The organism is Streptococcus sp. ELY_86 (genome assembly GCF_058314495.1).
Window position 1 is genome coordinate 173,014 of sequence record NZ_JBZFUK010000002.1, and the last position, 181,327, is coordinate 354,340.

Genomic DNA, 181,327 nt, shown 5'->3' on the forward strand with positions numbered 1-181,327 from the left:
TGATTTCATCCTGGCGGCCGATAATTTTATTCACATGGCCATCAATAATACGCTGATTAAGATTAGCAGCGTATTTCTCCAAAGCGTCATAGACATCCTCCTGACTGGAAGAGATAGCAGGCTTCCCTTTTCGCATCTTGTTCATTTTTTGATAGACCCTATCTTTGGTTAGACCATGCTCCAGTAAAAAAACGGTGATTGGATTGCGCTGCTGGTTAAAAAGCGCCAAAATGAGGTGTTCTGCAGTCACCACCTGATCACCTAAATCCGTCATCTCTTCTTGGGCATCGTCCAAGAGATTTTTCAGACGCTGACTGTACAGGCGCGCATAGCTGCTTTTTTCAGTACTTGAAAGAGCAGGGATTTTGGCAACTTCTTGGTCAATCACTTTAAGCAGCTGACGGCCGCTTATTCCTACAGATTCGTAAAACTGAAAGCCAAACTGCTCCGGCTGTACGAAAGCTGACCATAAGTGGGGAATATCCACCTGATAATTACGGTGGGAAACAGCCAGCTCTTTGGCCTCTGCCAAAGAATCCTCAACCAGCTGAGTCATTTTATCTGCCATAAAATCACCCTTTCACATTTATTAAACGCTTACATTTTCCAGTTTACTTTAGTATAGCACAAATTATGCTTTCTGGCATTGATTCAGACAGTACACCGGCAAACAAAAAGGAGCAGAAATAAAGGTATTTCTGACTCCTATGAATTACATTTAGTGTTGACGTGTACAAAGTTTTAAATACCAATTTCTGCTTCGACAACCTTGGCAATCGTGTCGACATAGTAATCAACTTCTTCAGAACTGGGTGCCTCTGCCATGATACGCAAAAGCGGTTCTGTTCCGCTCGGACGAACCAGAATACGCCCGTTGCCGGCCATTTCTGTTTCCATCTTTTCAATTACGTTTGCAATTAAAGGCACATCCATAGCTTTATCTTTCATGCCGTTTTCAACACGAATATTAACCAGTTTTTGCGGGTAAATCGTTACTTCGCCGGCTAATTCAGACAGTGATTTGCCGGTTTCTTTCATGACCTTGGTCAGCTGGATAGCTGTCAGCTGGCCGTCTCCGGTAGTATTGTAATCCATAATAATCACATGACCGGACTGCTCACCGCCCAGATTATAGCCGGAACGGCGCATTTCCTCAACCACATAGCGGTCGCCGACTGCAGTGACTTCCTCATTAATGTTTTCCCGATCCAGCGCCTTGTGAAAACCGATATTTGACATTACTGTTGTAACAATCGTGTTCTTAGCCAGTTTGCCTTTTTCAGAAAGGTACTTGCCGATAATGTACATAATCTTATCACCATCAACAATCTCGCCGTTTTCATCAACAGCAATAAGGCGGTCACTGTCGCCGTCAAAGGCAAGACCAACAGCCGAACCGGATTCTTTAACCAGCTCCTGAAGCTGTTCAGGATGAGTAGAGCCCACGCCATCATTGATATTAAGGCCATCTGGATCATCACCAATGACCGCAATGTCGGCATTTAAATCAAGGAATACTTGACGGGCAGATGAAGAAGCCGCACCGTTAGCGGCATCAATAGCGACTTTCATTCCTTCCAAATCTACACCGGTAGAAACGAGGAATTTCTCATATTTGCGGACACCCTCAGGGTAGTCAATCAGTCTTCCTAAACCGGCAGCACTTGGCCGTGGGAGCCGGTCTTCTTCCGCATCCAAAAGTGCTTCGATTTCCAGTTCGCGGTCATCATCCAGTTTAAAACCATCGCTGCCAAAGAATTTAATGCCGTTGTCCAAGGCCGGATTGTGGCTGGCCGAAATCATAACACCGGCACTGGCTTTTTCGGTGCGAACCAAATAAGACACACCGGGTGTTGCTAAAACTCCCAGCTGATAGACCTCAATACCTGCTGATAAAAGACCCGCAACCAGAGCACTTTCCAGCATCTGACCTGAAATACGTGTATCACGCGCTACAAAAACAGTTGGATTTTCTTTTTCGTGCTGACTGAGCACATAGCCGCCAAAACGGCCGAGTTTAAAGGCTAACTCCGGCGTTAATTCAACATTTGCTTCACCGCGCACACCGTCGGTACCAAAATATTTTCCCATAATTATTTGATGCTAGGCATCTTCCTCCCTTTAATCTAATGTCATTATAATATTATTTTTTCTTAGCTGTCAACTTAACCGCAACTTTATTAGGACTGATCTTAAGATCGCCGGCTGACAGGCCGACTGTCTTGGTCGTATCCTTGGTAACATCGGAAATATTGACTTTGACCTTAATAAAAGAGGTCTTATCCAGCTCTGCCTGTTTGCCGTAAATAACAGCTTCTTTGGTCTGCAGTTCATAGCGAATATCAGACAGATTATGATTTAGCTGACCGGTCAGCTCAACAACAATCGGAACTGTTTTTGACAGCTCTTCCACATCAACATCCAAATCTGTTTTCGTTGGATTAATGATACTTGGCAAAATTTTGCCGCTTTCAGAAACTGCCTGCATGGTTACCATACTGCTGTAATCCTTTGAGAGGATCTGCTCCTCCGGCAGGATAGCCGCCACATGATCAATTTGGTTGATGGTTGCTTCATCACTGGTTACCTCTACTTCAGATACACCGGTTGACACTTTCGCCAGTCTGTAACCGTCTGCAATCTGATTAGCAGTAACCCTTCCTTCAACTCTAAAGGTCTTCGTCTTTTTCTTGCCGACATTCACTGTTATAGTGGTCGGTGAAGATTCCGCACTGACGCCGCTCGGAAGATCTTTCACCTCCAGAGGCACTCTGTTGGTTCCTTCCCTGGCATTGGATAAATCAGCTACTACCTTAAAATGTCTGGTGTCACCGTTGATTTCGGAGTCTAATTTGACGCGATTGGTTGATGTCAGGTAGACTTCTGTATCATAAGAATAACCGCTGATAAAGTATTTATTGCTGTCATACTTGATATCAATAGGAACGTTTTCCAAGGTATGACTGTATGTCTGCAGGAGACCGTTTGTTTTATTCCTTGAATTATAATTAACAGAACTTGCTGTCAAAAACAGCAAGATGGCAAAGAAGATTGAAACAAGAGGCAGCCAGAGGCGTTTGGTAGAAATTCGTTTAAACATGATGTTGACCTCCGAAGAATTGTTTCAGACGATTCTTTTTCTTGGGTTCTTCTTTGATAAAATGATCACGCAGCAAAACTTCAAAAGCATCGATAGACAGGTCGTGGACAAAATCGCCTTTATAAGCAATGGATATAGCTCCTGTTTCCTCAGAAACGACAAAAGTAAAGGCATCAGAGTTTTCAGAAAGTCCGATAGCCGCCCGGTGTCTTGTCCCAAATTCCTTGGAAATATGGCTGGACTCTGAAAGAGGCAGATAAGCACAGGAAGCCGCAATCTTATTGTCTTGAACAATAACAGCTCCATCATGCAAGGGCGTATTGGGAATGAAAATATTAATCAGCAGCTCTCCTGAAACATCTGCATCCAAGGGAATTCCCGTCGCAATATATTCCTGCAGGGTCTGCGTCTCTTCAACAGCTACCAAGGCTCCAATCTTTCGCGGGCTCATATAAGCAACAGCTTTGACAAACGCATTGACCAGCTTTTCTTCATCGCTGAGCTGCTGTCTTTGAATAAGTGACTGGGGTGTCCGGCCAAAACGTTCCAGCCCCGAGCGGATTTCCGGAGCAAAGATAATAACACCGGCGATGACCCCGTAAGTAATCACCTGATTCATCAAAAAAGCTATCGTCGTAAGTCCCAGAAATTCTGCAATAAATTTAAAAAGGACAAATAAGACAACCCCTTGGACTAAAGCCATGACCTTCGTTCCGGCCAGAGCCTTGATAAATCTGTAAATCAGCCACGATACAATGGCAATATCAAGGACGTGAATAAAAATTTTCAGCGGACTGTCAAACAGACTGGTCCAAAAATTGGCATCAACATCAAATAAAGTATTCATACAACTCTCTCTTTTAGTAAAAACTAGCTCAATACATGCTTTATCATTATATCACTTTTCAAGCGATTTTTCTGTATCTCAAACTCTTTTTTTATGATAAAATGGTCTTATGACTCTTAAAACACAATTAGGCATTGTTGCCGGCAAAACAGCCCATTTTGTTCTCAGTAGATTAGGGCGCGGCTCCACTTTACCGGGGAAAATTGCCCTTCAATGCGATAAAGATATTTTAAATACTTTGGCTAAGGATTATGAAATTGTCGTTGTCACCGGCACCAACGGCAAAACCCTGACCACTGCCCTGACAGTCGGTATCCTCAAGGAAGCCTACGGCGAAGTGCTGACAAATCCCAGCGGTGCCAATATGATTACAGGCATCACAGCGACCTTTTTAACAGCCAAAAAGAGCAAAAGCGGTAAAAAGATTGCAGTCTTGGAGATTGACGAGGCCAGCCTCCCTAAGATTACAGAATACCTGACACCCAGTCTTTTCGTTTTCACTAACATCTTTCGTGACCAGATGGACCGCTACGGAGAAATCTATACAACGTATCAGATGATTTTAGACGGTGCAGCTAAAGCCCCTGAAGCTGTTATCTTGGCTAACGGAGACAGCCCGCTCTTTCATTCTGTCAAAACGGTCAATCCTATGCGCTACTACGGCTTTGATATTGACAAGCACGATGCTGAGCTGGCTCACTACAATACCGAAGGTATTCTTTGTCCCAACTGTCAGCATATCTTACAGTACCACTTCAATACCTATGCTAATCTGGGGGATTATAGCTGCCAGAACTGCGGCTTTAAGCGGCCCCAGCTGGACTATGCCCTGACGGATTTGACTAAAATCACCAATACAGCTTCTGAATTCATCATTGATCAGCACAGCTATAAGATTAATGTCGGCGGCCTTTATAATATTTACAATGCTCTGGCTGCTGTTGCTGTCGCCGAATTTTTCGGGGTTGAACCTGAAAAAATTAAGGCCGGTTTTGAGAAGAGCCGCGCTGTCTTTGGCCGCCAGGAAACCTTCAAAATCGGCAATAAATCCTGTACGCTGATTCTCATCAAAAATCCTGTCGGTGCCAGCCAGGCGCTTGATATGATTAAATTGGCTCCTTATCCTTTCACTTTGTCTGTGCTTCTCAATGCCAATTATGCTGACGGCATTGATACCAGCTGGATTTGGGATGCCAATTTTGAAAGCATCTTGGATATGGATATTCCTGAAATCTTCACAGGCGGTATCCGCCATTCAGAAATCGCCAGACGCCTGCGGGTAACAGGATATGACGAGGAAAAGATTCATCAGGCCCCAAAATTAGAGGACATTATGACCATGATTGAACAGCAAGAAACAGACCATGCCTATATTCTTGCGACCTATACGGCTATGCTGGAATTTCGCAGTCTCTTAGCAAGCAGACACGCTGTCGGAAAGGAGATGAACTAATGGTTTATACATCTTTGCAGTCTCCTGACAGGCCTGATTATCGCTATCAGCTCAGAGTTGCCCATCTCTATGGCAATCTGCTCAACACATACGGCGATAACGGCAATGTGCTGATGCTCAAATATGTCGGTGAAAAATTAAAAGCGCAAATGACCTTTGATATTGTCTCACTGGAAGATCCCTTTAATGAAGAAGACTATGACATGATTTTCTTTGGCGGCGGACAGGATTATGAACAGTCTATCGTTGCCAGAGACCTGCCCGGAAAAAAAGATGCCATCAGCCGCTTTATTGACAAAGGCGGCGTCGGTCTGGCAATCTGCGGCGGATTTCAGCTGCTTGGGCAGTACTACATCCAAGCTGATGGGAAAAAAATTGATGGTATCGGTGTTATGGGGCATTACACGCTCAATCAGGATAACAACCGCTATATCGGTGATATTAAAATCCACAACGACGAATTCGATGAAACCTATTATGGTTTTGAAAATCATCAGGGCCGGACATTTTTGGCTGAAGATGAAAAACCTCTGGGCAAAGTGATTTACGGCAATGGCAATAATAAGGAAGACGCAACCGAAGGAGTTCATTATAAAAACATCTTCGGTTCCTACTTTCACGGTCCCTTGCTTTCACGCAATGCCAATCTTGCCTACCGCTTAGTCACTACTGCTTTAAAAAACAAATACGGCCAAGACATCAGTCTGCCCAGCTATCAAGACATTCTCAGTCTTGAAGTCGCCGAAGAATACGGTGATGTCAAAAGCAAGGCAGAATTTGAGAACTAGCAAACAGTAAAAAGTGCAGCAAAATCAATTTCTCTTAGGAATATTTGATTTCACTGCACTTTTTTCATGCCATTGCTTGTCTTTGGACTGTTCAAAAAGCAGCGGAGCTCTTACGGACTCAGTTTGCTAGAGCTGAATACGGTAGAAACTCCCGTAGCCACAAGCCCATACTTTTAACTGGCGATCTTTTTTGCCGGCGGAGATTTTCTGCTCTTTAACTGCTGATCTCTTCTGCCTTTTCAGATAATTCTGCCCACTCTTCCATAAGCTCCTCCTGCTGAAGCGCTAACTGGTCTATCTCTTTTTGCAGTTCCATAAGCCGGTTGGCATCGTTAGTTGCTGCCATCTGTTCACTGACAGTGTTTTGCTGATTTTCAAGCTGTTCTATCATTTTCTCTGCTTCTTCCAGCCGGCGGAGCACTTTTCTTAACTCTTTTTGACCGGCCTTTTGGCTGTGGTAGTCTTGGGCGGCAGCGGATGCTGAAGATGATGCCGGTGCTTGCTCTTCAGCCCTGGCTGCTTCTTCTGATTTCTTTTCTAAATAATAATCATAATCTCCCAGATAAAGTTTAGAGCCGTTTTTTGAAATTTCCAAAATCTTAGTTGCCACTCGGTTGATGAAATAGCGGTCATGACTGACAAAGACCAGGGTGCCGTCAAAATCAATCAGAGCATTTTCAAGAACTTCCTTGCTGTCAATATCCAGATGGTTGGTCGGTTCGTCCAAAACCAAGAAATTATTGTCTTCCATGGATAATCTAGCCAGCAGCAGGCGGGCCTTTTCGCCGCCCGACAGCATAGAGACCGTCTTTTGAACATCATCACCGGAAAACAGAAAAGCTCCCAAGCGGTTTCTGATGTCTGCTTCCGGACTTGTCGGAAACGCAGACCAAAGTTCTTCTAAGACGGTATTGCGATCTGTCAGATTGGACTGCGTCTGGTCGTAATAACCCAGCAGAACATTAGCACCATATTTGATGTCGCCCTTAATAAGAGGAACTGTCCCAAGAATTGATTTTATCAGGGTTGTTTTGCCGATACCGTTAGGGCCGACAACAGCTATGGCGTCATACTTGCTGACTTCCATATTAATAGGAGCAGACAAAATCTCACCCTCATAGCCAATCGCTCCATCGGTAACTTTTAGAACTTCCCTGCCGGAAGGCTTGCTCGCTTTAAAAGTCATATGCGCTTTTTTAGCATTGCTGTCGGGTTTGTCCAGGCGCTCCATTTTTTCCAGCTGCTTACGCCGCGACTGTGCACGCTTGGTCGTTGACGCACGGACAATATTGCGCTGAACAAAATCTTCTAATTTGGCAATCTCTTTTTGCTGCTTTTCAAACAGCTTTTCCTCAGCCAACAGTTTCTGAGCTTTTTGTTCCATGAAACTGGAATAATTGCCCACATAACGATCCAGCGAATGCTTAGTTAAATCAAGCGTCACGGTTGCCGTTTTGTCCAAGAAATAACGGTCGTGGCTGACAATAATCAGCGCCCCCTGATAATGGGCCAGATAATTTTCCAGCCAGGCGATGGTTTCAATATCCAGATGATTGGTCGGCTCATCCAGAACCAGAAGTTCAGGCTTTTCCAAAAGCATCTTGGCTAGGGCCAAACGTGTATTCTGACCGCCTGACAAATCTGAAATTTTCATTTGCCACATGGACTCATCAAATTGGAAAGCATTTAAAATAGTACGAATATCACTCTCGTAAGTAAAACCGCCTCGGATTCTGAAATCTTCAGACAGCTTATCATAAGTCTGCATAAGATCTTCCAATGCAGAGCCTGTCAGCTCTCCCATTTTCAATTCCAGCTGGCGCAGCCGCTTTTCATCCTGACGCAGATTATCAAAAACGTGGAGCATTTCATCAAAAATGGTCTTTTCCGAATCAAAACGGCTGTCCTGTGCCAAATATGACAAGGACAAGCCCTTCTTTTTATCAACGCTTCCAGAGCTTGCCGCTTCTTCTCCTACCAATATTTTTAAAAGGGTGGACTTTCCTGCACCGTTGCGGCCGACAAGCGCAATGCGGTCACGCTCGTCCACCTGAATAGTGATATTATCAAAGAGCACATCACCGGCAAAAGAGCGCTCAATCTTGTTTCCTTGTAAAATAATCATAGGTCTATTTTATCAAATCTCTGTCAACTAAGCCAGCAGCAATACCAAAAAAAGCGGCTGCTCAGCTCCAGGCACAGCTGCCGGAGTTTAAGTCAAACCGCTTTTTATTATTGGTTATTCTTTGCTGCTTCTCAAGAAAAAATCAGTCTCCCAAAACAGCCATAGTTGTCAAGGCTGAGTCGTAATAGTTGGTTGACGACAGACCATCGATAAAGACTTTCTTTTCCTGCTGATGCAGGCGTTCATATTTATGCTCCAGCTTCTTAGCTGCATAAAAGACAGGTGCGTCAAAGCTGGCAGACTGATGGCCGTCCAAGCGTTTGCCGTTTAGTTTATAGCCTGCATAGATGTTTTTTTGTTTCATAAAGAAATTCATCATCTTTTTGAGCATTTTTTGACTTTGCTTGTCCTTGCTTCTGGCTAAGTTATAAGGCATACGGCAGGCATTGTAATAATAGTCGCCGTCATACTTGCTGGCAACCAAATTCGCTTTGGCCGCCTTGACCTCACCGGACTTACGAACCCACATAAAGTCTGGGAAAAGGCCTGACTTGTGCTGGTCGCTCATTTTTTCCAAGCTATCAAGCATTGAAGCTTTAATCGTCTTCCAAGTGTCATTTTTACTGAAATTGTAGAAAACATCAAACTGTTCCGGCAGAACATCCGACGTTCTGACCAGATCATAATAATCACTTCCCTTGACAGCCCAATTTCCGACAGTCAAAGATTTCGTTTCCGAATTGTAATTGTAGGCTAAAATATCATTTAAAAGGAGCTTAGCCTGCTTCTTATAGGTGTCCGCTTTATCTGACCAGAGTTCAGCAGCCTTGATCAGCGAGTACGCAATATAGAGATCCCCGTCTGTAGCGCTGTTAGACAGATCTTCAATCGATCCGTCTGCTTTGATGTTTTGTTTCCAAGACATCAGCTGCGTACCTGCAGTGCGGTGATCCATGTAATAGCGATAGAGTTTGCTGAATTCGGACTTGCTGTTGACACCTTTTTGAGCCGCCTCAACAGCAATATACATCCCGTAGCCCTGTCCTTCAGAAAGAGCGGTTGTTTCATCTTCGTTTGCTGCCGTCTTAACATAGGCACTTTTACCGTGGGTTACCACGTAGTATTTTGACCATTCGTCATAAACATTTTGCTGCATATCATCAGTGCTCTTAATGCGGATAAGGTAAAACCCTGCAGTCAGTATGGCAAGAAAGAGGATAAACCAAATATATTTTAATTTCTTCTTTTTCACTTCTTTCTCCTTTAGCCTGCAAATCGTTTTGTCTTAACCCATTTCGTTCCGTCACGGCGTAAGATTTTGTCCATGATAACAGAACTGATAGATGAGATAGATACTATGATAAAGAGCTGCGTATAAGTAAAGTAAGACAATAAGGCAATCCAAATCTGTCTAACCGTTGCCTGACCGTACTGAGTGGCCTGTGAAATTGAAATCTGCAGCAGATAGAGCAGAATCATCAAGAACCAGTTGAACAGCAGCAGCTGAGCCATATACACATTATTGGTATCAAAGGCAAAAGGAATTTGCACTCCCGGTTTAAATAAGCCGATAAACAAAGCGATCAGATTAGAGAAGAAAAGAATATCTGACAAAACAATAGCCGCATTAAACCAAAAGAAAGTACAGGTATAATAGAAAACTTCCCATTTTACACGCCAGTTGCCGCGGCCGAAAAGGTGCTTGAAATTGGCAATAACAACTTCATAATTTCCCTTAGCCCAGCGTTTTCGCTGTAAATAGTAAGATTTCAGCGTTTCCGGCTCCTGCTGGAAGGCCTCAGAGTTGTGGGCCAGAGCGATCAGTTTGCCGCTCTGCATAATCTTAAAGGAAATGTCCGTATCTTCTGTCAGCGCACCGTTGCGCCAGCCGCCGATACTCTTAACAAACTCGGTATTGATAATAAAGTTCGTTCCGGGAATCCGGCCGATTTTACCTAAGTGCCACATACCAACGTGCTGAATCCGCTGTGTTACAACGATTTCCTGATTGATACAGCGGGTTAGGAAATTTTGGTTGGCATTGCGCGTCTTATTGCGTCCAAAGGCTGCAACATGACGTTCAGGATCTTCCATGACTTTTTGCACAAGAAAGTACAGAGCATTTCTTTCAGGCATGGCATCGGCATCATAAACACAGATGTAATCTCCTTTAGCCATTTTCAGGGCATCATTTAAAACGCCTGCTTTTCCGCCTGTACCGGTACGGTCAATCAAGGTTAAATCACGGTCGGCATATTGCGGCAGGGCCTTTACCTTTTGCATTTCCTGATAAGTATTATCTTCGCAGTTATCTGCAAAAAGAATAACTTCCAGCTTGTCATGCGGGTAATTCATGTCTAAAATAGCCTTAGCTGTCTGTGCAATAACTACATCTTCATTATGGGCCGGAACAACTACCGTTATCACCGGGTATTCCGGCAACGGGCTGGTATCAACATCAAAGTCACTGTGTTTAAACCAAAAATGAACGGCCGACATAAGGATAATCAAGGCCATCGCCAAGGAAGACCAAATTGAGATTAAACTAATAATCATTAAAATCTGACTAATCATCATCCACCGCCTTAAAGTTTTTATTGACTCTTTCGAGAATAACTAAATAGCTAATGAATAAGATGACAAAACAGGCCGCAAAAAAGAGACTTATGCCAAGCCCGATATTAAAAAATACATTTGTTAAATTCATAACTCCACTCACCTAATATTCTACAATGATATGAGTTTCCAACAGACGTTCCAGCCTCTTGATAATATCCTCATAATAAGCATAACGCTGCCAATTTTCATGATCAACCAGTTGATAGCCATACTGGAATTGGATTTCATGAATACTGTTTTCGTTATTGAAGCGTATCTTGCTCAGGTTAATACTGATTTCTTCTTCCAGTCCTCTGCGCCAATTAGGATCCGAACTGGTTTGAATAATGAGAAATAAACCATTTCTTAAGTAGAAAACTCTGTCGCTGTCTTCTTTGGACTTAAAGATAGCACGGTTAATCCGCTTAATACTGGCATAGTATTCTTTGGGCTGCGTTTGCTTAAACTGTTCAGCATGTGCCCAGCTGACCAGCATGGTCTGAATGGTAATGCCATCATCATGCTGAGCCTTACGGGCATAATACTCATAGTAGCTCTTAGCCTTAGAAGTCTGAACGGCAATTGCACTTTTTTTCTCTAAAATCAGAGCTTCCAGCTGATTGGCAATCATTAAAATAATAGGCAGAGCAAAAATCAAAACTAAACGGTCTCTCAAGGAAATATAAGAAATACCGATCACAAGAATAAAGGCACTGATAATAAGCGTAAAGAGCTCTGTCCAGGTTACCAGCAAATCAGTCAGAAACCAAGGCGTCAGCACAGCCATAAAAATAAGAAAGCCGTAAATGCCCGCAATCATCGTTCCGTACTGAAAAGAAATATAGAGGCTTGAACCGGCAGCTAACAGCAAGAGCAAAAGCATGCCGGAAAGGTTTAGTAATCGTCTCATTCTGAACTCATTCCCCCATTCCAAACTCTTCCGGGCGCTTACCGCCGTTGAAGTAATAAGAAATAGCATCTAAAATGCGTTCAGAAGCTTGACCGTCTCCGTAAGGATTCTTCGTCTGCGCCATTTTATCATAGGCTGCTTTATTGTCCAGCAAGTCTGTCATCGCACTTCTTACATCAGCTTCCTTGGTTCCTACCAGTTTCAAAGTTCCGGCAACTACACCTTCCGGACGTTCTGTCGTGTCCCGCAATACTAAGACAGGCTTACCTAATGAAGGAGCTTCTTCCTGAACACCGCCGGAATCAGACATGATGAAATAGCTCTTATTCGCCAGATTATGAAAATCCATAACATCGAGCGGTTCAATCAGGTGCACCCGTTTCACATCAGCTAAGATTTCCTTGGCTGCTTCCTGGACAGAAGGGCTGAGGTGAACCGGATAAACAATTTCAACATCGGGGTAGTCGTCCAAAACTGATTTTATCGTTCTAAAGACTCTGCGCATGGGCTCACCTTGATTTTCACGGCGGTGCATAGTGACTAAAACAATCCGATTATCCGGATTAATAGCATCAAGCACCTTGTGATGGTAGTCCTCTTTCACTGTCAGTTCAAGGGCATCAATAGCCGTATTTCCAGTGACAAATACCTGCTCAGCAGGATGATTTTCTTTTAACAGGTTATCCCGGCTTTGGTTGGTCGGTGCAAAGTAAAGGTCTGTTACAACATCAGTTACCTGACGGTTGACTTCTTCAGGAAATGGCGAATATTTATTCCACGTCCTGAGACCTGCTTCAACATGACCGATTTTGATTTGATTGTAAAAAGCAGAGATACTGGCTGCCAGAGTCGTCGTTGTATCTCCATGCACTAAGATGACATCAGGCTTTTCAGTCTTGAGAACTTCGTCAAGCTTGCTGATTACATTGGTCGTAATCGTTGACAGTGTCTGTTCCTTGCTCATAATATTCAAATCATAATCAGGGTCAATGTGAAATGTTTCCAGTACTTGATCAAGCATTTGCCGATGCTGAGCAGTCACAACTGTCACTGCATCAAAACGGTCAGCCTGCTCTTTCAAAGACCTGATCAACGGAGCCATTTTAATGGCCTCCGGTCTCGTACCGAAAACAAGCATAACTTTAATTTTTTTCATGTTTCCTCTTTATGATAATTTTAAATTAATGTATACTAAAATGATACATCTTTGTCATAATATCACTATTTTATTACATTTTCAAGACAAAAAGCTTTGAATTCTTTAAAAAACTTTTCCCTTATTTTATGATTATATTAAAAAACGCCCTTATTAAATAAGAGCGTTCAATTATTCAAAATCCTTGTTTTATTAACCTTCAGCTGAGTTCAAACAGAACAGCATATTTTTCTAATAGAAAAATAAAATTAACAAAATCCATGTTCAACTATTTCATAGATAACAATAAAATTAAATAAATATGATATCTATATTATACTGCTCAAATTGTTTCACATTTAAGAAGCATAGAGCTTCTTGACAGCAGCAACATCAACATCTTGGATACCGTGATAAGAACCTGATGACGCCATGACAGAGGCCTCATTATCATCGTGACTAAGCCCGATAGCATGACCCAACTCATGCTCTGCGGTATGAACGATTCTCTCAAAACTATAGCCGTAGTCCTTGTTCAAAAGATAGTAACGATTGAGCTTAACATCAACATGACTGATACGGTTGGTAACAGCATTGGTTTCAGATTCAGCCAGACCGGCAGCCTGGGAGGCAGCATCTGTATAATCAGTAGCTATAATATCAGCTGATTCTTTATTAGAAACAAGATTAAAAGTGAAACTGCCTGTCGCATTCCAATTAGCAAGGGCTGTCTGATAAGCTTTAATAAAAGTCTCATCAGTTGAAGCTATATAAACTGCAGCTTTGTTCTCAGCCCAGCGGCTGCCGCCTTCATGCTCATAATTATCGGTAGACAATTTGGACATGGTATCTTGAAGGTTGAAATCACTGCTGAAAAAAGTGGAAATTCTATTGAGCTGATTAGAAACAGCAGCCCCAAAATCAGCTTTATTGCTGCTGGTAAAATAGAAAAAAGCTATTGCAATAACTGCCAGAATAATGGCCGTTCGCAAAAGACTCCAAATCAGACTGAAAATTAACCTGGGAACAAAAAATAAAATTCTAATTATTCTTTTCATAAGGAGATGTCCTTTCGTTTTTGTTAGAAAAGACCCAAAACTTTCAAATTACGTTTAAGTATAGCAGGCATTAAAATAAAAAGCAAGAATTTTTTGTGCCGTCACAGATTTTTAAAACTAAAAAGCGAGACAGCAGGCAGCCGGCCTTAGCCTCAGCTTTGCTGTTTCGCTTATAGCTGCTCTTTTATTTAAGGTTCAGCTCTTTAAACTGTCCTTTTTTAACCTTGGTATATCCTTGTTTCTTAAGCAATTTTTCACTTTTCTTTAAACTAATATAAGCTGCCTTTTTACCTGAAGGTGTATCAAGATCTATTTCCGGCAGTTTTTCTGCCAACTCATCAAGATCAGCTTTGTTATAGTCAACACTGAGTTTTTCTACCAAATAGGTATCTTTATAGTCAATGCTTTCTTTGACACCTGTAATACCTTGGTATTTTCCTGCTTCGTCAGAAAGCTTTTCCTTAGCTGCTTCTGCATCATCTACCTTAAGTGCTGCATAGGTTATCGTATTTTGTGTTACCTGTTTAGTGACGCGATCGCTCCCTTTTTTATGGTAGTAAGTCAGCCGGACATCTGCTGTATCTTCTTTAAACATTTGATAATAGACAGCCCTTGTATTGGAAGACTTTGCGCTGGCTGTGTTTTGAACCAGCAGAGCTGTGAGTAAAACTGCAGCAAATGCTCCCAAAACAAAGATAAGTTTCTTTTTCATAAATAAATTCCTCACTTTCCATTTATACTCCTCATTGTAACCTCTTACAAATAACCTGTCAAGCTCTTCAAAAATGAAGCCTTGGCATACAACTAAGACAGCCGCTCTTCTTTTTGGTAGTCAATGGGAAGCCATTCTAAAAGAAAATCAAGCTGTTTTTCCCAATAATACCACTCGTGCCTGCCATGATCCGTACGATAGTCAATATCGAGTCCCAGCTCTTTTAACTTTTGAACAGCAATCTCATTAGCCGGGTAGAGAAAATCTTCATAGCCGCACCAAGCATAGAATTTTGTCTGCTTATCCGATTTTTTTGCCAGTGTCGTTAAAAAATGTTTCTCCAGCTCTTCTTCTTTCTGTAAATCACCAAAAACGCCCTGCCAATAACTTGGCGAACCTTCTGTAGCTTCAGTTAAATTTTTTCCGTCAATACCGATGCCAAGAGCACCTGAAAATGAAGCAGCATGCGAAAAATTATCAGTGGAAAGAGCAATTTTGTAAGCTCCGTAACCGCCCATAGAAAGACCTGCAATAAAGGTTTTTTCGCGTTTTTTTGTCATATTGGGAAAAAAGCGCTGCATCACTTCCGGCAGTTCCTTGGCAATCATGTCATAATAATTAAGGCCGTAAGCGGTATTGGTATACCAGGCTAAATCCGTCGAAGGCATAACCACTATTAAGTTGGTGCGGCGCAGCAGGCGCTCAATCGCTGTGCGTTTCTGCCAGGAATTCTCATTGCCGCCCATGCCGTGCAAGAGATAAAGTACCGGAATATCAGTGTCATTAACAGATTCTTCTTTAATTTCTGCAGCATCCGGATAAATGACATTGACATGGCGTACCATATCTAAGCTTTGTGATTGATATTCTATTTGAAAAAAAGCCATCGTTTTCTCCTCTTTATTTTTGCCTTCATTATAGCATAATTTATTTTCTTTTGATAAACTTAAAAAGAAAGGCAGGAAAGAAAAATGCTTACAATTTACGGCGATTTGACTGACAAAGAAACAAGATGCACAGACTACCACGGTCCGACAGATATTGTCGCTTTGAAATGCTTTGCCTGTCAGAAATACTACCCTTGTTTTAAATGCCACAACCGACATGAAAACCATCCTTTTGAACCTTATCCGCAGCATCTGAAAGAAGACCGGGTCGTTTTTTGCGGAGCCTGTCAAAAGGAGCTGACCATTGAAGACTATAAAGGAAAATCAGCCTGTCCTAACTGCGGCCATCCCTTTAATCCCGGCTGCAGCCGCCATTATGACCGTTATTTTACCGATAACCCCTTCACAAACAGCTAAAAAGAGACCTCTGCATAGCAATAAAAAAGGAAGAGCCAAAATCACTCGCTTTTAAGTGATGATTTTATTGCTCTTCCTTATTTTGATATTCTTTATCCTCTGACTTCCATAACAACCGGTAAAATCGCCGGACGGCGCTTGGTCTGATCGAACAGGAATTTACCGACTTCATCGCGGACAAGAGACTTCAATTCACTCCAGTCAAAATTGTCCTGAGCCAGATAATTTTCAACCGCATTATTAACAATATCAGCGCTTTCACGCAGAATATCCCGGCTTTTTTTCACATAGACAAAACCGCGGGTATTGATTCTTGCCTTGGAAATAATCTTCTTTTCTTTCTTATTGACCGTCAAAGCGACAATAAAAATACCGTCTTCTGACAGAACCTTACGGTCACGCAGGACAATATTGCCCACATCACCAATCGCATTACCGTCAATCATAACATCCCCTGCAGGCACAGATCCCTCATGGACAAAGCCATCCTTGCCGTAAACCATGATGTCCCCGTGCTTCATGATGTAAATATTTTCCGGAAACATACCGATTTCAAGTGCCAAATCAGCATGAGCAGCCAGTTCTCTGTATTCTCCCTGAACTGGGAAAAGGTACTTGGGTTTAAGGAGGTTGATCATCAGCTGAAGGTCGCGACCATTGGCATGCCCTGATACTCGAAGATCCTGTGTAATCAGTCTGACATTGCCGCCCGCCTTATAAATCAGATTTTCAACCTGTGCTACAACAGCTTCTTTAGAAACCGTCGGTGTTGTCACAATGTACACCAGATCTCCGTCTTTAATTTCAACATAGCGGTGGCGGCCGATAGCCATTTTTCTAAGGCCGTTCAAAGGCTCGCTCATCCGGCCTGTCTCTAAAATAATCAGCTCATGATCTTCAAACTTATGCATGTCTTTGGGTTTGACAATGAGCTTTTCATCTACAACTGAGAGCTTTTTAAGGCGGATAGCCGTACGGACGATATTTTCCACATCAAAACCGGTCAGAACGACACGGCGGCCATTATTAGCAGCAGAATCAAAAACCTGCTGGATACGCACAAGGTTAGAGGCCACTGCTGCAACAATAATGCGTCCTTCCCAGTTGGAGATAACCTGCTCCATTTCCACGCCTACTTCTGCTTCACTGGCAATTTGGACATTGCTGTCAGCATTGGCCGAATCTGACAGGAGAGCCAGAACACCGTTACGTCCGATTTCAGCAATGCGGGCTAAATCTGTTTGATAGAGCTTGCTTGCGGCCTGATCAAATTTAAAATCGCCGGTATAGACAATACTGCCTTCCTTTGTACCGACAACAATTCCCAAGCTTTCGGGGATTGAGTGCGTCGTTTTAAAGAAAGAAATTAAAGCATCGCTAAATTCAATTTCAGTCTCAGCATCAACTACATGAAAATTATGAAATTTCTTTGTCGCATCATTATTTTTCACAACCAGTTTAGCCAGCTCAATAGTCAGCTCTGAGCCAAAAACCGGTGCTTTGACATTGGTTAAGAGATAAGGCAGGGCACCGATGGCATCAGCATGCCCGTGTGTCAGAAAGATTCCCTGAACTCGTTTTTTATTTTCAATCAGATAATCCAAATTGGGTATCACCACATCGACACCCAGCTGTTCATTTTCTGGATATTTCAATCCAGCATCCAGAACAAAAATAGAATCGTTGACCTCTGCCAGATAGAAGTTCTTTCCGTTCTCCCGAACTCCTCCCAGGGCCATAATTTTAATGTCAGTCATTAGTTCTCCTTATGTTTTCATAGTGTTTTCAGACAGCATAAGTCGGATGACTTTCTGCCATTTTTTACTATTTTTATTTTCATACAAACGGTCCTCGCCGCCTGCGTTCATGCACAGACTGACAAGTCGAATTACTGCGGGCAATAAAAAATTGCATACATGAGTAGTATACAACTTTTCAGCTTATTTTTCAATTTATTCAAACAGGCCATAGTAGTCGGAAATATCCATTTCAGCCTTTTCTTCAGCTGACAGATCCTGAATAATGCGTCCTTCTTTCATGACCAGCAGCCGGTTGCCGTATTTGAGGGCATCTTCCATACGGTGGGTAATCATGAGGGCGGTCAGATGGTCACGGCTGACAAATTCTTCGGTCAGCTCCATCAGAGCCACGCTGGTTTTGGGATCAAGAGCAGCCGTATGTTCATCAAGCAGCAGCAATTCAGGCCGCTTAATTGTCGCCATCAGCAGGCTCAGAGCCTGCCTTTGTCCCCCTGAAAGGAGGCCTGCCGGTGTTTCCAAATGCTTTTCCAGACCGTTGCCGATTTTATCAATAACTGCTTGAAATTCCTTTTTATGAGCATGGATATTTCGCGAAACAAGGCTGCGCCGCTCTCCTCGGTACTTAGCAATTAAAAGATTTTCAGCGACAGTCATCCTCGGCGCTGTTCCCATTTTAGGGTCTTGAAAGACCCTCGATAGGTATTTGGCACGTTTTTGAGCCGGATAGGCGGTCATATCCTCTCCCATGATAGAAATGCTGCCGCTGGTCAGGCTGAGCGTCCCAGCCAGAACATTAAAGAGCGTGGATTTACCAGCTCCGTTACCCCCAAGAATGGTCAAAAAGTCATGCTCATAAATATCAAGGCTGACATCATCAAGAATTGTTTTATAGTCATCAAAACCATTATTTACTTTAACCGTGGCATTTTTTAATTCAACAACTTTTTTAGTCATCGGGATAGCTTCACTCCTTTAAAAAATTTCTTTTTCAATTCCGGAATCATCAGACAAACAGCCAGCACGACAGCACTGAAGAGTTTGAGGTAGTTGGTTTTAAAGCCCAGAGAAATGACTGCCAAAATTAAAAATTGGTAAAGAACAGACCCGATAACAATCGCTATAAGACGCTCCAGCAGGGTCAGACTTGTTGAAAAGAGCACCTCTCCGATAATAATACTGGCTAAGCCGATGACAATAACCCCAATGCCTTTGGAAACATCAGCATAACCGTCCTGTTGGCTGATAAGAGCCCCAGCCAGAGCAATCAGACCGTTAGACAAGACCAAGCCCATCAGCTCCATCTTATCGGTATTGATCCCAAAACTCTGTGCCATGTCATGATTGTCACCAGTCGCAATATAGGCCTGTCCCAGACGGGTATTCAAAAAGAAAATCATACTGCCGACTGCCAAAATGACAAAGATAAGCCCCAGAACAAGCAAGTTGACACTGCCGGAAAACGGCAGCAGATCCTGTAATTTTCTGGCATTGAGCAAACCCAGATTAGCACGTCCCATAATCATCAGCATGATGGAATGGCAGGAGGTCATGACCAAAATTCCTGACAAAAGAGTAGGAATCTTTCCTTTTGTATAAAGAAGACCCGTTACCAAACCTGCCAGACAGCCTGCCAAAACAGCTATGACAGTTGCTAACAGTGCATTGGTGCCTTGCGTAATTAGCGTCACCGCTACAGCACCGCCCAAGGGAAAAGAACCCTCAGTAGTCATATCCGGAAAGTCTAAAATCCGAAAGGTCATAAAAATGCCCAAACCTAAAATAGACCAAAGAAAACCTTGTGAAATTGTTGAAAGTAACATCTTTTATCCTTCTCTTATAAATATCTTCTATTTTAACACAAAAAAAGGAGGGGGACAAAAATCATTTGTGATTGTTTGATCCTGTCTCCCTCTTGAATAAAGGAAATTTGTCCAGCTTGAAGCAAAAGTCTCTTTTCTTTGATACTTTTTAACTCGCCGCTCGTGAAAAGTTAAATTTATACGGTAATCTGCGGATTTCATTTGCTTATCTTGATAAGCAAATGAAGCTTTTTTTATAGTCTGAATTTGTTTTCTTTAGATATGAATTACTTATTTTTTGCCTTTTTAAGCACGTCAGAAGGAATCGTTACGCCCAGTTCTTTAGCCACTTTTTCATTGACAACAGGGTTTCCCTTGTCAAAGATGTCAACAGGCAGGTCAGAAACTTTTTCTCCTTCAAATAGTTTCACTGCCATCTTGCCAGTAGCAACACCAAGTTCATATTGGTCAACCACAACCGAAGCAAGGCCGCCTTCATCAACCATGGTATCTACGCTTGGATAAACAGGTTTCTTTGCTGCCTTAGCGGCTGATACGACAGTCGGAAAGGCACTGGCAATCGTATTATCCAGCGGAATCCAGACAGCGTCTGCTTTTTCCAGCATAACGTTCATGGTAGTAGCAATCTCGTTGGTTGAAGGAACAGAATACTCCACTACCTTGTAGCCTTTTTTCTCTGCCGTTTTCTTGAATTCGGCAACCTGAGATTTAGAATTATCTTCACTGCTTGAATAGATAATACCGATTGTTTTGACTTCTGGTGTCAGACTTTTTACCAAATCAACCTGAGCTTTGATCGGCGTCTTGTCAGACACGCCCGTGACATTGCCGTCTGGTTTTTTAAGATTTTTAACCAGCTTAGCACCAACCGGATCCGTCACAGCACCCATGACAATCGGGATATCCTTTGTAGCGCTGGCTAAGCCCTGTGCTGCCGGCGTAGCAATCCCGATCAGAACATCATTTTTATGATTAACCAGATTTTGGCTCATGGTTTGAACCTTGCTTTGATCTCCTTCAGCATTCATAAAATCAATTTTAATTTTTTTGCCGGAATAGCCTTCTTCTTTCATGCCGTCTTTAATCCCCCGGTAAATTTCATCCAGAGCATCGTGGCTGACATATTGGAGCACACCGACCTTAAAAGTATCTGACTGAGAGGCCTTTTGATTTTTGCTGCTGAGAGACTGGTAAGCAAGGATGCCGATAACAAGCAGGGCCAGAACCAACAGAACTGCTATTAGACGTTTATTTTTCATAGTTCCTCCTCAAATAAGTCCTGCCTTTATTTTACAGCAATTTTCAGCTTTTTTCAATACAGTTTAAAACGCTTTCGCTGTTCTTTAAGGGCGCATCGAAGCTTTCGTGTGGTATAATAGAAAAGACTAAGAGAAAAGAGGAAAAACCATGTCCTTTGATGGCTTTTTTTTGCATCATTTAACCTTGGAATTAAAAGAACAGCTCCTGGGAGGCCGGATTCAAAAGATTAATCAGCCTTTTGAGCATGAGCTGGTTCTATCAGTCCGCAACAACCGCCAAAATTACAAGCTGCTGCTCTCGGCCCACCCTGTTTTCGGCCGGATACAGGTAACGAAAACGGATTTTCAAAATCCGCAACATCCCAATACTTTTACTATGATTATGCGAAAGTACTTGCAGGGAGCCGTGATTGAACAGATCGAGCAGATTGATAACGACCGAATCATCGAAATCACCGTCTCCAATAAAAATGAAATCGGAGATCAAATCAAGGTTACTCTCATTACTGAGATTATGGGCAAACACAGCAACATTATTTTGACTGACAAAAATGAAGGAAAAATCATTGAGTCCATTAAACATATCGGCTTTTCCCAAAACAGCTACCGAACCATTTTGCCAGGCTCTGCCTATCTGGCACCGCCAAAAACGAGCGGGCAAAATCCTTTTACCATCTCTGATGAAAAGCTCTTTGAAATCCTGCAGACGCAGAATCTTGAAGCCCACAGCCTGCAAAAACTTTTTCAAGGACTGGGGCGCGATACGGCTGAGGCATTAAGCAGCTGTTTAACTGCCGACAGACTGAAAGCATTTAAGCAGTTTTTCAGCCTGCCGGTCTGTCCTGTTTTGACGGAAAAATCCTTTTCTGCGGTCAACTGGAATAACTCTCAGGAAACATTTGCCAGTCTTTCTGATTTACTGGATTATTTTTACCAAGACAAGGCCGAACGCGACCGCATTGCCCAGCAGGCCAGCGATTTGATTCACCGCATTCAAAATGAACTGGAAAAAAATAAGAAAAAACTCAAAAAACAAGAAAAAGAACTGCAGGATACCGATAAGGCAGAAGATTTCCGCCAAAAAGGAGAACTGCTGACAACTTATCTGAATCAGGTCTCTAACAATCAGGACAGTGTCGTGCTTGATAATTATTATACAGGTGAAAAAGTAGCCATTGCACTTGATAAGGCTTTGACCCCCAGCCAGAATGCCCAGCGCTATTTTAAAAAGTATCAAAAGTTAAAAGAAGCTGTTAAGCATCTGGGCGGATTGATCGAAGAGACCAAAGCTACTATCCAATACTTAGAAAGTGTCGATACGGCTCTCAATCAGGCCAGCCTGTCTGAAATCAGCGAGATTCGCGAAGAATTAGTGGAAACAGGTTTTGTTAAGCGCCGCCACAGAGAGAAGATTCAAAAGCGCAAAAAACCTGAACGCTACTTGGCTTCTGACGGTAAAACCATCATTATGGTCGGTAAAAATAATCTGCAAAATGATGAGCTGACCTTTAAAATGGCAAAAAAAGGCGAACTCTGGTTTCACGCCAAGGATATTCCGGGCAGCCACGTCCTCATCAAGGATAATCTCAGTCCCAGTGATGAGATCAAGACTGACGCCGCTGAATTAGCTGCCTATTTTTCTAAAGCCCGTCTTTCCAACCTTGTTCAGGTTGATATGATTGAAGCCAAAAAACTCAACAAGCCAAGCGGGGGCAAACCAGGTTTTGTCACCTATACAGGGCAAAAAACCCTGCGTGTCACTCCTGATGAACATAAGATAAAGGCTATGAAAATTTAAAAACGCGGGACAAAACTCTGCGCTTTCAGCCCAGTTTACAGGTCCCGCCTTCTTATTTTCTGCTGCTAAGCTCCTGCGCATTTGAAGCTTTATTTGTACTTTTTGTAAAATAATACTATAATAATAAAATATTATGGAAAAGGATGAAATTATGTCAGATCAATCAGATACCAAACAGACCAGCCAAGATTCCAACGAACTGGAAAACGGTATGGTCCGCGGTCTGCAGAACCGCCACGTTCAGCTCATTGCCATCGCCGGAACCATCGGAACCGGACTTTTTCTGGGAGCCGGAAGATCCATCAGCCTGACCGGCCCGTCGATCATCATCGTTTACCTGATTACAGGTTTTTTTATGTTCCTGATGATGCGGGCTATCGGTGAGATGCTCTATTACGACCCCGACCAGCATACCTTTATTAACTTTATTACCAAGTATGTCGGTAAGGACTGGGGACATTTTTCGGGCTGGTCCTACTGGCTGTCGCTTATTTTTTTGGGCATGGCAGAAATCACTGCAGTTGCTACTTATGTTCAGTATTGGTTTCCTACCTGGCCGGCCTGGATTATCCAGATTGTCTTTTTGATACTGCTGTCGTCTATCAACTTGATTGCCGTCAGAGTTTTCGGAGAAACAGAATTCTGGTTTGCCATGATCAAAATTGTTGCCATTTTGGCCTTGATTGCGACCGGAATTTTCATGGTACTGACTGATTTTAAAACGTCTCAGGGCCATGCCAGCCTAAGCAATATTACCAACAATTTTGAATTTTTCCCTAAGGGCTGGACGAGGTTCTTTATGGCCTTTCAAATGGTCTTTTTTGCCTATCAGGCTATCGAATTTGTCGGAATTACAACCTCGGAAACGCAAAACCCCAGAAAGGTTCTGCCTAAGGCCATCCAAGAAATTCCGGTTCGGATTGTCATCTTCTACATCGGCGCACTGATTGCCATCATGGCTATCTTTCCATGGCGGGCCCTGCCGGTTAACGCTTCCCCCTTTGTCATGGTCTTTAAACTTGCCGGAATCAAGTGGGCTGCTGCTTTAATCAATTTTGTCGTTTTAACCTCAGCAGCATCGGCACTCAATTCCACCCTTTATTCAACAGGCCGGCATCTTTACCAACTGGCCAACGAAGTTCCTAACCCTGTTCTAAGTTATTTCAAGGCTAATCGCCTGTCACGGACAGGTGTTCCAAGCAGAGCTATTATCATGTCAGCAGTTGTCATTGCTATCTCAGCCTTCATCACTGTGCTGCCGGGAATATCAGATGCTTTTGCCCTGATTACGGCGTCCTCATCAGGTGTTTATATTGCAATTTATATCCTGACTATGATTGCCCATTACAAATACAGACAGTCTGAAGATTTCATGCCGGACGGCTACCTGATGCCGGCTTATAAGCTTTCTAATCCTGTCACCACACTCTTTCTTGCCTTTGTTTTTATTTCCCTCTTTTTGCAGGATTCAACCTATATCGGTGCTGTCGGTGCAACGATTTGGATTATCGGCTTTGGCCTTTACAGCAAGCTCAAATTTAAACACCAGCCATAAACGTGTAAAATTAAAAGTGAGATACAGAATCAGTATTCCTTAGGAATTAATTCTGTATCTCACTTTTTTTGAAAAATCAGCTTTAAGTTCTGCCTTCCGGCTGCCGGTACAGGCAGCTCTTATTCAGACTTTGATCAGCCGTTGGGCTTGCCAGTTATTCGGCCTTGTCAATATCACCGCGAACTTCTTTGGCATTGAACTTCGCAAAAAGATACTGGCGGTCTTGAACAGGAAAACGCTGATCCAGCTGATCAACTGCCCCTACTTCAACCTGACCTTCTGTGATCACATAATCCATGACATGCCCGCCAAAGGTATGATCATCAGAAATAAAATGAAGGTGATAGCCTGCTACACTGACTCCGTGAAAGATTTCCGGCGTCCAGATACCGACAATAGTCCCGGTAATATTTTCTGCTGTGTATTCAGGCTGGTGGGTTGCGACTTCAGCAAATTTTTTGTCTGATGTCGAACGCGGAATCATACGGACGTGCATTTTGGCAAAATTACCGTGAATTTTAATAGAGCGGAAAAGATTTTCGCCGTCATAATAAGATTCTATGCGCGCCTGCAGTTCTTTGTCGGTCATTTCAAAACGCTGTTTAAAGATAACCTCAGCCTGATGGTGAATAACAGCTGCATAAGGAACTTTCATATCATCAGGTACTTCAACAACCTCAGGCTTATCTCCGGATCCTTTAGCCTGATAGGCTTTGCCGTCCAAGACAATAAGCTCTCCGTCAATAGAATCAAGTGTCCCAAGACCCAAATCACCGTACTCCAGCAGTTCGCCTACTGTCAGCGAACCGCCGTAAAGACCAGCCATAAGAGCCCCCAGGGTATTGTACTGAAACAATTTATTGGCTTCCATTTTCAAACTCCTTTCTAGTAAAACTCATCTGGTAAAATCGTCTCACCCAGTTTAATATTATCCTTGTAATCAATTGGAATATCAATGAGTACCGGACCGTTTTCGGCTTCTTTCAGAGCTGTTTTCAGAACAGCATCAAACTGCTCCTTGCTGTCAGCACGGTAGCCCTTGGCACCAAAACTTTCAGCATATTTGACAAAGTCAACAGACCCGAAATCAACGCCCGATGAACGGCCGTACTTCATCTCCTCTTGAAATTCAACCATATTGTATTTGCCGTCATTCCAAATGATATGAACGATAGGCAGCTTGAGACGAACCGCCGTCTCCAGCTCCTGCCCGGAAAAAAGAAAGCCCCCGTCTCCCGAAACAGAAATAACTTTGGTATTGGGGCGCAAAAGACTGGCTGAAATAGCCCACGGCAAAGCAACACCCAGAGTTTGCATGCCGTTTGAAAAGAGCAGATGGCGGGCTTCATAGCTCTTGAAATAACGAGCCATCCAAATATAGTGGCTGCCCACATCAACGGTGACAGTCATATCATCGGTGGTCTGACTTTGCAGGACATCAATCACATCAAGCGGATGGACAAGTCCCTTTCTTGGTGTCTTATCAAATTTGACATCTTCTACCACATTGTTGCGAAGGCCTTTAAGGTATTCCACTGAACCATCCGGAAGCTCATAGCCGTTGACCGCAGGCAAAAGCAGATCCAGTGTTTCTGCTATGTCGCCAATCAGTTCACGCTCAGGCTGGAAGTAGGTATCAATCTCAGCAGGAGCTACATCAATAACAATAATGCGAGCTGAGATTTCAGCATTCCAGTTGCGGGCTTCGTATTCGATTGGGTCATAGCCAATCGCAATAACCAGATCAGAGCGTTTAAGCAGCATGTCTCCCGGCTGATTGCGAAACAGACCGACACGGCCAAAGAACGTATCATCTTCTAAGTCACGTGAAACAATCCCCGCTCCCTGGAAGGTCTCAACAACCGGCAGTTTGACAGCGCCCAGCAGCCTGCGGATAGACGCTGTAACGGGTGCTGCTGATGCACCGTTTCCTAGAAGCAAAACAGGAAGAACAGCATTTTTAATAGCCTGCGCTAAATAATTGATATCAGCAACAGATGCAGATCCCAGTTTAGGGTCTGTCAGAGGTTTAATGGCTTTAACAGAAACAGGACTGTCCGTCACATCCTGAGGGATTGAAAGAAAACTGGCTCCCGGTTTTCCAGCCTTAGCCAGACGATAGGCATTGGCAATATTTTCAGAAAGTGTCTGCGGATCCTGGACCTCAGCCGAATACTTGGTAATCGGCTCCAGCATCGCTACATTGTTCATAGATTGATGGGCACGTTTTAAAAGATCCCCCCGCTTAACCTGACCGCCGATCGCCAAAATGGGGTCGCCTTCAGCTGTCGCTGTCACAAGACCGGTCGCTAGGTTCGAGATACCGGGCCCGCTGGTTGCAATAACGACACCGGGTTCTCCGGTAATACGTCCGATGCCCTGAGCCATAAAGGCAGCATTTTGTTCATGACGGGCCACAATCAGCTCAGGCCCCTTATCCTCCAAGGTATCAAAGACACGGTCAATCTTAGCGCCGGGAATGCCAAATACATACTTGACATCATGATTAATGAGGCTGTCAACAATCAAGTCAGCCCCATGGTTTTTCTTATTGTTTTCTGTCATTTAAGATCCTTTCTTCACAAGTTTCATGTCAATTATACCACAGATTTTTCAAGACTTTGTGAATTTTTATTTGTGAATTTCTGAGCGAAATCATGAAAACACTTTCAAAAACAAAGGTTCGCTTTTTTGTTTTCTCAGAGCTGCTCCAAAAGGTCTGCTATATCGCTGTCATCAGGCACCAGCTGCAAGTAATTATCAGCCAAAGATTTAGCCTTTTCTTTATAGCCAAATTCCCGCAGAATGTAGATATAATCCTTGAGAAATTCCGGATTATCGCCCAGATCTGCTGCCAAGTCATCGTAAATCCCGAGAGCTTTTTCATCAGCGTCCAATGCTTGATAGGCTTTAGCAATGTTCCACTTAGTCAGCACATTGTCAATAGCCTCGCTGTCTAAGTTTACCACTTCCTCAAAGCGCTCTTCTTCCAAATACAGATTGCTGAGCCGCATCAAAATTTCTTCGTCATCCTCAGCAACATCCAAGGCCTTAAGCAGATAGTCTTCTGCCGCTTTTTTATCGTGCAGCTCGTAAGACAGCTGTGAAGCTAAGAGCAGCAGCCGGCTGTCAAATTCATTTTTAGCGATCCCCTGCTGCAGCACGCGCAAGGCATCTTCTGTTTTGTGTTCGGCATGAAGAGAAAGGGCATAGACATATTCATAACCCGCAAAATCAGGATTCATAGTATCCAGCTGCTTAAAGTAGAGATTGGCTCTTTGATATTCTTCCTGATCATAGAGAAGGACAGCTGTTTCAAAGACCGTTTGGTCATTGAATTCAATTTCGACGGCCTTTTCAAAAAACTCAACTGCTGCTTCAAATTTTCCTAAACCGGAATAAGCACGGCCGATTCTTTCATAGGTTGAAATACCTGTTGCTTCCAGAATGTCCCGGTTATCCAGCTGAGCATAGTGATCAACCGCCTCCTGAAAAAGCTCTAAGTTCATTTCGATTTCTGCCAGGCCAAAAATCACAAGAGGATCCTGACTGATGCGGCTGGCCTCAAGCATTTTTTCTCTGGCAACATCTGTCAGGCCTTCTGCATCATATAAGTCAGCTTTAACCAGAAGCGCTGCCAGATAATCAGGACTCTCTGGAGCAATGGCATCCAGATACATAAACGCCTCGTCAGTCTGGCCGTCTTCGCTAGCAATCTGCGCCAGATTGATATTGACTTCAGGGAAATCAGGCTGCAGCTGCAGATAAATCTCTTTAGCCTGCGGGTAAAATCCAATAGACTGCAGATATTCTGCCAAGGACAGAAGCGTTTCTGCATCATCTTCTCTCAGCGCCCGTTTTAAATATTTTTTAGCATGCCCCAAATCTTGATTTTGAAGCGCTGCAAGCATTTTTTCACTATTTAACATCTTCTTTACCGACCTCTTCTTCTTTTTCATAAAGTCCGCTGACAGGCTTGTACCATTCAAAAATCTCTTTGGCAAGAACTTTCAGAGAAGCATAGACAGGAATTCCTAAGAAAACACCCCAAACACCAAACATAGAACCTGCTGTCAGCAAAATAAACATAATGGTAATGGGATGGATACTGAGTTTGCTGCCCAAAACAAGCGGTGACACAAAGCGCCCTTCAATGGTCTGCTCAATGGCAAAAACCAATATGACTTTCACCACCATAATCGGTCCCTCAACCAGTGCCAAAATTAAAACCGGAATCGTAGCCAGGAAACTTCCCACATAAGGGATCAGATTCAAAAAGCCGGCAAAAATCCCGAACGTCACAGCATAGCGCAGGCCAATGATACTGAACATCAGCGAAAACAGAAAGCCAACAATAATAGCCACCGTTACCTGACCCTGAACATAGCTTGCCAGCTGGCGGCTGACATCACTGAGAACGCGGTGAGTCGGCTGGCGCATTTTTGTCGGCAGATAAGAAATAAAGGCCTTTTTCATCTTGCTGCTGTCGCGTAAAAGGTAAAAAACAATAAAAGGCGAAATCAAAACAGAAACCGTAACACGCGCAAGCACAGAGGCAAAATTCCCTGCCCAGGTTACAGCACCTTTAGAAAAGGACTCTGCATAATCGACAGCCTTCTGGCTGAAATCCGTAACCGTCTCTTCGATTTGCGGGCGAAAGCTGGCCAAGGTATCATTTTTTAAGAGATCCGACACTTGATCATCAACAGACCTGACATAGCTCGGCAGCTGCCTGATAAAAGAAGACAGCTGGTCATTGAGCATAGGAAAAAGATTCGCCATTCCCCAAATCAAAAGCCCTGCGATTGCCAGAAAAACAAGCGTAATGGCTGTCACACGGTTGGTTCCCCGCTTCTCAATAAAATCAACAATAGGCTTTAAAAGGTAATAAAGCAAAGCTGAAATAACCAAAGGAAGCATAATAACAGCCATGAAAGAAATGACGGGCTTTAAAATAGGACTTATTTTCGTGAAAACAAGAACATTCAAAAAGACTAAAAGCAAGACCAGCAAAACGGTCACGGCTTTGTTATTTAGAAACCATTTAAAAAACCAAGTCACATCAAATTTTCTTTGATTATTATCCATCCGTATTCTCCTAACAAGTATTTCCTACTTTATGTCTGAGGGTTTTACAGCTATTTGCCATAAAACGTCACTTGTTTATCAACGAGTTTTTTCTGATCATAGGTAAATTTAGCCGAGAAAAAAGGAGCATCCTCTAAAATCCATTTAAAAATTTCATAATCGCCTTCCCAGGTCGGCTTTTGAAGAACCTGATCATAGGGAACCCAAGCAAGTGTTCCTTCTCTGCTTTCTTCATCCGAAATAAGCTCGCCGGCAAAATCGGTCACCTTAAACACATAAGTATACCAATCGTGGCCCGGTGTAAAGTCTGGGAAGGTAATCACACCTTTGAAGTCCATTTTTTTGACTTTCAGATGCGTTTCTTCAAAAATTTCCCGACGCGCGCACTCATCGGGACTTTCTCCTTTTTCTATTTTACCGCCGACACTGATCCACTTGCCCTCATGCACATCGTTTTCTTTTTTATTGCGGTGCAGGAGCAGCAGCTCACGTCCGTTATCAATATAACAAATCGTCGCTAACTTTGTCATTTTTTTGTGTCCTTCCTTTTCTCCTTTATTATTATAACAAAAATTATGCTATAATTTGGACAAGAAACTAAAAGGACGGCACAAATGATTGAAACAGTTTATTTTGGAACTTATACCAAACGCACATCAAAGGGTATCTACACCGCTCGTTTTGATACTGAGACAGGACATTTGTCAGATCTGGAGCTGCTCGCAGCTGAAGAAAATCCGACTTATCTGGCTTTTGATAGGCAAAATCATCTTTTCAGCGTCTCAAAACAAGATGACAAAGGCGGGATTGCCAGCTTCACTAAAGACGGCCAGCTTATCAACCGAGTCTTGGAAGAAGGCGCTCCGCTCTGCCACCTGAGTGTTGATTGTAAGCGCCGCTTGGTTTACGGTGCCAATTATCATAAAGGAGAACTTCTAATATACAGTATTGCTGATAACGGTGCTCTCCGTTTGCTGAATAAAGAAATCCACCACGGATCGGGAATACATCCTAACCAAGCCAGCCCTCATGTTCATTTTGCAGGCCTGACACCCGATAACTGCCTTCTTACTTGCGATTTAGGAACAGACTGTGTGACAACTTACACTGTCAGCTCAAGCGGTCAGACAGCTGAGATCGGCAGCTATCAGGCAGCAGCTGGTGCCGGCGCCCGGCACATTGTCTTCCATCCTCATTTAAAAACCGCTTATCTCGTTTGTGAGCTTAACGCCAGCATAGAAGTCCTAACTTACAGCGGCTGCGGGCAGTTTACACACCGCCAAACTATCTCCACTCTTCCGCAAGCCTATAGCGGTGAAAATGCCTGCGCTGCTATTCGCATCAGTTCAGACGGTAAATTTGTCTACGTCAGCAACCGCGGGCATGACTCCCTTGCAGCCTTGAAGGTCACTGGTGATGGTGCTTTAGAATTCCTGCAAATCATCTCAACAGCAGGCAGGCAGCCGCGTGATTTCAATCTCACGCCCGATAACCATCACCTGATTGTCGGCCATCAGGATTCTGATAACATTACCGTTTTTAGGCGTGACAGCCAAACAGGACGACTGACAGAGCTCAGCCATGACTTTAAAGCTCCTGAAGTGGTTTGTGTAGCCTTTAAAAATACGAAAGTGTGATGGACATGCTGGTAAAATTAGGTTTAAAAACCAGCAGCGACCCCGAACAATTGGAGAGCCGACTGATTCATCAGCCCGAAGTACTTGAATTTTATACGGATCAAGATGTTTTTTTAAAAGACGGGCTCAAACGCCTGAACAAAGCCATCCAAGAGGTTAAAGCGCGCGCTACAGATAAAATTATTCTCCATCAGCCTATGACGTTTCAAGGTGACTTTCTGGAGATGATTGTGCCTGAAGAACTTTTTCCTGAAACCTTTTATTTCTTGGAAAAATCAACCGCTGATCTGCTGCAATTAGCATTTGACCACAATGTTCAGGTGTTGGTTCACGGCTCTTACACAATGCGCAACAAGGCTGTGATGTCTTATTACGGCAGCTGGGAAGCAGCAAATCAACACCTTTTTGACCGGCTGGATAAGTTTTCAGACTTAGGCCGGGAGCACATCATGTTTGAAAATTCTATCTCACCCCTCTTTTACTTTGGCGATCCTGACTATGATGCTCTGCTCTTTGCCAAAAACTACCGACTGGCCTACGATCTTTCACACGCCTTTATCAAAATGCAAGGGAGCAACCCCAAACTCCTTGCTTCACTGAAAACTTTAAGAGACCATATTGTTCATTACCACTTGGTGGATTCCATGGGCAAAATGCATGACAGCCTGCCTTTGGGGCAAGGAAAGATTGACTGGGAAGCCGTTCTTAAGCTGCTCAATCCAAATGCCACTTCTATCTATGAAATTAATCTTAAAAATCTGCTGGATCCTATTGAACAGCTGCAAAGCCATGATTTTTTGCTTAGCCTGTCACAAAAATAAGGGCAGGACTTCCAAATTCAGGGCTTTTATGGTTTAATAGAGAAAAAGAAATGAGGTAAGCCTATGAACCCAACTGAACTGTTTAATCAGGTCAAAGAACTGATTGAAAAACGCGATTTCTCTGCTGCTCAGGATTTCATTGATCAGCATAAAAACGATCTGGGAGATTACTTTGATCAGGCGAAAGCCCTGCTTGACGGCGGCAAGGGGCTGGACGGCCTTGCTGACAAAGTCAAAGGACTTTTCGGCGGGAAATAAAAAGCGAAAACGTGCCAGAATTTGACACGTTTTTTATGAACTCAACTATACAAAATCCTTGTTCTGTCTACTAAAAATAGATGCGGCAAGGATTGCTTATGCTGCTTGGCGAAAAACCCAAGCAGCTTTTTAGTTAATCACTTTCTGAGTTTTAGCGTAGTTAGCTTCAACGGCTTCTTTTTCAGCTTTCCACCAGTCTTCATGCTCAGTGTACCATTTGATGGTATCTTCCAAACCTTCCTCAAAGTTGGTGAATTGCGGTTTCCAGCCGAGTTCTTCACGCAGTTTGGTCGAATCAATAGCATAGCGTAAATCATGGCCCGCACGATCCGTCACATGGTCATAAGCATCTTTGGGCTGACCCATCTTTTCAAGGATGAGTTCAAGCACTTCCTTGTTATTCTTTTCACCGTCAGCACCGATGAGGTAGGTCTCACCAATCCGTCCTTTAGTCAAAATAGCCCAGACACCTGTTGAGTGGTCGTTGGTGTGAATCCAGTCACGGACATTTTTGCCGTCACCATAGAGTTTTGGTCTGATCCCTGACAGGATATTGGTGATTTGGCGCGGAATGAATTTTTCGATGTGCTGATATGGTCCGTAGTTGTTGGAGCAGTTGGAAATAGTTGCCTTGACACCGAATGAACGCACCCAAGCCTTAACAATCAAGTCAGAGGCTGCCTTGGTTGATGAGTAAGGTGATGAGGGGTTGTATTTGGTTTCCGGCGTGAATTTTTCACCTTCGCCTTCACCATGACCCGGCAAGTCTTCACGCAGAGGTAGATCTCCGTAAACTTCGTCAGTAGACACGTGATGGAAACGAATATCATACTTACGGGCAGCTTCCAAGAGTGTGTAAGTGCCCACAAAGTTCGTGTAGATAAATGGCGAAGGATCTTTGAGCGAGTTGTCATTATGGCTTTCTGCCGCATAGTGGACAATGGCATCTGCTTTGGCAGCTAGTTTGTCTACTAATTCGCTATCCGCGATGTCACCGACAACCAGCTCCACACGATCACCGAGAATCTCTTCAAGGTTGGCGCGGTTTCCGGCGTAAGTGAGCTTGTCAAGGACAGTCACATGGACATCTGGATGATTATTATAAACGTAGTGTACGAAATTTGAACCGATGAAACCGGCACCGCCGGTTACGATAATGTTTTTAAATTCAGTCATGTTTTCTCCATAAGATACAAAAGGCATGAAGAAACGTAAGAAAGATAGATCTCCGACAATATATGCCTGTGCACTAGCTTTTCTTCAGCACTTTCAGCCTGTTTTGTTTTAAATTTCTTTGTATTGGGATTGTTTGGCCAGCTTTTTTACAAGTCTTCTTTTTTGAGCGGTTTAACGTCTTTCAGCAGTGGGTGATTTTTATCGGCTTCTGAGACTTCCGCTTCTTCAAGATTTTCCCATTTGATGCCGAGACTTGGGTCAGCGTAGTCGACAAAGGCATACTTAGGTTTGAGTTCCAAGGCCCAGTAGTCATTGACCAGATAAGTGTAAGCTACCTTGTCAGATAAGACCTGAAAACCATTGGCCACACCGCGCGGAACAAAAATCCCTTTTGAGGCATCAATAACTGTCTGGTAGACATTGCCAAAGGTATCACCCTCACGCAGGTCAACCCATGATCCAAGGACTTTACCTTCGTCTGCTACTGAGATGTACTTGTCCCAAGGTTCCGCATGGAGACCGCGCAGAACATTTTTACGGGAGAAAGAGATATTGTTTTGCAGCTTGCCCTCAGCAAAGAAACTCTCCGGAAAACCGAGCGGCAGCATTTTTTCTTTTTGGAAATTTTCCTTGAACCAGCCGCGGCTGTCCCCGTGAACAGGAATATCAAATTCGATCATCCCAGGAATTTCTTCAATTTTGCGGGCAGCTAATTCTTTTTCAAAAAAGTCTTCTGTCATTAAGCTTCTCCAATCAGACGGAGCAGGTATTGTCCGTATTCATTTTTCTTGAGGGGCTGAGCGAGTTCACGTACTTGCTCTTTAGTGATATAGCCCATGCGGTAGGCAATTTCTTCGAGGTTGGCTACCTGCAGGTTTTGCATGCGCTGCACGGTTTCGATGTATTGAGCAGCCTCCAGCAAGCTTTCATGGGTTCCTGTGTCCAACCAAGCAAAGCCGCGCTCCATGACTTCAACAGACAAGTCTCCGCGGTCAAGATAGGCCTTGTTAACATCTGTAATTTCCAATTCCCCGCGAGGGCTCGGCTTGATGTTTTTGGCAATCTCAACGACATCGTTATCGTAGAAGTAAAGGCCTGTAACCGCATAGTGCGATTTAGGTTGTTCCGGTTTTTCCTCAATAGAAATGGCATTCATTTTGTCATCGAATTCAACCACCCCAAAGCGTTCTGGGTCCTTGACCTGATAGCCAAAAACTGTTGCTCCTTTTTCCTTGCTGGCAGCCTTTTGCAGCATGCGGCTGAGACCCGGACCGTAATAAATATTATCTCCTAAAATCAGGGCTACGTTATCATCACCGATAAATTCTTCGCCAATGATAAAGGCCTGCGCAAGTCCGTCCGGACTTGGCTGTTCAGCATATGACAGGTTAATGCCAAATTCTGAACCATCCTGAAGCAGTTCCTTAAAACGCGGCAGATCCTGCGGCGTTGAAATGATCAAAATGTCTTTGATTCCCGCCAGCATCAGAGTTGAAAGCGGATAGTAAATCATTGGTTTATCATAAACCGGCATAAGTTGTTTTGAAGCAGCGCGAGTCAGTGGATACAGGCGTGTTCCAGAACCCCCTGCAAGAATAATACCCTTCATTCTAGGTCTCCTCTTTATAATTAGTCATCTTACATTTTATCACTTTTTGTTAGCGGTGTCACTAACTACCCTTAATCACATAGTTGCAGAGACTGTAATCACCGGCCGGCAAGTCTAAAGGCTTACCCGTCAGCATTTTGACCAGCTGATCGGCTATGAGTGGACCTGTTGTCAGACCCGAAGACCCCAGACCGCTTGCAGTATAAACATGCGGCAGCCCAGACACTTCTCCAAAAAACGGCGCAAAATCACTGGTGTAGGCACGTGTTCCCACACGGGCGCTTGTTGAGGCTGCGTCTTTTAATTTTGGAAAATAAAGCTGCGCTTCTTTTTCTAATGCATCTAAACGGTCATAATCAACGCTTAAATCAAACGCTTGATCGTTCTCATGAGTAGCACCTATACTGACCTTGCCCCCGGCAAAGGGAATAATATCCAGTTCACCTTCCGGCATAATAACCGGATAACGCTCCGTTTGCAAATCTTTAAAAAAGAAATCTCTCAGCTGACCTTTTTGCGGTCTGACATTGACTTTATAACCCAGCGGCTCCAGTATTTGAGGCAGCCAGGCGCCGCAGGCGAGCAAAACGGCGTCAAAAGTCCGGCCGGAAACATCGTAAGAGCCATCAGTTTTGACTGTTAAGACAGCTTCTTCGCGGACCAGATCAGCCTGACTAGCTGCAAGAAGGGTCTGTGTCAGCTTGGCACCATCAACACGAGCTGCTCCGGACGCATAAAGCAGGTTTTCAAAACCGGTCAAATCATCCAAATCTCTATTAAGTTCCGCTCGCTTTTGCAGCTGCAGCTGTCCGATCAGGGCAGACTCTTTTTGCCGCTCTTTTCCTATCTGATAAAGTTCTTTTAGCTTATCTTCATTTTTCTTTAGCAAGAAGACGCCTGCCTGGTCATAAAAATCAGCCTCATAACCATCTGCTTGCAAATCAGCCACTAAGATCTGATAAAAATCCGCACCCAAACGTGCCAAACGATACCAAGCTTTATTGCGGCGCTTAGAAAACCAAGGACAGATGATACCTGCAGCAGCCTTGGTAGCCTGGCCGTCACCTTGGTCAAAGACGGTTACCGATAGATCTTTTTCTTTAGACAGGTAATAGGCAGCTGTTGATCCTACAATCCCTGCACCGATGACAGCAACTTTTCTCATCAAAATATCCTCATGTTCAGCTTTACTCCCAACTTATTTTTTGTCAGTGTCTTCCTACAAATGGTAGAAGGGATTGGTATTGGCCTGACTGATCAAAATCTCAATATCCCAGTTATTTTCAGCCTTCCAGGTCTCGAATTTAGCAGCCAGTTTTTCGGCAAAAAGCACTTCAATGTGATGGCCGGGATCCAAAGCCAACAGGCCGTTTGTCAGCATTTCCTGTGCTGTATGGTAATAGATATCTCCAGTGATATAGACCTGAGCCCCCTTAGCCAGCGCATCAGGATAAAAGCTCTGAGCACTGCCGCCGCAAATGGCTAAGCGCGATATCATAGGATTATCCTCAGCATACGACACCAAGCGAATGCTGTCCAAGTGAAAAACCTCTTTGACCTTCCTTGCCAAATCTTCAAAGCTTGTCGGTGCAATGTCTCCGATACGCCCAATGCCGTAGCCGTCCTTACTTGGGCTTAAAATATCACGGTTGGTAACTCCCAGCAAATCACAAAACCAGTCATTAAGCCCGTCGGGAACAATGTCAATATTGGTATGGCTGACATAGACGGCAATGTCGTGCTTGATCAAATCAATATAGAGCTGATTTTGCGCAGTCGCTGTCAAATCTTTTAAGGGCCGAAAGATTGGAGCGTGCTTGACAATGAGCAGATCTGCCTTTTGTTCAATAGCTTCAGCAACCGTTGCCTCGCGCACATCAAGCGCCAGCATGATGCGGCTGACGTCTTTATCCAAAGTCCCGATTTGAAGACCTGATATATCTCCTTCAAGCGACAGCTCCTGCGGACAGTAAGCCTCATAGCGTTCAATAATGTGCTGTGCTTTCATCAAGCACCTCCTTAATCTGATGTATTTTCTCCGTTAGAGTCAGCCGATCCTGCTTGTTTGTCTCAGGAATTTTTTCTAGAGCCAGCTCCAATTTAGACAGCTCTTTTTGCCACCTTGCCTTAAAAACAGCTGACAATTCCTGCCGCAAAAAAGGGCCAAAGCGCAAATCTGCAGCTGACAGATTCATTTGCCCCTGCTCAGTTACTATTATTTCATAGTATTTTTGCTTATCGGTCACTATCTTTTCAGCCGTAATAGCAAAACCATTGGTCATCAGCCAAAGGCGCAGCTCATCTTCGCAGTTATTGGGCTGCAGAATCAGCTGCTTTACCAAAGACAGCTTAGCCCTTCCTGCTTCTAAAATCTCTGCAATCAGCCGTCCGCCCATACCGCAAATTGTAATGACATCAATGCCATCTGGTTCTGTCATTGCTGCTAAACCGTCGGACAGACGGACATCCACACGATCTGATAAACCGGCTTCAACCGCATTTTCTAAGGCAGAGCTGTAGGGACCTTCTGCCACCTCACCGGCTATGGCATAATCGATATGCCCTTTTTCCAGCAGATAAAGAGGCAGATAGGCATGGTCGCTTCCAACATCAAGAAGCCTTGCACCCTTGGGTACAAAGCCTGCAATTTCCTGTAAACGTTCAGAAAGACTGATGCCCTTCTTTTTATCTCGCATCTGAGTCACTCCATAAATTCATGGCAGACAGAAAATCGTCCGAAACTGTCACATTGGCCGGATTGGCTTCTTCACGCTCCTGCCGTCTCTCTTCAACCTGACGCAGGGTCGTGATGCCTTCCCGGCGCCAATTTCTCAAAATAGCCTGAATGTAATTCCAATTCGTTTTGCCGTTAAAAACAGCTTCCCGCAGGGCTGCCCGAACAAGATCGGGATCTGTCTTGTCATCTGCAACCGTTTTTTCCAAGTCTTCCAATTCAAAGGGACTGAGGAGCCGCCCCAGCTCTCTTTCAAAATCCTCAACTAAATCTTTGAAAGCATTGCCGCCGGCAGCAGCCGGATTAGACTGGCTCAGGCTCTGTTTAGGCTGTTCCAATAGGTCATCCAATTTTTTCAGCGCCAAAGTTGCATCAAAAATCACTTCACTTTCACCGTCCAGCTCAATGGTTTTCATGGCTAAGAGCTCCTGACTGATCAAGTTTGAAACACAGCGATTGACCTCGGCTACGGTCTTGCCGACTGCAGCAGCAATCTGACTGGTGGCAATTTCTTCCATATTAGTTGTATTTTGCAGATAGAAAAACTGCCAAATCAAAAAGTCTTCCGTGCTGCTGAAAATATCTTTGTAATGAAAAAGCAAGGCACTCGGCAAAACCAAGTTCCCTGATTTATAATGTTGCAAAAAGCTCATAGAACCTCCTTACAGATAGCCATAAAATGAAACATCCTTTTCCAGCTCCTCCAAGCGATAAGGAGTTTCTTGATAAACGGCATAATTAATCCAATTACTAAAGAAAGTTGCAGCAGCAAGATTCCAGCGCATTTCCGGATGAGATTGCGGGTCATCATTTCGATAATAGTTGCTTGGAATCTTAGGATTTTTACCGGCCTTAATATCACGCTTATATTCGATTCCTAAGGTCTCCCGGTCATATTCCAGATGGCCGAAACTGTAAATTTCCCGCATGTCACGGCTCGACAAAATAGAAAGCCCTACCTCATCGCCGCTGGCAATCACTTCGAGATTTGTCTTATTGATGATATCCTTTAAGAGAACTTCCGTATAACGTGAATGAGGAGCAAGGAACCAATCATCAAAGCCCCTCATCAAGGGACTGTAAGGTTCTTCTACTTTCTGCCGATAGATGCCTGAAAGTTTGTCACCCATCTTAACCTTATCAACGCCATAGCGGTAGTAAAGCCCAGCCTGAGCTCCCCAGCAAAGATGCAGGGTTGAATAGACATGGGTCTTAGACCATTGAAAAACCTGACAAAGCTCTTCCCAATAGTCAACTTCTTCAAAAGGCAGCGTCTCCACCGGTGCTCCCGTAATGATCAAGCCATCATAAAACGTTCCTTTGATGTCCTTTAAGGTTTTATAAAAAGTCTTCATATGTTCAGCCTGCGTATTTTTCGAATGGTGGCTGGTCATATACAAAAAATCAACATTCATCTGCAAGGGCGTATTGGCCAAGAGTCTGAGCAGCTGAGTTTCCGTTGCTACTTTGGTCGGCATCAGATTCAAAATCAGAATGCTCATAGGCCGTATATCTTGATGAATCGCCCTTTTATTATCCATGACGAAGATATTTTCAGACTTTAGAATATCCACCGCAGGTAATTTTTTATCGAGAGTAATTGGCATGAAAATATCTCCGTTTCTACATAATATCTATTTTAATATTATAAAGCAGGGAGATATAGTTTTCAAATATATAATTTCTCTAGTTAGATATAGAAAACAGCTATAGCTTATCTTTAATAATGAATGAGTACCTTATAATCGTAATTGCCGATAGCCTTGCGCCCTTCAAGCTCATCAAGCTCAATCAGAAAGGCACAGCCGGCAACAATGCCTCCCAGTCTTTCAATCATTTCAATCGTTGCCTTAACGGTTCCGCCAGTTGCCAACAGATCATCAACAATCAAGACGCGCTGTCCCGGTTTGATAGCATCAGCATGCATCGTCAGCGTATCAATACCATACTCTTTTTCATAATTTGCTTCAATCACCTTGCGCGGGAGCTTCCCGGGCTTACGGACCGGAGCAAATCCGATGCCCAGCTCATAAGCAACCGGACAGCCGACAATAAAGCCGCGTGCTTCCGGTCCTACAATCATATCAATCTTTTTGTCTGTCGCATACTGGACAATTTCACGAACAGCATAGCTATAGGCATTTCCATTAGCCATCAAGGGACTGATATCACGAAAAAGGACTCCTTCTTCCGGGTAGTTCTCAATAGTTGCAATGTAATCTTTTAAATCCATTTTCTTACTTTCTAGGGCAATCTGCCAAAAAATCTTTTACTCTTTATTATAACATATTAGCGATAAAAATAGAACTACGCATCTTCCCTCTGAAAACAGAAAAAAACTCTCCTCACGGCTTTTAGTGAATGGTGTTTTTTCACTGTCCGCTGTGAGGAGAGTCTGTCACTTTCGTTCCAGACTGATCCTGAAACTATAAGGTCAGATTAAAGGCAAGACTTAGTCTTCCTGCCCCGATGTCAGATAATCATAAATTTCCTGCGGTGTGCCCAGAGCCATCAGCTCCTGAAATTTGACAAGCCGCTTTAAGTCCTGATAAATATGACTTTCAGCAATATCGCGTTTATCAGCGTCCTTATTGACAGTCATAATACCGTCCTTTATGGTGACAAAATCCAGTTCATCAAAAATCTGGATCATCTTGACAAGGAGAATCTCAGGAATATTGAGGTAGCGGCTCAGCTCTTTCAGCTTATAGCGGACATCAAATTCAGGATACTGGTAGATCGTCTTATAGAGCTTTGAAAACTGCTCACGCGTTCCATAGCCGGTCAGATAATAGCGGTGCTTAATATTATTTTTGAAGTAAATTGCTTCAAAATGGCGATCAGCAAACAGTGCCAGCAGGTCCCTTTCATTTTCAGGGACTTCCAGCAGGACCACAGCCTTACTAGCTGTTTTATCATCTAAAATCGGCACAGCTTGAGGCAGGGCGCTGCTGCGCGAGCGAATGTCCACCAGCTGAATACCTTCAATCCGAGCATCTACCAGCATGAGCTGAAGGCTGGTATTGCCATTCCACTGATTGACAGATAAGGTCACAGCCACTTCTAAATTCTGAGCCTGCTGGAATTCCTGAGCCAGAGCTCCCTGATTAAAGGCAATCAAATCAAACTCAGATGCTTCCTGAGCCAGACGAAGCTTAAGATGAGTACCAGCTTGCCCCATTGTTCTGGCCTGCTTCACCTTAAAATCCTTTACCAGAAAAACCGGTTTGGCATTATCCATTCCAAAGGGCGCCAGTTTTTCCAAACCTTTAACTGTTTCAAGACTCAGCTGCGGCAAAGAAAGCTCGGCATCAATCGTCAGCAGGTTCTTTTTAGAGAGGTCAATATGGTGTTCTTCAATGTAGGACACGAGGACTTGTTCAAGTTGTTCCAGTTTGTCGGCTTCCAGAGTCATGCCGGCCGCACCGCTGTGCCCGCCAAAAGCTGTAAATAAGTCTCTATGTTCATTTAAAGCCGCAAAAATATTGACTGCATCCAGACTGCGGGCGCTTCCTTTGGCCAAACCATTTTCAATGTTAAGGACAATTACCGGCTGGCTGATTTCTTCCATGATACGTCCTGCGACAATGCCTAAAACACCGGCATGCCAGCCTTCTTTGGCCAAAACCTGAGCAGGTTTTGTTTTGTCCACCATAGCCATGGCTTCATCAAAAATCGTCTGAACGATAGCTTTGCGTTCTTCATTTTTGTCATTAATCATGACCGCAATCGACCTAGCCTCATCTTCATCAAAGCCCGTCAGCAGCTCTACAGCAGGATTGGGATCGTCCAAGCGTCCCAGCGCATTGAGCTGCGGAGCTACTTTAAAACCGACAGTCTCTTCATCAATGCTGTCCGCCTGAACATCTGAGAGATCCAGCAATTCCTGCAAACCGATACGCTCAGTCTGCTTCAGCATTTCTAAGCCGTATTTAACCATGACACGGTTTTCGTCTGTCAGAGAAACCATATCAGCAATCGTTCCGATAGCCACTAAATCCAGCATTTCTACAGGAACAGACTCTAACAGAGCGCAAGCCAGTTTAAAAGCAACACCGCAGCCTGCTAAATAGTGAAAAGGATAGGCTACATCCGGATGTTCCGGATGAATAATGGCGTAGGCATCCGGCAGCTCCTCAGGCATACTGTGGTGATCTGTAACGATGACATCGACCCCTTGTTCTTGGGCATAGGCGATCGCTTCGTTGCCGGCAACACCATTGTCTACCGTAATGATCAGCGAAATTCCCTGCTGCTCAATAAAATATTTGTAAACACTTTGGTTGGGACCGTACCCGTCTGTAAAACGGTTGGGTAGATAGACTTGGCATTCTGCGCCCATCATCTCCAGTGCTTCTTTGACAATAGAACTGGATGTCATGCCATCTGCATCATAGTCGCCGTAGATTAAAATAGCTTCATCAGCTTCGATAGCTCGGCGAATTCGCTCAACCGCTTTTCCCATATCATTTAAAAGATAAGGATCGTGAAGCTGAGACAAATCCGGGTGTAAAAACTGCTCGAGAACATCGGCTTTTTTAAGGCCGCGCCCATAGAGAATCTGAGCTGCCGTCTGATTGAGCTTTTCTTTTTTTATCAGTTCAAAAAAGCCATCATCTGGCTTTTCTTCCTTTATTTTCCAATCAAATTTGGAGGTGATCATTTGTAATTAAATACCTTTCTGGCTAGAAAATCCGATAATCTTGGAAAAAGGGTATAGGCTTTGTGTGCTGCCTTCAAGGTCCAGGGCAGGTTAAGCTCCCGTTTGTTCTGTCCTAAAAGTGCAACTACTTTTTTAGCCACATCGCTCGGCTGCAGGGTAAATTCTTCAACACTTTTCAAATAAGTACCGCTGGGATCGGCCTGATCAAAAAATTTCGTCGCAATCGGTCCGGGATTGACCGTAGTCACATAGACCCCCTTGTCTGCCAGCTCCAAGCGCAGGGCATTGGAAAAACCGATAACGGCAAATTTGGTTGCTGAGTAAATCGTTGATTTGCTTGTAGCAATCAGGCCTGCCATGCTGGCAATATTGACGATATGGCCCTTGCCTGCTTCGGCCATCTTTTGACCGACAAGACGTGAAAAATTAATGGTCGCCAACGTATTAACATCAAACATTTCTCGAATGTCACTATTTGAAAATTGATCAAAATCCTTGAACTCACCAAAACCGGCATTGTTGATAAAAATATCAATGCGTCCGAATTCTTGATAAATCGTATCAACCATAGCCTTTACAGCCTCATCATCTGTAATGTCAACCGAAAAACAGCTCACTTGCTTGCGGTGAGCATACATGGTTTCCAATTTTTCCTTGCTTCGGCCGAGCAAAACAAGCTTGTCTGTCTGAGGAAGACGCTTGATTATCCCCTCAGCGATTCCACCGGATGCTCCGGTGATTACAATAATACGTTCGTTCATAGTTTTACTTCTTCTAAGTCCCTGACAACATGGACATCTTCAAAAATTTCCTGAGCATCGCTTCGCATTTTGCTGATATCCCGCGACAAAAAGCGGGCACTGATATGATTAAGCAATAACTTCTTAGCCGAAGCAGCCTTTGCTACTTTGGCTGCTTCCATATTGGTAGAGTGGCCGTGACGCTTGGCTAATTTTTCATCTCCCTTGCCATAGGTTGATTCATGAACCAAAACATCTGCCCCCAAAGCCAGACGAATACTGGCATCTGCTCTGCGGGTATCTCCCAAAATGGTGACAACTTTTCCTTTTTTGGGAGCTGAAACATAATCTTTGGCAATAATCTTTGTTCCGTCTTCCAGAACAACATCATGGCCATTTTTTATTTTGCCAAAAAGCGGACCAAAAGGAACACCTGCAGCAGCCAGCTTTTCAGCATCAAGCGCGCCTTCCAAGTCTTTTTGAACCACACGGTAACCCACACAAAAAATCGTGTGATCCAGCTTTTCAGCATAGACTGTGAATTTATCCGTTTCAAGAATCTTACCTAGGTGCTTATCATTAAACTCATGGAAATAAATGCGATAAGGCAGATGGGCACCTGAAGCCCGCAAACTGCTCATTACCAGTCCTTTGATCCCGACAGGACCGTAAATATCCACATCGGTCTGTTCTTCATTGGCCTGAAAAGCACGGCTCGATAAAAAACCCGGCAAACCAAACACATGGTCGCCATGCAGGTGGGTGATAAAAATTTTTCTGATTTTACGCGGTTTAATTGTCGTTTCTAAAATCTGGCGCTGCGTTCCTTCTCCGCAGTCAAACATCCAAATTTCATTGATTTCATCTAAAAGTTTTAAAACAAGGCTTGATACATTTCTGGCTTTAGCCGGCTGACCGGCGCCAGTCCCTAAAAATTGAATTTCCATACTGACTATACTTTCTGTTTATACGTTTCTATACTGGTTAATCTTTAACAATGTAAAGCACAGCTTGACGCTGAGCGTAACTGTAATAGCGCTGACCTTGGTAGGCCTTAGCCACTTCCATGATTTCTTCCTGATTGAAACTTGAGATTTTAATCGTTCCGTTTTTTAATCTCTGAATATCACTAAGAAGCGCCGAATCTTCTTTAATCTGGTTACTCTCACCCTCTTCAAATGTCAAAGGTTTCATTTTTATGGTCTGAGCATTCACAAAAATCTTATACTGAGGAAAAATCTGCGCCAATTCAAATAAAAGACTGTCAGTAATCGGCTCGTCCTGCTCACTGAAAACCTGAGCGACTTCTTCTTCATTTTCATAGGCAAAACCATAGGATTTTCCCGACAAATTAAGACGGACAAAAGGTTTTTGCTCGTCAAAGGAAGGGGTGTCATTCAACAGCTGCAGTTTTTGACTCAAGTCAAAATAATAATCGGTTGCCGCCTCGGGCGACTGTTTTTGGTAAATTTCAGCAAAATAGGCGTTAATCACACTCGGCGGCGGCGTGATAAAAGCCAGCTTGTCTGCATCTGACAGAGATGCCAGTTTATTTTCTAAATAAACCTTGTCCAAGCCGGTGAACCCGCCGTACTTAAGAGCTAAGTCAAGATAGTTCGACATAAACTGTTTCCAGCCTCCACTTGTTTTTCTCTGCAATATAGCCTTTAATCTCTTTGCCCTCCTGCTCAGTATCATAGAAGTCAAGCAGGGCTATGCGACTGAGATCATAGAGTTTATAGGCATTTTCAGCAGTTATCTTAAGAGTGAAAGGCACAAACATACTCTTTAATTTCTCCACAATAGCCTGACGTAAGACCAAAGCTCCTTCTTCAGACTTAGCCGAAAGACTGACATAAGGATACTGGCTTGCTGTAAAGTCTTTGACCTTGTCCATCTTATTGTAAACTACTAAACGCGGAATAGCTGACATCCCAAGATCAGACAGGATATTTAGAACAACGCGTTCATGGTTCTCATGATTAGGATCACTGGCATCAACAATATGCAGCAGCAAATCAACCTGACGGCTCTCTTCCAGCGTTGATTTAAAAGCGGCGACAAGTTCGGTCGGTAAATCCTGAATAAAACCGACAGTATCTGTCAGAGTTGCCTGAAAACGATCAAGCAGATAAATCTGCTTGGTCGTCGCATCAAGTGTCGCAAAAAGTTCATTGGCTTCATACTGGTTCTTGTCCGTCAAAAGGTTCATAATTGTCGATTTTCCGGCATTGGTATAGCCAATCAAACCAATCTTAAATGTCTCCGAATCCAGCCGTTTCTCCCGGTTGGTTTCACGATTTTTAGCTACGGTTTTAAGCTGTTTTTCAACATCGGCAATTTGTTTGCGAATACTGCGGCGATTAAGTTCCAGCTGACTTTCACCCGGACCGCGGCTGCCGATTCCCCCAGCCTGACGGCTAAGCATAACTCCTTGTCCAGAAAGACGCGGCAGCATGTACTTGAGCTGTGCCAGATGAACCTGAAGTTTTCCTTCATGACTTCTGGCCCGCATGGCAAAGATATCCAAAATCAGCTGCATCCGGTCAATCACCTTCAGACCCAACGCAGCCTCCAAATAGGTGTTCTGACGGGGTGTCAGCTGATTATTGACAATCACGCTGTCAACAGCCTCGATCTCAGTAAACTGCTTAATTTCCTGCAGTTTTCCTGATCCGATGAGACTCTTGCTGTCGCAGCGTTCTCTTTTTTGGGAATAGGAATGAATGACCTTAGCTCCTGCTGTCTGTGCGAGACTGGCCAGTTCTTCCATGGACATTTCAAAATTTTTACTGCCCGTCAAATCCACACCGACAAGGATAACACGTTCTTGTTTTTGACCGGTTTCAATCATTCATTTCTGCCCCTCTCTTTCACCAGTTTTCACTCTTTTTTATTGCAAATCAGAAGAGTGATTTTACACATTATTATATCACAGCTGCCTGGAAAAGTCAGACAATTTTGCTATTCTTTATCAGTCCTTAACGAATGTAAAACACATTTAAAGGAAGAAAAATATACCCCCAAAAAAATCCTATTCCCCAAAGAAAGTCGCTGTGCTCCTTCATGCTAAAGCGGTGGATTTTTACCTAAAAAATCAGCCACTGCCTGATCTATTTTCTCCTTGTAATCTGCATCACTAACCCTGTAAAAATCAACTGCCATACGGTTTTTAAACCAAGTCAGCTGACGCTTGGCAAAACGCCGAGTGTTTTGCTTGATTTGAGCTGCCGCTGTTTCCAAGCTAATCTCTCCTGCAAAATAAGGGAAGAGCTCCTTGTAGCCAATGCCGCGGCTGGCCTGTGACTGAGGATAATTCTCATACAGCCATCTCGCTTCATCCGGCAATCCCTGAGCCATCATCTGATCAACACGCCGGTTAATCCGCTCGTACAGCTTTTGGCGGTCATCATTTAGACCAATCACTAAAAAATCATAAGGTTTCTCATGATTTTGGGCTCCCTGACTGAACTTGCGGAGTTCCAGCGCTCGGGTGGCACGGCGGCGGTTTGCTTCCGGCAGTTTGATGTCATACGTCTTCAGCAGACCAAAAAGCTCCTGGTCTGACAGCTCCTCCAATTCTTTGCGATAAGTGAGAACTTCGTCTTGATTGACCTGACCGCCCAGATGATAACCTTCCAGCAAACTCTGCAAATACAGCCCGGTTCCTCCTACAATAATTGGCAGATGCCCGCGCTGCCTGATAGTTTCAACAGCACTCCTTGCTTCCTGAACAAAGTCAAAAGCTGAGTAGCTCTCACTGACATCACGTACATCCAGCAGATGATGCGGAACCGCTCTCTGCTCAGCTGCACTTGCTTTGGCCGTTCCAATATCCAGCTTGCGGTAAACTTGCTGACTGTCTCCGCTGATGATTTCTCCTTGATATTTTTGAGCCAACTCTATACCCAGAGCTGTTTTACCGACTGCTGTCGGACCTAAGACCACAAGTATTTTTTCTTTCATGCACTTTTTCCTTGAAAAAAACGGTAATTTTTAAGATAATAGTACTATTATAACATATAAAAGGAGTCTTATTTATGGCTAAAAAACATGCATTCGCTAGAGGTCTCGCGACAGGTGTCATCGGCACTGCTGCAACGGTGGCCGGAGCTGTCTTCGCTGTTAAGAAAACAATTATTGATCCGGAAGAAAAGAAAGCCGCTTTCATTGAAGAAAATCGCAAAAAAGCTGCGCGCCGCCGCGTTACTCGATAAACATTTTTAAAATCGTCCGCAGGGACGATTTTTTTATTTCCTATGAAATATTTTCCTCAAACAAGTATTACTTCTCCTCGCCCAGTATAATCACAAGAGTTCCTCTCGTCTCTTTCTTTGCTGAGCTTATAGCAAACAAAGAAGCAGCTGACAATGAGACTAAGAAAAGCAGATTTGGTTCGCACAGCACAATCACATCCCTTTGTTTTCAAGTGTCTTTTGATTTTTTCTTGACTATTGCCTGTCAATATGGGAAAATATTTTTATAAAATGAAAGGGGTTACAATATGATTATTGGTGTACCTAAGGAAATTAAAAACAATGAAAATCGCGTTGGTCTGACGCCAGCTGGTGTGCTGACGCTCAAACAGGCCGGGCATAGCGTCTGGGTCGAAAAGGATGCCGGGCTTGGATCCGGTTTTACCGATGCTGAATATCAAGAACAGGGGGCTGTTATCAAAGAAAGTGCTGCTGAAGCTTGGGCAGCTGACATGGTCATCAAGGTTAAAGAACCTTTAGAAAGTGAATACCAATTCTTCCGCTCTAATCTTTTGCTGTTTACTTATTTGCACTTAGCACCGGCACCGGAATTGACGCAGGCTCTGATTGACGGAGACGTCATTGCCATTGGCTACGAAACCGTTGTGGATCACGGCACACTTCCGCTGCTCAATCCCATGAGTGAGGTGGCAGGACGCATGGCAACTCAGCTCGGCGCTCAGTTCCTGACCAAAATTGAAGGCGGATCAGGCATCCTTCTGGGCGGTGTTCCCGGTGTTAAAAAAGGCCATGTGGTTATCATCGGCGGCGGCAATGTCGGTGTTAATGCTGCACAAATGGCTGTCGGACTCGGTGCCAAAGTCACTGTTATTGATGTCAATCCAAAACGCTTGGCTGAGCTGGATGCGCAGTTTGACGGCAAGGTACAGACACTCATGTCCAATCCGCTCAATATCGCAGAAAGCGTCAAAGACGCAGACCTTCTCATTGGGGCTGTTTTGATTCCGGGAGCACGCGCACCAAAACTGGTAACTAAAGACATGGTCGCACAAATGCGGGCAGGTTCTGTTATCATTGATGTTGCTGTTGACCAGGGCGGTATCATTGAAACAGCTGACCGCGTGACAACTCATGATGACCCAACCTATCTGGTTGACGGAGTGGTTCACTATGCGGTTGCTAACATGCCTGGAGCTGTCGCTCGCACATCGACTCTTGCTCTGACAAATGCTACCCTGCCTTATGCCCTTGAATTAGCCGATAAAGGCGCTGATAAAGCTGTTGCTGAAAGTACAGCCCTGCGCACCGGCCTCAATATTTACCGCGGCAAAGTAACCAACAAGGCTGTAGCCGACTCGCTGGGACTTGACTATACAGATTTATAAAAAGCAGACCCGAGGGTCTGTTTTTTTGGTAATAGCGGAGCAGTTTGCTTGAAAACCTGTCTGCAGCAATGATTTTCCAAAATAAAGTGCAGGGATTTGTAAACCTTATTCAAATCCAGCAACTGTGCAATTGATATCTTAAATTGAGAAATTCTCCTTAGCTAATTAAGGAGAATTTTTATAACGACTGACAATAGGAAACAAGAATCTGGGCAAAGACTTCTGGCATTTGCCGATTAAGCACATGCCGGCCGCCTTTGATGATTTTCAGCTGAGCATGCTTTAACAGCGCAGTCATTTGCTTGGCTGCTTTTAAATTAGCCTTGTCCTTATCCCCGCACATCAAAAGACAGGGAATGTCTGAGTTTTTAAGGCTGACAGACAAGTCAAACCGGCTTAAACCGCCATAAAAGGTCAGCAAATTATCTTTATCCATGCCTCGTTTGGCAAGGAAAGCTTTTGGTATCAGCTTAGACAAAAAAAGCTGCCATTTATACGTGTTATTGCCGTCGAATTGATATTGCCCTGCCGCCGATACGACAGCAATCATATGCTCAGCTGGGTTCTCCAAAAAAGACAAAGCCAGCATAGCCCCCAGCGATAATCCAACTAAAATAAAATCTTCGTGAATTGCCGCCAATTCTGAACCTACCCGCTTGTGCAACTCTTCAAAAGTCTCAGGCAGCCGCCCGTCCGTAAATAAGTCTAAGGCCAAGCAATCATAGTCAGGCAGGGCTGCAATCACCTCATCCCAAGATGAAGCATCTTGACCCAGGCCATGAAGAAATACTAATTTCATATAATCTTTTCCTTACAAGAATCTATTTTTTGTTTAAAGCACTGCTCAGCTTGTTCTATATAAGTGACAAAAGCCTCGTAGCTTGTGCAATCCTTTGGTATATCCAGTCCAATTTTCTCCACGATAATTTTGGGCTCTCGTTCTTTTGGTAACAGTTGTGAACACTGATAATCAACAGGTTTCTCTTTGTGATTAGGGAAAAGATAGATTCCTCGCTTGGACTCAAAACGATACATATAAGCTACTACCTGCAAATAATCTCGTCCATTGATATGATCCATAGGCTTATATTTGGCATCCGCAACAATCGGTCTATCTGATAACGAGAGAAAGTCTGGATAAATTCTTCCATTTCCATTTTGAAATAAGTAATAAGCGCCTGTCCTGCTCTTATTTTGAGGATGCTCAAATTCAGGCAATAAGGTAGCTGCATATTCCTCCCAGAGCCAAGCACCATCAATCAGAAATCCCAAAACTTCTCGTTGATTTTCTTGATAAGGCATGACCGTTTCCTGCCTCAAAATCGCCAGACAGAGACGCTGTAAATCGCGATACTCATGGTAATAAGCATGGCGCATCGGATTCTTACTGTTAACATGGACAATTCTCGCCAAGGGTTGTGCTTGATAATGCTGACTGTTTTGGACAAGCGCCTCCACATTTTCACGGCTGGTTTTATCAGACAACCACAAATCAGCATAGCCCTCTTGCTTTAGGTATTCAATCGTATAGCGCACCAAATGAATGAGAGCATTTTCACTGCTGCGCTCGCGAGTATTATAAGCAATCCTGCCGGTAAAAGGCACGTCTTCCTTGATAAAGCGGTTAACATCAACTCGTCCGCGAATATAGGCATCATTGTAGTGAAACGCTTGATATTCCTTGTAAACACCCTTAATCAATGCTCTATTAAGGTAATAAGGAAAGAGGAAAACTAAAAAATTCAGATAAGTTTGCGAACGAGCACTCATCATAAAACTTGTCACATTAAAATGCAATACCTTTTCCAGCATACAGAAGAAAAAGAAATTATCCTCATCGTCAAAACGAGACTGGATAAAAAGTTCTTCCTCACCATACTTCAAAATCCCCATGACATTGCTGGTTTGCAACCTATCTCCAATTACCTCCAAAACCTTTTGACTGCTTTCAAGGTCGTCAGATTCAGATAAATCAGACGGAAAGATAAAAAGCCCTTCTTTTTGAAAATTTTCCAATGTTTTATTAGCAATCTGCTTTAAAAAATCATCAGAAATTTTAATACTATCACGCTGGCAACCGCTATTATCCTTAAGAGTTATCATCAGCAGCTTCCTCAATTTTATCTGGCGAATAATAGGCTTTCTCAAAAGACTCCATCAATTCTTTTTCATTAAGCTGACCGCGGACATAATCCTCCAAAAGCGGCTGCAAATAATCAAACCAGAGCACCTCATAATTGTAATCAAGCTCCTTCAGTTTCAAGAAATAAGAGGGACCGATATGATAGTGATTGTTGAGACCATCAGCCTTAGAAATAGCACTGTTGAGATTGGTCAATCGTGCCTTTGCTCCCTCAGCATTGTCACCTAGTTTATCCAACATACTAAGCTGTTCCTCTGCCGTTACCTCAACAAATCTGAAGCGGCGGCGCATAGCAAAATCAAAAGTATCCACCGAACGATCAATATCATTCATAGTGCCAATGATATAGACATTCTCAGGAACATAGAATTTTTCATCAGTATCATGCAGATTGGCATACTGGGTTGAAACCGTACCAGCTTCACCGCGATAGCTTGGGTCAATAGAGAAGAATAATTCTCCAAAAATCTTGGAAATCTCTCCGCGGTTGATTTCGTCGATGATGAAGACGAAGTCTTTACGTTCTTTAGTAACTGCCTTATGAGCATTTTTAGTTTTTTCTTTATTTATCTGTTTAAAAAGAGCTAGATAGTAAGAATACCCTTGAGTTGCATGCTGCTTTTCAAAGAAATGCGTAATTTCATTAACTTGATTAAAATTTCTACCTGAACCTAGCATTTGTTCTATATCTTGAATGCTTATTTTTAATTTATTTGCTACCTCATTATCAGGAATAGAAATATGAATATTTTTTTCATCAATATCTGTTACAAAGAATTTATTGCGTTGTGTTTTGAATTCCTGAGCAGGAAATTCCATATTTGCAAAAAATGTAGAAATCTTATTACGAGCGTCATTCTCATTCTTGATAGCTTTTGCAGATTTTTGCGAATCAATAAAATTCTTTTTCGCTTTCTGGCAAAATTTCTTAAAAATCCCATCCTGCAATTCAAAGCCAATCTGACCATCAGCACTTGAGACAGGACGCAGCCCCTCCACAAAATCCGTATAATCATAAGACGGATGGAATTGGACAAAACCAATTTGGTCATCATTTCCGCCAGTCAGCTCCTCAGCAATCTGCCTAGCAAGATAAGTTTTCCCAGTCCCCGGCGCACCGCGGAGGATGAGGTTTTTGGATTGTCTCAGAACCCGAGCGTATTTACTATCGTTGTAACTAGGCTGTGGTTCTTCTATTATATTATGATTTTTAGATATCAATGTACGATAGATTTCGCTTTCTTTAATATTCATATACTGATCAAAAAAACTTATTAAAGCATCATTCGGGACATTCTCATCATTCAGATCAAAATCATTTATCTTAGCGTCTATGCCCGTTTTATGGTCAACTTTATTTGAATCCCAAATTACAATACTTACTTTATCAATAGTTTTTGAATTAAATGTAAACCGTAAATTAGCCCATAAATTATTGTCAATATAATAGTCGATATAAGGTACTGTTGATGATCCCTTTTTGGTTGGACCATAAGAAGACCCAGATTTCAAATGAATGTCAAACCATTTATTATCAATTCTTACTTTATCAATTTTCATATTTTTACTTGATTCAAGTTTATAATTATCTTTCTCAAAACTATCAGGAGACAAATGTGGAGACCTATCGCTACCTCCCTTAATATTAATATTCGCCTGTTCTACAAATCTCCTAAGTAAATTCTTAAATTCATTATATTTATCTGACATCTTGATTTCTCCTATACTATCTCCTCTTCCCCTATCCCATTCTCTTCCAATATTTCTTGGATGCGGTCGAATTTGAGGCGGAAGTGTTCGAGTTTGTGGCCGTCTGAGCCGATGGAGTATTTGCGGCAGCCTAGGTTTTTGACCAGGCTAACAGCGTAGCGGTAAAGGTCTTCGTGTCCGTAGAGATACATGGATTTACTGTTGAGCTCGAAAGCTAGGTTGTGGTCTATCATTTTTTGGAAGATGCGGATGAGCTGGGGTTCATAGGCTTTTAATTCATCAACCGTCACATCAAAGAGGCGGAAACCATAGTCAAAATGCGCCAGCACATCAGCTTCCACGCGTCCGACGGCATATTCCAGCTTGTCCAGATACTCCTGAATGATAGCATTTTTATCCATATCTGCCACTTCGTCATCCAGATAGTCGTTGACACCGTTGTGATGGACAGAAAGGAGCTTGAGGTCATAGTCTTTGTCTTTTAGGAAGCTGATGAGGTCAGCTTCGCGGGGCTGATAGTAGCCGATTTCAATGCCTTTTTTAATGCGGTTGCCATACTTAGCATTCAGCTCTGCTATTTCCTTAGAATAAGCCTCATAATCGGGCACGTCATCCTGCTTGGTGTAAGGATTTGAGAGGTCATAGTGCTCGGTTGTTACCAGCTCTCCCTTATAGTTTTCAAGATAATCTTCAAAACGGGCCTGAGAGTCATAGGAAAAATGGGTGTGTAAATGGTTATCGCGCATGGTTATGCCTCCTTCTTTCTCCTTTATTATACACTAAATTCGCTCCCTTTTTATTATAGTTTACAGCTATACCTTTCTCCGTAAAATACCAAATACTTATTTTCAAAAGGACCTAGGCTAGGATCAATAAGACCATTAGAAGAAATCGCTAAAAAATTCAGGTGACTAAGCTCTTTCCTCGTTCAAACAAAACGAAGGCATCACTTTCGGAAAAAGAAAACCGAAACTGATACCTTCGCTTTTTTAGGATCAAAGAATGCTGATGTCAAAGTGCTTGCAATCGGTCTGACCGGCTTTGACAAAGCTGACCGAGCGTTTTTCTTCAAAAAGATCAGACTCTTCAAGCGACGTTGACAGACCACTCCAAGGTTCCAGCGCTATAAAGGGGCTTTTGTTGGCAGTTGACCAGAGGATCAAGTAAGGGAAATCCGCAAAATCCAGACGAATGCCCTTATTATGATTTTTAGAGCGCAGAGTGACACTTCTTGATGTTAATTGATCCAAAGTAATGGCATCATGCGCAAAAAGGGAGTAATCCAAATCAAGAAATTTTTGCTTTTCAAAAAAAGGTGTCCTATCTTGTAAATCCAGCAGCCCTGTATCAGGAAAAGACTTCGGCACTGTACAGGTTTCCTCTTTTTCAAACTCCAGATAGTAGTCCTCATAGCGATCACCCTCTACAAGCGGACAGTTAAAGCCGGGATGCCCGCCGATAAAGTAGGGCATGGTTTTTTCCGTTTCCTTGTTCGTAATGTGATACTCTGTACGAATGGCTGAGCTCTTCAAGCTATAAATGATTTTTAATTCAAACTGGTAGGGGTACTGTGCCAGCATGTCCTCATCCGGCGCAATAGTAAAGGCAAGACTGTCCTCACTGAGCTGCTTAAAGGTGAAATTCTTCTTTCGCACCAATCCGTGTCTGGGAATAAGACCGGTAAAATGTGCCTGTTTATCCGAATCGTAAATAGCCCAGTCATTTCGCAAACTGCCGCAAATGGGAAAGAGCACCGGTGCCTGAGAACTCCAGTATTGAGGGTCTCCCTGCCATAAATATTCCAAACCGTCTTTATCTTTGATAGAAGACAGGGCACCGCCAAATTCTTTAAACTGGACTGTAAGCTGTTCATTTTTTAGTTCGATTGTCATATTTATCCTCACTGTTTAGTCTTTAAAATAAAGCAAGAGCGCAGCCAAAGACTGCAGCTCTTGCTTATAAAGTCCTTTCGAAAATAGCAACGCTTTATTTTAGCTGATGATTTAACAGTCTGTGTGTTAATAATTAAATAATGGAGTATTGTTAAGTTCTAGCAAACAAGAAAGTGCTGCAAAATCATCAGTCAATAGTGTGCGTTTCAGCTAATTTTTTATACCAGTAAGCACTCTTTTTCGGATAGCGCTCCTGCGTATCAAAGTCCACATAGAAGAGGCCGTAGCGTTTTTCATAGCCGTTTGACCAGGAGAAAACATCCATCAGGGACCAAATAAAGTAACCTTTAACATTGGCACCGTCAGCAATGGCATCGGAAATGACTTCCAAATGTTTCTTCACATAATCAATGCGTCCGTCATCATAAACGGTATTGTCCACAAACTCATCTTTGTAGCCGAGACCATTTTCAGTGATATAGATTTTCTTATAGTTAGGATAATCTCTTTTCACGCGCATGATTTGGTCGTACAGTCCTTGTGGATAGATGATCCAATCCCAATCTGTTTTTGGAATATTGGTTGGCGCTTCTCTGCGGCCGACACCCTTAATTTGGTATTTGGAGCTGCCTTTTTCACCTTTTCCGTTATGAATAATCTCGGTTTCCCCATCAAAGGCGCGCATCCAGTCGCTCATATAGTAGTTGATACCCAAGAAGTCATTCAGATCCTTAGCCGCTTTGAGCGCTGCAAAATCATCATCGCGCAAATCCAGCTCCCCGCCGTTAACAGCTAAGATATGATTGACCCCTTCCATGGTCTTATCAGAATATTCTCCCAGATAAGTGGCATCAAGAATAAATTTATTATGAATAATATCTTCCAGCTCTGCGGCACGCACATCATCAGGGTTAGATGGATCGTAAGGATACTTGGTCGGCAGGGCGTGAACCACACCGATCTCACCGGAGTAGCCGCCGTCTTTAAAGAGCTTGACTGCGCGGGCATGAGAAACCATCATGTTATGGTGGGATTGGAAAACCTTGGCCAAGTCATACTTGATACCCGGCGGGAATTTTCCAACCAGATACTGACCGTCGCCAATAGGGCCGATTTCATTGAAGGTTGTCCAATAGTTGACTTCCGGAAATTCCTTAAAACAGAATTCTGCGTAATCCACAAAGTAGTCTATGTTTTCCCGATTGAGGAAATCACCTTTGGAATGGAGTGCCTCCGGCGTGTCAAAATGGTGCAGCGTTACAAATGGTTCAACATGGCGCTTGTGGCATTCGGCAAAGAGCTTATGATAGAAGTCTACCCCTTTAGGATTGACCTCGCCAGAGCCTGTCGGGAAAATTCGCGACCAGGCAATGGAGATGCGAATGCCGTTGACACCAAATTCTTCGGCCAATTTCAAATCAACAGGGTATTTGTGGTAAAAATCGCTGGCAGGCTCTGCTGTGTACCAATAATTATCTTCCAGATACTTGTCCCAGGCAACAGGACCTTTTCCTTCGCCTTTGGTGACGCCTTCTGCTTGATAAGCAGCAGTTGCGCCGCCAAAGATAAAATCGTTCGGTAATGTTTTAGTCATCTTGTGACCTCTCAATCTTTAAATTGCTCTTCAACAAAAGCCAAAGCTCCCTGACCGTCGCGAGTCAGCTGAATGTATTGGGCTCCTTCAGTCTTAGCCAATTTAATACCCAGCTTGTCTGTTTCTGCTTTCATATCTTCATAGTTAGATGCCACTTGCGGTGCCAAAATAACCAATTGATACTGCGGCAGAATTTCACGGTGGGCACCGTAACTGCCAGCTGCTGCCTTGACAGGTGCCCCGTATTCGGCTGCTGCCTTATTCAGTGCATTTGCCAAGAGACCGCTGGTACCGCCGCCGGCACACAGAACCAAAACATTGGTCTGTTCAGTGATTGCGCTGTCCGTAGCTTCAGCAGCACCGGCATTTTCAAGAATAGCATCTGCTTTTTTGGTATCAAAGTTAGCGGCAACTTTTTCTTTGAGAGAATCCGCTGCACTGCTGCCCTCAGCTTCTTCTGCTAAGATTTGTTCATCATAGACCTTGACAAACGGATAGTAAATAGCGACATCAACTACAATCAAGAGAGCTGCAAGGACAAAGGCCAATACGCCAAACCCTGTTCCCATGACAATACCCAGCGGTCCCGGAGTTGTCCAAGGAAGGTTCACGCTGAAACTGTTCATTCCCAAAGTATCTACAAAGAATTTGAAAATCCAAACATTAACGATTGGCGTCAGAATAAACGGAATAAAGAAGACCGGGTTTAAAACAATAGGTGCGCCAAATAAGATCGGTTCATTAACACCAAAGAAGGTTGGAACAACAGACGCACGGCCGATAGCCTTATTGCGCTTCGATTTTGTCAGCCACATGAACATGAAAGGAACAACCAAGGTCGCACCTGTTCCGCCCATGGTAACGATAAACATTTGAGTTCCTGATGTAATGACCTTATCCGCATGCTGGCCTGCCTGAAGCAGATGATAGTTGGTTTCAACATTGGCATAGGTAATGGCTGCAATAGCCGGTTCCACGATAGAAGGACCGTGAATACCGACAAACCAAAACAGTGCATAGGCTCCAAAGATAATGGTAATTCCAAGATAACCGTCAGCAGCTGAAAACAGAGGCGCCAGCAAGGTTCCGATTGATTCTGCCACATTTACGCCAAGAAGCGCTTTGATTCCCAGCTGAATAGCATAAAGAATAATGATTGAAAAAGCAAATGGGAAGATATCCTTGAATACTTGAGAAATATTTGGCGGAACTTCCTCAGGCATGCGAATAGTTACATTATTTTTGACGCAGACCTTGTAGACATTAACTGTAATAAAGGCTGCAATGAAGGCTGTCAAGAGACCCTTAGTTCCCATAAAGGCACTTAAGAAACCGCCCTCTTTAGCAGGGTTAGCTGCCATGATTAAGAACCCGGCCATTGATGCCAGCATGGTTGAGATAAAGTTAATCTGATTGGTATCATCTAAGCGACGATTCATCGAATCTGTCAAAGATTTGGCCGTTGTACCGGCAACCAGAAAACCGATAATCCCCATCGTATAGTTGTATGGTGTCATCAAGCCGTTTTCAATATCTTTAGGCCAAGAAAAGCCGAAGATATTAGGCACATAGGCAATCAGAAGAAAGATACTGGAAAACAGGATAACAGGCATCGCTGAAATGAAACCATCACGAATGGCGCGAAGGTAAATATTGCGAGACACCTTTTCAAAGAAAGGCTTTCCTTTCTCGATCTGAGCAATTAATGCGTTCATATTTAGCTACCTCTCTTATATAGTTCAATTAAGTGCTTCATCAAATCTTTCAGCAATATGGTTGTCATCAAATGATCCTGACCGTGCATCAGGGTGACACTCAGCTCAATAGCATCTCCCTGTGCTTCTTTTGTTAAAAGACTGGTCTGAGCTTTATGAGCGTCAGTAATGCAGTCCTCAGCTGCTGAAACAAGCTCTTCAGCCTTAGCAAAATCTCCTGCCTGAGCAGCATTCAAGGCTTCAAGCAATTTTGAACGCGCATCGCCGGCATAGGCTACAATCTCAAACCCTAAAAGAGTCGCTTCTTCTCTGTTCATAGTGATTCTCCTTTTAAAAATATTAAACCTTTGTTTTCCACGATGTTGCTGTTTTTTGCAGCACTTTATTGAGCTCATCAATGTTTTGGAAGCCTGTTGTCCGCAGCCATTCACGCGCTGCAGACTGGCCTTTTTCAATATAGTCTTTAACACTGCCTGCCCAGGTAGCACGGCCGCAAAGAACTCCGTTAAAGTTTGCTCCTGATTCATGGGCAAAGACGAGGGTATCTTGGAATAATTTAGCCGATACGCCGGCACTCAGGTAAATGTAAGGAAGATTAGTTGCTTCATCCTGCTGTTTGAAGTAGGCTGCTGCTTCTTCCTTGCTGTAAAGAACTTCGCCGTCGCCAAATCCTTCAACATAATTCATGTTAACTGGAACTTCAACCTTAAGGACATCAATATTAAAGCGCGGATTTGAAAAGACTTTCATGGCTTCAATAACCTTGTGCGGCTTAACCTTAGCATAGTCAGGACTGGCTGCGTCTGCAATCTTTTCGTCATAAGCCAAAATTTCCAAGAAGAAAGGAATATCTTCTGCTACGCATTCAGAACCAATGCGTTCAATATAGGCTTGTTTTTGCTGATTGAGTTCAGCTGAGCTGTCCACATCATAGTAAAGCAAGAACTTAACAGCATCTGCGCCTTGTTCTTTCAGGCGTTTGGCTGACCAAACATCCAAGCAGTCGGGCAGCCGTTTAGTACTGGTTGTGTCATAGCCTGTTTTTTCATAGGCCAAGAGCAGGCCGGCATTTTTATCAAGAGCTTTGGTGGCAGGCAGACCGTATTCAGGATCAAGCAGCATTGAAGACGCGTAAGGAGTCAATTCCTGTGCAACCAAAACCTTTAATTCTTCCATTTGCTCCACAGTCGGCTCTTGTGTTTGATGCTGTGCCATCAAACGTTTCAAAGCTCCGCGCTGGTCAAAGGCAAGGGCTGAAATAATCCCCTTGTCATCGCTTAATTTTTCCATGTATTTGCGTTTTTGTTCTGTCAGTACCATCTTTAAACCTCTTTTACTTGAATTTGTTGATACAGCGTATCATAGTTGGCCATATTGACATGACCGGTCATTTTTTCCTGAGCATTCAGCATGCCAAGAACATTTGCTTTTTTCAGCAGGGCAGCGTCATCTTCGCTGTGTGCCAGCGCCGATGCTATTCCGGCTACAGTTGAGTCGCCAGATCCGACCGGATTGACAACCGCAATCTTGGGAATATCCACCTTGTAGAATTTATCCCCATGCTTAGCAAAAGCCCCGTTTGCTCCCAGAGAAACAATAATCCACTCAATTCCTTCAAATAAAGGATCAAGCAGGACTTCTTTCAGGCTGGCTGCATCTTCTGAAATATCTTTTCTTAATAACTGTGACAGCTCTTCGCTGTTAGGCTTGATAACAGTTGGTTTTTCTGAAGACCTAAGAACAGCCTCAAGTGCTGCTCCAGAGCAGTCAAGGACTGTTTTTTTACCATACAGATTTGCCAGTCCGACTAATTTTGCATAGTAGTCCTTTTCAAGACCTTCCGGCAGACTGCCGGAAAAAGTGATTACATCAAAAGATTTGACAAGCATTCTAAAATGATGCAGAAATCCTTCAGCTTCACTGGCATCAATTAAGGGACCGCTTTCAAGAATTTCCGTTTGCAGTCCTTCGTGCAGAATTGCGATGCAGTTTCGTGTTTCACCGTGAATAGGGAAAAACTGATGCCGGATGCCAGCCTGCGTCAGCTTTTCAGTCAGGTAATCACCCAACCTGCCGCCAATCAAGCCTGTCGCAATGACATCATCACCTGCTTCTGACAGCACACGTGTCACATTCAGACCCTTGCCGCCCGGCGTTTTAGTGACCTCAGAGACGCGATTGACAGTGTCCAGCTTTAGTTTATCCAGCGGATAAGAAACATCAATAGAAGGATTCATCGTTACGGTAAGAATCATGAAATAAACCTTTCTTAATCGTGATATTCTCCGCGATCCCATTTATCAAGGAATTCTTTAAAGAAATCAGGATCTGCTTGATCAGCATTTGAGGTTTCAATATGAGCGATTTTAGCAATCAGTTTTTTGTTTTCTTCAGTTTCTTTGTATTCTGCTTTGATGAAAGCTTCAATGATATCATTCATCAGAAGACCGCCGGTAATCTTGCCGCCAAAACCGATAACATTAGCATTGAGTTCTTCTTTGGCATAGAGAGCGGAAGTCATATCACGCACTAAAGCTGAGCGAACACCCGGTACTTTGTTAACAGCATTATTGATACCAACACCCGTACCGCAGATACAAATGCCAAGATCTGCCTGTCCGCTGACAACAGCTTCTCCGACTTTTTTCCCGAAAATAGGGTAGTGGGTGCGGACGTGGTCATAGGTTCCAAAGTCAAGTACTTCATAACCTTTTGATTTTAAAAATTCTGAGACAGCCATTTTTTCATCTGTCACAATGTGGTCACAGCCGATAGCGATTTTCATTTTTCTTCTCCTTCTTTTTTAGCACATCTTGTTAAGCATATCCACGCGGATTTGGTGACGTCCGCCGTCATAGTGGCCTTCAACAAATCCTTTGGCAATGTTTTTTGCCAATTCATCACCGACAATCTCGGCACCCATGGTAATGATACGCGCGTTATTGTGAGCGCGGGTCATGTAAGCAGAGCGTTCATCCGATACTTCTGCAGCTACCATACCTTTGATTTTAGTTGCGACCATAAAGGAACCGGCACCATAAGCATCAATGACAATACCCAGATTGTCCTCAGCTTTGTTAACTTCTGCTGCCACAGCCAAAGTTACATCAACGAAATCCTGCCCTTCTGCACTGACATCCACAATGTCAAAGTCTCTTGCCAGCAGATAATCTTTGACAACATCTTTAAGTCTTTCTCCTGCCTTATCGGCACCAAGTACAATTGCCATTTTTCTTCTCCTTTGTTTGTTTTTGTTTGTTACAAGATAATAATAAACTAAAGCAAACATTTTGTCAAGAAAAAATTGAATATTTTTGTTTATTTTAAAAAATACCGATAAACACCGATTTATCAATAACTTTCTGTAATATTCAATTATTTTTAGAAGATTTCTAGGATTTAAAATTGTTCTTTTTTGTTTATAATTGTGATATTTTTCTATCTTTATGCTATAATATCATCAAAAGAACACTGCGTAGGAGATTTATATGATCAAAAAAGAGAGATTAAATTGGATATTAGAACAATTAAAACATCAAACCATTATTACCGTAAATGACATCATCAAAGAACTCGGAGTTTCTGATATGACCGTACGGCGCGATTTGGCGGAACTCGAAAAAGAGAACCAGCTGATCCGGGTGCACGGCGGTGCTCAAAGCATCAACCTCTTAAATAAACCCGAAAAATCAAATATTGAAAAACACTCTGAACAGGTCAGCGAGAAAAAAGAAATCGCTGCTTTTACTGCTCAGCGTGTCCAAGATGGGGAAACGATCTTCATCGGTCCCGGGACAACGCTGGAATACTTTGCTCAGGAATTGGTCCAGCGCAACCTGCGCATTATCACTAACAGCCTGCCGGTATTTGATATTTTAAAAGAGAGCCCAAATATTGATCTCCTTCTTATTGGCGGAGAATACCGTCCTGTTACCGGGGCTTTTGTTGGATCTTTAGCCAGCAGCAATATCGCTTCGCTGACTTTTTCCAAAGCCTTCATCAGTGCCAATGCTGTCTATAAAGATTCGGTAGCCACCTACAGTGAATCCGAAGGCACCATTCAGGAACTCGCCTTGGATAAAGCGCTGGAAAAATATCTCTTAGTCGATAATAAAAAATTTGACTCCTATGATTTCTTCGTTTTTTATAAAACCAGTGATTTTGACTATGTCGTAACAGATTCTAAACTATCAGCCGACAAACAGGCTCTTTACAGTCAATTCACCAAAGTTCTCAAGGCTGATGCGGACAAGCTGTAAATCATGACCACCTTTTGTCTCACAGTCAGCAAAACAGAACTTACTAAAACTGCACAAAAAGAAGCCCCGTTTTCACGGAGCTTCAACTTGAAGACAAAGTCTTTTATGATCCTTTCCTTAGGTGATAACGAACGGCAAAACCTAATCAAGGCTATAGCTCTTGATTAGGTTTTGCATTAGATTGCCGTTAGAAATAATATCGATTTCTAACAGCAATCGTCGCAGCGACTTCCTTCGGAATTCCATGCCTAAGTTCAAGATACAAAGGGCATCTGCGGATAAAGGCAAAATAGAGAGTGCGACGCGGAAACGTTAAGATTCTAGGCAGACTCATCTTTTTGCCACAATCCGCAAACCCGTGTTCAATTAGTCTCAAATCTTCCGACTGGCAGAAACCCTATTGTTTCTACCACTTTTATCACGGCGAAAAGGCTCGGATTAAGGCTCGCTTCGCTCGCAAATTAAGCCATTTAATTGATATTTGAAGAGCTTCAAAACATGTTTGCAGTGAAAAATGTGTTTGTCTATACTCTGATAAAAGCGGCAGAAGGATTAGCCCAAGAAAAGGCTGCTGTTTATTTACTGCTGCTGATAGCTGTTAAATCAATGATTTCACCAGCATCAGTCTTTTTCTGTTTGGTATGATTTAAAATATTTTGCCGGGTTTCATCAACCAGCTGCTGCAGGCTGATTTGAGCCATCTGAGCTTCGGCCTGCTTTTGAATATCCTGGTAATGGTTCTGCAAAACTTCTGGAAAGACCACCCCAACGCTGCAGGTCTTGGAAGTATTTTGGTCTACCTTCAGCAGGTCACCCTGATTGTCAATAGCATGGTAAACATCCAAAACAGTCAGTTCTGTCAATGGTTTTTCAATACGAAAACCTGTCTTGCCTCTTTGGCTTGTAATGATACCAGCCTTACGCAGCTGCGTCAGCATTTGCCTAACCAGACTGGCATTGCTCTTCAGGCTAGCTGCCAAACGTTCACTGCTGACCGCCTCTGTTTTGTGTACCTCAGCATATACTAAAATTTGTAATAAGTCACTCAATCGATTATTTGCCATGATATCTCCAAAGTCATTCTTTCTCTTTTACTCTATCATGACTTTGACGGGCTGGCAAGTTTAGCGGTGCAGTAATTTTGCTTTTTTAACGTCTTCGATAGTTTGCGCACCAGCCAGCTGCATATCAATTTTAAACTCATTATTCAAGTGTTCAACAACAGCTTGTGCACCTTGAGCGCCACCCAAAGCCAGTCCGTAAATAACTGGACGGGCCAAAGCAACCAAATCAGCTCCGCTTGCCAAAGCTTTAAAGACATGGGAGCCGCGACGGACACCACTGTCAAAGATGATAGAAACACGTTTGCTGACGCGCTCTGCTATTGCCGCCAAAGTATCAAAGGAAGCTGGACCGCCGTTTAACTGACGGCCGCCATGGTTAGACACCCAGATGCCTGAAGCACCAGCTTTGATAGCCGTTTCGGCATCATCAGGATCCTGAACACCTTTGACGATAACTGGCAAACCGGTATAAGCAGCTACACGTTTGATGTCTTCCGGCAAAATGACTTGGGCTGCGGCCGCGTAGATTTCACTGATACCTTTGCCTTCGCTTCCTTCTGCCAACTTGGCCAAGTTGCCCATTGGAAGCGGGAATTGGAAGTTGTTAATAATATCTGCTTCACGGTAACCGCCAAGCATAGAATCAACGGTCATGATGATAGCCTTAACACCGGCTTTGACAGCCTCATCCAGCCAGGCTTCATTGACAGACCAGTCCTTGCTCATGTAGAGCTGGAAGAATTGCGGTGCCCCCTTACCAGCGGCAGCGGTCTCTGAGATTGTGGTCGTACCATAAGTTGACTGAGACATGATAGTGCCGGCGGCTGCCATACCTTCTGCGGTTGCCAGTTCACCGCGGGCATGCGCTAAACCTTGGGCTGCAGCAGGTGCCATGATAATTGGCATGGAAATCTTAATGCCGAAGATTTCAGTCTCAGTTGATGGGTTTTCAACAGAAGTCAAAATACGGGGAACAATCTGCACGTGATTGAAAGCTGCTGTGTTTTCTTTCAGCGTCCACTCATCATCTGCACCTTCAGTGATATAACCAAAGCCGCCCTTGGGAATAATTTCCTTGGCACGTGCTTCTAAACTGGGAAGATTGAGAATGTCAATCTTTTCTTCTTTATCTGATTGAAAATAATTGTTTGTTACTGTCATAAGAGTACCTTCTTTCTTGTATCTCGGTAAATAGGATTAATTTTTATTTAGTGTTATTTTTTATAATAACTCGTTTATCCCCAAAGTATTAAATATTCTCAAGAGCACCTTGATGCGAATGCCATCTGCATCCTCTATCAGGTAAGAACTTTCTGATTTTTCAAGCAAAGTCATGCCATAAAGCTCTGCCTTGTTCAAAGAAGCCCTAAAGAAGACGGCATCGCTAACGATGATGGTCAGATGATTGAGACCAGGCTGTCCTGCTTGGCGTTTAGGAAGATGAGAGCCTGCCCATTGGTTGAGAGCCAGCTGGTGATGGTAATTACCAGAAGCAATCCAGGAAGCTGACGGAATGGTCATCTTGTCGCCGAGGTCAAAGATACGCTGATAGAACTTGGACGAAAGACCAGCATTCTTGACACTCAAATGGACATGGCCGACAATAGTTTTGCTGCTGAGCGCAAAGGTATCGTAAGGACTTGCCTCCGCCAAAACGCCATCAGCATCCATCTCTTCAGTCACCCCGATAATACGGCCGTCCTCACGAATATCCCACTCGCTAACAGGTTTGTCCCGGTAAATCTCGATACCATTTCCTTCAATATCATCTAGGTAAATAGCTTCGCTGTAACCATGATCTGCTCCGCCAGTCAGCGGAACACCGCTGGTCACCAGATGCCTAAGCGCTGCTCCTAAACGTGGACGGTCTGGCACTAAAATAGCAGTATGGTAGAGACCATAATTCTTCTGAGCTGGTAAATCCGTCTTAACCAGACGCATAACAGCCTCATCAGAACCTTCAATTCCTAAAACTGTCTCATCCGCTGTTTGGTGAATCGCCTTAAAGCCAATGAAATCCGTGTAAAAAATGGTTTGTTTTTCCAGGTCATGAACATTGAGCACCACCTCGCCCAAACGAATCCGGGAATTATAAGCATAAGTCATGATTAGCTCCTTATTCTAAGACAGCAAAGCCGCCTGTCCATGAAATCTTTTCCTGCGCAGCCAATGAGATTTGCAGGAAACCAATGGCTTCCAATTCACGGGCACGCTTCAGACTTCCTGCATCCAGTACCGCCACACCGCTGCCTGCCAAAGCTGCACTCACAAGTTCTTTTGCTTTTGCATCGTCCGATGCTAAGATAACACGGGTCGGCTCTTTACCTGCTACGGTTCCGCTGACCAATGCCGCTGCAAATGTTGTGTTGAAACCTTTAACCCAACGTGCGTCGGGCACTTGCTTTGAGAATTCTGCTGTCGCTGAGCTGTCAGCAGCTACCGCCAAACCATCAAAGTTGTCAAAATTAACAGGGTTGGTAATATCTACCACCACCTTACCTGCTAAGTCTTTGCCGTATTGTTTAAGAATAGCTGCCACTGCTGAATAAGGGACAGCCAGTACCACAAGATCGCCCAAATTTGCAGCTTTGTCAGTTGAACCAAGATAAGAAACAGAGTGGCCAGCTTTTTCAAAAAGTCCTCCGATAGCCTGTCCCATGTTTCCTTTACCAAAAATCGTAATCGTTGTCATAACAATTCCTCCATAGTCTATCTTGTAACTTTTTTTATTACAACTTATGAGAAAATTATACTACTTAGTGATAAATTAGCAAGAGATTTGTTTATAAATAAAAAACCCTGCTTTTCTCGGTTGGTATTGGGTTGCTAGAGGTTGACAGAGCAGAATGCTGAATTGCAAACAAACACTAGGAACACATTTTTTTAGCAGAGCCAATAGATTAGAACAAAAAAAACTCCTAGACAAGGCTGATCCTATCTAAGAGCTTTGATTGTATGAATAATTTCCTTTGAACAAATACTAGGCAAAAGACAAACAGAGTCTCCTCCGCTGCTTTTAAACTAATCCCCATAGCCATTAGGATGACTGGAGTGCCAAGCCCAAGCGGTTTCTATAATTTTTTCAATATCATCAAACTGCGGTTCCCAGCCTAAAATCTCACGCGCCTTTTCTGAGCTTGCGACCAGCGTATCCGGATCTCCGGGGCGGCGGGCCGCCTTCTCAGCCGGAATGTCTTTGCCGGTGACCTTGCGGGCTGCTTCTAAAATTTGCAGATTTGAAAATCCTGTTGACGAGCCAAGATTAAAGGCTGTTGAGTCATTGCCCTCACGCAGGTACTGAACAGCAAGCAAGTGTGCATCCGCCAAATCAAAGGGGTGCACATAGTCCCGAACGTTTGTTCCGTCCGGCGTATCATAATCATCACCGAAAATCATAATCTTCTCACGGGTGCCTTGAGCTACCTGCAGGACAATCGGCAAAAGATGGGTCTCAGGACCGTGATCCTCACCAATTGAACCGTCTGGTTTGGCACCGGCTACATTGAAATAGCGAAGCGGAACAAACTTAATGCCGTAAGCCTGATCAGACCATTTCATAATAGTTTCCATCATCAGCTTGCTTTCGCCGTAAGGATTGATAGGGCGCTGCGGTGCCGTTTCTTTGATAGGAAGTTCGTCAGGAATACCATAGGTCGCTGCTGTTGATGAAAAGACAATAGACTTAACATCAAATTCATTCATGACTTCTAAAAGCTTAATCATGCCAGCAGTATTGTTATCAAAATACTTGAGCGGATTTTCCATAGACTCGGCCACAAGCGAATAAGCAGCAAAGTGAATCACCGCATCTATATCAGGATTTTCTGTGAAAACCTGACGCATAAAGTCTTGATCCGTCAAGTCTCCCTGATAAAATTTTGCAGCAGGGTGAACCGCTGCGCGGTGACCGGTCACCAGACTGTCAACGACAACAACCTTTTCTTTGCCCTCTTCTGCCAAACGATCTACCATGTGAGAGCCGATATAGCCGGCTCCTCCTAAAACTAAAATTGCCATAAATAAGATACCGAGCCCGTAAACGACAAAGCAAAAATAAGAGTCAATCAGCATCTTTTAAACTGCAAAATGACCTGACTTAATTTTGGACAGCCGCCGGGACGGGAGCTAACTCTGATAACACAGTATCAGAATTAGCTGTCTTCCTTTCTTTATCATACTAAGGGTTGCTGAGAAAACGGCAGAAGCTGAACCAGCGCAAAAACTCAGTCTCTCAAGCAATCTGCCCTGAGACTGAACTTTTTAACTGAGTTCGAATCCACTAAACCCGTAATCTCTTTCTGGATTTTTACAAAATGCAACCGCCATGCAAAACCGAAAAGTTCTTAAAACTGAGAAAACTCTTGATGCTTTCAGTCTGCGATTTCATTATACTGGTTTAGCAGGTATTTTTCAACTGCTGCCGCTTATCCTTTAGTCTTGGCGGCGGCACAGCCAAACCTATAACTTCGCTAAAGCCGATAGGTTCTGTTTTTATCTGCATCAAAAGCATTCAGCAGTATCACACTGCTACAACTTCCAGCTGCTCACCGCCCAGCAAAATCAAGTATTTTTCAACGGTTGAAATCCCATAGGATTTGCTCAGAGCCTGAGCATATAGAGCCATCTGACCTTGGTAGCGCTGTTTAATGGTCTGGCTGTTGGTAAATTTATCAGTCTTATAATCAAAGAGAATAATGCGATCCTCAAAAAGAATATAACCGTCAATAATACCGCGGACAACGAAGTTTTCCCCGCTTTCAGGGTCTTTTTTCAGCATGGCAAAGGGCGCTTCGCGGCGAACTTTGTCAGCATTTTTCTGGATCAGTTTTCCTAAATCAGTTGTCTGAAAGAAAGCCAGAATCTTGTCTGTCCGAATAGCTTTCTTAACTTTGTCATCAGCCGGAAGATCTCCTAAGGCCTGTAAAATATCATTCATGCTGACCTCTTCGCTCAGGTGCAGACGCTGCATCAATTCGTGCAGGCTGGATCCGACAGCAGAAGGCTCAGCCGCTTTTTTCTCAGAAAAATCAGGAAGTTTAAAGGTTGGTTTGGCAGCAGGGCTCTTTTCCATAATCTCAACGCCCTCTGTATCCATAACAGGTTCATAGAATTTCTTGACCTGACTGGGTGTGCGAACAGTCGGCAAAGAGATGGCTGCCTGATAGTCCTTATTGAGCTTTTCAACCGCCTCCAGCATATCTAAGGCACGCGCAATATCTTCAGACTGGCGGTTATCCTTAAGGTCATCAGGATTATAGGAACGTTCCCGTTTAATGCTGCCAATTTTATCTTCGGTCAGATCTTCATCGGTCACAAAAGTTGTCTTAAAATGCAGGTTTTCACTGCTGTAGGCTTGTTCGATAGCCAAAAGCCAATCCTGAAAGGTCATATAACGTTCGCGCTCAGCTGCCGGCAGGTGATTGTTTTCTGATTTTCCGCTGTATTTATCCGCCAGTTTTTCCGCACTGCCTTTTCCAATCAGGTACAGCCTTTTTTCAGCCCGCGTCATAGCGACATAGAGCAGCCGCATCTGCTCTGATAAGGTCGCTAAGCGCAATTCACGTTTGTTGAGCTGGTAGTGCAGCGTGGGCATGCTGATTTTGACAGCAGGCAGCAGTTTTTCCTGCAGCTCCTCTTTCATATCAGCCAAATACTTGATTCCGACACCATTTCGGCGGGACAAAATGAGCGGCGAGGTCATATCTTGAATACTGAACTTCTTGTCAATATTAAGAATAAAGACATACTTGAACTCCAAACCCTTGCTCTTATGGATGGTCATGAGCCTAACAGCGTTTTTAGGGAGAGCGACCTCAACATCAGCTAAATCATTCTGACTGTCTAAAATACGGTCAATCATCCGAATAAAGCGTGACAGTCCCTTAAATCCGGTCCGCTCGAAATTGTTGGCACGCAGAGCCAGCGCATAGAGATTGGCCTGACGCTGTTCTGCTCTCGGCAGACGCCCTACATAATCATAGTAAAATCTTTCATTATAAATTTTCCAAATCAAATCATGCAGCGAATGCAGTCTGGCAAAATGGCGCCAGCTGCCAAAGACATCTAAGAAATCCTGCAGTTTGGCAGCTAAATCCGATGTGATAAGCTCCGGGTGCTGACCTTCTTTATTTTTAGCATTCTGCAGTTTTTCATAGAGATTCTCCTTCTGACTGGCTGATGTCTTTTGCAGCGCTAAGCGCGTCAGCTCATCTTCATCAAAGGCAAACATGGGCGAGCGCAAAAGCGCCGTCAGGGCATAGTCATTGAGCGGATTGTCAATCGAACGTAAGGTATCCAGCATAACCATAATCTCAACTGATTTGAGATAATTTTGCTCACCGCCGTCTGTTACCAGAGGAATCCCGTATTGGTCAAAGGTCTGTATAATACCGTCATTGCGGGTTCTTGAAGCAACCAGCAGAGTAATATCTTCAAAAGGCACGTTTTCTGCATTGTGAAGACGGATAATTTCCTTGGCCACTAATTTAACTTCAGCAGGACTGATTTGACTGCTGTCATCATCAGGCAGGGCTTCAACATTTTCATCTGTATCGTACAGCAAAACCTGAGTTTCATTTTCCGGGTGCGCTTCCTTTTGGCGGTCGCTTCCTGCCAGCAGACGGTGGCTGTCATCGTAGACAATCTCACCGACTGCTTCATCCATCAGGTGACGAAAAACACTGTTTGCTGTTTCTAAAACTTCTGACTGGCTGCGGAAATTTTCCTTGAGCAAAATCAGCTTGCCGTGTTCGGGATGTTCTTGAAAATCTTTAAATTTCTCATTAAAAATCTGCGGATCTGCCTGACGGAAACGGTAAATCGACTGCTTAATATCTCCTACCATAAAACGATTGTGCCCATTAGATAAAAGCTCAAGCATCCGTTCTTGTGTGTGGTTGTTATCCTGATACTCATCCACCATGATTTCATGGTACTTACTTTGGTAGAGCTGTCTGATATCGGGATTTTCTTCTAAAATAGCAATAGCAAAATGCGCAATATCAGAAAATTCAAAAGCATTTTCCTGTACTTTGGCCTGCAGGTACTGGTCGGAAAAATCCAGAACAAACTGCTGCAGAACTTTTAACAAAGGCAGACTCTCTCCTTGGTAGGCAAAGATCGTCTCTAAATGCTTCAAGTCAGCCAAGCGGCTCTGCAGAGCCTTGAAAACAGGGTATTTGACCTTAGCAACTGTGACGCTGTCCCCGGACGGAATGAGCTCGGCAATATCACCGGCCAGCTTACTAAGACCGTCACGGCCGTAGAGCGCTTCAAAATGCCAAGCCCAATCCTGCAGCTTGTCAATCATATTGAGATGCTTTTTATAGTTGGCTGTCGGAGTACCCTTGCCAGTGAGCTGCTTATAGTCTTCCAAATCGGTTACATCACGCAAAGCCTTGGCAGTGTCTTCCATGCTTGTCAGAAATGAAGCAACTTCCTGTTCTGGAATAGCTGAAAAGTCTGTATAGGTCTCAGCCCCCTTTAAAAAACTGTCTGTCAGCCAGCTTTTAGGATTGTCTGTCGCCTGACTGAAGTCGTAAATCTTATAAACCAATTGTTTGAAAGGGTCTGAATCCTTACGGCTGCCGGCAAAATTTTTGACCAGCTTGATAAAAACAGACCTATTTTCAGAGCGCATATAATCCGCAAAAAGATCTGCAAAAACCTCATTTTTCAGAAGATCCTGCTCACTTTTGTCCTGCATAATCCGAAAGCTGGGCGAGAGTCCCAGCGTATAGCCGTATTGATTGACCAATTTTTGTGTGAAGGCATCCATCGTGCCAATATCAGCCGTCTGAACGCCGGCCAGCTCCTCAGCCAAAAACTGCTTGAGCTCCGGCTTTGTTTGTCTTTGCAGCTGCTCAATCAGCTTTTTTTCCAAACGCTCTTTTAACTCTCCCGCCGCCTTGACGGTAAAGGTTGAGATAAAGAGCTGATCAATTTTCACGCCGCGCAGGATCTTATCCATGATCCGTTCAATCATGACAAAGGTCTTTCCGGAACCTGCCGAAGCAGAAACCAGAATGTTATTGCCATAGCTGTAGATCGCTTCAATCTGTTCGGGGGTGCGTTTTTGCGCCTTGTCAGATCCGGCCTCCTCAAGCTGCAGGGAGGCGATCTCTTGGGCACTTAAAAAGTTTTTAAAGGTCATTGTTTTCCTCCTTTTGCTTGTCCTCAATAAGCTGCAGGAAGCCCTGGCGTTTTTCCTTGCGCGGCAGATGAGAGAGCTTGCGGGCATAAGGCATGTGGCGATCCGCTTCAAAGTGTGTAATCGCTTTGAGCTGCTCTCCTTGCACTGATTTGCCATCCTCAGTATAAGGATTAATCAGGAAATGACCGCTGCGAATTTGCCGGGCTGCTTTTTGATAGAGCTGCCGATTATAAGCAAGCAAAAGATCAATCTCTTTCTGACTGTATACCGAATCATTTAAATGATACCTGCTGCCGGCTAAATACTCTTTTTCTTCATCCAAGAAAAGCCCTCTGTAAGTCAGTTCTTTATGGATGGCTTCAGGAATCTTATCCAAGGATTTGACATTGCTTAAATCTAACTTTGGCTCTTGCATGTGCAGATACATGGCTCCGAAAATCTTTTTATTATCCGGCAATTTCCTTTTGTTTTTGACAGCCTCCATATACGTCAGCAGCTGCGGACTGAGACCGTTGTAAAATTTCTGGATATCAAAGGTATTTCGGCTGGATTTGTAGTCGACAATCCCCAGACTGCCGTCAGACAGACGGTCGATACGGTCGATAAAACCGCGAATTTTCACGGCATTTCCCAGCATGAGCTCAAACGCCTCTTCTTCGCTTTCCACCTGAATTTGGGCATCATCACGCAAAATGCTGGCTGTGCTTCTGGCAATGTCTTCTAAAACATCTAAAGAATAGCGGCTTTCCTCGTCTTCCTCATAAAGGATCTTAAAGCTGTTTTCCTCATTGGCCTTGGCAATAGCCTGATTTAGCCTGCTGTCAAAATCAGAAGCCGCCGTATCCTGCATCACCAATTCAAAAATACGGTGCAGATAAGTTCCGTGGTTCCTGGCATCCGGGTGAATGGTCTCTATCTCCTGCAAGTCAAGGACATACTGCAGAAAGTAAAGGTACTGATTGTTGTAAAAGGCAGTTAAGGCAGATGATGACAGATTCAGTGGCTTATCTTCCGGAAAGCGGGCCTTTATGACCGAAGGAGCAAGCGGCTTGGTCTGCATGCTGTCGTTAATCTCAGGAAGGACAATTCCCTGTTTATTAAGTTTCTTGCGCAGGTAGCGCACAGCCACCGACCAAAAAGTTTGCTCTTCCTTAGACATTTCCTGGTCAATGGAAGTGCGTTCCAGCTCAATCACACGCGACAGGAGCGCTTTATAATTGCCAATGTCTTCCGGATCACTCAGCTGCAGGCTCCGTCCCCTTTCCACTATCGGAACGCCAATCTCTGCTAATTCCAGTAAATAAGATGAGGCAGTGTCTTCTGCTTCATTTAAAATCTGCGGCAGGCTGAGAGTTAATTCCTCAGTCGCAGCGTTAAAGAGCGATAAGGCTGCAAAGTGATTTTTTTTGAGATTTTCGCTGCTGACGATATCAAAGCGGCGGTTATCCGGTGTTACTTCATTGATGCGTGAACGCTCCTCATCCGAAATCAGGCTTTTATTTTGAACAATTTTAGGAAAATTGGACTGTGTCATGCCCATTGCAAAAACAATTTTATTGGTATGCGGCTCCACCAAATCATAAGCTTTGACTGTTACAACATCAACTGCTGCGGGAACTGTACGGTAATCAGCTGCCAGCATGCTGGCTCGAAGCAAGGACAAAAACTCATCCAGCGTCAGCTTCTCACCGCCAAAAATACTCTGAAACTGCTCCAAAATAGCGGTAAAAGTTTTCCAGACCTGCTCGTGCTTTTCCTGCTCTGTTTCCTCACTGTCTGCAGTCAGCAGCGCAAAATTTTCCGGCAGATAAATGGCCTCTAAAAAACCGATTAATTTTTTCAAAAGACTTTTGCCTGACTGCTTTTGCGCCTTAACCAGCTGCTGCAAGGGAGCCATAAGCTCAGTTCGCCACCGGTTTAACTGTTTCAAATCAAACTGTCCCAGCTTATCTAGCGTAAAATCCTTAAAAAACTTGCTTTGCCCCTTGAGGTCCGCATAAATAATATACTGTTCCAGTTTATCCAGCTGTTCCTGCTGCAAGCGGCCGTATAAACCTGACTTAAGCAAATTCATGACGTCCTCAGCACGAAAATTATAGCGCTTTACCCTCTCCAGACTGTCTATAAAATGCACCAAAGGGTGTGAACTCATTGATTCGGCCTTACCGAAATAATAAGGAATCTCATACTTATCAAAAATTTTTCCCACCTGCAGCTGATAAGCATCTGTATCCCCCAGCAAAACTAAGATATCCTTGTAGCGGTAGCCCTGATAGAGCTTCCTGCGTATTGCTCTGGCGACATGCTCTACTTCTTCTTTTTGGTTGATAACATCCCAAATAGCAATATGCTCTTTATCGTCCTCTGTCAGCATACGCCCATCAGCAGAAAAATCATGACGGCTCTCAAAGATACTTGAAAGATTTGAGAAAGCCTGCAGCCCTTTTTGACCGGAAGCAACATATTCCGGCTTTGTTTGGAATTTAGCAGCCAGCCCCCTCATAAAATCCAGACTGGCCTGATAGACATTGCCGTTTGAAAATACTGCACGGTAAGCCTTTTTGCTAATATATGTCCCAATAGTAATAGCTACGTCCTTTTCATGCAAGAGCTTAATCAGATTTTCTTCTTCAGCAGAAAAACGCGTAAAACCGTCCACAATAATCAGCAAGTCTTTAAGCTCACTGTCCAGATGTCCCGATTTAAGCTGCTGGGCAAAAAAGGCCGTTTTACTTTGAGTATCAAAATTCCCAGAATTTAAAATAGCCTCTGCCCTGTTAAAAATCTTAATCAGATCTTCTTGCTTTTCCGGAGAATTGAGCGCTGTCAGTTCTAAAACGGTCATATTTGAAGCCTTGAGCTCCTTATACAGGTCCACCAATTGATTGATAAAGTTCGTGTCCTGTTTCAAACGGCCAAACACGCGCAAATCCTGTTCAGAAAAACCAGCCAACGCCCGATAAAAAATCATAGCCAAACCATTGTCGTCAATAAGGTCTCTTTGATGAGGCTCATTTAAAACAAAATAGCGGGCCATCTGCGCAAAACGCGTAACGGTAATGGCAAAAGAGGCCTTCTCAGGCAGGGCCTCTAAAACCGCCCGTTCCTTTTCAAAAGACAGCGAGCTGGGAGCAATGTAAAAAACACGCTTGCCTTCTTTAGCAGCCTGTCCGGCTTCAGCCGCCAAAATTTCTGTCATATCGTATTGAATGTCGGTGTAGAGTAATTTCATAGGACTCCTTTGCTGCAGTTAATGCTACTGCTTTTATTATACCAAATTTAAAAGCAAAGCTTTTAATCAAGTCTTATTTTCCCTTTTAATACTATAAATTTAATGAAAAAGATAGCTTTTTCTGCCGAAAATCATTTATAATAGAAGTATTAAAATAATGAGGTTAACAAATGAAAACAGACAAGTTAAAGGAAAGCAAAAATATCGAAGACCGCCGCGGAGAAGAGTCCGGCGCTTATGGCGGCGGCAGTTCCATGGGCAGTAATCTCCTCCTGCAGCTGCTCTTTTCCAGGGGCAGCTGGAAATCAAAGCTTGTCATTATTATTATCCTGCTTTTTATTGGCGGAGCTTCGGGCTTAGGAAGTATTTTGACAGGCGATAATACTGGCAGCTCCAATCCTTATCAGTCAACCCAAGTTGCTAGAAAAAAAGGGACAGACGTCTCCACTGAAGAAACGAAATTTGTCAGTAAGGTTCTGGCAAGTACTGAAAGCTTTTGGACTGAGACCTTTAAAGATCAAGGGCTGACCTATAAGAAACCGACTCTTGTTTTTTATACGGATCACATTCGGACCGGATGCGGACAAGGTCAGGCGTCTTCAGGACCGTTTTACTGTTCTGCTGACCGCAAGATTTATCTGGATATCTCCTTTTATCAGGAACTCTCCAGCAAATATAAGGCTGCAGGTGACTTTGCTATGGCCTATGTTATTGCGCATGAAGTCGGCCACCATGTTCAAAATGAGCTGGGCACTATGCAAGATTACAATCAAAAACGGCAAGGTCTGTCAGAAACTCAGGCCAATGCTCTAAATGTCCGTTTGGAACTGCAAGCTGATTATTATGCCGGTGCCTGGGCCAAATACGTTGAAGGGGAAGGTCTCCTTGATACCGGCGATATTGAAGAGGCTATGAGAGCGGCTCACGCTGTCGGCGATGACACACTTCAAAAAGAAGCTTACGGCAGAACCGTGCCGGACAGCTTCACTCACGGTACATCCCAGCAGCGCCAAAATTGGTTTAACCGCGGCTATAAATTTGGTGATATTGAGCACGGTGACACCTTCGCTGCTGACAGCTTATAAAAGCGGTTCTCTGCCAATATTTTATTTCGTTCATTTTTTGCGACACATCAAAAGAGGTTAGACTAGGTGTACTGACCCCCAAAAGTTGGACACAAAATCTAACGATTGGGGTACAGTTCATAGGAACTAACCTCTTTTTACTGTTGTTTTTGTTCTTCCTAGTCAGCTGATTTCAGTGCTTCCAGCATGTCCAGATGCTTCAGACGGCGGTTAACCAATAGGCCCAAAACAAGCAGAATACCAGTAACGGTAAGTACCGGAACAGCGTAAATATAGCTGTCAATAATATTGCTAAACATGATATTGTCGCTGCCGATTATCTGCATAATCATTTTATGAAGATAGTGACCTGCCAACAGTCCCAGCAAAATACCGATGAAGGACAGCGAAACGGTCTCTCGGTAAATATACATGGTAACCTCTTGATTATAAAAACCAAGCACCTTGATGGTTGAGAGTTCACGAATACGCTCAGCGACATTGATGTTAGTCAAATTATAGAGAATCACCACAGCTAAGAGCATAGACGTCACAACCAAAACGGTCATAGCGCCATTGAGAGACGTCACAACTACCTCAACGGTGTCAATAATGGATAAATTCTGGGAAACTGCAGCGACACCCTCCATAGCCAGCAGTTTTGTTGCCTGATCGGAAATATTGGCTGGACGGTCATCTTTGAGATTGATAAGGCAGGCGTTCTTCTCAGCTCTTTCACCAAACTTCTTTTGATAGTAATCGTCTGTCATAAAGAGATAATGTCCGACATTCATCTTGGCTACTGCTGAAACTTTCAAACGAATCTTTTTCCCGTTTTCATCTCTGAAGTTGAAGCTGTCACCGGCCTGAACATGATAATATCTGGCTAAAAGTTCCGTTATAATGACCCCGCTGTCAGTCAGATTGAGTTTTTGATCGTTTGTTACATTTTTGAGATTAATGAAACCGTCCAGATTGTTACGGTCAGTCACTTCCAGAGAAACGGTCTGTTTGTCAGTAAGCCCTGAAATCTCCTCATCAATTTGTTTATAGAAAACAGCCATCTTTTGTGAAATAGCTTTATCATCCAAAGCCTCAGCAAGGGCTTTTTCCTTTGTTTCTGCCGCTCTACTGTTCTTTACAAGTAATAAATTATAAGGCGTAATCTGCTTAAATTGATTATCGATCACCTTTCCTAAAGAAGACTGAATCCCCAGTCCGGCAAAGAGCAGGGCAACTGAGCCGGCAACTCCGAACACTGTCATGAACATACGCTGTTTGTAGCGGAAAATATTTCTGACGGTTACTTTATAGGTAAAGCTCAGACGATTCCAGATAAAAGGCAGTCTTTCCAATAAAATTTTAGCCCCCTTAGCAGGCGGTTTAGGCAGCAAGAGCTGAGCAGGATTTTCTGTCAGTTCTCTTTTGGCGACCAAGAAAGCCGGTAAAACCGCGCTTAAGAAACCAATCGCCAATGCCAGCAAACTGTAATCCCAGTAAAAATAATAGTGCATCTGCTTAAAGGTTAGGCTGCTGGTTGTCGTGTTAGAAACAATGGGAGCCAAAACATAATGACCTGCTAAGATGCCTAAAACCGTACCAATCAAGCCGGCTATGGCCCCATAGATGACAAACTTTCTGATAATATCCTTATCTGAGTAACCCAAAGCTTTTAGAACACCTGAATTTGTTCGCTCCTCATCCACAAAGCGCGTCATCGTCGTAAGAGTTACCAAAACAGCGACAAGATAGAGGACAACCGGAAAAAGATTGCCGATTGCACTGACATTGTCAGAGCTGGAAGAAAAAGTCTGATAGCCTCCTCCTCCCGGCAGAGTCGAGCGGTTGTAAGTATGATATGACGGCTCGGGCATGGCAGCAATATCAGCTTGGGATTTCTTGATGTCAGCCTCACTCTTGCTAATTTTCTTTTCCGCTTCTGCAACAGTTTTTTGCGCAGCGGCTAATGGACTGCCGGACAAATAAGAAAGAGCACTTTTTTGAAGCATCAGCTGATCTTTAGCTGTTTTTAGCTGTTTTTGACTGTCATCAACTTTTTTCTGAGCAGCTGCCTGCATCTTTTCTAAGCGCTGTTGGCCATTATCACTAAGAATGCGGTCTAAATCATCCTGATGCGCTCTCAGCTTTTTGCTGTAGGCATCCGAAAAAGGATTAAGCTTCTTTAAATCGTCATAGCGGATACGGGCAATCGTCGGAATATCACTGTTAAAAGCCGTATCGGCTACTACAGCATAGTTGGACAGAGACCCGTCTCCGGCCGTTGATGTTCCCATATTGGTTCGGGACCAGATTTCTGATGAGGTCACGAATCCGACAACTTGGTAAACCGTCTTCTTTAACAGACCTTTTTCAGATTGTGTAAAGGAAATGCTGTCACCGATTTTATAGTCCTTTTTCAGTGTAATATCCAGTGCAATTTCTTTGCTGTTTTTAGGCAAACGGCCGGAGTTGACTGTGTAGGCGGATATATCAGCAGTTTTTGAGTAAACACGAACGGCCGAATCGGTATCTTTAATAGTCACATCCGTCATGAAACCATAGTTTACCTGAGCTTGTTTTAGGCGGTTCAATTCCTGCCGATCGTCCTTGCTCAGACCATAATCAGCAATGACTGCCAAATCCATGGTCTGATGCTTATCTAAATACACAGCTGCTGACTGTTTCATATCAGGGCCGGTTACCTTAAGCCCTACTAAAGCAAAAGAACCCAGCATCAGCAAAAGCAAAATAGACAGAAAACGGCCCTTGGATTTTCCAATAGATCTCCAAATGTCTTTCCAGTAAGTCTTATTCATCGTTTCCCGCCTCCTAATATTCGATCAGGTCAATATCCTGCGGCGATGGATTTGTTTTAATATCAGTCACCTGTGCATCATGCATATAAATGACACGGTCAGCAATCGGCGCAAGCGAGCTGTTATGCGTAACGATAATGACAGTTGCGCCTTGTTTGCGCGACATATCCTGCAAAATTTTTAACACTTGCTTGCCTGTCTTGTAGTCAAGTGCTCCTGTCGGTTCATCGCAGAGCAGAATCTTAGGATTTTTAGCCACAGCCCGTGCAATAGCTACACGCTGCTGCTCACCGCCAGAGAGCTGCGCCGGAAAATTATTGAGACGTTTTCCCAGACCCAAACTCTCTAGTGTCGCTGCAGCATCACGCGCATGAGAGACAATTTCTGAGGCAAGCTCCACATTTTCCTTGGCCGTCAGATTGGGCACCAGATTATAAAACTGAAAGACAAAGCCAACGTCTGTACGGCGGTAGTTTGTTCGCTGTTTCGCATTGTAATCAGCAATATTCTGACCGTCAATAATAACCTGTCCTTCATCACTGGTATCCATACCTCCTAGAATATTCAGCACTGTTGACTTACCGGCGCCTGAAGCTCCTAAAATAATAACCAGCTCGCCCTTTTCAATAGTAAAACTAACATTATTATTGGCAGTAATTTCTGTATCGCCTGTTTGATACCGCTTATAAGTATTTTTAACTTCAATATAAGCCATACGAATTCTCCCTTCAAATCTATCAGATCAGACACTTTGTTGATTTAATACGGTGCTTATTGTATAATGCTTGTGACAAAATGACAAGAACAAAAATAAACATTCTGTTGATTTAAGAAATTATTTTTCCAAAATCCTGCTTTTCCTATGTAATCGAACACGGCTACGACACTGTGCAAAAAGACAGCTTCTCCTAGCGTCCTGTGACGCTTCGTCGAACCTCCTATTTTGCTTTGTTCCGCTTACGCCTTAGTATCTTAGTTAAAAGGAGTCATCACATGAGCCAAGTACGTCAAACGCAAAGTGAAGCCAAAATAAAAGCAGCTTTTATCAGCTTGCTCGACAAAAAAGATTTTTCCGAAGTCACTATCAGTGATATCACACGTCTTGCAGGCATCAACCGCGGTACATTTTACCTGCACTACCTGAATAAAAACGACCTGAGCAATGCTATTGCTCAGGAAGTCACACAGCGTTTTGCTGCCATTTTCACCGATAACAGCTTCGCCAATCAAGATTCCATCACACAGGCTCTCTACACTATCAAAAAGGATTATGAGAGCTTTTTCAAAATCGTTTCCCACCTGTCTTTCATCGACTTTCCAAAAAAAGTCCGTCATTTTTTGGAACAGGTCATCAAGAGCAAACCGTCTTCTGTCAAAAAAATTAAGGACAGCATGCAGCTGCCTGAAGCTTATGCTGTCAGCAGTCTGTGTGCGGCTATTGAGAGCATTGTTGTTCTCTGGATAAGAAACGGCGTCCGCGAAGCACCGGAAGACATTGCCGCAATGATTACCAAAATTGATCATATCTTCGGCATTTATTAGACTGCACTAAAAATTGAGAATCCTCTGATGACAAATGAAAGGGCTGATGGTTTTGCTTTCAGCCTTTTTGTTTGGTCTTCCTAGTTTAATTTTTATTTCCGCAAAACACTAATCTCTATCTTGACCTTCCAAAAATTTGGACAGAAATCCGGCTTTTACCTATTTTTTACACCATTTTTTGCTTTTCATCTTTCTGAGAGGGTTTTCTTTTTGTATAATAAAAAGCAAAGGATATTTTTTCAATAAAGGAGATTACTATGTCGAAACATTATTTGTCCAAGAGCGTCTTAGTGCTTTCTCTTTTTGCTGCGGTCGGCAGTGCAGGCCTTATGGTTCAGGCAGATGAAACACCTGCTGCCAATGACATCAGTGCTGCTTCACCGGCAGCGAGCAGCGATACGGCCGTTGCAGATAATCATGGAGATGCTGCTTTGCCAACTCCAGAAGTTCCTGACAGTGCACTTGAACAGGCAGCCCCAGCTCCTGTACAAGCCCAAACAGCTCAAGCCTCCGCTGCTGAGCCTCTTCCCTCAGCTGAAAACAGCTCCGAAACTGTGACAAATGAAGCTGCTCCTCCTGCGCCTAAAATGACTTCACCGGTTACAGCAGCCGCTCCGGTCAAAGAAGCTGTCAAGACACCTGATCCGGTTGACGGCCAAACCGTAGACATGCGCATCCTCTCAACAACTGACCTCCACACCAATCTGGTCAACTACGACTATTATCAAGACAAAGTCTCTCAGACGGTCGGACTTGCTAAGACTGCCATACTTATTGAAGAAGCCCGGCAAGAAAACAGCAACATCGTCCTCGTTGACAGCGGAGATACCATTCAGGGAACTCCCTTTGGTACCTACAAGGCGCTCATTAATCCAGTTAAGGAAGGGCAAACCCATCCCATGTATGAAGCCTTTGAAAAACTGGGCTACGATGCTGAAACTCTGGGTAATCACGAATTTAACTACGGGCTTGATTTTCTTAACCGCATGGTCAATACGTCAGATGTTCCCATCATCAATGCCAATGTCCGCGATGCGCGCACAGGCCAGTATTATTTCCAGCCCTATATCATTCTCAACAAAGTCTTTACAGATACAGCAGGCAGGCAAACAACCGTCAGAGTCGGTATTACAGGTGCTCTGCCAAGGCAGATTCTGGTTTGGGATAAGGCCAATCTGGAAGGCAAGGTGACTGTTGATGACCCGGTTGAAGCCGTTAGAGCCATTGTTCCAAGCATGAAAGATGCTGGCGCTGATATCGTTTTGGTTCTGGCACATTCAGGTATTGGTGATGACCAGTATGAAAACGGCGAAGAAAATGAAGGTTATTTCCTTGCGGGTATCGATGGTGTTGACGCTGTTGCTACCGGACATTCGCACGCTGATTTCCCTAATGGTGACGGAACAAGCTTTTATGCTAAATACAGCGGCGTTGATGATATCAACGGCCTCATTAACGGCAAACCGGTTGTCATGGCTGGGAAATTTGGCGACCACCTTGGCATTATGGATTTGACCCTCACTTACACAGAAGGCAAGTGGCAGGTAACAAACAGCAAGTCTAAGCTCCGCAAAATTGACACTGCCTCGCCTATTGCTGATCAAGAGCTGATTGACATGGTCAAAGAAGAGCACCAAGGCACTATAAGCTATGTCCGGCAAAAAGTTGGTCAAACAACAGCGCCAATCAACAGTTATTTCGCTCAGGTAGTCGATGATCCGTCCATTCAAATTGTCAATAATGCACAGCTCTGGTACGGTAAGAAAGAATTAGCCGGCACTCTTGATGCCAACCTTCCAATCCTCTCAGCCGCTGCGCCATTTAAAGCCGGTACACGCGGAGATGCAAGCTACTATACCGATATTCCAGCCGGGGCGCTTGCGATAAAAAACGTTGCCGATCTCTACCTCTACGATAATGTCACTGCCATTATTAAGCTGACAGGGGCTCAGATTAAGGAATGGCTGGAAATGTCTGCCGGACAATTTAATCAAATCGATCCTAATAAGAGCGAACCGCAGCAGCTGATTAACAGTAATTACCGCTCCTATAACTTTGACGTGATTGACGGGCTGACCTATCAATTTGATGTCACGCAGCCCAACAAATATGATGAGGAGGGTAAGCTAATCAATCCTGCTGCCAGCCGTGTACGTGAACTCAAGTATAAAGGGCAGCCTATTGATCCTAACCAAACCTTTATCGTCATCAGCAATAACTATCGGGCGACAGGCAATTTCCCCGGTGTCAGAGATGCTGCAGAAACGCGTCTGCTCAATCTGGAAAACCGGCAGGTTATCATAGATTATATTGTCTCTGAAAAAACCATCAATCCATCAGCCGATAACAACTGGTCCTTTACAGACAGCATCAAGGGCTTGGATATTCGCTTTCTCTCTTCTGAAAATGCCCGAAGGTATCTGGCTGATCATGCTGATATTTCTTATGTCGGCCCGTCTCTTTCCCAAGGCTTCGGAGAATACCGCTATACTTATATAGAACCTAAAGTTCCTGCTCCGTCAGCTGCTGAGCCGGCTGTTACCATCTCTCTTGCTCAAGACAGACAGCAAGACATCTACAATCTGGCAGCCAAGGCTTACGCGCAAACCCAAGCCGCTGCGGCCAAACCTGTAAGCATCAGCACATCCTTGAAATCAGCAGACAAGGCTGATACCAGTGGTTTGCAGGCAGCAAACAAAGCAGCTTTACCGCATACAAGCTCATCCAGCAGTATTTTATACAGCTTATTTGGTTACAGTTTCCTTGCTCTGACAGGACTCTTTGTCAGAAAAAACAAAAATGATTAACTCCAATCATTCAATAAAAAGGGCGGAAGAAAAACCGAGATCAGTTCGGTTTTTCTTCCGCCCTTTCACATGTTAACAATCACTGAGCACAACTGATTTAACGTACTTCTGCTCCAAGACGTTCAGTCAGCGATTTAGTGATTTTATCCATATAGCTGGCAACTTCTTCATCTGTTAAACTGTCATTTGGGTTTTGGAAGGTCAAGCTGTAAGCCATGGATTTTTTACCCTGTCCAAGATTGATGCCGGCGTACACATCAAAGAGTTTTACTCTGATCAAGCGTTTTACGCCGCTTGCAGCGATGGCATCCAAAATTTCCTGATGGCTGACAGCTTCATCCAGCAATAAGGCAATGTCACGGGAAACCGCTGGGAATTTGCTGATGTCTTCAAAGACAGTATCTGACTTCAGAGCCGCCTCTAAAGCAGTCAGGTTCAGCTCTGCCACATAGGTTTCAGGGATATTATAATCCTTAGCAGTCTGCGGGTGAACTTGCCCCAGATAGCCGATGACTTGGCCGTCAAGTTCAATCAAGGCTGTGCGGCCCGGATGCATATTAGCCATTTCTTTTGTCGCTGTAAATTGGACACTGAGATCAAGTTTGGCCAAAATCGCTTCAACAATGCCTTTGGCATAGAAGAAATCAACAGGAACTGCCTGTGTTTGAAAATCTTTTGCCGCAGTCAAGCCTGTCAGAGCCATGGCAAAGGTATCTACTTCCTTAGGCAGGTCTTTTTGAGGATTGGCCGTTTGTTCAAATACTTTACCAATCTCATAGAGAGCAAGATCACTGCTCTTACGGGCTGTATTATAGGCAATGGTATCAAGCATACCGGAGACTATATTTTGACGCAGAGCCGAACGCTCAACCGTCATCGGCCAGAGCAGCTCTGTCAGTTTTGTCGGATTAGGGGTGAAGGCTACCGCTTTTTCCGGAGTTGTCAGCGCATAGGAAATAATTTCTGACAGCCCAGCACTCTCTGCTAAACTTCTTACCTTGCGGCGAAGCTTTTGTGCCTGTGTTAATTCGCCAACAGTTCCGTCAGCTTTTGGCAGTGTTGTCGGCAATTTATCATAGCCGTAAATCCGAGCAATTTCCTCAACCAAATCCGCCTGAATGCTGATGTCCCAGCGGCGGCGCGGAACAGACACCGTAAAGGCTCTTTCACCGCCGCTAAGGCCGAAGCCAAGGCGGGCAAAGATGGTTTCAATATCAGAAAAAGTCAATTCTGTTCCCAGACGGACATTAACATAGTCAAGAGTTGTGGACACTTTCACATCGTCTGTTGGTACAGAGCCAGCACTCACTTGACCGGACAGAACTTGAGCGTCAGCTAATTCGGCAATCATAGCAGCTGCAAAATCAAGAGCCTTAGCAACATCGCTGTAGTTAACGCCCTTTTCAAAACGTGATGAACTCTCAGAGCGCAAATTTAGGCGGCTGCTGGTCTTGCGGACAGCCTTACCGTCAAAAACAGCTGCCTCAAGAACCACATTTTTAGAAGCAGCGTCAATTTCAGTTGAAGCCCCGCCCATGACACCTGCCAGAGCAACTGGTTTGTCTGCCACAGTAATCACAAGGTCCTCGCTGATTAAATCACGCTCTTCACCGTCAAGGGTCACCAATGTTTCACCCTCACGCGCCTGACGGGCAGTAATCGTATCAGCCTCAAACTTGTCCAGATCAAATGCATGCATGGGCTGGCCAAAATACAGCAAGACATAATTGGTCACATCAACAACATTATTAATTGGACGGATACCGGCATTCATCAATACATTTTGCAGCCATTGAGGACTTGGTTTGATCGTAACATTTTCAAGAACACGGGCCTTATAGGTCAAAACACCGTCAGATTCAATGGCAGCCTTGATAAGATCAGCAGCTTTTTTCTCGCTTTCATGCAGTGTTTTCTCTTCAAAATGAAGCTCTGTATCATAGATAGCAGCCACTTCATGGGCGACACCGCGCATGGACAGGGCATCGGCTCTGTTAGGCGTAATTGACAGCTCAATAATTTCATCATCCAAATCAAGATAAGGGAAAATACTGTCTCCAACTGCAGCCTCATCCGGCAAAATTTGGATACCATCCGCAAATTCCTTGGGGATAATGGAATCAGAAAGTCCCAGCTCTTGGAGGGAGCAAATCATGCCCAGAGACTCCATACCGCGGATTTTTCCTTTTTTGATTTTATAATTATCCGCAATACGCGCTCCCGGCAGTGCTACGATTACCTTAATGCCGGCTCTTATATTAGGAGCTCCGCAGACAATCTGCCGAGGTTCCTCATCGCCGGTATCTACCTGACAAAGGTGCAGATGGGTTTCCGGAACATCCTCACAGGAAAGCACATGACCGACAACAAGCTTAGACAGCCCCTGTGCCGGTATCTCTACCCCCTCAACTTCAATACCTGTTGTTGACATTTTCTCAGCCAATTCCTGACTGGGAACATCAATGTCAACCAATTTTTTTAACCATTTATAACTTACTAACATAATAAAAACGTTAAAAAACCTCCTGCCTTGTGACAAGGCGAAAATAGTCTATCTTTAGTGATAAAGACAGCTCCATATAAAGCAGAGAAGATTTTAACAGTCCAACTTCCCGCAAGAGGCTTTTTCTTCCTTCCTTCTTAGTTTTGAAATCTGATTGGCAGATTGATGCTTATTTGAGACTTTTTTTCAGCAGCCAATCCGTATCGGCCTTATCGCCGACCATAAAGGTATGCTGACTGAAACGCTCGAAACCGTATTTTTTATATAAGGCCTGAGCCTTAAAATTATATTCCCAAACGCCCAGCCAAGCCCAGTCACAGCCTGAGGCATAGGCCTTCTCAAGAGCAAACTCAAACAATCTTTTGCCTAAGCCCTGCCCCTGAAAAGCTTTGAGAATATAGACCCGCTGAATTTCAATGGCATTATCAAGCCTCTGTTCTGTCTGGGCTGACCCTTGATTTAGCTTGATAAAACCAGCAATATCCTGATCGACTTTCAGAAAGTAATGCTGCGATTCCGGATTTGCTAATTCTTTTGACAAAACAGCAGGTGAAAAATCCGAATCAAAAAGTGCCTGCAGCTGCTCTTCCGTATTATCGTGCTCAAAGGTTTCACGAAAGGTTTTTATGGCAAGCTCTCTTAAAGTCTCAACTTCTTCTGATAAAATAGGTTCAATTGTTATCATTTAAACTGCTCCGTAAAACGGCTGTCGCCTTGATAGAAACCGCGGATATCATTGATACCGTAGCGGAGCATGGCAATCCGCTCCTGACCGAGACCAAAGGCAAAGCCTGAGTATTCTTCAGCGTCCACACCTGCCATCTCCAAGACCCTTGGATGAACCATGCCGGCCCCCAAAATTTCAATCCAGCCGGTTTTCTTGCAGACATTGCAGCCTTCGCCCCCGCACTTAAAGCAGGAAACATCTACTTCCACAGAAGGTTCCGTGAATGGGAAGTAAGACGGACGCAGACGAATGCTGCGGTCCTCACCAAACATCTTTTTACTGATCAGCTCAAGCGTTCCCTTAAGGTCGCCCATAGAAATATTTTTCCCGACAACCAGGCCTTCAATCTGATGAAACTGATGCGAATGAGTCGCATCATCAGTATCGCGGCGGAAGACACGCCCCGGTGAAATCATCTTGAGCGGACCCTTTGAAAAATCATGTTTATCCAGAGTGCGAGCCTGCACAGGACTGGTGTGTGTCCGAAGCAGGATGTCCTCAGAAATATAAAAAGTATCCTGCATATCACGCGCCGGATGGTCTTTAGGCAGATTCATCCGTTCAAAGTTATAATAGTCCTGCTCCACTTCAAGCCCATCAACAACCTGATAACCCATACCTAAGAAAATATCTTCAATCTCTTGGCTGGTCTGATTGAGCACATGCCTGTTGCCAATCGAAATCTGACGCCCTGGTAAGGTAACATCCAAAGACTCTGACTCTAACTGGGCTTGAATCTGGGCTTGCTCAAGAATCCTGCCCTGCTCTTCAAAAGCCTTGGTCAAAACATCGCGAACTTCATTGACTTGTTTACCAACAACCGGACGCAGTTCATTGGGCAGATCTTTCAGCCCCTTCAAAAGTTCGGTCAAGGAACCCTTTTTCCCCAGAACCTTGACACGCAGCTCCTGCAGTTCCTTGGCATTTTCAGCCTTCATTGCCTGCAGCTGCGCCTGTGTGCTCGTTCGTAATTCTTCTAATTGTGCTTGTAAATCCATACTTCCTCCATATAAGGTATAAATAAGCGGTTCTGAACTGGCTGTAGGGAATTTTTTAACGGTAATACCGGCTTTGCCGATCCATTAAAAAAACCGCCTGTCACCACTCACATCGGAGCGTTGACACGCGGTACCATCCGTTTTTTATCCAGCAGCTGCCAGACCTTAATTTCCAAGTCTTTATGCCTGAGTGAATTCACTAAACTTTCATCCAGCGAGCTTCCAGTCACGGCCCGCATTCCCTGTCAGACTGCCATAAAGTTACTAATCTCATAGACTTTTTTATTCAATTGTTATCATTTTATCAAATTTCAAAGACTTTCACAATAGCCGCCTTAAAATTAATGCTGAGCAAAGAACAAAAATCAGGTACAGTCCTTCAGCGAAAAATCCATGGTTCTGCTTAAGAAACGGTATCAACGTCTTTAAGTTTGACCGAAACAATCTTTGAAACGCCCGATTCCTGCATGGTCACCCCATAGATACTGTCAGCTGCAGACATGGTTCCTTTACGGTGGGTAACAACGATGAACTGGCTCGATTTGTCAAAACGATTGAGATAATCGCCAAAGCGTTTGACATTTGCCTCATCAAGAGCCGCTTCAACTTCATCCAAAATCACAAAAGGAATCGTCTTCACGCGGATAATAGCAAACAAAAGCGCTAAGGCCGACAGAGCTTTCTCGCCCCCTGACATCAGATTGAGGGACTGAATTTTCTTGCCGGGCGGCTGCACCGAAATATCAATACCGGCCGTCAGCAAATCGCCTTCAGTCAGCAGCAAATCAGCGCTGCCGCCGCCAAACATCTGCGTAAAGGTCATCTTAAAGCTCTCCCGAATGGCTTCAAAAGTCGTCTTAAAGCGTGCCTTTACCTCATTATCCATATCGTGAATCGTACTTAGCAAAAGGTCTTTGGCACGGACCAAGTCATCCTTTTGCCCATTCAAAAAGTTCAAGCGTTCGAAAACTTCCTCATACTGATCAATAGCATCCAGATTCACCGGACCCAGCTGCTTAATTTGTTTTTCCAGCTGTCTCAGATGAGTTTTGGCTGCTTCCGGATTGTCTACCGCCTGAGCCTGCTTTTTCGCCTCATCTAAACTCAGCTGATAGTCCTCAGCCAAGCTGCCTGCAAAGCGGCGCAGCTGATCGGATATCTGATCAATTTTAGCTTCAAGCTGAGTTTGGCTGCGGATGAGTTCTTCATTTTTTTGATTAGCCTTAAGGAGACTTGTTTCAACTTCTTCCAGCTGCGCTTCACAGTCTTCCAATTCAAAACGATGGCGAACCAAAGCTTTTTCATTGTCTTCTTTTTTAGCCTGACTGGCTGCCAGCTGGTCTTTGAGACGTGGCAGGCGCTGTTCATCCAAATCTTCTTCCTGGCTGCTGAGAAGCTGAGCCATCGTGGCTTCTTTGTTTTCCAGTTCAGACAAATCCGTAAGCAGGCGGTTTAAATTGCTTTTTTCAAATCTCTGTGTATTGGCCAAATCGCGTTCAGACAGACGCAGTGCAGATAACTGCTGACTAAGGTCAGCAGTCTTTTGCTGAATGCTGTCTTTGTCTTCCTTGAACCGGGCAATTTCTTGGCTGAGCTTTTCCTTAGCGTCAGTTATTTTTTGAAGACTTGCCTCCAGCTCGGCTTTTTCGTTTTCTAAGTCAAGTGTGGCATCCACTCGGTCAGTCTGTGTCAGCTGTTTATAAAGAAGACGCTGTTCCTCTAAGCGGTCCTGCAGCTGCCGATATTCCAATTCTGCCTTTTGTTCAGACAATCTGGCCTTACTGCCTTCTTCTCGGAGCTCCAAAAGATCAGCACTTTGTTTATCCAAATCCTGCTTAAGCTGACTGACCTTTTTTTCCTGTCCGCTTTGTCTGTCTTCTAAGGCCGCCAAGTCTTTTGTCAGACTGTCCAATTCCGGCTTAATAAAGGTGCTGTTGTTTTGTCGGCTGGCTCCTCCTGAAAAAGAACCTCCCGGACGAATTTCTGTTCCGTCAAGGGTCACCAAACGTACTTGATAGCGCAGCTTTCGGGCAGCCTGATTAGCATGATCGACACTGTCAAAAACAGCCGTAACTCCCAATAAGTTTGCAAAAATACCGGCCAGACGCTCATCAAAACTCACCAAGTCACGGGCTAAACCAAGAAAACCCTGACTGGATGTCAAAATGGCTTGATTTTGCTCAGATAAGCGCCGCGGTTTAATCGTTGTCAGCGGCAAAAAAGTCGCACGGCCCTGACGGTTTTTCTTCAAGAAGTCAATAGAGCGCTTAGCAGCTGCTTCATCTTCAACAATAATGTTTTGGCTGTTGCCTCCCAGAGCAATTTCAAGGGCGGTCTGATATTTCTTATCAAAGGTCAGGTGTTCACTGACAGCACCGATAATACCTTGAAGGTGGTCTGACTGCTGCAAAACTGACCTAACTCCTGCATAGAAATTGCTGTGGCTCTTCAGAATAGATTCTAAACTGTTCTTTCGGGCTCTTTTTTCTTTCAGTTCATCCAACAGGGCAAACATCAAATCCTGCTGCTTATTGTACTCAGCTTCTAAATTTTGGATGAGCTGTGCTTTTTCTTGATAATCTGCCAGCAGCTGTTGAACCTTGTTTTTAGCGGCTTTTAGCGCCTCTGCCTCTTTTTCTGCCAGCTGATTTGTCTTATCCAAGTCTGCTTTTAACTGCTTAAGCTCAGCCGTTTTATTTTCTGATTCCTGCTTTTGATTTTCAATTTCAGTTTTTAAGATGGTCAGCTGATTGGATATATCTGCTTCTTTCTGCATAAGCTTGACAAAATCTTCGCGCAGATTTTCAATCATCTGATCAGGATCCGCTGAAAAACGCGACAATTCAGTTTCTAAATCCTCAATAGCCTGTTTCTTTTGCTGACCTTCCGCTTCTAAATCAGCTAAGACACGCTCTTTCTCAGCAATCTCAGCTTTAAGGGCATCCTTTTGACTAAGCAGCTGAGATAAGGCTTCCTGAGTGGATTGCTTCTTTTCTGCCTTCTGGCTGGATTCGAGCTTAATCAGCTCAATTTGGCGCTCATAATCACTGATAAGGCGCGTTACGTCAAGCAGCTCAGCCTGTTTTTGGTCAATCTGCTGAGATAAATTGTGGCGTTTGCCTTTTAGCTGCTGGTTTCTCGCCTCCAGCTGCTCACGCTCTTGGTAATAGGTCTGAAGATTTTGTTTGACCGTTTCCAAACGCCCTTGGTGGTCATCCAGCTGCTCTTTATGATGTAAAATCTGATAAACCAGTAAATCCAGCTGCTTTTCCTTGCGCTCTGCTTCTAAAACTAAAAATTCCTTGGCCGTTTTAGCCTGTTTCTCCAGCGGTTTAATCTGTGTTTCCAGCTCATAAATAATATCATCCAGACGGTCTAAATTGTCCTGAGTCTGATTGAGCTTTGACTCGGTTTCTTTTTTACGTGTTTTGTATTTTAAAACACCGGCCGCCTCTTCAAAAATGGCACGGCGTTCTTCTGGCTTACTGTTGAAGATTTCTTCAACCCGCCCTTGAGAAATAATAGAAAAAGAATCCCGCCCTAAGCCGGTATCCATAAATAAATCATGAATATCGCGCAGGCGGACTTTCTTGCCGTCAATCAGATAATCACTGTCTCCGTTGCGGTAAATATGCCGCTCAACCCGAATTTCTTCCTGAGCATTCTTGATAAAAGCGTCGCTGTTGTCTAAAACAACCGTTACCTGGGCATAGTTGAGAGGTTTGCGATTTTCAGTCCCGGCAAAAATAACATCAGGCATTTTACCGCCGCGCAGGCTTTTGGCACTTGACTCCCCCAAAGCCCAGCGCAGACTTTCGGTAATATTGCTTTTACCGGAACCATTAGGGCCGACAACGGCCGTTACACCTCTGTCAAATTCAACCTTGGTCTTGTCAGCGAAGGACTTGAATCCCTGCATTTCAATTTCTTTTAAAAACATTAGGAACCTCGTTGAAGTTTTTCAAGCGCATTTTTGGCAGCTTCTTGTTCTGCTAATTTTTTGGAGCGTCCTGCTCCGCTGCTCAGCCGTTCATGATTGGCAGCAACAGCAACCTCGAAATACTTGGCATGAGCCGGTCCTGATTCTTTTAAGACTTCATAATCAATCAAAACATCGCCATCAACCTGCAGAAGCTCTTGCAGGGCTGTCTTATAATCCATAACACGCTCGTAATTGCCCTTTTCCACCTGCGGAATGACAACCTGATTAAGAAAACCCTCTACAGCTTCGAGGCCTGCATCCAGCAAAAGCGCACCTAAAAAGGCTTCGAATAAGTCTCCTAAGATGGTATCGCGCTTGCGGCCGCCTGACTTTTCTTCACCCCTGCCTAATTTGATATAGCTGTCAAATTCACAGTCACGGGAAAAACCGGCCAGACTTTCCTCACGGACAATCATTGAACGCATTTTTGATAAATCTCCTTCAGCTTTGTGAGGATATTTGTCGAACAGATAGCGTGAAATCGTCAGTTGCAGAACGGCGTCTCCTAAAAATTCCAAGCGTTCATTGTGTGAAATGTTTAGGAGGCGGTGTTCGTTAGCGTAGCTGGTATGCGTAAAGGCAGTTCCCAGCAGTTCCTTATCAGCAAAGACAATATTAAAATCGTTTGCTAACTTTTTTTCCAGTGCTTTCATATAATTCCTTTCTCTTCTTGCCGTCAGACCATTCTATTATAGCAAAAATTACTCAGAACGGCTAATTCTGAGTAATCTTCCTTCTTTATTCTTCCTTATCAGGAATGACCCTGAAAAGATAGTAAGTGATAAATAAGGTTAAACAAAAGAGGCCTGCTTTAACCCACATGAGAGGGGCAAAATAAATGGAAATCCCCATTAAAAGGTAAATCTGCAGGATGATCTTTTTCTTACGGCCGGCAGAAATACTTTTACTTTCTGCATAATCAGCCACATAGAACTGATAAATTTTACTGGAGCGCAGCCATTTTTCAAACCGTTTAGAGCTTCTGGCAAAGCAAAAGCCGGCTAAGAGCAAAAGAGGTGTTGTCGGAATGACAGGGAGCACCATGCCAATCAAACCTGTCGCAAAACTCATACAGCCTGCAATTAAATAAAATAAACTTTTCATAAGACGTCTTTTAAATCCTTGTCAGAGGCGAAGGCGTATCAGGCGAGGTATCATAAATCTTGAAATCATGATCCACAGCTAAATCTGCCTGCATAAGCGTATTTTTCATGGTCATGTGAGCCAGTTCCTTAATATTATTTTCCTTGCTGAGGTGGCCCAGATAGATTTTCTTGGTTTTATTGCCCAGCGTTCTAATCATGGTTTCTGCACCGTCATCGTTTGAAAGATGCCCTTTATCCGACAAAATGCGCTGCTTCAGCCGCCAAGGATAAGCGCCTGAGCGCAAAATTTCAATATCATGATTGGACTCAATCAGATAGCCGTCAGCATTCTCAATAAGACCTGCCATTCGGTCACTGACATAGCCGGTGTCTGTCAGCATGACAAAGCTTTTTCCGTCTTTCATAAAACGGTAAAACTGCGGTTTAACCGCATCATGGCTGACACCAAAGCTCTCAATATCAATATCGCCAAAGGTCAGCGTTTTTCCCATGCCAAAAATATGCTTTTGGCTGGTGTCAACCTTTCCGATCAAGCCATCCATGGCCTGCCAGGTTTCTTCATTGGCATAAATATCCAAGCCGTATTTTCTGGCCAAAACACCGACACCATGAATATGATCCTTATGTTCATGTGTAATCAAAATGGCATCAACATCATCTAATTTGCGGTCAATGCCCGCCATCAGCTGACTGATCTTTTTCCCTGACAGCCCCGCATCAACCAAGAGTTTTTTCTGGGGAGTTTCAAGATAAAAACTATTGCCGCTCGAGCCGGAAGCCAGAATACTGTATTTAAAACCTGTTTCTGTCATGAGTCGTCTTCATCTTCCTCCCATTCATCAATTGTACCGTTATCACTTTCATAAGGCAGAACAATGGTAAAAGTTGAGCCCTTGCCTTCTTCGCTGTTGGCCCAAATAAAGCCCTTGTGCTGTTTAATAATTTCTTTGGCAATCGCAAGTCCCAGTCCACTGCCGCCCTGTGCCCGGCTTCTCGCCTTATCAACTCGATAAAAACGATCAAAAATAAGGGGAAGATCCTTCTTAGGAATTCCCAAGCCCTGATCGGATATGGAAATAATAACTTGTGTGTCGGTTGTCTTCATACTGACCGTAATCTTACCGCCGTCAGGTGAGTATTTAATGGCATTGTTTAAAATGTTATCAACCACCTGAGTCATCTTATCGGTATCAATTTCAATCCAGACAGAGCTGTCAGAATAGTCTCTGACAATCTCATAAACTTTGCCGCCAGACTGCTGGCTTTGAATTTGGTCAAAACGATCGAGAATATAATCCATAAAAGCCGTAAAATTAGTCAGTTCAACATCTAAACGGCTGGTCTGATTATCAATACGCGACAGACTGAGCAAATCTGTAATCATCCGCATCATCCGGTTGGTCTCATCCAGCGACACTTTGATGAAACTCGGAGCGACTGACTCAGTCAGGGCACCGTCATCCAAAGCCTCCAGATATGACTTGACAGACGTCAGCGGAGTCCGCAGCTCATGGCTGACATTGGAAACAAAAAGGCGGCGTTCACGCTCTTCTTTTTCCTGCTCAGTAGCGTCATGCAAAACCGCAATCAAGCCTGAAATAAAGCCGCTCTCACGCCGATTTAAGGCGAAACGAATCCGCAAAGTAATAAATTCATCATACTCATCACGGCGGTTCAGAACAATCTCCGGCGTTTTAGTAATCAGATCATTATAAGTATAGCTGCCATCATCCAAGATATCAAGGATATTGTACTCCAGAGCCTGTTCGCGGGTCAGGTTGAGCTGCTTTTGAGCCATGTCATTAATCATGGTAATTTTGCCGCTGCGGTCAGTCGCCAGCACCCCGTCAGTCATATAAGCCAAAATACTGGTCAAGCGATTTTTTTCCTGAGCCAGATTTTCATGGGTCAGGCGGAAAACCTCAGACAAATCATTGACATTTCTGACCAGATCCGACAGCTCCGGATTGGCTTTAATCTTTAACTTTTCGGTATAATCTCCGGCAATCAAAGAGCGTACCTTAGCATTTAAAAGCTTAATGTGGCTATTGTTTTTATACTCTCTGTAATTGAGAAAGACAAAATAGATAAAGAGCAGAATCAGTAAAACTGCTAATAATATTCGTAAAAATAAAGGACTTGATTCAAACGTATTAGTCATATGATTTCATATAATAACCCACACCGCGTCTCGTCAGAATATATTCCGGACGGCTCGGTGTATCTTCAATTTTTTCACGCAGGCGGCGGACTGTCACATCAACCGTTCTGACATCACCAAAATAGTCGTAGCCCCAAACTGTTTCCAGCAAGTGTTCCCGGGTCATCACCTGACCGGTATGGGTAGCCAGATGGTGCAGGAGTTCAAACTCCCGATGTGTCAGCTCTACTTCTTCGCCATGCTTTTTAGCGACAAAAGCATCCGGCAAAATCTGCAGATCACCGATAACAATCTCAGGCATGCCTGAAGCATTTTCTTCAGCTACAGCTGTTTCGATATTTTCTGTTCTGCGAAGATGCGCTTTGATGCGAGCCAGCAGCTCACGATTGGAAAAAGGCTTCGTTACATAATCATCCGCACCGATTTCAAGTCCGATAACCTTGTCAAACTCGCTGTCCTTAGCCGAAAGCATGATAATCGGCACATGGCTGCTTTTTCTGACTTCTTTGGCAACTTCAAGGCCGTCCAATTCCGGCAGCATCAAATCAAGGATAATTAAATCCGGATTTTCCTCTTCGTACTTGCTCAGCGCTTCACGCCCGTCAAAGGCTGTAATCGTATCATAGCCTTCCTTTGCAAGATTAAATTTGATAATATCAGAAATTGGTTTTTCATCATCAACGATTAAAATTTTCTTCATTATGAATACCTCACTTATGGCTCTAAACAGGTTCATTAAATAAGTAAGAAATTTCAGAAATCAGAATACTTTTTAATAATTATCTGACGTTTATTTCAAACTGATTAGAATCTTCCAAGCGTCAAAGCCATTCTTATTTTACCTAAAACCTTACTGTTTAAGTAATCTCCATTCGATTATACCAAAATCACTAACAAATGAAAACCAACAAGTTTATTTCAAATATTATAAAAAGTTATCTTACTGAATTTTCTGATAATATTTGACAAGTAAAGTTTTATATGGTAGTATATTTATACAATGTTAGAAAAGCTAACAATGAATTTATGTTAAACAAGGAGAAGACTATGGCGCTGATTACCTTTAAAAACGTCGAAAAATACTATGGGGACTACCACGCTCTTCGCAACATTAACTTAGAAATTGAAAAAGGGCAGGTTGTTGTTCTGCTTGGACCGTCCGGTTCCGGCAAGTCCACGTTGATTCGCACCATAAACGCCCTCGAATCTATTAACTCTGGTGAACTCATCGTTAACGGCCATGAAGTCACTCATGCTTCTAGCAAAGATTTAGTTCAGCTGCGTAAAGAAGTTGGCATGGTATTCCAGCATTTCAACCTCTATCCTCACAAAACGGTGCTAGAAAATGTAACATTGGCTCCTATAAAAGTATTAGGAATGGACAAAGATAAGGCCAATGCTATTGCTGAAAAATATTTAACTTATGTTAATATGTGGGACCGTAAGGATTCCTATCCGGGTATGCTCTCAGGCGGTCAGAAACAGCGGATTGCTATTGCCCGCGGACTTGCCATGAATCCGGAGCTCCTGCTCTTTGACGAACCGACATCTGCACTTGACCCTGAAACAATTGGCGATGTTCTGGCGGTCATGAAAAATCTCGCTTTGGAGGGAATGAATATGATCGTGGTAACCCACGAAATGGGATTCGCCCGAGAAGTTGCCGACCGTATTATCTTTATGGCTGACGGTGAGATTCTTGAAGACACAACAGATGTCCAAGGTTTCTTTGAAGATCCCAAAGACCCGCGTGCCAAACAATTCCTAAGCAAGGTCATCCACCACACCAGCGACCGTGTTGCTGCTAAAGATTAGGATATTTAAGGAGAACGTCTATGAATATTAAAAGAATAATAGCTGCTATCAGCCTCCTTTTCATCCTGCTTGTCAGCTTTGCAGGTGTTCCAAAAGCTTCTGCGGATACAGTCTCAAAGGACGTCCAGAAAATAAAAAAAGCCGGCGTCCTAAAAGTCGGTGTCAAACAAGATGTGCCTAACTTTGGTTACTACAGTGCCGAAACCGGTAAATATGAGGGGATGGAGATTGATGTTGCCCGAAAGATTGCCAAATCTATGGGCGTAAAACTGGAACTCGTTCCTGTTACCACACAGACACGTGAGCCGCTGATGGACAACGGGCAGGTTGATTTGGTGATTGCTACTTATACCATAACTCCTGAGCGTCAGGCTTCTTACAGTATTTCTAAGCCTTACTATTACGACCAGATTGGTTTTTTGGTTCGCAAATCCAGTAAAATCAAAAAAATCTCTGATCTGGACGGTCTGACCATCGGGGTTTCTCAGGGAGCAACAACCAAGGCCAGTCTTGAGGTTTATGCTAAGGAGCATCATTTAAAATTTAAGTATGTTCAGCTGGGAAGTTTCCCGGAGCTGGCTATTTCTCTCTACTCTAAGCGTATCAACGCTTTTTCCGTTGATAAGTCAATCCTGACAGGCTATGTCAGCAAGCAGTCACGGCTGCTTAAAGCAGGTTTCAACACACAGGAGTACGGTATTGCTACTAAAAAATCAAACACCGGATTGACTAAATACGTCAACCAATTACTTGATAAGTGGTCTGCCGACAAGAGTCTGGAAAAGATTTATGATAAATACAGTCTGGAATCTGCCGAGCCGGACACTCAGAAGTAATTGAACACGGGCTAAAAGCGTCGAGAAAAAGACAGTCTGCCTAGTGCGCCAGCGCATGGCGTTAGGCTCCTATTTTCTTCTCGCTTTCTTAACGCCCTTAGCGACACGTCGTTTGGTTAGTCGATCTTACTAAGCAAACGAAGTTAGTGGGAGAGGCAGGGAGTGGGAAAGAACCCAAAAAATTGAAAATTTTGGTTCGTCTTCCCACCCCCGCACAGTTGGCTAGGTTTTCCGCTTTGGCCTTGTGGCAAAAGGAAAGCCAGCCAACCACTGCGTCAAGAGCTTATTCCAAAACAGGAATATTGGACGAGCTTTTGCCCAGTCTTGTTTGTTATCAAGTGCAAAGCACTTAGATAACAATCCTCTGCCGTATCTTAGTAATTGAACACGAGCTAAAATCCTAGTAAAAAAGATAAACGTCCTTATGTCTTAACGACACGGCGTCCGTTTCCTATTTTTATACGGATTTCTTCACGCTCTTTGTATCTTAATTAAAGGAGACATTATGATATTACTCACAACCACCTCTGGGCCTTTTGCTTTGAGCCGCTGGGGAGCTTTCTTTGCCAACTTCGGAGATTTTTTAAAAGGTTTTCTTTACACCCTCGAAATGTCAATTCTTGCCCTGCTTCTTTCTTTGCTTTTGGGTATTCTCTTCGGAGCCATGGGCTCTTCTAAAAATAAGGTGCTTAAAGGTCTGTCCCGTATCTATGTCGAAGTTTTTCAAAACACCCCCTTGCTGGTGCAGTTTGTTTTTGTCTACTATGGTTTAGCCATTTTGACAAATGGAGCTCTGATGATTTCCGCCTTTTTCACAGCAGTTCTCTGTGTGGGCATTTACCATGGTGCCTATATCGCAGAAGTCATCCGTTCGGGTATCGAGTCTGTTCCTAAAGGACAGACTGAGGCTGCTCTGTCCCAAGGCTTCAGCTACCGCGAAACAATGAGCCTGATCATTTTGCCGCAGGCTATCCGAACCATTTTACCGCCGATGACCAATCAAGTGGTTAATCTCATCAAGAACACATCAACCGTTGCAATTATCTCCGGTGCAGATATCATGTTTACAGCCAAGGCCTGGGCCTATGATACCACCAACTATGTTCCGGCCTTTGCCGGTGCCGCTCTTCTTTACTTTATCATGTGCTTCCCGCTTGCAACTTGGGCGCGCCGCAAAGAAGAGGCCAACAAAAAGGCTTATAATTTATAAAGGAGGTTAACGAATGAAAGAACTCTTAACATCAACAAATATCACTTTCTTACTTCAGGGTTTATGGCTGACACTCTATATCTCCTTTATCTCTATCGTCCTGTCAACAATTTTCGGTACCGTTTTAGCCGTTATGCGCAATGGTAAAAATAAACTGCTCAGATGGATTGCCAGCATTTATATCGAATTTGTCAGAAATGTTCCTAACCTTTTGTGGATATTCATTGTTTTCTTAGTCTTTCAGATGAAGTCAACACCTGCCGGTATCACAGCTTTTACCGTATTTACCTCTGCTGCTCTGGCAGAAATTGTTCGCGGCGGCTTAAATGCTATTGATAATGGACAGACAGAAGCAGGTCTGGCTCAGGGATTCACGCATTTTCAGATTTTCATTTATATCGTTTTCCCGCAAGCTATCCGCAAGATGCTGCCTGCTATCATTTCTCAGTTTGTTACTGTGATTAAGGATACTTCTTTCCTTTATTCTGTTATCGCTCTCCAAGAATTGTTTGGCAAGAGCCAGATTCTCATGGGGCAGTATTTTGAGGCCGATCAAGTCTTTGCGCTTTACGGTATCGTTGCAGCAACCTATTTTGTTATCAACTTTATCATTTCAAGCTTCTCACGCCGCCTTGCTAAACGATGGGAACAGGCTGCTGATTAAAAGAATAAATTGCTTTTGTCAAATACACGAAAAAAGTGCCGGATAAACAGCAGCATGGCTGCCTATCCGGCACTTTTTGATAGTTAATTAGCCTTTACCCAGCCTGTGGCGTAATCAAAGCTCAGGCCGCTTTGAACATTTGGAATGAATACATTAAATTCTAAACTGCCATCAGAAGATTTAGCTTCTAAATGGCTGCCGCTCGCTAAAATATTATTGCCCTCATACACAAGGGTTACCCGGTAACGAACACGTTTACGGCGATCCAGAGCTCTTCTGATTATCGTTTCATAATAATTTTGCCCAGTTGAATCCGAACTGCTGGCCTGATTGGACCAGGCTGTCTGTGTTGCTACGTTCTGTGGATTGCTTGTTGAAGCATCGAAACCTTTCAGGCCGCCAACCAGCGCATAACCCAGTAAGTGTCCGCGATCAACAGCATGGTCATAGTCTCCGCTCAGATTATGCAGCTGATGCCAGCCTGCAGGCTGCCAGTTGGTCCTTCCATTTCCTGTTTCTTCACGATTTCTGTATTGGCGCGTAGCCTTAGTCAATAGTGCATTAGCTACTGTCGGAACGGTTTTCCCCTGAATGGTCTTAGTCTTATTGTTGGCATAAGGAAGACTGGCAACATCAGCATTAAGAGTAGTCTTATTGTGATTGATGATAAAAGCTCCCGCACCATTCCATTCAATATGAGGACCCAGCGATTTTTTCACAGAAGCTGTTAAAACAGTATTAGCCAGCTCCTGACTGGGAGCGGTCTGATCACTTCGGGAGCCATTTGAGGGAATTTCCGGAGCGGTTTTCTTTCCAGTCACCAGCTGAGCTGCCTGCTTTATCGGATTGTTGTCTGCGATGCGCTCATCAGTCGCAATATAGGTCAAAATCAGCAAGAGCAAGGCTGCAAGCACAGAGACAAGCAGCTTTGTCTGTTTTTTGGTTCGATAATTTTTTCTCGCCATAACGTTTCCTCAGTTATCCTGTATAAGTCAGCAAAAAAGCAGGGAATCCCTACTTTCCTGTAAATTTATCAATCAGCGACTGCCACTTATCCCATGATAAAACAGATAAGGGATTTTTGCCCTCACCGATGAAACTGTAGCCGATCATCAGCCCGACTGCTAAAAAAACAAGGCACAATAGAGCTATCAGAATAACAAAAGCTAATTGATTGCGAACATATTTCCACCCGCTGTTCATTGTCAGTCTCCATTAACACGTTGAATATTTGCACCTAATTTGGCTAATTTTTCATGTAACACGTTGAATATTTGCACCTAATTTGGCTAATTTTTCATGAAATTGGAAGTAACCGCGATCCAAATGATTCAAATTGCCGACAATGGTGCGTCCTTCAGCGACCATACCGGTCAGAATAAGCGCAGCACTGGCACGTAAATCTGTTGACATTACCTGTGCTCCCTGCAGCCGGCGGCCGCCGTGAATCATTGCAGTATCCCGCAAAATTTCTGATGTTAAGCCCATACGGCGCATTTCTTCCAAATGTTGGAAGCGGTTTTCAAACACTGTTTCAATCATAGTTGATTCGCCCTGAACCACAGCCATCAAGGCTGTAAACTGAGCCTGCATATCTGTCGGGAAACCGGGATGGGGCATGGTCTTAACAGTAACCGGTTTTAACTTGGCTACATCAGAGACTACACGGATTCCTTCGTCTTCTTCGGTGACCTCTACTCCCATTTCTCTTAGCTTAGAGATGAGCGGGCGGTTATGCTCCCAGACAGCATCTTTAATTAAGACATTGCCGCCGGTCATGGCAGCTGCCACCATAAAAGTTCCGGCTTCAATCCGGTCTTGAACAACACTGTGCTTGGCACCGTGCATCCTGTCAACACCGATAATAGTCAGGGTTTCAGTTCCCGCACCGATGACCCTTGCTCCCATTTTATTGAGAAGATTGGCCAAATCAACAATCTCAGGTTCCCGCGCAGCATTTTCAATAATTGTTGTTCCTTCAGCCAGAGTAGCTGCCATCATCAAGTTTTGTGTTGCACCGACACTTGGAAAATCCATGTAGATGTTAGCGCCTTTCAGACGGCCGGCGCTGGCTGTAATGTCACCGCCTGCCTGCTCGATTTTAGCTCCCATGGCTTCTAAGCCTTTAAGATGCAGATCGATAGGCCGGCTTCCGATTGTACAGCCTCCCGGCATCGAAACCTTAGCATGACCGTTTCTTGCCAAAAGAGGCCCTAAAACAACAATGGACGCGCGCATTTGGCTGACATATTCATAAGGCGCCACATCGAGAATGTCTCCTGTAGCATCGAGCAAAACTTGATTGTTAGCCTCGTCAAAATCCACTTTGACATTGAGACCGCGTACCACATTATTCATTGTAAACACATCTGACAGAATCGGCACATTTTCCAGCAGTGTTTGTCCTTCTGTCGGCAAAATAGCTGCCGCTAAAAGGGGCAAAACAGCATTTTTAGCCCCTTCAATAATAACATCACCCTTAAGCTGTGTTTTACCACCTTCAATAACAATTTTATCCACGAATTTCTCCATTCACTGTATTTTATTCTTGCATTATACCATAATAAACGGTTAAGACGAATTAATTAAACCACAAAAAAGAGGTCCTGACTCAATGAAATCACGGACCAGATAAAGCTGCTGGTCATATAACCGACGGCAATACTGACAAATAATAAAAATAATTTTAAACGGCTCACATTTTCAGAGCTGTTTTTAATTATTTTTCCCCAATCAAATAAGTTGATGAGCAAATGATAAAAAATAGCAATAAAAATCAAGTGACTCATCAGCATCACAGCATTATATAAAATAGTCATAAATTTATTATATCAAAAAAGAAGCCGAGACTGAACTTAGAAAAATAAAGATTTTCAAACTGACACCTAAAAGTCTTGCAAAAACAGCTGAACGCTGCAGTGCCTGCCAAATCTGCAACACCTGCGGCAGGCAGCTGTTTCTTATTTTCCTGCATCAGCTGAGAGACGAAAAAGACAGCCGCCATAGCTGTCCTTTCTGAATTTGATCCGTTATTTGGAACCGACATTGATACGGTTAAGGGCACGTCTGAGAGCAACCTGAGCACGCTGCACTTCATCAATACGATGTTCTTCTTTAGCTTTTTCGATTTCTTTTTCAGCCCGGATTTTAGCCCGTTCGGCCCGAGACACATCAATATCACGTTCACGCTCAGCTGAGTCAGCAACAATGGTCACGAGATTATTCTTAATCTCAATAATGCCGCCATTAACCGCTACCCAGTCCACATGCTTATCATCATCAATGCGCCGGATTTTCATTTCGTGAACTTCCAGCGGTGCCATCAAATTTTCATGGTTAGCTAAGATACCCATTTCCCCATCGGGCGTCTTGACCAGAATAAATTTAGCATGATGGTCGTATTTTAAACCGTCAGGTGTCACGATTTGTACAGTCATTTCTGCCATTTGGTCACCTCATTAAAAGCCCATCTTTTTCGCTTTTTCAACAACATCCTCAATAGCGCCGACACTGCGGAAGGCATCTTCCGGAAGGTCATCGTATTTTCCTTCAAGAATTTCTTTAAAGCCGCGGACTGTTTCGGCAACTGGTACATAAGAACCGGGCTGACCGGTAAATTGTTCCGCAACGTTAAAGTTTTGCGAAAGGAAAAATTGAATACGGCGGGCACGGCCGACCAAGGTCTTTTCTTCATCAGACAGTTCATCCATCCCCAAAATAGCGATGATGTCCTGCAGTTCACGATAGCGCTGCAGCACATGCTGCACTTCTGTTGCTACCTCATAGTGCTCCTGACCGACAATTTCCGGAGAAAGCGCACGAGAACTTGATGCCAAAGGGTCAACTGCCGGATAAATCCCCATCTGAGTCAGACGGCGTTCAAGATTGGTGGTTGAGTCCAAGTGAGCAAAGGCTGTTGCCGGTGCCGGGTCAGTGTAGTCATCGGCAGGCACATAGATGGCCTGAATAGAGGTAACAGAACCCTTTTTCGTTGATGTAATCCGTTCCTGCAGCTGCCCCATTTCGGTTGCCAATGTCGGCTGATAACCAACGGCTGAAGGCATACGGCCAAGGAGGGCTGAAACTTCAGAACCCGCTTGAGTAAAGCGGAAGATATTATCAATAAAGAGCAGCACATCCTGACCTTCAACATCACGGAAATATTCGGCGATGGTAAGGCCGGTAAGAGCAACCCGCATCCGTGCTCCGGGCGGTTCATTCATCTGACCAAAGACCATGGCAGTCTTTTCGATGACACCGGATTCCTTCATTTCCCAGTAGAGGTCATTACCTTCACGCGTACGTTCACCCACACCGGTAAAGACTGAAATCCCTCCGTGCTCTTGGGCAATATTGTGAATCAGCTCCTGAATCAAAACGGTCTTGCCGACCCCGGCACCGCCAAAGAGGCCGACCTTCCCGCCTTTAAGATAAGGGGCCAAGAGGTCAATTACCTTGATACCTGTTTCTAAAATTTCAGTTGAGGTAGACAGGTCATCAAATGAAGGAGCCTTTTTATGAATGGGCTGCCGCTCAGCATCTTCTGGAAACGGCGTGTCAAGGTCAATTGTATCTCCAAGAACATTAAAGACACGGCCCAGCGTTTCCTTACCAACCGGGACACTGATGGCACGGCCTGTGTCAAGGACCTCAAGACCGCGTGTCAGACCGTCCGTTGACTCCATGGCAATGGTACGCACAAGGCCATCGCCAAGTTCAAGAGCCACTTCGAGGACGATTCTTTGTTTTTTATCGCCATCTTTATAAACAATCAATGCATTATTAATCTCAGGAAGTTTATCATCTGCTGCAAATGCAACATCGACAACAGGACCGACCACCTGAGCAATTTTGCCTGTGCTCATTTTCTTCTCCTTTAACTTAAGATACAAAGGGCGTTAAGAAATCCGTATAAAAATAGGAAACGGACGTCGTGTCGTTAAGACACAAGGACGTTTATCTTTTTTACTAGGATTTTAGCCCGTGTTCAATTAACAAGATACGGCAGAAGATTGTTATCTAAGTGCTTTGCACTTGATAACAAACGCCAATCACCATTGTGAATTGGCTGCCTCTCCCGCTAACTTCGTTTGCTTAGTAAGATCGACTAACCAAACGAAGTGTCGCAAAGGGCGTGTCAAATCCGTATAAAAATAGGAAACGGACGCTGTGTCGCTAAGACACAAGAACGTTTATCTTTTTTACTAGGATTTTAGCCCGTGTTCTATTTTGCAGAGAGATTAATCTAAGGCGTTGGCACCTGCGACAATCTCTGTAATTTCTTGTGTAATCGCGGCCTGACGCACACGATTGTATAATTTGGTCAAATCTTCGATCACCTTGTCAGCATTGTCTGTTGCTGTCTGCATAGCTGTCATGCCTGCTGCATGCTCTGCTGTCTTAGCATCAATAATGGCACCGTAAATCAGACTTTCAGCATATTGGGGCAAAAGCTGTTCCAAAATAGCTTCCCGATTGGGTTCTAATTCAAATCCTGTAACATTGCCTTCGCTCGCTTCATCTGCATCTAAATCTGAAATAGGAAGCATTTTTTCAACACGCACCTGACTGGTCAAACTGTTGATGTGGTGGGTGTAACAGACATAGAGTTCATCAAAGATTTCATTTTTGTACATTTCAACCGACTTTGAGATAATCCGGTTAACTTCCTCAAAGCTCGGGTTGTCTTCCAATCCGCGCAGTTCAAAGGCAACTGGAAAATTGCGGGCCTTGAAAAAATCAGAGCCCATTCCGCCAATAGAAATGATGGTATAGTCGCTCTTATCCGGATGATAATCCTTGATAGTATCCATGACAGCCTTGAGAATGGTTGAATTGTAAGCACCAACCAAGCCCTTATCAGAAGTAATCACGATATAAGCTGTTTTTTTAATCGGCCGTGAAATCAGCATGGGATTAGTCGAGCCTGTGGTCAAATCAGAATGCAGCAAATCTGTTGTAATCTGGCGAATTTTAGAAGCATAAACTTGAAAATTCTTAGCCGCCTGTTCCGATTTAACCAATTTGGCAGAAGAGACCATCTTCATGGCGCTGGTAATTTTCCCGGTCTTTTGCGTTGACGAAATTCTCACTTTAATTTCACTAAGAGAGCCTGCCATATTAGATCCCTCCTGTACTAACTAAATTGTGACTGATCTTTGAAGCTTTGAATAGCCTTGTCCAAAACCGATTCTTCCGGAAGATCTTTGGTCGTGCGAATGGTGTCAAAAATATCACTGTAATGTGAATCGAAATAATCAAACATATTATCTTGGAAGGTCAAAATATCATTGACAGGGACACTGTCCAAGAAACCGTGTGTCAGAGCATAGAGAACGAGCACTTGCTTTTCAACTGCCAAAGGTTTATGGAGGCCTTGTTTAAGCACTTCTACCGTACGGCGGCCACGATTGAGCTTAGCCTGTGTTGCAGAATCCAAATCAGAACCAAACTGTGTAAAGGCTTCAAGTTCACGATAAGAAGCAAGATCCAGACGCAGCGTTCCGGCTACCTTTTTCATGGCTTTAATTTGGGCAGAGCCGCCGACACGCGATACCGAAGATCCCGCATCGATAGCCGGCCGAATCCCTGAATTAAAGAGGTTTTCCTGAAGGAAAATCTGACCGTCCGTAATTGAAATCACATTCGTTGCGATATAGGCCGAAATGTCCCCTGCCTGTGTTTCAATGAAGGGCAGAGCCGTTACAGACCCGCCGCCCAACTCATCTGACAGTTTGGCCGAACGTTCCAAAAGCCGGCTGTGAAGGTAGAAAACATCACCCGGATAGGCTTCACGTCCCGGCGGACGCCGCAAAAGAAGCGAGAGTTCACGATAAGCAACCGCTTGTTTTGATAAGTCATCATAAACAATTAAAGCATGCTTGCCCTTGTACATAAATTCTTCTGCCATGGCAACACCTGCATAAGGCGCGATGTACAGCAGAGGTGAGGGCTGTGACGCAGAGGCTGTGACAACAATCGTGTAATCAAGGGCTCCGTATTTACGGAGAATTTCTACCTGACTGCGGACAGTAGACTCTTTTTGACCGATGGCAACATAGATGCAAATCATATCCTGCCCTTTTTGATTGATAATGGTATCAATGGCAATTGATGTTTTACCTGTCTGCCGATCACCGATAATCAATTCACGCTGACCGCGGCCGATCGGCACTAAAGCATCGATAGCCTTAATCCCTGTTTGCAAGGGCTCAGAGACGGACTGACGCTGCATGACACCGGGAGCCGGCGTTTCAACAGGACGGGTAGCATCTGTTGCTATTTCTCCCAGCCCGTCAACAGGCTGACCAAGCGGATTAACCACACGGCCGATGAGAGCCTCACCAACAGGCACTTCCATAATCTTGCCGGTACGCTTAACCGTGTCGCCTTCGCGAATACTGTCAAAGTTACCGAGAATAATGATCCCTACATCATTTGATTCCAGATTTTGCGCCATCCCAAAAGTTCCATTGCCAAATTCAAGCAGCTCACCGCTCATGGCATTATCCAAGCCTCTGGCACGGGCAATACCATCACCGACATAAGTAACAACACCAGTCTCTGTGACATCAAAATTTGGCTGGAAGTTTTCAATTTGCTTTTTAATTAAAGCGCTAATTTCTTGTGCGTTAATTGCCAAAAATCACACCACTTTCTATTTCAAATTCATTTTTAATTCTTGTAATTGGCTGCGAATACTAGTGTCAATTACTTTATTATTCGCCTTGAGGATAAAACCGCCAATGACATCTTCATCAATTTGTTCAATGAGATCCCGCTTAGTCAAATCAAATTTCTTTTCAGCCAGCTGCACTAACCGTTCTTTTTGGCTGTCTGACAGAGCAACAGCTGCTGTCACCTCAACATCAAAGGTTTGCGTTTTGAGACTGAGTTCTGTTAAAACTTCTTCCATAATCGGCTTGAGCAAACTTTGACGCTCATTTTGCAGAATTATCTCAAGAAAATTTTTCATGTAATCTGAACAAGACTCTTGAAACAACCTGACCAAACGCGCCTTTTCAGACAGGCTGACAGCTGTGCCGGCTAAAAAGTTCTGCACTGCTTTATCATCAAGGACGGTTAAAATGGCTTTAACATCATCATAAACAGCCGCTGTCGCCTTTTTTTCAATAGCCACATCCGCGAGACTCTTTGCATAAGTTTCTGTTAAAGCCTGCGTTTTTTTATCCATTAGGCATCTCCCAATTTGTCTAAATAGCTGTCAATCAATTCGCTCTGAGCTGTTTTATCGAGACTTTTTACCATGATTTTTTCAGCCAAAAGAACACTGAGATCAGCAACATCTGCTTTGACACTTGACAGTGCTTCTGCCTTGCTGCTGGCGATATCCTGATTTGCCTTATCTTTGAGGCGGCTGACCTCTTCATGGGCTTCTGTAACAATCTTAGCTTCCTGAGCTTTGCCTGTTTCTTTGGCATTTTCAATAATTTGGACAGCTTCATCCTTGGCTTGATTAAGTTCAGCCTGACGCTTATTCTCTAGAGTCTGAGCATGCTGACGTGCACTTTGGGCATCGTCAATATCTTTTGCAATCTTGTCTTCCCGAGCCTGAAAAACAGCCATAATTTGAGACCAGGCGAACTTCCTGAGAAGAACAAACAGAAGAACAAAAGATCCTGTAACAATAATAAAATTTCCGATAAATTGACCAACTGATACCGACATTTATTCTCCTTTCTTACTCTCCATTGACCTTTTTACTCAAATACATAGACGTCAGCAGGGTAAAAACATAACCCTGCAGACAGGAAATAAAGACAGAAAAAGCCGTCCAAACCAAATTAAGAACAAAGGCAACAGGAGCAATAAAAACACTGACATCAACCATTTTTAAAATAAGACCCATGACAACTTCCCCTGCATAAATATTGCCGTAAAGACGCAAAGCAAGAGAAGCTAAATTAGTGACTTCTTCCAATAAATTCATCGGTGTCATTCCGATAGGGGTAACAAAAGCTTTCAAATAGTTTTTTATCCCGCGGCGTCTGATACCTTCGGCATGGACAATAATGGTCACAAAAAAGGCGAGACCAAAATCATACATCATATTAGAAGTCGGCGATGTCCATAAATTATACTCACTGGTTTCAATCCTGCTCATCAATCCGAGATTGTTGGCAAAAGCGACGAAAGTGAACAAGGTAAACAAGAAAAGTGAGTAGCGTTTTCCATTTTCTTCACCCAGGTTTGTTTTAGCAATTCCTGTTACAAAGTCATAAAGGTACTCCAAGACATTTTGCCTGCCTTTGGGTTTTAGCGCCATGCAGCGGCTCGCCCAAAAAACAAATCCAAAGACAGCAAAAACTGTCAAAAGAGACATGGCAAGCAGGGTCAGATCAAATGTTACCGGTCCAATACTAATTGTAGGTGTGTTTGATTCCAACTAACTCCCCCCTTTTCTAAATAGGCAGGACACAAACCCTTTATTTAAGAATAAGTGTCATGGCAAGGGTAACGAAGAAAGTACCTTCAATAAAGGCAACACCCATGATCATAAGAGTTCTTAACTGACCGATAATTTCAGGCTGACGAGCTGCTGCTTTAAACAAGTTAGCAACCAAGTAACCTTCTGCCAAACTAGCACCAAAACAGGCTAAACCAAGAGCCATAATACCTAAATTCATTTTGAATTCTCCTTTTAAATTTTTTTACTTGTTTAGTGTATTCCTATTTTCAGTGTTTGTCAACGAAAACAAGAAATTGTTTGCGCTTTCTTGACCTTTAAATTTAAGCCTTTCCCAGCATCTTTTTTCAGCCACAAAAAAGAAGCCAAACAGGGCTATAAGGTCCTAATAAACTTGCTGATTTTGCCAGATCAAATTAGCAGCAAAAAAAAGAGAACGGGAGCAAATTCTATGTTTTTAGAATTTGCTGTCCCGCCCTCTTTGGGAAGGCTTATTTTTCTAACTGCCAAATGTCTTTTGCATACTCTGTGATGGTGTCATCAGAAGTAAATTTATCAGAATTAGCAATGTTACGCAGACTCATGCGAGCCCAGCCTTCACGGTCGCGATAGAGAGCATCGATTTTTTCCTGCGCTTCCACATAAGAAGTAAAATCCTCAAGCAGGAAGTACTCATCATTATGGGTAATGAGCGCTTCATAAATTTCCGTTCCCTCACTTTGGCTGTTTGGAATGGTGCCATTGATAAAGGTGTCCACCACGCGCTTAATAACTGGATTAGACTCGTAAACACCGCGCGAATAATAATCATGATTGCGATAGTGGCGGTAAACATCGTCCTTATTCATCCCAAAGATAACAATGTTATCATCACCGACTTCGTCTTTTATTTCAATATTCGCCCCGTCAAGTGTTGCCAGCGTAATACTTCCGGTCATCATGAATTTCATATTGGATGTTCCTGATGCTTCTTTTGAAGCCAGTGAAATCTGTTCAGAAACATTAGCAGCCGGAATAATCAGCTCTGCCAGACTGACATTGTAGTTCTCCAGAAAGACAACTTTGAGCTTTCCTTGAAGAGAGTCATCATTATTGATAAGATTGGCCAGCTCATTGATAATCTTAATGACAGATTTAGCAAAATGATAGCCTGGTGCTGCCTTGGCACCAAAAATAAAGACACGAGGCACAAGGTCAAGATCCGGATTATCCTTTAAATCCCAGTAAAGCTTGACAATATGCAGAACATTGAGCAGCTGACGCTTGTAAGCATGGAGCCGCTTGACCTGAACATCAAAGATAGCATCAGTTGATACGTCAATGCCGGTTGTTTCTTTGATATAGGCAGCCAGCTTCACCTTTGAATCCTGCTTAACGCGGTAGAAAGCGTTAAGAACCTCTTTATCATCAGCAAAATCATTAAGTTTTCTCAGTTCATGAATGTCTGTACGCCAGCCATTGCCGATTGCCTCATCAATCGCTGCCGACAATTCAGGTGCCGCAATCTGTGTCCAGCGGCGTTGAACAATACCATTGGTCTTATTATTAAATTTGCCCGGGTAAAGTGTATAAAAGTCATGCAGAGTATCTTCTTTAAGCAGCTCCGTATGCAGTTTTGCTACACCATTTACGGAATGTCCGCCGATAATGGCAAGATTGGCCATATAAATCTGATTGTCTTTGACAATGCGGGTATTTTCAATAATATGCGGATCAATACCTTTTTGCGCCAGACTGGCAACAAAGCGGTTGTCGATTTCAAGAATAATCTGATAGACACGCGGCAGAACATTTTTGAACAGTCCGGCATCCCATTTTTCCAAAGCTTCTGAAAGAATGGTGTGATTGGTATAACTCATGGTTTGTACCGTCGTTTCCCAGGCCTGATCCCATTCTAAACCGTAATCATCAACCAAAAGGCGCATAAACTCAGCCGGTGCAACAGCCGGATGGGTATCATTGATATGAACAGAAATCTTTTCGTGAATCCGCTCTAAGGGCCGCCCTTGTTTCAGATATGATTTAATGATAGTTTGCAATCCGGCGCTGGTCATGAAGTACTCTTGAATTAAACGCAGCTCTTTTCCTTGATAATCAGAATCATCCGGGTAAAGAATGGCTGTGATATTTTTCACCCGCCGGCGGTCTTCCAAGGTCGGGTAATTGAGTTCATATTCTTCAGGAATTTCAACATCCCAAAGGCGAAGATTGTTGATATTGTCATTGCCAAAACCAATCTGCGGAACGTCGTAAGGCACGGCACGAAGCACCTGGGCACCGTCATAGGCAGGAACGATACGTCCTTCTTCATTGGCCTGCAGATGCACATTGCCAAAGAGTTTAACTTCAACGGCATCATGATCTTTGCGGGTTTCCCAGACATTGCCGACAGAGCCAAACCAAGCGTCAGGCAGCTCTGTTTGATAGCCGTTGACAATGCGCTGTTTGAACAAGCCGTATTGGTAGCGAAGTCCGTTGCCAAAGCCGGGATAGCCGGTTGTTGCCAGCGAATCCATAAAAGCTGCTGCTAAACGTCCCAAGCCGCCGTTCCCCAGAGCCATGTCATACTCAGCATTTTTAACATCTTTGAAATTGATCCCTAAATCGGCAAAACCTTCTTTAACGGTATCAAGAATGCCCAGATTCAGCAGATTGGTTTCAAGCATCCGGCCAGGAAGAAACTCAATTGAAAAATAGTAAGCTACTTTTTGATGGTTTTCTGAAATTTTACGGTTTCGCTCCAGCCAAAGCGGTGTGTAATATTTACGGATAACCTTTGCCAAAGAACTGAAAAGTTCTGTCGGGGTGGCATCAGGTACCTTAATCAGCTGCTCTTCGTGCAGAGTATCTTTGAAATCACGGATGAATTTTTCTTTTGTTAGTTGCATTTTTTTCCTTTCGTAAGAGACTGCTAAAACTGTCGGGATTTGTGCTTTTGCTGACAGTCTGACTGCTGTTCTTTGAACTGAGAGCAGACAGCAAACTGCTGCCGGTTTGAACAGACCTTGTCAATCCAAGCCGGCAGAACAGCACTGAATCCCAATAGGCAAATGACTGCTCCTGCAGACAGCTGCCTTATTTTTTTATTTTGCTATTTCCTTGTAGAGATCTTCATAAGCCTGACTGGCCGTATCCCAAGAGAAATCCATGCTCATCGCATTTTGCTGCAAAATTTTCCAGTCTTCCTTCTTATTATAATAAACATCCAGCGCAGTCTCAAGTGTTTTGGTCAGCCAATAGCCTGAAAAGTCTTGGAAACCAAAACCAGTACCCGTTTTTTCAAATTCATTATAAGGAATAACAGTATCCCGAAGTCCGCCTACTTCATGTACCAGAGGCAGCGTACCGTAACGCATGGCCATCATCTGCGACAGGCCGCACGGCTCAAAAGCACTGGGCATCAAGAAAAGGTCGCTGGCAGCGTAAATCTGCTGAGCCAACTCTAAATCAAAAGTGATATTAGCGGAGATTTTTTCCGGGTAAGCATAGCTGAACCATGAAAAAGCATTTTCAAAATCAGCATAACCTGTTCCCAGAAGCACAATCTGCAAATCCAGCTGCATGATGGTGTTAAGTTCATCGACAACCAGATTGAAACCTTTTTGGTCTGTCAGACGGGAAACAATACCAATTAAAGGCACATCATCACGCACTGGCAGCCCGACACGTTCCTGCAGTGCTGCCTTGTTTTTAGCCTTGCCTGACAAATCATCTTTTGAAAAATGAGCTGTCAAATGCGGATCTGTCTCCGGATCAAGCAAGTCAGTGTCAATACCATTGACAACACCGCTCAGCTTGCCTGATTCCATCCGCATAATCTGATCGAGCCCCTTGCCGAATTCAGGCGTCATAATTTCTTTGGCGTAACTTGGTGACACCGTTGTGACACGGTCAGCATAAAGAACGGCTGCTTTCATCCAATTCAAGCAGTCATTCCAGCGCAGCGTTCCATCACGGTAGCGCTCATCGCCGACACCAAAGAGTTCTCCCAGCATAGCAGGATTAAACTGACCTTGAAATTCAATATTGTGAATGGTGAAAACAGTCTTAATTCCCTGATAGGCATTGATCCAATGGTATTTTTCCTTGAGCAGATACGGAATCATGCCGGTATGATAATCATGCACATGGAGAACATCAGGAATAAAGTCAATCTTTTCCATTGCTTCCAAAGCAGCTAATTGGAAATAGGCAAAGCGTTCACCGTCGTCAAATTCTCCGTAGATTTGGCCGCGGTAGAAATAATGCTTGTTATCAACAAAATAAAAATTAACACCATCTTTAAAAATGTGTTTGATGCCCACGTATTCACGGCGCCAGCCCACATTGGTAAAGAAGTAAAACAGATCCTTTATTTCCTCGCCGAATTTGGCGTCAACAGCATCATAATAGGGAAGGATGACACTGACTTCATTCCCATTTTTAACAAGGGATTTAGGCAATGCCCCGATGACATCGCCTAATCCGCCAGTCTTTGCAAAAGGAGCACCTTCTGCTGCTACAAATAAAATTTTCATCAAACTATATCCTCAACAATTTCGCTTGCTTTTGCTATAACAACCGGTTTATCTGCTGTTCCGCGAACCGTTACTCCCGGCGCAATCTTGACATTTTTGTCCAAAATAGCATTTTCAACCACAGCCCCTTCGCCGATAGTCACCTTAGGAAAAACAATGCTGTTTGCAACTCTGGAATTATCCGCAATATAGCAATTCCGCGAAATAATCGAATGCTCTACCGTGCCTTTGACAATACTGCCCGAAGCAAATTGGGCATTTTTCACAGTTGAGCTGGCTGCAAAATAGGTTGCTTCTTCATTTTTAACCTTGGTGTAGACCTTCTGATTAGAATAAAGAAGAGAATAAAATTTTTGAGAATCCAGCATATCCATATTGGCATCGTAATAGGATTTGACTGATGAAATATTGGCCAGATAGCCAGTATATTCAAAGGCCAAAGCTCTTTCTGAAACCGTCAAATCACGAAGCAAGAAACGAAGATTGAGAGGATTTTCCTTTTCATTTTCTTTTTCCATCTGCTCAATCAGCCAAGGGGTATTGACAATGTAAATACCAGCAGACATTTTTTCAAATTCATGACCGACATGGCTGTCGTGACGGCCGGTAACAGTGTCTGTTTCATCAATTTCCAAAATATCATTGGCCTTAGAAATAATGTCAACAGGCAGTTTCTTATAAACAACCGTGATATTGCGCTTATTGGCATTGTGCAGATGAATGACCTGCTGCAGATCAAGGTTGCACAGGATATCGCAGGACATGTAGATGGTCTGATCAGAACCTGAACGCTTCAGATAAGTCAAAATCTGATCATAGTAATCTTTGTCTGCATAGATGCTGTCTTCTCTGGTATTGTAAAATCCTAGGAAATAGTGGCTCAAAAGAGTGTTTAAGCCCCATTCGCGGCCGCTTCTGATATGGTCAAAAATGGAACGGATATTTTGTCCGCGGAAAATACCATAAATACTGCGAATCCCTGCATTAGCTAAATTTGATAGCTGAAAGTCAATCAAACGGTATTTGCCGTCAAAAGGCAGGTTTGCCAAAGGACGTGTATCTGTCAGCCCTTCCATTTCGGGAAAGCCAATAGCGCTGCCTAAAATTGCAGAATATTTATCAATCTTCATTTGGAACCCCCACTACTTCATTGTAACCAATAACCTGAACTTCATCTGTTCCGTCAACTTCAACGCCTTCACCGATTTTAGCACCTTCACCGATAATAGCGCGTGTAATTTTGGCACCTTCACCAATAACAGCGCCGCTCATGATGAAGGAATCCTTGATTTCAGCGCCTTCCCTTACCTGAACATTGGTTGATAAAATCGAGTGTTCAACCTTACCGGATACAAAGCAGCCATCCACAACCAGTGAATCTTTAACATCTGCTTCATCAGTAATGAAGTTAGGCGGTGCAATCAAGTTTCTGGAATAAATTTTCCAGGAGCGATCACGGCTGTGAAGCTCATTGTCTTCTCCGATGTATTCCATATTGGCTTCCCAGAGAGATTCGATTGTCCCAACATCTTTCCAATAGCCTTTGAAATTGTAGGTATAAACGCGTTCACCTGATTCAAGATAGGCAGGAATAACATTTTGACCAAAGTCGGACATGTCAATATTATTTTTCTCAGCATCGACAAGCATGGTCCGCAGACGTTCCCAATTAAAGATGTAAATTCCCATTGAAGCCTTGGTTGATTTTGGTTCTTTTGGTTTTTCCTCAAACTCAACGATACGGTCATTTGAGTCAGTATTCATGATACCAAAACGGCTGGCTTCCTTAAGCGGAACATCAATAACAGCTACCGTCAAACTGGCCATATTGTCTTTATGGGTCTGAAGCATATCATCATAATCCATCTTATAGATATGGTCTCCTGACAAAATCAGCACGTATTCAGGATCAATGCTGTCGATATAGTCGATATTTTGATAGATGGCGTGACTGGTTCCTTGGAACCAACGGTTTCCTTCTGTTGCAGAATATGGCTGAAGAACTGTTGTCCCAGAGTCAATGCCGTCAAGACCCCAACTTGATCCATTTCCGATATGATTGTTAAGAGCCAGCGGCTGGTACTGGGTAATCACACCAACATTATTAATTCCTGAGTTAGCACAGTTTGACAGCGCAAAATCAATAATACGGTAACGTCCCCCAAATTGAACAGCAGGCTTTGCAATACTTTGTGTCAATTTGCCCAGACGTGTCCCTTGTCCTCCTGCGAGGATCAAAGCTAACATTTCATTCTTCATGTGAATTTCCTTCCCAAATAGTTTTATTTTTTCAAACGACGTTTAATTTTCCAGATACTTGCTCCCAGAGCCGGCAGGGTGAAACTGAGCGTATTTTCATAGTCTTTCCACAAATCCTTTTGGGTCTTGACAGTTTCATTATGCTCTTTCCAGACGCCGCCGAATTCTTCAAGTTCTGTATTCCAGATTTCCTCATAGATACCGGCAACTGGCACACCTATAGTAAAATCTTTGCGTTCCACAGGAGCCATATTAAAGACGCAAACCAGCATATCTCCTTTCTCGTTTTTACGGATGAAAGACAGGACACTTTGATCGACATTATCCGCATCAATAATTTCCAAGCCGTCATAACTCGTATCAACCTGCCAAAGAGCTTTATGATCCTTATAAAATTGATTGAGCTTGCTTGTAAAAGCCTGCAGTTTCACGTTTAACTGGTCTTCTTCTTCCAGATTGCCCCACTCCAATTCTTGGTCGTATTTCCATTCCAAAAATTGGCCGTATTCACTGCCCATAAACAGCAGTTTTTTGCCAGGATGGCACATTTGATAAGTATAGAGGCTGCGCAATCCTGCAAATTGATTATAGCGGTCTCCCCACATCTTGTGCATCAGACTTTTCTTTCCGTGAACAACCTCGTCATGCGAGAACGGAAGAATGAAGTTTTCCGAAAAGAGATACATGAAACTGAACGTTACCAGATTAAAATCATATTTGCGGTAGATAGGGTCTTCCTCGTAGAATTTAAGAATATCATTCATCCAGCCCATATTCCATTTGTAGTCAAACCCTAAACCGCCTTCTTCGCGGCGGCCTGTAATCTTGGTCATGGCCGTTGATTCTTCGGCAATCATCATGACATCCGGATGAGCCAGCTTAAGCACAGTGTTTAAGCGCTGCAGGAAGTAGTAGCCTTCCAAATTGCGGTTTCCGCCTTCTTGGTTTGGCTGCCAAGGTCCCTCATCATAATCCAGATAAAGCATATTGCTGACAGCATCAACCCGGATACCGTCAATATGATAAAAATCTATCCAGAATTTAGCACTGGAAATAAGGAAAGACTGCACCTGATTTTTTCCAAGGTCAAAATTCAAAGCTCCCCAGCGGTAGTTGTGCGCTCTGTCATGATCTTGGTATTCAAAAGTCGGAGTCCCGTCGAAATAAGCCAAAGCATCGTCGTTAATCGTAAAATGCCCCGGTACCCAGTCGACAATAACGCCAATATTGTTTAAGTGGCAGGCTTCAACAAAATCTTGGAACTGCTCCGGTGTTCCGTAGGTATGTTCAAAAGCAAAGAAGCCCATGAGCTGATAGCCCCAGCTCATTCCCAGAGGGTGCGCCATCAGCGGCATGAATTCAACATGCGTATAGTTCATCTTGACCAGATAAGGAACCAGCTCGTCTTTTAATTGATCAAAAGTGTAAGGAGTTCCGTCCTCATTTTGTTTCCATGAGCCTGCATGAACTTCATAAATACTAACCGGACGCTTAAAGAATCCCAGACGTTTGCGGCGGCCCAGCCACAGCCCGTCCTTCCATTTCTTCTCAGGAATATTCCTGATTACTGTTCCGGTGCCCGGACGTTCTTCCAGATAAACGGCAAAAGGGTCAATCTTTTCAACAATCTGTCCGCCCTGACGCGTCACCAGATATTTATAGATGTGGCCTTCTTTAGGTAAATCTGTAAATACCTCCCAAACACCTGCCTCATTTTTTTGCATTTGCAGAGGATTGTCAAACCACCCTGTAAAATCACCGATCAAATGAAGATCTTCAGCATTGGGTGCCCAGACCCTAAAGACATACCCTTTAACACCGTCTTTTTCAGTTTCATGAAAGCCGAAATAATGCTGCGCATGAAAATTTTCACCCGTTCCGAATGTTCTCAGTGCCTCTTTTTCATCCATTCGACCACCTCCTCTAGTTTGTTCGTAAAAATAAGATAAACCTGCCTAAATAAAACAAAAATAATCCAAGCAAAAACTTGGATTATTTTTTAATTCAAGGACCACAGCTATCAAATTTTCAAATTAATGACTTAATATGAAAGCGCTATCTATATCTTTACTCATATTATAGCATACTTTTCATTCTATGTCATATGAATTTCAGTCTTTTTCTCATTTGCATTAAAATCTAATTGGAACACCTTACCGGCGCCGCTGACATTGACAGTGACCAATCCTGAACCGTAATCTGCTGATGCTACATAGACATGTTTGCGAATATCTTCAAAGCTCTGATATGAAAAGGCAGTTTCCTGCGTTTTCAAATAAATCAGATTTTTTACAAAATCAACCGTTGATTTATGCAGAGTAACCTGATCCCAGTTAATCTGATTGACCGCATCAGGTGCATTGTAACTGTTCATAGCCCGCTCTTTGTCTGCAGCAGTCAGCTCTCCGTCAGGACCTGTCGCAAGCAGCTTCGTCCGCAGAAATTCCTGCCCCAGCTGCATAAAGACCATTCCCTGCATGAGAATGCCCAGGCTAATAGCAAGCTCTACCCGCTTAATATGACTGTCTTTGTCATCTTCAGGGTGCAGCTCCAAAAGAAGGTCATTAAGATTATAGTTGTCATGTGCTTCCACATAGTTAAGCACCTGATCGGGAGCCAGATAGGGTGCCAGCTCATCGCTTCCCAGCATTCCTTTAGCCAATTCGTATTCGGTTGCTTCTCCGGAAACAAAACCTCGTTTGAAGTCTCCGTAAATCTCAGCACCTTTGATGGCATTTCTGACATCGTCATTAAAGAAACCGATACGAGGCATTTGGTGAGCATTGCCTTTTTTAGCTTTATTTTCAGGCATGAGCCCCACTCCCATATCCCATCCTTCGCCATAAAGCAGGATATTGGGGTCAATCTCATCTACAGCCTGCCTGATAGCATTCATGGTTTCCACATCGTGGAGACCCATCAGATCGAAACGAAAGCCGTCAATATTATAAGCCTCTATCCAATAAAGAACTGAATCAATCATGTATTTTCGGAACATTTCCTTTTCGCTGGCCGTTTCATTGCCGCAGCCGGAGCCGTTTTGAAAGGAACCGTCACGATTCATTCGATAGTAATAATCCGGCACTGCCAGCTGAAAGGCCGAATCTGAATTGGAATACGTATGGTTGTAGACAACATCCATGATGACACCGATTCCGGCATCATGATAAGCCTGGATCAGCTGCTTCAGTTCAAGAATTCGCGTTGTCGGTGCCTGCGGATTGCTGGCAAAACTGGCCTCGGGAACATTATAATTTTCCGGATCATAGCCCCAGTTATAGGCATAAGACCCGTCTGACTCAAGCGTTTGGTGGTGATCGAAGACCGGCTGCAGCTGAACATAATTAATCCCCAAACGTTTAAGATAGTCAAAGGCAGTCGCATCGCCGTACCGATTTGTCGTTCCTGTTTCAAAGGCACCTAGAAATTTTCCGCGATTTTCCGGCTGAACACCTGATGTTTCAGATTTGGAAAAATCCCTGATATGCATTTCCGAGATAACTGCTTTATTGGGGTTGCTGAGGCGCCAGACAGCATCTTTCCCCTGCTTAACTGCAAATCCTTCAGGCTGCAAGTCGCTGTCTGCAACAACAACAGAACGTCTGCCGTCTGCTGTCGCTGCAATCGAATAAGGGTCTCTGGTATCTCTGAATGTCCGTTTTCGGTAATAAACACGATAACAGTAGGCCTGAAAGTTCAGATCTCCTTCTACTTTTAGGAACCAAACCCCTTGCGTATTTGTCCTATGATCAGCGGGAGTTCTGCTGTCCCCGCGATTCATGCTGATGACCTGGCTGACACTGGCATTTTCTGTGGTTGCACTGTAAAGAATCAGCTCAACCCTCATGGCAGTTGGCGCCCAGAGGCGAAATTCAGTAGCTTCTTGTTGGTAAGAAAAACCCAGCCAGCCCTGAAAGCCCCACTCTTGATCAAAACGTTTGCTGTTAACAGCCATATCAAAAGCATGCGGTTGGCGCCGACGGTAAGCATGGCTGGTAACAGCAGCCTGTCTGGAATAATAAAGGGTGCCGTCGCCTTCAACAATCCAAACCTCCGTTTTAAGCAAGCCCGGCTGGCAGTCAATCTTAAAATCGGGTGTCTTGACGGACCAATCTGCGTTTTTGACAATCAAATAGACTTGATTTTGAAAAGACTCTGATTCATAGGTAAGACTGCCGACGATTCCAAAACTGTCAAAACGGGAAAAGGAAGCGTCCTTTCCCGTTTGGCCTTCTAACCATTGCCACATGCTGAAATCAAAATAACGTCCTTTATTGCTGTGGTAGTGTACAACTACAACATTTTTCATGTATTCCTGCCTAACTAATTTGTCTCCTCTGACTTGTCCAGCCCATCTAAATTTTCTGCTTCCCTAGCAAATTTCTGAGCAATTGCTTCTAATACCAGTTCTTCTGTATCAAGCGTAATCGCATCATCGGAAATCTCGTCTGTATTGGCGAAAAACTCAATATGATTATTCAGATTGCGCAGTTCAATTGGTGCATCGCCGCCGTATTCGCCGTCAAGATTAATCATCATTCTCTTAGGAGGATTGCCCTGAGGAATGATTTTCAGATAGCTCGTTTTGATGTATTCGATCTTTTTATGATTGATATGGCGGCCGCCGGTCAGGACAAGCCGGATCAGATCAGTCAATTCAAAAAGATTAGCCGTCTTCACCAATATCAAAGTAAAATTGCCATCGTCCAATTTAGCATCCGGAGCAATGGTTTCAAAGCCGCCGACCGAGTTGGTCAAGGCCACAAAAATCATTGACGCCTCGCCTTCAAAAACACCGTGATCATGAAATACCTTGACAGGAACATTGCGGACACGCGGCAGCAGTTCAGCCCCTTTGACCAAATAAGCCAAGTAACCAAACATCGTTTTTAACTGGCTGGGTACACTGTAGGTTAATTCGGTCAAACTGCCCGCTGCTGCAATATTGATAAAGTATTTATCTTTGTAAGCCTGACCGATATCCATGTGAACCGTCTGATTTTTGCCGATCAGTTTGGCTGCCTCAACCGGATTGCCGCGGGGAATCTTAAGTGCCCGCGCAAAATCATTGGTCGTACCGGTGGGAATAATGGCCATCTTAGGACGCCGTTTCAAGGGAGCAATACCACTGACAACTTCATTGATTGTCCCGTCTCCGCCTGCTGCAATGACAAGGTCAAAGCCTGCCACAGCAGCACGCCTAGCCTCAGTTTTGGCAGAATCCGGCTCAGGAGTTGTTTGAAAGGCGCTGGTTTCATAGCCGAAACCTTCCAAAAGGTCCAAAACATCTGCTACATTTTTTTTCATGATTTCCTGACCAGAGGTCGGATTATAAATCAAACGTGCACGTTTGCGTTTTCTTACCATATTTCTTCTCCTTTCACAGACTTTCTAACCAAGCCTCATCTTTGATCTCAATGCCTAAACTTCTGGCCTTGTCTAATTTTGAACCGGCGTCGCTTCCTGCCACCACCAAACTGGTTTTTTTAGAAACACTGCCGGCAACGTTAGCGCCAAGATTCTGCAGTTTTTCCTTGGCTTGATTGCGGGTCAGCTTTTCCAGCTTTCCTGTCAAAACAACCGTCAAGCCTGATAAAGCTGCGTCATTTGACACCCGCTGACCGAGATAGGACAAATTCAGTCCTGATGCTTTTAATTCAGCCAACAGTTTCTGCGCACCGCTGGTCGCAAAATACGTTTTCAGCGACTGGGCAATAACCGTTCCGAGACCGTCAATACCGGCAATATCCTCAAAATCTGCCGCAGCCAGCTGCGGAATAGTTTCAAATTTTTCCAGCAAGAGCCGGCTGGCCTTACTGCCGACATGACGGATTCCAAGACCAAACAGCAGCTTCTCAGCCGAATTGCCTTTGGAAGCCTGAATAGCATCATAGAGTTTATTGGCTGATTTCTCTTTAATACCTTCGAGCGTCAGCAAATCTTCAGGGGTCAGCTGATAAATATCAGCGACGTCATGGATCAGATCTGCTGTAAAGAGCTTCTCGACAATTGCCGGACCGAGTCCTGCAATATTCATGGCATTGCGGCTGGCAAAATGAATCAGCTTTTCCTTGAGCTGGGCAGGGCAGCGAGGATTGACACATCTCAGTGCCACCTCATCCTCAAAATGAATCAGCCCGCTTTGGCAGGACGGACACAGATTAGGAATCGGCATGACTTCCTGCTTATCGCGCTTAGATTGGACAACATGCAAAACCGCCGGAATAATATCGCCTGCCTTATAGACAACGACTGTATCACCAATCCGAATATCTTTGTCAGCAATATAGTCAACATTGTGCAGGGTTGCTCGGCTGACCGTTGTTCCTGCCAGCTGCACTGGCGTCAGATTGGCTGTCGGCGTCACAACACCGGTTCGGCCGACTGTCCAATCGACCGATAAAATTTCGGCTTCTTTTTCCTCCGCCGGAAATTTATAGGCAATAGCCCATCGCGGTGCCTTGACGGTAAAGCCTAATTCCTCCTGCATGGCTAAACTGTTGACCTTAATGACAATGCCATCAATATCGTAAGCTAGCTGCGAACGTTCCTCGGCAACAGTCTCAATAAACCGCCAGATATCATCCATTGATGAGGATACGATATGCCGCGGATTGACAGTGAAGCCCAGCTGCGCAAAGCTCTCCAGTACTTCTTCCTGACTTTCAATAGCAGTCGGTCCTGCTTCCTGATAAATAAAGCTGGCTAACCTGCGCTTCGCCACAACCCGTGTATCCAGCTGCCGCAGGGTTCCTGCTGCAGCATTGCGGGGATTGGCAAATTCCGTTTCTCCGTTTTCCCGGCGCTCAGCATTAATGCTTTCAAAGGAAGCCTTGGGCAGATAGCACTCCCCTCTGACGGTCAGATTGATAGGCTGAGGCAGATGCAAGGGGATATCCTGCACGCGCTTTAAATTTTCTGTGATATTTTCACCGACCGTCCCGTCTCCTCTGGTAGCGCCGACCTGAAGAGTACCATCAACATAGGTCAAAGAAATGGAGAGACCGTCAATTTTCAATTCTGCTAAATATTCAGCTTGGGGAAATTCTGTTTTTACCCGCTGATCGAAAGCATCCAGTTCCTCACGGGAAAAGGCATCCTGCAAAGAAAAAAGAGGGTACTCATGCTGATACTTTTCAAACCCTTCTAAAACAGGTCCTCCCACACGGTGAGTTGGGCTGTCAGGCAGTATGTCCTCAGGGTATTTTTTTTCCAGCTCGGCCAATTCCCGATAGAGTTTATCATACTCGGCATCCGAAACACTGGGATTGTCTTTGGTATAGTATTCCTTAGCGTATTGGTTCAGCAGTTGAACCAGCTCATTCATACGTTCTTTCATAACTTCTATTTTACCATATTTTCAGCGGCTTTCCTTAATTTTTAAATCAGAAAATAAAAACGCAGCCTTGAAAAAAGTCAAAGCTGCGAACAGCTAAAAAAGAACCCGAGATAAAGATATCCCGGATTCTAAATATATGGTCTTTCTGCAGCAGTTTAAATCTGCTTAGTTCCTGAAATTACTTAGTAAAATCAATGTGTTTGCCAGCTCGGTCAATCACCAGTGCACCGATAAGCAGGGAAGCAAATTCTCCCAGAGCTGTTGTCAGCCAGGTTATCCAAAAAGGCGTATTAAAGATCACCTTTAATTCTGCTGCAATGGTAAACATAGACAAGGAAAAAAAGATGGCAAAATAAAAGAAGGCTTTGTTGATGAACCCTTTAAAAAGATAGGCATCTTTGTATTTGGCAAAAAGAATAACGCCTAAGCTGACAAAAATAAGGGTTGAGCCGCCGCCAACAAAAACATCCACCAGACCAATTGTGCCCATGGCATTGGCAATCATACAGCCCAGCGTTACAGCAATAATGTATTTAGGATTGAAAAAAGCCAAAAAATAAAGCATCTCAGCCAAACGAAACTGTATGCCGCCGTATGACAGAGCATTGAGAGGCGGTGTGGCAGTCAGCACCACGTATACAGCTGCCACAATAGCAATATGGCTTAAATCACGAACAGTTAATTGTTTCATTATTTCTCCTTTGACGGTTGTCCCGTTTATAATATGCTTGGTGAAAGGGAAAAAGCACCAAGGGCTGCTGAGCAGCCTAATCAGTATAGCATATTTTTGCTTTTTTTGATATAGTAAGTTTATGAAAAAAATATTGACTAACAATTTTGTAAAAAAGGTTACCCAGCACGAAGTTTTTAAATATTTGGTTGCAGGGGTTCTAACAACTATCTTTTATGCTGTTCTTCGTATTGGGATCTATCCTATTTTGAAAAATGCTGCTCTGACAGCGACAATCGCCAATGTCTTGGCTATTGTCTTTGCCTTTGCAGTTAACGATACCTATGTTTTCAGTCAGGCAAGGCAGGGCTGGAAGAAACGTTTTGCTAAGTTTTTCATAGCTCGGCTGTCAACCCTGTTTTTAGACATTGGTCTAGCTTATCTGTTAGTTGACCAATTCCCAGGCATTATCGGCCAGTTTGTAAACCAGAACATGGATTGGGTTAATGCCATTGCTACTTTGATCGGTCAGGTCTTAATCATGGTAACCAACTATGTCATCAGTAAATTTTTTATTTTCAAAAATAAAAAATAAAAAGCAGCCTTGCTGCAAATAGAAAAAGGAGAAAACAGCACGTTCATGATATGACATCGTGAGCCGTTGTTTCTCCTTTTTTACTTGCAAATTATTTTTATCGATCTTAAATCCAATTCTCTTCACGCGCAATTCTGACAGCCTCTGTACGATTGTTGGCAGACAGCTTGTTAAAAATACCAGTCATGTAATTTCGGACCGTGCCGTTGGATAAGAAGAGTTTTTCAGAGATTTCCTGATTAGACAGACCTCTGGCCGCTAAAAGCAAGACTTCCTGCTCTCGCTGGCTCAGCGGATTTGACGTAAAAGTGACTTCCTCAATCAGCTCAGGAGAATACTCTCTTTGTCCGGCCAAAACGGTGTGGATCGTCTGCATCAGCTCAGCAGTTGAACGATCCTTCAGGACATAAGCATCAACATGGGCTGCTAAGGCACGCTTAAAATAGCCTGAGCGCTTGAAGGTTGTCACAATAATAACCTTAGCAGCCTGGTGGTGAGCACGAATCCACTCCAGCACATCCAATCCTGTTTTCTTAGGCATTTCAACGTCCAAAATAGCCACGTCAACAGATTCTTTTTGCAGCAAGGCTATCGCTTCGTCACCGTCGGCAGCCTGATAGATTTCCTCCACATCATCTTCCATGAGCAACAGCTGACAAAGCGCATCACGCAGCATGGATTGATCTTCGGCGACTAATAATTTCATAGCTGTCCTCCTTCTTCCAAGGTCACACGGACAAGGGTCGGATTGTGGCTGGAGACAATCATCGCCTCTCCTTTAACCAGCTGCAGGCGTTCTTTGATGGAATGCAGTTCTTCACCAGTCCGCTGAGGAAAACCACTGCCGTTGTCACTGACCTCAATTACCAGTTTCTCAGACCTGAATAACTTAATATAACATTGGCTGGCTTTGGCATGTTTGATGATGTTGGTTGTTAATTCTCGCAAAATCATGGTCAAACTGGACTGAATAACAGGCGACAAAGCAGCCAAATCTAATTGATTATCTACTCTCAGACTTATCTCTGCCATAGCAAACATCTCGCTGATATTGCCTAGCTCTTCTTCCACCGTGCGGTATTTGAGATTATTGATCAGTTCGCGGACATTTTTCATCGATTCTTGGCTGATTTGATTGAGCTCCAGCAGTTCCTTGCGGACAGCCGTCAGATTATCCTTGTTGAGCTGTTTGAGAGCCAGTTCTGTTTTTAAAGTCATCATGGCAAAGGTGTGCCCCAAGGTATCATGCAAATCGCGGCCGATACGGTTGCGCTCATTTTCAGCGGCCAGGAGATTGATAGCTTCATTCTGCTTGTATAGCTCTCGTTTCATTTGTTCTTCAATTTGCGTCTGATGCTGAGTATAAAGCATAGTTAAGACGAAAATCGCGACAAGAAAGAAGTAAACTTTATTGAATGTTGATGTCGCACGAATAAAACCAACTGAGACCACAATCACGATTCCAAGTAAAAAGGAAATAAAGCGATAACTCTTTATCTTATCTCCAAATCGCCAGACGAGAAGATTAACGAGAAAGAAGAAAAACCACATCATGGAGCCTTCAATAAAGCAGGATATCCAGACGATATAACCTAACAAGTAAAACCAGAGGCAGGCAATTATTTTAGGATAGTCATCCTTAATATGAATAATGGCGATAAAGGCCAGCACAAAAAGCACGGACGGTAAAAGCGTCCACAAGGGATAGCCAAACCAGCTGACACCGCCCAGCGGAAAAATCATAAAGACCAGCGCTACATAGTAGAGCGGATCCGTTTTTTGAAAGGGTCGAAACATCATTTCACCTCAAGCTTTTTTCCGACTGCAAGAGCAATCGCTAAGACTATGATAGCATATCCAAAGAGAATCGAGAGTGACTGGATGGAAAAATCTTTATCAAAATAAGAAATCACCGTGTTATTAAAGTGATACGTCGGTATCCATTTGGCTAATTTCTGCATCACGTCAGGAAAGGTTGATACCGGCATCCACAATCCGCCCAAGACAGACAGCCCCATGTAAAATATATTAGCAACTAAAGAGAGGGTCTGCGCAGACTTGATATGAGCAAAAAGGGCGCCAAACGGCATGAAACAGGAAGCCCCGACGAATAACAGTCCTCCTGCTGTCAGCCAGTCTTTCCAAGACATGGACACATCTTTGACAAAGTGGCCGACCAGAAACACAGCTATGATCGCCAAAACAAAGTGCACCAAGATAGTTATAATTTTACTGGCATAATACTGCCACAAGGGGACAGGGCTGTGCTGAACAGCCCTTAAACGATTGCCGGTCTTATCCTCGTGAAATGCAAAAGGCAGCGAGTAAAAAGCAAAACTGAGGCTGGAAAAAGCGGTCATTTGCAGCATATACTGTCTGATCCAGACTTTAGCCATTTCTTTGGGCATGGATTCATCATTAGCCCAAATAGTAGTAAAGAGCAGGAAAAAGCCGATCGGCATGCCAACAGCCATAATTAAATTAGATAAAGAACGTTTGTTGACAAGATATTCTTGCCTTAACATTGCTTTAAAGGTTTTCATGAGCTTTTTCCTCTCTTTCATTTTCAAAAATACTGTCAAGCAGGGTTCGGTTGGTCATTTCAATATCCTCAATAGGACATCCGGCATCTTCTAAAATCTGCCAGATTATTTGAACTTCCTTGGTTGTGAAGGTTATTCTGTCTGATTTAACAGTTAAATTGTAAATAGACTGATCTTCTATATTCTCTAGATAAGCAAGCGGCAGCGTGAAGACCTTCTCTTTTTCTTCAGCCCGCATGAGATAAGGCGTAGTATCGCGCAGCAATTTTCCATCATGCAGCACCAAAATACGATCCGCTGTATGCTCTACTTCCTCAATATAGTGCGACGAATAGATAATCGTTTTCCCCGATGCCTTTAGCTCATTAACAATTTCCCAAAAGCGCTTGCGCGTGCTGGTATCCATCCCGGCTGTCGGCTCATCGAGAAAAATAATATCCGGCTGACCGATAATAACTTGAACAAAGCCCAGCAAGCGGCGCTGACCGCCGGAGAGCTTTTCAGCAAATTGATTCTTTTGCTCAGCTGTAAAACCAAGCAGCCTGTCAATCGCTGTGTCAGACAAAGGATGATCATAGATGCTTTGCTGAAACTGAAGAAGTTCTGAGACTTTTAACTTTTGTTCGGTTAAATTTTCCTGAAAAAGGATGCTGACCTTGCCCTTAAGCTGTGAATCATAGGCCGATTTCCCCAGCACTTCAATCTGCCCGGCTGTCGGATGATAGTCTCCCAAAAGACAGGACGTAAGTACCGTCTTGCCTGCCCCATTGGGACCGATCAAGGCCATACAATCGCCCTCATTAACCTTAAAAGAGAGGTTTTTCAGTACTTTTTTATCCTTAAAATTTTTTGTCAGCTGTGAAACTTTAATGACTGTTTTAGTCATACGGGTTCTCCTTTCATGAGCTGCAAAAGCCTACTGAACGTATAGTTACAATAGAAAAAGCAGCAAGTCACAAAGCTCTGAGAGCTCTGCCTTTTTCGAAAGTGGGATAAAAGCCTGTATGCCCAGGAATTTCGGCACTTCCTGTTATAAACACTAAAAAGCAGACGCAGCTATTATTTTTTCTTGTTTTCTTCACTTTCTGCTTTTATTATAAAAAATAAAAAACATTCCGTTTAGCACAGAATGTCATATCATGACATGACTTTTGTCATGTCTCATTATATAAGGCTTGGTCTTTTACAGCTAATCACCCAGAATGAACAGGCAGCTAAGCTGGATCAAGCCATCATTTCTTGTTTTCTTCATCTTTTTTAGCCATAAAGTCCCGTCTGGATTGGATAATAGTGATAATGTTGCCTCGTCTTGGTTTAAATTCCTTAACGTATTTCTTCTGATAGCTGGCATTTAAAACAGCCCCTAAAATCAGAATTCGGGCAAAGACAATAAACCACAGCATTAAAGCAAACAAGGTCACCGATCCAAAGACCCGGAGATTTTCCATACTGGCGGTGGCATATCTCAGATAAGTCCCAAACACGCTCGTCATCGTAAAGAAGAGGATACTTGTAAAGATCGTACCCGGCAGAATATAGCGGATTTTCCTGATTCGGACATTGGGCAGGATATAGTAGAGAACCGCTAAGGCAACGAAGAAAATCGCAGCGGTTACCGGCTGGGTTAAATTCATCAAAATATCATACAAATCCTGATTGAGATAAGAATTGTGATACAAAAAAGTCAGTACCGTCTTACCAAACGTTGACAGTATAATTGCCAGCGCTAAAAAGAAAATCACCAGCAGGCTGGAAAAAATCCCGACGATATGCCCTAAAATCAAATCACGGTGATCTTGAATACCATAGGATTTATTCATTGATTTCTGCAAAAACGTCAGACTCTTTGACATGGTCCACAGACCTGTCACAACAGCCAGCCACAAGAGACTGGTGGAGGGTTTGTTGAAAATCCCGACAACAATGCCCGAGGTGCTTTCATAGAGCTGTTCAGGCAGGTTATTCTCCATAAAAGATAAGAGTTCTGAAGTATCAATATCCAGATAAGGAAACAAGTTGGCAAGCAAGATTAAAAAGGGAAAGATGGTCAAAATAAGATAATAAGCTACTGCGATACTGGAGAGATCCATCTCAGAGCTTTTATAGTAGGTTAAAAAATTCTGAACATACTGGCTTGCCTGTAATTTTTCAATAAACTTTTTCACTGCAACTCCTATTAATAGGTGCCCTCTTCTCCCTGGCTGGTCAGAATACGCGGACCGTCTTTGGTAATAACAAACTGATGTTCATATTGACAGGAAAGACCGCCGTCAAGCGTCTTATGAGCCCAGCCTGTCTGCATATCAGTGTCAATTTCCCAGGTTCCCGTATTGATCATAGGTTCAATTGTCAGCACCATTCCTTCTTTCAAGCGCAGACCGCGTCCGGCTCTGCCGTAGTGGGGTACATTAGGTTCTTCATGCATGGTCGGACCGACACCGTGACCGACTAAGTCGCGCACAACACCGTAGCCAAAACTTTCAGCATATTCCTGAATGGCTGCACCGATATCGCCGATACGGTTGCCGACAACCGCCTTTTCGATTCCTCTGTAAAGGCATTCCTTGGTAACATCCATGAGAGTTTTAACTTCTGTGGAAACCTCTCCGACAGCATAGGCCCAGCAGGAATCAGCGATACCGCCGCGGAAACTGTCTGTGTACTGTTTGACTTCAGCCACATTATCGAAATTTAATTGTGATACATCTAAATCTTCTTTGGCAATAGGACCGCCAATCACCATATCCACCTTAAGAAGATCGCCGTCTTGTAAGGTATAATGGCGCGGAAAGGCATGGGCTACCTCATCATTTAAACCGCAGCAGGTTGCATAGGGATAGTCCATAAAATGACCGTCTGCCCCGATTTGCAAGGGCAGGAAATTTTCTTCCTTGCAGCGCCTGCGGACGTATTCTTCAATTTCCCACATATCCAGTCCCGGCTTAATCAAATCACGCAAACCGATATGGATGCTGGCTAAAAAATCACCTGCTTCATCCATGGCTTCAATTTCACGCACTGATTTCAATGTAATCATGTCTTATATAACTCCTTAGCTTTAATTCAGTTTTGTCGTAACGACGGCCTTGGTAACAACTTGACTGCCGTGATAAATTTCAAAATCAAGTGTCGCACTCCGTCGACTTTCAGTGATGACCTTGGGCTGAATTTTCAGCAGGTCATCAATTTGAACGGCCTGTAAAAAGTATAACATCATTTGCTCAATAATGATATTCTTTTTGTGTTTTTGCGTCAAAACCCGCATGGTAATATCCTTTAAAAATTCCGTTAAAACGCCATGTGCCAGATTTCCTGCCGGATCAATCATAGCCGGCTCCACTACAAATTGAAAACCGGTTTTTTCCTCCTGCAGGTTGGCCGTAATCTGCTCACTGTAGGTATAGGTACTGGTTCTTTGAAAATTTTGCAGATTTTCCATCACCTGCCGGCGCGTAATAACGCCTAATAGGCTGTAGTCTTCCTTAACGACCGGCAGCATATCATAATCTTCAAAAATCATTTTTTGGCTGATATTGGCCAGACTCAGAGTTGGTTTGGCAACGACAGGATTTTTAGTCATCAGCTGATTGAGCACCATATTAGGATCCTTGCCGGCCACATCGCGCATACTGATAACACCCACAACCATATTGTGGCTGTTGATGACCGGATAGCGCACGTGATTGGTTTTTTTGATCAGATTGTTATAATCTCTGACTGTGTCTGTGTCGTGCAAGAAACCATGATAAAGCTTTTCCTGATAAACTTCCTCAACAGTTTTAATGTCCGTTTTGATGCGAACATTGGAAAGAGCCTGATTGATCAGCGTGGCAACGGTAAACGTATCATAATTGGTCACCATGACCGGAATTCCCAATTGATTGGAGGTTTCACGTACCCTTTCAGACACAGGAAAACCACCTGTTACTAAAATGGCATTTTTATTTTGCAGGGCCAAAAGCTGAATATTTTCACGGTCTCCGACAATCAGCAGACCATCTTTGGTCAGGTAGCGGTGGATATTGTCAATAGTCATGGCACCGATAGAAAATTTACTGAATTCATGACTGAGCCCGGACTCACCTGAGACCACTTCTGATTCGCTGATATTGGCAATTTCCCGGTAAGTCAGCTTGCTTAAGCGCACGCGCACCTTTTTCTCCACCCGAATGGTGCCGCTGCGCGGCCGTGTTTCCACTATCCCGCGGTTTTCCGCTTCTTTAATCGCCCGATAGGCTGTTCCGTCACTGACTTTCAAATGATTGGAAATGCTTCTGACACTGACGCGCTTGCCGATGGCCAGATTTTCCAAATATTCTAAAATATCCTGATGCTTGCTCATTCTGTCTTCTCACCTATCCTTAATTCATATCTTAAATAATCACGCATTTTATGCGTGTAGCGGTCGCTCCCCTTAAACTGCTTGACCAAATGAAAACCGGCTTTTTCTGCCACTCTGGCACTGGCTGCATTCTCTTTATGAATGACGATCTTCAGCAGCTTTAAATGAAATTCTTTAAAAGCCAGAAAAACCAAGGTTTTGACTGCTTCAGTTGTCAGCCCCTGTCCCCAGTAATCCTTGTGCAAAAAATAACCGATCTCGGCTGTTTGCGCCGTTAAATCGAGCTTGTCAAAGCGAATCGCACCAATCATTTTATGATTTTCCTTGTGCTCAAGAGCCCAGACACCCAGAGGGTTTTTCATGAAATAATGAACCAGCAAAAAATCACTCTCAGCCCGACTGGCCTGATGAGGAAAGATAAAAGGCAGGTTCTGTCTGTTTCCGGCTATCTCATAAAAATCCTTATGATCCTTAAAGGCAAAGGGGCGCATGAGGAAATGCTGGGTCTCAACTTCTGCAAAGCGTCCGAACTGTGTCCATATATCCATATTGTTATATTACAGTTTTTTTGCCCAAGAGTCAAAGAAAATGCCGTATTTTTAAGAATTCAGGATCTCTGAAAATGACTGTAACAGTTGTTTTTATAAAAGACAGATATATTTAGCCAGACTTTCTAAAATTAAAAAAAACGAGACCGCACAGATTCTTAGCCAGCAATCCCTGCTTGTCTCGTATTATCATTAAAGAGCCCCTACAACCTTATGAGGCAGGTATTTCTCATCCAGATAGGCCATATCCTCATCAGTCAGTTTTAGGTCAAAAGCACCCATAAAATCATCAAGATACTTCTCCTTAGTCACACCCACAATAGGCGAGTCAATCCCCTTTTGCCACAGCCAGGCCAGAGCAATCTGAGCACGAGAATGATTATATTTTTCAGCCAGTTCAGCAACACGTCTGACGATAACCATATCTTGCTCTTCTGTGCTGTCATATTTGGATTTTGCTGTTTCATCAGTCCTGCTTCTAGCCGTATCAGCTGTCCAATCGCGAACAACACGGCCTGCTGCGAAGGGACTGTAAGGCGCTAAACCGACGCCTGAATCCTTGCAAAACGGAATCATTTCTCTTTCGTCTTCACGGTAGAGCATATTGTAATGATTTTGCATAACAGAAAATTTGGTCCAGCCATTCTTTTCAGCTGTATACTGGGCTTTCTGGAATTGCCAAGCATACATGGCTGATGCGCCCAAATAATGTACTTTACCAGAACGGACCAAATCATTAAGCGCTGACATAGTTTCTTCAATCGGCGTGTTATAGTCCCAACGATGAATGTAAAGCACATCAATATAATCCGTTCCTAGACGCTTGAGACTGGCATTGACCTGATTAAAAATTGCCTTGCGTGAAAGTCCCGTTGTATTGCGCCCTTCATGCTGACCATCACCAAAGAAAAGTTTCGTAGCAATAATCATTTCCTCACGATCTGCAAAATCCCGAATAGCACGGCCAAGGTACTCTTCACTGCTGCCAGCACCATAACCATTAGCTGTATCAAAGAAATTGACTCCCAAGTCCAATGCTTTTTTAATAATAACTCTGCTTTTTTCCTCATCCAAAAGCCAGCCTGAGTGAAATCCTTTACTAGCATCACCAAAGCTCATACAGCCCAAGCAAATCTTAGATACCTCAAGTCCTGTTTTGCCTAATTTTGTATATTCCATAATATTATTTCCTTTCTTAAACTAAATGGTTTTCAGCCAGTTTTTAATAGTGGATGGACTTGATAAAATCCGGCCTTGCGGCAGATTAAGACCACTCCACAGTTCCATCGCTTTTTGCGCATCGTGATAGTCAGAGCCGCCTGATGTTGCAAAAGCAGCCGCTTTTTTATTGGTCAGATCAAGATTCTCAAGAACAGTGCGGATAATTTTCGGCGGAATGCCCCACCAGATCGGGTGACCTATGATCACTTGATCATAAGGAGTCAGATCCGGCAAGGCACCGCGATAAGCAGGGCGGCTGGCTTCATCATTTTGTTCCTGATTAGCCCTGCAGCCTGCATTTGTCCAGGTCAAATCTGCTGCTGAGTAATCTTTTTCAGGCAGAATCCGATAAAGATCTGCTCCTAATTCCTGAGCCATTGTTTCTGCGGCTCTTTTGGTATTCCCTGTATTGGAAAAATAGAGAATAAGCGTTTTTGTCATAGCTTTTTCCTCCTTTACTTAAACTTGATTTCATTATAATACTTGAAGTCGACTTCAAGTCAAGTAAAAATAGTATTTAAATTTTCAGACTGCCGCCAAAAGAACGCAAATGTCCTCCAAGCCGGGGAAACACCGACTGTTCAAATTCTGAGACAGGCTTTGCCCCAAAAAGAAGCAAAAAAAGGCCGGGATTTTTTAATCCCGAACCTTTTGTATCGCTTTATCTTACAGACTGTGCCAAATGTCTTTATCGTATTGTTCGATTGTCCTGTCTGATGAGAAGAAACCAGCCTTGGCAATGTTATGAAGCACTTTTTTGTTCCAAAGCGCTTGATTTTCGTAATCAGCCAGCATTTGTTCCTTCTTAGCAATGTAATCTTGCAAATCAATGAGGGTCATGAACCAGTCCTTATTGATCAATTCATGATAGAGGCGTTCTAAGCGTTCTTTTTTACCCAGAGCCAGAATATCAGGACTGACAATAAAATCAACAGCCTCTTTGATAGCAGCGTCATTAGCATAGTAGTCTTTAGCGACATAGGCATTTTTAGCATAGAGATCAATAATGGTGTCAGAATCCTTGCCAAAGGTGTAGATGTTTTCTTTGCCGGCCAGCTCAGCAATTTCAACATTAGCCCCGTCCATAGTTCCCAGAGTTAAAGCGCCATTGAGCATGAATTTCATATTGCCGGTACCGGAGGCCTCTTTAGAAGCCAGAGAAATTTGCTCAGAAATATCCGTTGCCGGAATCAGTTTTTCAGCGAGCGTGACATTGTAGTTTTCAACAAGGAAAACATTGAGATAAGGACTGACAGCCGGATCGTTATTGATTAGCTCTGACAGGCAAAGAATCAGATGAATAATGTCCTGAGCAATGGTATAGGCCGGCGCCGCCTTACCGCCAAAGATAACCGTAATCTTTCGCTTTGGCAGGCGGCGGTGTTTCTTAATTTCCAGATACTTGTGGATCACATAGAGGGCATTCATCTGCTGGCGCTTATACTCGTGGAAACGCTTGACCTGTGTACCGATGATGGAATTAGCATCCAGCTCAATTCCCTTATTTTCTTTCAAGTAGCGCTTAAGAGCGACCTTGTTGTCAAATTTAATTTTGCCCAAACGGTCATGAACCGCCTTATCATCCGCAAAAGCAAGCAGTTTTTCCAGCTGGCTGGCATCTGTCAGATAATCGTCTCCGATCAATTCTTTGATGTAAGCGGCTAAATCTTGATTGGCAAATTCCAGCCAGCGGCGGAAGGTTATTCCATTGGTTTTATTATTGAATTTTTCAGGATAAATGTCGTAGAAAGGCTTGAGCTCACTGTTTTTAAGGATTTCCGTATGCAGAGCAGCCACACCGTTGACACTGGTTGAAAAATGGATATCCAAGTGAGCCATGTGGACACGGTCGGACTTATCGATGATCTGCACAGCTTCATCATGGTATTTTGCACCAATCCGCTCATCCAGTTTTTTAATAATGGTAACCAAATGCGGAACCACTTCTTCTAAATAAGCCAACGGCCATTTTTCCAAAGCTTCCGCTAAGATGGTATGATTGGTATAGCCAACCATATTTTCAACGACAGACACTGCTTCATCAAAATCCAGACCGTGTTTTTCCGTCAGCAGACGAATCAGCTCCGGAATAACCATGGACGGATGCGTGTCATTGATCTGTACATAGGCATAATCAGCTAGATCATGGAGATTTGAACCGCGTTCAAGCGCTTCGTCTATTAAAAGCTGGGCTGCATTGGATACCATGAAATACTGTTGGTAAATACGCAGCAGCTCACCGTTTTTATCGGAATCATCCGGATAGAGGAAAAGGGTCAGATTTTTCTTGATTTCAGTTTTGTCAAAGGTAATGCCATCCTTGATCAGACCGTAATCGAGCCCATCAATATCAAATAAATTGAGGTAGTTTTTACTGTCCTTATGATAGCCTAAAATATCAATACGTTTCAGTGTCGATTTAAGGGTGAAATCACGGAAAGGAACAGCGTAGGAAATATCAGTCGGCATCAGCCAAGAATCATCTTCAATCCAGTAATCGGCTTTAGCTTCCTGCTGATTGTCCCGAAAGACCTGCTTAAAGAGACCGCAGTGATAATTGAGCCCGACGCCCTCACCGTTAATACCAAGCGTTGACATGGAATCAACAAAACAAGAAGCCAAGCGTCCCAGACCGCCGTTGCCAAGCGAGGGCTCCAGCTCGATATCTTCTACCTGACTGATAGATTTGCCGGCGGCAGCCAAATCGTCTTTGACAGCCTCATAAAGACCTAGGTTGATCAAATTGTTGGACAGTAATTTACCAATCAGAAATTCAGCTGAAATGTAGTAGACCTTGCGTTTAGAGCTGTTTTTAGGCATACCTTCAGCAGCTTCCTTGACAAAGTGCAAAAGCTGGATGTAGATTTCCCGATTGCTCAATTGTGAGAGGGCTTGCCCTGTTTTGTTCTCAGCATAGTTAGTGAACTGCTTCGTCTTTGATGTCATTTTCTTCATTTCCTCTTTGATATAGTTTCGTTAATGCAATTAAAAAGTCTTTTTTGTCCGAGGTCAGATCCTTAGCTCGCATGCGCCACTGCCAATTGCCGCCAATAGTAGACGGCGTGTTCATGCGCGAGCCGGCAGGCTTATCGAGCAGATCCTGCATGGTTAAGATTGCTGTATTGCTGGCGGTTGCAAAGAGCAGCCGCAGCATGGCTTGATTGACAGGCTCAATGGGCTGGCGGTGGGTATAGGCATCGACAAATTCCTGTTGCTTTGCACTTAGGTTATCATACCAGCCGTTAACGACTTCATTGTCATGAGTTCCAATATAGGCAACACTGTTAGGCACACAGCGGTGAGCCATGTCGATACTCTTACCTGTTAGATCATAAAAACCGAATTCCAAAACTTTCATACCCGGAAAGCCCGTATCCCGCAGGAGCTGTCTGGCTCTGTCATCAACATAGCCCAGATCTTCAGCAATAATCGGCAAATCTCCTAAAACATTTTGAACAGCTCTAAAGAGAGCAATACCGGGACCGGGCTGCCAGCTGCCGTTTTTGGCAGACTTAGAATCCCCCTCAATTTCCCAGTAATCGGAAAAGCCTTTAAAATGATCAATCCGCAGAACATCGTAAATTTTAAAGCTTTCCTGAATGCGGTAAATCCACCAGGCAAAGCCTGTTTCCCGATGATTTTGCCAGTCATAAATCGGATTGCCCCACAGCTGCCCCTCATCGCTGAATTCGTCCGGCGGACAGCCGGCTACTGACATAGGGTTCATATCCTCATCCAGTTTAAAGAGTTCGGGCATTGTCCAGACTTCAACGCTGTCAGTTGCTACATAGATGGGCATATCACCGATAATTTTAATATGGTTCTTATTGGCATAGGACTTGAGCGCCAGCCATTGTTCAAAAAAGAAATATTGAGTCACTTTATAATAGTTAATCTCATCAGCCAAGAGATGCCGATAATAAACCAGCCGCTCATCATCGCGCCGGATAGCCTTTTTATCTCCCCACTCCTGCAGGGCCTTATGACCAAAGTGCTCTTTGATAGCCATAAATTCAGCATAGTCATCAAGCCAAGTCTCGTTTTCCTCTTCAAACGCTTTTAATTGTTCATAATTTTTTTCGACAGCCAAAAAGTTGGCAACTGCCTTTTCTAAAATCGGCCTGCGAACCTTAAATAGGAGCGCATAATCAACAGCTTCCTCATCATCACCAAAGGAGACATCCGCATAATCAGTTTCTTTCAGCAGCCCGTCCTTTTGCAGCAAATCAAAATCAATAAAATTGATGTTGCCGGCAACCGCAGAAAAAGATTGATAGGGAGAGTCCCCGTAACTCGTTGAGGTCAAAGGCAGCAGCTGCCAGTAGGTCTGCTTGGTTTCCTTAAGAAAATCAACAAACTGATAGGCTTCCTGACCAAATGTACCGATACCAAATTTGCCCGGAAGAGAGCTGATATGCAGCAAAACACCGCTTGCACGTGTTTCCATACGTTTCTCCTTTAATTAAGATACTAAGGGCGTGAAGAAAGCGAGAAGAAAATAGGAGCCTAACGCCATGCGCTTTGCGCATCAGGTAGGCTGTCTTTTTCTCGACCTTTTAGCCCGTGTTCTATTACTAAGATACTAAGAGCATCAGCGAGCAAAGGCAAAATAGAAGGTTCGACGAAGAGTCGCAGGACTCTAGGAGAAGCTGTCTTTTTGACACAGCTCGCAGCTCGTGTTCTATTATTTGCTGAGCTAAGAGAATTATAGCGCAATCGTTTGCATAAGTCAATACCTTTCTCAGAACAAAAAACAGAGACTGAAACGATAGCTCATACCCTTTCAGTCTCTGTTTTTTCTTTACCAGCACCTAGATTCATTCAGCACGTCCATGGTAAGCAAATTTTTTACTCTTCAACAATTTTAATATCTGCTCCCAAGTGGGTTAATTTTTCAATAATATCAGAGTAGCCTCTCAGAATAAATTCGATATTGGAAATGACCGTCTGTCCCTTGGCAATAAGACCAGCAGTTACAAGAGCAGCTCCTGCACGCAGATCGGTTGCTTTAACCGGAGCACCTGTCAGTTCATTTGGCCCTTCATAAACAATCTGACCGCCCAGAACAGAGATATGAGCTCCCATTCGAGCCAGCTCCGCCACATGATTGACACGTTTCTCATAGATGGTATCACGGATTTTACCGCGGCCCTGAGCCTTTAATAAGAGAGGCGTAATGGGCTGCTGCAGATCGGTTGCAAAACCAGGATAAGGGGACGTTTTCAGCGAAACAGCCTTTAAATCGCCCTGCTTTTCCACAAAGATGCTGTCTTCTTCGATGGTCATGCGCACGCCCATTTCTTCCAGCTTTGAGATAAAGCTCTCTAAATGCTCGTACAAAACATTGGTGATTCTGACCCCTTGGCCGATAGCAGCTGCCATGGCAATGTAAGTTCCCGCTTCAATTCGATCGGGAATAACCTGATGACGAGTACCGTGGAGTCTCTCAACACCTTCAATAGTGATAATATCAGTTCCTGCACCGCGGATATGAGCTCCCATATTGTTTAAAAGCGTTGCAATATCAATGATTTCCGGTTCACGCGCAGCATTTTCAATAACCGTGCGCCCCTTTGCCTTGCTGGCTGCAATCATGGTATTGATGGTCGCTCCAACACTGACCGTATCCATGTAAATATGGGCACCCTTGAGCTCTCGGCCCTCGGTTGAAAGACGCATAGCTTCGCCTTCATAAGAAACGACGGCACCCATAGCTTCAAAAGCCTTTAAATGCAAATCAATAGGCCGGGGCCCCAAATCACAGCCTCCCGGCAGACCAACCACTGCCTGACCGAAACGCCCAAGCAAACCGCCGTAAAAATAGTAAGAAGCCCGCAGACTGTTAATTTTCCCATAAGGCATGGGAATATCCTTTACACCGCGCGGATCAATCCTAAGACTGTCTCCTTCGCGCTCAATGCTGGCTCCCATCAGGGTCATGATGTCAATCAAACTGTCCACATCACTGATCGCCGGAACCCCGTCCAAAGTCACAATATCATCCGCTAAAATAATGGCTGGAATCAGGGCAACAACACTGTTTTTTGCTCCCGAGACAGCCACTTCGCCTTTTAAAGGGCGGCCGCCGTTAATAACAATTTTCCGCATACAATCAAAACTTTCTTTAATCTTTAACTAGAATTCAACTAATCTATTTTATCACATCTTAAGTCACATTTCAAACTAACTGAATAATTAAAAAATAATGAAAACTTTTCCATATATAAAAAAGCAGGTTCCCCCTGCCTTTTCAGTCATTTTTAAGAGCTTTTTTGAGTGCCTCAGTCTTATCCAATTTTTCCCAAGGCAGATCAATATCAGTACGGCCAACATGCCCGTAAGCCGCAGTCTGACGGTAAATAGGACGCTTTAAGTCCAGCATCTTGATAATGCCTGCCGGACGCAAGTCAAAAATCTGGCGTACCGCTGCTTCCAGCTGACTTTCAGCAACCGTCCCCGTTCCGAAAGTATCCACACGGACTGAAACAGGCTGAGCTACTCCAATGGCGTAAGCCAGCTGAACTTCCACCTTCTTAGCAAGACCCGCTGCGACAATATTTTTAGCAATGTAGCGCGCTGCATAAGAAGCCGAACGGTCAACCTTTGTGGCATCCTTACCGGAAAAAGCACCGCCGCCATGACGGGCATAGCCGCCGTAAGTATCAACAATAATTTTGCGGCCGGTCAAACCGGAATCTCCTTGCGGTCCGCCGATAACAAAACGGCCGGTCGGATTGATCAGATACTTGGTCTTGTCATCTAGATACTCAGCCGGAATAACGGCTTTAATGACCTTTTCGATAACATCTTTGTGAATCTCTTCATTGCTTGCCTGGGGATCATGCTGCGTGGAGATGACAACCGTATCCACACGAATTGGCTTACTGTTTTCATCATATTCAACCGTTACCTGACTTTTAGCATCCGGCCGCAGATAGGCAATTTCGCCTGATTTTCGTAAATCTGCCAAACGTTTCACCAATTTATGTGATAAGGAAATTGGCAACGGCATCAATTCCGGTGTCTCATCAACGGCAAAACCAAACATGATTCCTTGATCCCCGGCACCAATCAAATCAAGCGCGTCCTGCTTATCATGTCCGCGTACCTCAAGAGCTTCATTAACGCCTTGGGCAATATCCGGCGACTGTTCAACTAAGGATGGGTGCACCCCGACTGTTTCGGCTGAAAAGCCGTATTCAGTTTTTGTATAACCAATTTCAGCAATGGTATCACGTACTATACGGTTAATATCCACATAAGCAGTCGTTGACATTTCACCAAAGACATGGACCGACCCTGTATAAACGACCGTTTCAGCGGCCACGTGAGCATCGGGATCCTGTGCTAAAACAGCATCTAAAATAGCATCTGAAATCTGGTCTGCAATCTTATCGGGATGTCCCTCAGATACAGATTCAGACGTAAACAATTTACGTTCTGACATAAAAATGTCCCCCTTTTAATAAAAATAATTGCTAGGAATCTTACTGATAATTTAATTGTAAAAACAAAACTACTATCTTCTTGATTCCATTACTTTTACAGAGAAATAAAAAAGATTTTCTTTATTCCTCTTAATGATAGCGCAAGAAAACCCATATCAGCTGATCCCAAGGAGTTACGACGTCACAAGCCAAAATTTTTTAATGTTGGCTTGCAGCCAGTAAGCCGCTTAGGAAAAATCACCTAGGATTTTCCGTCGTTTTATGAGCAAGCTGACTTGCCATAAAACTTAGCGAGTTAAAAAGTTACAAAGCACTGATTTGCAGCAGCGATTAATGTCTGATGAGCTCGGATAAGCTGTCCTCAATATCTGACATGCCGTACAAATCACCTTTTCGGGACTTATTAACTGTTCTATTGTACCACGTTTTGACCCAATAATTTAAAAAAACCTATATTTTTTCACAATAGCAGGATATAAATGGGACTAATAAAAAAGAGCGGCGAGAACTTAGAAGCCTCATTTTTTCTAAGTTCTGCACACTCTTGTCAATGTCTAATTCGCATTTGAAAAACCCTTAAAACCTTCCGGCATTCCCTTGCTGAGATGTTTAATAGAATCACTGCCCGGAATAGGCGGCAGACCAGCGGATCCTTCTGCGGTAAAGGCCTGCAATAAACCGGGCGTCCAGTGCGCTTTTTCCAGCTGCTCTGGAGATATCTCGTGAGCAATGGTGTCACCTTTGCCCTCGTCAATCTTCTTGCCAAAGAGAGGATCTACAATCGTACCGCGCCCAACCGCAATCAAATCCGTGTAATTCTCAACAGCATCCTTAGCAGCTTCTTCTGAGAAAACACCGCCGACAGCAATCAGCTTGGTCTGATCATCCAGGATTTCCTTGAAGTATTCCGCAAAAGAACGTTCAGCACCCTGCGGCTTAGAAGCGTAGCCATTCCACAGGGAAAGATGAATGTAATCAAGATCATTTTTAATGACTTCTTTGATCAGAGCCAGCGCCTCCTTATAGGTATAGCCGATGGTATTTCCGTGAATTTCTTCCGGGCTGATGCGGTAGCCGACGATGAAATCATCGGGGGCGTACTGAGCAACCACGCGCTTAACTTCGTGAACAACTGCAAGCGGAAAAGCCATTCGTTTTTCTAACGAACCGCCCCATTTATCCGTTCGCTGATTGGAAAAAGCTGAAAAGAACTGCTGAATACCGTAGTGGTTAGCCCCGTGAATTTCGACACCGTCAAAACCGGCATCAATAGCCCGCTTGGCTGCGCGGCCGAAATCCTTGATAATCTCTTCAATTTCATCCCCGGTCATTTCCCGAACGGGATAGGACAGAAATGAAAAGTCCAAAGCTGAAGGCGCCAGAACCTCTTTGCCCTTAGCAGCACGGCCCATAGCTTCACGGCCGCCGTGATGAATCTGCAAAATGGCCTTATTCCCATCTTTCTTCAGTGCCCGAGCGATTGATTTGATAGAGTCTAAATGTTCATCATCATAGATGCCCAGCTGCTCAGGAAAACCGGCCGGTGTACATGGTCCGCCGGTTTCACTGACATAGTGATACTCAGCAATCAAAAGTCCTCCGGCCTGCGAACGTGCACCGTAATAGTCCAGCGTATCTTCTGACGCAAAACCGCCTTCCTTGCCTGAGAAAGTCAGCATCGGCGGCAGGACAATGCGGTTGTGCACTTTTGCACCATGGCGAAAGGTAATCTCATCTGTAAGTTTATGAACCATTTTCTTTTCCTCCTTTTTATGACTGTGCGAAAGCGTTTTCTCATTTTTATTATAGCATTATTAAAAGAAAAGGAGATAAAAAAAGCGAAATCGTAAAGCTAATCTTTCCCTTTTTACAATATTAACAAAAGTCTCTACAACAATAGTTTGAACAGAAATTTTTATATGATTAACTGTATACCATTATAAAGATTGATAGCTAAAACCAGCAAAATAATAGATTGAAAAACAAAGGAAACCTTTTTCGGGCTCAAAATTTTGCTTAATCTTGCACCGATTAGTCCCCCGAAAATAGCAGCAGGTATGATATAAAGCAGAATGGTCATATCAAACATACCAAAACCGCTTGTCAGAGCTATTGTTATGATTTTGGTTAGCTGTGAAAAAAAGATGGTACAAATTGAATAGACGGTCGCATCCTTGATAGGCATCGAAAACATGAGCATCAGAAGAGAAACATTAATTGGCCCGCCTCCAATACCTAATAGACTGGCTAATGTTCCTAAAACAAGACCACAAAAAACATAATACACTATTGATTGGAAATGATAAGATGCAAAAGAATTACGTGAATAGATAAAGGCAAAAACTAAAGTAATACAAGTTAGTATAATTTGCACTCCCTGAGTTAGAGCTTCAGATTGATAATAACTTTGAATCAGTTCAAATAAAAAATTACCTAAATAGCCTCCTATAATAGAGCCCGAAGCTAAAAAACTTATATTTTTCCAATTGACCACAATACCATTTTTAATCTGACGCCAAGTCGATACTAAGGACATAGTAAAAACCGCTGCACTAGAGTAAAAAGAAATACTGGCAACATCGTGTGCACCAATAAAATCAAAAACCGGCTTGATAATAACACCGCCACCCATGCCAGAAATTGCTCCCACACTATTAGCAAGAATAATAACCCAAAAATATAAAATACCAATCATGGCAGCTCCTTTATAAGACCTGTAAAATATCATCAATCTGCGGTATAAAGTCTGATAGAAAATTCTGATAACCACAAAAATCTTTCTTTTCATCCACATACATGGCATCTTTCATCCGCTTACAGCCACCTCGGCACATCTTGATAAACGGACAAGATTCACATTTTGCAGGCAAGTCAGATAAGGAGCGTGAACAAAGAAACCTTTTGGAAATTTTACTCAAAAACATGTCTCGCAAGCCCATTTCCTGAATATAACCTAAACGATACTCATCCAAGGCATAGAAATCACAGGGATAGACACTACCATCCCCTTCAATGACATACTGAATTTGGCAATTTCCCAGCATACCACAAGCAGTTACTTGATGACGTACAAGGAGGTTAAGGACATCATCAAAAAGCTTAATAGAAATATAATTTCCTTTATCCAGTTCTGCCTGCCAAAGTGGCAGAATCTCATGGTAAAATCTAGCAAATCCTTGCGGTGTCAGTGCATATTGACCACATTCTACTGCATTTAAGTCATCTAAACAGGGGATAAACTGCATATAACGAATCTGTTCATCTTTGATAAACTGAAAAACTTCCTTAGCATGATAGGACAGTTCCTCAGTCAATACACAAAGTACATTGTATTCAATTTTATATTGATCAAAAAGATCTTTTGTTAGCTTAACACGGTGAAAGGTCCCACGGCCGCGTGTATCTAAACGATTGAGATCGTGGTACATAGGCAACCCATCAATGGATAAACCTACCAAAAACTGATGCTCCTTAAAAAATTCACACCAACGCTTATTGATAAGTGTTCCATTAGTTTGAATAGCATAATTGACCTTAACTTGTTTACTTTCGCTTTCAACACAAGCAACAACATGGCGAAAATAAGGTAAACCTGCCATGGTTGGTTCACCGCCTTGAAAAGCAATTGTTAATTCATCTCCATCCGCCAAATCCCGAAATATATTATGAACCATCTTTTCAGCAGTTTCAAGCGTCATGTTACCATAAGACTTTACTTCTCGTAGAGAGGTCACATCAGCATAAAAACAATATTTACAACGCAAATTACAGTATGACGAAGCTGGTTTAACAAGAATGGAAATATGTTTCATACTGATACCTCCTCAATTATAAATATTTCATCAACCCTAATCTTTCGAATTCACTTTTTGGAGCTTCCACTTTCTTCATTAATTTTATTAATTTTCCGATCATCTTTTCTTCAATTTGATTATTATCAAGAGGAGTGCTTTGTGATGGATCATTTTCCATATCAAATAGCAAGTTACCTACTGAATAAGAATCTATGTAATTATCCATCTCAATTTCAGTATATGGGTAGTGATTAGAAAATCTGTTTCCTTCACATAAAATCATAGAGTCTAATGATTTTTTATTGATAAATCCTCTCATCATCGTATAAGCTGTTGTTTGGATTCTCAGAGGAGCATTATTTGAATTTTGTGAAGCTCTCATATAAATATATTTCCCATCATAAACACTTACATGACCACCATTAGTTCCAAAAATAATTGTGTTATGAAGTTCCTCTCCTTCGTTTAGTAAGTGTAAAAGAGATTTACCATCCATATCCAGATGATTATCAATTCTAAAATAATCTAGTAATGTAGCAGGAATATCTATTGTTTGAGCTAATTTTTGAATATGGGTTCCATTTTTCGAACCTGGAAAACTTATAAAGAAAGGCAAATGAATGACTTCATCATACATTGGGGGAATATTTTTACCCAGCCAATCATGCTCACCTAGTAATAATCCATGGTCTGTGTTAAAAATCAGCAATGTATCATCCCACATATTATTTTTATCAAAAAAGTCCAACACTCGTCCTAAATGAAAATCACACATTGAAATTAAGGCAGCATATTCTTCTTGCAACTCTTTTAAATCACCTGCATTAACATCATCAGTAACCCTGCCATACTTAGGCCAAAAATATGGTGATTTTTCCAATATTTTTTGATATTGTTTACAATATTTATCAGGCACATAAAATGGTTCATGTGGGTCAAAGCATTCAATTTGTAAGAACCAATTATCATCATCCTTATACTCTTCTAAAAATTGAAGACCAGCATCAATTGTCTTCACACTTGACATATTCTCTTCAGTTTCTTGTCTTGTCCGATTAGAATAATGCTGAATCACAGATAGACCTTGTTTATTTTTAGAATTATAGTCATCAGGAACTTTATTATGAATTCTAGGAACCCATCGATCCCCTTCTTGACCTCGGAAACCTTCCCATGTTGAATAGCGATTATGATAAGTTGCTCCTCCATCTTCAAAATAGTGGGAATGATCCGTAACCAAATGACAATAAATCCCATTATCCTGAAGCACCTCAAAAACAGATTTATCAAAAACTTCTAATGGCCCCCACATACGATGCAGGAAATTATAACGACCTGTATGAAGCTCCCGGCGAGCAGGCATGCAAGGCATACTACCACCATAAAAGTTATCAAAAGTAACAGTCTGCTTCCTTAACCTCTCAAAATTTGGAGTATCTACCCAATCATTCCCATAATTAGATAAAAAATCTTTTGCTAGAGTATCAAACATAACAACTACTGCACGCATTTACTTCACTCTCCTTTACACAATAATGCTTAAAACTTTATCCTTATCATAATCTTTTTCGAAGTCTGCTGCAATAACATCAAGATAGTCTTTTGAGTTAGTAATTACTACCGGAGTTACAATGGAATAACCTTCTTGTTGAATAGCATTAATATCAAATTCAAGTAATAGTTGGCCTTTAGTGATGGTTTCCCCCTGTTTGACTTTCGCATTAAAATATTTACCTTGTAAATTGACAGTATCCATTCCGACATGAATCAGCATTTCAACACCACTGTCAAGTTTAAGTCCAATTGCGTGATTTGATGGTAAAACTGTTTCAACAATACCATTATCAACAGCAAATATTTTACCTTCACTTGGTTTAACAGCAAATCCTTTTCCTAAAAGTCCTTGAGAAAAGGCAGCATCTTCAACTTCACTCAATGGAAGACATTCACCTTTAATTGGGGAAGCTAACTCAATTAAATTTGTTAAATTTGAAGTTTTTTTAGTGTTTTCTGAGATATCCTCATTTTCTGTATTGTCATTCATTTCCAAGGAATCATATGAAGGATCGTAAGCAATAGTCATTGTTAATATAAAGCTCAATAAGAAGGCGGTACTAATACCAATGATAACTCCTAAAAATCCCTTATCCATACCCGTTTCTGGATTGATATAGTTTGATAAACCAAATATCCCCATACCTCCTGCAATATAGCCACGACTACCAAAGAAGCCCATAATTATACCACCAACTGCAGCTGATGCCAAAGTTGCATAGAAAGGTTTTTTGCGAGGTAAAGTAATACCGTACAGTGATGGTTCAGATATACCAAAAAGACTTGATACAAAAGCAGGGATACCAATTTCACGAATTTTTGGATTTTTAGAACGGATAACAACTGCAAGCACAGCTGCTGCTGTAGCAAATGGAGTTCCTAACATCAATGTCAAGACAGGATCATAACCAAGAGTTGTCAAATTATTAATACTAATTGGAATTAAACCCCAGTGTAGACCAAACATAACAAGAACTTGCCAAAAACCACCGATTATTGCACCAGATACAATTGGACTTAATTGATATATCCAAACAATTATTGCTCCCAGTAAATTTCCTACCCATGTTGCAACTGGTCCAATAATAAGATATGCTAGCGGTACCATTGTAATCATGACACCAAAAGGAATAAAGAAGTTACGGACAAGACTAGGAACTACTTTTTGGAAAAATTTCTCAACTTTAGATGCAAAAAATGTGGTAATAATAATTGGAATAACACTTTGTGTGTAATTCATTAAAATAACTGGTAATCCTAAAAATGTCAAATGAATTGGTGAAGCAAAAATGGTCCCCTTAAACAAGGTATATAGTGGATCTCCTTGAGCTAAATTAGACACCGCTGGATATACTAAAGAAGCTCCTAATGCCATCCCTAAAAATGGTTTTAATCCAAATTTCTTAGCTGAGGTATACCCTAGAAAAATTGGGAAGAAATAAAATAGACAGTCACCAGCTGCTTGAAGAAGTGCGTAAGTTCCTGTTGTATTAGTATAAAGCTTTAGTGAAACAAATAAAACATTCAATCCTTTAATCATACCAGTAGCGGTCAGAAGACTGAGTGTAGGTGTAAAAATTCCTGAAATCAAATCAATAACTCTGTCTAAAAGCTTTTTATCAGAATTATCTTCCTCAGCAGAAGTTTCAGTGTTCAGCCCCGCATAAGTTATAAATTCATCATAAACTTCTCCTACATGATTCCCAATGACAACTTGATATTGTCCACCGCTTTGGACAACTGTAACGATACCATCCGTATTTTTAAGAACATCAGTGTTAGCTTTTGATTCATCTTTGAGTTTAAAACGCAAGCGAGTGATGCAGTGGGTTAGACCATTGATATTGTCTTTACCACCTACATTTTCTAAAATAAGTTTTACCAGTGCTTCATACTTCATAATTTTTTCCTTTCTTTATTTCAAAGTAAAAAGGCATAACCAAACAAGTATAAAGGCTCTTCCTTTTAGTAACTCATTTGGTCATGCCTGCTTTACCAGTAACACCCTATTGGTTTTCGATTAATTTTTGAATGTGTAACGTCAGATAAAGCTGCTCATCATCATTCAAAGTTACTTTTAAATAGTTCTCAATTAATTTAGTAGTATCATACGCTTGAGGATAACGTTCGACAACATTGACTAACAATGGATTTGATTTATCAGAATCCTTCAAAGCATGGATTCTTTTAAAAAAGAACCGCAAATGTGTTACAAATCGGTCAAAAGCTAAGCTGGATTCATCAATTTCAATACGGTTATGCATTCTAATCAAAGCTGTAATATCTCTGATTTTTTTAGTAACTCCTTGAACATCAAAAATACTCTGACTATTTTCTAGTTGTGCATTGATAAAGTGCATTGCAATATTGCCAACTTCACTATCATTAATATCAACATTAATTTGACTGCGAATCAAATTCAGCGCATAGTCTCCAATGGCATACTCCGAAGGATAGAATTTTTTAATCTCCCAAGATAAAGGATTATTAATAGTAAACCCTTCCTTAGATAATTTAATCAAATTATACAAATGATCAGTTAATGAAATATAAATTGTATTTGAAATTTCATAATTTAACCGTTCTTTTGCATAATTGATAATCTCATCAGCAAGTGAAGCATAAGCAACTGGAATATCTTCCAAAAGCTGGGCAAAACGGTTTGTGTTGGCTTTATTCATAGCAATAAATTTTCTCTCAATTTTTTCCTCAGGAATTTCCTGACCAACTTTTTGATTAAAACCAATACCCCCACCGAAAATAATATAGTCAGTCTTACTTTCTTCAGCAAGTACAGAGTTATTATTGAGAATTTTTTTAATTCTCACTTGACACCCCCTCCTTAGAAATAGAAAAAGCTGAACCAGCATACACAAAAAGCTTTGCTTTGAGGTATGCGGTCCAGCCTGATATATCAGTAACTGCCCTGTATTTAATTTTATTGTAACACTATCTTTCTGAAATGTAAAGGCTTACTTTATTTTTTTACTAATAAAATTTATCTTACTAAATATTTTAAAAGACAAAAATCGGTAGCTATGGATGACTATTTCTGTCTGCTATACCCCAAATAGTTCACTTAAGATTCCTAGCAACAGCTAGCGAAAATGTTTATAATATCTCCCCCTTTTAACTTTACTGCTTTGGTAAATAAAAAACTAAGTATAACACTGGTTCTGTTAAAAAATATTTTTCTTTGATAAATAGACAATTTTAGCTGGTTCAATCTTGCCAAGAAACTTCTTTCTATCCCTCCTCCTTTTTTATGCTACAATATAATAAAATACAGATCTTAACAGAGGGTGAACTATGAAAACATATGAAAAAATTTATCAAGTATTGGCTCAGGCAGATGATTTTGTGACCGGAGAGGTTTTGGGAAAAGAACTTGATATTTCCCGGACAGCAGTCTGGAAGGCCATGCAGACCTTGGAGGCCAAAGGACTTGTGATCGAATCTGTTAAGAACAGAGGCTACCGTTTGATTTCAGGAGATCTTTTGCTGCCGGAAGCAATTGAAAAAGCAACCGGAATCAAAGTCTTTTGCAACGAAAAAAGCACCTCAACTCAGCTGGATGCTAAGGCCGGAATTGAAAGGAGAGATCCTGTACCGGCTCTTTATTTGGCCCCCAGCCAAAAAGCAGCCAAAGGACGCTTTAAACGGCAGTTCTTTACTCCGGAGTCCGGCGGAATCTACATGTCCTTGCATCTGCACCCTGAACTTCCCTTTAAAGAACTCCCTGCCTACACCTTGATGGTTGCTTCCAGTTTGATTAAAGCGGTCTCCAGACTGACCGGCATTGATCCTGAGATTAAATGGGTCAATGATATTTACCTGGACGGTAAAAAGATTGCCGGCATCCTGACCGAAGCGGTCTCTTCCATAGAAACCGGGATTATTACCGATGTCATTATCGGTATGGGCATTAACTTTTATGTCACTGATTTTCCTGAAGATTTAAAGGACAAGGCAGCTAGCCTTTTTTCAGAAAAACCCACTGTTACGCGCAATGAACTCATTGCTGAAATTTGGAATATCTTTTTTAACATCCCTAAGGCTGATCTCATTAAGGTCTACAAAGAAAAATCACTCGTCTTAGACAGACAAGTGACCTTTGTTGAAAATGATGTTACTTACAGAGGAACAGCCGTAGATATCACTGATGCAGGACAGCTCATTGTTCAGCTGGAAAACGGGGAAGAAAAGGTGCTTAATAGCGGGGAAATTAGTCTTTCTTCTTGGTAGCCGCCAGTACTGCCTTGGTAAACTTAGTGATGAGATAGGCCTTGCGCAGACTGCGAAACAGCAAAAGCCCCCAAAAGCCGGCCCAAAAATACTGACCGTCTAAAACAGCATCATTGAAAAAAATCGTTTCAGTCACGGTTATCAGCACCATGACAGCAAAGTCTTGTTTTAACATACACTTATTGTACCAGAAAAAAAGGCTGATACAAAAAGATTTGTACGGCTTTCGCCGCATCATTAGCTTGTACATGGACAGCGTGCCTTCCAAAAACCAAAAAATACTTTCAAAAAAAACGGTGACTACTCTAAGCTCACCGGTTTTTCTTCTGTATAACTTTGATGCTTCTGATACACCCATCCCTTCTCACAGCAGCTGCACCCACTCATGTCATTCTTCTTCCAGACTGATCTTATCTGCCAAAAAGTCAAAGCCTTCCGGAATAAAATCGGCTTCTTTGTCAGGTTTTTCGTCTTGGTCAGTCTTAGTTGCTTTGATACTCTGGGCAAATTCGCTGCGGATAGCGTTGAAGTCTGCCCGCGGTACAGCCATAATCTTTGGTGAAAAACCAGACGCCTGACTCATGATATTGCCAAATATGTCATTGAGGTTCGATCGCTTCATGACCTGCTCGGCATTAAAAGCAGCATCAAAAGCTAAAATTGCATTTTCACTGTTGGCAAGGACAGGTTCAGACCCCATCAAAAGGGCTCGATCCTGCACTGAAATGCTGTCTAAAATCTCATTCCAAGAGCTTTTCAGAGCATCCAGATACTGACGGGACTTTTGGCTGTCTGCCACTGTTTCCCGCATGATAGTCATGACCTTGTCCTTATCCACCTTGTAGCGGAAAGTCTTGGTTTTTGGCTTTTGAGGCTCCTGAGCAGTATCTGTTTTTTGAACAGACTGCAGTGCCTGTTTTAATTCTTTGATTTCGGCTTTTAATCCATCAATTTCCTGAGCCATATCGGCCGGAAGTTCCTGTGTCTGCACCTTGTTTTTGTTTTCACTCAGGCGAATGGTCATCATTTCCGCATAGATTTTAGGATGCGTTCCGTTTTTTATTTCCGGCAGACTCTTCGTCACGGCATCAATCATTCTGAAAACAGCATCCTGAGACAGGGATAAATTGTCCTGAAAGGCCTGCCCTTGATGCGTATTGTCACCGCCTGCCTGAACTATCAAAATATCTCTGAAATAATTGAGCAAATCGGTCGCAAAACGGCTCATGCTCTTGCCGCTGTCAAAAATAATTTCCAGATCGCTCAACGCCTGACTGGTATCATGGTTTAAAAGATCTGACACATAATTATCCAGAGCACTCAGGCTGATACTGCCGGTAATTTCTTCGGCTATTTCCAGCGAAACATGCTTATCGGCAGTCAAGCTGAGAGCCTGATCCAAGATAGAAAGGGCATCCCGCATGCCGCCTTCGGCTCGTTTGGCAATCAAGCTGAGAGCTTCTTCATCAAAGGTAACCCCTTCTTTTTGGAGGATTTCTGCCAGGTGCTCCTGAATAGCCTTGGTTTTAATGGTCTTAAATTCAAAACGCTGCACCCGTGACAAGATAGTCGCAGGAATCTTGTGCAGCTCGGTTGTCGCCAGAATAAAGACGACGTTCTCTGTTGGCTCTTCAAGCGTTTTTAACAAGGCATTAAAGGCACCGGCAGACAGCATATGAACTTCATCAATGATGTAAACCTTGTAAGTGGCTCGGCTGGGCGCATAGGTTGACTTGTCACGAATTTCCCGAATTTCATCAACACCATTGTTTGAGGCCGCATCGATTTCGATGACGTCTTCAAAACTGCCGTTAGTAATATCATGGCAAATATCACATTGGTTGCAGGGTTCGCCGTCTTTTTGATGAGGACAGTTCATGGCTTTGGCAAAAATCTTGGCAGCACTGGTCTTTCCTGTTCCTCTGGGACCTGAAAACAAATAGGCATGGCTGATTTTGCCTGAGGCAACCGCCTGCTTTAAGGTCGTTGCCACAACTTCCTGCCCAACCATCTCATCAAAAGTCTGGCTGCGATACTTCCGATAAAGCGCTTGATACATTAGTTTTTCACTCCAAACATGTCAAAATTCCAATCGCTTGCCCTAATCAGCTCAGCAACAAAAGCTTCCAGATACTCCTGATCGATCGCATCATAATCAGAAGTCAAACGAGAATCCAAATCAAGTACACCGACAACCTGTCCATCTATTGCCATAGGCACTACAATTTCACTCATGGCAGCGGAATCACAGGCGATATAGTTTGTGTGCTTCGTAACATCAGCCACAATCAGGGTTTGTTTGGTCTGAGCAGCTTCCCCGCAGACGCCCTTGCCAAGAGCAATACGAACGCAGGATACATTGCCCTGAAAAGGACCCAAAATCAACTCGTATCCATCAAACAGATAAAAACCTGTGAAAACCGAATTCGGCAAGGTCTGCTGTAAAAGTGCACTGGCGTTGGCCAGATTAGCAAGTGCATTAGGCTCGTCAGCAAAAAGCGCTTTAGCCTGCGCCAGCATGAGTTGGTAGTTTGCGATTTTTTCTTGTCTGTTCATAATTTCTATTATAACAAAAAAACGCCCTCAAGGGCGAATTTTTAAAGGTAAACATTTTTGTGCAGCTCAAAGAGCTGTGGTGATGTTACCCTTAAGCTTTTTAACTGTGAAACAAGGTCTTATTCTTCTGTACCAATAAGCTTGTCTCCAACGATGGCCGCAAGAACACCGCCAACAATTGGTGCACAGATGAAGATCCAGACTTGCTTGAGCGCTTGACCGCCAACAAAGAGAGCAGGTGCTAAGCTGCGGGCAGGGTTAACTGAAAGCCCGGTAATGTTAAGACCAACAAGAATCATCAGAGCCAAAGTCAAACCAATGACAATACCTGCAATTTTTCCGTTTCCTTTGCTTTCAGATGTCACCGTTACAATCACTAAAACAAAGATGAATGTTGCGATTGTTTCAAAGAGAAAACCTCCCAGAGGTGTGACACCGTTTGCCAAGGCGTTTTGTCCAAGTCCGATTTTATCCAGAGACATACCTGAATTTGTCATCAAAAAGAAGACAGTTGCTGAGGCAAGAATAGCTCCGACGACTTGTGCTGCGATATAGTTGACAAGTTCCTTAGCATCCATACGCTTGTTGACAAACATCGCGATGGAAACTGCCGGGTTGAGATGAGCACCTGAAACGGCTCCGATTGAGTAGGCTGCTGCTACGATAGACAGCCCAAAAGCAAGGGCAATGCCTAGATGACCAACCCCTCCAGCTCCTACGCCATTACCAAAAACAACTGTTCCGGTGCCGACGAAAACAAGGATAAAAGTTCCGATTAATTCGGCAAAAAATTTTTTCATTTTCATGTCCTTTCCTAAATGATATGTTTTAACACAAACCTATTATAGCCTCTCTTCTTTGAAAATTCAATGGATATGACTTGAAAATAAAATGTTTTTCAATAAATCAGTAGTTGATTTACCATAGTTGACACAAATCTTTTTCCAAATTATCTGCGCAGGCCATTCAATCCATCAGCACTGAATGCAGTTGCCCCTGCACTAAAAAATCACTCTTGCGAGTGATTTTTTCAGCTTAATAGTACTCACCTTGGCGGTAATTCCATGAATTAAAGGTATCTGACAAGTGCATCATGATTTTATCAATGTCAAGACCCTTGCGAATAACGACCGGACACGGCTCAACAGAACGGCTGTCTTTGCCTTGTTCAGGAATGAGCTTTCCGTCTGCATCCACCATTGAAACCATAACACCTTGTTCATAGCGGGTTTCAACAGTTTTGTCCGGTTGGATGGATGCTACATAATCATCGGCTTCGATGACAAGGTCAACCTTTGATTCGATACGCTCACCGATGCCTTCAACCTTACCGCGATTGCCCTTGCCTGACGGATTGGCTGATGAAGCATAGACCATGCGGCCTTCTTTTTCCCACATTTCTTTGGCCAGCTGTTCTCCGGCAACACCAAACTTGATCACAAAGCATGATGTTCCGCGAGCATCAGTCATCAGCTCTTCACGGCCGTCACCAATGGCTTTCAAATCAGCATAAGCATCTTTACGCCATGGTAAGATACAACCCAAAAGAATGTCTTCATCCCAATGTTTTTGGTAAAAAGCTTCAATTTCAGGGGTCAGCTGAGCAAGCGCCCGCAGCTCATCCATGCTGCCGCACAGCACCACACCCGGTTTGTTGCGCTTACGTTCTTTGGCATCAAATTTGCGTTCAAGTCCTTCCTTGTCAGCAGTCATGATGATGTAGCCAACCTTGGTCGGACAAACGATAACGCCGCCTTTGCCCTTAATAATTTCAAGACCTTCTTGTGAAAGATTTCCATCCCAATGGATATGTTTTGTCATGAGTTTTCTCCATCTAAATTAATAATACTTTTTTATTTTATCATGCTTAATCCCTAAAAGCAATGTTATTTATTGATTTTTCAGAACTTTCTAAACTTTATAAAACAGCCTACTGCCAATAGCTGGGGCGGTTTTTTTCGTATTCGTTAATCAGGTCTTCGTACTGAAGTGTGATACCGATATCGTCCAAACCGTTTAGCAGCTTATGCTTCCAGTCACCGTCAATGTCAAAGCTGAACTCTCCCACCGGCGAAAAGATTTTTTGCTCGTAGAGATCAACTGTTACCTCATCTGTCGGTGCCAGCCCAGCCAGTTTATCACGAACTTCCCGGGGCTGAATAATGGGCAGGATGCCATTGTTTAAATCGTTATTGTAGTGAATATCGCCAAAAGAACCGGCCACAATGACCTTAAAACCATAGTCCGCCAAAGCCCAGGCAGCATGCTCCCGCGAAGAACCTGCTCCAAAATTATCACCTGTAATTAAGATACTGGCCTTGCGGTATTCCGGCTTGTTGAAAATAAAGTCCGGATTTTCAGTATAGTTATGATCCAAATACCGCCATTCATACATGAGATACTTGCCGAAACCTTTTTTATCAATTAATTTTAAAAATTGCTTAGGCAAAATCTGGTCCGTATCAATATTGTCGTTCATGAGCGGAACTGTCGTTCCTGTATAAATTGTAAATTTTTCCATATTAAACCTGTGCCTCCGGTAACTGACGAACATCTACAAAACGGCCGGCAATTGCGGCTGCCGCTGCCATAGCCGGACTGCAAAGGTGAGTTTTGGCACCGACTCCCTGCCTGTCTTCAAAATTGCGGTTGCTGGTTGAGGCACAGTGCATGCCTTCAGGCACCTTGTCAGGGTTCATGCCCAAACACATGGAGCAGCCCGGATCCCGCCATTCAAAACCGGCTTCCATAAAGATCTTGTCTAAACCAATCTTTTCAGCAGCTCTTTTGACAGGCCGACTGCCCGGCACCACAATGGCGGTCAGATTAGGCGCAATATGCTTACCGGCCACATACTTAGCAGCTTCTTTGAGGTCACTGAGTCTGGCATTGGTGCAAGAGCCTAAAAAGACATAGCCCAACTCAATATCCTCGGCTGTCTGACCCGGCTGCATATCCATGTAATGATAAGCCCGCTCATCATTCATATCTTTGATTTCAGGAAAGGCCTGACCGAAGGCCACTCCCATTGACGGATTGGTGCCCCAAGTAACCATAGGAGCTAACTCTGAGACATCCATTTCAATGACCTTGTCATATTGGGCATCATCATCTGACACCAAGGTTTTCCAATCTGCAACGGCCGTCTCAAAATCCCGAGGAACACACTCCCTGCCTCTAAGATAGTCAAAGGTCTTTTGGTCAGGATTCATAATCCCCATTTTAGAGCCAAATTCAATGGACATATTGCAAATGGTCATGCGTTCTTCCATGCTGAGAGCATCAACCGCTTCGCCCACATATTCGACAACATGGCCCACCCCGACAGCAACACCGTACTTGGCAATCAAGGCCAAAATATAGTCTTTGGAATAAACCCCTTTTTGCGGACGTCCTGTAAATTTAACTAATAATTTCTTTGGTTTCACCTGCCAGATGGTCTGGGTGGCAAAGACGTGCTCTACTTCCGTTGTCCCGATGCCAAAGCCGATTGCGCCAAAAGCCCCGTGAGTGGCCGTATGGCTGTCGCCGCAGACAATAAATTTCCCTGGCTGGGTGCGGCCCGTTTCAGGGCCGACCATGTGCACAATTCCTTGATTTTCAGAACCGTGGTCAGCATGAGGAATTTCAAATTCGACAACATTTCTGGCAAGAGCATCCATCTGCGCCTTAGAGATAACATCGCGAATGTCATAGATATTGACTGTCGGCACATTATGATCAAAGGTGCCAAAGGTCAGATCAGGACGGCGCACTTTTCTTCCTGCATCCCTAAGCCCCTGAAAAGCCTGAGGACTGGTGACCTCGTGGATATAGTGCTGATCCACATACATCAGCTGGGGCTCGCCTTCTTTCCCTGTTATCACATGGCGATCCCATAGCTTATCAAAAATTGATTTTCCACTCATACTAGATTCTCCAAAAAATGTAAATGACGATTATATCTATCAACAATCCCACTAGCCAAGCTAGCCAAAAGTAAGGTTTTCTTATCTTATGGCGAAAGAGGCAGCCTGCCAATAAAGAGCCTATGCCACCTAAGCCAAAACTTTCCAGCAAGAGCGTTTTTTCTGAAATTCTCCAGGCACCGCGTTTTGCTTTACGCTTGTCTATTCCATAAGTGATAAAGACCAGCAGGTTCCAAGCTGCTAAGCTAAGAGAGAGTAGTGTTTTGACAGTCATAAATTAGCAATAACAGCTGCGGTCATCTGTGCGGTGTCAGCTGAGCCGCCTAAGTCACGCGTTAGAATACCCTGTGTCAGCGTCTTGTCAACAGCATTTTCAATCATCTCAGCGCCGGCTGTTTCGCCAAAAGAATCACGCAGCATCATGGCAACCGACAAAATCATGGAAATAGGATTAGCGATACCCTGACCGGCAATATCAGGAGCTGAACCGTGAATGGGTTCGTAAAGGCTCGGTCCATTTTCGGAATGACTGGCTGACGGCATCACTCCCAGCGTTCCCGGTAAAACACTGGATTCGTCTGATAAAATATCGCCAAAAAGATTTTCTGTGACGACCACATCAAAGCGGGCAGGATCTGTAATCATCAGCATGGCTGCGCTGTCTACCAGCTGATGCTCCAAGGTAACATCAGGGTATTCTTGGGCCACTTCATCGGCCATCTTTCGCCAGAGTTTTGATGTCGCCAAAACATTTTGCTTGTCAATACTGGTTACTTTCTTACTGCGTCCGCGTGCAATCTCGAAGGCTTTGCGCAGGATACGGCGAATTTCAGCAGCGGAATAATCATTGACATCACGCGCTGAATCAGCGTTTAACCTATGCTCACCAAAGTAGATGCCGCCTGTCAATTCACGCACAACGACAAAGTCAACCCCTTCAATACGTTCAGGCTTCAAGGGTGATAAGTGCTTGAGAGCGTTAAAGATACGTACTGGGCGGATATTGGCAAAGAGATTGAGCTCCTTGCGGATGGCTAAGAGACCTTGTTCGGGACGAACAGGTGCTTGATCGTATTGCGGACTGCCGATTGCGGCTAAAAGGATGGCATCTGCCGACTTTGCAGCTTCCAGAGTGTCCTTAGGCAGCGGGTGGCCGCCGGCATCAATTCCTGCACCGCCAAAGGCTTTGGCCTGAGTTTCATAAGCAAAGCCTGTTTTAGCAGCAACCGCGTCTAAAACTTCCAGACCGGCTGCCATAATTTCCGGGCCGATGCCGTCTCCTGCCAGTGTTACAATCTTTTTCATTTTTCCTCCTAGTCGTTGCTTGGGTAATCGCGTTCCGAAACTTTGTGCCCGATTTCACCGGCATTTTCTTTTTGAACAAAGGTATTGGCGTTAATATAGGCAATGGCGCTGGCTTTCAAAACGTCAAAGTCAAGCCCAGAAGCATTGAAGATGGTATCTGTATCCACATTTTCAACGGAAACCAGCACCCGTGCCTGAGCATCAATACCGTCTGTAACAGCCTCAATATTGTAGCTGTCCAGCTTAACGGTTTGATTAAAGAATTTATCAATAGCATTAAAGATGGCCTCTACAGAGCCCTTGCCGTTAGCAATAATATCAACTTCTTCGCCATCTTCATTAACCATGATGACCTGTGCTGTGATGGTATCGTCTTCATTTGATGTCAGCCGCAAATCTTTGAAATGGAAGCCTTCTGGATTTTCAACACTGGTTCCTGCCACCAAGGCTCTGATATCCGCATCAGTGATATCATGCTTTTTGTCAGCCAAAGCTTTAAATTTGGCAAAGAGAGCTGCAATTTCAGACTCTTCAAAGTCCAGAGCCAGTTCTTTTAGTTTTTCAACAAAGGCATGGCGGCCGGATAATTTGCCAAGCGGCAGTGAGCTCTTTTTAACACCGACCAATTCAGGCGTGATAATTTCATAAGTAAGAGGGTTCTTAAGCACACCGTCCTGATGAATACCGGACTCGTGTGAGAAAGCATTCCCGCCGACAACTGCTTTATTTTTAGGAACGGCAATCCCTGAAAAACGCGACACCAATTCAGAAGTATTAACCGTTTCATTAAGCACAATGTCAGAAGAAGCCTCAAAATAATCCTCACGGATATTGAGCGCTACGGCGACTTCTTCAAGGGCAACATTCCCGGCACGCTCACCAATACCATTGACTGTTCCTTCAACACGGCCTGCACCGGCCTTAATAGCTGCCAGAGTATTGGCTGTTGCCATACCGAGGTCATCATGGCAGTGAGGACTGAAGATGATTTTACGGTCGGATTTTACATTTTCAATCAAATACTCAAAAATATGCCCAAATTCTGCCGGCGTTGTGAAACCAACCGTATCAGGAATGTTGATGTAAGTTGCTCCGGCATCAACAGCCGTCTGGACAACTTCCAGCAGGAAGTCAAGCTCTGTACGGGTTGCATCTTCCGGTGAAAATTCAACCACGTCAAACTTAGAACGGGCATAGGCAACATGTTCCTTGATAGCTGCCAAAATTTCTTCCTTTGATTTTTTGAGTTTAAACTGACGATGGATTGGGCTGGTCGCAATAAAGACATGGCATTGAGGAAATTTGGCATCCTTGATGGCTTCATAACAGGCATCAATGTCAGATTTGACTGAGCGCGCCAGACCGGACACAGCTGTCGTTGTCATCGCTGCTGCAATTTGCTTAACTGCTTCGAATGAATCCGGACTGGCTGCCGGAAAACCTGCTTCAATAGAGGAAATGCCCCATTTTTCCAGCTGCTTAGCGATGGCAACTTTTTCTTTTACCGAAAAATTGACGCCGGGCGTTTGCTCACCATCACGAAGTGTCGTGTCAAGAAATTCAACCTTGTGCATAAAATACCACCTTCTAATTGAAAAATCATAATGGACTTAAATGGCTTTAAGATGTCTTCAAATGCATTCCAAACCAGTCTATAAACCTGAATCCGGCATTCAAAACAGCAACTCGCGGCTATTAAGCTCCTTTAAGCCATTACATAAAGTAAAAAAACATCTCACTTGGAAACCCAAGCGAGATGTTTTCTTTTCCCGCTTGGTAAGCCAAACAGGACTAATGCTTTTGCACTAGCCCACACACCTCAACAACAAAACGTCATTTCGTGTTAACATTTGACTTTTCCTTTCGATGTTTATTGCTACTATGATACCCTATTTTCACAGACCTGTCAAGAAAGTTGGGGCAATTTTCTGAAAAATCAAATAATGAATGCCAACTGCTTTTTCAAAAACCAAACAGTTATATACATAAAGCCATAGCTGCAGCATTCTGCGCTATAAGCAGAAAAAACGGAAAATTCTCCGTCTTTTCCTTTGCTTGACTCATCGGATAGCTTGTTTGGTCTGTGCATCAAAGAAGTGCCCTTTGGCTACATTGAAGGTCAGCTGAACCTTTTCTCCCGGCTGATACACATCACGGGCATCCACCCGGGCTGTGAACTCATTTTCTCCCAGCCGGACATACAGCATAGTCTCTGACCCCAGCAGCTCTGAAACCTGAACCTCTGCTGCCACTGTCGCTGCCGGATAAGTCTCTTGAGCAATGGGCCGGCTGGACAGATCTTCCGGACGGATTCCAAAGATCACTTCCTTGCCCAGATACCCTTTGCTTTCCAGAAGCTTAGCCTGACCCTGCGGCAGACCAAGCTCCAAGCCTCCCTCGCCAACCAAGCGCTCTTTCTCAACAGTCACCTTGAAGAAATTCATAGCCGGACTGCCGATAAAACCTGCCACAAACTGGTTAGCCGGCTGATTATAAAGCTCCTGCGGTGTTCCAATCTGCTCCACTCGGCCAATGGTGCCTGAACCGTCTTCATTTTTAGTCGAACTCATGATGACAATACGGTCGGCCAGAGTCATGGCTTCGGTCTGATCGTGGGTCACATAGATGGTGGTGGCGCCGATACGGCGGTGGATCTTGGCAATCTCTGCCCGCATGGACACCCGAAGCTTAGCATCGAGGTTAGAGAGCGGCTCATCCATCAAAAAGACCTTGGCATCCCGGACAATGGCCCGTCCCATGGCCACCCGCTGGCGCTGACCGCCTGAAAGGTCTGCCGGCTTGCGGTCAAGAAACTCACTCAAGCCAAGAATCTGAGCAGCTTCTTTCACCCGCTGATCAATAGCGTCTTGGGAATATTTGCGGAGTTTGAGCCCAAAGGCCATATTGTCATAGACACTCATGTGCGGATAGAGGGCATAGTTTTGAAAGACCATGGCAATATCACGGTCCTTGGGAGCCTTGTCATTGACCACTTCATCATCAATGCTCAGCTCTCCCTTGCTGATATCCTCGAGACCCGCTACCATGCGCAGAGTAGTTGACTTCCCGCAGCCTGACGGACCGACAAAAACGATAAATTCCTTATCCTTAATCGTCAAATCAAAATCCTCAACCGCATAATGGCTGGTATTGGGGTATTGTTTATAAATGTGATTCAAACGTAATTCTACCATAAGCTTCTCTCTTTACTCCTTTTTAGTCAAAATAGATGGGGTGATCATTTTCAGTAACACGGTAATCAAGTGTTTTCAAATTAATCTCCGCCCTTGCCTCTACCGTTTTAGCTGCATTGCTGCGGGTAATAATTACGGTGTTTTCATCCGGATTTGTAACAGCAATGCTTCCATCAAGATCAAAGGCTGCCGACTGATTGCGGTAGGTAAACAGCTTGAGCAGGGATTTAACAATGGGACGCTCAACTTCCTGCGCCAGTTCCTCACTCGTATAATAGTGGCGGTTGATATTGCGCCCTTCCTTGGTCTTTTCCAAAAGTTCCAAGTCATTTCTGCCGGCTAAGAAACCAACATAGTAGACCTGCGGAATTCCCGGAGCAAAGGCCTGAATGAGACGGGCCGCAAAATATTTGCGGTCATCATCGCCAAGCGCCGAATAATAAGTCGTATTGATTTGATAAATATCTAAGTTATTGTACTCAGCCGTTGAGTATTTGCGGTTGACATTGGCACCGACTTTATAGAGCTCATCTGAGGTATAGGCAATTTCTTCGTCCGTTAAAATGTCCTTGACATCTACAACGCCGATCCCATCATGGGTATCCAGGGTCGTGAATTGTTTCATGGGACTCTTTTTCAGCCAGCCTGCCAGACGCTTGGCTTTTCCGCTGTAGAGCGAGTAAAGCGTCACCATGGGCAGGGCAAAGTCATACACAAAGTAATCATGATCCGCCAGTTTAAACTGGATGCTATAATGCTCATGGATTTCCGGTAAGATATCAGCGCCGGCTGATTGTGCCATCTCCTGCACTTTAGAGAGCAGATCCCAGATTTCAGGCTCCACAAAGAAATCATTGGTATCTACTTTTTTCACGGCGTAAGCAAAAGCATCCAAGCGAATCAGGTCACAGCCGTTGGCTGCTAAGTGTTCGATGGTCTCTTTAATGAAGTCCATAGTCACTTGTTTGGTGACATCAAGGTCGATCTGCTCCTCACCAAAGGTATTCCAGAGATGTTCCGTGCTGCCGTCCGCAAAGACAATTTCCTGCATGGGCGCACGGTCTTTGCGCTTATAAATCAAATCCACATCGGCCTGAGTGGGGCGGCCCTGCGGCCAGAATTTTTCCCAGCGCAGGAATAAATCTGCATAGGCCGAAGCGTCTTTTTTAGCCTGAAAATCCTTATAGTATTTCGACTGACGGGAGAGGTGATTGATCATAAAGTCAAACATAAGATAGTACTTTTCCCCCAGGCGCTTAACGTCGGTCCAATCGCCAAAGGCAGGATCGACCTCATCGTAGGCAATGGGGGCAAAGCCGCGATCCCCGGTTGAGGGAAAGAAGGGCAGCAGGTGCACCCCGCCGACGGCCGCACCAAAGTAGCGCTCCAGATTGTCTTCTAATTCTTTTAAATTCTTACCCAGACTGTCTGAGTAAGTAATGAGCATGGTTTGATTTTTGATGGACATAGTGAACTCCTCATCTTCAGTTAACTTTAATCGTTGAAACGGATAATGTCTGAACCCTTGTCTTTCCTTGAGAACGAAGAGACAGGCAATCAGCAGCAGCTTTTTCATAAAAGGTCATGGACAGTGTTTTTTCCTGATTAACAAAGACTTCAACAGACGATGTGTCTCTTACGATCTCAAGCTCCAAATCAGCAGCAGCTAAATCGCTGATATCAAGGCTTCGGCTGTTCAAAACCGGATTTTCCAGCCCCTTGATTGCATAGCCGAAGTTTTCTCGGCTTAAACTCAGACAATCCTCATCAGCATGGTAGGCCAAACTGATTGCCGCCCTGCCGTCTGCTTGTAAAGGATAAAGCAATTCCCATGAAGACTCTCTCGAAATGTTGAGCTCAATGAATTGCTGAGAGCCTGTAATAGCGTTAAACTCCAAAGGATGATCCGATGTCAGCTGCCCCTGCCACTCTTTGACGGTATTGCAATATTCATAGAGTGCTGAAACAGGTTTTTGACATAATCTACTGTTTTTCACACTTAACTGCCTTGGCAGAGTCATCATACCGGCCCATCCGTGACCTAAATCATGTGTCGGAATATTGCGCTGCCACATCTGCATCCAGGCAATCATTATGCGATTGCCGGAATCATCCAAGCAGGTCTGCGGCGCATAAAAATCCAAACCGCTGTCAATTTCATGATAATTGTCAACACTTAATTTGCCGCTTTCCCAATCAAGTTCTCCGATAAAAGCTACAGTCGAATTCAAATTTTTATAGGCATGGCCTTGTGCCTTCATTTCAATCGGTGAGACGAGGAGCACCCATTTACCATCCAGCTCAAACAAATCCGGGCACTCCCACATAATTCCTTGTTCTGGCGTGCCTTCTAAGAGAACCGATTTGAAGGTCCACTCTTTAGTATTGTCTGATTGAAACAGCAAAATCTGCCCTCTGCTGTCACGCGTTTTTGAAGCAACTACAGCATAATAACGGCCGTCTTTGGCAAATATCTTCGGGTCTCTGAAGTCTGCGATATCCGCGATACCTTCTATATGAGAATCCGCAATGACGGGGTTCAAGGGCGATTTTTCAAAAGTAATACCGTCCGTAGAATAAGCCATGCACTGAGTCTGCCTGATTTTACCGTCTTGATTGACGAAACCGGTGTACATGAGAACCAGCTGATCATTAGCAACAACTGCACTTCCTGAAAAGCAGCCGTCTCTGTCATAAGGCTCATCCGGTGCAAGAGCTGCAGGCAAGTCCTCCCAGTGGATTAGATCTTTTGATTTGGAATGGCCCCAGTGCATGGGACCCCAAACACTGTCATAAGGATAAAACTGATAAAAAAGATGGTACTCTCCCTTGTAGTAAACAAAACCATTGGGATCATTTATCCAGCCGATTGGCCCCATGACATGAAATTTCTCTCTGTAGCGGCTGTCTGTCTCACTTTTATGTTTTTCAATATACTGGTTAACTTTGTCAATACTTCTTCCCATTTACATCTCCTATTTGATACCTGTTCCAGAGCTCCCCAAACCTTGAACAATATATTTTTGAGCAACCACATAGACGATAATCAATGGGATAGTGGAGATCGTCAAAACGGCCATAACTTGGTTGATATAAACAGGCTGTGTTGTATTAATAGTTGTAATCGCTACCTGCATTGAGAATTTTGACGAATCTGTCAAAACCATCAACGGCCAGATGTAATCATTCCAGCTGCTGATAAACGACAAAACCCCTACGGTGGCTACTGCCGGTTTTGACATGGGCAGCATAATCCTAAAGAAAGTCTGTACGATTCCTGCCCCATCCATGCGTGCAGATTCAACGATTTCTTCCGGAATGGCAATAAAGAAATTTCTAAACAAGTAGATATTAAAAACGCTGGCCATTCCCGGAATAATAACCGCCAAACGATTATTAACCAGACCTAAAGTATTAATGATGGTGAACTGCGGAATCAGTATGGTTTCCATCGGAATAATCAACAATCCCAACAAAAGACCAAAAAGGATCTTTTTCCCGGTAAAATCAATTCTGGCAAAGGCAAAACCTGCTAAAGCATTGATGATAATGGAACCCAGAGCAAAGGTCACTGAATAGAAAATACTGTTGCCCAAATAAGTAAAAATACTGAAACGGCTTAAAATTTCCTGATAGGGTTTGAACCAATTTGCCGGATTCAGACTTGGCAAAAAGGCTTTCCATGATGTCAAGTTATTATAAACATCAGCTTCCAGTTTCATGGAAGAAACAATCATCCAAACCATCGGAAACAGGAATAAGAATGCTAAAAGAGTCAGCAGGACATATTCTAAAATTTTAATAGGTTTGATTTTCATGATCAGTCATCCTCCTTTAGCACGCGTCTTTGTACAAGGGTAATAAGGCCAATAACGGTCGTAAAGACTAAAGCGATTGAGCTTGAGTAACCAACCAAACGATCGGTGAAACCTTTTTGGTAGATATAATAAACCATGGTCATTGTTGAGTTCATTGGTCCTCCTTGAGTCATAACCATTGGCTGTACAAGGAGCTTGAAGGCTGAAATCAAGGTCGTCAGCAAAACAAACAAGGCTGTTGGTTTTAGCAGCGGCAAAGTGATGTAACGAAATTGCTGAAATTTTGAAAAGCCATCAAGTTCTGCTGCTTCGTAAACATCGTGAGGAATATTTTGCAGACCGCCAAGGAATAAGAGCATTTGATAGCCGGCTCCCTGCCAGGCAGAAACCAAAATAATCGCATACATGGCTTGTTTAGGACTGGTCAGGAAAGGCTGTGAAGCAATTCCGATGCGATTCAATAAGGCATTGAGCAAACCATTATTAGGATTTAACAAATACAGCCAAAGAATCGAAATGACAACCAGCGACATGACTACCGGTGCAAAGAAAGCAACTTTGAAAAACACATTTCCCTTGCGCGGTTTGTTAATAATCAAGGCCATGCCGAGAGCCAATCCCAGCTGAACAGGAATAATCCAGACAACAAATTTGGAAGTATTTAAAATACTCTTTAGAAAAATGGGATCTTGTGCAAGTTTGATAAAATTATTTAAGCCGACAAACTGCTTGGCATCCGGTGTCAGCAAATAATAGTTGGTAAAAGCATAGTAGAAAACCATGCAAACCGGAATCACCAGAAAAATTAACAGCAGTATCAAGGCAGGCGACAAAAATGCATAACCCAGCAAATTATTTTTTAACTTATTATTTTTATACATTCATTTACCCTTTCTAAATGGCAGAAAGAACAGCTTTTTAATACTGCAGCTGAAAATCTGCCGTCGTTTTTTGTCAGTCCAGAGCGTCGTCAATCGCCTGCTGCATTTCTTTAGCCTTTATATCAAGTGCTTTTTTAACATCAGGATTTTCTTTGTAGTAACTGATATCCTGCATAGCCTGCTGAAAGGCACGCGATACTTGCGGATAAGCCACGACAACCGGACGAGCATGGCCGGACTTTTGATTTTGTTCCATCAAGAAGGCCATTTCTTTAGGAACTTCATCTTTCATGTCCTCAATTGTTGATTTGCGAATTGGAAGAACACTGTTGGCCAGACTGATAATTTTACTTGATTTTGTATTCGTTGCATACTTGACAAATTCTGCCGCAATTTTTGGTTTGTCCGATTTTGAAGTCACTGCAATCTGCCAGCTTCCTGTCGGTGAAACCAGCTTTTTCGTTTTATCTGATACCGGATATGGCAAAATACCATAGTCAACATTCTTATAGTTTGCAGCCATATCATTGATTGTCCATGAACCGCTTAGGAGCATAGGATAAACCTCTGTTTCAAATCCTTTTTCTACAGGACTGATGGTTGTATAACCCTTCCTAACCAGATTTTGGATAAATTCGACTGCTTCTACTGTTTTTTGGCTGTTAAAATAGCCTTCTGCCTTGGTTCCTTTGCTGTTAACAACGGTGCCCCCATTTGACCAAATCAGCGGCATGTAAGCATACGGCAGCATTTCATCAATAGAATTCAGTTTGAAATCAATAGCAGGTCTTTTGAAATGTTTTTTCAGCTGTTTGCTGATGCTATTAAATTCCGACCATGTCCAAGGGTCATCAATGGTTGGCAGCTTTGATAAATCAATGCCTGCTTCTTTAAACATTTTTTTGTTGTAATAAACACCGACACTGGACTCTGAATAACCAAAAGCATAGAGCTTGCCTTTATACGTTCCCTGCTGTTTGATACTGTCCAAAACATCGTCCATATTGGCATCTTTGACATATTTATCAAGCGGGATAATCACTTTTGCATGGGCATAAGCAGCTGTATTGGGGCCGTCTAAGGTAATAACATCCGGCAAATTATCAGCTGTAATGGCCGCATTAACCTTATCTTCATATCCGCCGCCGCTGCCGCTTCGAGGGATGTATTCTGTAACGGCTTTGTACTCACCCTTATGTTCCTTGTTAAAACCGCTGACAATTTCCTTCCAAGCCTTCCCTTCTGCAGTTTCATCTGAAAACTGAACCCAAATTTTAATGGTATTCGGGTCTGAATCCGTTTTTTGATTCTTTGCCCCTCTGCCGCATCCCGCAAGGGAGCCCAGTACAAGGGCAGAAACTGCTGCCAATCCGACTAATCCTTTACGCATGGCGTTCCTCCTGACTTTTTCTTTTTTGGAAACGTTTCAATTTTTAAGTAAAAAGAAAAGGGCTTTTATAAAATGGAAACGTTTCAAATACAAGTAAATTATAAGCGCTTTCATTAGTTTTGTCAAGCCCCTTTTTCGAAATTGCGTCTATTTTTTAGTTGTCCCTCCTTCTTTAAACTGAACAGGAACAATGATTCTTTTTTCTGCCGAAACACCGTTGATCAAATTCAGCAGCAGCTCCACAGCTGACTTGGCCAAAAGATCGGTTGACTGGCTGATGGTCGATAAAAAATAATCTTGGCTAATAGCTGATTTCAAACCGTCAAAACCAATGATTTGATAGTCTTTCGGTGCTTCTTTGCCCAGCTTTTTCAGCACTTTCATAACAGTCAGAGCCATAAAATCATTAACAGTAAAAATTCCGTCAATTTGCGGATGATCTAAGAAAAATTTTTCTAACTTACCTTCCAGATCTTCAATAGGTTCCGGCAAGTCACATTTTTCCACCGCAAAACCTTCTTTTTCACTGTAGGCATAAAACCCTTTTTTGCGATTGGTCGTTTCATTTTCAAACTTATTTTTACCGCCGATATAGGCCAGATGCTTGGCACCTCTCTCAATCAAATTTTGAGCAGCCAGCTGTCCGCCTAAAAAATTATCCGACGTGACATAAGGAATATTTTCAGAGAAATGCCGGTCAATACTGACAAAGGGCAGATTGGTTGAAACATACTGGTCAATATCGGAATAGGTGATTCCGATAATCCCGTCAACCTTGTTACTCTTCAGCATTTCAAGGTATTTGATTTCATTTAGGGCATTTTCTTCAACATTGCAAATGTAAAGCCTGTAGTCAAACTTACTTAAATTCTTTTCGGTATAGTAAGCAAATTCTGAAAAAAAAGGGTGCCAGATTGTCGGAATAAGCAGTGCAATACTGTTGCTTCTATTTGTTTTCAGCCCTCTGGCATATTCGTCCGGCTGATAATTAAGCTCTTTGATAGCAGTCTGTACCTTCTTATAAGTGCTGTCTTTGACCCTGACTCCGTTAATGACACGTGAAACAGTCCCGACACCGACTCCTGCCAATGCAGCAACTTCTTTCATCGTTACTTTCATAGCTTACTCCACTTCACTTTAATATCTTTATTGTAGCACTATCAGAAAGCGTTTTCTAGTTTTTTATTCTTTTTTCAGCATCATTTCCATTTTTGCTAGTTTTGCAGGCAGGCAAAAAGCACAGATGAACCTGTGCTTTAGTAAGAATCTTTTAGAATGCTGGCAATTTTGGTGTTGATCAGATCAATAGCTACCACATTAGAGACGCCTTCCGGGATAACAATATCGGCATAACGCTTGGTCGGTTCAATAAACTGATGGTACATGGGTTTAACGACCTCCATATACTGCTCAATGATACTGTCAAGACTTCTGCCGCGCTCTTCCATATCGCGCTTGATACGCCGGATAATGCGAATGTCATCATCAGTGTCCACAAAAAGTTTGATGTCCATCAAATCACGCAGACGCTCATCTTCCAAAACCAAAATCCCTTCCACAATAAAAACGTCCTGCGGCTCTTGCCGATACGTTTTTTCGCTGCGCGTATGCTGCGTATAATCGTAAATAGGAATATCCACCGGACGCCCCGCCTGCAGCTCCTTGATGTGTTCAATCATCAAATCCGTATCAAAAGCCAGAGGGTGATCGTAATTGGTCGTAACACGCTCTTCAAAGGTCAGATGACTCTGATCCTTATAATAAGAATCGTGCTCAATCATAGCAATCTTAGCACTGGGAAAGTGAGATAAAATTTCCCGTGAAACGCTGGTCTTTCCTCCGCCGGAACCGCCTGTGACACCAATAATAATCGGTTTTTTTCGCATAATAAACAAGAAGGACACTAAATAGCTAAATTTTGACTATTAGTCTGAAACAGCCCGAAAAAACAGCGTCAGACTGTTTATTGCTGCATCAGCCTTCATAAATGAAGCTTTTGTCCTTTTTCATTCCTTTCTTTTACTTCACTGAAATATCTTCCTATCTATTTTACACTAAATCATGTTATAATGAAATAAAAATTTAAAGAGCCGGAGGCATCCTATGCTTAAACTTGGTATTATCGGAACTGGATCTATTTCACATCAGTTTATCGAAGCCGCTGATCTGTCGCAAAAGTATCAGCTGACAGCTGTCTATTCACGAAAGCTGGAAACAGCAGAAACTTTTTCTGCCCGTTACCATGATGTCTTTTGCTATGAAAATTTGGCTGATTTTTTGGAACATGATTTTGATGTCCTCTATATTGCCAGCCCAAACGCACTTCACTTTGAACATGCAAAGGCTGCTCTGGAAGCCGGCAAACATATTATTGTTGAAAAACCAGCTTTTTCAAAACCCGAAGAGCTGGCTGAGATTATTCAGCTGGCAGCTGCTAAGGATCGCTTCTTCTTTGAGGCGGCCAGAAACTACCATGAAGCATCGATGGCTGTTATCAAAGACTTTCTGGCTCACAAAACCATCATCGGCGCTGATTTTTCCTACGCTAAATATTCTTCAAAAATGAAGGATCTGCTTGATGGGAAAATGCCAAATGTCTTTTCAGACAGGTTTTCAGGCGGAGCCCTTGTTGATCTGGGAATTTACCCCATTTATGCGGCTTTGAAGCTGTTCGGCAAACCAAAAAGTGTTAATTACACTGCCACACAGCTGGAAAACACGGTTGACTTAAACGGCAACGGCAATCTGATTTATCCGCATTTTCACGTATCTATCAGAACCGGAAAAAATTACAACACCCTGGAATATGCCGAAATTTACACGACCGACGGGACCTTGCTGCTCAATCATATTCAGGGGATTAGCTCTGCTGTTTTCCAAAAACTTGACGGCACTCGCGAAAAATTGGCGCTCGCAGAAATTGAGCACCTGATGCTGGAAGAGGCCGATCATTTTTCTCAAATGATTGCAAATCCAGATGAAACACTTTACCAGATTTGGCTGGAGGACGCAAAGTCTGCCAGTCAGATCCTCTATCAAATGCGCCAAAGCGCAGGCATTGTATTTAAGGCGGATAACCAATGAACACACACTTTCCAAGCAGCTGGCAGGATAAACTTCAGCAGCTCCATTTTGCAGACTTTACCCAGATTCAAAAAGAAGCTTTTGAACCCATCAAAAACGGGCAAAACTTTCTGGGTATAAGCCCCACGGGAACAGGAAAAACACTGGCTTATCTCTGGCCCAGTCTGTTAACTCTTCAGCCTAAAAAGGCTCAGCAGCTGCTGATTTTAGCACCCAACAGCGAATTAGCCGGACAGTTATTTGAAGTGACCAAAACCTGGGCTGAACCTCTTGGTCTGACAGCTCAGCTTTTCCTGTCGGGCTCCAGCCAAAAGCGGCAAATCGAGCGCTTGAAAAAAGGCCCTGAAATTCTCATCGGAACTCCGGGTCGAGTCTTTGAGCTGGTCAGACTCAAGAAAATCAAGATGATGGCTGTCAATACTATTGTTCTGGATGAATTTGATGACCTCTTAAATGACTCCCAGTACCAGTTTGTCGAAGGGATTGTTAATCGTGTGCCTCGCAGCCACCAAACGATTTATATGAGCGCTACAAACAAGCTCAGCACAGCCGATCTGGCAGCAGACACCCTTACGGTTGATTTATCCGATCAAACATTAGACAGCATTTCGCACTACTATATCACTGTCGATAAGCGGGAGCGCGTGGAACTCCTGCGCAAATTTACCAATATCCCCGATTTTCGCGCCTTGGTCTTTTTCAACAGTCTGTCTGATTTGGGAGCCAGCGAAGAACGCCTGCAGTACAGCCATGCGTCTGCTGTCTCACTGGCCAGCGATGTCAATGTAAAATTCCGCAAGGTTATTCTTGAAAAATTTAAAGAGCACGAGCTGGCTTTGCTCTTAGCGACTGATTTGGTAGCGCGCGGGATTGATATTGACGGGTTAGAATACGTTATTAATTTTGACCTTGCACGCGATAAAGAAACTTATACCCACCGGGCAGGCCGCACAGGCCGCATGGGAAAAACAGGCGCAGTTATCACCTTTATCAGTCATAAGGAAGAACTGAAAAAACTGAAAAAATTTGCCAATGTATCAGAGCTTTTCTTAAAAAACCAAGTTTTACGTTCAAAATAAAAGAAGCACATAAAAAATGCCGGAACATTTTGTTCCAGCATTTTCAATTATTTCTCTGCTTTCTTTGTTAATGCATTAACTATCGAAAAGAGATTAAGCCAAATTATCAATGACATCTTGCAAATGAGAGATAGCTTCTGCCGGCAGAGCTGATTTTGGATTCTTTTGGTTGAATGATTCTAAGTACTGCAGACGCACTTTCATCCGCTGACGGATAATTTTAACGTAAGCCTGATCAAAGTTAGGAACTTTGTAATCAGACGAAGCTAAATATTCAAACCCTTTGACAGAGCCGAAAGGCTTGAATTCTGCCGTGCCGTCCACAACTTGTTCAATCACGCCTAAAGAGGTTTCTTTAGGAATTTTTTGACCTAAATAAGAACCGGTATTGATAATATAGCACTTAACGCCTGATTCAAACAAATGCTGGAATTTCAGATAATCTTCCACCAGCGGATAGACACGGAATGGATTTGCATACGGTTCAATAATCAAAGTGTCCAGACTGTCTGAAGTATTTTCAGCAGTTGAACGTGTGGTGATTAGGGTACAGCCCATTGTTGACGCCATAACCGGATCTGTAATCCTGATAAGCGGTGGCAGAGAATCATCTTTCATGATCCAAAAGATCGATTGAATCGGATCATCAATGCGGTCAACACGGTTCGGTGTTGAGAAACGTGATTTGATTGTACGTCCGTTACCGTTGCGGACGTCTTCTGTCACCAAACGAAGATGCCCTTCTTTATCCAAGGCAGCACCGCAGTTTTGAACGGTTACAAAGTATTTTTGTTCTCTGTGCCCTGCCGGATAATCACTGGTCTTATCGAAATAGGAAGGTTCCAGAGCGATTGTTGAGCCGTCTTCCTCAGAAATGACAAAGGCATCGTCATGCAGCACATTAATATTGTATTTACCGTCATGTTTTGCATGGGTTAATGTTGATTTACCGGAACCGGAAAGTCCGAAGAAAGAAGCTACGTGTGATTCTTGATTGTCTTTTTCAAAAATTTTCAGTCCGCCGTGGCAGGCAACAAACTTATTCCGATTGGCAGTACCCCAAGCTAAGGTCAGCGTTGCTTTCTTCAATTCTCCAAAATAGTGAAGACCCAAGATAGCTGCACAGTTATGATTCGTGTCAAAGTAAACCAATCCATCCGGATAATCAGGGTGGCTCCATTCCGGATCTGAGAAGATATAAATATCCGTTTCTTCATAGCGTTTGGAATTTTTCAAACGTGCACGGTAGGTATCGTTTAACATCTGGAAGTTATTAAGCCATGAATACAGATTATTGATATCATCCTGCGGAACCATCAAATGAGCGCGGAGCATGAAGGCTTCATCAAGGCCTACAATAGCATCTGCACGGTAAAAGGTGCGGTGTCTTGCTTGGAAAATTGCTTCACGCACAATTTGCAAAATTTTAGCATCTTCTGCACTGTCTCGTCCGAAAATCCGACGTGCTTTGGCAGTCCGCCCGACAATACCGCCTGAATTTTCCAAGAGGATTTTAGCATCCCGCGGAAGACCCAAATCATCGGCGTGAGCAACTGGTGAATCTAAAACGATAGTATTGGGAGCTTTAGCGGCTAAGCGGTAAGCTTCTGCCAGCCCCTTTAACGAAACCACGTGATTTTCGTAAAAAGCAGTTTCGATGGTTGTCTTTAATGCTGAAAAATAAGGGTTATTTTTGCGCATAGACTCTTCTGAAAAATGTTGTCGTGTGACCATTATATTCCTCCTCAAAATATTATCTTTTATTATTATACCACATTTTTATGTAAACGTTATCATTTTTTTGAAAATTAAATGAAACTCAGCAAAAACTGAGTTTCATAAAGGTTTATTTGATATCAAATACAACTGATTTAATTCTAGTCATAGCTTCGATAGAGTATTTAACACCTTGTGTATTGACACCTGATTTTTTAGCACCCAAGAATGGGAAGTTATCTGTACCGCGCTGTGTCTTATTGTTGATATGAACAGTACCGACTTCAAGCTGCTCTGCAATTTTGAAAGCCATTGGATAATCATTGGTGAAAACAGCACTTTGCAAGCCAAATTCAGATTGGTTAGCAATGTGAACAGCTTCTTCAATTGAATTGACACGAATAATCGGAAGCACTGGACCAAATGGTTCTTCCCAAGCCAAACGCATGTCCGTTGTGACATTATCAAAGACTGTCGGATAAATAGTATTGCCTTCACGTTTGATGTCAGTCAGGGCTGTTGCACCGCGTTCTTTGGCATCATTGATAAGACCTTCTACATAATCAGCAGCTTTAGTATCAATCAATGGTGTGATGTCAGTGTTATCTTCCGGTAAACCAACAGTTAAGTTATTGACCCGCTCAACGATAAGCTTAGACAATTCATCAGCAACGCTGTCCATGACAAGAACGCGTTTAACAGCTGTACAACGCTGACCTGAGTAGCCAAAGGCACCGTCAACGATATTTTTAGCTGTCAGCTCAAGATCAGCATCCTCAAGCACGATAGCCGCATCTTTACCGCCAAGTTCAAGCATGATTGGACGCATACCAGCCAAACGGCCAATATTTTCACCAACCGGTGTCGAACCGGTAAAGTTGATAAAGTCAACAGCCTTATGCTCAACAATATAATCACCGATAACAGAACCGCGTCCGGTAATTGTATTAAAGACACCGGCAGGAAGTCCGGCTTCTGCAAAGGCTTCTGCCAAAAGAAGACCAGAAATTGAACCTTGCGTTGGTGGTTTAAAGGCAACAACATTTCCTGTGATAAGCGCCGGAGCAATTTTTGAACCGGCAAGATTCACTGGATAATTAAATGGCGAAATCGCTAAAACAAGTCCTACTGGCTCACGGCGAACCACGGCAATTTTTTTCTTGCTGGCAGCTTCGAAGCTTCCGCCTTCAAGGACTTCACCTTGTGTACGAACGCCTTCAGCAGCCGCAAATTCCATGATTTCTACTGTACGTGTAACCTCACCGACAGATGATTTTAGCCCTTTAGCAATTTCTTTGGAAAGGACAGAACCGATCGCTTCTGCCTTACTTTGCAAAATATCAGCTGCTTTGCGGATATAGTTAGCACGCTCCACATAAGAAAGCGCACGCCAAGCCGGAAATGCAGCTTTAGCTGAAGCATAGACATAATCTACTTCATCAGTGCTCATAGCAGGAACAGAACCAAGCTCTTCACCTGAAGCGGGAGCGTAAATTTTAATCTCATCTTGAGATAGTTTCCATTCACCGTTGACATAATTTTTATACTGTTTTGTCAAAGTATATCTCCTTTTTACTGTAATATCCTTATTTTATCACTTTTTTGATTTTTTTCAATCTTTTACTACGACAAAAGTCAGAAAATTAAGACAAAACGATTTATTTCCTTTTACTTCGCCTAATAATTTAGCCGGCCTGCGGATTTTTAAATCCTTTAAACGCAGTTAAGAGAAAAATAGAAGCCGCTTTACAAAAAAAGACCGGAAATTGCATTTCCAATCTTTTTCCTGATTAATCAAAATCAATGTATTCTTTTTCAAGTTCAAGAACTTCTTCCATGGTAGCACATTCCGTAAGAGCGCGCTGAGCCAATTCTTCCATTTTCTTGGTATCAAGCTTCTTCATGAGACTGCGCGTGCGCAGAACAGAAGTTGCACTCATTGAGAATTCATCAAGTCCGATACCGACCAAGAGTGGAACAGCCGTTTGATCGCCAGCCATTTCACCGCACATACCAGCCCATTTACCTTCAGCATGTGCCGCTTTAACAACACGGTCAACCAAGCGAAGAATTGATGGGTTATATGGTTGGTAGAGGTATGAAACTTGTTCGTTCATACGGTCAGCTGCCATCGTGTATTGGATGAGGTCATTTGTACCGATAGAGAAGAAATCAACTTCTTTGGCAAATTGATCCGCCAGCATCGCTGCTGCTGGAATTTCAATCATGATACCTACTTGAATATCATCAGAGACAGCAACACCCTCTGCTTTAAGTTTTGCTTTTTCTTCTTCAAGGATTCCTTTAGCCTTGCGGAATTCAGTAACAAGAGCCACCATCGGGAACATGATGCGCAATTGACCATGCACAGATGCACGCAGAAGAGCACGCAATTGTGTCCGGAACATTTGGTTGCCGGTTTCTGAAATCGAAATACGAAGCGCACGGAAACCAAGGAATGGGTTCATTTCTTTTGGCAAATCAAAGTAAGGAAGTTCTTTGTCTCCGCCGATGTCCATTGTACGCACTACGACCGGTTTACCGTTCATGCCTTCAAGAACAGCTTTATAAGCTTCGTATTGCTCATCTTCTGTCGGGAAGTCCTGTGAATCCATATAAAGGAACTCTGTACGGTAGAGACCAATAGCTTCAGCACCGTTGTTGTTAACGCCTTCAACATCTTTAGGTGTACCGATATTAGCAGCCAATTCAAAATGTTTGCCATCAGCAGTCACTGTTTCAGCATCTTTAAGGAGAGCCCACTCAGCTTTTTGTTTCGCATAGGCTTCGCCGGCTGCTTTAAATTCTGCCACTTGCTCATCAGTCGGATTAATAATAACCTGACCGGTGATACCGTTGACAGCAACAATGTCTCCGTTTTTAACACGTTCAGTGATGTCATTTGTTCCAAGCACCGCAGCAATTTCAAGCGTCCTTGCCATGATAGCTGAGTGGCTGGTACGGCCGCCGATATTAGTGACGAAAGCCTTAACAAAATTAGCATCCAGCTGAGCAGTGTCAGACGGAGTCAAGTCGTGCGCAATCACAATTGATTCTTCGCTGATAGTTGCCGGATTTGGCAGTTCAACACCTAAAAGATGAGCCAAAACACGCTTGGCAACGTCACGAATATCCGCCGCACGTTCCTGCATGTAGGGATTGTCTTCCATGTTTTCAAACAAGGTCACAAACATGTCTGTTACTTCTTTAAGAGCACTTTCTGCGTTAACTTGTTTTGCACGAATCGTTTCTTTGATTTGACCGATCATTTCCGGATCTGCAAGAACCATCAAATGAGCATCAAATACAGCTGCGGCTTCTTCGCCAAGGGTATCTACTGCTTTTGCACGGATAAGAGAAAGCTCGTCCTGGGAAGCTTCTAGAGCTGCATCCAAACGAGCTTCTTCGGCCTTTGTATCTTCGACAGTAACTGTCTCAAAGGACAAATCCGGCTGGACAAGCAGATATGCCTTAGCAACGGCAACACCGTCAGATGCTGCAATTCCTTTAAGCATTTCTGTCATATCTTTATGCCAATCCTTCTTTAGTCATAGTTTCATCAATAGCTGCAATTGCATCATCAGCATCTGCACCTTCGGCAGTGATTGTAACATCTGCACCTTGACCAACACCAAGGCTCATAACACCCATGATTGATTTAAGGTTTACAGCTTTTCCTTTGTAGTCAAGTGTAATATCTGAAGCAAATTTGCTTGCTGTTTGCACAAGCAAAGTAGCTGGGCGCGCATGAATTCCTGTTTCTGCAACAATGTGAAAATCTTTTGAAGCCATAGTATGGTTCTCCTTTTAATATGTGTTTTTTTGAATTATCCTGATGATAACCCTTACAATTCTAGATTATAGCATATTGAAATTCGATTTTCAAGAACTAAAGTCCAAATTGGAAGAATAATGCAAATCATTTTCAATAATTTACAGTGCTTTTTATAAGGCTCTCCTGCCGGCCAAGCAAGCGTTGGAAATACTGTGCACACCTCCTTTGAAAAATACTGTACAACCCTCAGTCAGGAAAAATGAAATAATGACAAATGTCACGAAATCTCCCTATTGGCATCTCAAAAACTGACAATCAGACCCAGGCCTGTCCCTTTGCTTAGACCAAATCAAAAAGAAACAGCAGCTGCGCTATTTCTTTTTGACTCTGTCTTTAAATGACGCTGCCTGCTTACGGACTTCTGTGACAAACGGAGCATCAATTTCCTTAAATTTACTGTAGTTCCTTAAAAGACGGCGCTGATTGAATCGGAAAGGCCGAATGCTTTTAGCATGTAAAAAGTCATCCAGATGTAGGCGAAATTCTGCTAAGCGCTGGCTGATAAGCTCGGCCTGCTCCGCTAAATCATCGACTTCCTGCCTGACAGATTCTCTGATACGTTCTTGCTCTGCTCGGATATATTCCTCGAGAGCAAGCGCAGCCTCGTGAAATTTAACAGTATCCCTGACCGTCCAGATAAAGTCAAGCATCATCACAAAAACAATCACACCTGCCCACCAGTCGTCCAGTCTGAGGATAAGTGCCATGACACTTGGCTGAATCCAGCGAACAAGAACGACGATGCCCAGTCCCCAAAAAAGTGAAATAAGCGGTGCAATTCTTCCTTTTATATTACCAAATTCCTGACTGTAGTCCCACAATTTCATGTGAAAGAAGGTTTCTAAAAACCAGCCGGCAAAGTATTCAAAAGCTGTTGCAATCACGATGCCGCTCAAAAAGAGCCCAAGAAGATTGTCCTGAAAAGGGTCGGTAAAAATCAAAACAGTCGTCACTGCAAAACCATAGACCGGACAGTAAGGTCCGAACAAAAAACCGCGGTAATCAAACTGTCTGTCCTGAATAGAGCAGTAAACGGTCTCCCACAGCCAGCCTATAAATGAATAAACAAAGAAAAGATAGATAAGATCCGAAAGTGAATAGGGCATAAACAGCCGCCTTTCCTGATATATAGTTATATTATATCTCTTTTCAGCCATAGATACCAAACAGGATTAAAAGAAGAAATACAGGTCTGGATTATTATTCATAGATCACAGCGGCAGCTAAAAACTGCTGGACTGACTCCAAAAATCAAGCAGAAAATCTGACAGCTGGATGCCGTTTCAGTTCGTCAGTCATTTTTCTTATAGGTTTTCCATCAGCACTTTGGTAAATTCACTGGTTGAATAAGACGGTGCTTCTCCTGCCAGATCAGCTGTAAAACAGCCGGCAGCAAAAGTTTTTTCAATAGCTGCTTTTATCAGTTCAGCCGCTTCTTTCCAGCCTATATACTCAAACAGCATGCAGCCCGACAGGAGCAGTGAACAAGGATTGGCCTTATTTTGTCCTGCTATATCCGGAGCAGTACCGTGCGTTGCCTCAAAAACAGCATGCCCCGTTTGATAATTAATATTAGCTCCGGGTGAAATACCGATGCCGCCGACCTGTGCTGCCAAAGCATCGCTGGCATAGTCACCATTGAGATTGGTCAGAGCAACTACGTCAAAACGTTCAGGATTGAGAAGAATCTGCTGCAGGAAATTATCGGCAATGATGTCATCAACCACCAGTCGGCTCTTTTCAAGTTCAGCAGCATACTCCTCTTGAGCCAGTTCATAACCCCACTTTCTAAAGCCTCCTTCTGTAAATTTTTGAATGTTTCCCTTGTGTACTAATGTGACCTTCCTAAGCCCCTTAGCCAGAGCATAGTCAATAGCTGATCGAATCAGACGTTTGCTGCCTTCAATAGAAATCGGCTTGATACCGATACTGCTGCTCTCAGGAAAACGGATTTTTTGAACCTGCATCTGTGTCTGCAAAAACTCAATGACCTTTTGAACCTGACTGCTGCCGGCCTCCCATTCAATCCCTGCATAAATATCCTCCGTATTTTCACGAAAGATAGTGATGTCTGTTTTCTCTGGGTGCTTAAGCGGACTGGGAACACCTTGGAAATAGCGGACAGGGCGGACACAGGCAAAAAGATCCAGTTCCTGACGCAAAGCAACATTTAGTGATCGGATACCGCTGCCAACCGGTGTTTCCAAAGGGCCTTTTATAGCAAGCAGGTGACTTTTGATAACTTCCAAGCTGGCATCTGGCAGCCAGACGCCGCTTTGGCTGAAGGCTTTTTTTCCGGCTAAGACTTCCAGCCATTCGATTTGTCTCTTACCTTTATAGGCTTTTTCAACCGCCCGGTCAAATACGGGCTGTGCGTTCTTCCAGATATCCTGCCCGACACCGTCTCCTTCAATATAAGGAATAACAGGACAGTCAGGAACGTGTAATTTCCCGTTTTTAAATGTTACTTTTTCTGCCATTGGTTAATCTCCGTTTTATTTCTTAAGAACAGCCACTGAAAGTACCGCCAATTTGAAGAACAGCATCACGCATAGCAGCCAAACCGACGGCTGTTGGAACACCTGCAGATTTTTGAAAATCATAATGGCTGACTTGCTGATCCAAAGGAAAAACTGATGCGTCAGTAGCCTTGTGGAGCTTTTTTTAGCTTATTTAATGAAAATTATACAATTTTCTGGACCATCGGACAAATATGGACCTGCATTCTGTGCTGTACTGGCAGTCTTTGGTCTATTGAAGGCAGGCACAGCCCAAAAACACTATATCTTGTGGAACTTCTAAGATAGCTATACTATATTTTGTGTTTTTTCAAGCAAATTTTCTTGCTTTTTTTCCTGAATTTAGATATCCTAGTAAAGCAACTTGTAAAAAAATCTAAATTTTAGGAGAAGAAAATGGCCAAAATAACTGTTTTTTCAAAAAATAACTGCATGCAATGCAAAATGACCAAGAAGTTCCTGGAACAGCACGATGTTGCTTTTGAAGAAATCAATATCGATGAACAGCCGGACAAAATTGACTATGTAAAAAGCTTAGGCTTTACTGCTGCTCCTGTCATTGAAGCAGGTGACACAGTCTTTTCAGGTTTTCAGCCTGCCAAATTAAAAGCCCTTATTTAAATTTAAGGATTTTAAACAACTAAGGCCGGCTGCTTTAAAAACACAGCTCTGCCCTTATCCAAAGAAAACATGATGAAATTAGTAAGGAATAGGAACTTATAGATGAGTCTCAAAAATCTCGGCGATGTCTCTTACTTCCGCCTCAACAATGAAATTAACCGTCCCGTCAACGGGCAGATTCCGCTGCATAAGGACAAAGAAGCCCTGAATGCTTTCTTTGCTGAAAATGTACGCCCGAATACCAAAGCTTTTGACAGTATTACGGATAAGATTCGTTTTCTGATTGACAATGACTATATTGAATCAGCTTTTATTGCCAAATACAAACCTGAATTTATCGAAAAGCTTTCCCGGTCTCTTTATGATTATGATTTCCATTTTAAATCATTTATGGCGGCCTATAAATTCTACCAGCAATACGCTCTTAAAACCAATGACGGCGAAGCTTATCTTGAAAATATTGAAGACCGTGTTCTCTTCAATGCTCTTTACTTTGCTGACGGCAATGAAGAACTGGCAAAAGATCTGGCCATGGAAATGATTGCTCAGCGCTATCAGCCTGCGACACCAAGCTTTCTTAATGCCGGCCGCAGCCGCCGAGGCGAATTGGTTTCGTGTTTCCTTATTCAGGTGACCGATGACATGAATTCTATCGGCCGCTCTATCAACTCTGCTCTGCAGTTATCCCGTATCGGGGGCGGTGTGGGAATTTCCCTCAGCAATCTGCGCGAAGCCGGAGCTCCTATCAAGGGCTTTGACGGTGCAGCCTCAGGAGTTGTTCCTGTCATGAAGCTTTTTGAAGACAGCTTTTCTTACTCCAACCAATTGGGTCAGCGCCAAGGTGCGGGGGTTGTTTACCTCAATGTCTTTCACCCGGATATCATCGCCTTTCTTTCTACTAAAAAAGAAAATGCCGATGAAAAGGTTCGTGTCAAAACTTTATCTTTGGGTGTTGTCATCCCGGATAAGTTTTATGAATTGGCCCGCAAGAATCAAGACATGTATCTCTTTAGCCCCTATTCTGTCGAACGTGAGTACGGCATTCCTTTTAATTATATAGATATTACGGAAAAATATGACGAATTGGCGGCCAATCCTAATATTATCAAAACCAAGATTCGTGCCCGCGATTTGGAAACGGAAATCTCCAAACTGCAGCAGGAATCAGGCTACCCTTATGTTGTCAATGTCGATACTGCCAACCGTGCCAACCCGATTGACGGCAAAATTGTCATGTCCAATCTCTGTTCGGAAATTCTGCAGGTACAAACACCGAGTGAAATCAACGATGCTCAGGAATTTGTTAAAATGGGAACCGATATTTCATGTAATCTTGGTTCAACAAATGTTGTCAATATGATGACTTCCCCTGACTTTGGCCGCTCCATCAAAGCCATGACACGCGCACTGACCTTTGTGACAGATTCATCAAGCATTGAAGCTGTTCCAACTATCAAGCACGGCAACGCTCAGGCTCACACGTTCGGGCTCGGTGCCATGGGACTGCACTCCTACTTGGCACAGCATCACATTGAGTACGGCAGTCCGGAATCTATTGAATTTACCAATATCTATTTTATGCTTATGAATTACTGGACCTTGGTGGAATCCAATAATATTGCCCGTGAACGCAAGGAATCCTTTGTCGGTTTTGAAAAGTCAAAATACGCTGACGGCTCTTATTTTGATAAGTATGTCACTGGCCAGTTCGTTCCAAAATCCGACCTTGTTAAGGAACTGTTTAAAGATCACTTCATTCCTCAGGCTGCTGACTGGCAGGCTCTGCGTCAGGCTGTTATGACAGATGGGCTTTACCATCAAAATCGCTTAGCGGTGGCTCCAAATGGATCGATTTCTTATATCAATGATGTGTCTGCTTCAATTCACCCTATCACGCAGCGTATTGAAGAGCGTCAGGAAAAGAAAATCGGTAAAATTTACTATCCGGCAGCCGGTTTATCAACGGATACGATTCCTTATTACACCTCAGCCTATGATATGGATATGCGAAAAGTTATTGATGTCTATGCTGCTGCAACTGAACATGTCGATCAAGGCTTATCGCTTACGCTCTTTATGCGCAGCGATATTCCTCAAGGGCTCTATGAATGGAAAACAGAAAGCAAACAAACGACACGCGATCTGTCCATCCTTCGCAACTATGCCTTTAATAAGGGAATCAAGTCCATTTACTATATCCGCACCTTCACCGATGACGGTGATGAGATTGGTTCAAACCAATGTGAAAGCTGTGTGATTTAACTGAACAGTCAAACTTGGAGCTAAAGCTCCTATGTTTGACACGCCAACCGCTATCGGCGGTTTGGCTAGTTCACTTACTAACTTCGCAGAAGCTGTATTATCGACACCTTCTGCT

The 181,327-nt window shown here is 43.3% G+C and carries 157 protein-coding genes and 1 riboswitch (1 of these 158 cut by a window edge); of the genes, 24 read left to right on the forward strand and 133 right to left on the reverse strand.

Annotated elements, in window-relative coordinates:
• The 4 genes from AC4HAN_RS03855 to cdaA form a co-directional block, all read right to left on the reverse strand.
• Positions 1-568 carry the start of an ATP-dependent Clp protease ATP-binding subunit gene (locus tag AC4HAN_RS03855; RefSeq protein ID WP_491091280.1) on the reverse strand. 2,009 nt of this gene lie to the left of the window's left edge, so only the first 568 of its 2,577 coding nucleotides appear in the window; it begins with the start codon at positions 566-568; its stop codon lies off the left edge, out of view.
• A gap of 173 nt (positions 569-741) precedes the next feature.
• On the reverse strand, positions 742-2,091 hold the full coding sequence (glmM, locus tag AC4HAN_RS03860) for a phosphoglucosamine mutase (protein WP_491091281.1): 1,350 nt from the start codon (positions 2,089-2,091) through the stop codon (positions 742-744).
• 52 nt (positions 2,092-2,143) lie between these two features.
• A complete protein-coding gene (locus AC4HAN_RS03865; RefSeq protein WP_491091282.1) occupies positions 2,144-3,100 on the reverse strand; it encodes a CdaR family protein in 957 nt (318 codons plus the stop codon).
• The gene (gene cdaA, locus AC4HAN_RS03870) at positions 3,093-3,947 is read right to left on the reverse strand and encodes a diadenylate cyclase CdaA (protein ID WP_491091283.1); all 855 of its coding nucleotides are present in this window, start codon (positions 3,945-3,947) and stop codon (positions 3,093-3,095) included. The genes AC4HAN_RS03865 and cdaA overlap by 8 nt, the downstream gene beginning before the upstream one ends.
• 109 nt (positions 3,948-4,056) lie before the next feature.
• On the opposite strand from cdaA, the gene murT reads away from it, so the two are divergent.
• Both murT and gatD read left to right on the forward strand, forming a co-directional pair.
• Complete coding sequence (gene murT / locus AC4HAN_RS03875) at positions 4,057-5,400, forward strand: lipid II isoglutaminyl synthase subunit MurT (RefSeq protein ID WP_491091284.1); 1,344 nt, start codon at positions 4,057-4,059, stop codon at positions 5,398-5,400.
• A complete protein-coding gene (gene gatD, locus AC4HAN_RS03880; protein WP_491091285.1) occupies positions 5,400-6,188 on the forward strand; it encodes a lipid II isoglutaminyl synthase subunit GatD in 789 nt (262 codons plus the stop codon). The genes murT and gatD overlap by 1 nt, the downstream gene beginning before the upstream one ends.
• 214 nt (positions 6,189-6,402) lie before the next feature.
• Here the strand turns inward: gatD and AC4HAN_RS03885 are convergent, their stop codons facing one another.
• The 8 genes from AC4HAN_RS03885 to AC4HAN_RS03920 all read right to left on the reverse strand — a co-directional run bounded on the left by AC4HAN_RS03885 (position 6,403) and on the right by AC4HAN_RS03920 (position 15,613).
• Positions 6,403-8,313, reverse strand: a complete 1,911-nt coding sequence (locus tag AC4HAN_RS03885) for an ABC-F family ATP-binding cassette domain-containing protein (RefSeq protein ID WP_491091286.1) — start codon at positions 8,311-8,313, stop codon at positions 6,403-6,405.
• 142 nt (positions 8,314-8,455) lie between these two features.
• Positions 8,456-9,565, reverse strand: a complete 1,110-nt coding sequence (locus AC4HAN_RS03890) for a family 8 glycosyl hydrolase (protein WP_491091287.1) — start codon at positions 9,563-9,565, stop codon at positions 8,456-8,458.
• 11 nt (positions 9,566-9,576) lie between these two features.
• A complete protein-coding gene (locus AC4HAN_RS03895) occupies positions 9,577-10,887 on the reverse strand; it encodes a glycosyltransferase family 2 protein (protein WP_491091582.1) in 1,311 nt (436 codons plus the stop codon).
• 145 nt (positions 10,888-11,032) lie between these two features.
• Positions 11,033-11,821, reverse strand: a complete 789-nt coding sequence (locus AC4HAN_RS03900; RefSeq protein ID WP_491091288.1) for a hypothetical protein — start codon at positions 11,819-11,821, stop codon at positions 11,033-11,035.
• 7 nt (positions 11,822-11,828) lie between these two features.
• Positions 11,829-12,977, reverse strand: a complete 1,149-nt coding sequence (gene wecB, locus AC4HAN_RS03905) for a non-hydrolyzing UDP-N-acetylglucosamine 2-epimerase (RefSeq protein WP_491091289.1) — start codon at positions 12,975-12,977, stop codon at positions 11,829-11,831.
• Between the two features lie 338 nt (positions 12,978-13,315).
• Positions 13,316-14,014 carry a M57 family metalloprotease gene (locus tag AC4HAN_RS03910; RefSeq protein ID WP_491091290.1) on the reverse strand — a complete coding sequence of 233 codons (699 nt, stop codon included), beginning with the start codon at positions 14,012-14,014 and terminating at the stop codon, positions 13,316-13,318.
• Positions 14,015-14,198: 184 nt separating this feature from the next.
• Entirely contained in the window at positions 14,199-14,726 is a 528-nt protein-coding gene (locus tag AC4HAN_RS03915; RefSeq protein ID WP_491091291.1) for a DUF1307 domain-containing protein, read from the reverse strand.
• Between the two features lie 92 nt (positions 14,727-14,818).
• Entirely contained in the window at positions 14,819-15,613 is a 795-nt protein-coding gene (locus tag AC4HAN_RS03920) for an alpha/beta hydrolase (RefSeq protein WP_491091292.1), read from the reverse strand.
• An 84-nt stretch (positions 15,614-15,697) separates the two neighbouring features.
• Here AC4HAN_RS03920 and AC4HAN_RS03925 point away from each other — a divergent pair, with 84 nt between their 5' ends.
• Positions 15,698-16,030 carry a CHY zinc finger protein gene (locus AC4HAN_RS03925; RefSeq protein ID WP_491091293.1) on the forward strand — a complete coding sequence of 111 codons (333 nt, stop codon included), beginning with the start codon at positions 15,698-15,700 and terminating at the stop codon, positions 16,028-16,030.
• Between the two features lie 92 nt (positions 16,031-16,122).
• Here AC4HAN_RS03925 and AC4HAN_RS03930 read toward each other — a convergent pair whose 3' ends face one another.
• The 4 genes from AC4HAN_RS03930 to trpX form a co-directional block, all read right to left on the reverse strand.
• Positions 16,123-17,787: a ribonuclease J gene (locus AC4HAN_RS03930; RefSeq protein ID WP_491091294.1), complete on the reverse strand. Its 1,665-nt coding sequence runs from the start codon at positions 17,785-17,787 to the stop codon at positions 16,123-16,125.
• A gap of 195 nt (positions 17,788-17,982) precedes the next feature.
• Positions 17,983-18,744, reverse strand: a complete 762-nt coding sequence (locus AC4HAN_RS03935) for an ABC transporter ATP-binding protein (protein WP_491091295.1) — start codon at positions 18,742-18,744, stop codon at positions 17,983-17,985.
• Positions 18,741-19,610 carry an ABC transporter permease gene (locus AC4HAN_RS03940; RefSeq protein ID WP_491091296.1) on the reverse strand — a complete coding sequence of 290 codons (870 nt, stop codon included), beginning with the start codon at positions 19,608-19,610 and terminating at the stop codon, positions 18,741-18,743. The genes AC4HAN_RS03935 and AC4HAN_RS03940 overlap by 4 nt, the downstream gene beginning before the upstream one ends.
• Positions 19,611-19,876: 266 nt before the next feature.
• Positions 19,877-20,869, reverse strand: coding sequence for a tryptophan ABC transporter substrate-binding protein (trpX, locus tag AC4HAN_RS03945; protein WP_491091297.1), 993 nt, complete (start codon positions 20,867-20,869; stop codon positions 19,877-19,879).
• Positions 20,870-21,017: 148 nt separating this feature from the next.
• On the opposite strand from trpX, the gene AC4HAN_RS03950 reads away from it, so the two are divergent.
• Both AC4HAN_RS03950 and AC4HAN_RS03955 read left to right on the forward strand, forming a co-directional pair.
• Positions 21,018-22,667: an Rqc2 family fibronectin-binding protein gene (locus tag AC4HAN_RS03950; protein ID WP_491091298.1), complete on the forward strand. Its 1,650-nt coding sequence runs from the start codon at positions 21,018-21,020 to the stop codon at positions 22,665-22,667.
• A gap of 151 nt (positions 22,668-22,818) precedes the next feature.
• Positions 22,819-24,222 carry an amino acid permease gene (locus tag AC4HAN_RS03955; RefSeq protein ID WP_491091299.1) on the forward strand — a complete coding sequence of 468 codons (1,404 nt, stop codon included), beginning with the start codon at positions 22,819-22,821 and terminating at the stop codon, positions 24,220-24,222.
• A 154-nt stretch (positions 24,223-24,376) separates the two neighbouring features.
• Here the strand turns inward: AC4HAN_RS03955 and budA are convergent, their stop codons facing one another.
• The 5 genes from budA to AC4HAN_RS03980 form a co-directional block, all read right to left on the reverse strand.
• Positions 24,377-25,093, reverse strand: a complete 717-nt coding sequence (gene budA, locus AC4HAN_RS03960; protein ID WP_491091300.1) for an acetolactate decarboxylase — start codon at positions 25,091-25,093, stop codon at positions 24,377-24,379.
• Positions 25,094-25,107: 14 nt separating this feature from the next.
• Positions 25,108-26,787: an acetolactate synthase AlsS gene (alsS, locus tag AC4HAN_RS03965; RefSeq protein WP_491091301.1), complete on the reverse strand. Its 1,680-nt coding sequence runs from the start codon at positions 26,785-26,787 to the stop codon at positions 25,108-25,110.
• Between the two features lie 134 nt (positions 26,788-26,921).
• Complete coding sequence (locus AC4HAN_RS03970) at positions 26,922-28,151, reverse strand: tetratricopeptide repeat protein (protein ID WP_491091302.1); 1,230 nt, start codon at positions 28,149-28,151, stop codon at positions 26,922-26,924.
• Entirely contained in the window at positions 28,141-29,310 is a 1,170-nt protein-coding gene (locus tag AC4HAN_RS03975; RefSeq protein ID WP_491091303.1) for an AI-2E family transporter, read from the reverse strand. Before AC4HAN_RS03975 ends, AC4HAN_RS03970 begins: the two co-directional genes overlap by 11 nt.
• A gap of 50 nt (positions 29,311-29,360) precedes the next feature.
• Entirely contained in the window at positions 29,361-29,840 is a 480-nt protein-coding gene (locus tag AC4HAN_RS03980) for an NUDIX hydrolase (protein ID WP_491091304.1), read from the reverse strand.
• 84 nt (positions 29,841-29,924) lie between these two features.
• Here AC4HAN_RS03980 and AC4HAN_RS03985 point away from each other — a divergent pair, with 84 nt between their 5' ends.
• The 3 genes from AC4HAN_RS03985 to AC4HAN_RS03995 all read left to right on the forward strand — a co-directional run bounded on the left by AC4HAN_RS03985 (position 29,925) and on the right by AC4HAN_RS03995 (position 32,026).
• Complete coding sequence (locus AC4HAN_RS03985; protein WP_491091305.1) at positions 29,925-30,947, forward strand: lactonase family protein; 1,023 nt, start codon at positions 29,925-29,927, stop codon at positions 30,945-30,947.
• A 5-nt stretch (positions 30,948-30,952) separates the two neighbouring features.
• On the forward strand, positions 30,953-31,768 hold the full coding sequence (locus tag AC4HAN_RS03990) for a sugar phosphate isomerase/epimerase family protein (protein ID WP_491091306.1): 816 nt from the start codon (positions 30,953-30,955) through the stop codon (positions 31,766-31,768).
• 63 nt (positions 31,769-31,831) lie between these two features.
• Positions 31,832-32,026 carry a hypothetical protein gene (locus AC4HAN_RS03995; protein WP_491091307.1) on the forward strand — a complete coding sequence of 65 codons (195 nt, stop codon included), beginning with the start codon at positions 31,832-31,834 and terminating at the stop codon, positions 32,024-32,026.
• A 129-nt stretch (positions 32,027-32,155) separates the two neighbouring features.
• On the opposite strand, the gene rfbB is transcribed toward AC4HAN_RS03995, so the two are convergent.
• The 15 genes from rfbB to miaA all read right to left on the reverse strand — a co-directional run bounded on the left by rfbB (position 32,156) and on the right by miaA (position 46,914).
• A complete protein-coding gene (gene rfbB, locus AC4HAN_RS04000; protein WP_491091308.1) occupies positions 32,156-33,202 on the reverse strand; it encodes a dTDP-glucose 4,6-dehydratase in 1,047 nt (348 codons plus the stop codon).
• A 146-nt stretch (positions 33,203-33,348) separates the two neighbouring features.
• A complete protein-coding gene (locus tag AC4HAN_RS04005) occupies positions 33,349-33,942 on the reverse strand; it encodes a dTDP-4-dehydrorhamnose 3,5-epimerase family protein (protein ID WP_491091309.1) in 594 nt (197 codons plus the stop codon).
• Positions 33,942-34,811: a glucose-1-phosphate thymidylyltransferase RfbA gene (rfbA, locus tag AC4HAN_RS04010; RefSeq protein WP_491091310.1), complete on the reverse strand. Its 870-nt coding sequence runs from the start codon at positions 34,809-34,811 to the stop codon at positions 33,942-33,944. Before rfbA ends, AC4HAN_RS04005 begins: the two co-directional genes overlap by 1 nt.
• A 61-nt stretch (positions 34,812-34,872) precedes the next feature.
• Positions 34,873-35,976, reverse strand: coding sequence for an NAD(P)/FAD-dependent oxidoreductase (locus AC4HAN_RS04015; RefSeq protein WP_491091311.1), 1,104 nt, complete (start codon positions 35,974-35,976; stop codon positions 34,873-34,875).
• A gap of 54 nt (positions 35,977-36,030) precedes the next feature.
• Positions 36,031-36,819 (reverse strand): Nif3-like dinuclear metal center hexameric protein, encoded by a 789-nt coding sequence (locus AC4HAN_RS04020; RefSeq protein WP_491091312.1) that lies wholly within the window; start codon positions 36,817-36,819, stop codon positions 36,031-36,033.
• Positions 36,797-37,507, reverse strand: coding sequence for a tRNA (adenine(22)-N(1))-methyltransferase (locus AC4HAN_RS04025; RefSeq protein WP_491091313.1), 711 nt, complete (start codon positions 37,505-37,507; stop codon positions 36,797-36,799). Before AC4HAN_RS04025 ends, AC4HAN_RS04020 begins: the two co-directional genes overlap by 23 nt.
• The gene (locus AC4HAN_RS04030; protein ID WP_491091314.1) at positions 37,497-38,198 is read right to left on the reverse strand and encodes a DnaD domain-containing protein; all 702 of its coding nucleotides are present in this window, start codon (positions 38,196-38,198) and stop codon (positions 37,497-37,499) included. The genes AC4HAN_RS04025 and AC4HAN_RS04030 overlap by 11 nt, the downstream gene beginning before the upstream one ends.
• A gap of 9 nt (positions 38,199-38,207) precedes the next feature.
• Positions 38,208-39,152 carry a homoserine O-acetyltransferase MetA gene (gene metA, locus AC4HAN_RS04035; RefSeq protein WP_491091315.1) on the reverse strand — a complete coding sequence of 315 codons (945 nt, stop codon included), beginning with the start codon at positions 39,150-39,152 and terminating at the stop codon, positions 38,208-38,210.
• 113 nt (positions 39,153-39,265) lie between these two features.
• Positions 39,266-39,778 carry an adenine phosphoribosyltransferase gene (locus AC4HAN_RS04040; protein WP_491091316.1) on the reverse strand — a complete coding sequence of 171 codons (513 nt, stop codon included), beginning with the start codon at positions 39,776-39,778 and terminating at the stop codon, positions 39,266-39,268.
• A 219-nt stretch (positions 39,779-39,997) separates the two neighbouring features.
• Positions 39,998-42,208 carry a single-stranded-DNA-specific exonuclease RecJ gene (recJ, locus tag AC4HAN_RS04045; protein ID WP_491091317.1) on the reverse strand — a complete coding sequence of 737 codons (2,211 nt, stop codon included), beginning with the start codon at positions 42,206-42,208 and terminating at the stop codon, positions 39,998-40,000.
• A complete protein-coding gene (locus AC4HAN_RS04050) occupies positions 42,205-42,969 on the reverse strand; it encodes an SDR family NAD(P)-dependent oxidoreductase (protein ID WP_491091318.1) in 765 nt (254 codons plus the stop codon). The genes recJ and AC4HAN_RS04050 overlap by 4 nt, the downstream gene beginning before the upstream one ends.
• Positions 42,966-43,895, reverse strand: a complete 930-nt coding sequence (gene rnz, locus AC4HAN_RS04055) for a ribonuclease Z (RefSeq protein ID WP_491091319.1) — start codon at positions 43,893-43,895, stop codon at positions 42,966-42,968. The genes AC4HAN_RS04050 and rnz overlap by 4 nt, the downstream gene beginning before the upstream one ends.
• Before the next feature lie 37 nt (positions 43,896-43,932).
• A complete protein-coding gene (locus AC4HAN_RS04060; protein ID WP_491091320.1) occupies positions 43,933-44,571 on the reverse strand; it encodes a cystathionine beta-lyase in 639 nt (212 codons plus the stop codon).
• Positions 44,555-45,802, reverse strand: a complete 1,248-nt coding sequence (gene hflX, locus AC4HAN_RS04065) for a GTPase HflX (protein ID WP_491091321.1) — start codon at positions 45,800-45,802, stop codon at positions 44,555-44,557. The genes AC4HAN_RS04060 and hflX overlap by 17 nt, the downstream gene beginning before the upstream one ends.
• A gap of 215 nt (positions 45,803-46,017) precedes the next feature.
• Positions 46,018-46,914: a tRNA (adenosine(37)-N6)-dimethylallyltransferase MiaA gene (gene miaA, locus AC4HAN_RS04070; RefSeq protein ID WP_491091322.1), complete on the reverse strand. Its 897-nt coding sequence runs from the start codon at positions 46,912-46,914 to the stop codon at positions 46,018-46,020.
• Between the two features lie 74 nt (positions 46,915-46,988).
• Between miaA and AC4HAN_RS04075 the strand changes: the two genes are divergently transcribed.
• Positions 46,989-47,165 carry a DUF3042 family protein gene (locus AC4HAN_RS04075; protein ID WP_002263068.1) on the forward strand — a complete coding sequence of 59 codons (177 nt, stop codon included), beginning with the start codon at positions 46,989-46,991 and terminating at the stop codon, positions 47,163-47,165.
• A gap of 287 nt (positions 47,166-47,452) precedes the next feature.
• Positions 47,453-48,550 (forward strand): alanine dehydrogenase, encoded by a 1,098-nt coding sequence (gene ald / locus AC4HAN_RS04080; protein WP_491091323.1) that lies wholly within the window; start codon positions 47,453-47,455, stop codon positions 48,548-48,550.
• Positions 48,551-48,728: 178 nt separating this feature from the next.
• Here ald and AC4HAN_RS04085 read toward each other — a convergent pair whose 3' ends face one another.
• The 12 genes from AC4HAN_RS04085 to lacA all read right to left on the reverse strand — a co-directional run bounded on the left by AC4HAN_RS04085 (position 48,729) and on the right by lacA (position 60,833).
• Complete coding sequence (locus AC4HAN_RS04085; RefSeq protein ID WP_491091324.1) at positions 48,729-49,349, reverse strand: alpha/beta fold hydrolase; 621 nt, start codon at positions 49,347-49,349, stop codon at positions 48,729-48,731.
• Positions 49,346-50,653, reverse strand: a complete 1,308-nt coding sequence (locus AC4HAN_RS04090) for a 5-methylcytosine restriction system specificity protein McrC (protein ID WP_491091325.1) — start codon at positions 50,651-50,653, stop codon at positions 49,346-49,348. The genes AC4HAN_RS04085 and AC4HAN_RS04090 overlap by 4 nt, the downstream gene beginning before the upstream one ends.
• Positions 50,640-52,403: an McrB family protein gene (locus AC4HAN_RS04095; RefSeq protein WP_491091326.1), complete on the reverse strand. Its 1,764-nt coding sequence runs from the start codon at positions 52,401-52,403 to the stop codon at positions 50,640-50,642. Before AC4HAN_RS04095 ends, AC4HAN_RS04090 begins: the two co-directional genes overlap by 14 nt.
• Before the next feature lie 11 nt (positions 52,404-52,414).
• The gene (locus AC4HAN_RS04100) at positions 52,415-53,149 is read right to left on the reverse strand and encodes a PHP domain-containing protein (protein ID WP_491091327.1); all 735 of its coding nucleotides are present in this window, start codon (positions 53,147-53,149) and stop codon (positions 52,415-52,417) included.
• Positions 53,150-53,398: 249 nt separating this feature from the next.
• Positions 53,399-54,295 carry an aldose 1-epimerase family protein gene (locus AC4HAN_RS04105; protein ID WP_491091328.1) on the reverse strand — a complete coding sequence of 299 codons (897 nt, stop codon included), beginning with the start codon at positions 54,293-54,295 and terminating at the stop codon, positions 53,399-53,401.
• A 187-nt stretch (positions 54,296-54,482) separates the two neighbouring features.
• Positions 54,483-55,889 carry a 6-phospho-beta-galactosidase gene (gene lacG, locus AC4HAN_RS04110; RefSeq protein WP_491091329.1) on the reverse strand — a complete coding sequence of 469 codons (1,407 nt, stop codon included), beginning with the start codon at positions 55,887-55,889 and terminating at the stop codon, positions 54,483-54,485.
• 11 nt (positions 55,890-55,900) lie between these two features.
• Positions 55,901-57,604, reverse strand: coding sequence for a lactose-specific PTS transporter subunit EIIC (locus AC4HAN_RS04115; protein WP_491091330.1), 1,704 nt, complete (start codon positions 57,602-57,604; stop codon positions 55,901-55,903).
• 2 nt (positions 57,605-57,606) lie between these two features.
• Positions 57,607-57,921, reverse strand: a complete 315-nt coding sequence (gene lacF / locus AC4HAN_RS04120; RefSeq protein WP_027976729.1) for a PTS lactose transporter subunit IIA — start codon at positions 57,919-57,921, stop codon at positions 57,607-57,609.
• A gap of 22 nt (positions 57,922-57,943) precedes the next feature.
• Positions 57,944-58,924 (reverse strand): tagatose-bisphosphate aldolase, encoded by a 981-nt coding sequence (gene lacD / locus AC4HAN_RS04125; protein ID WP_491091331.1) that lies wholly within the window; start codon positions 58,922-58,924, stop codon positions 57,944-57,946.
• 2 nt (positions 58,925-58,926) lie between these two features.
• Positions 58,927-59,859, reverse strand: a complete 933-nt coding sequence (locus AC4HAN_RS04130) for a tagatose-6-phosphate kinase (protein ID WP_491091332.1) — start codon at positions 59,857-59,859, stop codon at positions 58,927-58,929.
• 14 nt (positions 59,860-59,873) lie between these two features.
• Positions 59,874-60,389 (reverse strand): galactose-6-phosphate isomerase subunit LacB, encoded by a 516-nt coding sequence (gene lacB / locus AC4HAN_RS04135; RefSeq protein ID WP_027976734.1) that lies wholly within the window; start codon positions 60,387-60,389, stop codon positions 59,874-59,876.
• A gap of 18 nt (positions 60,390-60,407) precedes the next feature.
• Positions 60,408-60,833, reverse strand: a complete 426-nt coding sequence (gene lacA, locus AC4HAN_RS04140) for a galactose-6-phosphate isomerase subunit LacA (RefSeq protein WP_491091333.1) — start codon at positions 60,831-60,833, stop codon at positions 60,408-60,410.
• 259 nt (positions 60,834-61,092) lie between these two features.
• On the opposite strand from lacA, the gene AC4HAN_RS04145 reads away from it, so the two are divergent.
• Complete coding sequence (locus AC4HAN_RS04145; RefSeq protein ID WP_491091334.1) at positions 61,093-61,863, forward strand: DeoR/GlpR family DNA-binding transcription regulator; 771 nt, start codon at positions 61,093-61,095, stop codon at positions 61,861-61,863.
• 575 nt (positions 61,864-62,438) lie between these two features.
• On the opposite strand, the gene AC4HAN_RS04150 is transcribed toward AC4HAN_RS04145, so the two are convergent.
• The 7 genes from AC4HAN_RS04150 to rexB all read right to left on the reverse strand — a co-directional run bounded on the left by AC4HAN_RS04150 (position 62,439) and on the right by rexB (position 74,311).
• A complete protein-coding gene (locus AC4HAN_RS04150; protein ID WP_491091335.1) occupies positions 62,439-62,927 on the reverse strand; it encodes an RrF2 family transcriptional regulator in 489 nt (162 codons plus the stop codon).
• 60 nt (positions 62,928-62,987) lie between these two features.
• The gene (locus AC4HAN_RS04155) at positions 62,988-64,088 is read right to left on the reverse strand and encodes a lactate oxidase (protein ID WP_491091336.1); all 1,101 of its coding nucleotides are present in this window, start codon (positions 64,086-64,088) and stop codon (positions 62,988-62,990) included.
• Positions 64,089-64,148: 60 nt separating this feature from the next.
• Complete coding sequence (locus AC4HAN_RS04160; protein WP_491091337.1) at positions 64,149-65,033, reverse strand: VOC family protein; 885 nt, start codon at positions 65,031-65,033, stop codon at positions 64,149-64,151.
• A gap of 10 nt (positions 65,034-65,043) precedes the next feature.
• The gene (locus AC4HAN_RS04165) at positions 65,044-65,619 is read right to left on the reverse strand and encodes an NADPH-dependent F420 reductase (protein WP_491091338.1); all 576 of its coding nucleotides are present in this window, start codon (positions 65,617-65,619) and stop codon (positions 65,044-65,046) included.
• Positions 65,620-65,948: 329 nt separating this feature from the next.
• Positions 65,949-66,944 carry a UDP-glucose 4-epimerase GalE gene (gene galE, locus AC4HAN_RS04170; protein WP_491091339.1) on the reverse strand — a complete coding sequence of 332 codons (996 nt, stop codon included), beginning with the start codon at positions 66,942-66,944 and terminating at the stop codon, positions 65,949-65,951.
• A 502-nt stretch (positions 66,945-67,446) separates the two neighbouring features.
• Positions 67,447-71,079 carry a helicase-exonuclease AddAB subunit AddA gene (gene addA, locus AC4HAN_RS04175; protein ID WP_491091340.1) on the reverse strand — a complete coding sequence of 1,211 codons (3,633 nt, stop codon included), beginning with the start codon at positions 71,077-71,079 and terminating at the stop codon, positions 67,447-67,449.
• Entirely contained in the window at positions 71,069-74,311 is a 3,243-nt protein-coding gene (gene rexB, locus AC4HAN_RS04180; RefSeq protein ID WP_491091341.1) for an ATP-dependent nuclease subunit B, read from the reverse strand. The genes addA and rexB overlap by 11 nt, the downstream gene beginning before the upstream one ends.
• Before the next feature lie 170 nt (positions 74,312-74,481).
• On the opposite strand from rexB, the gene ypfJ reads away from it, so the two are divergent.
• The gene (ypfJ, locus tag AC4HAN_RS04185; protein WP_491091342.1) at positions 74,482-75,396 is read left to right on the forward strand and encodes a KPN_02809 family neutral zinc metallopeptidase; all 915 of its coding nucleotides are present in this window, start codon (positions 74,482-74,484) and stop codon (positions 75,394-75,396) included.
• Positions 75,397-75,554: 158 nt separating this feature from the next.
• Here ypfJ and AC4HAN_RS04190 read toward each other — a convergent pair whose 3' ends face one another.
• Both AC4HAN_RS04190 and AC4HAN_RS04195 read right to left on the reverse strand, forming a co-directional pair.
• The gene (locus AC4HAN_RS04190; RefSeq protein ID WP_491091343.1) at positions 75,555-78,191 is read right to left on the reverse strand and encodes an FtsX-like permease family protein; all 2,637 of its coding nucleotides are present in this window, start codon (positions 78,189-78,191) and stop codon (positions 75,555-75,557) included.
• A gap of 13 nt (positions 78,192-78,204) precedes the next feature.
• Positions 78,205-78,906 carry an ABC transporter ATP-binding protein gene (locus AC4HAN_RS04195; RefSeq protein ID WP_491091344.1) on the reverse strand — a complete coding sequence of 234 codons (702 nt, stop codon included), beginning with the start codon at positions 78,904-78,906 and terminating at the stop codon, positions 78,205-78,207.
• A gap of 278 nt (positions 78,907-79,184) precedes the next feature.
• Between AC4HAN_RS04195 and AC4HAN_RS04200 the strand changes: the two genes are divergently transcribed.
• Both AC4HAN_RS04200 and AC4HAN_RS04205 read left to right on the forward strand, forming a co-directional pair.
• Positions 79,185-79,733: a TetR/AcrR family transcriptional regulator gene (locus AC4HAN_RS04200; protein WP_491091345.1), complete on the forward strand. Its 549-nt coding sequence runs from the start codon at positions 79,185-79,187 to the stop codon at positions 79,731-79,733.
• 257 nt (positions 79,734-79,990) lie between these two features.
• The gene (locus AC4HAN_RS04205) at positions 79,991-82,540 is read left to right on the forward strand and encodes a bifunctional 2',3'-cyclic-nucleotide 2'-phosphodiesterase/3'-nucleotidase (RefSeq protein ID WP_491091346.1); all 2,550 of its coding nucleotides are present in this window, start codon (positions 79,991-79,993) and stop codon (positions 82,538-82,540) included.
• Positions 82,541-82,637: 97 nt separating this feature from the next.
• On the opposite strand, the gene pheT is transcribed toward AC4HAN_RS04205, so the two are convergent.
• From pheT to yycF, 10 genes are all read right to left on the reverse strand, one after another.
• The gene (gene pheT, locus AC4HAN_RS04210) at positions 82,638-85,043 is read right to left on the reverse strand and encodes a phenylalanine--tRNA ligase subunit beta (protein ID WP_491091347.1); all 2,406 of its coding nucleotides are present in this window, start codon (positions 85,041-85,043) and stop codon (positions 82,638-82,640) included.
• A 169-nt stretch (positions 85,044-85,212) separates the two neighbouring features.
• Positions 85,213-85,728 (reverse strand): GNAT family N-acetyltransferase, encoded by a 516-nt coding sequence (locus AC4HAN_RS04215; protein ID WP_491091348.1) that lies wholly within the window; start codon positions 85,726-85,728, stop codon positions 85,213-85,215.
• The gene (gene pheS / locus AC4HAN_RS04220) at positions 85,725-86,768 is read right to left on the reverse strand and encodes a phenylalanine--tRNA ligase subunit alpha (protein WP_491091349.1); all 1,044 of its coding nucleotides are present in this window, start codon (positions 86,766-86,768) and stop codon (positions 85,725-85,727) included. The genes AC4HAN_RS04215 and pheS overlap by 4 nt, the downstream gene beginning before the upstream one ends.
• A 107-nt stretch (positions 86,769-86,875) precedes the next feature.
• A complete protein-coding gene (locus AC4HAN_RS04225) occupies positions 86,876-86,998 on the reverse strand; it encodes a hypothetical protein (protein ID WP_491091350.1) in 123 nt (40 codons plus the stop codon).
• Positions 86,999-87,171: 173 nt separating this feature from the next.
• On the reverse strand, positions 87,172-90,708 hold the full coding sequence (gene smc, locus AC4HAN_RS04230) for a chromosome segregation protein SMC (RefSeq protein WP_491091351.1): 3,537 nt from the start codon (positions 90,706-90,708) through the stop codon (positions 87,172-87,174).
• Positions 90,708-91,403: a ribonuclease III gene (rnc, locus tag AC4HAN_RS04235; protein WP_491091352.1), complete on the reverse strand. Its 696-nt coding sequence runs from the start codon at positions 91,401-91,403 to the stop codon at positions 90,708-90,710. The genes smc and rnc overlap by 1 nt, the downstream gene beginning before the upstream one ends.
• An 85-nt stretch (positions 91,404-91,488) precedes the next feature.
• The gene (locus AC4HAN_RS04240; RefSeq protein WP_491091353.1) at positions 91,489-91,854 is read right to left on the reverse strand and encodes a YbaN family protein; all 366 of its coding nucleotides are present in this window, start codon (positions 91,852-91,854) and stop codon (positions 91,489-91,491) included.
• Positions 91,855-91,864: 10 nt separating this feature from the next.
• Positions 91,865-92,668, reverse strand: coding sequence for an MBL fold metallo-hydrolase (locus AC4HAN_RS04245; RefSeq protein WP_491091354.1), 804 nt, complete (start codon positions 92,666-92,668; stop codon positions 91,865-91,867).
• Complete coding sequence (vicK, locus tag AC4HAN_RS04250) at positions 92,665-94,017, reverse strand: cell wall metabolism sensor histidine kinase VicK (RefSeq protein ID WP_491091355.1); 1,353 nt, start codon at positions 94,015-94,017, stop codon at positions 92,665-92,667. The genes AC4HAN_RS04245 and vicK overlap by 4 nt, the downstream gene beginning before the upstream one ends.
• Positions 94,010-94,717: a response regulator YycF gene (gene yycF, locus AC4HAN_RS04255; RefSeq protein WP_027975693.1), complete on the reverse strand. Its 708-nt coding sequence runs from the start codon at positions 94,715-94,717 to the stop codon at positions 94,010-94,012. The genes vicK and yycF overlap by 8 nt, the downstream gene beginning before the upstream one ends.
• Positions 94,718-95,064: 347 nt before the next feature.
• Here yycF and AC4HAN_RS04260 point away from each other — a divergent pair, with 347 nt between their 5' ends.
• The 4 genes from AC4HAN_RS04260 (at position 95,065) to AC4HAN_RS04275 (ending at position 98,542) form a co-directional block, all read left to right on the forward strand.
• On the forward strand, positions 95,065-95,832 hold the full coding sequence (locus tag AC4HAN_RS04260; protein ID WP_491091356.1) for an amino acid ABC transporter ATP-binding protein: 768 nt from the start codon (positions 95,065-95,067) through the stop codon (positions 95,830-95,832).
• Between the two features lie 20 nt (positions 95,833-95,852).
• On the forward strand, positions 95,853-96,668 hold the full coding sequence (locus tag AC4HAN_RS04265; RefSeq protein ID WP_491091357.1) for a transporter substrate-binding domain-containing protein: 816 nt from the start codon (positions 95,853-95,855) through the stop codon (positions 96,666-96,668).
• A 505-nt stretch (positions 96,669-97,173) separates the two neighbouring features.
• A complete protein-coding gene (locus tag AC4HAN_RS04270) occupies positions 97,174-97,878 on the forward strand; it encodes an amino acid ABC transporter permease (protein ID WP_491091358.1) in 705 nt (234 codons plus the stop codon).
• 13 nt (positions 97,879-97,891) lie between these two features.
• The gene (locus AC4HAN_RS04275; RefSeq protein WP_491091359.1) at positions 97,892-98,542 is read left to right on the forward strand and encodes an amino acid ABC transporter permease; all 651 of its coding nucleotides are present in this window, start codon (positions 97,892-97,894) and stop codon (positions 98,540-98,542) included.
• An 83-nt stretch (positions 98,543-98,625) separates the two neighbouring features.
• Here the strand turns inward: AC4HAN_RS04275 and AC4HAN_RS04280 are convergent, their stop codons facing one another.
• The 21 genes from AC4HAN_RS04280 to AC4HAN_RS04380 all read right to left on the reverse strand — a co-directional run bounded on the left by AC4HAN_RS04280 (position 98,626) and on the right by AC4HAN_RS04380 (position 122,775).
• The gene (locus tag AC4HAN_RS04280; protein WP_491091360.1) at positions 98,626-99,507 is read right to left on the reverse strand and encodes a DNA/RNA non-specific endonuclease; all 882 of its coding nucleotides are present in this window, start codon (positions 99,505-99,507) and stop codon (positions 98,626-98,628) included.
• Between the two features lie 49 nt (positions 99,508-99,556).
• Entirely contained in the window at positions 99,557-99,745 is a 189-nt protein-coding gene (locus AC4HAN_RS04285; protein ID WP_491091361.1) for a DNA-directed RNA polymerase subunit beta, read from the reverse strand.
• A gap of 51 nt (positions 99,746-99,796) precedes the next feature.
• Positions 99,797-101,062 (reverse strand): UDP-N-acetylglucosamine 1-carboxyvinyltransferase, encoded by a 1,266-nt coding sequence (murA, locus tag AC4HAN_RS04290; protein ID WP_491091362.1) that lies wholly within the window; start codon positions 101,060-101,062, stop codon positions 99,797-99,799.
• Between the two features lie 65 nt (positions 101,063-101,127).
• The gene (locus tag AC4HAN_RS04295) at positions 101,128-101,361 is read right to left on the reverse strand and encodes a DUF1146 family protein (RefSeq protein ID WP_491091363.1); all 234 of its coding nucleotides are present in this window, start codon (positions 101,359-101,361) and stop codon (positions 101,128-101,130) included.
• Between the two features lie 210 nt (positions 101,362-101,571).
• A complete protein-coding gene (locus tag AC4HAN_RS04300) occupies positions 101,572-101,988 on the reverse strand; it encodes a F0F1 ATP synthase subunit epsilon (protein ID WP_027975684.1) in 417 nt (138 codons plus the stop codon).
• Between the two features lie 12 nt (positions 101,989-102,000).
• Complete coding sequence (atpD, locus tag AC4HAN_RS04305; RefSeq protein WP_491091364.1) at positions 102,001-103,407, reverse strand: F0F1 ATP synthase subunit beta; 1,407 nt, start codon at positions 103,405-103,407, stop codon at positions 102,001-102,003.
• Positions 103,408-103,782: 375 nt separating this feature from the next.
• Positions 103,783-104,661 carry a F0F1 ATP synthase subunit gamma gene (locus tag AC4HAN_RS04310; RefSeq protein ID WP_491091365.1) on the reverse strand — a complete coding sequence of 293 codons (879 nt, stop codon included), beginning with the start codon at positions 104,659-104,661 and terminating at the stop codon, positions 103,783-103,785.
• 17 nt (positions 104,662-104,678) lie between these two features.
• A complete protein-coding gene (gene atpA / locus AC4HAN_RS04315; protein ID WP_491091366.1) occupies positions 104,679-106,184 on the reverse strand; it encodes a F0F1 ATP synthase subunit alpha in 1,506 nt (501 codons plus the stop codon).
• 15 nt (positions 106,185-106,199) lie between these two features.
• A complete protein-coding gene (locus AC4HAN_RS04320; RefSeq protein WP_491091367.1) occupies positions 106,200-106,736 on the reverse strand; it encodes a F0F1 ATP synthase subunit delta in 537 nt (178 codons plus the stop codon).
• Positions 106,736-107,230: a F0F1 ATP synthase subunit B gene (gene atpF / locus AC4HAN_RS04325; RefSeq protein WP_491091368.1), complete on the reverse strand. Its 495-nt coding sequence runs from the start codon at positions 107,228-107,230 to the stop codon at positions 106,736-106,738. The genes AC4HAN_RS04320 and atpF overlap by 1 nt, the downstream gene beginning before the upstream one ends.
• 13 nt (positions 107,231-107,243) lie before the next feature.
• Complete coding sequence (gene atpB, locus AC4HAN_RS04330; protein WP_491091369.1) at positions 107,244-107,948, reverse strand: F0F1 ATP synthase subunit A; 705 nt, start codon at positions 107,946-107,948, stop codon at positions 107,244-107,246.
• Positions 107,949-107,988: 40 nt separating this feature from the next.
• Positions 107,989-108,189: a F0F1 ATP synthase subunit C gene (locus AC4HAN_RS04335; protein WP_491091370.1), complete on the reverse strand. Its 201-nt coding sequence runs from the start codon at positions 108,187-108,189 to the stop codon at positions 107,989-107,991.
• A 271-nt stretch (positions 108,190-108,460) separates the two neighbouring features.
• Positions 108,461-110,857 (reverse strand): glycogen/starch/alpha-glucan phosphorylase, encoded by a 2,397-nt coding sequence (locus AC4HAN_RS04340; RefSeq protein ID WP_491091371.1) that lies wholly within the window; start codon positions 110,855-110,857, stop codon positions 108,461-108,463.
• Positions 110,858-111,052: 195 nt separating this feature from the next.
• Positions 111,053-112,486 (reverse strand): glycogen synthase GlgA, encoded by a 1,434-nt coding sequence (gene glgA / locus AC4HAN_RS04345; RefSeq protein WP_491091372.1) that lies wholly within the window; start codon positions 112,484-112,486, stop codon positions 111,053-111,055.
• On the reverse strand, positions 112,486-113,616 hold the full coding sequence (gene glgD, locus AC4HAN_RS04350; protein ID WP_491091373.1) for a glucose-1-phosphate adenylyltransferase subunit GlgD: 1,131 nt from the start codon (positions 113,614-113,616) through the stop codon (positions 112,486-112,488). The genes glgA and glgD overlap by 1 nt, the downstream gene beginning before the upstream one ends.
• Positions 113,606-114,745 carry a glucose-1-phosphate adenylyltransferase gene (locus AC4HAN_RS04355; protein WP_491091374.1) on the reverse strand — a complete coding sequence of 380 codons (1,140 nt, stop codon included), beginning with the start codon at positions 114,743-114,745 and terminating at the stop codon, positions 113,606-113,608. The genes glgD and AC4HAN_RS04355 overlap by 11 nt, the downstream gene beginning before the upstream one ends.
• Positions 114,746-114,768: 23 nt before the next feature.
• Positions 114,769-116,655 (reverse strand): 1,4-alpha-glucan branching protein GlgB, encoded by a 1,887-nt coding sequence (gene glgB / locus AC4HAN_RS04360; protein WP_491091375.1) that lies wholly within the window; start codon positions 116,653-116,655, stop codon positions 114,769-114,771.
• Between the two features lie 185 nt (positions 116,656-116,840).
• A complete protein-coding gene (pulA, locus tag AC4HAN_RS04365) occupies positions 116,841-119,054 on the reverse strand; it encodes a type I pullulanase (protein ID WP_491091376.1) in 2,214 nt (737 codons plus the stop codon).
• 14 nt (positions 119,055-119,068) lie between these two features.
• The gene (locus AC4HAN_RS04370) at positions 119,069-120,112 is read right to left on the reverse strand and encodes a diacylglycerol kinase family lipid kinase (protein WP_491091377.1); all 1,044 of its coding nucleotides are present in this window, start codon (positions 120,110-120,112) and stop codon (positions 119,069-119,071) included.
• Between the two features lie 13 nt (positions 120,113-120,125).
• A complete protein-coding gene (gene ligA / locus AC4HAN_RS04375; RefSeq protein WP_491091378.1) occupies positions 120,126-122,084 on the reverse strand; it encodes an NAD-dependent DNA ligase LigA in 1,959 nt (652 codons plus the stop codon).
• A gap of 178 nt (positions 122,085-122,262) precedes the next feature.
• On the reverse strand, positions 122,263-122,775 hold the full coding sequence (locus tag AC4HAN_RS04380) for a QueT transporter family protein (RefSeq protein ID WP_075346169.1): 513 nt from the start codon (positions 122,773-122,775) through the stop codon (positions 122,263-122,265).
• Positions 122,773-122,868: riboswitch (PreQ1 riboswitch) on the reverse strand. Its footprint overlaps the gene before it by 3 nt.
• Before the next feature lie 28 nt (positions 122,869-122,896).
• Here AC4HAN_RS04380 and AC4HAN_RS04385 point away from each other — a divergent pair.
• A complete protein-coding gene (locus AC4HAN_RS04385) occupies positions 122,897-123,349 on the forward strand; it encodes a GtrA family protein (protein ID WP_491091379.1) in 453 nt (150 codons plus the stop codon).
• A gap of 106 nt (positions 123,350-123,455) precedes the next feature.
• On the opposite strand, the gene AC4HAN_RS04390 is transcribed toward AC4HAN_RS04385, so the two are convergent.
• The 20 genes from AC4HAN_RS04390 to AC4HAN_RS04485 form a co-directional block, all read right to left on the reverse strand.
• Positions 123,456-124,055, reverse strand: a complete 600-nt coding sequence (locus AC4HAN_RS04390; protein WP_491091380.1) for a response regulator transcription factor — start codon at positions 124,053-124,055, stop codon at positions 123,456-123,458.
• Positions 124,052-125,146, reverse strand: coding sequence for a sensor histidine kinase (locus tag AC4HAN_RS04395; RefSeq protein WP_491091583.1), 1,095 nt, complete (start codon positions 125,144-125,146; stop codon positions 124,052-124,054). Before AC4HAN_RS04395 ends, AC4HAN_RS04390 begins: the two co-directional genes overlap by 4 nt.
• Complete coding sequence (locus AC4HAN_RS04400) at positions 125,146-125,892, reverse strand: ABC transporter permease (protein ID WP_491091381.1); 747 nt, start codon at positions 125,890-125,892, stop codon at positions 125,146-125,148. Before AC4HAN_RS04400 ends, AC4HAN_RS04395 begins: the two co-directional genes overlap by 1 nt.
• Entirely contained in the window at positions 125,879-126,778 is a 900-nt protein-coding gene (locus tag AC4HAN_RS04405) for an ABC transporter ATP-binding protein (RefSeq protein WP_491091382.1), read from the reverse strand. Before AC4HAN_RS04405 ends, AC4HAN_RS04400 begins: the two co-directional genes overlap by 14 nt.
• 346 nt (positions 126,779-127,124) lie before the next feature.
• On the reverse strand, positions 127,125-128,057 hold the full coding sequence (locus tag AC4HAN_RS04410) for a YihY/virulence factor BrkB family protein (protein ID WP_491091383.1): 933 nt from the start codon (positions 128,055-128,057) through the stop codon (positions 127,125-127,127).
• A gap of 11 nt (positions 128,058-128,068) precedes the next feature.
• A complete protein-coding gene (locus AC4HAN_RS04415) occupies positions 128,069-128,929 on the reverse strand; it encodes a methionyl aminopeptidase (protein ID WP_491091384.1) in 861 nt (286 codons plus the stop codon).
• 21 nt (positions 128,930-128,950) lie between these two features.
• Positions 128,951-130,234 carry a CBS-HotDog domain-containing transcription factor SpxR gene (spxR, locus tag AC4HAN_RS04420; RefSeq protein WP_491091385.1) on the reverse strand — a complete coding sequence of 428 codons (1,284 nt, stop codon included), beginning with the start codon at positions 130,232-130,234 and terminating at the stop codon, positions 128,951-128,953.
• Positions 130,231-130,782, reverse strand: a complete 552-nt coding sequence (locus tag AC4HAN_RS04425) for a GNAT family N-acetyltransferase (RefSeq protein WP_491091386.1) — start codon at positions 130,780-130,782, stop codon at positions 130,231-130,233. The genes spxR and AC4HAN_RS04425 overlap by 4 nt, the downstream gene beginning before the upstream one ends.
• Positions 130,783-130,974: 192 nt before the next feature.
• Positions 130,975-131,961: an aldo/keto reductase gene (locus AC4HAN_RS04430; protein WP_491091387.1), complete on the reverse strand. Its 987-nt coding sequence runs from the start codon at positions 131,959-131,961 to the stop codon at positions 130,975-130,977.
• 21 nt (positions 131,962-131,982) lie between these two features.
• Positions 131,983-132,444: a flavodoxin gene (locus AC4HAN_RS04435; RefSeq protein ID WP_491091388.1), complete on the reverse strand. Its 462-nt coding sequence runs from the start codon at positions 132,442-132,444 to the stop codon at positions 131,983-131,985.
• 225 nt (positions 132,445-132,669) lie between these two features.
• Complete coding sequence (gene glgP, locus AC4HAN_RS04440) at positions 132,670-134,949, reverse strand: glycogen/starch/alpha-glucan family phosphorylase (protein WP_491091389.1); 2,280 nt, start codon at positions 134,947-134,949, stop codon at positions 132,670-132,672.
• On the reverse strand, positions 134,921-136,450 hold the full coding sequence (gene malQ, locus AC4HAN_RS04445; RefSeq protein ID WP_491091390.1) for a 4-alpha-glucanotransferase: 1,530 nt from the start codon (positions 136,448-136,450) through the stop codon (positions 134,921-134,923). Before malQ ends, glgP begins: the two co-directional genes overlap by 29 nt.
• A 401-nt stretch (positions 136,451-136,851) precedes the next feature.
• Positions 136,852-138,111 (reverse strand): UDP-N-acetylglucosamine 1-carboxyvinyltransferase, encoded by a 1,260-nt coding sequence (gene murA, locus AC4HAN_RS04450; RefSeq protein ID WP_491091391.1) that lies wholly within the window; start codon positions 138,109-138,111, stop codon positions 136,852-136,854.
• 142 nt (positions 138,112-138,253) lie between these two features.
• Complete coding sequence (metK, locus tag AC4HAN_RS04455; RefSeq protein ID WP_491091392.1) at positions 138,254-139,450, reverse strand: methionine adenosyltransferase; 1,197 nt, start codon at positions 139,448-139,450, stop codon at positions 138,254-138,256.
• 555 nt (positions 139,451-140,005) lie between these two features.
• A complete protein-coding gene (locus tag AC4HAN_RS04460) occupies positions 140,006-141,205 on the reverse strand; it encodes an NADH-dependent flavin oxidoreductase (protein WP_491091393.1) in 1,200 nt (399 codons plus the stop codon).
• A 161-nt stretch (positions 141,206-141,366) separates the two neighbouring features.
• Positions 141,367-142,146: a sulfite exporter TauE/SafE family protein gene (locus tag AC4HAN_RS04465; protein ID WP_491091394.1), complete on the reverse strand. Its 780-nt coding sequence runs from the start codon at positions 142,144-142,146 to the stop codon at positions 141,367-141,369.
• A gap of 10 nt (positions 142,147-142,156) precedes the next feature.
• A complete protein-coding gene (locus tag AC4HAN_RS04470) occupies positions 142,157-143,263 on the reverse strand; it encodes an SPASM domain-containing protein (protein WP_491091395.1) in 1,107 nt (368 codons plus the stop codon).
• 16 nt (positions 143,264-143,279) lie between these two features.
• Positions 143,280-144,755, reverse strand: a complete 1,476-nt coding sequence (locus AC4HAN_RS04475; protein WP_491091396.1) for a sulfatase — start codon at positions 144,753-144,755, stop codon at positions 143,280-143,282.
• A 15-nt stretch (positions 144,756-144,770) separates the two neighbouring features.
• A complete protein-coding gene (locus AC4HAN_RS04480) occupies positions 144,771-146,699 on the reverse strand; it encodes a beta-glucoside-specific PTS transporter subunit IIABC (RefSeq protein WP_491091397.1) in 1,929 nt (642 codons plus the stop codon).
• 106 nt (positions 146,700-146,805) lie between these two features.
• Entirely contained in the window at positions 146,806-147,627 is an 822-nt protein-coding gene (locus tag AC4HAN_RS04485; RefSeq protein ID WP_491091398.1) for a PRD domain-containing protein, read from the reverse strand.
• 481 nt (positions 147,628-148,108) lie between these two features.
• On the opposite strand from AC4HAN_RS04485, the gene birA reads away from it, so the two are divergent.
• On the forward strand, positions 148,109-149,044 hold the full coding sequence (gene birA, locus AC4HAN_RS04490; RefSeq protein WP_491091399.1) for a bifunctional biotin--[acetyl-CoA-carboxylase] ligase/biotin operon repressor BirA: 936 nt from the start codon (positions 148,109-148,111) through the stop codon (positions 149,042-149,044).
• Here birA and AC4HAN_RS04495 read toward each other — a convergent pair.
• The 18 genes from AC4HAN_RS04495 to udk form a co-directional block, all read right to left on the reverse strand.
• Positions 149,025-149,219 (reverse strand): DUF3272 family protein, encoded by a 195-nt coding sequence (locus tag AC4HAN_RS04495; protein WP_491091400.1) that lies wholly within the window; start codon positions 149,217-149,219, stop codon positions 149,025-149,027. The two genes, birA and AC4HAN_RS04495, sit on opposite strands and share 20 nt — an antisense overlap.
• Before the next feature lie 213 nt (positions 149,220-149,432).
• A complete protein-coding gene (gene dnaX, locus AC4HAN_RS04500; protein WP_491091401.1) occupies positions 149,433-151,103 on the reverse strand; it encodes a DNA polymerase III subunit gamma/tau in 1,671 nt (556 codons plus the stop codon).
• The gene (locus tag AC4HAN_RS04505) at positions 151,103-151,600 is read right to left on the reverse strand and encodes a GAF domain-containing protein (RefSeq protein ID WP_491091402.1); all 498 of its coding nucleotides are present in this window, start codon (positions 151,598-151,600) and stop codon (positions 151,103-151,105) included. The genes dnaX and AC4HAN_RS04505 overlap by 1 nt, the downstream gene beginning before the upstream one ends.
• 119 nt (positions 151,601-151,719) lie before the next feature.
• On the reverse strand, positions 151,720-152,400 hold the full coding sequence (locus AC4HAN_RS04510; RefSeq protein ID WP_491091403.1) for an MIP/aquaporin family protein: 681 nt from the start codon (positions 152,398-152,400) through the stop codon (positions 151,720-151,722).
• A 235-nt stretch (positions 152,401-152,635) separates the two neighbouring features.
• Entirely contained in the window at positions 152,636-153,421 is a 786-nt protein-coding gene (locus tag AC4HAN_RS04515; RefSeq protein ID WP_491091404.1) for an L-threonylcarbamoyladenylate synthase, read from the reverse strand.
• Positions 153,422-153,530: 109 nt separating this feature from the next.
• Positions 153,531-154,121, reverse strand: coding sequence for a 3-isopropylmalate dehydratase small subunit (gene leuD, locus AC4HAN_RS04520; RefSeq protein ID WP_491091405.1), 591 nt, complete (start codon positions 154,119-154,121; stop codon positions 153,531-153,533).
• A 1-nt stretch (position 154,122) separates the two neighbouring features.
• Complete coding sequence (leuC, locus tag AC4HAN_RS04525; protein ID WP_491091406.1) at positions 154,123-155,508, reverse strand: 3-isopropylmalate dehydratase large subunit; 1,386 nt, start codon at positions 155,506-155,508, stop codon at positions 154,123-154,125.
• A 1-nt stretch (position 155,509) separates the two neighbouring features.
• Positions 155,510-155,782, reverse strand: coding sequence for a DUF1294 domain-containing protein (locus AC4HAN_RS04530; protein ID WP_491091407.1), 273 nt, complete (start codon positions 155,780-155,782; stop codon positions 155,510-155,512).
• Complete coding sequence (gene leuB, locus AC4HAN_RS04535; protein WP_491091408.1) at positions 155,779-156,813, reverse strand: 3-isopropylmalate dehydrogenase; 1,035 nt, start codon at positions 156,811-156,813, stop codon at positions 155,779-155,781. Before leuB ends, AC4HAN_RS04530 begins: the two co-directional genes overlap by 4 nt.
• 8 nt (positions 156,814-156,821) lie before the next feature.
• Positions 156,822-158,387, reverse strand: coding sequence for a 2-isopropylmalate synthase (locus AC4HAN_RS04540; protein ID WP_491091409.1), 1,566 nt, complete (start codon positions 158,385-158,387; stop codon positions 156,822-156,824).
• Positions 158,388-158,873: 486 nt separating this feature from the next.
• The gene (locus AC4HAN_RS04545; RefSeq protein ID WP_491091410.1) at positions 158,874-160,007 is read right to left on the reverse strand and encodes an ABC transporter ATP-binding protein; all 1,134 of its coding nucleotides are present in this window, start codon (positions 160,005-160,007) and stop codon (positions 158,874-158,876) included.
• A 22-nt stretch (positions 160,008-160,029) separates the two neighbouring features.
• Positions 160,030-161,475, reverse strand: coding sequence for a sucrose phosphorylase (gene gtfA / locus AC4HAN_RS04550; protein ID WP_491091411.1), 1,446 nt, complete (start codon positions 161,473-161,475; stop codon positions 160,030-160,032).
• 16 nt (positions 161,476-161,491) lie between these two features.
• Positions 161,492-162,973 carry a glycoside hydrolase family 32 protein gene (locus AC4HAN_RS04555; protein ID WP_491091412.1) on the reverse strand — a complete coding sequence of 494 codons (1,482 nt, stop codon included), beginning with the start codon at positions 162,971-162,973 and terminating at the stop codon, positions 161,492-161,494.
• Positions 162,974-162,982: 9 nt separating this feature from the next.
• Positions 162,983-163,825: a carbohydrate ABC transporter permease gene (locus tag AC4HAN_RS04560; RefSeq protein ID WP_491091413.1), complete on the reverse strand. Its 843-nt coding sequence runs from the start codon at positions 163,823-163,825 to the stop codon at positions 162,983-162,985.
• A gap of 2 nt (positions 163,826-163,827) precedes the next feature.
• A complete protein-coding gene (locus AC4HAN_RS04565; protein WP_491091414.1) occupies positions 163,828-164,706 on the reverse strand; it encodes a carbohydrate ABC transporter permease in 879 nt (292 codons plus the stop codon).
• Positions 164,707-164,779: 73 nt separating this feature from the next.
• Positions 164,780-166,096: an ABC transporter substrate-binding protein gene (locus AC4HAN_RS04570; RefSeq protein WP_491091415.1), complete on the reverse strand. Its 1,317-nt coding sequence runs from the start codon at positions 166,094-166,096 to the stop codon at positions 164,780-164,782.
• Between the two features lie 147 nt (positions 166,097-166,243).
• Entirely contained in the window at positions 166,244-167,215 is a 972-nt protein-coding gene (locus AC4HAN_RS04575) for a LacI family DNA-binding transcriptional regulator (protein WP_491091416.1), read from the reverse strand.
• A gap of 137 nt (positions 167,216-167,352) precedes the next feature.
• Positions 167,353-167,982, reverse strand: coding sequence for a uridine kinase (udk, locus tag AC4HAN_RS04580; RefSeq protein WP_491091417.1), 630 nt, complete (start codon positions 167,980-167,982; stop codon positions 167,353-167,355).
• 217 nt (positions 167,983-168,199) lie between these two features.
• On the opposite strand from udk, the gene AC4HAN_RS04585 reads away from it, so the two are divergent.
• Together AC4HAN_RS04585 and AC4HAN_RS04590 are read left to right on the forward strand one after the other, a co-directional pair.
• Positions 168,200-169,180: a Gfo/Idh/MocA family protein gene (locus AC4HAN_RS04585; RefSeq protein ID WP_491091418.1), complete on the forward strand. Its 981-nt coding sequence runs from the start codon at positions 168,200-168,202 to the stop codon at positions 169,178-169,180.
• Entirely contained in the window at positions 169,177-170,259 is a 1,083-nt protein-coding gene (locus AC4HAN_RS04590) for a DEAD/DEAH box helicase (RefSeq protein WP_491091419.1), read from the forward strand. The genes AC4HAN_RS04585 and AC4HAN_RS04590 overlap by 4 nt, the downstream gene beginning before the upstream one ends.
• Before the next feature lie 93 nt (positions 170,260-170,352).
• Here the strand turns inward: AC4HAN_RS04590 and AC4HAN_RS04595 are convergent, their stop codons facing one another.
• From AC4HAN_RS04595 to AC4HAN_RS04625, 7 genes are all read right to left on the reverse strand, one after another.
• Positions 170,353-171,993 carry a phosphoenolpyruvate carboxykinase (ATP) gene (locus AC4HAN_RS04595; protein WP_491091420.1) on the reverse strand — a complete coding sequence of 547 codons (1,641 nt, stop codon included), beginning with the start codon at positions 171,991-171,993 and terminating at the stop codon, positions 170,353-170,355.
• Positions 171,994-172,105: 112 nt separating this feature from the next.
• A complete protein-coding gene (locus tag AC4HAN_RS04600; RefSeq protein ID WP_491091421.1) occupies positions 172,106-173,533 on the reverse strand; it encodes an NADP-dependent glyceraldehyde-3-phosphate dehydrogenase in 1,428 nt (475 codons plus the stop codon).
• A 232-nt stretch (positions 173,534-173,765) separates the two neighbouring features.
• Complete coding sequence (ptsP, locus tag AC4HAN_RS04605; protein ID WP_491091422.1) at positions 173,766-175,499, reverse strand: phosphoenolpyruvate--protein phosphotransferase; 1,734 nt, start codon at positions 175,497-175,499, stop codon at positions 173,766-173,768.
• A gap of 4 nt (positions 175,500-175,503) precedes the next feature.
• On the reverse strand, positions 175,504-175,767 hold the full coding sequence (locus tag AC4HAN_RS04610; RefSeq protein ID WP_003089104.1) for a phosphocarrier protein HPr: 264 nt from the start codon (positions 175,765-175,767) through the stop codon (positions 175,504-175,506).
• Between the two features lie 354 nt (positions 175,768-176,121).
• Positions 176,122-176,916, reverse strand: a complete 795-nt coding sequence (locus AC4HAN_RS04615; protein WP_491091423.1) for a putative ABC transporter permease — start codon at positions 176,914-176,916, stop codon at positions 176,122-176,124.
• 198 nt (positions 176,917-177,114) lie between these two features.
• Positions 177,115-178,290, reverse strand: coding sequence for an NADP-dependent isocitrate dehydrogenase (gene icd / locus AC4HAN_RS04620; RefSeq protein ID WP_491091424.1), 1,176 nt, complete (start codon positions 178,288-178,290; stop codon positions 177,115-177,117).
• 22 nt (positions 178,291-178,312) lie between these two features.
• Positions 178,313-178,435, reverse strand: coding sequence for a hypothetical protein (locus AC4HAN_RS04625; protein ID WP_491091425.1), 123 nt, complete (start codon positions 178,433-178,435; stop codon positions 178,313-178,315).
• Positions 178,436-178,725: 290 nt separating this feature from the next.
• Between AC4HAN_RS04625 and AC4HAN_RS04630 the strand changes: the two genes are divergently transcribed.
• Entirely contained in the window at positions 178,726-178,950 is a 225-nt protein-coding gene (locus tag AC4HAN_RS04630; RefSeq protein WP_491091426.1) for a redoxin NrdH, read from the forward strand.
• 102 nt (positions 178,951-179,052) lie between these two features.
• A complete protein-coding gene (nrdE, locus tag AC4HAN_RS04635; RefSeq protein ID WP_491091427.1) occupies positions 179,053-181,212 on the forward strand; it encodes a class 1b ribonucleoside-diphosphate reductase subunit alpha in 2,160 nt (719 codons plus the stop codon).
• Positions 181,213-181,327 lie beyond the last annotated feature (115 nt).

Excerpts from the sequence above, each read along its gene's own strand:
- AC4HAN_RS04555 (WP_491091412.1), bottom strand. The coding sequence starts at position 162,973 with ATGGGAAGAAGTATTGACAAAGTTAACCAGTATATTGAAAAACATAAA.
- AC4HAN_RS04260 (WP_491091356.1), top strand. The coding sequence starts at position 95,065 with ATGGCGCTGATTACCTTTAAAAACGTCGAAAAATACTATGGGGACTAC.
- AC4HAN_RS04460 (WP_491091393.1), bottom strand. The coding sequence starts at position 141,205 with ATGGTTCATAAACTTACAGATGAGATTACCTTTCGCCATGGTGCAAAA.
- ald (WP_491091323.1), top strand. The coding sequence starts at position 47,453 with ATGATTATTGGTGTACCTAAGGAAATTAAAAACAATGAAAATCGCGTT.
- AC4HAN_RS03895 (WP_491091582.1), bottom strand. The coding sequence starts at position 10,887 with ATGATTAGTCAGATTTTAATGATTATTAGTTTAATCTCAATTTGGTCT.
- AC4HAN_RS03925 (WP_491091293.1), top strand. The coding sequence starts at position 15,698 with ATGCTTACAATTTACGGCGATTTGACTGACAAAGAAACAAGATGCACA.
- lacA (WP_491091333.1), bottom strand. The coding sequence starts at position 60,833 with ATGGCAATTGTACTTGGTGCCGATAAGGCAGGAGAAAGACTTAAAGAT.
- AC4HAN_RS04335 (WP_491091370.1), bottom strand. The coding sequence starts at position 108,189 with ATGAATTTAGGTATTATGGCTCTTGGTTTAGCCTGTTTTGGTGCTAGT.
- AC4HAN_RS04030 (WP_491091314.1), bottom strand. The coding sequence starts at position 38,198 with ATGAGCTTTTTGCAACATTATAAATCAGGGAACTTGGTTTTGCCGAGT.
- AC4HAN_RS04610 (WP_003089104.1), bottom strand. The coding sequence starts at position 175,767 with ATGGCTTCAAAAGATTTTCACATTGTTGCAGAAACAGGAATTCATGCG.
- AC4HAN_RS03940 (WP_491091296.1), bottom strand. The coding sequence starts at position 19,610 with ATGTTACTTTCAACAATTTCACAAGGTTTTCTTTGGTCTATTTTAGGT.
- cdaA (WP_491091283.1), bottom strand. The coding sequence starts at position 3,947 with ATGAATACTTTATTTGATGTTGATGCCAATTTTTGGACCAGTCTGTTT.
- rnz (WP_491091319.1), bottom strand. The coding sequence starts at position 43,895 with ATGGAAATTCAATTTTTAGGGACTGGCGCCGGTCAGCCGGCTAAAGCC.
- AC4HAN_RS04495 (WP_491091400.1), bottom strand. The coding sequence starts at position 149,219 with ATGTTAAAACAAGACTTTGCTGTCATGGTGCTGATAACCGTGACTGAA.
- AC4HAN_RS04475 (WP_491091396.1), bottom strand. The coding sequence starts at position 144,755 with ATGCGTGCAGTAGTTGTTATGTTTGATACTCTAGCAAAAGATTTTTTA.
- AC4HAN_RS04020 (WP_491091312.1), bottom strand. The coding sequence starts at position 36,819 with ATGAAAGCACAGCACATTATTGAACGCTATGAGGCTTACTGTCCGCAG.
- AC4HAN_RS04245 (WP_491091354.1), bottom strand. The coding sequence starts at position 92,668 with ATGACAGAAACAGGTTTTAAATACAGTATTCTGGCTTCCGGCTCGAGC.
- AC4HAN_RS04405 (WP_491091382.1), bottom strand. The coding sequence starts at position 126,778 with ATGACTAAAACAGTCATTAAAGTTTCACAGCTGACAAAAAATTTTAAG.
- AC4HAN_RS04300 (WP_027975684.1), bottom strand. The coding sequence starts at position 101,988 with ATGGCAGAAATGACTGTACAAATCGTGACACCTGACGGTTTAAAATAC.
- AC4HAN_RS04395 (WP_491091583.1), bottom strand. The coding sequence starts at position 125,146 with ATGTTTCGACCCTTTCAAAAAACGGATCCGCTCTACTATGTAGCGCTG.
- vicK (WP_491091355.1), bottom strand. The coding sequence starts at position 94,017 with ATGACTAATACGTTTGAATCAAGTCCTTTATTTTTACGAATATTATTA.
- addA (WP_491091340.1), bottom strand. The coding sequence starts at position 71,079 with ATGACCTTTAAAAACTTTTTAAGTGCCCAAGAGATCGCCTCCCTGCAG.
- malQ (WP_491091390.1), bottom strand. The coding sequence starts at position 136,450 with ATGGAAACACGTGCAAGCGGTGTTTTGCTGCATATCAGCTCTCTTCCG.
- AC4HAN_RS04585 (WP_491091418.1), top strand. The coding sequence starts at position 168,200 with ATGCTTAAACTTGGTATTATCGGAACTGGATCTATTTCACATCAGTTT.
- lacD (WP_491091331.1), bottom strand. The coding sequence starts at position 58,924 with ATGGTACTGACAGAACAAAAACGCAAATACATGGAAAAATTAAGCGAT.
- AC4HAN_RS03910 (WP_491091290.1), bottom strand. The coding sequence starts at position 14,014 with ATGAAAAGAATAATTAGAATTTTATTTTTTGTTCCCAGGTTAATTTTC.
- lacG (WP_491091329.1), bottom strand. The coding sequence starts at position 55,889 with ATGACTAAAACATTACCGAACGATTTTATCTTTGGCGGCGCAACTGCT.
- rnc (WP_491091352.1), bottom strand. The coding sequence starts at position 91,403 with ATGAAAGCACTGGAAAAAAAGTTAGCAAACGATTTTAATATTGTCTTT.
- AC4HAN_RS04060 (WP_491091320.1), bottom strand. The coding sequence starts at position 44,571 with ATGTCGAACTATCTTGACTTAGCTCTTAAGTACGGCGGGTTCACCGGC.
- AC4HAN_RS04340 (WP_491091371.1), bottom strand. The coding sequence starts at position 110,857 with ATGCAACTAACAAAAGAAAAATTCATCCGTGATTTCAAAGATACTCTG.
- AC4HAN_RS04560 (WP_491091413.1), bottom strand. The coding sequence starts at position 163,825 with ATGAAAATCAAACCTATTAAAATTTTAGAATATGTCCTGCTGACTCTT.
- AC4HAN_RS04470 (WP_491091395.1), bottom strand. The coding sequence starts at position 143,263 with ATGAAACATATTTCCATTCTTGTTAAACCAGCTTCGTCATACTGTAAT.
- metA (WP_491091315.1), bottom strand. The coding sequence starts at position 39,152 with ATGCCAATTACTCTCGATAAAAAATTACCTGCGGTGGATATTCTAAAG.
- birA (WP_491091399.1), top strand. The coding sequence starts at position 148,109 with ATGAAAACATATGAAAAAATTTATCAAGTATTGGCTCAGGCAGATGAT.
- AC4HAN_RS03885 (WP_491091286.1), bottom strand. The coding sequence starts at position 8,313 with ATGATTATTTTACAAGGAAACAAGATTGAGCGCTCTTTTGCCGGTGAT.
- AC4HAN_RS03900 (WP_491091288.1), bottom strand. The coding sequence starts at position 11,821 with ATGAGACGATTACTAAACCTTTCCGGCATGCTTTTGCTCTTGCTGTTA.
- glgA (WP_491091372.1), bottom strand. The coding sequence starts at position 112,486 with ATGAAAATTTTATTTGTAGCAGCAGAAGGTGCTCCTTTTGCAAAGACT.
- AC4HAN_RS04025 (WP_491091313.1), bottom strand. The coding sequence starts at position 37,507 with ATGCGAGATAAAAAGAAGGGCATCAGTCTTTCTGAACGTTTACAGGAA.
- icd (WP_491091424.1), bottom strand. The coding sequence starts at position 178,290 with ATGGCAGAAAAAGTAACATTTAAAAACGGGAAATTACACGTTCCTGAC.
- AC4HAN_RS04085 (WP_491091324.1), bottom strand. The coding sequence starts at position 49,349 with ATGAAATTAGTATTTCTTCATGGCCTGGGTCAAGATGCTTCATCTTGG.
- pulA (WP_491091376.1), bottom strand. The coding sequence starts at position 119,054 with ATGAAAAATGTTGTAGTTGTACACTACCACAGCAATAAAGGACGTTAT.
- AC4HAN_RS04160 (WP_491091337.1), bottom strand. The coding sequence starts at position 65,033 with ATGACTTATGCTTATAATTCCCGGATTCGTTTGGGCGAGGTGGTGCTC.
- AC4HAN_RS04195 (WP_491091344.1), bottom strand. The coding sequence starts at position 78,906 with ATGGCTTATATTGAAGTTAAAAATACTTATAAGCGGTATCAAACAGGC.
- spxR (WP_491091385.1), bottom strand. The coding sequence starts at position 130,234 with ATGAGCAAGCATCAGGATATTTTAGAATATTTGGAAAATCTGGCCATC.
- pheS (WP_491091349.1), bottom strand. The coding sequence starts at position 86,768 with ATGGATTTACAAGCACAATTAGAAGAATTACGAACGAGCACACAGGCG.
- AC4HAN_RS04435 (WP_491091388.1), bottom strand. The coding sequence starts at position 132,444 with ATGACAAAAACGCTTATTCTCTATTTTTCCAATACAGGGAATACCAAA.
- AC4HAN_RS04320 (WP_491091367.1), bottom strand. The coding sequence starts at position 106,736 with ATGGATAAAAAAACGCAGGCTTTAACAGAAACTTATGCAAAGAGTCTC.
- AC4HAN_RS04200 (WP_491091345.1), top strand. The coding sequence starts at position 79,185 with ATGAGCCAAGTACGTCAAACGCAAAGTGAAGCCAAAATAAAAGCAGCT.
- AC4HAN_RS03975 (WP_491091303.1), bottom strand. The coding sequence starts at position 29,310 with ATGGATAATAATCAAAGAAAATTTGATGTGACTTGGTTTTTTAAATGG.
- rfbB (WP_491091308.1), bottom strand. The coding sequence starts at position 33,202 with ATGACTGAATTTAAAAACATTATCGTAACCGGCGGTGCCGGTTTCATC.
- lacF (WP_027976729.1), bottom strand. The coding sequence starts at position 57,921 with ATGAACAGAGAAGAAGCGACTCTTTTAGGGTTTGAGATTGTAGCCTAT.
- AC4HAN_RS04385 (WP_491091379.1), top strand. The coding sequence starts at position 122,897 with ATGAAAAAAATATTGACTAACAATTTTGTAAAAAAGGTTACCCAGCAC.
- AC4HAN_RS04430 (WP_491091387.1), bottom strand. The coding sequence starts at position 131,961 with ATGGAATATACAAAATTAGGCAAAACAGGACTTGAGGTATCTAAGATT.
- AC4HAN_RS04005 (WP_491091309.1), bottom strand. The coding sequence starts at position 33,942 with ATGACAGAAGACTTTTTTGAAAAAGAATTAGCTGCCCGCAAAATTGAA.
- AC4HAN_RS04415 (WP_491091384.1), bottom strand. The coding sequence starts at position 128,929 with ATGATTACATTGAAATCAGTGCGTGAAATTGAAGCCATGGATGAAGCA.
- AC4HAN_RS04165 (WP_491091338.1), bottom strand. The coding sequence starts at position 65,619 with ATGACAACGATTACGATTTTTGGTAAAGGAAACATGGGACAGGCTATC.
- AC4HAN_RS04545 (WP_491091410.1), bottom strand. The coding sequence starts at position 160,007 with ATGGTAGAATTACGTTTGAATCACATTTATAAACAATACCCCAATACC.
- AC4HAN_RS04380 (WP_075346169.1), bottom strand. The coding sequence starts at position 122,775 with ATGAAACAATTAACTGTTCGTGATTTAAGCCATATTGCTATTGTGGCA.
- wecB (WP_491091289.1), bottom strand. The coding sequence starts at position 12,977 with ATGAAAAAAATTAAAGTTATGCTTGTTTTCGGTACGAGACCGGAGGCC.
- AC4HAN_RS04295 (WP_491091363.1), bottom strand. The coding sequence starts at position 101,361 with ATGACTATTTTATATAATGCTGTGATGCTGATGAGTCACTTGATTTTT.
- AC4HAN_RS04630 (WP_491091426.1), top strand. The coding sequence starts at position 178,726 with ATGGCCAAAATAACTGTTTTTTCAAAAAATAACTGCATGCAATGCAAA.
- recJ (WP_491091317.1), bottom strand. The coding sequence starts at position 42,208 with ATGATCACCTCCAAATTTGATTGGAAAATAAAGGAAGAAAAGCCAGAT.
- AC4HAN_RS04505 (WP_491091402.1), bottom strand. The coding sequence starts at position 151,600 with ATGAACAGACAAGAAAAAATCGCAAACTACCAACTCATGCTGGCGCAG.
- AC4HAN_RS03970 (WP_491091302.1), bottom strand. The coding sequence starts at position 28,151 with ATGTTAAATAGTGAAAAAATGCTTGCAGCGCTTCAAAATCAAGATTTG.
- AC4HAN_RS04615 (WP_491091423.1), bottom strand. The coding sequence starts at position 176,916 with ATGCCCTATTCACTTTCGGATCTTATCTATCTTTTCTTTGTTTATTCA.
- AC4HAN_RS04265 (WP_491091357.1), top strand. The coding sequence starts at position 95,853 with ATGAATATTAAAAGAATAATAGCTGCTATCAGCCTCCTTTTCATCCTG.
- AC4HAN_RS04240 (WP_491091353.1), bottom strand. The coding sequence starts at position 91,854 with ATGAAAAGTTTATTTTATTTAATTGCAGGCTGTATGAGTTTTGCGACA.
- AC4HAN_RS04275 (WP_491091359.1), top strand. The coding sequence starts at position 97,892 with ATGAAAGAACTCTTAACATCAACAAATATCACTTTCTTACTTCAGGGT.
- AC4HAN_RS04100 (WP_491091327.1), bottom strand. The coding sequence starts at position 53,149 with ATGCGCGATAACCATTTACACACCCATTTTTCCTATGACTCTCAGGCC.
- ptsP (WP_491091422.1), bottom strand. The coding sequence starts at position 175,499 with ATGACAGAAATGCTTAAAGGAATTGCAGCATCTGACGGTGTTGCCGTT.
- AC4HAN_RS04355 (WP_491091374.1), bottom strand. The coding sequence starts at position 114,745 with ATGAAGAATGAAATGTTAGCTTTGATCCTCGCAGGAGGACAAGGGACA.
- atpF (WP_491091368.1), bottom strand. The coding sequence starts at position 107,230 with ATGTCGGTATCAGTTGGTCAATTTATCGGAAATTTTATTATTGTTACA.
- AC4HAN_RS04190 (WP_491091343.1), bottom strand. The coding sequence starts at position 78,191 with ATGAATAAGACTTACTGGAAAGACATTTGGAGATCTATTGGAAAATCC.
- AC4HAN_RS04015 (WP_491091311.1), bottom strand. The coding sequence starts at position 35,976 with ATGAGAAAAGTTGCTGTCATCGGTGCAGGGATTGTAGGATCAACAGCT.
- AC4HAN_RS04510 (WP_491091403.1), bottom strand. The coding sequence starts at position 152,400 with ATGAAAAAATTTTTTGCCGAATTAATCGGAACTTTTATCCTTGTTTTC.
- AC4HAN_RS03865 (WP_491091282.1), bottom strand. The coding sequence starts at position 3,100 with ATGTTTAAACGAATTTCTACCAAACGCCTCTGGCTGCCTCTTGTTTCA.
- murT (WP_491091284.1), top strand. The coding sequence starts at position 4,057 with ATGACTCTTAAAACACAATTAGGCATTGTTGCCGGCAAAACAGCCCAT.
- AC4HAN_RS04575 (WP_491091416.1), bottom strand. The coding sequence starts at position 167,215 with ATGAAAGTAACGATGAAAGAAGTTGCTGCATTGGCAGGAGTCGGTGTC.
- AC4HAN_RS03955 (WP_491091299.1), top strand. The coding sequence starts at position 22,819 with ATGTCAGATCAATCAGATACCAAACAGACCAGCCAAGATTCCAACGAA.
- AC4HAN_RS04465 (WP_491091394.1), bottom strand. The coding sequence starts at position 142,146 with ATGATTGGTATTTTATATTTTTGGGTTATTATTCTTGCTAATAGTGTG.
- AC4HAN_RS04565 (WP_491091414.1), bottom strand. The coding sequence starts at position 164,706 with ATGTATAAAAATAATAAGTTAAAAAATAATTTGCTGGGTTATGCATTT.
- AC4HAN_RS04540 (WP_491091409.1), bottom strand. The coding sequence starts at position 158,387 with ATGCACAAGGTTGAATTTCTTGACACGACACTTCGTGATGGTGAGCAA.
- AC4HAN_RS04595 (WP_491091420.1), bottom strand. The coding sequence starts at position 171,993 with ATGGTCACACGACAACATTTTTCAGAAGAGTCTATGCGCAAAAATAAC.
- miaA (WP_491091322.1), bottom strand. The coding sequence starts at position 46,914 with ATGAAAGAAAAAATACTTGTGGTCTTAGGTCCGACAGCAGTCGGTAAA.
- ypfJ (WP_491091342.1), top strand. The coding sequence starts at position 74,482 with ATGAAAACAGACAAGTTAAAGGAAAGCAAAAATATCGAAGACCGCCGC.
- glgD (WP_491091373.1), bottom strand. The coding sequence starts at position 113,616 with ATGAAGATTGATAAATATTCTGCAATTTTAGGCAGCGCTATTGGCTTT.
- AC4HAN_RS04530 (WP_491091407.1), bottom strand. The coding sequence starts at position 155,782 with ATGACTGTCAAAACACTACTCTCTCTTAGCTTAGCAGCTTGGAACCTG.
- AC4HAN_RS04570 (WP_491091415.1), bottom strand. The coding sequence starts at position 166,096 with ATGCGTAAAGGATTAGTCGGATTGGCAGCAGTTTCTGCCCTTGTACTG.
- AC4HAN_RS04155 (WP_491091336.1), bottom strand. The coding sequence starts at position 64,088 with ATGACAGTAACAAACAATTATTTTCAATCAGATAAAGAAGAAAAGATT.
- AC4HAN_RS04280 (WP_491091360.1), bottom strand. The coding sequence starts at position 99,507 with ATGGCGAGAAAAAATTATCGAACCAAAAAACAGACAAAGCTGCTTGTC.
- trpX (WP_491091297.1), bottom strand. The coding sequence starts at position 20,869 with ATGAAAAATAAACGTCTAATAGCAGTTCTGTTGGTTCTGGCCCTGCTT.
- glmM (WP_491091281.1), bottom strand. The coding sequence starts at position 2,091 with ATGGGAAAATATTTTGGTACCGACGGTGTGCGCGGTGAAGCAAATGTT.
- smc (WP_491091351.1), bottom strand. The coding sequence starts at position 90,708 with ATGTTTTTAAAAGAAATTGAAATGCAGGGATTCAAGTCCTTCGCTGAC.
- AC4HAN_RS04130 (WP_491091332.1), bottom strand. The coding sequence starts at position 59,859 with ATGATTCTTACCGTAACGATGAATCCTTCTATTGATGTTTCTTATCCG.
- nrdE (WP_491091427.1), top strand. The coding sequence starts at position 179,053 with ATGAGTCTCAAAAATCTCGGCGATGTCTCTTACTTCCGCCTCAACAAT.
- murA (WP_491091391.1), bottom strand. The coding sequence starts at position 138,111 with ATGCGGAAAATTGTTATTAACGGCGGCCGCCCTTTAAAAGGCGAAGTG.
- ligA (WP_491091378.1), bottom strand. The coding sequence starts at position 122,084 with ATGAAAGAACGTATGAATGAGCTGGTTCAACTGCTGAACCAATACGCT.
- AC4HAN_RS04310 (WP_491091365.1), bottom strand. The coding sequence starts at position 104,661 with ATGGCAGGCTCTCTTAGTGAAATTAAAGTGAGAATTTCGTCAACGCAA.
- lacB (WP_027976734.1), bottom strand. The coding sequence starts at position 60,389 with ATGAAAATCGCTATCGGCTGTGACCACATTGTGACAGATGAAAAAATG.
- metK (WP_491091392.1), bottom strand. The coding sequence starts at position 139,450 with ATGTCAGAACGTAAATTGTTTACGTCTGAATCTGTATCTGAGGGACAT.
- AC4HAN_RS03980 (WP_491091304.1), bottom strand. The coding sequence starts at position 29,840 with ATGACAAAGTTAGCGACGATTTGTTATATTGATAACGGACGTGAGCTG.
- AC4HAN_RS04425 (WP_491091386.1), bottom strand. The coding sequence starts at position 130,782 with ATGGATATATGGACACAGTTCGGACGCTTTGCAGAAGTTGAGACCCAG.
- rexB (WP_491091341.1), bottom strand. The coding sequence starts at position 74,311 with ATGAAATTACTCTACACCGACATTCAATACGATATGACAGAAATTTTG.
- AC4HAN_RS04150 (WP_491091335.1), bottom strand. The coding sequence starts at position 62,927 with ATGGCAAATAATCGATTGAGTGACTTATTACAAATTTTAGTATATGCT.
- AC4HAN_RS04480 (WP_491091397.1), bottom strand. The coding sequence starts at position 146,699 with ATGAAGTATGAAGCACTGGTAAAACTTATTTTAGAAAATGTAGGTGGT.
- dnaX (WP_491091401.1), bottom strand. The coding sequence starts at position 151,103 with ATGTATCAAGCGCTTTATCGGAAGTATCGCAGCCAGACTTTTGATGAG.
- AC4HAN_RS04590 (WP_491091419.1), top strand. The coding sequence starts at position 169,177 with ATGAACACACACTTTCCAAGCAGCTGGCAGGATAAACTTCAGCAGCTC.
- glgB (WP_491091375.1), bottom strand. The coding sequence starts at position 116,655 with ATGGATGAAAAAGAGGCACTGAGAACATTCGGAACGGGTGAAAATTTT.
- AC4HAN_RS04515 (WP_491091404.1), bottom strand. The coding sequence starts at position 153,421 with ATGACAAAACATATCCATTGGGATGGAAATCTTTCACAAGAAGGTCTT.
- AC4HAN_RS03930 (WP_491091294.1), bottom strand. The coding sequence starts at position 17,787 with ATGACTGACATTAAAATTATGGCCCTGGGAGGAGTTCGGGAGAACGGA.
- AC4HAN_RS03985 (WP_491091305.1), top strand. The coding sequence starts at position 29,925 with ATGATTGAAACAGTTTATTTTGGAACTTATACCAAACGCACATCAAAG.
- yycF (WP_027975693.1), bottom strand. The coding sequence starts at position 94,717 with ATGAAGAAAATTTTAATCGTTGATGATGAAAAACCAATTTCTGATATT.
- AC4HAN_RS04215 (WP_491091348.1), bottom strand. The coding sequence starts at position 85,728 with ATGATAACAATTGAACCTATTTTATCAGAAGAAGTTGAGACTTTAAGA.
- AC4HAN_RS04400 (WP_491091381.1), bottom strand. The coding sequence starts at position 125,892 with ATGAAAACCTTTAAAGCAATGTTAAGGCAAGAATATCTTGTCAACAAA.
- AC4HAN_RS03935 (WP_491091295.1), bottom strand. The coding sequence starts at position 18,744 with ATGACTAAAAAAGTTGTTGAATTAAAAAATGCCACGGTTAAAGTAAAT.
- AC4HAN_RS03995 (WP_491091307.1), top strand. The coding sequence starts at position 31,832 with ATGAACCCAACTGAACTGTTTAATCAGGTCAAAGAACTGATTGAAAAA.
- leuD (WP_491091405.1), bottom strand. The coding sequence starts at position 154,121 with ATGGAAAAATTTACAATTTATACAGGAACGACAGTTCCGCTCATGAAC.
- alsS (WP_491091301.1), bottom strand. The coding sequence starts at position 26,787 with ATGACAGAAAACAATAAGAAAAACCATGGGGCTGACTTGATTGTTGAC.
- AC4HAN_RS04390 (WP_491091380.1), bottom strand. The coding sequence starts at position 124,055 with ATGAAATTATTAGTCGCCGAAGATCAATCCATGCTGCGTGATGCGCTT.
- AC4HAN_RS04075 (WP_002263068.1), top strand. The coding sequence starts at position 46,989 with ATGGCTAAAAAACATGCATTCGCTAGAGGTCTCGCGACAGGTGTCATC.
- gtfA (WP_491091411.1), bottom strand. The coding sequence starts at position 161,475 with ATGTCCATCAAAAATCAAACCATGCTCATTACTTACTCAGACAGTCTG.
- AC4HAN_RS04050 (WP_491091318.1), bottom strand. The coding sequence starts at position 42,969 with ATGAACGAACGTATTATTGTAATCACCGGAGCATCCGGTGGAATCGCT.
- AC4HAN_RS04145 (WP_491091334.1), top strand. The coding sequence starts at position 61,093 with ATGATCAAAAAAGAGAGATTAAATTGGATATTAGAACAATTAAAACAT.
- udk (WP_491091417.1), bottom strand. The coding sequence starts at position 167,982 with ATGCGAAAAAAACCGATTATTATTGGTGTCACAGGCGGTTCCGGCGGA.
- AC4HAN_RS04090 (WP_491091325.1), bottom strand. The coding sequence starts at position 50,653 with ATGATAACTCTTAAGGATAATAGCGGTTGCCAGCGTGATAGTATTAAA.
- leuC (WP_491091406.1), bottom strand. The coding sequence starts at position 155,508 with ATGAGTGGAAAATCAATTTTTGATAAGCTATGGGATCGCCATGTGATA.
- glgP (WP_491091389.1), bottom strand. The coding sequence starts at position 134,949 with ATGACATCAAAGACGAAGCAGTTCACTAACTATGCTGAGAACAAAACA.
- AC4HAN_RS04115 (WP_491091330.1), bottom strand. The coding sequence starts at position 57,604 with ATGAACGCATTAATTGCTCAGATCGAGAAAGGAAAGCCTTTCTTTGAA.
- AC4HAN_RS04370 (WP_491091377.1), bottom strand. The coding sequence starts at position 120,112 with ATGGTAAGAAAACGCAAACGTGCACGTTTGATTTATAATCCGACCTCT.
- AC4HAN_RS03990 (WP_491091306.1), top strand. The coding sequence starts at position 30,953 with ATGCTGGTAAAATTAGGTTTAAAAACCAGCAGCGACCCCGAACAATTG.
- AC4HAN_RS03915 (WP_491091291.1), bottom strand. The coding sequence starts at position 14,726 with ATGAAAAAGAAACTTATCTTTGTTTTGGGAGCATTTGCTGCAGTTTTA.
- gatD (WP_491091285.1), top strand. The coding sequence starts at position 5,400 with ATGGTTTATACATCTTTGCAGTCTCCTGACAGGCCTGATTATCGCTAT.
- AC4HAN_RS04095 (WP_491091326.1), bottom strand. The coding sequence starts at position 52,403 with ATGTCAGATAAATATAATGAATTTAAGAATTTACTTAGGAGATTTGTA.
- AC4HAN_RS04285 (WP_491091361.1), bottom strand. The coding sequence starts at position 99,745 with ATGAACAGCGGGTGGAAATATGTTCGCAATCAATTAGCTTTTGTTATT.
- AC4HAN_RS04205 (WP_491091346.1), top strand. The coding sequence starts at position 79,991 with ATGTCGAAACATTATTTGTCCAAGAGCGTCTTAGTGCTTTCTCTTTTT.
- AC4HAN_RS03920 (WP_491091292.1), bottom strand. The coding sequence starts at position 15,613 with ATGGCTTTTTTTCAAATAGAATATCAATCACAAAGCTTAGATATGGTA.
- hflX (WP_491091321.1), bottom strand. The coding sequence starts at position 45,802 with ATGATTGAAACCGGTCAAAAACAAGAACGTGTTATCCTTGTCGGTGTG.
- budA (WP_491091300.1), bottom strand. The coding sequence starts at position 25,093 with ATGGAAGCCAATAAATTGTTTCAGTACAATACCCTGGGGGCTCTTATG.
- atpD (WP_491091364.1), bottom strand. The coding sequence starts at position 103,407 with ATGAGCACAGGCAAAATTGCTCAGGTGGTCGGTCCTGTTGTCGATGTT.
- AC4HAN_RS04270 (WP_491091358.1), top strand. The coding sequence starts at position 97,174 with ATGATATTACTCACAACCACCTCTGGGCCTTTTGCTTTGAGCCGCTGG.
- AC4HAN_RS04040 (WP_491091316.1), bottom strand. The coding sequence starts at position 39,778 with ATGGATTTAAAAGATTACATTGCAACTATTGAGAACTACCCGGAAGAA.
- rfbA (WP_491091310.1), bottom strand. The coding sequence starts at position 34,811 with ATGAAGGGTATTATTCTTGCAGGGGGTTCTGGAACACGCCTGTATCCA.
- AC4HAN_RS04105 (WP_491091328.1), bottom strand. The coding sequence starts at position 54,295 with ATGACAATCGAACTAAAAAATGAACAGCTTACAGTCCAGTTTAAAGAA.
- leuB (WP_491091408.1), bottom strand. The coding sequence starts at position 156,813 with ATGAAAAAGATTGTAACACTGGCAGGAGACGGCATCGGCCCGGAAATT.
- pheT (WP_491091347.1), bottom strand. The coding sequence starts at position 85,043 with ATGTTAGTAAGTTATAAATGGTTAAAAAAATTGGTTGACATTGATGTT.
- AC4HAN_RS03950 (WP_491091298.1), top strand. The coding sequence starts at position 21,018 with ATGTCCTTTGATGGCTTTTTTTTGCATCATTTAACCTTGGAATTAAAA.
- galE (WP_491091339.1), bottom strand. The coding sequence starts at position 66,944 with ATGGCAATTTTAGTTTTAGGAGGAGCCGGCTATATCGGCTCTCACATG.